220 protein-coding genes, 2 tRNA genes, 1 other RNA gene, 1 pseudogene and 1 riboswitch (2 of these 225 running past the window's edge) are annotated in these 224,057 nt (G+C 66.1%); of the genes and pseudogenes, 134 read left to right on the plus strand and 90 right to left on the minus strand.

Annotated elements, in window-relative coordinates:
• Window positions 1-466 carry the beginning of a glutamine-hydrolyzing carbamoyl-phosphate synthase small subunit gene (carA, locus tag GC146_RS03105; RefSeq protein ID WP_291834214.1) on the minus strand. Its footprint begins 695 nt before the window's first position, so the window shows 466 of its 1,161 coding nt (coding positions 1-466); the start codon lies at window positions 464-466; its stop codon lies beyond the left edge, outside the window.
• Window positions 467-674: 208 nt separating this feature from the next.
• Between carA and GC146_RS03110 the strand changes: the two genes are divergently transcribed.
• Window positions 675-1,133, plus strand: coding sequence for a GatB/YqeY domain-containing protein (locus GC146_RS03110; RefSeq protein ID WP_291834217.1), 459 nt, complete (start codon window positions 675-677; stop codon window positions 1,131-1,133).
• Between the two features lie 6 nt (window positions 1,134-1,139).
• Here the strand turns inward: GC146_RS03110 and GC146_RS03115 are convergent, their stop codons facing one another.
• Together GC146_RS03115 and ctaD are read right to left on the minus strand one after the other, a co-directional pair.
• Complete coding sequence (locus GC146_RS03115) at window positions 1,140-1,649, minus strand: DUF2244 domain-containing protein (RefSeq protein ID WP_291834220.1); 510 nt, start codon at window positions 1,647-1,649, stop codon at window positions 1,140-1,142.
• 90 nt (window positions 1,650-1,739) lie between these two features.
• Window positions 1,740-3,413, minus strand: coding sequence for a cytochrome c oxidase subunit I (gene ctaD, locus GC146_RS03120; protein WP_291834223.1), 1,674 nt, complete (start codon window positions 3,411-3,413; stop codon window positions 1,740-1,742).
• 185 nt (window positions 3,414-3,598) lie between these two features.
• Between ctaD and GC146_RS03125 the strand changes: the two genes are divergently transcribed.
• Window positions 3,599-3,985, plus strand: coding sequence for an MAPEG family protein (locus GC146_RS03125; protein ID WP_291834226.1), 387 nt, complete (start codon window positions 3,599-3,601; stop codon window positions 3,983-3,985).
• A 6-nt stretch (window positions 3,986-3,991) separates the two neighbouring features.
• Here GC146_RS03125 and lipB read toward each other — a convergent pair whose 3' ends face one another.
• The gene (lipB, locus tag GC146_RS03130) at window positions 3,992-4,651 is read right to left on the minus strand and encodes a lipoyl(octanoyl) transferase LipB (protein ID WP_291834227.1); all 660 of its coding nucleotides are present in this window, start codon (window positions 4,649-4,651) and stop codon (window positions 3,992-3,994) included.
• Window positions 4,652-4,759: 108 nt separating this feature from the next.
• Between lipB and GC146_RS03135 the strand changes: the two genes are divergently transcribed.
• Window positions 4,760-6,037: a peptidoglycan-binding domain-containing protein gene (locus tag GC146_RS03135; RefSeq protein ID WP_291834230.1), complete on the plus strand. Its 1,278-nt coding sequence runs from the start codon at window positions 4,760-4,762 to the stop codon at window positions 6,035-6,037.
• A 106-nt stretch (window positions 6,038-6,143) separates the two neighbouring features.
• A tRNA-Leu gene (locus tag GC146_RS03140) sits at window positions 6,144-6,230 on the plus strand.
• Window positions 6,231-6,282: 52 nt separating this feature from the next.
• Here the strand turns inward: GC146_RS03140 and GC146_RS03145 are convergent.
• The 7 genes from GC146_RS03145 to GC146_RS03175 all read right to left on the minus strand — a co-directional run bounded on the left by GC146_RS03145 (window position 6,283) and on the right by GC146_RS03175 (window position 12,846).
• Window positions 6,283-7,212 carry an AEC family transporter gene (locus tag GC146_RS03145; RefSeq protein ID WP_291834232.1) on the minus strand — a complete coding sequence of 310 codons (930 nt, stop codon included), beginning with the start codon at window positions 7,210-7,212 and terminating at the stop codon, window positions 6,283-6,285.
• A gap of 76 nt (window positions 7,213-7,288) precedes the next feature.
• Entirely contained in the window at window positions 7,289-8,086 is a 798-nt protein-coding gene (locus tag GC146_RS03150; protein ID WP_291834234.1) for an MBL fold metallo-hydrolase, read from the minus strand.
• A complete protein-coding gene (locus tag GC146_RS03155; RefSeq protein WP_291834236.1) occupies window positions 8,086-8,925 on the minus strand; it encodes a TatD family hydrolase in 840 nt (279 codons plus the stop codon). The genes GC146_RS03150 and GC146_RS03155 overlap by 1 nt, the downstream gene beginning before the upstream one ends.
• Window positions 8,926-8,936: 11 nt before the next feature.
• Window positions 8,937-10,061 carry a DNA polymerase III subunit delta' gene (locus tag GC146_RS03160; protein WP_291834239.1) on the minus strand — a complete coding sequence of 375 codons (1,125 nt, stop codon included), beginning with the start codon at window positions 10,059-10,061 and terminating at the stop codon, window positions 8,937-8,939.
• Window positions 10,052-10,669, minus strand: coding sequence for a dTMP kinase (gene tmk, locus GC146_RS03165; RefSeq protein ID WP_291834242.1), 618 nt, complete (start codon window positions 10,667-10,669; stop codon window positions 10,052-10,054). The genes GC146_RS03160 and tmk overlap by 10 nt, the downstream gene beginning before the upstream one ends.
• A 14-nt stretch (window positions 10,670-10,683) precedes the next feature.
• Complete coding sequence (locus GC146_RS03170; RefSeq protein WP_291834245.1) at window positions 10,684-11,865, minus strand: D-alanyl-D-alanine carboxypeptidase family protein; 1,182 nt, start codon at window positions 11,863-11,865, stop codon at window positions 10,684-10,686.
• Window positions 11,866-11,895: 30 nt separating this feature from the next.
• The gene (locus GC146_RS03175; protein ID WP_291834247.1) at window positions 11,896-12,846 is read right to left on the minus strand and encodes an SPOR domain-containing protein; all 951 of its coding nucleotides are present in this window, start codon (window positions 12,844-12,846) and stop codon (window positions 11,896-11,898) included.
• A gap of 304 nt (window positions 12,847-13,150) precedes the next feature.
• On the opposite strand from GC146_RS03175, the gene GC146_RS03180 reads away from it, so the two are divergent.
• Window positions 13,151-13,240 (plus strand) — tRNA-Ser (locus GC146_RS03180).
• 351 nt (window positions 13,241-13,591) lie between these two features.
• Here GC146_RS03180 and GC146_RS03185 read toward each other — a convergent pair.
• The gene (locus tag GC146_RS03185) at window positions 13,592-14,848 is read right to left on the minus strand and encodes an FAD-dependent oxidoreductase (RefSeq protein ID WP_291834250.1); all 1,257 of its coding nucleotides are present in this window, start codon (window positions 14,846-14,848) and stop codon (window positions 13,592-13,594) included.
• A gap of 235 nt (window positions 14,849-15,083) precedes the next feature.
• Between GC146_RS03185 and GC146_RS03190 the strand changes: the two genes are divergently transcribed.
• Together GC146_RS03190 and GC146_RS03195 are read left to right on the plus strand one after the other, a co-directional pair.
• A complete protein-coding gene (locus tag GC146_RS03190) occupies window positions 15,084-15,755 on the plus strand; it encodes a response regulator (RefSeq protein ID WP_291834253.1) in 672 nt (223 codons plus the stop codon).
• The gene (locus GC146_RS03195; RefSeq protein WP_291834255.1) at window positions 15,752-17,185 is read left to right on the plus strand and encodes a sensor histidine kinase; all 1,434 of its coding nucleotides are present in this window, start codon (window positions 15,752-15,754) and stop codon (window positions 17,183-17,185) included. Before GC146_RS03190 ends, GC146_RS03195 begins: the two co-directional genes overlap by 4 nt.
• Here the strand turns inward: GC146_RS03195 and GC146_RS03200 are convergent.
• The 11 genes from GC146_RS03200 to GC146_RS03250 form a co-directional block, all read right to left on the minus strand.
• Window positions 17,178-18,179 carry an ABC transporter substrate-binding protein gene (locus GC146_RS03200; RefSeq protein ID WP_291834257.1) on the minus strand — a complete coding sequence of 334 codons (1,002 nt, stop codon included), beginning with the start codon at window positions 18,177-18,179 and terminating at the stop codon, window positions 17,178-17,180. The genes GC146_RS03195 and GC146_RS03200 overlap by 8 nt on opposite strands.
• A 137-nt stretch (window positions 18,180-18,316) precedes the next feature.
• Complete coding sequence (locus GC146_RS03205) at window positions 18,317-19,366, minus strand: ABC transporter substrate-binding protein (RefSeq protein WP_291834258.1); 1,050 nt, start codon at window positions 19,364-19,366, stop codon at window positions 18,317-18,319.
• A 71-nt stretch (window positions 19,367-19,437) separates the two neighbouring features.
• Window positions 19,438-20,343: an ABC transporter permease gene (locus GC146_RS03210; protein ID WP_291834260.1), complete on the minus strand. Its 906-nt coding sequence runs from the start codon at window positions 20,341-20,343 to the stop codon at window positions 19,438-19,440.
• Window positions 20,340-21,182 (minus strand): ABC transporter ATP-binding protein, encoded by an 843-nt coding sequence (locus GC146_RS03215; RefSeq protein WP_291834262.1) that lies wholly within the window; start codon window positions 21,180-21,182, stop codon window positions 20,340-20,342. Before GC146_RS03215 ends, GC146_RS03210 begins: the two co-directional genes overlap by 4 nt.
• Window positions 21,183-21,641: 459 nt before the next feature.
• On the minus strand, window positions 21,642-23,321 hold the full coding sequence (locus GC146_RS03220) for a winged helix-turn-helix domain-containing protein (RefSeq protein WP_291834264.1): 1,680 nt from the start codon (window positions 23,319-23,321) through the stop codon (window positions 21,642-21,644).
• Between the two features lie 94 nt (window positions 23,322-23,415).
• Entirely contained in the window at window positions 23,416-24,135 is a 720-nt protein-coding gene (locus tag GC146_RS03225; protein ID WP_291834266.1) for an LrgB family protein, read from the minus strand.
• Window positions 24,132-24,572: a CidA/LrgA family protein gene (locus tag GC146_RS03230; RefSeq protein ID WP_291834269.1), complete on the minus strand. Its 441-nt coding sequence runs from the start codon at window positions 24,570-24,572 to the stop codon at window positions 24,132-24,134. Before GC146_RS03230 ends, GC146_RS03225 begins: the two co-directional genes overlap by 4 nt.
• A 237-nt stretch (window positions 24,573-24,809) precedes the next feature.
• The gene (locus GC146_RS03235) at window positions 24,810-25,505 is read right to left on the minus strand and encodes a cyclic nucleotide-binding domain-containing protein (protein WP_291834271.1); all 696 of its coding nucleotides are present in this window, start codon (window positions 25,503-25,505) and stop codon (window positions 24,810-24,812) included.
• 125 nt (window positions 25,506-25,630) lie between these two features.
• On the minus strand, window positions 25,631-27,853 hold the full coding sequence (locus tag GC146_RS03240) for a cyclic nucleotide-binding domain-containing protein (RefSeq protein WP_291834272.1): 2,223 nt from the start codon (window positions 27,851-27,853) through the stop codon (window positions 25,631-25,633).
• A complete protein-coding gene (locus GC146_RS03245) occupies window positions 27,843-28,454 on the minus strand; it encodes a cyclic nucleotide-binding domain-containing protein (protein WP_291834274.1) in 612 nt (203 codons plus the stop codon). The genes GC146_RS03240 and GC146_RS03245 overlap by 11 nt, the downstream gene beginning before the upstream one ends.
• Before the next feature lie 156 nt (window positions 28,455-28,610).
• On the minus strand, window positions 28,611-31,739 hold the full coding sequence (locus GC146_RS03250; RefSeq protein WP_291834276.1) for an adenylate/guanylate cyclase domain-containing protein: 3,129 nt from the start codon (window positions 31,737-31,739) through the stop codon (window positions 28,611-28,613).
• Between the two features lie 241 nt (window positions 31,740-31,980).
• Between GC146_RS03250 and GC146_RS03255 the strand changes: the two genes are divergently transcribed.
• The 7 genes from GC146_RS03255 to GC146_RS03285 all read left to right on the plus strand — a co-directional run bounded on the left by GC146_RS03255 (window position 31,981) and on the right by GC146_RS03285 (window position 42,598).
• Entirely contained in the window at window positions 31,981-33,420 is a 1,440-nt protein-coding gene (locus GC146_RS03255) for a metallophosphoesterase (RefSeq protein WP_291835725.1), read from the plus strand.
• Window positions 33,417-37,649, plus strand: a complete 4,233-nt coding sequence (locus GC146_RS03260; RefSeq protein WP_291834278.1) for a GMC oxidoreductase — start codon at window positions 33,417-33,419, stop codon at window positions 37,647-37,649. Before GC146_RS03255 ends, GC146_RS03260 begins: the two co-directional genes overlap by 4 nt.
• Window positions 37,650-37,855: 206 nt before the next feature.
• Window positions 37,856-38,359: an Lrp/AsnC family transcriptional regulator gene (locus GC146_RS03265; RefSeq protein ID WP_291834280.1), complete on the plus strand. Its 504-nt coding sequence runs from the start codon at window positions 37,856-37,858 to the stop codon at window positions 38,357-38,359.
• A 140-nt stretch (window positions 38,360-38,499) separates the two neighbouring features.
• A complete protein-coding gene (locus tag GC146_RS03270) occupies window positions 38,500-39,639 on the plus strand; it encodes a glycine cleavage T C-terminal barrel domain-containing protein (RefSeq protein ID WP_291834282.1) in 1,140 nt (379 codons plus the stop codon).
• A gap of 128 nt (window positions 39,640-39,767) precedes the next feature.
• On the plus strand, window positions 39,768-40,559 hold the full coding sequence (locus tag GC146_RS03275) for an enoyl-CoA hydratase (protein WP_291834284.1): 792 nt from the start codon (window positions 39,768-39,770) through the stop codon (window positions 40,557-40,559).
• A gap of 3 nt (window positions 40,560-40,562) precedes the next feature.
• Window positions 40,563-42,287 (plus strand): acyl-CoA synthetase, encoded by a 1,725-nt coding sequence (locus tag GC146_RS03280; protein WP_291834285.1) that lies wholly within the window; start codon window positions 40,563-40,565, stop codon window positions 42,285-42,287.
• A 116-nt stretch (window positions 42,288-42,403) separates the two neighbouring features.
• Window positions 42,404-42,598: a hypothetical protein gene (locus GC146_RS03285; RefSeq protein WP_291834287.1), complete on the plus strand. Its 195-nt coding sequence runs from the start codon at window positions 42,404-42,406 to the stop codon at window positions 42,596-42,598.
• A 73-nt stretch (window positions 42,599-42,671) separates the two neighbouring features.
• Here GC146_RS03285 and GC146_RS03290 read toward each other — a convergent pair whose 3' ends face one another.
• The 4 genes from GC146_RS03290 to GC146_RS03305 all read right to left on the minus strand — a co-directional run bounded on the left by GC146_RS03290 (window position 42,672) and on the right by GC146_RS03305 (window position 47,173).
• Window positions 42,672-44,003 (minus strand): amidase, encoded by a 1,332-nt coding sequence (locus tag GC146_RS03290; protein ID WP_291834289.1) that lies wholly within the window; start codon window positions 44,001-44,003, stop codon window positions 42,672-42,674.
• On the minus strand, window positions 44,000-45,349 hold the full coding sequence (locus GC146_RS03295) for a TRAP transporter large permease subunit (protein ID WP_291834291.1): 1,350 nt from the start codon (window positions 45,347-45,349) through the stop codon (window positions 44,000-44,002). The genes GC146_RS03290 and GC146_RS03295 overlap by 4 nt, the downstream gene beginning before the upstream one ends.
• Complete coding sequence (locus GC146_RS03300) at window positions 45,349-45,966, minus strand: TRAP transporter small permease subunit (protein WP_291834293.1); 618 nt, start codon at window positions 45,964-45,966, stop codon at window positions 45,349-45,351. Before GC146_RS03300 ends, GC146_RS03295 begins: the two co-directional genes overlap by 1 nt.
• A gap of 85 nt (window positions 45,967-46,051) precedes the next feature.
• Window positions 46,052-47,173 carry a TRAP transporter substrate-binding protein gene (locus tag GC146_RS03305; protein ID WP_291834294.1) on the minus strand — a complete coding sequence of 374 codons (1,122 nt, stop codon included), beginning with the start codon at window positions 47,171-47,173 and terminating at the stop codon, window positions 46,052-46,054.
• A gap of 621 nt (window positions 47,174-47,794) precedes the next feature.
• On the opposite strand from GC146_RS03305, the gene GC146_RS03310 reads away from it, so the two are divergent.
• The 6 genes from GC146_RS03310 to GC146_RS03335 all read left to right on the plus strand — a co-directional run bounded on the left by GC146_RS03310 (window position 47,795) and on the right by GC146_RS03335 (window position 54,458).
• Window positions 47,795-48,682, plus strand: a complete 888-nt coding sequence (locus GC146_RS03310) for an AraC family transcriptional regulator (RefSeq protein ID WP_291834295.1) — start codon at window positions 47,795-47,797, stop codon at window positions 48,680-48,682.
• Between the two features lie 243 nt (window positions 48,683-48,925).
• Window positions 48,926-49,978 carry a sugar ABC transporter substrate-binding protein gene (locus GC146_RS03315; protein WP_291834296.1) on the plus strand — a complete coding sequence of 351 codons (1,053 nt, stop codon included), beginning with the start codon at window positions 48,926-48,928 and terminating at the stop codon, window positions 49,976-49,978.
• Between the two features lie 75 nt (window positions 49,979-50,053).
• Window positions 50,054-50,860, plus strand: a complete 807-nt coding sequence (locus GC146_RS03320) for an ATP-binding cassette domain-containing protein (RefSeq protein WP_291834297.1) — start codon at window positions 50,054-50,056, stop codon at window positions 50,858-50,860.
• Window positions 50,861-50,864: 4 nt separating this feature from the next.
• Complete coding sequence (locus tag GC146_RS03325) at window positions 50,865-52,115, plus strand: sugar ABC transporter permease (RefSeq protein ID WP_291834299.1); 1,251 nt, start codon at window positions 50,865-50,867, stop codon at window positions 52,113-52,115.
• A 13-nt stretch (window positions 52,116-52,128) separates the two neighbouring features.
• Complete coding sequence (locus GC146_RS03330) at window positions 52,129-52,857, plus strand: SDR family oxidoreductase (RefSeq protein ID WP_291834301.1); 729 nt, start codon at window positions 52,129-52,131, stop codon at window positions 52,855-52,857.
• Entirely contained in the window at window positions 52,857-54,458 is a 1,602-nt protein-coding gene (locus GC146_RS03335; protein WP_291834304.1) for an FGGY-family carbohydrate kinase, read from the plus strand. The genes GC146_RS03330 and GC146_RS03335 overlap by 1 nt, the downstream gene beginning before the upstream one ends.
• Window positions 54,459-54,520: 62 nt before the next feature.
• Here the strand turns inward: GC146_RS03335 and GC146_RS03340 are convergent, their stop codons facing one another.
• Window positions 54,521-54,706: a hypothetical protein gene (locus tag GC146_RS03340; protein ID WP_291834307.1), complete on the minus strand. Its 186-nt coding sequence runs from the start codon at window positions 54,704-54,706 to the stop codon at window positions 54,521-54,523.
• 120 nt (window positions 54,707-54,826) lie between these two features.
• On the opposite strand from GC146_RS03340, the gene GC146_RS03345 reads away from it, so the two are divergent.
• Together GC146_RS03345 and GC146_RS03350 are read left to right on the plus strand one after the other, a co-directional pair.
• Complete coding sequence (locus GC146_RS03345) at window positions 54,827-55,693, plus strand: LysR family transcriptional regulator (protein WP_291834310.1); 867 nt, start codon at window positions 54,827-54,829, stop codon at window positions 55,691-55,693.
• Window positions 55,694-55,747: 54 nt separating this feature from the next.
• Entirely contained in the window at window positions 55,748-56,908 is a 1,161-nt protein-coding gene (locus GC146_RS03350; protein ID WP_291834313.1) for a permease, read from the plus strand.
• A 578-nt stretch (window positions 56,909-57,486) separates the two neighbouring features.
• Here GC146_RS03350 and GC146_RS03355 read toward each other — a convergent pair.
• On the minus strand, window positions 57,487-58,764 hold the full coding sequence (locus GC146_RS03355; RefSeq protein WP_291834315.1) for an MFS transporter: 1,278 nt from the start codon (window positions 58,762-58,764) through the stop codon (window positions 57,487-57,489).
• A gap of 198 nt (window positions 58,765-58,962) precedes the next feature.
• Here GC146_RS03355 and GC146_RS03360 point away from each other — a divergent pair, with 198 nt between their 5' ends.
• A complete protein-coding gene (locus GC146_RS03360; RefSeq protein WP_291834317.1) occupies window positions 58,963-59,517 on the plus strand; it encodes a helix-turn-helix domain-containing protein in 555 nt (184 codons plus the stop codon).
• A 6-nt stretch (window positions 59,518-59,523) separates the two neighbouring features.
• Here the strand turns inward: GC146_RS03360 and GC146_RS03365 are convergent, their stop codons facing one another.
• From GC146_RS03365 to GC146_RS03380, 4 genes are all read right to left on the minus strand, one after another.
• The gene (locus GC146_RS03365; RefSeq protein WP_291834320.1) at window positions 59,524-59,916 is read right to left on the minus strand and encodes a DUF3775 domain-containing protein; all 393 of its coding nucleotides are present in this window, start codon (window positions 59,914-59,916) and stop codon (window positions 59,524-59,526) included.
• Between the two features lie 105 nt (window positions 59,917-60,021).
• Window positions 60,022-60,453 carry a glyoxalase superfamily protein gene (locus tag GC146_RS03370; protein WP_291834323.1) on the minus strand — a complete coding sequence of 144 codons (432 nt, stop codon included), beginning with the start codon at window positions 60,451-60,453 and terminating at the stop codon, window positions 60,022-60,024.
• On the minus strand, window positions 60,450-61,820 hold the full coding sequence (locus tag GC146_RS03375) for an MATE family efflux transporter (protein ID WP_291834326.1): 1,371 nt from the start codon (window positions 61,818-61,820) through the stop codon (window positions 60,450-60,452). Before GC146_RS03375 ends, GC146_RS03370 begins: the two co-directional genes overlap by 4 nt.
• A gap of 205 nt (window positions 61,821-62,025) precedes the next feature.
• On the minus strand, window positions 62,026-64,452 hold the full coding sequence (locus GC146_RS03380) for an FAD-dependent oxidoreductase (protein ID WP_291834329.1): 2,427 nt from the start codon (window positions 64,450-64,452) through the stop codon (window positions 62,026-62,028).
• A gap of 244 nt (window positions 64,453-64,696) precedes the next feature.
• Here GC146_RS03380 and GC146_RS03385 point away from each other — a divergent pair, with 244 nt between their 5' ends.
• The 11 genes from GC146_RS03385 (at window position 64,697) to GC146_RS03435 (ending at window position 80,851) form a co-directional block, all read left to right on the plus strand.
• The gene (locus GC146_RS03385; RefSeq protein WP_291834332.1) at window positions 64,697-66,490 is read left to right on the plus strand and encodes an ABC transporter transmembrane domain-containing protein; all 1,794 of its coding nucleotides are present in this window, start codon (window positions 64,697-64,699) and stop codon (window positions 66,488-66,490) included.
• Between the two features lie 120 nt (window positions 66,491-66,610).
• Window positions 66,611-68,503, plus strand: coding sequence for an acyl-CoA synthetase (locus GC146_RS03390; protein WP_291834335.1), 1,893 nt, complete (start codon window positions 66,611-66,613; stop codon window positions 68,501-68,503).
• Window positions 68,491-69,561 carry a dipeptidase gene (locus GC146_RS03395; protein WP_291834338.1) on the plus strand — a complete coding sequence of 357 codons (1,071 nt, stop codon included), beginning with the start codon at window positions 68,491-68,493 and terminating at the stop codon, window positions 69,559-69,561. The genes GC146_RS03390 and GC146_RS03395 overlap by 13 nt, the downstream gene beginning before the upstream one ends.
• Window positions 69,562-69,644: 83 nt before the next feature.
• A riboswitch (glycine riboswitch) is annotated at window positions 69,645-69,730 on the plus strand.
• A 150-nt stretch (window positions 69,731-69,880) separates the two neighbouring features.
• Complete coding sequence (gene gcvT, locus GC146_RS03400) at window positions 69,881-71,017, plus strand: glycine cleavage system aminomethyltransferase GcvT (RefSeq protein ID WP_291834341.1); 1,137 nt, start codon at window positions 69,881-69,883, stop codon at window positions 71,015-71,017.
• Between the two features lie 18 nt (window positions 71,018-71,035).
• Window positions 71,036-71,395 (plus strand): glycine cleavage system protein GcvH, encoded by a 360-nt coding sequence (gene gcvH, locus GC146_RS03405; RefSeq protein ID WP_291835728.1) that lies wholly within the window; start codon window positions 71,036-71,038, stop codon window positions 71,393-71,395.
• 96 nt (window positions 71,396-71,491) lie between these two features.
• On the plus strand, window positions 71,492-74,341 hold the full coding sequence (gcvP, locus tag GC146_RS03410) for an aminomethyl-transferring glycine dehydrogenase (RefSeq protein WP_291834344.1): 2,850 nt from the start codon (window positions 71,492-71,494) through the stop codon (window positions 74,339-74,341).
• Window positions 74,342-74,365: 24 nt separating this feature from the next.
• A complete protein-coding gene (locus tag GC146_RS03415) occupies window positions 74,366-75,817 on the plus strand; it encodes an aldehyde dehydrogenase family protein (RefSeq protein WP_291834347.1) in 1,452 nt (483 codons plus the stop codon).
• A complete protein-coding gene (locus GC146_RS03420; protein ID WP_291834350.1) occupies window positions 75,814-76,794 on the plus strand; it encodes a membrane dipeptidase in 981 nt (326 codons plus the stop codon). Before GC146_RS03415 ends, GC146_RS03420 begins: the two co-directional genes overlap by 4 nt.
• A complete protein-coding gene (locus GC146_RS03425) occupies window positions 76,791-78,485 on the plus strand; it encodes a hypothetical protein (RefSeq protein ID WP_291834353.1) in 1,695 nt (564 codons plus the stop codon). Before GC146_RS03420 ends, GC146_RS03425 begins: the two co-directional genes overlap by 4 nt.
• Window positions 78,482-79,093 carry a DUF3726 domain-containing protein gene (locus tag GC146_RS03430; protein WP_291834356.1) on the plus strand — a complete coding sequence of 204 codons (612 nt, stop codon included), beginning with the start codon at window positions 78,482-78,484 and terminating at the stop codon, window positions 79,091-79,093. Before GC146_RS03425 ends, GC146_RS03430 begins: the two co-directional genes overlap by 4 nt.
• 222 nt (window positions 79,094-79,315) lie before the next feature.
• A complete protein-coding gene (locus GC146_RS03435) occupies window positions 79,316-80,851 on the plus strand; it encodes a DegQ family serine endoprotease (protein ID WP_291834359.1) in 1,536 nt (511 codons plus the stop codon).
• A 54-nt stretch (window positions 80,852-80,905) separates the two neighbouring features.
• Here the strand turns inward: GC146_RS03435 and GC146_RS03440 are convergent, their stop codons facing one another.
• Window positions 80,906-82,372, minus strand: a complete 1,467-nt coding sequence (locus tag GC146_RS03440) for a hypothetical protein (protein WP_291834363.1) — start codon at window positions 82,370-82,372, stop codon at window positions 80,906-80,908.
• A gap of 276 nt (window positions 82,373-82,648) precedes the next feature.
• Between GC146_RS03440 and GC146_RS03445 the strand changes: the two genes are divergently transcribed.
• The gene (locus tag GC146_RS03445; RefSeq protein ID WP_291834366.1) at window positions 82,649-82,933 is read left to right on the plus strand and encodes a hypothetical protein; all 285 of its coding nucleotides are present in this window, start codon (window positions 82,649-82,651) and stop codon (window positions 82,931-82,933) included.
• A gap of 41 nt (window positions 82,934-82,974) precedes the next feature.
• Here the strand turns inward: GC146_RS03445 and metG are convergent, their stop codons facing one another.
• Entirely contained in the window at window positions 82,975-84,732 is a 1,758-nt protein-coding gene (gene metG, locus GC146_RS03450; protein ID WP_291834369.1) for a methionine--tRNA ligase, read from the minus strand.
• Between the two features lie 142 nt (window positions 84,733-84,874).
• Here metG and GC146_RS03455 point away from each other — a divergent pair, with 142 nt between their 5' ends.
• From GC146_RS03455 to GC146_RS03470, 4 genes are all read left to right on the plus strand, one after another.
• A complete protein-coding gene (locus GC146_RS03455) occupies window positions 84,875-85,414 on the plus strand; it encodes an outer membrane beta-barrel protein (RefSeq protein ID WP_291834372.1) in 540 nt (179 codons plus the stop codon).
• 71 nt (window positions 85,415-85,485) lie between these two features.
• Entirely contained in the window at window positions 85,486-86,841 is a 1,356-nt protein-coding gene (locus GC146_RS03460) for a class I adenylate-forming enzyme family protein (protein ID WP_291834375.1), read from the plus strand.
• A gap of 98 nt (window positions 86,842-86,939) precedes the next feature.
• Window positions 86,940-87,491, plus strand: coding sequence for an outer membrane beta-barrel protein (locus tag GC146_RS03465; protein ID WP_291834377.1), 552 nt, complete (start codon window positions 86,940-86,942; stop codon window positions 87,489-87,491).
• 31 nt (window positions 87,492-87,522) lie between these two features.
• Window positions 87,523-88,911, plus strand: coding sequence for a class I adenylate-forming enzyme family protein (locus GC146_RS03470; protein WP_291834379.1), 1,389 nt, complete (start codon window positions 87,523-87,525; stop codon window positions 88,909-88,911).
• Here GC146_RS03470 and GC146_RS03475 read toward each other — a convergent pair.
• Window positions 88,908-90,143, minus strand: a complete 1,236-nt coding sequence (locus GC146_RS03475) for an MFS transporter (RefSeq protein WP_291834381.1) — start codon at window positions 90,141-90,143, stop codon at window positions 88,908-88,910. The two genes, GC146_RS03470 and GC146_RS03475, sit on opposite strands and share 4 nt — an antisense overlap.
• 107 nt (window positions 90,144-90,250) lie before the next feature.
• Between GC146_RS03475 and GC146_RS03480 the strand changes: the two genes are divergently transcribed.
• The 7 genes from GC146_RS03480 to GC146_RS03510 all read left to right on the plus strand — a co-directional run bounded on the left by GC146_RS03480 (window position 90,251) and on the right by GC146_RS03510 (window position 95,842).
• On the plus strand, window positions 90,251-91,294 hold the full coding sequence (locus GC146_RS03480; RefSeq protein WP_291834384.1) for an aldo/keto reductase: 1,044 nt from the start codon (window positions 90,251-90,253) through the stop codon (window positions 91,292-91,294).
• A gap of 217 nt (window positions 91,295-91,511) precedes the next feature.
• Window positions 91,512-92,426 carry a 3-keto-5-aminohexanoate cleavage protein gene (locus tag GC146_RS03485; protein WP_291834387.1) on the plus strand — a complete coding sequence of 305 codons (915 nt, stop codon included), beginning with the start codon at window positions 91,512-91,514 and terminating at the stop codon, window positions 92,424-92,426.
• The gene (locus tag GC146_RS03490) at window positions 92,423-92,950 is read left to right on the plus strand and encodes a lipocalin family protein (protein ID WP_291834389.1); all 528 of its coding nucleotides are present in this window, start codon (window positions 92,423-92,425) and stop codon (window positions 92,948-92,950) included. The genes GC146_RS03485 and GC146_RS03490 overlap by 4 nt, the downstream gene beginning before the upstream one ends.
• Entirely contained in the window at window positions 92,947-93,303 is a 357-nt protein-coding gene (locus tag GC146_RS03495) for a hypothetical protein (protein WP_291834392.1), read from the plus strand. Before GC146_RS03490 ends, GC146_RS03495 begins: the two co-directional genes overlap by 4 nt.
• Window positions 93,300-93,611, plus strand: a complete 312-nt coding sequence (locus tag GC146_RS03500) for a hypothetical protein (protein WP_291834395.1) — start codon at window positions 93,300-93,302, stop codon at window positions 93,609-93,611. The genes GC146_RS03495 and GC146_RS03500 overlap by 4 nt, the downstream gene beginning before the upstream one ends.
• A gap of 12 nt (window positions 93,612-93,623) precedes the next feature.
• On the plus strand, window positions 93,624-95,087 hold the full coding sequence (locus tag GC146_RS03505; protein WP_291834398.1) for a carnitine 3-dehydrogenase: 1,464 nt from the start codon (window positions 93,624-93,626) through the stop codon (window positions 95,085-95,087).
• Window positions 95,084-95,842 carry an SDR family oxidoreductase gene (locus GC146_RS03510; protein ID WP_291834401.1) on the plus strand — a complete coding sequence of 253 codons (759 nt, stop codon included), beginning with the start codon at window positions 95,084-95,086 and terminating at the stop codon, window positions 95,840-95,842. Before GC146_RS03505 ends, GC146_RS03510 begins: the two co-directional genes overlap by 4 nt.
• A 73-nt stretch (window positions 95,843-95,915) precedes the next feature.
• Here GC146_RS03510 and GC146_RS03515 read toward each other — a convergent pair whose 3' ends face one another.
• Window positions 95,916-96,776 (minus strand): helix-turn-helix transcriptional regulator, encoded by an 861-nt coding sequence (locus GC146_RS03515; protein ID WP_291834404.1) that lies wholly within the window; start codon window positions 96,774-96,776, stop codon window positions 95,916-95,918.
• Between the two features lie 124 nt (window positions 96,777-96,900).
• Between GC146_RS03515 and GC146_RS03520 the strand changes: the two genes are divergently transcribed.
• A complete protein-coding gene (locus tag GC146_RS03520) occupies window positions 96,901-97,797 on the plus strand; it encodes a fatty acid desaturase (RefSeq protein ID WP_291834406.1) in 897 nt (298 codons plus the stop codon).
• Here the strand turns inward: GC146_RS03520 and GC146_RS03525 are convergent.
• Complete coding sequence (locus GC146_RS03525) at window positions 97,794-98,489, minus strand: NUDIX hydrolase (RefSeq protein WP_291834409.1); 696 nt, start codon at window positions 98,487-98,489, stop codon at window positions 97,794-97,796. The genes GC146_RS03520 and GC146_RS03525 overlap by 4 nt on opposite strands.
• Window positions 98,490-98,501: 12 nt before the next feature.
• Window positions 98,502-98,903 (minus strand): DUF983 domain-containing protein, encoded by a 402-nt coding sequence (locus tag GC146_RS03530; RefSeq protein ID WP_291835731.1) that lies wholly within the window; start codon window positions 98,901-98,903, stop codon window positions 98,502-98,504.
• 231 nt (window positions 98,904-99,134) lie between these two features.
• Here GC146_RS03530 and GC146_RS03535 point away from each other — a divergent pair, with 231 nt between their 5' ends.
• From GC146_RS03535 to GC146_RS03550, 4 genes are all read left to right on the plus strand, one after another.
• Window positions 99,135-99,746: an EF-hand domain-containing protein gene (locus GC146_RS03535; RefSeq protein ID WP_291834411.1), complete on the plus strand. Its 612-nt coding sequence runs from the start codon at window positions 99,135-99,137 to the stop codon at window positions 99,744-99,746.
• A gap of 84 nt (window positions 99,747-99,830) precedes the next feature.
• On the plus strand, window positions 99,831-100,418 hold the full coding sequence (locus tag GC146_RS03540; protein WP_291834414.1) for an RNA polymerase sigma factor: 588 nt from the start codon (window positions 99,831-99,833) through the stop codon (window positions 100,416-100,418).
• Window positions 100,411-100,770, plus strand: a complete 360-nt coding sequence (locus tag GC146_RS03545) for a hypothetical protein (RefSeq protein ID WP_291834417.1) — start codon at window positions 100,411-100,413, stop codon at window positions 100,768-100,770. Before GC146_RS03540 ends, GC146_RS03545 begins: the two co-directional genes overlap by 8 nt.
• Window positions 100,771-100,773: 3 nt before the next feature.
• The gene (locus GC146_RS03550; RefSeq protein ID WP_291834419.1) at window positions 100,774-101,268 is read left to right on the plus strand and encodes a periplasmic heavy metal sensor; all 495 of its coding nucleotides are present in this window, start codon (window positions 100,774-100,776) and stop codon (window positions 101,266-101,268) included.
• Between the two features lie 2 nt (window positions 101,269-101,270).
• Here the strand turns inward: GC146_RS03550 and GC146_RS03555 are convergent, their stop codons facing one another.
• Complete coding sequence (locus GC146_RS03555; RefSeq protein WP_291834421.1) at window positions 101,271-102,659, minus strand: diguanylate cyclase; 1,389 nt, start codon at window positions 102,657-102,659, stop codon at window positions 101,271-101,273.
• Between the two features lie 83 nt (window positions 102,660-102,742).
• Here GC146_RS03555 and GC146_RS03560 point away from each other — a divergent pair, with 83 nt between their 5' ends.
• The 9 genes and pseudogenes from GC146_RS03560 to GC146_RS03600 all read left to right on the plus strand — a co-directional run bounded on the left by GC146_RS03560 (window position 102,743) and on the right by GC146_RS03600 (window position 110,125).
• Window positions 102,743-103,021, plus strand: a complete 279-nt coding sequence (locus tag GC146_RS03560) for a DUF3572 domain-containing protein (RefSeq protein WP_291834424.1) — start codon at window positions 102,743-102,745, stop codon at window positions 103,019-103,021.
• Between the two features lie 64 nt (window positions 103,022-103,085).
• On the plus strand, window positions 103,086-103,793 hold the full coding sequence (locus GC146_RS03565) for an HAD family hydrolase (protein WP_291835733.1): 708 nt from the start codon (window positions 103,086-103,088) through the stop codon (window positions 103,791-103,793).
• 77 nt (window positions 103,794-103,870) lie between these two features.
• On the plus strand, window positions 103,871-104,551 hold the full coding sequence (locus tag GC146_RS03570) for a DsbA family protein (protein ID WP_291834427.1): 681 nt from the start codon (window positions 103,871-103,873) through the stop codon (window positions 104,549-104,551).
• A gap of 108 nt (window positions 104,552-104,659) precedes the next feature.
• Window positions 104,660-106,228: a trimethylamine methyltransferase family protein gene (locus GC146_RS03575; RefSeq protein WP_291834430.1), complete on the plus strand. Its 1,569-nt coding sequence runs from the start codon at window positions 104,660-104,662 to the stop codon at window positions 106,226-106,228.
• Window positions 106,229-106,369: 141 nt separating this feature from the next.
• On the plus strand, window positions 106,370-106,966 hold the full coding sequence (locus GC146_RS03580; RefSeq protein ID WP_291834433.1) for a HupE/UreJ family protein: 597 nt from the start codon (window positions 106,370-106,372) through the stop codon (window positions 106,964-106,966).
• Window positions 106,967-107,017: 51 nt separating this feature from the next.
• Window positions 107,018-107,845 carry a polyphosphate kinase 2 gene (locus tag GC146_RS03585; protein WP_291834436.1) on the plus strand — a complete coding sequence of 276 codons (828 nt, stop codon included), beginning with the start codon at window positions 107,018-107,020 and terminating at the stop codon, window positions 107,843-107,845.
• 72 nt (window positions 107,846-107,917) lie between these two features.
• Window positions 107,918-108,955: pseudogene (locus tag GC146_RS03590) on the plus strand (LLM class flavin-dependent oxidoreductase).
• A gap of 62 nt (window positions 108,956-109,017) precedes the next feature.
• Entirely contained in the window at window positions 109,018-109,419 is a 402-nt protein-coding gene (locus GC146_RS03595) for an XRE family transcriptional regulator (RefSeq protein ID WP_291834438.1), read from the plus strand.
• Entirely contained in the window at window positions 109,406-110,125 is a 720-nt protein-coding gene (locus GC146_RS03600) for an RES family NAD+ phosphorylase (protein ID WP_291834441.1), read from the plus strand. Before GC146_RS03595 ends, GC146_RS03600 begins: the two co-directional genes overlap by 14 nt.
• Here the strand turns inward: GC146_RS03600 and GC146_RS03605 are convergent.
• The 3 genes from GC146_RS03605 to GC146_RS03615 all read right to left on the minus strand — a co-directional run bounded on the left by GC146_RS03605 (window position 110,122) and on the right by GC146_RS03615 (window position 112,957).
• The gene (locus GC146_RS03605) at window positions 110,122-110,514 is read right to left on the minus strand and encodes a carboxymuconolactone decarboxylase family protein (protein WP_291834444.1); all 393 of its coding nucleotides are present in this window, start codon (window positions 110,512-110,514) and stop codon (window positions 110,122-110,124) included. The two genes, GC146_RS03600 and GC146_RS03605, sit on opposite strands and share 4 nt — an antisense overlap.
• A 3-nt stretch (window positions 110,515-110,517) precedes the next feature.
• A complete protein-coding gene (locus tag GC146_RS03610; RefSeq protein WP_291834447.1) occupies window positions 110,518-111,969 on the minus strand; it encodes an aldehyde dehydrogenase family protein in 1,452 nt (483 codons plus the stop codon).
• Between the two features lie 91 nt (window positions 111,970-112,060).
• The gene (locus GC146_RS03615) at window positions 112,061-112,957 is read right to left on the minus strand and encodes a zinc ABC transporter substrate-binding protein (RefSeq protein ID WP_291834450.1); all 897 of its coding nucleotides are present in this window, start codon (window positions 112,955-112,957) and stop codon (window positions 112,061-112,063) included.
• A gap of 71 nt (window positions 112,958-113,028) precedes the next feature.
• Between GC146_RS03615 and GC146_RS03620 the strand changes: the two genes are divergently transcribed.
• The 4 genes from GC146_RS03620 to GC146_RS03635 all read left to right on the plus strand — a co-directional run bounded on the left by GC146_RS03620 (window position 113,029) and on the right by GC146_RS03635 (window position 115,626).
• Entirely contained in the window at window positions 113,029-113,514 is a 486-nt protein-coding gene (locus GC146_RS03620; RefSeq protein ID WP_291834453.1) for a Fur family transcriptional regulator, read from the plus strand.
• Window positions 113,511-114,257, plus strand: coding sequence for an ATP-binding cassette domain-containing protein (locus GC146_RS03625; protein ID WP_291834456.1), 747 nt, complete (start codon window positions 113,511-113,513; stop codon window positions 114,255-114,257). The genes GC146_RS03620 and GC146_RS03625 overlap by 4 nt, the downstream gene beginning before the upstream one ends.
• Complete coding sequence (locus GC146_RS03630) at window positions 114,257-115,054, plus strand: metal ABC transporter permease (protein ID WP_291834459.1); 798 nt, start codon at window positions 114,257-114,259, stop codon at window positions 115,052-115,054. Before GC146_RS03625 ends, GC146_RS03630 begins: the two co-directional genes overlap by 1 nt.
• Window positions 115,055-115,146: 92 nt before the next feature.
• Window positions 115,147-115,626, plus strand: a complete 480-nt coding sequence (locus tag GC146_RS03635) for a CAP domain-containing protein (RefSeq protein ID WP_291834461.1) — start codon at window positions 115,147-115,149, stop codon at window positions 115,624-115,626.
• A 6-nt stretch (window positions 115,627-115,632) separates the two neighbouring features.
• Here the strand turns inward: GC146_RS03635 and dtd are convergent, their stop codons facing one another.
• Both dtd and GC146_RS03645 read right to left on the minus strand, forming a co-directional pair.
• Window positions 115,633-116,070 carry a D-aminoacyl-tRNA deacylase gene (dtd, locus tag GC146_RS03640; protein ID WP_291834464.1) on the minus strand — a complete coding sequence of 146 codons (438 nt, stop codon included), beginning with the start codon at window positions 116,068-116,070 and terminating at the stop codon, window positions 115,633-115,635.
• Entirely contained in the window at window positions 116,067-116,981 is a 915-nt protein-coding gene (locus tag GC146_RS03645; protein WP_291834466.1) for a carbohydrate kinase, read from the minus strand. Before GC146_RS03645 ends, dtd begins: the two co-directional genes overlap by 4 nt.
• Window positions 116,982-117,125: 144 nt before the next feature.
• On the opposite strand from GC146_RS03645, the gene GC146_RS03650 reads away from it, so the two are divergent.
• Window positions 117,126-117,542: an Hsp20/alpha crystallin family protein gene (locus tag GC146_RS03650; RefSeq protein ID WP_291834469.1), complete on the plus strand. Its 417-nt coding sequence runs from the start codon at window positions 117,126-117,128 to the stop codon at window positions 117,540-117,542.
• Here the strand turns inward: GC146_RS03650 and GC146_RS03655 are convergent, their stop codons facing one another.
• Genes GC146_RS03655 through GC146_RS03670 form a run of 4 tightly spaced genes read right to left on the minus strand, consistent with a single transcriptional unit; the run spans window position 117,543 to window position 120,917 of the window.
• Complete coding sequence (locus GC146_RS03655) at window positions 117,543-118,700, minus strand: primosomal protein N' (replication factor Y) - superfamily II helicase (protein ID WP_291834472.1); 1,158 nt, start codon at window positions 118,698-118,700, stop codon at window positions 117,543-117,545. It lies immediately after the preceding gene.
• A gap of 4 nt (window positions 118,701-118,704) precedes the next feature.
• The gene (locus GC146_RS03660) at window positions 118,705-119,130 is read right to left on the minus strand and encodes a hypothetical protein (RefSeq protein WP_291834475.1); all 426 of its coding nucleotides are present in this window, start codon (window positions 119,128-119,130) and stop codon (window positions 118,705-118,707) included.
• Window positions 119,127-119,771, minus strand: a complete 645-nt coding sequence (locus tag GC146_RS03665; protein ID WP_291834477.1) for a glutathione S-transferase family protein — start codon at window positions 119,769-119,771, stop codon at window positions 119,127-119,129. The genes GC146_RS03660 and GC146_RS03665 overlap by 4 nt, the downstream gene beginning before the upstream one ends.
• A gap of 9 nt (window positions 119,772-119,780) precedes the next feature.
• Window positions 119,781-120,917, minus strand: coding sequence for an SPFH domain-containing protein (locus GC146_RS03670; protein WP_291834479.1), 1,137 nt, complete (start codon window positions 120,915-120,917; stop codon window positions 119,781-119,783).
• 201 nt (window positions 120,918-121,118) lie between these two features.
• On the opposite strand from GC146_RS03670, the gene GC146_RS03675 reads away from it, so the two are divergent.
• Window positions 121,119-121,739, plus strand: a complete 621-nt coding sequence (locus tag GC146_RS03675; protein ID WP_291834482.1) for an inositol oxygenase family protein — start codon at window positions 121,119-121,121, stop codon at window positions 121,737-121,739.
• A 17-nt stretch (window positions 121,740-121,756) separates the two neighbouring features.
• On the opposite strand, the gene GC146_RS03680 is transcribed toward GC146_RS03675, so the two are convergent.
• Genes GC146_RS03680 through GC146_RS03690 form a run of 3 tightly spaced genes read right to left on the minus strand, consistent with a single transcriptional unit; the run spans window position 121,757 to window position 124,835 of the window.
• Window positions 121,757-122,728, minus strand: coding sequence for a DUF2927 domain-containing protein (locus GC146_RS03680; RefSeq protein ID WP_291834484.1), 972 nt, complete (start codon window positions 122,726-122,728; stop codon window positions 121,757-121,759).
• Between the two features lie 13 nt (window positions 122,729-122,741).
• The gene (locus tag GC146_RS03685) at window positions 122,742-123,926 is read right to left on the minus strand and encodes a toxic anion resistance protein (protein WP_291834487.1); all 1,185 of its coding nucleotides are present in this window, start codon (window positions 123,924-123,926) and stop codon (window positions 122,742-122,744) included.
• 21 nt (window positions 123,927-123,947) lie between these two features.
• Entirely contained in the window at window positions 123,948-124,835 is an 888-nt protein-coding gene (locus GC146_RS03690; protein ID WP_291834490.1) for a 5-bromo-4-chloroindolyl phosphate hydrolysis family protein, read from the minus strand.
• Between the two features lie 336 nt (window positions 124,836-125,171).
• On the opposite strand from GC146_RS03690, the gene GC146_RS03695 reads away from it, so the two are divergent.
• A complete protein-coding gene (locus GC146_RS03695) occupies window positions 125,172-125,444 on the plus strand; it encodes a hypothetical protein (RefSeq protein WP_291834493.1) in 273 nt (90 codons plus the stop codon).
• 18 nt (window positions 125,445-125,462) lie between these two features.
• Here GC146_RS03695 and GC146_RS03700 read toward each other — a convergent pair whose 3' ends face one another.
• Window positions 125,463-125,672, minus strand: a complete 210-nt coding sequence (locus GC146_RS03700; RefSeq protein ID WP_291834496.1) for a hypothetical protein — start codon at window positions 125,670-125,672, stop codon at window positions 125,463-125,465.
• 100 nt (window positions 125,673-125,772) lie between these two features.
• A complete protein-coding gene (locus tag GC146_RS03705) occupies window positions 125,773-126,639 on the minus strand; it encodes a pseudouridine synthase (RefSeq protein WP_291834498.1) in 867 nt (288 codons plus the stop codon).
• 123 nt (window positions 126,640-126,762) lie between these two features.
• On the opposite strand from GC146_RS03705, the gene GC146_RS03710 reads away from it, so the two are divergent.
• Together GC146_RS03710 and GC146_RS03715 are read left to right on the plus strand one after the other, a co-directional pair.
• On the plus strand, window positions 126,763-127,212 hold the full coding sequence (locus GC146_RS03710) for a nucleoside deaminase (RefSeq protein ID WP_291834500.1): 450 nt from the start codon (window positions 126,763-126,765) through the stop codon (window positions 127,210-127,212).
• 66 nt (window positions 127,213-127,278) lie between these two features.
• Window positions 127,279-127,824 carry a hypothetical protein gene (locus GC146_RS03715; RefSeq protein WP_291834503.1) on the plus strand — a complete coding sequence of 182 codons (546 nt, stop codon included), beginning with the start codon at window positions 127,279-127,281 and terminating at the stop codon, window positions 127,822-127,824.
• A gap of 69 nt (window positions 127,825-127,893) precedes the next feature.
• Here GC146_RS03715 and GC146_RS03720 read toward each other — a convergent pair whose 3' ends face one another.
• Window positions 127,894-128,586, minus strand: coding sequence for a metal-dependent hydrolase (locus GC146_RS03720; RefSeq protein WP_291834506.1), 693 nt, complete (start codon window positions 128,584-128,586; stop codon window positions 127,894-127,896).
• Window positions 128,587-128,644: 58 nt separating this feature from the next.
• On the opposite strand from GC146_RS03720, the gene GC146_RS03725 reads away from it, so the two are divergent.
• The 9 genes from GC146_RS03725 to GC146_RS03765 all read left to right on the plus strand — a co-directional run bounded on the left by GC146_RS03725 (window position 128,645) and on the right by GC146_RS03765 (window position 134,608).
• Complete coding sequence (locus GC146_RS03725) at window positions 128,645-129,307, plus strand: ceramidase domain-containing protein (protein ID WP_291834508.1); 663 nt, start codon at window positions 128,645-128,647, stop codon at window positions 129,305-129,307.
• A 40-nt stretch (window positions 129,308-129,347) separates the two neighbouring features.
• Entirely contained in the window at window positions 129,348-129,635 is a 288-nt protein-coding gene (gatC, locus tag GC146_RS03730; protein WP_291834511.1) for an Asp-tRNA(Asn)/Glu-tRNA(Gln) amidotransferase subunit GatC, read from the plus strand.
• Window positions 129,632-131,116 (plus strand): Asp-tRNA(Asn)/Glu-tRNA(Gln) amidotransferase subunit GatA, encoded by a 1,485-nt coding sequence (gatA, locus tag GC146_RS03735; protein WP_291834514.1) that lies wholly within the window; start codon window positions 129,632-129,634, stop codon window positions 131,114-131,116. The genes gatC and gatA overlap by 4 nt, the downstream gene beginning before the upstream one ends.
• A gap of 37 nt (window positions 131,117-131,153) precedes the next feature.
• Complete coding sequence (locus tag GC146_RS03740; RefSeq protein ID WP_291834517.1) at window positions 131,154-131,897, plus strand: hypothetical protein; 744 nt, start codon at window positions 131,154-131,156, stop codon at window positions 131,895-131,897.
• Window positions 131,894-132,577, plus strand: a complete 684-nt coding sequence (locus tag GC146_RS03745; protein ID WP_291835735.1) for an N-acetylmuramoyl-L-alanine amidase — start codon at window positions 131,894-131,896, stop codon at window positions 132,575-132,577. Before GC146_RS03740 ends, GC146_RS03745 begins: the two co-directional genes overlap by 4 nt.
• Before the next feature lie 12 nt (window positions 132,578-132,589).
• Window positions 132,590-132,991, plus strand: an RNA gene (rnpB, locus tag GC146_RS03750) — RNase P RNA component class A.
• A 102-nt stretch (window positions 132,992-133,093) separates the two neighbouring features.
• Window positions 133,094-133,804: a tellurite resistance TerB family protein gene (locus GC146_RS03755; RefSeq protein WP_291834520.1), complete on the plus strand. Its 711-nt coding sequence runs from the start codon at window positions 133,094-133,096 to the stop codon at window positions 133,802-133,804.
• Window positions 133,805-133,905: 101 nt separating this feature from the next.
• Window positions 133,906-134,073, plus strand: a complete 168-nt coding sequence (gene rpmG / locus GC146_RS03760) for a 50S ribosomal protein L33 (protein WP_291834522.1) — start codon at window positions 133,906-133,908, stop codon at window positions 134,071-134,073.
• Window positions 134,074-134,137: 64 nt separating this feature from the next.
• Entirely contained in the window at window positions 134,138-134,608 is a 471-nt protein-coding gene (locus tag GC146_RS03765; protein WP_291834525.1) for a GNAT family N-acetyltransferase, read from the plus strand.
• A gap of 10 nt (window positions 134,609-134,618) precedes the next feature.
• Here the strand turns inward: GC146_RS03765 and GC146_RS03770 are convergent, their stop codons facing one another.
• From GC146_RS03770 to GC146_RS03780, 3 genes are all read right to left on the minus strand, one after another.
• Window positions 134,619-135,158 (minus strand): N-acetyltransferase, encoded by a 540-nt coding sequence (locus GC146_RS03770; RefSeq protein WP_291834527.1) that lies wholly within the window; start codon window positions 135,156-135,158, stop codon window positions 134,619-134,621.
• Between the two features lie 171 nt (window positions 135,159-135,329).
• The gene (locus tag GC146_RS03775) at window positions 135,330-136,106 is read right to left on the minus strand and encodes a Bax inhibitor-1/YccA family protein (protein ID WP_291834530.1); all 777 of its coding nucleotides are present in this window, start codon (window positions 136,104-136,106) and stop codon (window positions 135,330-135,332) included.
• 160 nt (window positions 136,107-136,266) lie between these two features.
• A complete protein-coding gene (locus tag GC146_RS03780) occupies window positions 136,267-136,482 on the minus strand; it encodes a DUF1127 domain-containing protein (RefSeq protein WP_291834532.1) in 216 nt (71 codons plus the stop codon).
• 116 nt (window positions 136,483-136,598) lie between these two features.
• On the opposite strand from GC146_RS03780, the gene GC146_RS03785 reads away from it, so the two are divergent.
• A complete protein-coding gene (locus tag GC146_RS03785; protein WP_291835739.1) occupies window positions 136,599-137,465 on the plus strand; it encodes a LysR family transcriptional regulator in 867 nt (288 codons plus the stop codon).
• Here GC146_RS03785 and GC146_RS03790 read toward each other — a convergent pair.
• Window positions 137,455-138,411 carry an NADPH:quinone oxidoreductase family protein gene (locus GC146_RS03790; RefSeq protein WP_291834535.1) on the minus strand — a complete coding sequence of 319 codons (957 nt, stop codon included), beginning with the start codon at window positions 138,409-138,411 and terminating at the stop codon, window positions 137,455-137,457. The two genes, GC146_RS03785 and GC146_RS03790, sit on opposite strands and share 11 nt — an antisense overlap.
• Window positions 138,412-138,650: 239 nt before the next feature.
• On the opposite strand from GC146_RS03790, the gene GC146_RS03795 reads away from it, so the two are divergent.
• The 4 genes from GC146_RS03795 to GC146_RS03810 all read left to right on the plus strand — a co-directional run bounded on the left by GC146_RS03795 (window position 138,651) and on the right by GC146_RS03810 (window position 141,900).
• Window positions 138,651-139,025: a helix-turn-helix transcriptional regulator gene (locus GC146_RS03795; RefSeq protein WP_291834538.1), complete on the plus strand. Its 375-nt coding sequence runs from the start codon at window positions 138,651-138,653 to the stop codon at window positions 139,023-139,025.
• A gap of 102 nt (window positions 139,026-139,127) precedes the next feature.
• Window positions 139,128-139,940 (plus strand): inositol monophosphatase family protein, encoded by an 813-nt coding sequence (locus GC146_RS03800; protein ID WP_291834540.1) that lies wholly within the window; start codon window positions 139,128-139,130, stop codon window positions 139,938-139,940.
• Window positions 139,941-140,073: 133 nt separating this feature from the next.
• Complete coding sequence (locus GC146_RS03805) at window positions 140,074-141,411, plus strand: 8-oxoguanine deaminase (RefSeq protein WP_291834543.1); 1,338 nt, start codon at window positions 140,074-140,076, stop codon at window positions 141,409-141,411.
• Between the two features lie 21 nt (window positions 141,412-141,432).
• Window positions 141,433-141,900, plus strand: coding sequence for a CAP domain-containing protein (locus tag GC146_RS03810; RefSeq protein WP_291834546.1), 468 nt, complete (start codon window positions 141,433-141,435; stop codon window positions 141,898-141,900).
• On the opposite strand, the gene guaD is transcribed toward GC146_RS03810, so the two are convergent.
• Complete coding sequence (gene guaD, locus GC146_RS03815; protein WP_291834548.1) at window positions 141,867-143,183, minus strand: guanine deaminase; 1,317 nt, start codon at window positions 143,181-143,183, stop codon at window positions 141,867-141,869. The genes GC146_RS03810 and guaD overlap by 34 nt on opposite strands.
• A gap of 151 nt (window positions 143,184-143,334) precedes the next feature.
• Between guaD and mgtE the strand changes: the two genes are divergently transcribed.
• Window positions 143,335-144,723, plus strand: a complete 1,389-nt coding sequence (mgtE, locus tag GC146_RS03820) for a magnesium transporter (protein WP_291834550.1) — start codon at window positions 143,335-143,337, stop codon at window positions 144,721-144,723.
• Window positions 144,720-145,286, plus strand: coding sequence for a 5-formyltetrahydrofolate cyclo-ligase (locus GC146_RS03825; protein WP_291834553.1), 567 nt, complete (start codon window positions 144,720-144,722; stop codon window positions 145,284-145,286). Before mgtE ends, GC146_RS03825 begins: the two co-directional genes overlap by 4 nt.
• 54 nt (window positions 145,287-145,340) lie before the next feature.
• On the opposite strand, the gene GC146_RS03830 is transcribed toward GC146_RS03825, so the two are convergent.
• Window positions 145,341-147,176, minus strand: a complete 1,836-nt coding sequence (locus GC146_RS03830; protein ID WP_291834556.1) for a heavy metal translocating P-type ATPase — start codon at window positions 147,174-147,176, stop codon at window positions 145,341-145,343.
• Between the two features lie 130 nt (window positions 147,177-147,306).
• On the opposite strand from GC146_RS03830, the gene GC146_RS03835 reads away from it, so the two are divergent.
• From GC146_RS03835 to GC146_RS03855, 5 genes are all read left to right on the plus strand, one after another.
• Entirely contained in the window at window positions 147,307-148,122 is an 816-nt protein-coding gene (locus GC146_RS03835) for a TIGR00282 family metallophosphoesterase (protein WP_291834559.1), read from the plus strand.
• Window positions 148,119-149,066: a DMT family transporter gene (locus tag GC146_RS03840; RefSeq protein ID WP_291834562.1), complete on the plus strand. Its 948-nt coding sequence runs from the start codon at window positions 148,119-148,121 to the stop codon at window positions 149,064-149,066. The genes GC146_RS03835 and GC146_RS03840 overlap by 4 nt, the downstream gene beginning before the upstream one ends.
• Window positions 149,063-150,001: a DMT family transporter gene (locus tag GC146_RS03845; RefSeq protein ID WP_291834564.1), complete on the plus strand. Its 939-nt coding sequence runs from the start codon at window positions 149,063-149,065 to the stop codon at window positions 149,999-150,001. The genes GC146_RS03840 and GC146_RS03845 overlap by 4 nt, the downstream gene beginning before the upstream one ends.
• Window positions 149,998-151,779 carry an SLC13 family permease gene (locus tag GC146_RS03850; RefSeq protein WP_291834567.1) on the plus strand — a complete coding sequence of 594 codons (1,782 nt, stop codon included), beginning with the start codon at window positions 149,998-150,000 and terminating at the stop codon, window positions 151,777-151,779. The genes GC146_RS03845 and GC146_RS03850 overlap by 4 nt, the downstream gene beginning before the upstream one ends.
• A gap of 74 nt (window positions 151,780-151,853) precedes the next feature.
• The gene (locus tag GC146_RS03855; protein ID WP_291834569.1) at window positions 151,854-152,603 is read left to right on the plus strand and encodes a YebC/PmpR family DNA-binding transcriptional regulator; all 750 of its coding nucleotides are present in this window, start codon (window positions 151,854-151,856) and stop codon (window positions 152,601-152,603) included.
• A gap of 6 nt (window positions 152,604-152,609) precedes the next feature.
• On the opposite strand, the gene GC146_RS03860 is transcribed toward GC146_RS03855, so the two are convergent.
• A complete protein-coding gene (locus GC146_RS03860) occupies window positions 152,610-153,323 on the minus strand; it encodes an NYN domain-containing protein (RefSeq protein WP_291834572.1) in 714 nt (237 codons plus the stop codon).
• A gap of 103 nt (window positions 153,324-153,426) precedes the next feature.
• Between GC146_RS03860 and GC146_RS03865 the strand changes: the two genes are divergently transcribed.
• Window positions 153,427-154,335 carry a DMT family transporter gene (locus GC146_RS03865; RefSeq protein WP_291834575.1) on the plus strand — a complete coding sequence of 303 codons (909 nt, stop codon included), beginning with the start codon at window positions 153,427-153,429 and terminating at the stop codon, window positions 154,333-154,335.
• Window positions 154,336-154,363: 28 nt separating this feature from the next.
• On the opposite strand, the gene choV is transcribed toward GC146_RS03865, so the two are convergent.
• From choV to GC146_RS03880, 3 genes are all read right to left on the minus strand, one after another.
• Window positions 154,364-155,380 (minus strand): choline ABC transporter ATP-binding protein, encoded by a 1,017-nt coding sequence (choV, locus tag GC146_RS03870; RefSeq protein ID WP_291834578.1) that lies wholly within the window; start codon window positions 155,378-155,380, stop codon window positions 154,364-154,366.
• Window positions 155,377-156,210, minus strand: a complete 834-nt coding sequence (gene choW / locus GC146_RS03875) for a choline ABC transporter permease subunit (protein ID WP_291835742.1) — start codon at window positions 156,208-156,210, stop codon at window positions 155,377-155,379. Before choW ends, choV begins: the two co-directional genes overlap by 4 nt.
• Window positions 156,211-156,286: 76 nt before the next feature.
• The gene (locus GC146_RS03880; protein ID WP_291834581.1) at window positions 156,287-157,213 is read right to left on the minus strand and encodes a choline ABC transporter substrate-binding protein; all 927 of its coding nucleotides are present in this window, start codon (window positions 157,211-157,213) and stop codon (window positions 156,287-156,289) included.
• A gap of 94 nt (window positions 157,214-157,307) precedes the next feature.
• On the opposite strand from GC146_RS03880, the gene betI reads away from it, so the two are divergent.
• The 6 genes from betI to GC146_RS03910 all read left to right on the plus strand — a co-directional run bounded on the left by betI (window position 157,308) and on the right by GC146_RS03910 (window position 163,607).
• Entirely contained in the window at window positions 157,308-157,895 is a 588-nt protein-coding gene (gene betI / locus GC146_RS03885; protein WP_291834583.1) for a transcriptional regulator BetI, read from the plus strand.
• On the plus strand, window positions 157,892-159,400 hold the full coding sequence (gene betC, locus GC146_RS03890) for a choline-sulfatase (RefSeq protein WP_291834586.1): 1,509 nt from the start codon (window positions 157,892-157,894) through the stop codon (window positions 159,398-159,400). Before betI ends, betC begins: the two co-directional genes overlap by 4 nt.
• 42 nt (window positions 159,401-159,442) lie before the next feature.
• The gene (gene betB / locus GC146_RS03895) at window positions 159,443-160,906 is read left to right on the plus strand and encodes a betaine-aldehyde dehydrogenase (protein WP_291834589.1); all 1,464 of its coding nucleotides are present in this window, start codon (window positions 159,443-159,445) and stop codon (window positions 160,904-160,906) included.
• Entirely contained in the window at window positions 160,906-162,564 is a 1,659-nt protein-coding gene (gene betA, locus GC146_RS03900) for a choline dehydrogenase (protein WP_291834591.1), read from the plus strand. The genes betB and betA overlap by 1 nt, the downstream gene beginning before the upstream one ends.
• Window positions 162,565-162,628: 64 nt before the next feature.
• Entirely contained in the window at window positions 162,629-163,285 is a 657-nt protein-coding gene (locus GC146_RS03905) for a thermonuclease family protein (RefSeq protein WP_291834594.1), read from the plus strand.
• Between the two features lie 79 nt (window positions 163,286-163,364).
• Window positions 163,365-163,607, plus strand: a complete 243-nt coding sequence (locus GC146_RS03910) for a YdcH family protein (protein ID WP_291834596.1) — start codon at window positions 163,365-163,367, stop codon at window positions 163,605-163,607.
• A 1-nt stretch (window position 163,608) separates the two neighbouring features.
• Here the strand turns inward: GC146_RS03910 and GC146_RS03915 are convergent, their stop codons facing one another.
• Window positions 163,609-165,006, minus strand: a complete 1,398-nt coding sequence (locus GC146_RS03915) for a helix-turn-helix transcriptional regulator (protein ID WP_291834601.1) — start codon at window positions 165,004-165,006, stop codon at window positions 163,609-163,611.
• A 161-nt stretch (window positions 165,007-165,167) separates the two neighbouring features.
• Here GC146_RS03915 and GC146_RS03920 point away from each other — a divergent pair, with 161 nt between their 5' ends.
• The 5 genes from GC146_RS03920 to GC146_RS03940 all read left to right on the plus strand — a co-directional run bounded on the left by GC146_RS03920 (window position 165,168) and on the right by GC146_RS03940 (window position 171,227).
• A complete protein-coding gene (locus GC146_RS03920) occupies window positions 165,168-166,700 on the plus strand; it encodes an acyl-CoA carboxylase subunit beta (RefSeq protein WP_291835745.1) in 1,533 nt (510 codons plus the stop codon).
• A gap of 22 nt (window positions 166,701-166,722) precedes the next feature.
• Complete coding sequence (locus tag GC146_RS03925; protein WP_291834602.1) at window positions 166,723-167,079, plus strand: hypothetical protein; 357 nt, start codon at window positions 166,723-166,725, stop codon at window positions 167,077-167,079.
• A 325-nt stretch (window positions 167,080-167,404) separates the two neighbouring features.
• The gene (locus tag GC146_RS03930) at window positions 167,405-167,608 is read left to right on the plus strand and encodes a hypothetical protein (RefSeq protein WP_291834605.1); all 204 of its coding nucleotides are present in this window, start codon (window positions 167,405-167,407) and stop codon (window positions 167,606-167,608) included.
• A gap of 84 nt (window positions 167,609-167,692) precedes the next feature.
• Window positions 167,693-169,690: an acetyl/propionyl/methylcrotonyl-CoA carboxylase subunit alpha gene (locus GC146_RS03935; RefSeq protein ID WP_291834608.1), complete on the plus strand. Its 1,998-nt coding sequence runs from the start codon at window positions 167,693-167,695 to the stop codon at window positions 169,688-169,690.
• A 46-nt stretch (window positions 169,691-169,736) separates the two neighbouring features.
• Window positions 169,737-171,227 (plus strand): hypothetical protein, encoded by a 1,491-nt coding sequence (locus GC146_RS03940; protein ID WP_291834611.1) that lies wholly within the window; start codon window positions 169,737-169,739, stop codon window positions 171,225-171,227.
• Between the two features lie 4 nt (window positions 171,228-171,231).
• On the opposite strand, the gene GC146_RS03945 is transcribed toward GC146_RS03940, so the two are convergent.
• Window positions 171,232-171,735, minus strand: coding sequence for a DUF4174 domain-containing protein (locus GC146_RS03945; protein ID WP_291834615.1), 504 nt, complete (start codon window positions 171,733-171,735; stop codon window positions 171,232-171,234).
• Window positions 171,736-171,825: 90 nt separating this feature from the next.
• Between GC146_RS03945 and scpA the strand changes: the two genes are divergently transcribed.
• The 4 genes from scpA to GC146_RS03965 are packed head-to-tail and all read left to right on the plus strand — an operon-like array spanning window position 171,826 to window position 175,518.
• Window positions 171,826-173,961 (plus strand): methylmalonyl-CoA mutase, encoded by a 2,136-nt coding sequence (gene scpA / locus GC146_RS03950; protein ID WP_291834618.1) that lies wholly within the window; start codon window positions 171,826-171,828, stop codon window positions 173,959-173,961.
• Window positions 173,958-174,311 (plus strand): VOC family protein, encoded by a 354-nt coding sequence (locus tag GC146_RS03955; protein ID WP_291834621.1) that lies wholly within the window; start codon window positions 173,958-173,960, stop codon window positions 174,309-174,311. Before scpA ends, GC146_RS03955 begins: the two co-directional genes overlap by 4 nt.
• The gene (locus tag GC146_RS03960; protein WP_291834623.1) at window positions 174,308-174,805 is read left to right on the plus strand and encodes an MAPEG family protein; all 498 of its coding nucleotides are present in this window, start codon (window positions 174,308-174,310) and stop codon (window positions 174,803-174,805) included. Before GC146_RS03955 ends, GC146_RS03960 begins: the two co-directional genes overlap by 4 nt.
• Window positions 174,806-174,819: 14 nt before the next feature.
• Window positions 174,820-175,518, plus strand: a complete 699-nt coding sequence (locus GC146_RS03965) for a dienelactone hydrolase family protein (protein WP_291834625.1) — start codon at window positions 174,820-174,822, stop codon at window positions 175,516-175,518.
• 6 nt (window positions 175,519-175,524) lie between these two features.
• Here GC146_RS03965 and nhaA read toward each other — a convergent pair whose 3' ends face one another.
• Window positions 175,525-176,739, minus strand: coding sequence for a Na+/H+ antiporter NhaA (gene nhaA / locus GC146_RS03970; RefSeq protein ID WP_291834628.1), 1,215 nt, complete (start codon window positions 176,737-176,739; stop codon window positions 175,525-175,527).
• Window positions 176,740-176,828: 89 nt separating this feature from the next.
• On the opposite strand from nhaA, the gene GC146_RS03975 reads away from it, so the two are divergent.
• The 5 genes from GC146_RS03975 to GC146_RS03995 are packed head-to-tail and all read left to right on the plus strand — an operon-like array spanning window position 176,829 to window position 180,090.
• On the plus strand, window positions 176,829-177,446 hold the full coding sequence (locus GC146_RS03975) for a VOC family protein (RefSeq protein WP_363241019.1): 618 nt from the start codon (window positions 176,829-176,831) through the stop codon (window positions 177,444-177,446).
• The gene (locus GC146_RS03980; RefSeq protein ID WP_291834631.1) at window positions 177,443-177,916 is read left to right on the plus strand and encodes a GNAT family N-acetyltransferase; all 474 of its coding nucleotides are present in this window, start codon (window positions 177,443-177,445) and stop codon (window positions 177,914-177,916) included. Before GC146_RS03975 ends, GC146_RS03980 begins: the two co-directional genes overlap by 4 nt.
• Window positions 177,917-177,948: 32 nt before the next feature.
• Window positions 177,949-178,632, plus strand: a complete 684-nt coding sequence (locus GC146_RS03985) for a molecular chaperone DjiA (RefSeq protein WP_291834634.1) — start codon at window positions 177,949-177,951, stop codon at window positions 178,630-178,632.
• Window positions 178,633-178,639: 7 nt separating this feature from the next.
• Window positions 178,640-179,665, plus strand: coding sequence for an endonuclease/exonuclease/phosphatase family protein (locus GC146_RS03990; RefSeq protein ID WP_291834637.1), 1,026 nt, complete (start codon window positions 178,640-178,642; stop codon window positions 179,663-179,665).
• A 41-nt stretch (window positions 179,666-179,706) separates the two neighbouring features.
• Entirely contained in the window at window positions 179,707-180,090 is a 384-nt protein-coding gene (locus GC146_RS03995) for a hypothetical protein (RefSeq protein ID WP_291834639.1), read from the plus strand.
• Window positions 180,091-180,103: 13 nt separating this feature from the next.
• On the opposite strand, the gene GC146_RS04000 is transcribed toward GC146_RS03995, so the two are convergent.
• From GC146_RS04000 to GC146_RS04015, 4 genes are all read right to left on the minus strand, one after another.
• Window positions 180,104-181,651: a Ppx/GppA family phosphatase gene (locus GC146_RS04000; protein ID WP_291834642.1), complete on the minus strand. Its 1,548-nt coding sequence runs from the start codon at window positions 181,649-181,651 to the stop codon at window positions 180,104-180,106.
• Window positions 181,652-181,726: 75 nt separating this feature from the next.
• Window positions 181,727-183,895 (minus strand): RNA degradosome polyphosphate kinase, encoded by a 2,169-nt coding sequence (locus tag GC146_RS04005; RefSeq protein ID WP_291834644.1) that lies wholly within the window; start codon window positions 183,893-183,895, stop codon window positions 181,727-181,729.
• Window positions 183,896-183,936: 41 nt separating this feature from the next.
• A complete protein-coding gene (locus GC146_RS04010) occupies window positions 183,937-184,611 on the minus strand; it encodes a DnaA/Hda family protein (protein ID WP_291834646.1) in 675 nt (224 codons plus the stop codon).
• Complete coding sequence (locus GC146_RS04015; RefSeq protein WP_291834648.1) at window positions 184,611-185,672, minus strand: AI-2E family transporter; 1,062 nt, start codon at window positions 185,670-185,672, stop codon at window positions 184,611-184,613. The genes GC146_RS04010 and GC146_RS04015 overlap by 1 nt, the downstream gene beginning before the upstream one ends.
• 141 nt (window positions 185,673-185,813) lie before the next feature.
• Here GC146_RS04015 and proS point away from each other — a divergent pair, with 141 nt between their 5' ends.
• From proS to GC146_RS04045, 6 genes are all read left to right on the plus strand, one after another.
• The gene (gene proS, locus GC146_RS04020) at window positions 185,814-187,154 is read left to right on the plus strand and encodes a proline--tRNA ligase (protein ID WP_291834650.1); all 1,341 of its coding nucleotides are present in this window, start codon (window positions 185,814-185,816) and stop codon (window positions 187,152-187,154) included.
• An 8-nt stretch (window positions 187,155-187,162) separates the two neighbouring features.
• Window positions 187,163-187,876, plus strand: a complete 714-nt coding sequence (locus GC146_RS04025) for a ThuA domain-containing protein (RefSeq protein ID WP_291834651.1) — start codon at window positions 187,163-187,165, stop codon at window positions 187,874-187,876.
• Window positions 187,877-187,951: 75 nt separating this feature from the next.
• Window positions 187,952-189,238, plus strand: a complete 1,287-nt coding sequence (locus tag GC146_RS04030; protein ID WP_291834654.1) for a lipoprotein-releasing ABC transporter permease subunit — start codon at window positions 187,952-187,954, stop codon at window positions 189,236-189,238.
• Window positions 189,231-189,908 (plus strand): ABC transporter ATP-binding protein, encoded by a 678-nt coding sequence (locus tag GC146_RS04035; protein WP_291834657.1) that lies wholly within the window; start codon window positions 189,231-189,233, stop codon window positions 189,906-189,908. Before GC146_RS04030 ends, GC146_RS04035 begins: the two co-directional genes overlap by 8 nt.
• Window positions 189,909-189,910: 2 nt before the next feature.
• Window positions 189,911-190,915 (plus strand): Ldh family oxidoreductase, encoded by a 1,005-nt coding sequence (locus GC146_RS04040; protein ID WP_291834660.1) that lies wholly within the window; start codon window positions 189,911-189,913, stop codon window positions 190,913-190,915.
• A 38-nt stretch (window positions 190,916-190,953) separates the two neighbouring features.
• Window positions 190,954-191,361, plus strand: coding sequence for a cytochrome c (locus GC146_RS04045; RefSeq protein WP_291834663.1), 408 nt, complete (start codon window positions 190,954-190,956; stop codon window positions 191,359-191,361).
• On the opposite strand, the gene GC146_RS04050 is transcribed toward GC146_RS04045, so the two are convergent.
• The 5 genes from GC146_RS04050 to GC146_RS04070 form a co-directional block, all read right to left on the minus strand.
• Window positions 191,358-191,522 carry a hypothetical protein gene (locus tag GC146_RS04050; RefSeq protein WP_291834665.1) on the minus strand — a complete coding sequence of 55 codons (165 nt, stop codon included), beginning with the start codon at window positions 191,520-191,522 and terminating at the stop codon, window positions 191,358-191,360. The genes GC146_RS04045 and GC146_RS04050 overlap by 4 nt on opposite strands.
• A 68-nt stretch (window positions 191,523-191,590) precedes the next feature.
• Complete coding sequence (locus GC146_RS04055; protein ID WP_291834667.1) at window positions 191,591-192,265, minus strand: hypothetical protein; 675 nt, start codon at window positions 192,263-192,265, stop codon at window positions 191,591-191,593.
• A 274-nt stretch (window positions 192,266-192,539) separates the two neighbouring features.
• Complete coding sequence (locus GC146_RS04060; protein WP_291834670.1) at window positions 192,540-193,022, minus strand: hypothetical protein; 483 nt, start codon at window positions 193,020-193,022, stop codon at window positions 192,540-192,542.
• A gap of 74 nt (window positions 193,023-193,096) precedes the next feature.
• Window positions 193,097-195,055, minus strand: coding sequence for a DNA topoisomerase IV subunit B (gene parE / locus GC146_RS04065; RefSeq protein WP_291834672.1), 1,959 nt, complete (start codon window positions 195,053-195,055; stop codon window positions 193,097-193,099).
• An 84-nt stretch (window positions 195,056-195,139) separates the two neighbouring features.
• Window positions 195,140-196,351 carry a hypothetical protein gene (locus GC146_RS04070; protein WP_291834674.1) on the minus strand — a complete coding sequence of 404 codons (1,212 nt, stop codon included), beginning with the start codon at window positions 196,349-196,351 and terminating at the stop codon, window positions 195,140-195,142.
• Window positions 196,352-196,425: 74 nt separating this feature from the next.
• On the opposite strand from GC146_RS04070, the gene GC146_RS04075 reads away from it, so the two are divergent.
• Window positions 196,426-197,376: a D-2-hydroxyacid dehydrogenase family protein gene (locus tag GC146_RS04075; RefSeq protein ID WP_291834677.1), complete on the plus strand. Its 951-nt coding sequence runs from the start codon at window positions 196,426-196,428 to the stop codon at window positions 197,374-197,376.
• Window positions 197,377-197,436: 60 nt separating this feature from the next.
• Here the strand turns inward: GC146_RS04075 and GC146_RS04080 are convergent, their stop codons facing one another.
• Window positions 197,437-198,072 (minus strand): glutathione S-transferase family protein, encoded by a 636-nt coding sequence (locus tag GC146_RS04080; RefSeq protein WP_291834680.1) that lies wholly within the window; start codon window positions 198,070-198,072, stop codon window positions 197,437-197,439.
• Between the two features lie 80 nt (window positions 198,073-198,152).
• Window positions 198,153-198,539, minus strand: a complete 387-nt coding sequence (locus GC146_RS04085) for a DUF1761 domain-containing protein (RefSeq protein ID WP_291834683.1) — start codon at window positions 198,537-198,539, stop codon at window positions 198,153-198,155.
• A 93-nt stretch (window positions 198,540-198,632) separates the two neighbouring features.
• Here GC146_RS04085 and GC146_RS04090 point away from each other — a divergent pair, with 93 nt between their 5' ends.
• Together GC146_RS04090 and GC146_RS04095 are read left to right on the plus strand one after the other, a co-directional pair.
• Window positions 198,633-199,520 carry an NAD(P)-dependent oxidoreductase gene (locus GC146_RS04090; RefSeq protein WP_291834686.1) on the plus strand — a complete coding sequence of 296 codons (888 nt, stop codon included), beginning with the start codon at window positions 198,633-198,635 and terminating at the stop codon, window positions 199,518-199,520.
• Window positions 199,517-200,476, plus strand: a complete 960-nt coding sequence (locus tag GC146_RS04095; RefSeq protein ID WP_291834688.1) for a 2-oxoglutarate and iron-dependent oxygenase domain-containing protein — start codon at window positions 199,517-199,519, stop codon at window positions 200,474-200,476. The genes GC146_RS04090 and GC146_RS04095 overlap by 4 nt, the downstream gene beginning before the upstream one ends.
• Before the next feature lie 31 nt (window positions 200,477-200,507).
• On the opposite strand, the gene GC146_RS04100 is transcribed toward GC146_RS04095, so the two are convergent.
• Entirely contained in the window at window positions 200,508-201,149 is a 642-nt protein-coding gene (locus tag GC146_RS04100) for a TIGR02453 family protein (protein WP_291834689.1), read from the minus strand.
• Window positions 201,150-201,243: 94 nt separating this feature from the next.
• Between GC146_RS04100 and GC146_RS04105 the strand changes: the two genes are divergently transcribed.
• The gene (locus GC146_RS04105) at window positions 201,244-202,602 is read left to right on the plus strand and encodes an MATE family efflux transporter (protein ID WP_291834692.1); all 1,359 of its coding nucleotides are present in this window, start codon (window positions 201,244-201,246) and stop codon (window positions 202,600-202,602) included.
• A gap of 6 nt (window positions 202,603-202,608) precedes the next feature.
• Here the strand turns inward: GC146_RS04105 and GC146_RS04110 are convergent, their stop codons facing one another.
• From GC146_RS04110 to GC146_RS04125, 4 genes are all read right to left on the minus strand, one after another.
• The gene (locus GC146_RS04110; protein ID WP_291834694.1) at window positions 202,609-203,028 is read right to left on the minus strand and encodes a hypothetical protein; all 420 of its coding nucleotides are present in this window, start codon (window positions 203,026-203,028) and stop codon (window positions 202,609-202,611) included.
• A 63-nt stretch (window positions 203,029-203,091) separates the two neighbouring features.
• Window positions 203,092-203,496, minus strand: a complete 405-nt coding sequence (locus tag GC146_RS04115; RefSeq protein WP_291834697.1) for a GFA family protein — start codon at window positions 203,494-203,496, stop codon at window positions 203,092-203,094.
• A 63-nt stretch (window positions 203,497-203,559) separates the two neighbouring features.
• Window positions 203,560-204,171: a hypothetical protein gene (locus tag GC146_RS04120; RefSeq protein WP_291834699.1), complete on the minus strand. Its 612-nt coding sequence runs from the start codon at window positions 204,169-204,171 to the stop codon at window positions 203,560-203,562.
• Window positions 204,172-204,197: 26 nt separating this feature from the next.
• Window positions 204,198-205,400 (minus strand): pyridoxal phosphate-dependent aminotransferase, encoded by a 1,203-nt coding sequence (locus GC146_RS04125; protein ID WP_291834701.1) that lies wholly within the window; start codon window positions 205,398-205,400, stop codon window positions 204,198-204,200.
• 95 nt (window positions 205,401-205,495) lie between these two features.
• Between GC146_RS04125 and GC146_RS04130 the strand changes: the two genes are divergently transcribed.
• The 3 genes from GC146_RS04130 (at window position 205,496) to GC146_RS04140 (ending at window position 206,781) form a co-directional block, all read left to right on the plus strand.
• Window positions 205,496-205,885: a helix-turn-helix domain-containing protein gene (locus GC146_RS04130; RefSeq protein ID WP_291834703.1), complete on the plus strand. Its 390-nt coding sequence runs from the start codon at window positions 205,496-205,498 to the stop codon at window positions 205,883-205,885.
• Window positions 205,882-206,154: a succinate dehydrogenase assembly factor 2 gene (locus GC146_RS04135; RefSeq protein WP_291834705.1), complete on the plus strand. Its 273-nt coding sequence runs from the start codon at window positions 205,882-205,884 to the stop codon at window positions 206,152-206,154. The genes GC146_RS04130 and GC146_RS04135 overlap by 4 nt, the downstream gene beginning before the upstream one ends.
• A 117-nt stretch (window positions 206,155-206,271) precedes the next feature.
• Complete coding sequence (locus GC146_RS04140) at window positions 206,272-206,781, plus strand: winged helix DNA-binding protein (protein ID WP_291834706.1); 510 nt, start codon at window positions 206,272-206,274, stop codon at window positions 206,779-206,781.
• 6 nt (window positions 206,782-206,787) lie between these two features.
• Here the strand turns inward: GC146_RS04140 and GC146_RS04145 are convergent, their stop codons facing one another.
• A complete protein-coding gene (locus GC146_RS04145) occupies window positions 206,788-207,489 on the minus strand; it encodes a DUF1194 domain-containing protein (protein ID WP_291834709.1) in 702 nt (233 codons plus the stop codon).
• A complete protein-coding gene (locus tag GC146_RS04150; RefSeq protein WP_291834711.1) occupies window positions 207,486-209,078 on the minus strand; it encodes an alpha-glucosidase in 1,593 nt (530 codons plus the stop codon). Before GC146_RS04150 ends, GC146_RS04145 begins: the two co-directional genes overlap by 4 nt.
• Window positions 209,079-209,195: 117 nt before the next feature.
• Here GC146_RS04150 and GC146_RS04155 point away from each other — a divergent pair, with 117 nt between their 5' ends.
• From GC146_RS04155 to GC146_RS04175, 5 genes are all read left to right on the plus strand, one after another.
• Window positions 209,196-210,230 carry a LacI family DNA-binding transcriptional regulator gene (locus GC146_RS04155; RefSeq protein WP_291834714.1) on the plus strand — a complete coding sequence of 345 codons (1,035 nt, stop codon included), beginning with the start codon at window positions 209,196-209,198 and terminating at the stop codon, window positions 210,228-210,230.
• Window positions 210,231-210,409: 179 nt separating this feature from the next.
• Window positions 210,410-211,699 carry an ABC transporter substrate-binding protein gene (locus GC146_RS04160; RefSeq protein ID WP_291834717.1) on the plus strand — a complete coding sequence of 430 codons (1,290 nt, stop codon included), beginning with the start codon at window positions 210,410-210,412 and terminating at the stop codon, window positions 211,697-211,699.
• A gap of 107 nt (window positions 211,700-211,806) precedes the next feature.
• Window positions 211,807-212,775 (plus strand): sugar ABC transporter permease, encoded by a 969-nt coding sequence (locus tag GC146_RS04165; RefSeq protein WP_291834720.1) that lies wholly within the window; start codon window positions 211,807-211,809, stop codon window positions 212,773-212,775.
• Entirely contained in the window at window positions 212,772-213,605 is an 834-nt protein-coding gene (locus GC146_RS04170; protein WP_291834722.1) for a carbohydrate ABC transporter permease, read from the plus strand. The genes GC146_RS04165 and GC146_RS04170 overlap by 4 nt, the downstream gene beginning before the upstream one ends.
• Before the next feature lie 4 nt (window positions 213,606-213,609).
• On the plus strand, window positions 213,610-214,617 hold the full coding sequence (locus tag GC146_RS04175; RefSeq protein WP_291834725.1) for an ABC transporter ATP-binding protein: 1,008 nt from the start codon (window positions 213,610-213,612) through the stop codon (window positions 214,615-214,617).
• A gap of 54 nt (window positions 214,618-214,671) precedes the next feature.
• On the opposite strand, the gene GC146_RS04180 is transcribed toward GC146_RS04175, so the two are convergent.
• From GC146_RS04180 to GC146_RS04190, 3 genes are all read right to left on the minus strand, one after another.
• Window positions 214,672-215,100, minus strand: a complete 429-nt coding sequence (locus tag GC146_RS04180; protein WP_291834727.1) for a VOC family protein — start codon at window positions 215,098-215,100, stop codon at window positions 214,672-214,674.
• Window positions 215,101-215,180: 80 nt separating this feature from the next.
• Window positions 215,181-216,551 carry a tetratricopeptide repeat protein gene (locus GC146_RS04185; RefSeq protein ID WP_291834729.1) on the minus strand — a complete coding sequence of 457 codons (1,371 nt, stop codon included), beginning with the start codon at window positions 216,549-216,551 and terminating at the stop codon, window positions 215,181-215,183.
• A gap of 13 nt (window positions 216,552-216,564) precedes the next feature.
• Entirely contained in the window at window positions 216,565-217,503 is a 939-nt protein-coding gene (locus GC146_RS04190) for a hypothetical protein (protein ID WP_291834732.1), read from the minus strand.
• Between the two features lie 209 nt (window positions 217,504-217,712).
• On the opposite strand from GC146_RS04190, the gene thyX reads away from it, so the two are divergent.
• The 5 genes from thyX (at window position 217,713) to glpK (ending at window position 223,241) form a co-directional block, all read left to right on the plus strand.
• Window positions 217,713-218,618 (plus strand): FAD-dependent thymidylate synthase, encoded by a 906-nt coding sequence (gene thyX, locus GC146_RS04195; protein WP_291834733.1) that lies wholly within the window; start codon window positions 217,713-217,715, stop codon window positions 218,616-218,618.
• Window positions 218,615-219,562: a hypothetical protein gene (locus GC146_RS04200; RefSeq protein ID WP_291834736.1), complete on the plus strand. Its 948-nt coding sequence runs from the start codon at window positions 218,615-218,617 to the stop codon at window positions 219,560-219,562. Before thyX ends, GC146_RS04200 begins: the two co-directional genes overlap by 4 nt.
• Before the next feature lie 233 nt (window positions 219,563-219,795).
• Window positions 219,796-220,122: an ArsC/Spx/MgsR family protein gene (locus tag GC146_RS04205; RefSeq protein ID WP_291834739.1), complete on the plus strand. Its 327-nt coding sequence runs from the start codon at window positions 219,796-219,798 to the stop codon at window positions 220,120-220,122.
• A gap of 72 nt (window positions 220,123-220,194) precedes the next feature.
• Window positions 220,195-221,766: a glycerol-3-phosphate dehydrogenase gene (gene glpD / locus GC146_RS04210; protein WP_291834742.1), complete on the plus strand. Its 1,572-nt coding sequence runs from the start codon at window positions 220,195-220,197 to the stop codon at window positions 221,764-221,766.
• Window positions 221,763-223,241 carry a glycerol kinase GlpK gene (gene glpK / locus GC146_RS04215; RefSeq protein ID WP_291834745.1) on the plus strand — a complete coding sequence of 493 codons (1,479 nt, stop codon included), beginning with the start codon at window positions 221,763-221,765 and terminating at the stop codon, window positions 223,239-223,241. The genes glpD and glpK overlap by 4 nt, the downstream gene beginning before the upstream one ends.
• A gap of 17 nt (window positions 223,242-223,258) precedes the next feature.
• Here the strand turns inward: glpK and GC146_RS04220 are convergent, their stop codons facing one another.
• On the minus strand, window positions 223,259-224,057 hold the 3' portion of the coding sequence (locus GC146_RS04220) for a transglutaminase family protein (RefSeq protein ID WP_291834747.1). 77 nt of this gene lie beyond the right edge of the window; 799 of the gene's 876 nt are visible here — the last part of the coding sequence; its start codon lies beyond the right edge, outside the window — the gene reads right to left on this strand; the stop codon is at window positions 223,259-223,261.

The following is a 224,057-nucleotide window of genomic DNA, read 5'->3' on the forward strand; positions in this document are numbered from 1 at the left end:
GCGCGGCGGCGACAAGGGCGGCGATGTCGAAATTGCCCTCGGGATCATGGGCAAGGGCCACGTGCGGCGCGCCTTGCTGACGAATGGCGCGGGTCAGGCGGCGGGTATCGATGCCGCCGATGCCGATGCGGCCCATCCGCGCCAACCACGTGGCAAGATCGTCTGTCGCGCGCCAGTTCGAGGGTTGGGTCGGGTCCCATTTCACCACCATGCCAGCCGCGACGGGTTCGGCGGTTTCGTCGTCTTCGGCGTTGGTGCCGGTATTGCCGACATGGGGAAAGGTGAACGTGACGACCTGACCGGCATAGGAGGGATCAGTCATGATCTCCTGATAGCCGGTCATCGCGGTGTTGAAGCACAACTCCGCCGTGGTCTGGCCGGTTGCGCCGAAGCCGTGCCCGAAGAACAACGTGCCATCGGCCAGCGCGAGGCAGGCAGTGGGTTTGTCCTGGCGGCGCTCTGTCATCACTTTGCTCCCCCGGCAGCTGGATCGTCCGCCTCCTACGGGCTGGCCCGGGCTGGGTCAAGGGCGGGCGATGGACTGAGGTGAGGGCTGGCGATGGTACGGGTGGCGGTCCCTCGCGCGGTTGGTCCGCATCAGGTTGTCAGTCCGCTCCGAGGGGCGTAAGGATGCGGCCTTGATCCGCCCTGCCTTGATGTGCCGAGGACCCCTGATGGACATGAGAACACGCCTGACCAATGCCCTCAAGGAGGCCATGCGCGCCAAGGAGGCGGAACGGCTTTCCACGCTGCGGCTGATCAATGCCGCCATCAAAGACCGCGAGATCGCCGCGCGCGGCGAGGGCGAGGACCCGGGCGTCAGCGATGACGAGGTGCTGGCGATCCTGTCGAAGATGGTCAAGCAGCGGCAGGAAAGCGCGCGCGCCTACGAAGAGGGCGGGCGGCTGGAACTGGCCGAAAAGGAACTGTCCGAAGTCAAGGTGATCGAAGAGTTTCTGCCGCGGCAGTTGACCGAGGCCGAGACCGAAGCCGCCATCGGCGCGGCCATTGCCGAAGTGGGGGCCGCCAGCATCCGCGACATGGGCCGCGTGATGGCGGCGCTGAAGGCGCGCCATGCCGGACAGATGGATTTCGGCAAGGTCGGCCCGGCGGTCAAGGCCCGGCTGGGCTGAGGCCGCTCAGTCGCGCTGCTCGCGCAGGGCTTTGAGCCGCGCGCGCACTTCCCCGATCAGTACGCGCCGTTCCTCTTCCGTCAGGAATGCGCCCAATTCGACCGTGCGGCCGGCACCCTGAAGTGTCAGGTAATCCTTGACCGGCCCGCCCTCGGGCAACAGGTCGGCGCGGACCCAGAAAGGGTTCGCCTCCCATTCCTGTTTCGGGCCGCGCGGGTTGTAACGGACAAGGTGCATCCGGTCGGGCCAGAACCGCAATTCTTCCAGGGTCGAGCCGTCGCGGTAGCTGCGTTGCAGCGCCCACCACAGCCCCGCGATTGTCGCGACGAGGAAGGGCAGCAACCCCCACAGCACCGGCGAGCCCAGCACCGCCATCAGCGGCAGGCCGATCACCGCCGCGCTTATGCCCACGAAGATGACAAAGCCCTTCTTGGGAAGCGAGCGGTAGGGCCAAAGATGCAGCTCGGCCAGCGGCGCGGCGGCATCGGCGACAGGGGTGATCCATTCGTAGGGCATTGGCGCGGGCGGCTGGGTCCGGTTGGGGGGCAAAGAAAAGGCCCCCGGATCTTGCGAGCCGGGGGCCTAGAAGGTCAGGTCAGGCCCGGCCTAGTGAGCGTGGGAATGGTCCCAGTCGCTCTGCTTGGCCAGCGTTTCGAACGTGTGTTCGGGTGGCGGGCAGGGCAGGGTCCATTCCAGCGTGTCGGCCCATTCGTTCCACGGATTGTTCACGGTGATCTTCTTTCCGTAGAACAGCGTGTAAAACAGCACCACGATGAAGAACAGGAACGAGGCGAAGCTGATGAAGGCGCCGATCGACGACAGGTGGTTCCAGTAGGCGAAAGCCTCCGGGTAATCGATGTAGCGCCGCGGCATGCCCTGACGACCAAGGAAGTGCTGCGGGAAGAACGTCAGGTTCGCACCGATGAACATGGCGAAGAAGTGGATCTTGCCCGCCCATTCCGGCATCATCTTGCCCGAGAACTTGGGCAGGTAGAAATAGATGCCGGCGAAGATGGCGAAGACCGCGCCAAGGCTCATCACGTAGTGGAAGTGCGCCACGACGTAGTAGGTGTCGTGATAGACCCGGTCCACGCCCGCCTGGCTGAGCACCACGCCGGTCACGCCGCCGACGGTGAAAAGGAACAGGAAGCCGAAGGCCCAGAGCATCGGTGTCTTGAACTCGACCGAGCCGCCCCACATCGTCGCGATCCACGAGAAGATCTTGATGCCGGTGGGCACCGCGATGACCATCGTGGCCAGCATGAAGTAGGACTGCTGGGTCAGCGACATGCCCACGGTGTACATGTGGTGCGCCCAGACGACGAAGCCCAGCACGCCGATGGCGACCATCGCGTAGACCATCGGCAGGTAGCCAAAGACCGGCTTCTTCGAGAAGGTCGAGACGACGTGGCTGATGATGCCGAAGCCGGGGATGATGATGATGTAGACCTCGGGGTGGCCGAAGAACCACAGGATGTGCTGGTAAAGGATCGGGTCACCGCCGCCTTCGGGTTGGAAGAAAGTGGTGCCGAAGTTGCGGTCGGTCAGCAGCATGGTGATGGCGCCCGCAAGCACCGGCAGCGCCAGCAGGATCAACCATGCGGTCACGAAGATCGACCACGAGAACAGCGGCACCTTGTGCAGGGTCATGCCCGGCGTGCGCATGTTGAGGAAGGTGGTGATCATGTTGATCGCGCCGAGGATCGACGAGATACCCGACAGGTGAACGGCGAAGATCGCGAGGTCCATGGCGTAGCCCGCGCTTTGCGTCGATAGCGGCGGGTAAAGAACCCAGCCAACGCCGGCGCCCAGCCCGCCCTCGCCACCCGGCGAGAACATCGAGGCGACACCCAGCGAGGTGCCCGCCACGAACAGCCAGTAGCTGAGGTTGTTCAGACGCGGGAAGGCCATGTCGGGCGCGCCGATCTGCAGCGGCATCAGGTAGTTGCCGAAGCCGCCGAACAGCGCGGGAATGACAACGAAGAACATCATAAGCACGCCGTGATACGTGATCAGCACGTTCCACAAGTGCCCGTCGGGGGTACAGGGCTGCGTGGCATCGGGGATCAGGCGCATCCCTTCGGCGCACATGAACTGGACGCCCGGATACATCAGCTCCATCCGCATGTAGACGGTGAAGGTGACCGAGATCAGACCGACGAAACCGGCGGTGAACAGGTACAGGACCCCGATGTCCTTGTGGTTGGTGGACATGAACCAGCGGGAAAAGAAACTCCGCTTGTGATCGTGATCATGGCCGTGAATGGCGGCGTCTGCCATGTGGCTCTCCCTCTTGGCTACTCGTTGGCCGCACGGATCTTGGTGACCGAGTCACATTGCGCCCGGCGGCTTTGGGTTGGTTCTAGTGGCTCACGCCCGGGGGAGCAATATTGGAAAGCCGTGATGGCTTGGGTTAAATTGGCGCAGGGCGCGCCGATGGGCAGTTGCCGGGAAAGGAGCCTTCAATGGGTTTGTCGATGACCGTGCTGGCGGTGCTGGCGCTCTATCTCTTGCAGCTTTTCCTTCAGGAAACCTCGCGATTCGGCTTCGACCTGGGCGGGATCGTCGGCAATCGCGACCGGCTGCCGCCCCTCTCCGTTTACGCTGGCCGTTTGGAACGCGCCAAGGACAACATGCGCGAGGCGCTGCCGCTGTTTCTGGGGTTGGCGATGCTCAGCCTTGTCCGTCCCGAGGTGCCGGAATTGGCTCGACAGGGAGCGTTGTTTTTTCTTGTCGCACGGGTGCTTTACGTGCCGGCCTATCTCAGCGGCGTGCCACTGCTGCGCTCTGTCCTCTGGCTTTCGGGGATCGCCGGTCTGCTGATGATGGGCTGGCCAATTCTGGCGGGTTAGGCGCGCCTAGCTGCCGCGCGGTGTCATTGCCGCGTCGAACGTGCGGCGCAGCGCCACGTCGAGATCGGTCATCGTCACCGGCAGGCCCAGATCGACAAGGCTGGTGACGCCATGTTCGCGGATACCGCAAGGCACGATGCCGGAGAAATGGCCAAGGTCGGGATCGACGTTGATCGACAAGCCGTGAAAGCTGACCCATTTGCGCAGGCGGATGCCGATCGCGGCAATCTTGTCCTCGCGCGGGCTGCCGTCGGGGCCGGGCGCCTTGTCGGGCCGTTCCACCCAGACGCCCACGCGGCCCTCGCGGATATGCCCGGTCACACCGAACGCGGCCAGCGTGGATATGATCCAGCCTTCGAGGTCCTGCACGAAGCGGCGCACGTCATGGCCGCGCGCGCCCACATCCAGCATGACGTAGACCACGCGCTGGCCGGGACCGTGATAGGTGTATTGCCCGCCGCGCTTGGTGTCGAAGACGGGAAAACGGCCGGGATCGGTCAGATCAGCGGGTTTGGCACTGGTCCCGGCGGTGTAAAGCGGCGGATGCTCGACCAGCCAGACGCATTCGTCCGCCTGCCCCGCGGCAATGGCCTGCGCGCGCGCTTCCATGAACGCCTCGGCCTCCCGGTAACCGGTCAGCCCCTCGCTGGTCTTCCATTCCACCACGGCCGCTCTCCCGCCCTGTCTTTTTCCGCCTTTTTCGACTCGGACGAAATTCAAACGGCGTGTTATCATCGGTCATATTGTTTGACCATTGTTGGGGGGATTTTGAGGATGTCGAGACGTTCCATCTTGGCTGCGGCCCTTGTTGCTGCCGTCATGTCCATGCCGGCTGAAAGGGTGATGGCCGACAGCAACGGGGTGCTGGGCGGACTGATCATCGGCGGCCTGATCGGGAGTGCGATTGCAAACAACAATCGGCGGACAGTGCGCGGCACAAGTTACAGTTCCGCCACGCTGAACGCCAACCGCGAGACACAGACGGCCCTGAATTATTTCGACTTTCCGGTGGGTTATGTCGACGGCGTGCTAGGCCGCAACTCGCGCACCGCGATCGCCAATTACCAGAGTTTCCTTGGCTACGAACCGACGGGCGAGCTGACCGAATACCAGCGCTCGATGCTGGTGGACGCGTATCACTGGGCCTCGGCTGGCGGGGTCGATCCGGCCGTGATGGCGCAGGGCCCGCGTGGTGTGCTGCAATATTACCGCGACGAGCGGACAGGCGCGCCCAAGGTCGTTCAAGAGGCGCCACTGCCCGACGCCGCGCCGGCCGCCGATGCCCGGCAGGCAGATGCCCGGCAGGCCGATGCCGCCCCGGCGCTGCCCAACTTCATGGGCGCGGCCAGCGCGCAGCCCTCGCTGGCGTCGAACTGCAACAAGGTCAGCCTGATCACGAACGCCAATGGCGGCTTTGCCACGGTTGCGACGATGACCGATGCCGATTTCACGCTGAACGAGCAGTTTTGCCTTGCCCGGACCTACGCGATTTCGCAGGGCGAGGATCTCGCCGCGGAGGTGCAGGGCTTCACGCCCGATCAGATCGCGACGCAATGCGCCAGTTTCGGCCCCGCGATGAAGGACGAGATCGCCGCATTGTCGCTGCAGCCGCGCGACGCGGTGCTGCAACAGGTCAGCGCCTTTGTGCTGAAGACCGGGATGGCCCCGGCACAGCTGTCGGCGACGGCGCGAATCTGTCTCTCGGTCGGCTACCGCACGGACGCGATGGATGTCGCGATCGGCTCGGCGCTGTTGCTGACGGCGCTGGGCGAAAAACCCTATGCCGAGCTTATCGGCCATCATTTGGCCGAAGGGTTTGGGACGGCACGGCGGCCTGACCTTGCGATGGCATGGTACCAAAGCGCCTTCGACGCGCTGGCTGCGGGTACCCCTGCCGTCTTTGCACCAACCCAGCCCGATCGCCTGCAATTGCTGCAAAAAGCAGCTTTCCAGGCCTCCGGCATGTCCTCGCCCCACGGCTCTGCCGACAATGTGGCGCCCAGCTCGGTGCCGGTCGCGCTGCCCTCGTTCGGGGTGACGACCGGGCAATAGACGGGCGTCGGCCCAGCGGTCATGTCGATTGCCGGGCCGGCTCGCGAAAAACCGCTTCACAACCTTCTTGGGAGCCGGTAAGAGACCGCCCACCAAGCCTTGGCGTGCGGTCGTGGCGGAATTGGTAGACGCGCAGCGTTGAGGTCGCTGTTCCTTAACCGGAGTGGAAGTTCGAGTCTTCTCGACCGCACCAACATCTCGCCCGAAGGCGGGAATATCTCTGAAAAAGCAGATACCTCGCCTGTTCAGGGCAGGATTGCGAGCCAGCCCCAGACCGACAGCACCGACAGCGCCGTGCCGATTAGCACGGCCGAGGCCGCGACGCGGCGCGCGCGGCCATACATGTTGGCGAACACATAGGCATTCACCCCCGGCGCCATCGACGACGTGATGATGGCCGAGCGAAACTCGGCCGTGCTCAGCCCCAAGGCGCTGCCCAGCATCCAGACCACCGCCGGGTGCAGCAGCAGCGAGCAGCCGGTGATGTAGAGAATCGTGCGCAAGTCGCCTTCGGGCCGGTAGCGGTAGAGGACGCCGCCAAGGCCGAAGAGCGCCGCGGGAAGTGCTGCGCGCGTCATCAGGTCTATCGCGTCCGCCAGCACGCCGGGGACGTGGTAGCCCGAGAGATTCACCGCGAAACCCAGCGCGATGCCGATCACCAGCGCGTTGCGGAACATCGCCCGCAACACCTTGGCCGGCAGCAGCGCCAGCGAGGCGCCGCGCGCACGCACGATCTCCATCGTGGTGATGCCGACCGCGTAGCAGAAGGGCGCGTGAAACGAGATGATCGCGTAATTGGCGGTGAGGGCGCCCGCGCCATAGGCCCGTTCGGTAATCGGCAGGCCGAGGAGCAGCGAGTTGGAGAAAAGCCCGACAAAGCCGATCGCCACCGCGTCTTCCCAGTCGCGCTTGAAGATCAGCCGCGCGCCCGCAAGCCCCGCGGCGAAACCCATCAACGCGCCCGCGTAGAAGCTGCCCAGAAGCGGCAGGTTGAAGCTTTGCCCCAGATCGAGGGTAGAAATCGCGCGGAACAGCAGGCAGGGCAGCGCGAAGCCCTGGGTGAACTTCATCAGCCCGTCGACGCCCGAATCGGAAAACAGGCCGCGCCAGACCGCGACATAGCCGAAGCACAGCACGATGAAGACCGGCAGGACGACGTCGAGCAGAACGCTCATGTCGCGGCGGCCGGGGCGGGGGGCCAGCCCCCCGCAGCCCCCCGGAGTATTTGCGGCCAGAAGAAGGGCAGGGCCGTCACAGCGGGAAGCTCAGCGTCATGCCGTCATGGGCGGGGGTGACGTTGGCGGGCGTCTCGGCCTCAAGCGTGTCGAAGTCGAGATCGACATGCAGGTCGGTCAGGACGGCGAGGCGCGGCCGGGCGCGAGCGATCCAGTCCAGCGTCTGGGCGAGGTGGGCATGGGTAGGGTGCGGTTTGCGCCGCAGCGCGTCGACGATCCAGCACTCCAGCCCGTGCAGGTGCGCCCAGGCCTCTTCGGGGATGTCGGAGACGTCGGGCATATAGGCGACATCGGCCACGCGCAGGCCTTGCGCGTCGATGTTGCCATGGGTGACGGCGAAAGGCGTGATGTCGATCGGGCCGCCGGCGCCGGTGATGCGGAACGGGCCCTCGATGGTGTTGAGGTCGAGGATCGGCGGGTAGCTGGACCCGCGCGGCTGCACGAAGGCGTAGCCGAAGCGGTTCAGCAGCGCCTCTGTCGTGGCGGGATCGGCCCAGACCTGAAGGCGTGCGCGCATGTTGAAGACGATCATGCGCAGGTCGTCGATGCCGTGGACATGATCGGCATGGGCGTGGGTGTAGACCACCGCGTCAAGCGCGCCCACGCCGGCGTCGAGCAGCTGCATGCGCAGGTCGGGCGAGGTATCGACGAGGACGCGGGTGGTGCCGCCGGCATCCTCGCGCGTCAGCAGGATCGAGCAGCGGCGGCGGCTGTTCTTGGGGTTGGCCGAGTCGCAATCGCCCCAGTCGCCGCCGATGCGCGGCACCCCGCCGGACGAGCCGCAGCCAAGGATGGTGACCGTGAGCGTCGCCATCAGGCAGCACCTTCGTTGCGCGCGGCGCGGGTAAAGAGCCTGTCGAAATTGGCCGATGTCAGCGCGGCGAAGGCGGCGTAGTCCATCCCCATCACCTCGGCGCCGACGCGGGCGGTCAGCGCGACGTGGGCGGGTTCGTTACGCTTGCCGCGATGGGGCGGCGGGGCGAGGTAGGGGCTGTCGGTCTCGACCAGCAGACGCTCGGGCGGGCAGGCGGCGAAGATCGCCCGCAGCTCGGCCGATTTGGGGAAGGTCGCGATGCCCGACATCGACAGGTAGAAGCCGAGATCGAGCGCGGCATGGGCCAGCGCCCGGGACGACGAAAAGCAATGCATGACGCAAGAATAGGCGCCGTTGCGGTATTCCTCGGCCAGGATGCGGGCCATGTCGTCGTCTGCGTCGCGGGCGTGGATGATCAGCGGCAGGCCGGTTTCGCGCGCCGCGGCGATGTGGATGCGCAGCGAGGTCTGCTGGATCGCGGCACTTTCGGCGGTGTAGTGATAATCGAGCCCGGTTTCGCCGATGCCCACGAATTTCGGATGGCGGGCCAGCGCGACGAGTTGGTCGACGGTGGCCAGCGGTTCTTCGGCCGCGCTCATCGGGTGCGTGCCTGCGGCGTAGAAGACGCCGTCGTAGCTTTCGGCGATGGCGCGGACCTGCGGTTCCTGCCGCAGGCGGGTGCAGATGGTGACCATGCGGGTGACGCCGGCCGCGCGGGCGCGGGCGATGACGGCGTCACGCTCGCCCTCGAAATCGGAAAAATCGAGGTGGCAATGGCTATCCACGACCTCGGGCAGGCCGGTCGGGTGCGGCTGTGTCTCGGGCTGCGGGGGAACCATGCGGGGTTGCCTCAGGCTGCGGCGACCGATTGCGCCGTCTCTTCGATCCTGAAGATCATATCGAGGATCAGCGCGGCAGGGTCAAGGTTGACCGCCCGTCCGCGTTCGGCCCGTGCCCCAAGGTCTTGCTGCGCGACGGCCCAGGCCCGTGCAGCGCCGGCATCTGGCGAGAGGCGGGCGAAAAGCGCGGCCTCGCCGTCAGCAGCCTCAAGGGCGGGGGGGCCAAGGACACCGGTCCGGGCGAGCCGGGCCAAGGCGAGATCCATCAGCGTGACGGCAAGCGCGAAGCGGCCATCGGTTCCGCGCCCGGCGCAGCTGTCGGCCAGCCGGATTGCCGCGGGCCGGTCAAGCCGGGGCAGGCCTGCCAGCAGTCCCACCAAATCGCGGTAGAGGGTCAGCCCATCGCCCTCGATCAGCCGGATCGCATCGCCGACCGAGCCGGCAGCCAGCGCACCCAGCGCATCGGCCTCGGCCGCAGTATGGCCGGCCTGTTCCAGTGCGGCGCGCAAGTCCGCCGGCGAGAGCGCGGCGCAGCGCAATTCGCGGCAGCGCGACCGGATGGTGGGCAAGAGGCCGGCCGGTCGGTGCGAAACCAGCAGCAACGTGGCCAGTGCCGGTGGCTCCTCAAGCTCCTTGAGCAGGGCGTTGGCGGCGGCGGGGCCCATCTCGTCGACGCTGTCGACGATCACCACGCGACGGCCACCATCGGCTGCGGACAGGTGGAAGAAGGATTTCAGCCCGCGCACACGCTCCACCGCGATGGTCTGGCTCAGCCGGTCGCCCTTTTCAGTCGGGCCGCGGCGCAGAACGTGCAGCCGGGGATGTGCCCCGGCGTGAACAAGCCGGGCATCGGTGTTGCCCTCGGGCAAGGCCAGCGTGTCAGGCGGCGGCGCGGCGAAAAGTCCGCCCGGTGCGGGCTGGGCCAGCAGGAAGGCGGCGAGTTTCCACGCCAGCGTCGCCTTGCCCACGCCGCGCGGCCCGGTCAGCAGCCAGGCCGAATGCAGCCGGTCTGCGCGAAAGGCATCAAGGAAATCCGCCTCGGCATGGGACTGGCCGAAGAGGCGTGCCGCCTCGCGCGGGTGCGGCGCGCCCTCGATGCGGTCGGGTTCGGGCAGGTCTTCGGGGGCTAGGGCCATGCGTGGACCCGCGCCAGCACATCGGCCGCGACCACCTCGGCCGGGCGGTTGCCGTCGATCACCTGACAGCGGGCCGGGGCACTGGCGGCAAGTGCCAGAAATCCCGCGCGCAGGCCATGCTGAAAATCGAGGCCGAATTCTTCGAACCGGTCCTCGCCCGAGCGGCGGGCAAGGCCGCGGGCCAGCGCGACCTCGGGGTCCATGTCGATGACAAAGGTCAGGTCCGGTTCACGCCCGATCATCAGCGCGTGCAGGCTGTCGACGGTGGCGCGCAGGTCGCCTCGCGTTGTGCCTTGGTAGATGCGTGTGGAATCGGCGAATCGATCGCAGATCACGGTTTGCCCGGCGGCCAGCGCGGGGCGGATCGTCTTTTCAAGGTGGTCGCGCCGGGCCGCGGTGAACAGCAGGATCTCTGTCTCGGCCGACCAGCGGCCGGGATCACCGGTCAGCAGCAGGGTGCGGATTTCCTCGGCGCCAGGGCTGCCGCCGGGTTCGCGCGTCAGCACAACGTCACGACCGGCGGCACGAAGGCTTTCGGCCAGCATCCTTGCCTGGGTCGACTTGCCCGACCCGTCGATGCCCTCGAATGTGATGAAGGGCGCGCTCACCTGCGGCGCGTCTGTCAGGAGGCGCCGGGGGCAGGCGCCGCCGGCTGTTGCGGGCGAACCCAGCGCAGCAGCACCTGCGCCGCCGTCTGCAGCCGCGAGACAAAACCGCCTGCCGCCACCGCCTCTGTCGCCACCAGCGGCACTTTCACGTCTTCCATCCCGTCGAAATGGAACACCATCTCGCCCAGTTTCTGGCCCGCCGCCACGGGGGCCTGGATTGGTGCGGAATAAACGATCTGCGCCTGCACCTGATTGGGAGCGGTGACCGGGACCAGCAATGACACGTCACTGCCCACGGTCATGCCGACACTGGGCGCGTCGCCTGCCCAGACAGGCGCGGTGGCAATGACCTGCCCTGACTTGGCGATCTTGCGCATCAGGAAACTGCGGAAGGCCCAGTTGATCACCCGTTCGCCTTCTGCCGCGCGGGCCTGCGCGGTGGGCAGGCCGTTGAGCACCGCCAGCACCCGGCGGCCGTCCTGCATCGCGGTGCCGACAAGGCCATAACCCGAAGCCTCGGTATGGCCGGTTTTCATCCCGTCGGCACCGGCGACACGGCCCAGCAGCGGATCGCGGTTTTCGACATTGGCGGGCGCACGGCCGTCATAGGCGAAGGTCTGTTGCGAGAAGTAGTGAAAATATTCGGGATAGGTCTTGATGATATGGACCGCCAGCGTGGCAAGGTCATGCATGCTCATCAACTGGCCCGGATCGGGCCAGCCCGAAGCATTGGCGAATTGCGAATGCGTCAGTCCCAGTTCCTTGGCACGCGCGTTCATCTGCCGGGCAAATTCGTCCTCCGAACCGGCCAGCCCTTCGGCTACGGTCACGCAGGCATCATTACCCGACAGCACGATGATACCTTGGATCAACTGCTCGACCGTGGGTCGGTCGGTTTCGTTGAGAAACATCGTCGAGCCGCCCATGTTCTTGGCCCGGGTCGACACCGCAAAGACTGAATCCAGCTTGACCCGGCCTTCCGACAGCGCCTTGAACAGCAATTCGATGGTCATCAGCTTCGACATCGAGGCGGGCGGCATCGGCATGTCGCCGTTCTTGTCCAAGAGCACGGTCCCGGTGTTCACATCGACGACGTAGGCCGCGGTTGCCGAGGTATCGAACCCGTCGGCCCGCGCGGCAAGCCCCGCGATGGCCAGCGCAACGGAAAGCAGGAGACGGATGATGGAACGGGTCATCGGCACGGGGGGCCTTTCTGTCGGGTCGGATCAGTTGGTGACGAAATAGGCGTCGGGAAAGCCCTGCGCCTTGACCTTGGCCAGCGCCGTCCGCCGTTCGGCCGGATCGGTCAGCGGGCCCACCACGACGCGCCAGAACTCCTTGCCCTGGCTTTCCTGGTGCAGCACCTGCGCGGTGACGCCTGCGGACTTCAGCCGGTCGACGGCGCGGGTGGCGTTGGCCTCGATGCTGAAGATGCCAAGCTGGATGAACGGTTTGGCCACGGCGGCGGTGGGCCGGGCTGCCGGGGCCCGCGGGGCCGGTGCTGCAGCCGGGGCCGCAGTTGCAGGGGCCGCTGCGGCGACACTGCCCGGTGCCATCACCGGGCCGGGCGAAGACGCCTCGGCCGCATCGATGGCCGCCGACGCTCCGGCCGTGACCGGATCGAGCGGTGTTGCAGAGATATCGGAGGGCTGGTCGAAATTGGTGGTGGCCGCCGGCGGTGCGGGCGGCGCGGTGGGTTCGCGCCGCAGGGCCGTAACATTCAGGGTCGCGGGCGCGCCGGCAAGCATTCCCAGCGCGTCGGCGGCATCGGACGAGACCTGCAACGCGGGGCCGGGATTGTTGCGCTCGCGCCGGAAAAGGGCGCCGATCACGAACTTGCCATTGGCCTGATTGCGGATGATCACCCGCTCGGGATCGGTGACATCAGGGTGCGCGACCCAGACCCCGCCCAGCGACGGCCGTCCGTCCCAGAGCCCCTCGCCGGTATATTGAAAGACATTGGGCGCCTCGACATCATGTTCGACCAGCTGGACAGATGCATTGTCTCCGCTGGCCTGCGCGCTGGCTGGCGCGTCGGCACCGCCGCTGCCGCCACCGCCAAGCCCCGGCATCGCGAAATGCCCGTTGGCATCGCAGCCCGCCAGCGCCAGCGCCGCCAAGGCGCCCGCCGCGAAGAGACCCGGCCGATCCATCCTGCGCAAAAGCCTGCTCGTCATGTCATTTCCCCGCCTGGCGCGGCCGGTTTTCCGGCGCGCGGACCGTTATCCGGTCATCGTTGCCTGCCCTGATCGGAGCCGCCGTCATGAACGTGACAGCCCCGACACCGCCTGCAAGATACCGACCCCGCCGCGGTTTTGAAAGCCCACGAGACCGGGCCGGACCCGATTTCCGCCCCACCGGTGCGCAAAGGGGCGGATTCTTGCGCGTGTCGAGGTGCGCGCACGCTCTGGACCGGACCGCGGGATTGTGCCACCACACCGCGGCATCCCGCCCCACCGACATGACGGAGCGGGACCAGATGGAAGCGTGGCCGAGTGGTTTAAGGCTCTGGTCTTGAAAACCAGCGTACGGGAAACCGTACCGTGGGTTCGAATCCCACCGCTTCCGCCACCACATATGGCATTGAATTTAAATGAAACTATGCCTCAAATACTGTGGTATGTTTTCCGCGGCTTGCGTTACCAGGCATCTCCTAGTGACTTGAAATCACGGGCTAAATTGGAGGGCCCGCGATCGGAATTCCCGAATTCCTAGTCGGGCGTTTTATTGTCGCATCCCTTGGGGGATCAAGATTGCACGGCATATGCGTGGCCGTGACCAGACTGCCGCACGATACCTCGGCCTGATGTAAAGTCATGAAAACCCAGTGTTTCTCATACGCTTCAGGGTCACCGTTTCTGACGCCGCTCGACCCCGGCGGGGTCAGCATCACGCCCAGTATGCCCCCTTGACGCCACCCGCCTATGACATCAGTTCGGCAACAGCCGCATCCGCAGAGGCCAGCGCACCCTCCATCCAGCCCACCCATTCCGGGGCGACGTCGCCACCGATCACCCGGATCGGCCCGAAGCTTGGTGCGAAGTCGGCCGCTGGGTCATGGCCGGCCCGGGCGGACATCCAGCTTGCGCCGAACCCCGGTTCGGCTCGCCAATCCTGCAGACCAAGGCGACGCGCCGGGTTGCCCGGAAAGGCTTTGGCGAGGAGCGTGGCCGGGTCGTGGCCCGCGATGTCGCGGGCAAGTGCATGGGCACACAGCAGCGTGGTTCCGTCTTGCACCCATGAATAGGCAAGCCGCAGGGGAGACCGCTTTGACAGATGCTCTGGCGGCGGGGGGCCGTCGATTTCGGCCCAGATCTTCACATCTTCCCCGGCATTGGCGCGGCCAGACGTGTCGGGCCCGACCGTTGTAATCGGCGGATCGAAGGCGATGTGATGAAGGGCCGCCACCGGCACGGCGAGCAGAATGTGCCGGGCCCGCCATGACCTCCCGGCGGCATGTGCCGTGGCCGTGCCGTCCGGTTCGACCACGATCCGTGCGACCCGGATCCCGGTTTCAAGCAGTCCAGTCGGCAAACTCTCGGCCAGGGCGCGGGCCAGCCCACCGCAGGTCCGGGCGAGCCGGGCCGACGGGGGCGCAAACGTGCCTTCGAGTCCGCCACCATGCAAGGCGATCTCGCCCCTCAGCATGGCGGCCGAAACCTCGCCCGGATCTGCGCCGGTCAGGGGATAGATCGCGACTTCGAGAAGGTCGCGCGCCACCTGGTCGGGAATCAGCCGTCGCAGGAGCGTGCCGATCGAGACATTTCGCTCATCCTCAGCCGGGGGTGTGTCGAACCAATGCTGAACCGCGCTCATTCCAGCCGAGAAATTCGGGTAGAGAGCCTGCAGATCTTTCAGGCGCGCAACCTCGCGCAGACCCGGTACGTCCCAGACGGTCGCTCCATCCTCTTCCTCCAGCTCGAAGTCGAATTCCCGTGCCAAGGCCATCATGCGCCGATGAAGTGTCGGGATCAGCCACTCGGCACCCCAGTCCACCTCGCGCTGCCCCGGCGCCAGCGCTGAAGAGCGCGTGCGACCCCCGGGAAAGTCGAGTGCCTCGAGCAGCTTGACAGACTGTCCGGCAGCGGCCAGCGACCGTGCCGCCGCGAGGCCGGCGAGCCCGGCGCCGACGATCGCCGTGTCATGACTGGTCCCCGAGCCCTGCCCGATCATCATCATTCTCCCTCCACCGAACTTGTCCAGGTGGCGCGGCGTTCTTGCACCGTTGTCTCAATCGCGCGGCCGATCAAACAATTCCTGCTGCCATCAAGCGTGTTTCGGGGACGTGCAGTTGCCGGAAAAGGGGCGAGGGGGCCGTCCGACCACCGACGAAGCCGCCCGGTTCAGCTGGCCGTGGCCTTCCGGCAGCGGTCAGCTTAGACTTCGGCGAGGAAATGTAACGGCGGCTGATCCTATGCGCCTGCTGATCGTCGAGGACAACGCGCAGTTGGCCGCCTGGCTGGCCCGCTTCCTGCGGCACGAGAATTACGTGGTCGATGTCATTGCCGATGGCGAGACGGTGGTCGACGGCGCCGACCTCGACGCCTTCGACCTGGCCATTGTCGACCTCGGGCTGCCCGGTATCGGCGGGCTTGAGGTGGTGCGCCACATCCGCGCCCGCCACAGCACCTTGCCCATCCTGATCCTGACGGCGGAAAACGGGCTGAAAAGCCGGGTCACCGGCCTAGATTCCGGCGCGGACGATTACATGACCAAACCCTTCGAGGTGGAAGAGCTGGAGGCCCGCATCCGCGCGCTGATCCGCCGCTCTGCCGCCAAGGTACAGTCGGAGATCCGGGCAGGACCGCTGGCGCTGGACCAGAAGAGCCGGATGTTCAGCATAGACGGCGCGGCGCTGGCGCTGTCGCCGCGCGAGCACGTCACGCTGGAGGCGTTGCTGCGGCGTGCAGGCGCCACGGTCAGCAAGGAGGTGCTGATCGAATGCAGCTACGGCTACGACGATTCCGTCAATCCCAGCGCGATCGAGGTCATCGTCCACCGGTTGCGGCGCAAGCTGGAACATAGCGGCGTGCAGGTCGTCACGCTGCGGGGGCTGGGCTACATGCTGCGGGTCGAGACGCCGTGACAGCGGCCGGGGCGCGCCAGACCGGGCGGTGGCGGCGCAGCCTGCGGCTGAACCTGCTCTTGTGGCTGATCGGCCCGGTCATCGCGACGCTGGCGATCAGCCTCGCGCTGTCCTACGCCACTGCGTTGCGGCAGACGACGCGGATCATGGATCACCAGTTGCTGGCCTCGGCGCGGATGATCGCCGAACAGGTCCGCTATCGCGACGGCGCGATACGGGTCGTAGTGCCCCCCGCCGCGCTGGAGCTTTTCGCCTCCGACAGCCATGACGAGGTTTCCTACGCCGTCATCGGCCCCTCGGGCGACCTCGTTGCCGGGTTCCCGGGCTTTGACACCATCCCCGGCCTGTCCGGTTCGCAGACAACCACGGTTTTCGCCGGACGTTTCCGCACCGAGGTGATCCGTGGCGCGCTGCTGTCGCAGCCGGTGGTCACGCCGGGCGGCACGATCAATGTCAGCGTGGTGGTGGGTGAGACGTTGCGGGCGCGCGACGCGCTGTTGCGGTCGCTGTGGCTCGAAGGGTTCTTGGAACAGGCCGCCCTTGTGATCGCTGCCGCGGTCTCGATCTGGATCGGTATCAGTTTCGAATTGCGGCCCATCATGCGGCTTCGGCAGGCCGTGCTTGGCCGGCCGGCCGGATCCTTCGCGCCGATCGACGCGGACGCGGTTCAGGTCGAGGTGCAGCCGCTGGTCGCGGCGCTGAACGACCACATGGCGCGGCTCGAGGCCGTGATGCGCCGCCAGCGCGGGTTTCTCGACATGGCCGCGCATCAGATCCGCACCGCGCTGACGGTGATGCGGACGCAGGCCGGGTTTGCCCGGCGCACCCGCGAGGTCCCCGACATGCGCGCCGCGCTGGCCGATCTCGATGACAGCCTGCGCGCGATGACGCGGATGGCCAACCAGTTGCTGACGCTGGGCGGGATCGAAAACGACCGCGCCCATCCGCTTCCCCAACCGGTGGACCTCGCAGGTCTGGTGCAGGACATCGCCGCACAGATCGCGCCCCGGGCCGTCGACGCGGGCATCGACCTCGCGGTCGAGGTGGTGGCGCCCTGCCGCGTGATGGCGTCCGACCTTCTGCTGCGCGAGGCGGTGACGAACCTCATCGACAACGCGCTGCAACATGCCGGGCGCGGCGCCGCAGTGACCGTAAGCGTCGCGCAGGCCGAGGGCATGGGCCGCTGCCGGGTCTGCGATACCGGGCCGGGGGTGAATGCCTCTGACCGCGAGGGGCTGTTTTCGAGGTTCCACAGGGGCGACAACGCACGCCCCGGCGGCAGCGGGCTGGGCCTCGCGATCACGTCGGAAATCGCCGCGATGTATGGCGGCCGGGCCTGGCTGCCCGATCCTGACGAGGGGCCGGACGGGGGGCCTGACGAGGGGCGCGGGTTCTGCGTGGCCTTCGACCTGCCCCTGGCCTCTAGTTGACCGGCACCGCGTCGACGAAGGCATTGGTGAAGGTGCGCGTAAGGTCAACGGCGCTGCCCGCCACCCCCGGCATCACCGCAGCCAGCACCCGTTGCACGTTGGCCGGGCCATCGGGCGGCATCCGCCCGTCGACGCTGAACATCGACTTTCCGCGCGCAAGGGCCGCCACGTACATCGCGCGATCCCCGGCGTAGAAGTCGTCGGGCACGAGGGTGGCGATCTGGTCGGCATCATGGCTGGCGATGTAGCGCAGGCCATGGACCAGCGCGTTGGCCAGCCGCTGCACCGTCTGCGGATGCGCGTCGATCCAGGCCGCATCCATGTAAAGGCAGGCGGCCGGGTAGGGGCCGCCCAACACCGCCCTTGTCGCGGCAAGGCTGCTGAGATCGACCAGGACCCGCGCATCGCCCGCCGCGATCAGCCGCGAGACCGTCGGTTCGGTCGTCATCGCCGCCTGTATGTGGTCCTGCCGCAGCGCCGCGATCAGCGTGTCGCCCGCGCCTACCGGCACCGGCGTGACATCGCTAAGCTTCAGCCCCGCCGTGATCAGGAGATACTTCGTCAGGAAATCGGTGGATGAGCCAAGGCCCGTCACGCCGAGGCGCATGCCTCGCAGGTCAGCGATGTCCTGCACCTCGGGGTGGCCGGTCGAGACCATTTCGACCTCGCCCGGCGCAAGCCCAAGCTGGACGACCGACCGGGTATATTTGCCAAGCGCCTGCAACTCGATGTTGTGGTCGTAAAAGCCGATCACGCCCTGAACGGCGCCGGCCAGCATTTCATCGGCCGCCTCGACACCGGCGGGCTCGGACTCGATGGTGACGTCAAGCCCCTCGTCGGAGAAATAGCCCAGCCGCTGGGTGACGATCAGCGGCAGGTAAATCTGCTTTTCCACCCCGCCCACCATCAGCGCCACCTGCTCGGCGCGGGCCGCGGCCGGGCCGATCGCCAGCCCGATCAGGAAGGCCGCCAAGGTTCGCCTGAAATCGTTCATGCGCAATACCCGCCTGTCATGACCTGTCGCGCCTGTCTTGCCGCTACTGAACCACGGCACGGCGCTCCGTGTCGACCCGGCTACGGCAAGAGCGGGGGACATGCCCCCGCTCCGCCTTTCGGCAAGGGTCCTTCGACCTAGTTTAGCCCTTCCAGCTTCAGCGCGGCCTGAACGTACTGGTCGGTGAAGGTCGCGGGCAGGTCGACGTTGCCGCTGATCTTGCCGGCGGCCTTCTCGATGTCGAGGACGGTCTGCGGTCCATTTTCGGGCATCATGCCGAGGCCATCAAGGTTGAACTGGCCCCAGTCCTGCTGCAGGGCGGCAATGTATTCGTCCTGCGAGCTGAGCTGGTTGGAGACGAAGTCCTTCGGCATCACGTTGGCCACATCGGCCGCGGTATGCGTCTTCATCCAGTTCAACGTGGCGACCAGCGCGTTCACGACGCCCTGGGTTTCCGTCGGGTGGGCATCCGCCCAGGCCCGGCTGACCAGCACGTTGGCGGCGGGGAAATCGCCGCCCAGCCATTTGGTGACGCCAGCGCCGGTCGAAAGATCGATGGCCGGGTAGCCCACGTCGAGTTTCTGGATCGCGTTGACAGTGGGCTGGCTGGTGATGCCGCAGACCGCCTTGCCGAATTTCAGCGCGGCGATCATCGTCTGGCCCGCACCGGCGGCGATCTTGGTGTAGTCGGTCGGCGCAAGGCCCGCCCGCGCCGAGACGTAGCTGACAAGGTCATCGGTGCCAGAGCCAAGATCGGTGACGCCTACCGCTTGGCCCTTCCAGTCGGCGGGCGAGGTGATGTTGGTGCCCTTGGCGCACATGATCCGTTCGCCCGGTGCGACCGACAGCTGGATGATGCCGATGATGTCCTTGCCCTTGGTCTGGAAGTCGATGGTGTGGACATACCATGCCCCCGCCATGTTCACCTGCCCCGAAACCACCGCGTCCTCGGCGCCGACGCCGCCGTTCTGTTCCGTCGAAAGCTCGACATGGACGCCGTATTTTTCATACATGCCAAGGCTTTGCGCCAGCTGGTAGGGCAGGTAGATCTGTTTGTCGATGCCGCCGACCATCAGCGTGACGGTAGGCATGTCGGCCGCCATGGCCGCGCCGGCCATGCCGATGCCGAGCGGCAGGACGATTGCCGCGGCCGCCATGCGCAGGGCCGAAAAGGTGGATCTTGTCATCGTGGTCTTCTCCTCCGTGGGTGGGTCCGGTGTCCGGATCCGGGTTGTGGGCTGAAACGGCCTCCTCGCCGCTAGAGCCCCTGAATGTTCTGGTCTGTGTTCGACGGCGGCTGCCAGGCGAGCAGACGACGCTCGACCATCGCCATCAGCGCCTCGGCGCTGAGGGCCAGCGCGCCGATCACCAGCATCGCGCCGAAGACGCCGTTGGCATCGAAGGTGTTCTGCGCGGTCGCGATCACGAGGCCGAGGCCGCGCTGTGAGCCAAGGAATTCGCCAACGATCGCGCCGATGATGGAAAAGCCCAGCGCGACATGCAGGCTGGCGATGATCCATGTCATCGCCGAGGGCACCACGACGTGGCGCACCACCTGCAACCGCGAGGCGCCCAGGATGCGGGCGTTCGACACCAAGTTGCGGTCCACGCTGCGCACGCCCTGAAAGGCGTTGAAGAACACGACGAAGAACACCAGCACCGCGGCCAGCACCACCTTGGACGGCAGGCCAAGCCCCAGCCACATCACGAAGATCGAACCCAGCACGATCCGCGGCAGGGCGTTTACGATCTTGATGTAGGGGCCGATGACCTCGGCAAGGTAGGGGATCTCGCCCAGCAGGACGCCCAGCACGATGCCGCTGCTGACCCCCACAAGGAAACCCAGCAGCGCCTCTTCCAGCGTGACCCAGATCTGCAGCCAGAACGACCCGTAGGCGGTGCCGTTCAGGCCCCAGTCCCACAGCCGGATCACGATCCCGACGGGCGAGCCGAAAAAGAACGGGTCGATGACACCGGTCATCGCGCCGATCTGCCAGCCGCCCAGAATGAAGGCGGCGATGCCGATCTGGCCCAGCAGCACAAGGCGCTTGTGCCGCAGGACCCGCGCATGCGCCTGCGCGGCAAGGGCCTGCTCGCTTGCCCCGGCGGGGGTTTGCGTCGGGGCCTCTCTTTGGGCCTGCGGTTGGGCGATCTCGGCGGTCATGCGGTGTTTCCTTGATTGCGGGTCGCGTCGGCGGCGCGCGCGTAGGCCTGTTCCACCTCCTCGCGCAGGGCGCCCCAGATCTGCTGGTAAAGTTCGAGGAACCGTTTCTCGAAACGGATGTCCTGCACGGCACCGCGCGGGCGCGGCAGGTCGATGTCGAAAACCGCCTTGACGGTGCCGGGCCCCGCGGTGATCACCACGACCTTGTCGGCAAGGCCGATCGCCTCTTCGAGGTCATGGGTCACGAACATCACCGAAGGTCGTTGGCGTTCCCACAGGTTCAGCAATTCGTTCGACATGATCGCGCGGGTCTGCACGTCGAGCGCCGAGAACGGCTCATCCATCAGCAGGATCGAGGGCGCGTTGATCAGCGCCGCGGCGAGGCTGACGCGCTTGCGCATCCCGCCCGACAACTGGTGGGGATAGTGGTTTTCGAACCCGGTCAACCCAACGGTCTGCAACCATTCCATCGCGCGGGCCCGCGATTCCGCATGGGGCATGCCGCGGAACATCGGGCCAAGCGCCACGTTGTCGATGACCGGCTTCCACGGCATCAGCGCATCGGCCTGAAAGACGAAACTCGCCCCCTTGGTGATCCCGTCCACCGGCTTGCCGGAGACGGTGACGGTGCCCGCGGTAGGCCGTTCCAGCCCGGCGGCGAGCGTCAGCGTGGTGGACTTGCCGCACCCGGTCGGGCCGACGATGGCGCAGAACTCGCCCGGCGCGACCGAAAGGTTGATGTCGCGGATCGCGGTCATCACTCCGCCGGTGGGGGTGACGAACCGCTTGGTCACGCCGACAAGATCGACCCCGCCGGGGGTGTCCGCGGCGGCGGTCATGCGCCGCACCGCAGGCAGTCGAAGGGGCAGGGCGCGGGACAAGGGCCCCGCGCCGGGATCGTATCGGCCATGATGTCAGTTCCTCCCAGAACACGCAGGCTCCGGGGGCAAGTGATGTCTTCGCCAGAGCCGTGACCGGACCCTAGACGATCAACCTTTCAACCAGCTTTCAGCCCGACGAGGCAGGCCACCAAGCCCATGCAAGGGCATCTTTCCGAAAAAAAAGAAGGTCTGTCCGCAAGTACTGGCCGGGGGGCCAGGAAGAGGTTGTCGCCGCGGACAGACCTTCGAAGGAACCATTCCGAGGAGGGAATGTCGGCGTTCCTTCGCCGCCTTGCCCGATCCGTGATCTTAATCGAGGCTCGGCGTAGCGTCACATTGGCTGCCGATTCTTGCCGAATTGTTTGCAGGTGCCAATCATCGCGCCGTGGTGTCGGACAAAGTGCCGGACCGCGGGCCTTACGGGCCCGGCAGGTAGCCCGCGAAAGCCTTGGTAATCTCGTCCGGAATGATCGTGTGGCCGAACCGCCCGGCAAAAAGCGACAGCGGCGACTGCAGGACATTGGCCCCATGGGCCCTGTCGCGGAACAGCCGGGCGCCGACATAATGCATATGGCGCAACATGCCGCGGGCGCGGCCACGCGACAGCATCATCGCGACCGCCCGTGCACGCAGCGAAGGCCGTTCGGGATTGGCCAGAAGCGGTTCAAGGAACATCCCCGTCGTCACCGAGCCGGCATAAACCGCCTTTTTCACCGTCTTGATCCGGTCGAAATCGGCCACGGCCTTAAGGACCTGCCCCTTGATGACAAGCGTGTAGAGGTGCGCCTTGGACCCCGGCGTGACCAAGTTGAGCGCCTGATCGAGGCAACGGATGGCCGCCTCGGTCTCGCCCGCGAAGCCCCGCATCTGGCCGACCAGCACCAGCGAATTGGTGGCCGAAACGCTGGCGCGATAGGCATCCTCGGTCAGCGCGTGGGCAAGGTCGAAATAGCCCCGGTCGACGAAATGCAGCAACTTGGCAGCGGTGATCGCATAGTCGGGTTGCGCCTGCACATGGGGCAGGGCCTCGAGGACGAGGCGTTCGATCTCGTCCTCGTCCTGCCGCGTGTCGACGTTGTCGCCCTGAAAGATCACGTGGCCGATCGAGACGTACTTGCTGTGAAGGTTGACCGCGGCCATCAGCTTTAGGACCGGGTCGTCAGGCGCGGCCTCGCGCAGGCTGCGCAGCCGCGCCTCGTTCTGCAGCCAGACCTTTTCGTAGCGGGTTTCGGCAAGGCTGATGATCTCGCGCAGGCGGCGGTCGCTGTCCTTGGTCGTGCCATCCGCCATCGACGACCCGCTGGCGGCCTCGAACATCGCCACCGGAAGGGGCACGGCGTTCTCGACCCGCGTCGCCATCCGGTGCCAGGCATTGTCGAGCAGCAGGCGGGCGACCTCCGCCGCGCTGTCTGCGGTCTGACCGCCCGGCCCCGGCGCATTCGGCAGCAGCAACCGGTGCAGCGCCAGAATGTGGTCGCTGCGGAAATCCCTTGCTGCGGCGATGCAGTTGATCCGGCCCTCTTCCTCGAAGAATGTCAGGTCGACCGACAGGCGCGGTGCCTCGCCCGCGAAGGCGGTGGGCGGCGGGATCTCGGGCAGCAGCACGACATTGCGTTCGGCCCCAAGGGCGGATTTCACCGCGGCGCAAAGGGCCGTCGCAAAATCCCTCGCATGGGGGCGCAGATCGCCCAGGTTTTCCAGCCCGCGCAGGGGGCCGACAACGACATGGGTCTCTGGATACTTTTCGCGGGCCGCAGGGGCGCGGTCGATCCAGACATATCCCTCGCCGTAGCGCGTCGCGATGAAGCGCGGGTCGCGCGCATCGTCGCCCAATTTGCGCCGGATACGGTTGATCAGAAAGTCGATGTTGCGGTCCCGCTTGTCCGATCCCGGTTCGCTGACGGCGTCGAGGATCTGGTCGCGGGTCAGCACACGGTCGGGGCGATTGACCATCAGCGCCAGCGCACGCGCCTCCGACCGGGTGAACTGAATCCGCTCCCCGTCCTCCCTTTCAAGGAAGGAGAAATCGGCCGAGAAACTCTGGCCGGTCAGTTTTTCGACGCTGCTAATCGTTGCCCCCGCGAGTGGATGGCCCACGGGGCGGCAACTTAAACCGAATTCTCGTCCAGTCCATAACCCTCTGGAACGGGCCGGCATTCGTCCTTTCGGGCGAAGGCCGTTGGTGCGCGCGTCAGGTCATCGCGAAGAAGGCGAGGCTCAGACCAGCCGTGGCGAAGGTGTTCAGGATCATGCCGATGCTCGCGAAAGACCCTGCCGCCTGCGAGATGGCGAAGGCGCGGGCGGTTCCCAGTCCGTTCGCCGCAAGGCCCAGCGCGAAGCCCACGGCCCGCTCGTCCGTGACGCCGCCGAGGCGCAGGATCCACGGGCCAAGGGCCGCACCGACGATCCCGGTCAGCACGACGATGGCCACTGTCAGCCCCACCGCCCCGCCCGCCGCAGTCACGTAACCAATCGCGGCGGCCGATGTCGTCGAGCGAAAGGCAAGCGTATCGGCAAGCGTCTGGGCCACCGCCGGGGAGGCGAGGCGTAGAGGCGGAAGCATGCCGCTAAGGATCGCCATCGAAGACCCGGTCAGCAGTGCCACCGTCAGCGGAAGGCGCGCCGCGCTGATTTTCGAGGTCTCCCGCCACAGTGGCACCACCAGCAGAATGAAAAGCGGCTCCATCGCCAGATGGATCGGCGCCGTGTCCCGGAAATAATGCGCGTAGGGCACGTGCAACGCCCAGAGCAGCGCCACGATGGTGAGGATCGAGAGCAGGATGGGCTGCAGGGCCGCGCAGCGCGGGGCCAACCGCTGCAACCGGCAGCCGGCCAAGTATATCAGGACCGTCAACGCGGGCCATGTCAGCGGATTCGCGTCAACGAGGTGCCCAAGCATGTCGGTGCTCATGCCTCTTGCCTCTCTCGCGCTGCGCACACCTCGTTGTCCGCGGCCAAGGGGCATCCGGCGGGTCTGCCGGCGCGGAGGGCGTCGGCCCTTGCCGCTGGCCGTCGCGGGCGGCGGGCCAGCAGGTGCTGGGCCAGCAGGCCTGTCAGCAGGATCGTCAGCAGGGTGCCGCCGATGACCGAGATCAGGATCGGCAGCCAGCTTTCCCGCAAGGTGCCGCCAAGGTCGATGACCCCCACGCCTGCCGGCACGAAGACAAGCGGCCAGAACCGGATGGTTGCGTCAAAAAGATCGGCCAGTTGTGGGTCCGGCCCGCCGCGCCAGCGAAACCGCAGGCCGAGCAGGAATATCGCCAGAAGCGCGCCCGGAAACGGCAGCCCAAGCCCCCCGGCCAGCGCGTCGCAGCCGACCGCCAGCGCGGCCAGCAGGGCCACCGCCATCAACACGGCCGGCCGCCCGGCCGGACCATGAGACCGCCGTCATGGCCGTGTCCGGCCGTTGGAGTGTTCATGTCAGTTCCAGCTTGCGCGTGTCATTGCCCGCCAAGCCTTGCCTACGATTGTTGTAGAAATGTTGGCTTGCCGACATGGTCCGTGCCAGCAGGCAGGATTTCACGCCGACGTGACCGTCAGGGGGCAGGGAAAGGCGGGATTGCAGGACGGCGCAACCGTTCCAGTTCAGCTGCCCGGCATCGCGGTGTCGTGCAGTTGCGCGTTGGCAGCGACCAGCTTGGTCCGGGTATCGCCCGCGACGGCATGTTCGATGGCATGGCGAAGCTCTGCGTCGCGCTGGCACAGCTTTTGCAGCGCTTCCGAGCGGATCATGAAATAGCGCGCAGGCGTCAGCAGGCCGATCGTGGCGGTCGCCTCGCCGCCGCTGAAACAGGTCATCTCGCCGATGAAATTTCCGGGCCCGCAAGCGCCTATGCGTCGGCCGCGCAGGCTGACATCGGCCTCTCCTTGGGCAAGGTAGATCAGCGCGCCTAGGCTTTGGCCCTCGGTTGCAAGGTCGGTGCCCGCCGCGGCCTCGAACCATCCGCCCGCGTCGAGAAACCTGCGCGCCGCGGGCCGGGCCATGCCGGGGAACTTCGACGCGATGAACGCCTGTTCTTCCGGCGTCAGGCGCGTGGTGCGTTCCAGGATGACCATGCGCAGGATGCCGGTCAGGCTGATGACGATCCACACCGTCTGGATGATCGCCGAGGACAGGTTGAACGCACCGACAAGCGAGACAAGAACCAGCGCGGCGGCCAGCAGGTTCGCTGTGGCGTAGGTAAACCCGTTGCCGCGCACGAGGCCGAACTGAAGCGCTGCATATGATCCGATGTAGAGAACAACGCCAAGCAACCCGGCGATATTCAACAGTGCCGGCATTTCACCGCCTTGGATCATGGTGTTCGCAATTCATGAAGAGGGCCCCCGGCGAAGCCTATCGCGAACCGGGCTTCAGGCACAATCAGCGATTGTGCCCGAGGGCAGGGGCCGGGCCGGAAATGCAGCTATCGCAGCGCCTGCGCCAGCGCGGTGGTCCGTTGCAGCCGTTCGGCCAGCAGCGTCAGAAGTGCCGCTTGCAGCGCCTGGCCCAGGTCGGGGGCGATGCGCATCAGCTGGTCCAGCGCGGGCCGGGTGATGACGACGACCTCGCCATCGGTGTCGGCGGTGATGGTGGCGGTGCGCAAACCGTTGGTCAGAAACCCGATCTCGCCGATGATCGTGCCCGGCAGGAAGCGCGCGACGCGGAACGACCGGCCGGATTCGGCGTTGGCATCGGCGGCGCGCGTGGCCGTCATCTGGCCCTCGGCAAGATAAAGCATCGACTCGGCCGGTTCGCCCTCGGTCAGCACGACGCTGCCGGCGGCGATCCTGCGCGTCGCGAAGACGGGGCCGCCGGGCAATTGCTGGGCCTGATCAAGGATCGTTGCAAAGGCCCCGGCGGCGTGATCGCCGGGGGATGCGTCGGCCAGCCGCTGCTCTTCCAGCCAGACCAACGCATCGTCGAGCGTGTCGAAGAGGCGTGCCGTTTCCAGCGCTGTGGCCCGGCGCAATTCGCGCGCGATGGCGGGCGAGAGATCGGTAAAGACAAGGTCCGCCCCGATCCGCCGCGCGGCGCGGGCGGCGCGCGCCAGCATCAGGGCGGTCGAGATGTCCATGCCGGTCACCCGCCTGAGGCACAGGACAATCCAGCGCGGCCGCGGATCGGCGGCGGCGATCTGCGCCGAGAGCCGCTCGGACAGGCGCTGGGTGGAGCCGAAGAACAGATAGCCCTGAAGCTCGAAGATCAGCGTCTCCGCGCCATGCGCGGCAAGCAACCGGCGCACCGCCGGGGGCCGTTCGGTGGACGAGGGCCGCTCGCGCCCCGTGAAGGCGCTGCGCAGGACATCGACGCGCGCATAGGCGATGACGAATTGCAGCATGGCCAGCACGAAGCCCACGCCGATGGCCGTCACGAAGCCGAAGGCCAGCGTGGCGGCAAGGATCAGCAGGATCGTGGCGCAATCGCGGGCGGGCCAGCGGCGCAGGCTTTGCCACAGCCAGCGATGCGCCATGCCCGCGCCGACATAGATCAGGATCAGGCCGAAGATGCCGCGGGGCAGCAGCGAGATCAGCCCGTTGCCCGCCAGCAGTACCAGCGCGACACTGCCCGCCGCGCCCAGCCCGGCAAGGCGCCCCGGACGCTCGACGATGCCGCCGACAAGGTGGGACAGGCTGGGCGAATGAAAGCCCGGCAAGCCGCCGACAAGGCCTGCCACGACATTGGCAAACCCGGCGCGGCGCAGCTCGCGGTCGAGGTTGATGCCCGCGGCCTGGTCGCTGCCCGCCTCCAGTCCCGCGATGTTCAGGATCGCGGCGAAAAGGACAAGCAGCGCGACGGTGGCGACAACTGGTGCTGCGCCAAGCAGCGCGTCGGCATCGACCAGTCCGGGCAACGTAGCCAGCCGCAGGGCGGCAGGAACCGCTGCGCCGGTCGGCCCACCGGACCCGGCCGGGGGGATGGCCTGCGCGTGACCGAGAGCCGCCAATCCGCCGTAAAGGGCCAGCGCGACCGGTAATGCCATGCGAAAACGGCGGCTTGCGCTAAACCATGCTGCAATGACGGCCAGAGCAAAGGGGCCTGACCAGCCGCGCACCGCGTCAAGCTTCAGCAGGTCGGACGGCGCGGCGCTTGCGCCCGCGGGGCCGGCGGCCAGCACGATCCCCTTGAGGATCAGCAGTGCCGCCGTGGCGGCCAGAAAGCCGCCCAGCACGGGGTGGGGAATGAAACGGGCGAGGTTGCCCAGCCGGCAGCCCCCGAAGGCCAGCAACAGCAGACCGGAGGACAGAGTCGAAACTACGACCAGGGCCAGCACGGTCGCAAACAGGGGGGCCGGTGCGGCCTCGGGCATTCGCGCCGCCAGCGCCTGCGCCCCCGCCGCCAGCGCCACGGCTGCCACGCTTTGGCTTTGCCACATCGCGCCGCCGTGCCGGGCAAAGACGGCCCCCAGCAGGGCGAAAGCCAGCGCGCCATAAAGGACAAGCCCGTTCGCCTCGCCCCGGAAGGGCGCGAGCGGCCCGGAAAAGATCAACGCCGAGAAGGACAGAGCCGACAGCGCCATCACGAGGCCCGCGATCAGGCCGGCGGACAGGGCGCGCGCCGCGGCCAGCGGCGCATGGCCTGCCGGGTCCGGCGCGGGCGCGGCACTGGCCCGTCCGACCGTGGGCTGGATGCCGCTTCTAGGGGCCACGCCCACCTGCCATCTGCTCGATGTTGTCGCCCATGCGATTGGCGATCAGCCGGGTCAGGTAATAGCCGAACGCAGAATCGCGGTGATAAAGTTCGATGATGCGGTCGCGGTCGATCACCAGCAACTCGCAGTCGTCCACACAGACCGCCGAGGTGGTCCGCAGCCCGTCATCGGCGAACATGCCGACCTCGCCGAAAAGGGCGCCCGCCTGCAACTCCTTGCCGATCTCGGTCAACAGGATCCGCCCCTTCGACAACAGGTACAGGTGTTCGGCGCGGTCGCCCTTGTGAAAGAGTTGCGTGCCCCCGGGAACGGCGCGCCGTGTCATGAAGGGCACCAGCACATCGACATCCGCGCGGCCCTCCGCGGCCCTGCGGATGCGGCGGAAGGTCTCGACATGCTGCCATGTCCTGAAAACGTTCAACGGCAGAAGCGTGGCATGAAGCACCAGGATCGGCACCAGCCCAGCGCCGGCGGCATAGACGATGAAGGCGACGTTCGAGAAGATGGCAACCATCCGCAGCGGAACGATCGTCTTCATCGAGAAGGTGATGAAAACCAGTGCCGAGGCGACGTAGCCAGCGATTTCAGACCAATGCATGATCATATTTCGTTTTGAAACCGCGGCATGAATGTCAGCGATACCCTACACGTCGATCACATATCTACAACAACTTGAACGCATTTGCCGGCCCCTTGGCGCAACTTCGAGGGTGGGCCGGGTGAACGGCGGGCTACGCCGCCCATGGCAGCGTCCTCAGCGCATGAAGCCTTGGGTCATCGCGGCGAAATGGGGAACCTCCTGCGCCTCGAACTGGCGCAGCGCCGAGGCGAAAAGGCTTTGCGCCTGCGGCCTGTCGCGGCGCGCGCGGGCGATCAGGCCCATGCCCATCTCGATCCGGGCCCGCTGGAAACCTTCGGGGATGATCAGCGTGTCGGTCAGGTGGCGATAGGTCTCTTCCGCGATGGTGCGTGCGCGCAGGCGCAGTTTCACCGCGGCGGGCATCTCCGCCAGCGCCATTTTCGGCGGATCGAACGGGCTGGGCAGAAGGCCCGCGATGGTCAGCATCAGTTCGGCCTTCTTGATGTAGAATTGCTGGTAAAGGCCGCGTTCGGCCCCGGCGCGCACCATCGTCTCGGTCCGCGCCAGCATGTCCAGCCCGGCGCGCACCTTGCCCCGCTTGAAATAGAGGGCAGAGGAATAGAAGGCGGCGATGACGGCCATTGTCATGTCGCCGCGCGCCCGCCGTTCGTCCGACAGCTGTTCGAGGCTGGCATTCTCGATCGTCTCGTCGCCGGTCATCAGGCGCGCGCCCAGCAGAAAGACTAGCGAGGTGGTGTAATCCATCGTGCCCGGCAGCGAATGTTTCATGCCCTCGGTCGCATGGACCATCGCGCCCTCGTGATCCTCGACCATCGCGCAGATCGAGGACTTGACCCAGCCGGCAAAGGCATGGGCGCGGCTGTCGTTATGGGTTTCGGCGTAGTGCTGCAACTCGGCCGCCATCGCGTTCGCGCCGTGCAGGTCGCCCTGCTGGCGGTAATAGGCGGCCATTTCGTAGATGCGCAGCTGGTCGAGGTGCGGATCCATGCCCGCTTCGACATAGGACCGGGTTTCCTTGAAAAGCCCAGCAACCTCGTCCAGCGTGCCGCCCAGCACGTCGTTGAGGATGTCCATCTTCACGATCTTGACGATTGCAAGGTTCCGGTCGTCGCCGGTTTCCCGTGCGATCTCGATCGCCTCGTCGATCATCTGCAGCGATTCGTTGTCGCGCGAGCACTGGTTGGCGGCCTTGGCGCGCAGGGTCAGGCAGATGATGAGGGGCGTGCGGCTGGCCATGGCCTTCAGCCGGGGCAGGTGCCGGTCCACCACGTCGGACAGTCTCGTCCAGTTGCCGACAACGTCCAGAACGCGGGCATAGGTGATCAGGAAATTAGCCAGTGTCGTGTCGTCGATGTCGGCCTCGGCCTGCTCCAGCAACTGGTCGATCCGTTCGAGATGGGCGATGCAGACATCCAGCGCGTAGACCTGCCAGGCCGCCTCGGCCCCCTTGACGTAGAAGGTCACCGCCTTGCCGCGCAGCCCTGCCCTGTCGTAGTGGCGGGCGATGTCGGCGGCCCGCTCTGTTCCGGCATCGGCCTCGACGTCAAGAAGGATCTCGGCCGCGCGCGCGTGCAGTCGGCGCGCCTCGCTATCGGGAACGCTGTCGATGATCGCTTCCTGGACCAGCACATGCGAAAAGCGCCAGTGCCGTGTGCCCGCGACAGGCTCGACCAGCCCATGCTGCGAGGCCAGTTCAAGAACCCGCGTCGCCTCGTCTGCATCGCTGACGATCAGGCGGATATAGCCGTCCTTGATCAGGCGCCCCACGAAGGCCGCCTGCTTGAGCGCCACCTTCTCCGCGTCGCCAAGCGCGTCGAAGCGGCTGAAGACAAGGTGCTGGATCGACCCGATGCGCAGGCCGGACGGCAGCGTCATCTCGCCGCCGCGCGCGGGGTCCGGCAGGACATGGCGCATCAGCTCCTCGGCGAAAAGCGGATTGCCCTCTGATTTCTCGAAGATCTGCCGCTTCAGCGCGTCGGGGGCCGCGACACCGGGAAAGGTCGAGGCGATGAGGGCGGCGATGTCGTCCTCGGTCAGCGGGGTCAGTTGCAGCAGCGTGCCCGGTCCGCCGGGGCTCGCGATGTCCACGGGCTCGCGGCTGGAGATCAGCAGGCGCGCGCCCGAGGCGGGATCCGCCATCACCTCTTGCAGCAGGTCGCGGCTGAGGCTGTCGAGCCAGTGCGCATCCTCGATGACCAGCCGCCGCGCGGGATCGGCGGCAAGGTTGCGCAACGCGTCGCGGATCTGGCGGCGGATGTCGATCGCGCTGGTCAGGTCGGGGGCGTCGTGATCGGGCGTGGCGCGCTGAAACCGCCCGATCAGGTCGACAAGCTGTTGGCTGGGCGTCTGGCCCGCGCCAAGCAGCCCCCCCAGCCAACCGGCGATCTGGGCGCTTTCCTGTGCACCGTCCAGCCGGGCGGCGTCGCGCAGCAGGGCGATCAGCGGCCGCAGCGACGATTGCACGTCTGATGGGCCGCAATAGGCGACGCTGACGCGCAGCCCCTGCGGCAAGCGGTCGAGCGTTTCCCGCACAAGGCGCGATTTCCCGATCCCCGGTGGGCCGATCACGGTCAGGACCGGCGCGTCGGCGGCAGGCGCCAGCAGCCATGCCTCGATCCGGTCGATCTGCTCGGCCCGCCCGACGCAGCCGCCCGAGCCGCGCGCGATCCGCGCATCAAGCGAACTGCGCTGGTCGTGCAGCGCGACGAGGCGATAGATTTCCTGCGCCTCGGCAATGCCCTTGAGGTCATGCGCGCCGACGCTCTCGACCTCGCCATAGCCTTCGATTTCTTGCTTCACCTGCGCCGAGCAATAGACCTCGCCCGGCGGGGCGAGCGACTGGATGCGCGAGGCGATGTTGACGGCGCTGCCCAGGGCATTCAGGCGGTTGCTGTCGCCCATGCTAAGTGCTGCGACCATCACCTCGCCGCTGGAAATGCCGACCCGCAGCCGCGGTGTCGCACCGTAGCGCGCCTCGAGGTCGGCTTGTTTCGCGGCAAGACCCGCCTGCAGCGCCAGTGCCGCCCGGCAGGCGTTGAGCGTGGCATTCTCGATAGCCACCGGCGCGCCGAAGATCGCGAAAACGCTGTCGCCGGCATATTCGACGTAATAGCCGCCGAAGGAATTGATCGTTTCGACGGCGTCGCGCATCAGGTCCTGCATCAGCAGAAACGTTGCTTCGGGACCCAGCCTTTCGGCCAATTCCGTCGATCCGACAAGATCGACCATCAGCGCCGCGACCCAGCGTTTTTCGCCCCGCAAATTCGTGTCGACATAGAGCATTGGCCGGGTCTCGACAGAAATGACTGCCCCGATGGATCTCGAGGTCAGACGCAATGCAACGACGGGCGAATATCCGCATCCGGGTGGTGCCAATGCAATTGTGAATGGCGCACGACCCGATGGCAGGGATTGCCTGGTTGATCGGTTGGTAACCCTAGGTTAGCTTTACCCTCAGTCAAGTCCTTGATCACCCTGCCATTCGGGAGAATGTCCAATCGCCTTCAAGGTCATTCTTTCGGACATCCATGCCGGCGCCCCGGAAAGCCTGTTGACGGTTCTCGAAGCGCAGACGTTCCGGGTCCTGCCACATATGGTCAGCGTGACGACGCAGGCATTTCGCGATGCATTGGCGGTTACGCTGTCCAGCCTGGACCTGCACGAGAAACCCGATCTGGTGCTACTTGGGGATATCCTTGACCTGTCATTTTCACCGCCGGACGAAAGCGCACGGATTCTGACCGCCTTTCTGCAGGAAATGCGAATCGGCAGCGCCTTCGGCAAGGTTGCCTATTTGCCGGGTAACCACGACCATGAAATGTGGACGGCCGACCGTTTTGGCGCCACGGCCAATCCGGGCCTGTCGCCCGGTGATCCGGCGTTCTGGGCCCATACCTCGCCCACCTTCGCGTCGCCCGGCGCGGTCGGGACGACGGGGATTCTCAACCGGATCCTGCGCGATGCCGGACATGCCGGAGAGGTCGCCACCTACTATCCCAACATGGGGGTGGCGCGGCCCGCAGCGCAGGCCGGGGACGTCCCGCGGGCGCTGGTGCTGCACCACGGCCACTTCATCGAAGGGGCCTACCGGCTGATGACGCGGATCCTGTCGATGATGACGGGCGAGCCGATGCCGGTGATGACGGCCGAGAACCTCGAGGCGGCCAATGGCAGCTGGATCGACTTCGCGTGGTCGACGCTGGGCGATGCCGGCGCGGTGGGGCAGGCGGCGTCGCTCGCCGAACGGCTGATGGTTACGGGCGGGGGCGCGCATGCGCTGCAACTGCACCTTGGCGCCGTGCTGCAGGCGCAGTTGCGGAAGCTGTTGCCGTTGCCGCATTCCAAGGGCATCGCGCGGGCACTGGGCTATGCCAGCGACGCGATGATCGATGCCTTCGTCGGCGCCTATTCGCAACTCGAACGCTACAGTTACGGCGACCACCTGACGCCATCCTCGCGCGCGGGGCTGGTCGATTACCTCGCGCAGGTCGTGGCCGGGCAGATGCGCGACGAGTTGAAGATGCAAGACCTGACGGCGCAGACCACCTTCGTCTTCGGCCATACGCACAAGCCCTTTGCCGACCGCGTTGTCGTGCCGGGCTTTGCGCGGCCGGTCTCGGTCTACAATACCGGCGGCTGGGTGGTGGACACCTCGCAGGTCGATACCGTGGAGGGTGCCGCGCTGGTCTTCGTGGACGACGACCTGAACACCGCCATGCTGCGGCTTTTCTCGGTCGGCGGCGGAGGCAGCTTGACGGAACCGGCGGTCGTCTCGGCCGACCCGACGCCCGATGCCACAAACCCGATGGTTCAGAAGCTGCAAAAGGCGGTCACGGCCAACGCGACCGCGTGGGAGCGGTTTCGCCGCAATGTCGAGACCGACATCCAGATCAAGCAGGACATGTACTTGTCCAACGCAGAGCGCGCCGAAAGCGCCTATGTCTCGCAGCGGAGGCTTTCGTGAGGTTCAGCATCACCCGGATTTCCACGAGCCTGCCCGCGATCCTCAAGGATCGGTCGTCGGGGCCGGATCTGGGCCAGGTCTTCGATGCGATCGTGGTGGGCTCGGGCTATGGCGGGGCGATTTCAGCGGCCAAGCTGGCGCTGGCCGGGCGCAAGGTGCTGCTGCTGGAGCGGGGCCGCGAGATCCTGCCCGGCGATTATCCCCGCACGCTGGCCGAGGCGCAGCAGGAAACCCAGATCACCACCGCGCAGGCGGGCCGGTTGACCCGCGTGAACGGCATGCTCGACCTGCGCATCAACAAGGACATGAGCGTTGTCGTCGGCTGCGGCCTTGGCGGCACCTCGCTGATCAACGCCAATGTCTCGATCAGCCCGGTCGAGGGCGTGTTCACCCAGACCGAAACCGGCCCGGACGGCAAGGAACGCCATCTGTGGCCCAAGGCGTTTCGCGTCGCCGCCGACGGCACGCCCATCGCCACGCCGCTGGCGGCCGAATATGCCGAGGCCATCGCGGGGCTGGGGGCGCAGCCATTGCCGGCCAGCAAGACCTTTCCCAAGATCGAGGCGCTGAAGAAGGCCGCCGACGAGCTTGGGTATCCGTTCGAGCGGCCGCCGATCAACGTGACTTTCGCTGACGGCAAGAACCATTTCGGCAACTTCCAGCCAGTCTGCACCGATTGCGGCGATTGCTGTTCGGGCTGCAATTACGGCGCGAAGAACACCACGCTGATGAATTACCTGCCCTTTGCCGCCGCGAACGGGGCCGAGATCGTGACCGAGGCCGAGGTGTTCACGGTGGCGCAGGAGGGCGGCCTCTGGGAGGTCCGCATCAACGCCTTCGGCCAGCCGGCCAAGGACGGGTTTGACGTGAAGGCGCAGCTTGTCGTGCTGGCGGCGGGCACGCTGGGATCGACCGAGATCCTCAAGCGGTCCGAGGCGGCGGGGCTGAAGCTGGCCTCGGGCGCGCTGGGCCTTGGGTTTTCCGGCAATGGCGACGTGCTGGGCTTCGGCTTTGACGCCAACCGCGAGACGGATGCCGCCAAGGCCCCCAGCCCGATCTACAGCATCGGCGCAGGTGTCAACGCGCCCGACCAGCCGCAATATGCGCCGGGGCCCTGCATCACCGGCGCCATCCGCATCGACATGGGGCCCGGCGACGCGGTGCGCGATGGCGTCCTGATCGAGGAGGGCGTCGCGCCCGGGCCATTGTCGCTGATCTATCCGGGCATCTTCTTCATCCAGGACGCGGTGAACAGCAACCTGATGCGCTTTCCCGACGCACAGCGCCGGATGGAGGACATTCAGAACCTCGGCAACGACCTGCTGGGGATGAAGGACCTCTCGGATCTCGCCTATACCGGCGCGGTCGCCAATACGCAGTCCTACCTGCTGATGTCGCATGACGATGCCGGGGGCAAACTGTGCTTCAACGCCCAGACCGACAGTATCTGGGTCGACTGGCCGGGCGTGGGCAGCCGGTTTCCGTTTCCGCGCGACAACGACATCCTGCGGCAGGCCAGCGATACGATCTGGGCCAACTACGTGGCCAACCCGCTGTGGGACGAGGCGTTCGGCTGGAAGGTCATCTCGACCCACCCGGTCGGCGGCTGCCGCATGGCCGACAGCGCCGAAGACGGTGTCGTCAACGCCGATTGCCACGTCTTCACCGGCACGGGCGACGAGGTTTATGACGGGCTGATGGTCTGCGACGGGGCGGTGATCCCCTCGGCGCTGGGGGTCAACCCGCTGCTGACGATCAGCGCGGTGACGATCCGGGCGATGGACAGGCTGATTGCCAAGCGCAACTGGCCGGTCACGTCCAGTCCCAAACCGGCCGCGTCGACCTCGCCGAAGGTAAATCTGACACCGCTTGAACCGGCCCCCTTCGCGGCGCTCGAGACGGCCCTGAATTACGCAGCAGAGCGGCTGGGGCAGGCGATTCTGGGCATAGCGCTGGGGCGGGGCGGAACGGTCAAGACCGAGCTCTTCGACGCGGCCCGGACCTTTGTCAAAGACCATGTTTCCGGCTGGCAGCAGCCGATCGCACTCGGCCTGATCAACAAAGCCGAGAAGGCGGCGGACATGAAAGACGATTTCCTGCCCGCTTTTGAAACCCTCAAAGGATACGTCACCAAGATTCAGGGCGTTCTGACCGGCGGGGGCGCGTCATCAAGCGATGATGTCGCCGCGGCCCTGCTGGGCGTGGTCGAGGAGATCGTGGGCGAACTGTCATCGGGCCTGTCGTTTTCCGAAACCATGTCAGGGGCGGTGGCGCAGCTTCCCCAAAGGCCGCACCCGGTCTCCGATCCTTACCGGATCGGCGCGGCGCAGGGCGCAGTCGAAGGGGCGACCATCGAGGCCCTTTTCGTCGTTTCGACACCGGATGTCGACGACATGATGAAGGATCCACGCCATCCTACCGCGTTGGGCGGATCGCTGGTGGTGGCCGGCACTCTGCCGGGGCTGCCGGCGGGCACCTACACCCTGTCTGATGGCACGTTCGAGCTGCTCAGGCAGGACGACACCGAGGTGGACCGCTGGCTGATGACCTATGCCGGTAAATTCCACGACGGCCTGACGTTTTCGGGCTACAAGGTGTTGCAGCGCCGACCGGGCAGCAACTGGTGGACCGACCTGACGACGCTGAACGTCGATATCTTCGATGCTTCGGGCAGCGCCGGGGTGCCGCTGGCCCGCGGGCAGCTGACACTGGGCGTGCAGGACTTCGTGCGGCAAAGCCAGACTATTCGCGCCGCGTTCAACGGCGCGCTTGGCGAGATGGGCATTTTCAACAAGGTGATCGAGGCCATCGAGGGGCATTCGCTGAAGACCCTCGTCAGGTCCTCCGACTTTCTCAACGGGCTGGCCCGCTTCGGGTTGAAGACCTATGGGACCGATGCGCAGGGCAACCTTCTGCCGCAGGCCAATGCCCTTGCCGCGCTTGCCGATATCGACGCGCCCATGCTGTTTGCCACGCTGATCTTCGAGGCCTATGGCGGGCTGCCGGCCTACCTCTACAACTATCCCGCCCGCAACGTGCCCGCTGGCGCGATGCCCCGTCCCGACGGCGGAACGCTGCCCGGCTTCCCGGAGATCAAGGCGCAGCCCCTGTCGGAAACCGTCGCGGGCGCGACGATGCAGCTAACCCGCTTTGAAGGGGGCAAGAAGGGGCCGGTGATCGTGGCCAACGGGCTGGGATTCCGCGGTCTGGGATTTGCCCTGATCAATCCCACCTCGAAGGCACCATCCTTCGTGCAAAGCCTGCTGAAGGAAGGTTACGACGTCTGGGTGTTCGACCATCGCGCCAGCCCGCAGAACGTGGGCACGAACGGCAAGGTCAACATCGACTACACCATCGACCAGATCGCCGAGGTGGACTGGGGCTGGGCCATCGATACGGTGCTGAAGGCGCGCCCCGACGTAAAGGACGTGCAGGTCATGGCCCATTGCCTGGGCGGGCTGACGGCGATGATGGCGGTCGCGGGCGGCCATGTGCGCGACATCCGGCAGATGATCGTCAGCCAGTTCAGCCTGCATCCCGTGACCAGCTGGTTCAACGAGCTGAAGGCCGATACCAACCTCGCCGCACTGATCCGAAGCGGGCTGGACATGACCGAGCGCGTCGCGATCGCGCAGCTGACGGGAAATCCCCTGCTGGGTGACCTGTTCGAGAAGCGCGAGATCTTCGATCTGTGCAGTGCCGTTCCGCCCGCGGGCAAACGGACGAAGGAGCAGGACCTGGCCCTGCTCATCGACACCCTTCTGTGGCGCGCGCCCTTCCCCGCGGGCGAGCCCTGCTACAGCCCGACCTGCCACCGGGTGTTCGGCGTGTTCGGCCAGGTCTACCTTCACGCCCAGCTTGACCAGTTCACGCACGAGGCGATCGGGGCGATGGCCGGACCGGTGGCGACCCGCCCGTTCCTGCAACTGGGCAAGATGATGCGCGCGGGCCTCGCGGTCGATGCGGGCGGGCGCAGCGCCACCTACATGGCGCATCCCGAGCGGTTCACGTTTCCGGTTCACCTGATCTCCGGTTCGCGCAATCAGCTTGTCACGCCGGACACCACGCTGCGCACCCAGCGCTGGCTGCAGAAAGGCACGCCCGCAAATGCGCACCTTTTCACCCGGCAGGTTTTCGACGGCTTCGGTCATCTCGACTGTTTCATCGGACGCGATGCGCCCGCCAAGGTCTTCGGCCCGCTGATCGACCGGCTGAACGCCTTCAACTGATCCGCTGCGCCGCCGGGGCACTGTCAGCGCAGATCTCTTCTCAACGTCGAGCACCGTCCTGCACGAGCGTGGCCGGCAAGTGCCGCTCCTGATGGAGGTCGGGTCGCAAAACGGGCTGAAAATCCGCAGCAATCGGCTAGAAATACTCTCTGTCCTGTGTGCCGTGCCCGCCTTGCGTCCGGGCGAGCAACGAAAGTGAAGACGAGTTGAAAAAGCTGGGTCTCGATGCAACGGACATCCGCATCCTGAGTGCCGTCCAAAGCCATGGGCAGTTGAGCAAGTCGCGATTGTCCGAGATCGTCAACATCTCGGCCACCCCGTGCTGGTCGCGACTGGACCGGCTGAAAGCGGCCGGCTACATCCGCGGTTATCACGCCGATGTCGCCCTTGAACGGGTCTGCGACCTGACACAGGTGATGGTCACAGTGTCGCTGACATATCACCGCAAGGCCGATTTCGACCGGTTCGAAAGCTGGGTCGCGCGGCACGACGAGATCACCGAGTGTGTCGCCACCGGCGGCGGCATGGACTACGTGATGAAAACCGTTTGCCCGACTTTGGCGGCCTTTCAGGTCCTCATGCAGGACATGCTGGATGCCGAGATCGGCGTCGACCGATACATGACCTACATCGCGACTCGGGTGGTCAAGGCAAGCCGGCCCAACATCGCGAAACTGGCCGGTTCGGTGTCGCGCGACCGAACGGTCTGACAACGGCCTCAACTTCAGCCCGAGCGGACCGCAGCAGGCCGGTTTTTTGGACCGCATCCCGCAGCCTTCACCGACTAGACAAGCGTCACATTCAACCCGCGTCCGTGGCGCAGGCCCGGCGACAGCAAAGGCGAAAAACGATGAACGCAGACGACTTCGGCTTTGGCACGCAGATCCGGAAATCGCCCTATTTCGACGCCACCGTGCGTTGGGGCGCCAAGGGATTTTCCGTTTACAATCATATGTATATCCCGCGTGATTTCGGCGATCCGGAGCAGAACTTCTGGAACCTCGTGAACGACGCGATCCTGTGTGACGTGGCCGTCGAGCGTCAGGTGGAAATCACCGGTCCCGATGCTGCGAAATTCGTCCAGATGCTGACGCCGCGCGACCTGTCGAAGATGGCGGTCGGCCAGTGCAAGTACGTGCTGATCACCAATGCCCAGGGCGGCATCCTGAACGACCCGATCCTGCTGCGGCTGGCCGAGAACCATTTTTGGATCTCGCTGGCCGACAGCGACATCCTGCTTTGGGCGCAGGGTGTGGCCGTGCATGCAGGCCTCGATGTGCAGATCGGCGAGCCGGACGTATCCCCGCTGCAGCTTCAGGGGCCGAAGTCCGGCCAGATCATGCAGGCCCTCTTCGGCGACGAGATCCTGAGCCTGAAATACTACTGGCTGCGCGAGCTGGAGCTTGACGGCATCCCGCTGATCGTATCGCGCACCGGCTGGTCAAGCGAGCTGGGCTACGAAATCTACCTGCGTGATGGTTCCAAGGGCGATGCCCTGTGGGAGCGGATCATGGCCGCGGGCATGGAATATGGGCTGAAGCCCGGGCACACCTCGTCGATCCGGCGGATCGAAGGCGGGATGCTGTCCTATCACGCCGATGCGGACATCCACACCAACCCCTACGAGCTTGGCCTCGACCGGTTGGTCAACCTCGATATCGAGGCCGAGTTCATCGGCAAGGCGGCGCTCAAGCGCATCCGCGACGAGGGCGTGACGCGGATGCAGGTTGGGCTGATCATCGATACCGACCCGCTCAAGGGACCGAACACGACGTTCTGGACGATCAACCGCGACGGCGCCGAGATTGGCAAGGTCACGTCTGCCGTCTACTCGCCCCGGCTTGAGCGGAACATCGCGCTGGCCATGGTCGCGGTCGAGCATGCCCAGATCGGCGCGCAGGTCGAGATTGTGCTGCCCTCGGGACCGACCACGGCGACGATCGTGGAACGTCCGTTCTTCGACCCGAGAAAGTCGCTGGCCGCGGCCTGATTTGGGAAGGCACCGGGTGCTGCGGGCACCCGGTTTCATTCAAGTGCTGCCACCGCCCTGACCGGGGCGGTGGCCGTGGGACATGCTGACCGAAAGCGTCCCGATCAACACATTCCGAAGGCCCCGACATGAGCATTCTGCTGCGCGACCTCGATGCCGACGGCATCCTCCGCCTGACCTTGAACGATCCGGGCCGGCGCAATGCGCTGTCCGAGGCAATGCTGACCGCGCTGGGCCAAGCCGTTGCCGCGGCCGGCTCCGATCCGCAGGTGCGCGTCATCGTGCTGGCCGCGAACGGCCCGGCCTTCTGTGCGGGACATGACCTCAAGGAGATGACGGCGGGCCGCGCCGGGGCGGATCGCGGGAGGGCCTATTTCACCAAGGTGATGACGCAATGTTCGGGCGTGATGCAGGGCATCGTTTCCTGCCCCAAGCCGGTTATCGCCGAGGTGACGGGCATTGCCACGGCGGCGGGATGCCAGCTGGTGGCCAGTTGCGACCTCGCATTTGCGGCCCAGACGGCGCAATTCAGCACCCCGGGCGTGAATATCGGGCTTTTCTGTTCGACGCCGATGGTCGCCTTGTCCCGCAATGTCGCGGCCAAGCACGCGATGGAAATGCTGCTGACGGGCGACATGACCCCCGCTGCACGCGCTGCCGAAATCGGCCTCGTCAACCGGTGCGTTGCGCCCGATGAGCTGCGCGCAGAAGTGATGGCCGTCGCGCGCAAGATCGCCTCGAAATCCTCGATGACACTGGCGACCGGCAAGCGCGCCTTTTACGAACAGCGGGATTTGCCGCTGGCCGAGGCTTATGCATACGCCTCGCGCGTGATGGTCGAGAACATGCTGGCGCATGATGCTGAAGAGGGCATCGGCGCCTTCATCGGCAAGCGCGCGCCGCAATGGCAGGATGCCTAACCCATGGCGAACCCCTTCAATACCGGTCTTGACCGTAACCCCGCGAACTACCAGCCGCTGACACCGCTGGGCTTTCTTGAACGTGCGGCGCTGGTCTTTCCCGACCATGTCGCGATCGTCCATGGTGCCATGCGGCGCACGTATGGCCAATTCTATGCGCGCGCGCGGCGATTGGGCTCGGCTCTGGCGCAGGCGGGTATCGGGCGGGGGCAGACGGTGTCGGTTCTGCTCGCCAACACGCCGGCGATGCTGGAATGCCATTACGGTGTGCCAATGTGCGGTGCCGTGCTGCACGCGATCAACACGCGGCTCGACGCGGCGATTATCGCCTTCCAGCTTGACCACGCCATGTCGCGGCTGGTCATCGTGGATGCCGAGTTCCTGCCGTTGTTGCAAGAGGCGCTGGCCCTGTGCAAGGCGCCGCCCGCCGTCATCGTCTACGACGACCCGGAGTTTGACGGTCCGCGCATCACGCATCAGGACGACGATTACGAGGCATTCCTTGCCACGGGCGATCCGGACTTTGCATGGCTGATGCCCGAGGATGAATGGGACGCCATCGCGATCAGCTATACCTCGGGCACCACAGGGGATCCCAAGGGCGTGGTGACCCATCACCGGGGTGCCTACCTGCTGGCGCAGGGAAATGCGCTGACGGCCTCGATGGCCAAACACGCGGTCTACCTGTGGACGCTGCCGATGTTCCACTGCAACGGCTGGTGCTTTCCATGGACGCTGTCGGCCATCGTGGGCACCCATGTCTGCCTGCGGCAGGTCCGGGCCGAGCCGATCTGGGCGGCGCTGGCCGACGAGGGTGTTACCCATCTTTGCGGTGCGCCGATCGTCATGTCGCTGATGATTTCTGTTCCCGACACGATCAAGCGGGCCCTGCCGCGCCCGGTGCAGTTCTTTACCGCCGCGGCGCCGCCACCTGAAAAGCTGTTGGCCGACATGAAGACGGCCGGCTTCGATGTGACCCACCTTTATGGCCTGACGGAAACCTATGGCCCGGCGGTGGTCAACGACTGGCATCCCGACTGGTCAGGTCTGCCACCCGCCGAACAGGCACGGCTGAAGGCGCGGCAGGGCGTGCGTTACCTGCCTCTGGAGGGGCTTGACGTGCTTGACCCCGAGACGATGCGGCCCGTGCCGCACGACGGCCAGACCATGGGCGAGGTTATGTTTCGCGGCAACGTCGTGATGAAGGGCTATTTCCGCAATCCCGCGGCCACGCAAGAGGCCTTCAAGGGAGGGTGGTTTCATTCCGGTGACCTCGGCGTGGTCCATCCTGACGGCTATATTCAGCTTAAGGACCGGTCGAAGGACGTCATTATCTCGGGTGGCGAAAACATCTCGTCCATCGAAGTCGAAGAAGTGCTTTACCGGCACGATGCAGTGGCCGTCGCGGCCGTGGTTGCCATGCCGCACGCCACCTGGGGCGAGACCCCCTGCGCCTTCGTCGAATTGGCCGACGGGCAGACCACCGACTCCGCTGCGCTGCGGGCGTGGTGCCGTGATCATCTTGCCCATTACAAGGTGCCCGGCGTTTTCGTATTTGGCCCGGTTCCGCGCACTTCCACCGGCAAAATCCAGAAATTTGCCCTGCGAGAGAAGGCGCGCGCGCTCGACGTCGAGCGGCATCAGCCTGTCGGGCGGACGGATCATGCGAAAATCGGGGCGAAAATCGGGACGGAAGGCGTGGTCGGCACGGTTGAACGGCCTATCTGACAAAGGCCGGCGCAGCAGGCGGCGACAGGCAATCGACCGCTTGCGCAATGCGCTGCAGCGTGGTGAACTAAGACAACGTCCGGCATCGCCGGTGCGGGCAACGGAGGGATGAGGAAATGCAACTTCTGGCCAATATCGTTGGGGCGGTCGGTGCCATCGTTTACGTCGGCTATTTCGCCCTGTCGGTCGGTGCGCCCTCGCTCAGCATCATCGTTGCTCTTTCGCTGGCGATGATGGTTTATTCGTTCTACGACGATATGCGCACGGCCGCGTCGCGCGCGGTCCGGCTGGCCGACGCCAAGAAGGACTGACACGCCGCGCAGGCGTGAAAAGGGCGGCCCGCTGGCCGCCCCCCATATACTGAAACTCGAAGCAGACGCGCCGTCAGGCGGCGGTTGCGATGCGGTTCCACAACCAGTTGGCCGTCCGCAGCAGCCGCGCATCGTCGCCCACTTTCCCGACAAGTTGCACACCCAACGGCAGGCCGTTCGGCCCGGTCATCAGCGGCAGCGACAGTGCGGGCGTTCCCAGAAGCGACCACGTGGTGCAGAAAACGGGGCTGCCCGTCGTCTCGATCCCCGGCGCCTCGCCGGGGGTGGCCGGGGTGAGGATCGCGTCGAACTCGTCAAAGATCGCGTCCAGCGCGCGCGTCAGCACCGGGATTCTGGCCAGCGCCCGGATATGGGCGGCCGCCGTAATCTCTGACCCGCTTTCAATCATCGCGCGCAGCCGCGGGCTCAGCTGGTCCTTGCCGCGCTCGTATTCCGGGGCAAGGCTGACGGCGAGTTCCGGATCCTGGATCAGGCGATGCAGCTCTACCGCCTCGGCAAAGACCTGCGGCAGCTCGACCGTTCCCACACTCTCGCCCAACTCATCGACAAGCTCGGCGAATGCCTCTTGCGTGCTGGCCCCGGCTTGCTCCCAAAGCGGGCTGCGCACGAAGGCCACCCGTGGTGGCAGCGGTGGCACGGATGTGGCTGTCGCCAGAAGATCGGAGCGGGCATGCAGGCGTTCGGCGGTTTCGCCGGGGTCGGCATCCATCAGGACCTCGGCGATCAGGGCCGCGTCGCGCACCGTGGGGGCAAAGACGCCGACCTGATCAAGGGTGCGCGAGACCGACAGCATCCCGCGTCGCGAGATCAGCCCGCGCGTTGGTTTGTAGCCGACCACACCGCAGAAGGCCGCCGGCCGGATCACCGATCCGTTGGTTTGCGAGCCGACGGCAAGCGGCACCATGCCGCTGGCCACCGCCGCGGCCGACCCGCTGGACGATCCGCCCGGCGTGCGCGACGGGTCGACGGGATGATGGGTCTTGCCGGGCTGAAAGGTGGCAAGTTCCGTCGTCACCGTCTTGCCCATGATGACAGCGCCCGCTTCGCGCAAGAGCCGCACCACGGTGCTGTCTTCCAGCGTCCGCCGCCCGGCATGGAGCGGCGTGCCATCCTCGGTCGGCATGTCGCGGGTGTCGAAGATATCCTTCACCCCGACCGGCACGCCATGTAGCGGCCCGATCGGTTGGCCCTGCGCGCGCAGCTTGTCCAGCTTGCCCGCCTGCCGAAGCGCATGATCTGGGTCGATAAAGGCCCATGCCTCTATGCCCGGGTCCACTTCGGCAATCCGCTTGAGGTGGGCCTCCGTCACATCCGTGGCGGTGATCCGGCCGTCACGCAGGGCTTTCTGCGTGGCGGCCAGTGTCGTCATCTCTGTCTCGGTCATCTGGCGTAGAGCGTGTTCGGCAGCCACAAGACGATCTCTGGGTATATGTAGATCAGTGCCATGGTGATGAAGACCATGAAGACGAAGGGCAGCGAACCGGCGAAGATGTCCGACAGCTTGACCTCCGGTGGCGAGACACCCTTGAGGTAGTAGGCCGCCATGGCCATTGGTGGCGTGTTGAACGAGGTCTGGATGTTCAACGCGACGAGGATGCCGAAGACGATCGGGTCAACCCCGAAGAACTTCAGCAGCGGCAGGAAGATGGGCACGAAGATGATAATGATCTCGGTCCATTCCAACGGCCAGCCCAGCAGGAAGATGATGGACTGGGTCAGGATCAGGAACCCGACCCGGTTCATGTGCAGGCCCTTGATCAGCTCTTCGACCAGCCCTTGGCCGCCCAGATAGGCAAAGACCGACGCGAAGGTCCACGAGCCCACGAAGAGGAACGTCACCATCGCCGAGGTGCGCGCGGTCAGATAGACCGCCTCTTTCAGCCGGGTGAAATCCAGTTCGCGATAGGCGGCGGCCAAGAGCAGGCTGCCGAATGCGCCAACGGCGGCGGCCTCCGTCGGGGTGGCAAAGCCAAAGAGGATCGCGCCCAGCACCGACAGGATCAGCAGCGCCAGCGGGAAGAACGAGGTCAGCAGGGCAAGGAAGATGCTGAAGTAGGATTGCGTCACCTCGCTGGCCGGCATCTTGGGCGCAAGCTTGGGGTTGATGATCGCGCGGCCCACCACGTAGATCACGTAAAGTCCTGCCAGCAGAAAGCCGGGAAGAAAGGCGCCTGCATAAAGCTTGACCACGGATTCCCCTGCCGTGGCGGCGTAAAGGATCAGCAGGATCGACGGCGGGATCATGATACCAAGGCACCCGCCAGCGCAGACCACGCCGGCCGCCAGCTTGGTGTCGTAACCCGCCTTCAGCATTGCCGGGAAGGCCAGCAGGCCCATCAGCGTCACCACCGCGCCCACGATGCCCGTGGCCGTCGCGAAAAGTGCACAGGTCACCAGCGTCGCCACGGCAAGCGAACCGGGCACGCGCCGCGCCGCGATCTGGATCGAGTAGAACAGCCGATCAAGGATGTTGGCTCGCTCCACCACGTATCCCATGAACAGGAATAGCGGCACCGCCGTCAGCGTGTCGTTACTGAGAATGCTGAACGTGTTCTGCACCAACAGGTCGAACACGCGGTTGTTCAACAAGTGGCTGAACTGGTCCGGGGTGGCATAGGCAAAATAGCCAAAGCCCACTGCCATGCCCATCAGCGTGAACACCACCGGGAAACCCAGCAGCACCACGAAAATGAACAGGACGATCATCAGAAGGCCGAGTTCGCCGCCCATTACGCTTTCTCCCCGGCATGGCCCTTGGCCATTTCAATTTCATCGTGGGTGGCCATGAATTCTCGCTCGTGAAGGATGGCGGTTTCCATTTCCTCGACATCCTGTGCGCGCTGTGGCCAGCCGCCCGTGCGCAGGCAGTAGATGCAGCGCATCACCTCGGCCGCGCCCTGCAGCAGCAACAGCGCCCCCGCGACGGGGATCAGCGTTTTCAACGGAAAGATCGGGATATCGACCGGGCTGTAGATGCTGACCTCGTGGTAGCGCCACGATTTGGCCGCATAGCTCCATCCGGCGAAGGTCAGGGCGGAGACGCCCGGAAAGAAGAACAGGACATAAAGCGTCAGGTCGATCGTCGCCTGCTTCCGCTCTGACAGAAGCCGGTAGATGATGTCGCCGCGCACATGCGCGTTGCGCGAAAGCGTGTAAGCGCCCGCCATGATGAACGACGCCCCGTACATGTTGTACGACAGGTCGTAGTTCCAGTCCGTGGGGTTGTTCATCACGTAGCGGACGAAAACCTCATAGCAGGTCCCCAGCGTCAGGATCAGGATATACCACCCGAAGGCCTTGCCGATCGCCGTGCTGAACTGGTCGATCGTTCGTATCGCAGAAAGCATGGTCGCGCCTCACACTTCTTTATTGTCGCCACGAACAGGACGGCGCGAACGCCGTCCTGCCCCTGTCGCTGTCGCGGCAGATGCCTCAGAGTTCGAGCGGTTGCTCGTCCCCGAAATAGTGGGTGTAGGCCAATGCAAAATCGTTGTTCATCATGATGTTGCAGTAGGCCCGGTTCTTGGCGAACTCACGCTGGCTGTCGATGACCTTCTGGAAGAAGGCATCCTGGCCGTATTGCGCGGCAACCTTGTCCCACGCGTCCAGCTGTGCCGAAAGCACCGATTGCGGGGTCCGCTTGACGGTGACACCGGCCTCCTTGATCTGCTGGAGGTAGTCGGCATAGCTCGAATAGGCGAGCTGCAGGTTGGTCGAGTTGGCAGCCTGCACCGAGTGGTTGATGATCGCCTGCTGTTCCTGGGCGAGCCCGTTCCAGCGGTCTTTGTTGATCTCGAATTCAAGGCATTCGTTGGCCTGGTGATACGAGCTCAGCATGTAGTACTTGGCCACATCGGGCGCGCCGAAGCGGAAGTCCGAGGTCGGGTTGGAGTACTCGAAGGCGTCGATGACGTGCTTTTCCATCGCCGGCACGATCTCGCCGCCGGGCAGCTGGGTCACCTTGCAGCCAAGTTCCTGCATCACGTTGGCGGCAAGGCCCACGGTGCGGTACTTGAGGTTCTGCATGTCGTCGATCGAGGTGATCTCCTTGTTGAACCAGCCCAGCGGCTGGGGCGACTGCGGCATGTGGAACCAGCCGACGATGTTCAGCCCGAGGATGTCCTGGGTCAGTTCCTTGTAAAGGTCCTTGCCGGGTCCGTAGAACCAGGCCAGCACGCCATGGGTATCCCAGCCGAAGCAGGGCCCGGTGCCGAACAGCGACGCGGCACGGTTCTTGCCGTACCAGTAGGCGGGCACGAGGTGGCCGGCATCGAGCACGCCGTTGGACACCGCGTCCTGCACTTCGTTGGTCTTCACCACCGCGCCGACGGTCAGGTAATCGATCTTCAGGCGGCTGCCGCCCAGATCGTTGATCGTGTCGACAAGCTGCATCGCGTAATCGTTGAAGATGTCGCCCGGGGCCCACGACCCCTGCATCTTGAGCGTCGCCGTTTCGGCGCGCGACACTTCCGGCATGGCGAGCGTCGCCGCGCCGGCGACAGCCGCACCGCCGATAAACCTGCGCCGCGAGACTCTCTGATTCTTGTCCGTCATCTTATCCTCCCTTTCAGAATTGGGTCCCAGCACCCTCGACACTGGTACCGCACACATTGGCCCCAGACGGCTGCCTCCCCGACAGGGCGCCCCGGACCTCAGCTGGCGTATCGAAAACGGTGATCGCGCCATCCAATGCGCCGGTTTCACGACACATCAACTCCGCATGATAGGTGACCGGGGCCGTTAGTCCAGACACTTTGGTAAGAAAAGTTGACCTCCTTGGGCCCTTACGCAACTTTTCGCGCCGCCGGTCTTGTGACGTCCTGCCCCGGCAAACATCAATTGCGCGCCCCGTCAGCTATCTGCCCGGCATCATTTCCTGATCTCGAATGGGACGATCCCGCATTGCGCCACCCCTGCGCCCAAGCAGCAGCTGGCCATCTTCATATCGCTTGCGGCTGATGTCGCGCGCACGGCACCTCACGCGGAATCGGCAAATCGTGACCCAAAATGACCGATTCAGGTCAAGAAAGTATCAGTGCCATGCCGGAACCGTAGTAGCGGGGCCCGGAATCGGGGCGTAACCTCATTCTAAAGGGTGCCCTGAGAGGCACCGCCCTCGGGGAGGAGGGAGGCCGCAAGCGGGGCGATCCGCGCAGCCGGAAGGGAGGATGTGCCATGTTGAAACCTGACCTGGAAGTCGTCCAGATCGGCCGCAGCGAATCGTTCAAGGCGTGGGAACACGGCTATCCGTTCCACACCGTGCGCTGGCACTTTCACCCCGAATACGAGATTCACCACGTCGTCGAGACCTCGGGGCGCTACTTCGTGGGCGACTTCATCGGCAGCTTCGAGCCGGGCAACCTTGTGCTGACCGGCCCCAACCTGCCGCATAACTGGGTCAGTGACGTGCCCGATGATGCGCAGATCCCCCTGCGCAACCGGGTGTTGCAATTCACCGAAGAGTTCGTCGCCAAGGCCACAGCACTTTTCCCCGAGATGGCACCCTGTGCGCGCATCATGGAGGCCAGCCGCCGCGGCGTGCTGTTCACGCCCAAAACGGCGGCCGAGGTCGGCCCGCTGCTGGCCGAACTGATCCCGGCGCGGGGCGTGCGCCGGCTGGAGCTGTTTCTGGCCATCATCGACAGGCTGTGCAGCGCCGAGGGCGCGCGGCCGCTCTCCAGCGCCGATTACCTGCCCGACCCGTCGGGATTCATGTCCGAGGGGATCAACGCCGCGCTGGCCTTCATCAACGCCAACCTGACCGAACCCTTCGGCGAGGCAGACCTGGCCGCCATCGCCGGGCTGAGCCCCAGCGCCTTCTCGCGCAGCTTTCGGCGCCATACCGGCATGGCGCTGGTCAAGTATGTCAACCGCCTGCGTATCAACCTCGCCTGCCAGCTTCTGATGGGCGACGAGGCGCGCTCGATCACCGACATCTGCTTTTCGTCGGGCTTCAACAACATCTCGAATTTCAACCGCCAGTTCCTTGCCCAGAAGGGCATGACCCCGTCCGAGTTCCGCCGTCTGCTGATCGGCAACATCTCGGCGCTGGCGGCGCAATGAGACTGCCTATGCGGAAGGAAATGAACATGACAAAGCCGAACCGCGACTGACTGGGCCGGCGGGCCAGCCCCCGCCCGTCCCCCCCAATTTCGACCCAGCGCAAGGCCCCTTGCGGCCGGCCCGGCGACAGCCCTGTCGCCGCACGCCCCCGCTTTGCCCCGCGCCGGTAAACGGCCCTGCACGCGGTGACCCGCGCGTGCACCGGTCTGCATTCAGACGGAGGTCACACGTGGAGGAAAACCGATGACATTTTCGACCCTGAGAACCACCAGCGCGCTTGCGCTTGCGGCCAGCCTGCTGGGCGGCGCGGCCTTTGCCCAGACTTCGGGCACCGTGGCCTTCCTGATGCCTGACCAGGCCTCGACCCGCTACGAACAGCACGACTTTCCGGGCTTCAAGGCCGCGATGGACAAGCTTTGCGCCGATTGCACGGTGATCTACCAGAACGCCAATGCCGACGTGGCGCTGCAACAGCAGCAGTTCAACTCGGTCATCGCGCAGGGCGCCAAGGTGATCGTGCTTGACCCGGTCGATTCCGCCGCCGCCGCGGGGCTGGTGCAGATCGCCCATTCGCAGGGCGTCAAGGTCGTGGCCTATGACCGCCCGATCCCCGACACCCCGGCCGATTTCTACGTCTCCTTCGACAACGAGGGGATTGGCCACGCCATCGCTGCCTCGCTGGTCGATCTGCTGAAGGCCAACGGCGTTCCGGCGGGTTCAGGCGTGCTGGAAATCAACGGCTCGCCCACCGATGCCGCGGCGGGGCTGATCCGCGACGGTGTTCACTCTGCCTTGGCAGATTCCGGCTACAAGACACTGGCCGAGTTCGACACGCCCGACTGGGCGCCGCCCAAGGCGCAGGAATGGGCCGCGGGCCAGATCACCCGCTTCGGCGACCAGATCAAGGGCGTGGTGGCCGCAAATGACGGCACCGGCGGCGGTGCGATTGCCGCCTTCAAGGCCGCCGGCGTCAACCCGGTTCCGCCGGTCACCGGCAACGACGCGACCATCGCGGCGCTGCAGCTGATCATCGCGGGCGACCAGTACAACACCATCTCGAAACCCTCCGAGATCGTGGCCGCGGCCGCCGCGCAAGTGGCGATGGACCTGATGAACGGCAAGACGCCCGAAGCGACGACGACGCTTTACAACACGCCGTCGCAACTGTTCGTGCCGGCGGTCGTGACGCGCAAGAACATCAAGGCCGAGATCTTCGACAAGGGCATCCAGACGCCCGACCAGGTCTGCACCGGCGAATATGCGGCCGGCTGCAAGGAACTGGGCATCACCAACTGAGGCCAAGGGGCTGCGCCGCGTATCGTCGCGGCGCAGCCTGACACCGGACGCACTGACGCGGGGGAGAGGACCACCATGACGACGCAGGCAACGACCCATGCCGGGCAGAAGGGCGAACTTCTTCTGCGGCTGAAGGGCATTTCCAAGCAGTTCGGGGCGGTCACCGCGCTTTCGGACATCGAACTCGACATTCACGCGGGCGAGGTGGTGGCGCTGGTCGGCGACAACGGCGCGGGCAAGTCGACGCTGGTCAAGGTGCTGGCGGGCGTGCACCAGCCCAGCTCGGGCACCATCGAATATCGCGGGCGGGCGGTCAGCCTGTCCAGCCCGGCGGCCGCCCTTGAACTGGGCATCGCGACCGTGTTTCAGGACCTCGCGCTGTGCGAGAACCTTGACGTGGTGGCCAACCTTTTTCTGGGTCACGAGATCAATCCCTGGCGGCTGGACGAAGTGCAGATGGAGGTCCGCGCCTGGACCCTGCTGCAGGAACTGGCCGCGCGCATCCCGTCGGTGCGCGAACCCATCGCCTCGCTGTCGGGCGGGCAGCGCCAGACAGTCGCCATCGCGCGCTCGCTGCTGCTAGATCCCAGTATCATCATGCTGGACGAACCCACCGCCGCGCTGGGCGTGGCGCAGACGGCCGAGGTGCTCAACCTCATCGAACGGGTGCGCGACCGGGGCCACGGGGTGATCCTGATCTCGCACAACATGGAGGACGTGCGCGCGGTGGCCGACCGCATCGTCGTGCTGCGTCTGGGCCGCAACAACGGCACCTTCACCGCCGAGACCAGCCAGCAGGACCTTGTCGCCGCGATCACCGGCGCCAACGAGAATGCTGTTTCGCGCCGTGCCGCGCGCCACCAAGAGTTGACGGAGGAGTGAGCCGATGAGCCAGAACCAGATTTCCGCCGCCGCCAAACTCGATCAGGCTGACAGCCGCGTGCGACATGACGAAGGCATTGCCGGCGCCATTCGCGCCTTCTGGGACAGGGTGCGCTCGGGTGACCTTGGCATGCTGCCGGTCCTTGTCGGGCTGGTCCTAATCTCGGTCGTGTTCACCCTGCTAAACCCGGTCTTTCTTGCCCCCAACAACCTCGTCAACCTCATCTTCGATGCCGCCGCGATCGGCCTGATCTCGCTGGGCGTGGTCTGCGTGCTGCTTCTGGGAGAGATCGACCTGTCCATCGGCTCGATGAGCGGGCTGGCCTCGGCGCTGATCGGGGTCCTGTGGGTCAACAGTGGCCTGCCGGTGGCGGTCGCGGTCTTGGCGGCGCTGGCTTCCGGCGCGGTCGTGGGGCTGATCTACGGCGTGCTGCGCAACCGTTTCGAAATGCCGAGTTTCGTCGCCACCCTCTCGGGCCTGCTGGCACTGCTGGGCCTGCAGCTTTACCTGCTCGGCGCGACCGGGTCGATCAACCTGCCCTATGCCTCGCCGCTGGTCCGCTTCGGGCAGATCCTGATCATGCCGGCGTGGCTCTCTTACCTGTTGGCGTTGCTCCCCGGGTTAAGCGTGGTGTTGACAGGCATGGGCACGATGCGCCGTCGCCGCGCGGCGAACCTGTCCAGCGCGGGCCTCAGCGTGGTGCTGGCTAGGGCAATCATCCTGACCGTCGCGCTGGTCTTCTGCGTCTATTACCTCAGCCTCGGGCGCGGTGTGCCATGGATGTTTGGCGTTTTCGTGCTGTTCGTGCTGGGGCTCGACTATGCCCTGCGCCGCACACAATGGGGCCGGTCGATGTTCGCGGTGGGCGGCAATGCCGAGGCCGCGCGGCGGTCAGGCATCAACGTACAGCGCATTCGCCTGTCGGCCTTCGTGCTGTGTTCCAGTTTCGCCGCGCTGGGCGGCGTGTTCTCGGCCGCGCGGCTGGCCTCGGCCAGCCAGCAGGCCGGCACCGGCGACGTGAACCTCAACGCCATCGCCGCGGCGGTGATCGGTGGAACCTCGCTTTTCGGCGGGCGCGGCTCGGCCTGGTCGGCGCTTCTGGGGGTGATCGTCATCCAGGCGATCTCGAACGGGCTGACGCTGCTGAACCTCAGCTCGTCCCTGCGCTACATGATCACCGGCGGCGTGCTGGCCATCGCGGTCATCGTCGACTCGCTCGCGCGGCGCTCGCGTGCCAGCCACGGCCGGGCCTGAAAGGAGAAGGACAATGACGTTGCAACTGCAAGGCAAGGTCGCGGCGGTCACCGGCGCGGCCTCGGGGATCGGCCTCGAATGCGCCCGCGCGATGCTGAAGGCGGGGGCGAAGGTGGTGCTGGTCGACCGCGCCGGGGAGAGGCTACGCGCGCTTTGCACCGATCTTGGGCCCGCTGCCTTTCCGCTGGTCGTCGACCTGATGGACCCGGCCAGCGTCGATGGCATGGCCGACCGGATCGTCGCGCTGGCCGGCGGGCTCGACATCTTCCACGCCAATGCCGGGGCCTATGTCGGCGGCGACGTGGTGACGGGCGATCCCGATGCATGGGACCGGGTGCTGAACCTCAACATCAACGCCGCCTTCCGGTCGGTCCGGGCGGTGCTGCCGCACATGGTGGCGCAGAAATCGGGCGACATCATCTTCACCAGTTCCATCGCCGGGATCGTGCCCGTGGTGTGGGAGCCGATCTACACCGCCTCGAAATTCGCGGTGCAGGCTTTCGTGCATACCGTGCGCCGGCAGGTGGCGCCGCATGGCATCCGGGTGGGGGCAGTGGCGCCGGGGCCGGTGGTGACGGCGCTGCTTGATGACTGGCCCAAGGCCAAGATGGACGAGGCGCTGGCCAATGGCAGCCTGATGCAGCCCGTCGAGGTGGCCGAGGCGGTGATGTTCATGCTGACCCGCCCACGCGGCGTGACGATCCGCGACCTTGTCATCCTGCCGGCCAGCGTGGACCTGTGATGGCGCGCGACTGCTATATCGGCGTCGACGTGGGCACCGGCAGCGCGCGCGCCGGGGTCTTCGACCGCGCGGGGCGGATGCTGGCTTCGGCCCGGCGCGACATCACCCTTTTCCGCGCCGCAGGGTCCGTTGTCGAGCAATCCAGTGCCGAGATCTGGGCCGCGGTTTGCGATTGCGTGCGCCGCGCCGTGGCTGCGGCAGCCGTCGCGCCCGCGCGCATCGGCGGCATCGGCTTCGACGCGACATGTTCGCTGGTGGTGCTGGGGCAGGGCGGCGCGCCCTTGCCGGTCGGGCCGTCCGGGGACCCGGCGCGCGACATCATCGTCTGGATGGATCACCGCGCCACCTACCAGGCGCGCCGGATCAACGCGACCGGCCATGACGTGCTGCGCTATGTTGGCGGCGTGATCTCGCCCGAGATGGAAACGCCGAAACTGCTGTGGCTGAAGGAAAACCGCCGCGCCACCTTCGACGCCGCATGGCAGTTCTTCGATCTGACAGATTTCCTGACATGGAAGGCCAGCGGCAGCCTTGCCCGGTCGATCTGCACGGTGACGTGCAAGTGGACCTACCTCGCGCATGAGGGGCGCTGGGACGCGGGGTATTTCCGCGCCGCGGGGCTGGAAGAGTTTGCGGATGAGGGCTTTGCTCGCATCGGGACCGACGTGGTGGCGCCCGGCACCGCGCTGGGCCAGGGCCTGACCGAACAGGCCGCCATCGCGATGGGCCTGCCGGTGGGCACGCCCGTCGCGGCCGGGCTGATCGACGCCCATGCGGGCGGGATCGGCACGGTCGGGGCCACTGGTAGCGATCCGACGGCGAACATGGCCTATGTCTTTGGCACCTCCTCCTGCACCATGACCACGACGCGCGATCCGGTCTTTGTGCCGGGCGTCTGGGGACCCTATTTCTCGGCCATGGTGCCGGGGTTCTGGCTGAACGAGGGTGGCCAGTCGGCCGCGGGCGCAGCGATTGACCAGTTGCTGGCGCTGCATCCTTTCGCCGCCGAGGCGCGCGGCCTTGCCGCCGATGCCGGCCAGCCGCTGCCGGTCTGGCTGGCCGGGCAGGCCGGCGATCCGTCGCAGGCGGTGCGGCTGGCGGCTGGGCTGCACGTGGTGCCCGAGTTTCTGGGCAACCGCGCCCCCTTTGCCGATCCGGACGCGCGGGCGGTCATCGCCGGGCTGGGGATGGAGAACGATCTGACCAGCCTTGTCGCGCTTTACGTGGCGGGGCTTTGCGGCATCGGTTACGGCCTGCGCCAGATCATCGCCGCGCAGGCCGATGCGGGCGCGCCGATCGAACGGATCATGATCAGCGGCGGCGCAGGGGCGTCGGACTTGGTGCGGCAACTGCTGGCCGACGCCACGGGGACCGAGGTTGTCGCTGCCCGCGCGACCGAGCCCGTCTTGCTGGGGGCCGCGATACTGGGTGCGGTGGCGGGCGGCGGCTTTGCCGATATCGTCACCGCGATGGCGGCGATGTCTGCGCCCGACCGCAGCTTTGCCCCCGCCACGGGCGAGGAGGCCACCCAGCACGCGCGCCGCTTCGACGCCTTCACGCGCTTGCAGGCGCTGGCACGCGACTTGCGAGGGTCGGAGTAAGGGCTGCAACACGCCTTGTGCAGCCCCTTGCCGCCCGCAGGTCCATCCGGGCAAAGGGACGCTTAGAACCGGTCTGGAAAGCATAACATCACCTGCTGGATGTCGAGGTCGCTGGAAAATGCCTCGGCGTTGCGGGTCAGCATGTCGTGGACGAAATCGCGGCGCGAGCGGGTGCCGTCGACGGGCGAGAGGTGCGCCGTGTGATGGCGCGTGCGGCCACGGAAACGAAAGAAGATCGGGAACGGCATCGGCGGTCTCCTGCATGGGTCAATGACCGGACGTTAGAGCGGCCTGGCGGGGGGCTGGTATCCGGCACAACGTTGTGTTGTTCTACGAAAATGAAGAGCCGATTTCGCAATTGGTCAGATGTGCGCATCTTCCTCGCGGTGATCCGCGCAGGCTCCACCCTTGGCGCTTCGCGGCGGCTGGGGATTGCCCAGCCCACCGTCGCCCGCCGGATCGAGGCGCTTGAACACGAGATGGGACTTGTTCTTTTTGACCGCGACAACAGGGGGTTCCGCCCCACTGCCGCCGCACAGGCCCTGCTGCCGCTGGCGCAATCGATGGAGGCTGCTGCACTGGCACTGGAAGAGCGCGCGCAGGATTTGCAGCGCCCCCGTCCGATCCGCATCACCGCGTTTTCGCCCAACTTCTCGGCCCGTGTCAGCGACATCTTCACGGCTTTCTCGGAACGCCACCCGGATGTGGCTTTTGCCTTTCTGCCGGGGGGCGAGATCCTCGACCTCGCGAAAGGCGAGGCCGATATCGCCCTGCGCGTCACCCGGACGCAGCCCGACCCTGACCTGATCTGTCGCAAGATCAGTACCGCGCATTTCACTCTTTTTGGTGCACCCGCCTATGCCCGCGCGCATGGCCTGCCGACCTCGCCCGAAGAGATGGGGGAACATGTCCTTGTCGATTACGTGCCGCATGGTGGCCAATCGTTCCATCACGACTGGCTGGCGCGGCACGTCCCCCCCGATCGGATCGTTGCCATCTACGGCGAGTTTGGCCTACTCGAGGCCGCGATCCGGGCGGGCCGGGGTCTTGGCGTGATCAACCTGCGCCTTGCCGAGGCGGACGAAGCTTCTGGGCGGCTGATCCGCTGTTTTCCGCCGCCCGAGGCATTGTCCGCCGACCACCTGATGCTGGTCGCGCCCGAGGCCTACCGCCGTCCCGACGTGCGGGCCTTCACCCGCTTCTTCGCGCCCCGCTACGCCGCGATCTTTCGTTAGCGGCGCGCAAGGGCGGCCGCCGGCCACCAGCGCAAGCGACCGAAAGGACAGACAATGGAAAATACTTCACGCGCCGTCCTTGGCGCCCTTCACCTTGTCGCGGCAATGGGCTGGCAGGTGCTCTGGGGCCTGATCCTCGGTTTTGCCGTTTCGGCCATCGTCGACGCGGTGGTTTCGAAGGCAGAGCTGCAAAAGCTGATCCCCGACGCCTCGGCCCGGTCGGTTACGCGGGCGACATTGCTGGGTGCTGCCTCGTCATCGTGTTCCTATGCGGCAGTTGCGATTGCGCGGTCGCTCTTTCGCAAGGGCGGCGATTTCACCGCAGCGATCGCGTTCCAGTTCGCCTCGACCAATCTGGTGATCGAGCTGGGGCTGTTGCTGGTCGTGCTGATGGGCTGGCGTTTCGGGCTGGCCGAGTTCGTGGGTGGGCCGATCATGATCGCGCTGCTTGTCGTAGGCTTTCGCGCGTTTCTGCGCCCCGGCATGGTCGAGGCCGCCCGGCGACAGGCCGACCGCGGCCTGCAGGGCCGGATGGAGGGCCATGCCGATATGGCCCAGATGGACAAGTCCGGCGATTGGCGCTCGCGGCTTGCCTCGCCCAAGGGCTGGGACGCGATCAGCCATTACTTCGTGATGAACTGGTCGATGCTTTGGCGTGACATCGCGGCGGGCCTGGTGATTTCCGGCGCTTTGGGTGCGTTGGTACCCGACGAATTCTGGCACGCGGCTTTTCTGGTCAACGACCCGACGCTGGGCCGCCTCTGGGGGCCCTTGATCGGCCCGCTGATCGCGGTGGCGTCATTCACCTGCTCGATCGGTAACGTGCCGCTGGCCGCAGTGCTGTGGAATGGCGGGATCAGTTTCGGCGGGGTTGTGGCGTTCCTGTTCGGCGACCTGATCATTCTGCCGATCCTGAACATCTACCGCCGCTATTACGGGATGAAGATGGCGATCTTCCTTGGGGCCATGTTCTATGCCGCGATGGTCCTTGCCGCGCTGGCGGTCGATCTGGTCTTTGGCGGGCTGGGCCTGATCCCCGAGATGCGCCACGTCAACGTGGGCGAGGCGGCGTTTTCACTGAATTATACGACGGTGCTGAACGTCGTCGCGCTGGTCTTCGCGGGCTGGCTTTACCTGCGCTACCGGCGGAGCGGCGGGCCGCGGATGATGCGTGCGATGAAGAGAAATGGGCAGGGGCATCAGGACCAAGCATAGGCCATTTGCCCCCGTGGCGCAGGTGCCGGGGGCCAGATGCGTGCCGACGATCACGCCATGCATCAGTCGTCCCGGCTGCAGGGGCTGGCGGAGTGAAAAGCGACAATAGGCGGATCGTGCGGAACGGAGCGGAGCTGCAGATCATCTGGATCGCAAAAGGATGAGGCTGCCGCGCCCGCTATCGGCCCCACCCAGAGCCAGCCAAAGGCATGGTGCGGAACCATGACCTCGGGCGCCTTGGTAGGGGCCAAGGCCGATGTTCCGGTCGCGACGTGGACCAGCACCGGCGGGCCTGCCTGCAGGAGCCGGGCGAGTGGCATGGAATATTGCCTTTGCTCAACGCCAGATGCCCAGCGCGCCACGGGCAGCGGCTTCGGTGGCGGCACTGGTCGCGCGATAGCGGGTCCGGCAGGCCGATATCGGCGCGCAGGTGATCGGTCAGGTCGCTGGCGGCGGGGCTGCACGCAGGGTGGCGCGGGCCGAACACGACGATCACGCGGATCATCGGCAGCCAGTTGCGGCGGGGGCGGAGTGTTATCGAAGATGTCATGGCAGTCGGGCCTTTTCTTGAAACGGGTCTATTGGGCGGCGAGGGTGGGCGCGGCCAGCGCGCGGCAAATCGGGGCAAGGCAGGGATGCAGCATCGTCCAGGCGGCGAGGGCCGCCACGGCCAGCCCGGACCCGCCCAGCAGCGCGGTCAGGCTTTGCGCCGCCACCGCGCCCGAGACCGCCTGCGAAATCGGCACGAGCCCGATATTGGCCAGCATCAGCATGCTCATGACCCGACCCAGCATCCGGCGCGGCGTGTGGCCCTGCAGCCAGGTGTAAAGCAGGATCGCGAGATAGCCGTTGCCAAGGCCCACCGCCGCCAGCATCGCGGCGTCGCTGGCGATGCTGCGTGAAACGGCCAGCGCAGGCAGCACCGCCGCAAAGCCGAAAAGCAGCGCGATCAGGATCGCCCGCACGGCGCCTGCCCGTGGGCGGGGCAGCACACCGGCGGCGGCCAGGCCCACCAGATTGCCAAGCGAGAAGGCCGACATCAGCAGGCCGAACGCCGTGGCGCCTTGCGGCAGGCGGCCCGCCGCGATCAGAGGGATGCCAACCAGAAGCGGCCCGACCAACAGAAAGTTCACCGCGGCAAGCAGCAGGAACATCATCCGCATCGGGCCGTCGTGCCAGACATGGGCCAGCGCGTCGCGGATCTCGGCCAGAAGGCCGTCGTCGCCTTGAGCGGGCGCCGGGGCCGCGCCGCCCCGGATGAATAGCAGGCAAAGCCCGGACGCCGCGAAACTTGCCGCATCCAGCGCGTAGGCCCAGCCGGTGCCGTCTGCGCCGGCCGCCGCGCCACCCACCAGCAAGCCCGCCAGCGAGGGGCCGACGAAGGCCGCGACCTCGGTCAGGGCCATCTGCACGCCATTGCCGGCGCCCAGTGCCGTTTCGGGCACCAGAAGCGGCAGGATCGCCGTTTCGGCCGGCACCGCAAAGCCCGCAACAGTGCCAAAGGCAAGGCTGAAGCCAAGGATCAGCGGGATGCCGGCCTGTCCGCCCAGCACCGCCGCCGCCATCAGCCCGACCAGCGCAAAGCGCAATGCGTCGGCCAGATACATCATCCGCCGCGGCGAGATGCGATCGGTCACCGCCCCGCCCAGCAGCATGACGCCGGCGCGCGGCAATCCCTCAAGCGCAAGGACCAGCCCAAGAAGCATCGGGTCATGACTGACCTGCAGCACCAGCCATGGTGTCGCGATGAGGGCAAACTGGTCGCCGAGGCGCGACAAGATGCTGGCGGTCAACAGCAGGCGGAAATCACGGTTCCGCGCAAGCTGGCGCAACGGGGTCTTGGCAGGGGTCGTCATGGCTTTCTCCTTCGGTCGAACGGCTGGCCCCGAGTCGTCGGGACGCGGCCTGATTAAGGATGCAAAGAAATCTATGCAAGTATTTATTTGCATAAAAATGTTTGCAACCGCCGCGTGCCTTGATAGAACCAAGGCATGGACAACGAGGGATCAGTCAGAACGAAAGGAAACCGGCGCGATTCCGGGGCACTGAAGGCCTTGGCGCACCCTGATCGGCTGCGCATGCTGGGCATCCTGCGGTTCGATGGTCCCGATACAGCCTCGGGGCTGGCCAAGCGGATGGGGCTGACCTCGGGTGCCACGTCCTATCATCTGCGCCACCTCGCCCGGCACGGCTATATCGACGAGGCGCAGGAGCTTGGCATAGGGCGCGAGAAGTTCTGGCGCGCGTGCGCACAGGCCGGCGGCGACGATCCGGCCCAGATGGACGAAGGGCGCGCGATGGCCGAACTGGAGATGGCGCGCGCGCTGATCGGCCAGCACACCGGCTACATGCAGCAGGCGCTGGCCCAGTTTCCCGGCCTGTCGCCGGACTGGCGCGCGGCCTCGAATGCCAGCGACTACATTCTCAGCATGACCGCGCCAGAGGCCCGCGCGCTCAAGGACAAGCTGACGGCGCTGTTATGGGAAGAGGTACGCAAAAACGCTCCCGCCGACACGAAAGCGCGGGCGGGAACGCGTCAGTTCATGGTGATGCTGCATGCCTTCCCGTTTCCCGGCGCGGCCGAGACCGGGCCGGAGGAAGAAGACTGACCTGCTCTAGTCCAGCCCGTATTCTGTCATCCGGTCCAGCCCTTCGGTCAGGAACTCGCCCACTTCGGGTTGGCCCAGCAGGTAGCGACTGACCGGCCCGTCATGGCGTTCGCGTGCTAGCAGCATCGTTTCGTCCCATTCCTCGGGTTCGGCATCGCCGCGTCCGATCCAGAACAGCGCGACCAGCGCGTCCTTCTGTTCGTCGTTCATGCTTTCGATTTCCTGCGTAATCTCGTCACGACTCAGATCGCCGGGCGATTCCTGCAACTCTGCGGAAACCTCGTCATCGCTGGCATTGCCGCCCGGATCGGAGATGTCGGTGTCTTCGCGGGCCATCACGGCGTCCAGCCGCAATACCAGCTCCTCGATCTCGGAAGTGTCAAAGGGGAGGGCGACCATCGGATTCTCCTGTCTTTTCATGATTGCCAGACTAACGTCGGCGATGGCGAGTGCACTCGGGCTTGTCGGACGGCTCGCCCGGTCGGCTGGAACCTGCCGGGATGGTCAGATCTCGATCTCCAGCTGCGGGCGGCCGTCCGACGTCCGCTCGCGCGAGGCGCCATAAGGGCCAACGGTGCCCGTCACCCGCTTGCGGAAGTTCGAAAAGCTGTCGAACGTCACCACGTCCACCGCCTCGTCAAGGTCCAGCTCCAGCCGGAACCAGCCGGGCCGCACCATTTCGACCGCGCGGACCGTCGCCGCAAAGGGCTGCGACAGATAGTGCCCCTGCACGCGCCCGCCCGGCGTGAACCCCTCGGGCGGCCGGTTGCCGATGGCCGCATGCAGCGAGTTCCAGTCGCGGTAGCCCAGCTGGTGGGCCACCAGCTCCAGCGCCTGCGCATGGCTGATCGTGGTGCCGTTCGCGGCCAGCCCTTCGCGCAGGCGCACGGCCTGTGCCTTGGCCCCGGCGATGGTGGGAAGATCGTTGGCAGTCATCGGGCAAGCCCCTCCACGGGCATGTTGAAGAGTGTTCCGCGCCGATGGGCGCGCACAAGGACAAGGATGGCGACCACGGCCAGCAGTGCCTCGGCCAGCGGCGGCGTCCACCAGACCGCGCCGGGCCCAAAGGCCAGCGGCAGCGCGAGGCTGAGTGGCAGGGCGAAAAGATAGGGCTTGGTCAGGCCCATCAGGGCTGCGCGTGGGGCGTCGCCGACGGCCTGGAAATGGCCCGCCAGCATCAAATGCGGCCCCGACAGCAGGTAGAGCGTGACCATCACCGGCATGATCGCGGCAACCTCCGCCACCACCGCGGGGTCGGTGACAAATATTGCACCGATGCGCGCGGCCTGCGTCATCGCCAGCCCCTCGACCGTGGCGCAGAAGGCCAGGGCCAGGATCAGCGCCAAGCCAAGGCTGGCCCCCGCGCGGGCCTTTTGCCCTGCGCCATGGGCATGGCCGGTGATCGTCTGCATCGCTTGGCTCAGCCCCAGCAGCGGCAGGATGGCAAAGGTCATCACGCGGGTGACGATGCCATAGGCCGTGACCGTGGTGGCGTAATGCGGCGCATGGGCCAGTTGCAAAGCGGCAAGGATTGCCGAGGCGCCAAGCGCCATGCCGATGAAGCTTAGCCCCTGCGGCGCGCCCAGTGCCAGCATTGCCCGCCACTGGCCGGTGCCCGCACCGCGCAGGCCGGGGCGCAGCACCGCGTAGCCGCGGGCGCGAAAGATCAGCACCAGCGCCAGCGCCAGCGCCTGTGCTGCCGCCGTGCCCCAGGCCGCGCCCGCCACGCCCAGCCCGGCCACGGCGATCAGCAGGTAGTCGAAACCGATATTGGCCAGCGTCACCAGCAGGCCCGCGAGGGCCATGAAGCCCACCCGCCCCTCGCTGCGCAGCGCGTCCGATTGCACGGCCAACAGCACAAAGAGCGGCGAGAAGACGACGGTCAGGCCAAGATATGTCGCGGCCAGCGGCGCCAGCGCCGGGTTGGCGCCCGCCGCCAGCGCGATCAGCGGGCGTCCGGCGGCAAGGTAGGCCATTCCCAGCACTGCGGCGGCGGCCAGCGCCAGCACCTGCGCGCCGGCGAATGTGGCCTGGGCTGCGTCATGATTGCCGGCGCCCAGTTGGCGCGCCAGAAGGCTGGCCATGCCGCTGGCCACGATCGTCGCCGTGGCTACGACCAGCATGTAAAGCGGAAAGGCCAGCGTTACCGCGGCCAGCGCCGACGGCCCGGCATAGCGGCCCAGGAACAGGGCATCGGCCACGCTGAGCATGCCGTTGACGGCCATCAGCAGGATGATCGGCAACGCCGTGCGCGCAAATAGCGCGGGCAGGGGGCGGTTCAGGTAAGGATTATCGGCGGACATGATACGGGCACTCCTCGCGGTCGGGTCTCGCAAGGTGGATGGGTTCCGCATTGCCACCCGCGCGAGACGCGCAGAGGGGTCCGTCATCAAAGCATCGTCACAGAACTTCACCATGACCCTTGGCGGGTCCGCGGAAGGCAGGCGTCTGCGGCCGACTGCCCCCTACGCCGCCCGTCGCCCGCCTGTCAAGCCGCTTTGTGCCGATTCAGCCCCGCATCCGCGCGCCCGTGGCGTCGTAAAGCGGCGCGCCGGTCACCTCGGCCGGGCGCATCTGTCCGCCGATCTCGACCAGCAGCCGGGCGCCCGGCGCGGCCCTGTCGGGCGTGACATAGCCCATCGCGACCGAGCGGCCGACATGGTGCGCATAGCCGCCCGAGGTGACATGGCCCACGCAGGTCTCGCCCTGCAGGATCGCCTCGTCGCCCACCACGTCGAGGTCGGTCTCGACGATCATGGTGACCAGCTTCAGCGCCGCGCCCGCCTCGCGTTCGGCCAGCGCGTCCTTCTTGCCGATGAAGTCCTTGGTCCAGTCGATGAAGGCATCCAGTCCGCTCATCGCGGCGGTATAGTCGGGGCGGTATTCCAGCCCCCAGACGCCCCAGCCCTTTTCCAGCCGCAGGCTCATCAGCGCGCGCGCGCCATAAGCGCGCAGGCCGAGATCGGCGCCGGCCGCCTCCAGACCTTCCCACAGGCGCAAAAGGTAAGGCGGTTCGCAATAGATCTCGAAGCCCAGCTCGCCCGAAAAGCTGATCCTGAGCAGCATCACCGGCACGTCGCAGACGACCGTTTGGCGCAGGTCGCGAAAGCGCAGCGCGCCCACGTCCTCGCGCGTCACCCGTGCCAGCAGGTCGCGCGCCCGCGGCCCCGAGATGGCGACGCCCTGCCAGCGGTCCGAGACATTGGCATAGCGCACGCCGTCCGGCGGCAGGTTCTCTTCGAACCAGCGGCGATGCATTTCCTGTGCCGTGCCCGAACCCAGCAGCACGAAACGGTCTTCGGCCAGGCAGCTGACGGTCAGGTCGCCCGCCAGCTTGCCCCTGGGCGACAGCATCGGCGACAGCGCCACGCGCCCCGGCGCGGGGATCCGGCCCGCCAGCATCCGGTCGAGGAAGGCGCGCGCGCCGGGGCCTTCGACGCTGTGCTTGCCGAAATTGGCGATCTCGATCATGCCCACCGCGCCGCGCACGGCGGCCACCTCGCGCGCGACGTAGCCGTGGCTGCGGTTGCGGGCGAATGTCGGCTCTTCATGCGCGTCGGCGGGGCCGTCGGCGAACCACAGCGCGTTTTCCAGCCCGAAGGAAACGCCCATCACCGCGCCCTTGGCGACCAGCCGGTCGTAAAGCGCGGTCGTCTTCTGGCGGCGGCCCTTGGGCAGCGTTTCGTTGGGGAAGGTCATGACGAAACGGCGTTCGTAATTCTCGGCCGACTTGACGGTGCCCCAGTCGGGCGTGGCGAAATCGCCGAAGCGGGCGATGTCCATCGCGCGCACGTCGATCTCGGGTTCGCCCTCGATCATCCATTCGGCCAGGCTCTTGCCCACGCCGCCGCCCTGGCAGAAGCCCGCCATCACGCCGACCGCGGCCCAGTAGTTGCGCAGGCCCGGCACCGGCCCGATCATCGGGTTGCCGTCGGGGCCGAAGGTGAAGGGGCCGTTGACCACCGTCTTGATCCCCGCCTGACTCAGCGTCGGGATCCGCTCGAAGGCCAGTTCCAGCCGGTCTGCCACGCGGTCGAGGTCGGGCGGCAGCAGTTCGTGGCCGAAATCCATCGGCGTGCCGCCGACCTTCCACGGCGTCGATTTGGGCTCGTAGGTGCCCAGCAGCATGCCGTTGCGTTCCTGCCGGAAGTAGATGTTGGCCTCGTAGTCGATGCCGGCGGGCAGGCGCTGGCCGTCCTTCATCCGCTCGACGATCGCGGGAATGTCCTCGGTGATCAGGTAATGATGCTCCATCGGCTGCACCGGCAGGCCAAGGCCCGCCATCCGCCCCGCCTCGCGCGCCCAGAGGCCGGCAGCATTCACCACGTGCTCGGCCCGGATGGTGCCCGCGGGCGTCACCACGTCCCAGTCGCCCTGCGTGGTCTTCCGCGTCTCGATCACCGGGGTATGGGTGAAATACTGTGCCCCATGCACCCGCGCGGCCTTGGCATAGGCATAACAGACGCCCGACGGGTCCACGTCGCCATCCAGCGGATCCCAGAGCGCGGCGATGTAATGGCTGGGGTCGATCAGCGGGTGGCGGCGGGCCACCTCGTCAAGGCTGATGAACTCCTGATCCAGCCCCATATAGCGCGCCTTGGAGCGTTCGCGTTTGAGGTAGTCGTGCCAGACCTCGGTCGAGGCGAGGTAGAAGCCGCCGGTATTGTGCATCCCCACCGAATGGCCCGATGTCGCCTCGATCTCCTTGTAAAGGTTGATAGTATAGCCCTGCAGGCGGCTGATGTTGGGGTCCGAGCTGATCGTGTGGATCTGCCCCGCCGCGTGCCAGCTTGACCCGCTGGTCAACTCGTCGCGCTCCAAGAGCACCACGTCCTTCCAGCCGAACTTGGCAAGGTGAAATAGGATCGAACAGCCCACCACGCCACCGCCGATGATGACGACGCGGGCATGGGCGGGAAGGGTGGTCTGCGACATGGGACACCTCTGCAGGCTGGCGGGCCGGGACGCGGCCGGGTGGGGCGGTTTCGTGGCAAGGGCCCGGTGGACCCTGCCCGCTGGCGGGGCAATACCCCATCGACCATGCATCACGAATGCGGCTCACGCCAAGCCCCGGTGCGGGATCGCTGGCGGACATCCTCACGGGTCTGGGACAACCGGTCGCTTGCCCTCGGCGCAGGTGCGGCCTAAGACGACCGGGAGTTGCAGAGGACCAGACCACATGGCCGAGGCGAACCAACCCTCCCCCGAAGACCGCCCGAAATCCCGCCGCGTCGGCGCACTGATGCAGTTGTGGCCCTTCATGGCGCCCTACAAGCCGATGCTGATCGCGGCCACGCTGGCCCTTGTTTTGACCGCCAGCGTGACGCTTGTTTTGCCATTGGCGGTGCGTCGCGTCGTCGACACGTTCGAGGCGCAAAGCGCGGTGCTGCTGGACCAGTATTTCGGCGCGGCGCTGTTTCTGGCGCTGCTGCTCGCCGTGGGCTCGGCGCTGCGCTACTACCTCGTCACCCGGCTGGGCGAGCGGGTGGTGGCCGATATCCGCAAGGCTACCTTCGAGAAGATGATCGGGATGAGTCCCGCCTTCTTTGAACGCATTATGACGGGCGAGGTGCTTAGCCGCATTACCACCGACACCACGCTGATCCTGTCGGTCATCGGCTCGTCGGTTTCGGTGGCGCTGCGCACCTTGCTGACGCTCTTCGGCGGGCTTGTTCTGATGTTCATCACCTCGGCCAAGCTGGCGGGGCTGGTGCTGCTGCTGGTCCCCGTGGTGATCGTGCCCATCGTCGTGATGGGCCGCCGCCTGCGGCGCCTGAGCCGCGATAACCAGGACTGGATCGCGCAATCCTCGGGCAATGCCTCGGAATCGCTCTTGTCGGTGCAGACCGTGCAGGCCTTTACCCACGAGGCCCTGAGCCGCGTGCGCTTTGACAAGATGACCGAGTCGAGCTTTGCCTCCGCCAAGGCGCGCATCGGCACCCGCTCGATCATGACGGCGATCGTGATGTTCCTTGTCTTCGCGGGCGTGCTGGGCGTGCTCTGGATCGGCGCGCAGGACGTGCGCGCCGGCAACATGAGCGCGGGCGAGCTCGTGCAGTTCGTGATCTACTCGGTCCTTGTCGCCGGCGGTGTCGGTGCGCTGACCGAAATCTGGGGCGAGCTGCAGCGCGCTGCCGGCGCGACCGAGCGTCTGGTCGAACTGCTGCATGCCGAAGACGATGTGGCCGATCCGGCCAGCCCGGTTGCGGCCCCTGCCAGCCGGCGGGGCGAGATCATCTTCGACGACGTGGTATTCCACTATCCCGCGCGCCCCCATGTCGCAGCACTCAACGGTGTCAGCCTTGACGTGCGGCCGGGCGAGACGGTGGCGCTGGTCGGCCCTTCCGGCGCTGGCAAATCGACCATCATCCAGTTGCTTCTGCGCTTTTACGATCCCCGCTCTGGCGCGATCCGCCTTGATGGCGTGGACTTGCGCGCGATGGCGCGGGCGGATTTCCGTCGTCATATCGCCCTTGTCCCGCAGGACCCGGTGATCTGCGCCGACACCGCGCGCGAGAATATCCGGTTTGGCCGTCCCGGCGCCACCGATGCCGAGGTCGAGGCCGCGGCCAAGGCCGCTGCCGCGCATGATTTCCTCGTGGCGCTGCCAGATGGTTATGACAGTTTCGTGGGCGAACGCGGCGTGATGCTGTCGGGCGGCCAGAAACAGCGGATCGCCATTGCCCGCGCGATTCTGCGCGACGCGCCGGTGCTGCTACTCGACGAAGCGACCAGCGCGCTGGACGCGGAAAGCGAACGCGCCGTGCAGCAGGCGGTCGACAAGCTGGCCGAGGGGCGCACCACCCTGATCGTCGCGCACCGTCTTGCCACGGTGAAAAAGGCCGACCGCATCATCGTGCTGCAGGACGGCCAGATCGTGGCGCAGGGCACACACGAGCAACTGGTCGCGGAGGGTGGCCTTTACGCCCGGCTTGCCCGGCTGCAATTCACCGAAGGCCTCGCTGCGGAGTAGCAAACGCGCGGCCACAACGGCGGTTTCGCAGCGTCAGACTTGCGGCGCAGGGGCTTTGTCATCATCTTCCATCAGACGCCGAACCCGCGGAGGAAACGGGAGGCGCAGGGAGGGTAGAGTATGAGTTACGCCGGGATCGCCGACCGCGACGCGATCGAGAACCAGATGCCGTGGTCTGAACGACCGCTGCCAGCCACCACTTACGGCCTGCTGTCAAAGACGGCCTCGAAATATGGTGGCCACAACGCCGTAAGTTTCCAGCTTCTGTCCGATCCCGCCTCGAAGAAGGAAACTCTGCGCTGGCTGCAACTGCAGGAAATGACGGCGCAGACGGCGAACCTGCTGCGCAGCCTTGGTGTGGGTGAAACCGACGTGGTTGCCTGTGTTCTGCCCAACTGCACGGAAACCATCCTGACCTACCTCGGTGGGCAAGTCGCCGGCATCGTCAACCCGATCAACCCGCTGCTCGACGCCGAACAGATCGCCGGCATCCTGCGCGAGACGGGGGCCAAGGTGCTGGTCACGCTCAAGGCGTTCCCCAAGACCGACGTGGCGCAGAAGGCCGCGCGCGCGGTGGAACTTGCGCCCAACGTCACCCACGTGCTGGAGGTGGATCTGGTGCGCTACCTCACCGGCCTCAAGCGGGTGATCGTGCCGCTGATCCGGCCCAAGAACCCCGTCGCCCACAGGGCAAAGGTGCTGGATTTCAACGCCGAGATCGCGCGCCAGCCGAAAAAGCTCGCCTTCGCCGATTCGACCGCCGACCGGGTGGCGGCCTATTTCCATACCGGCGGCACCACCGGCCTGCCGAAGGTGGCGCAGCACCGCTATTCGGGGATCATCTACAACGCCTGGCTGGGTGACGAGCTTCTCTTCACCGAGAAGGACGTGATGATGTGCCCGCTGCCGATGTTCCACGTCTTTGCCGCCATCGTGGTGATGGGCGCCTCGCTGGCCTCGGGCGCGCATGTCGTCTTTCCCACGCCGCAGGGCTACCGGGGCGAGGGGGTGTTCGACAATTTCTGGAAGCTGATCGAACGCTACAAGGCCACCTTCCTCATCACCGTGCCCACCGCGATGGCCGCGCTGATGCAGCGCAAGGTCAATGCCGACATCAGCACGCTGCAAATGGCCTTTTCCGGCTCGGCCCCCTTGCCGGTGGAGCTTTACAAGCGGTTCGAGGCCGCGGCGGGCGTGACCATCTGCGAAGGCTACGGCCTGACCGAGGCGACCTGCCTCGTCTCAATCAACCCGCCCGACGGGGTCAAGAAGATCGGCTCGATCGGCATTCCCTTCCCCTATACCCAGGTCAAGATCATGAACGTGACGACCGGGCAGGAATGCCCGACCGACACCGTGGGCGAGATCTGCATTTCCAACCCCGGCATCTATCAGGGCCGCACCTATACCGACGCCGACAAGAACCGCAGCCTGTTCTACCCCGGCCCCGAGGGTGACCAGCAGTTCCTGCGCACCGGCGACCTGGGCCGGATCGACGAGGACGGCTATGTCTGGATCACCGGCCGAGCGAAGGACCTGATCATTCGCGGCGGCCACAACATCGACCCCGCCGAGATCGAGGAGGCGCTGGCCGGCCATCCCGCCATCGCCTTCGCCGGCGCCATCGGCCAGCCCGATGCCTATGCCGGCGAGGTGCCCTGCGCCTATGTCGAGTTGATCGACGGGGCCGAGGTCAGCGATGCCGAACTGATGGCCTTTGCCAAGGATCACATCGCCGAACGCGCGGCCCATCCCAAGCACCTTGAGATCCTGCCGGAACTGCCCAAGACGGCCGTCGGCAAGATCTTCAAGCCCGACCTGCGCAAGCGCGCGATCACCCGCATCTACAACCAGGCGCTGGAAGGCGCGGGCCTGCCCGCGCAGGTGGTCGAGGTCGTGGAGGACAAGAAACGCGGACTGGTCGCGCATCTGGCCAAGACCGGCGAAGTTGGCGATGACGCGGTCGCGCAGGTGCTGGGCGTATTCACGCAAGGCTGGGAGTGGCGGCCGTGATCCCTGTCTTCGACGGCCATAACGATTTCCTGCTGCGGCTGTTCCTCAACGCGGGCGACCGCGCCGCGATCTGGGATGGCAGCCGCGGCGGCGGCCACCTCGACCTGCCGCGGATGAAGACGGGCGGGTTCGCGGGCGGCTTCTTCGCCATCTTCCTGCCGCCCGCCGCCGAGACCGGCAATGCCGCCGATTTCGACCGCATGATGGCCAATCCGCCCTATGACCTGCCGCTGCCCCCGGCGCTGGACCTTGCCGCCGCGCAGCCGATGGCGCTGGCAATGGCGGGCCACCTGATGTGGATGGAGCGCGCCAGCGGCGGCGCGTTCCGCGTCTGCCGCAGCGCGGCCGAGGTGCAGGCGGCCATGGCCGAGGGCGTGATCGCCGGCATCATGCACATGGAAGGGGCCGAGGCGATCGGGACCGATCTCGATGCGCTGCACGTCTGGCACGCGGCGGGCCTGCGCTCGATTGGCCCGGTCTGGAGCCGACCCACCGCCTTCGGCCACGGCGTGCCGTTCCGCTACCCCTCCAGCCCCGATACCGGGCCGGGCCTGACCGAGGCGGGCAAAGCGCTGGTGCGCGAATGCGATGCGCTGGGCATCATGATCGACCTGTCGCACCTTAACGAGAAGGGGTTCGACGATGTCGCGCGGATCAGCGGCAAGCCGCTGGTCGCGACCCATTCCAACGCCCATGCCGTCACGCCCTCGGCCCGCAACCTGACCGACCGGCAGCTGGACGCGATCCGCGACAGTGGCGGCATGGTGGGGCTGAACTTCGCCGCCGCCTTCCTGCGGCCCGATGGCCGGCGCGACCCCGATGTCGGCTGGGATCCGGTCCTGCGCCATCTCGACCACCTCGTCGCGCGGCTGGGCGAGGATCATGTCGGCCTCGGATCGGACTTCGACGGGGCAGTGGTGCCCGCGCCCATCGGCGATGTCACCGGCCTTCCCGCGCTGCTTGGCGCGATGCGGGCGCATGGCTACGACGAGGCGCTGATCGCAAAGATCGCGCACCGAAACTGGCTGGCCCTGCTGGGGCGCAGCTGGGGCGCATAGGCCGCCCGGCCGTGCCCTGATGGGCGGGGTGCGCGGCCATGAAGATTGCGCTTGCCGCCGCACCGGCGCTTGCCCTACCAAGAGCGGGCACGGCGGGAGAACTGGTCATCCAGTGCCGAAGGAGCAACCGCCCCGGTAATCTCTCAGGCGCAAGGACCGCCGTGTCGACAGGAACTCTGGAGAGTGGCGTGCGCGCCCGCCGAAGGGATAACGATCTCAGGCTCCCGGACCGGCCGGGAACGGACAGAGGGGGCATCGTGACGCGGGCGCGGCCCGCAGCGATGCCGGTTGCGCCATGCATCCCGGCGGGGAGATTGGGATGACGGACGACGACCTGCTTCAAACGCCGCTGAATGCGCTGCACGCCGAACTGGGCGCGCGCATGGTGCCTTTCGCGGGCTACGCGATGCCGGTGCAATACCCGATGGGCGTGTTGCAGGAACACCTGTGGACGCGGGCCAAGGCGGGGCTGTTCGACGTCTCGCACATGGGCCAGGTGCTGCTGCGCCCCCGCTCGGGCGATGTCGCCGATGCCGCGCGCGCGCTCGAGGCGCTGGTGCCAGTGGACCTGATGTCGCTTGCGCCGGGGCGGCAACGCTATGCGCTGTTCACCAACGCGGCGGGCGGGATCGAAGACGACCTGATGGTCGTCAACCGCGGGGATGACCTGTTCGTGGTGGTCAACGCCGCCTGCAAGGCCGCCGACATCGCCCACATGCAACAACACCTGTCAGAGGCGTGCGACGTGGTCGCGCTGCCCGAACGGGCGCTGCTGGCGCTGCAAGGCCCCGCGGCCGAGGCGGTGCTGGAGGCGCTGGTGCCGGGCGTGGCGGGGATGCGGTTCATGGACGTGGGCGTGTTCGAGGGCAGCCACGGCGCGCTGTGGATCTCGCGCTCGGGCTATACCGGCGAGGATGGGTTCGAGATCTCGGCCCTGGCCGCGCAGGCCGAGGCCCTGGCCCGGGCGCTGCTGGCGCATCCCGATGTCGCCCCGATCGGCCTTGGCGCGCGCGACAGCCTGCGGCTGGAGGCGGGGCTGTGCCTTTACGGCGCCGATCTCGATGCCACGACCTCGCCGGTTGAGGCGTCGCTGACCTGGGCCCTGCAGAAGGCCCGCCGCCCCGGCGGCGCCCGCGCGGGCGGCTATCCGGGCGCCGACAGGATCGGGCGGGAACTGGCCGAGGGGCCGGCGCGGCTGCGCGTGGGCCTTCTGCCCGAGGGCCGCGCGCCGATGCGGGCGGGCACCGCGCTTTTCGCGGTCGAGGCCGGGGGCAGCGCCATTGGCCATGTCACCTCCGGCGGCTTTGGCCCCTCTCTCAACCGGCCTGTCGCGATGGGCTATGTCGCCGCGGACGACGCCGCGCCAGGCACTCCACTCTGGGGCGAGGTGCGGGGCAAGCGCCTGCCCGTGGCCGTCGTGCCGATGCCGTTTCAACCCACCACCTACAAACGCTGATCCACCGGAGGCAACATGCTGAAATTCACCGAGGAACATGAATGGCTGCGGGTCGAGGGCGACACCGTCGTCGTCGGCATCACCGAACATGCCGCGACGCAACTGGGCGACATCGTCTTCGTCGATCTGCCCGAGGAAGGCACGGAGGTGACCAAGGACGACGAGGTCGTCACGATCGAAAGCGTCAAGGCCGCCTCGGACATTCTGGCGCCGATGGATGGCACCATCGTCGAGGTCAACGACGTGCTGGCCGACAATCCCGCCCTCGTCAACGAGGACCCGCTGGGTGACGGCTGGTTCTTCAAGATGGAGATCGAGGACAAGGCGGCGCTGGACGAGTTGATGGATGAGGAAGCCTACCTGAAATACATCGGCTGAGGGCGGTCGCCCTCGGGCGGGCCCGAGGGCGATGCCTCCGGCGGGAGTATTTCGGGCAAGATGAAAGGGCCCGACCGGCCCGCAAGGAGAGGCGCGATGCCGTTCACACCGACCGAATACCTGCCCTATGATTTCGCCAATCGCCGCCATATCGGCCCTTCGCCTGCCGAGATGGCCGAGATGCTGAAGGTCATCGGCGCCGAGAGCCTTGATGCGCTGATCGACGCCACGGTGCCCGAAAGCATCCGCCAAGCCGACCCGCTGGATTTCGGCAAGCCGAAATCCGAGGGCGAACTGCTGAACCTGATGGAGCGGGTGGCGGGCCGCAACAAGGTGCTGACCAGCCTGATCGGGCAGGGGTTCTACGGCACCGTCACCCCGCCCGCGATCCAGCGCAACATCCTCGAAAACCCGGCCTGGTACACCGCCTACACGCCCTACCAGCCCGAGATCAGCCAGGGCCGGCTGGAGGCGCTGCTGAACTACCAGACGATGATCTGTGACCTGACCGGGCTGGAGATTGCCAATGCCAGCCTGCTCGACGAGGCGACGGCCTGCGCCGAGGCGATGACGATGGCCGAGCGGGTGGCCAAATCGAAGGCGTGCGCCTTCTTCGTCGATCATCACTGCCACCCGCAGAACATCGCCGTGATGCAGACCCGCGCCGCACCGCTGGGGATCGAGGTGATCGTCGGCGACCCGGCCGAGATGGAGCCGGAGAAGGTCTTCGGCGCGATCTTCCAGTACCCGGGCACCTACGGCCATCTGCACGACTTCACCGCGCCGATCGCCGCGCTGCATGCGGCCGGCGCCATCGCGGTGATGGCGGCCGATCCGCTGGCGCTGACGCTGCTGAAGGAACCGGGCGCGATGGGCGCCGACATCGCCGTTGGTTCGACCCAGCGGTTCGGCGTGCCGCTGGGCTATGGCGGGCCGCATGCCGCCTATTTCGCCTGCAAGGACGCCTATAAGCGCGCGATGCCGGGCCGCATCGTGGGCGTCAGCATCGACAGTCACGGGCATCAGGCCTTCCGGCTGTCGCTTCAGACGCGCGAACAGCATATCCGGCGCGAGAAGGCCACGTCGAACGTCTGCACCGCGCAGGCGCTGCTGGCGGTGATGGCCTCGATGTATGCCGTGTTCCACGGGCCTGTCGGCCTGAAGGCCATTGCCCAGCGCATCCACCGCAAGACGGTACGGTTGGCCCGCGGGCTGGAGGCGGCGGGGTTCACCGTGGAACCGGACGCCTTCTTCGACACGATCACCGTCGATGTCGGCCCCCTGCAGGGCGCGGTGATGCAACTGGCCGTCGAAAACGGCATCAACCTGCGCAAGGTGGGCAGCACAAGGGTGGGCATCAGCCTGGACGAGCGGACGCGCCGTTCGACCATCGAGGCGGTCTGGCGCGCCTTCGGCATCGACCGCAAGGACGACGACCTGACCCATCGCTACCGCATCCCCGAGGCGCTGAACCGCGAGAGCGATTACCTGACCCACCCGATCTTCCACATGAACCGGGCCGAGACCGAGATGATGCGCTACATGCGCCGCCTGTCGGACCGCGACTTGGCGCTGGACCGCGCGATGATCCCGCTGGGCTCCTGCACGATGAAGCTGAACGCGGCGGCCGAGATGATGCCGCTGACATGGCCCGCCTTCTCGATGATCCATCCCTTCGTGCCTCTGGATCAGGCGGGGGGCTATCAGGACATGATCGCGGACCTGTCGGCAAAGCTCTGCACGATCACCGGCTATGACGCCATCTCGATGCAGCCCAACTCGGGTGCGCAGGGCGAATATGCGGGCCTGCTGACCATCATGGCCTGGCACAAGTCGCGCGGCGACACGCAGCGCCGGGTCTGCCTGATCCCGGTCTCGGCCCACGGCACCAACCCCGCCAGCGCGCAGATGGCAGGGATGGACGTCGTGGTGGTGGGGCTGGCCGATGACGGCGACATCGACCTGGCCGAGTTTCGCGCCAAGGCCGCCGCCGCGGGCGACAGGCTGGCCGCCTGCATGATCACTTATCCCAGCACGCATGGTGTCTTCGAGGAAACGGTGCGCGAGGTCTGCGCGATCACGCATGAATTTGGCGGGCAGGTCTATATCGACGGGGCCAACATGAACGCCATGGTCGGCCTGTCGAAACCGGCCGAGATCGGCGGCGATGTGAGCCACCTCAACCTGCACAAGACCTTCGCCATTCCGCATGGCGGCGGCGGCCCCGGCATGGGGCCGATCGGGGTGAAGGCGCACCTAGTGCCGCACCTGCCGGGCCACCCCGAAACCGGCGGCGCCGAGGGGCCGGTTTCCGCGGCACCCTGGGGCTCGGCCTCGATCCTGCTGATCTCTTGGGCCTATATCCAGATGATGGGCGGGGCCGGGCTGACGCAGGCCACCAAGGTGGCGATCCTGAACGCCAATTACATCGCGCGGCGGCTGGAGGGCGCGTTCGACGTGCTGTTCAAGGGGCGCACGGGGCATGTGGCGCATGAATGCATCCTTGATACCCGCCCCTTTGCCGAAACTGCGGGCGTCACCGTGGACGACATCGCCAAGCGCCTGATCGACAACGGCTTTCACGCGCCGACGATGAGCTGGCCGGTGGCCGGCACGCTGATGGTTGAGCCCACAGAATCCGAGACAAAGGCCGAGCTGGACCGGTTCTGCGACGCGATGCTCGATATCCGGCGCGAGATCGGGCGGGTGGAAGCGGGCGACTGGCCGCGCGACAACAACCCGCTGAAGAACGCGCCGCATACGGTCGAGGATCTGGTCAGCGACTGGGACCGTCCCTACAGCCGCGAAGAGGCGTGCTTTCCCAAGGGGTCTTTCCGGGTGGACAAGTACTGGGCGCCGGTCAACCGGGTGGACAATGTCTATGGTGACCGTCACCTTGTCTGCATCTGCCCGCCGCTGGAAAGCTATGCGGAGGCAGCCGAATAACGACGAGCCGGACCGGAGGACATGATGACCAGGCACGAGCGCAACTATATCGCCGGGGACTGGCTGGACGGGGACGAGCCCATCGCCAACATCAACCCTTCCGACACGTCCGACATCATCGGCCATTATGCACAGGCGACGTCGGCGCAACTGGATGATGCGCTGGAGGCAGCGCGGCAGGCCCAGAAGGCATGGGCGGCCACCGGGCTGGAGCGGCGGCAATCGGTGCTGATGGCCATTGGCAACGAGCTGATGGAACGGGCGGCCGAACTGGGCGAGCTACTGAGCCGCGAAGAGGGCAAACCGTTGGTCGAGGGCAAGGGCGAGGTCTTCCGCGCCGGCCAGTTCTTTACCTACTACGCCGCCGAGGTGCTACGGCAGTTGGGCGAGAACGCCGATTCGGTCCGCGCCGGTGTTGAAGTGGATGTCCGACGCGAGCCGGTGGGCGTGGTGGCCATCATCAGCCCGTGGAACTTCCCCACCGCCACGGCCAGCTGGAAGATCGCCCCGGCGCTGGCCTTCGGCAATGCTGTGCTGTGGAAACCGGCGAACCTGACGCCGGCCAGCGCCGTTGCGCTGACCGAGATCATCAGCCGGCAGGACATTCCCAAGGGCCTTTTCAACCTTGTCATGGGGACCGGTCACGCGGTGGGCCAGCGCCTTGTCGAAAGCCGCGCCATCAATGCGATCAGCTTCACCGGTTCGGTTCCAGTGGGTCGCGGCATCGCTGCTGCCGCCGCGCCGAACTTTACCAAGGTGCAGCTTGAGATGGGGTCGAAGAACGCGATGGTCGTGATGGATGACGCCGATCTTGACCTGGCCGTTGCGCATTCGCTGAACGGGGCCTTCGGGGGCACGGGGCAGAAATGCACCGCCTCGTCGCGACTGGTGGTGCATGAAAAGGTGCATGACGCCTTCGTCGAGCGGCTGGTGGCCAGCGCGCGCGACCTGCGGGTGGGCCACGCCCTGCACGAATCGACGCAGATCGGCCCGGTCGCCAGCGCGGGCCAGTTGGCCGAGAACCTCGACTGGGTGGAAAAGGGCCGGGCCGAGGGCGCGGAACTGGCCTGCGGTGGCGAAAGGCTCAACCGCGATACCGAAGGCTATTACATGGCGCCGGGCGTTTTCGTGAACACCACCAACGCGATGCAGATCAACCGTGAGGAAATGTTCGCGCCGCTGGCCGCCGTCATCAAGGTGGGAAGCTATGGCGAGGCGCTTTCGGTGGTCAACGACACGCGCTTTGGCCTGACTTCGGGCATCATGACGCGCAGCCTCGCCCGCGCGTCGCATTTCCGCCGCAACGCCGCCACCGGCTGCGTCATGGTTAACCTGCCGACAGCCGGCACCGATTACCACGTTCCCTTCGGCGGGCGCGGCGAAAGTTCTTATGGCCCGCGCGAACAGGGGCGCTGGGCGGTCGATTTCTATACCACGGTCAAGACGACCTATTCTTTCGCAGGCAGCCCGGAATGAACTTTCGCATCGACAACCTGCAATACGCCAACTGGTCGGAGAAGATCTTCCGCCAGATGCGGGCAGGGGGCCTCGATGCCGTTCATGTCACCATCGCCTACCACGAAACCTTCCGCGAGACGGTGCTGCAACTGGAGGCGTGGAACCGCTGGTTCGAACGTTTCCCCGACCTGATCTTTCAGGGCTTCACCGCCGCTGACGTGGCCCATGCCAAGGACACCGGGCGCACGGCCATCTTCATGGGATTTCAGAACCCAAGCCCGATCGAGGACGATATCGGGCTTGTCGAGGTCTGGCACCGGTTAGGCGTGCGCTTCATGCAACTGACCTACAACAACCAGTCGCTGCTGGCGACGGGCTGTTACGAAGATCACGACACTGGCCTCACGCGGATGGGCAAACAGGTGGTGGCAGAGATGAACCGTGTCGGCATGGTCATCGACATGAGCCATTCCGCCGAACGTTCCACGCTGGAGGCGATCGAGCATTCGAGCCGGCCGATCGCCATTACCCATGCCAATCCGCATGTCTGGGCGCCCGCCCTGCGCAACAAGTCCGATACGGTGATCCGCGCGCTTGGCAAAAGCGGCGGGATGCTGGGCTTCTCGCTTTACCCCCATCACCTGAAGGGCAAATCTGCCTGCACCTTGCAGGATTTCTGCGAGATGGTCGCGCGCACCGCCGAGATGATGGGGCCCGAGCATGTTGGCATCGGCTCGGACCTTTGCCAGGATCAGCCTGACAGCGTGGTCGAATGGATGCGCACCGGCCGCTGGACCAAGCAGGTGGATTATGGCGAGGGGTCTGCCGCAGCGCCCGGTTTTCCGCCGATGCCCAGCTGGTTCCGCGACAACCGTGATTTTCCCAATCTTGAAAAAGGGTTGCGCGCGACGGGGCTGAACCCCAAGGAAATCGCCGGCATCATGGGCAACAACTGGGCGCGTTTCTACGAGGTCAGTTTCGGAGGCCAGGCATGACCGATCCCGCAGCGCAGACTGCACCTGACATTGTCCCGCGTCCACCCGCACAGGTGATGCGGCTGGCCCGGCTGGGCGCGTTCCACCAGCATCGCCTGTCCTTCCTGCGCATCCTGCTGCGCCGCGCCAAGGCCGAAAGCTGGCGCTATGATCGCCGGGTGTTCGACGTCGATGCGCGCGGCGTGGGCCACGCGGTGCTGAGCATGCACACGCCCAAACATGTCTATAGCCTTGTCGCCTTTGCCCATGATCTGCCGCCTGAGATGCGCTCGGACCGGGTGATCGCGACCGCATGGGACGCCACCTTCGCCTTGTTCGACGGCCTCCCGACCGAGGCTGAAATTGCCGACCTGCGCGCCAACATCCCGCTGCAGGAAGCCGGGCGCGTCGGGCCCAAGGTGCTGTCGGTCAGTCGCGCCAACCGTTCCGTGCGGCTTTGGGATTACGTGGTGGGGTGCCTTGCCGCCGGACATCAGCCCGACGCTGAGCGGATCGAGGAGGTGGGCTACCTGATGCGCACCACGGCCGTTTATGGCTCGGGCAAGCTGGGTGCCGCGGACCGCGAGGCGACTGCCGACCGCCCCGAGTTTCAGCCGCCTTTCCAGATCGAGATGCTGGCGGTCTGGCTGATCCGCACCTTCGTGATGGACCTTGTCGAACATATGGCGCGGGCGACATCGCCGCAGGCCGTCCCGCTTGATCCCGCGTTGCGCCGCCGCTTCGGCATCGGCAATTCCACCGGCCTTGGCATGGCGCCCTACCTCATCAATCACCCTGTCCTGCTCAACAACTGGATCGGTGTGCGCGAAGAGGCGCTGGCCCGCGTCCGCCGGGTGCAAACCGCCACGCCCGAGGCCGCGGCGACCTTCCGCAGCCTTGTCGCCCGAGCCCGGCTGAATGTCGATCTCTGGCGGTCCGCGCATCCGCTGCAACTGGAGAAACTGGCCGAACTGCGCGCCGATCTCGACCGGCTGCTTGCCCATCTCGACACCGCCGACCTCGTTCATGACGATCCGTGGGACCGCCTCTGGCGGTGGGCCGAAGAGGCGCTGGGGCTGGAGGGGCAAGAGGCCGTGGTCTCGCTCCTGCTCGAACCTTATGGCGATCTGGTCGACGGGATGGATTGCTGCATGGCCGCTGACGAGGCCGCGGCCTTTCGCATCGACGCCACGATGAGCGTTGGCCGCCTCGCCGCGATCCTGCGCGATACCTACGGCTGGGCCCTTGCGATCGACTGGGACGCACCACCGGCGCAGGCCCGTGCCTGGTACACCTCGGCCGAAAAGCTGGAACCGCGGCTGGGGGAACGCTGGGCCGAACCTGTCGGCGACTACGAACAGCCGCTTTCGCCCGGGCGCGACGCCGCGCGGCTGGCCGCGACGCTTGCCGACTGGTCGGAGGCCGCGAAGGTGGCCGAGGTGCTGCTGCGTCATCCCGAACACCGCCACATCATCCGCCGTGCGCAGATCGCCGCGCGCCACCCCTATGCCGAGATCCGCGACAACACGATCGGCGCCGAGGTGCTGCCGATCGACCTGCTCCGCGCGAAACTGGCCTTCTTCGGCGCGCAGCATTTCGATCCGCGCTCGGACCGTTGGGTGCGTATCAGCCTCTATCCCGGCGCGCCTTTCCCCGACGAACTGGCCAGCGCCGATCCCGACGACTGGACCTACCCGACGCTACCGGCATGAGCTGGTCGCTCAACGAGGTAGAGGCGCTGGCGCGCAAGGCAGCGCGCGGTGCGGGCCTTAGCTGGGGGCTGGCCGAAGAGGCCGGGCGGGCGACACGTTGGCTCATCGCTCATGGCCTGCCGGGCGCCGAGGTCCTTTCGGCCGCGCTGACCCGCCTCGACGGCCTGCCGCACGACGCGGTGGCCCCACTGGATGGCTGGCAGGCGCGCGACGTGCTTTGCCCGATCACGACAGGTGCCGCACTGGCAGACCTTGGCGCGGCCGGAGGGGGCGATTTGCGGTTGGGCCCCGTCGCGGGGCCCCTGCTGCTGCTGCCGTTCATTGCGCCCCATGTCGTGACGCTGTCGTGGGATGGCGTGCGGCTGGGCATGCGCGATGAGGCGGTGATCCTTGGCGGTGCCCCCGATGGCGTGCGCGCGGCGATCGCCCAAAGCGTTCGGATCGAGACCGGACCGGCCGAAGGTCGTGCGCTGCCATTGCAAGACCGCGCAGAACTGGATGCCGAGACGGTCAGCCGTCTCGATGCCTTCGCGCAGCGCACCTATGCTCCCGCGACCGAGGCAAGCCGCATTGCCGGGGCCGGCGCGGGACTGGCCGATAACGACTAGGCCAGCACGCGCCGCGCGGCTCTTTTCACGGCGGCCCGCACGGCGACGCACATTGGCGTGACAAGCGTTACACCCCCCCTCACCTCGGCGATGTCCTGCCCATATCAAGAGGCAACGGCGCCCCGGTCCCAAGGCGAGACAGGATCGGCGCGCGCCGGCCGAGGTTGCGCGTGCACCGCGCGTCCTCATTCCAAGGGAACCCGTCTCGCTGGACAAAACGACATGACACCCACATCTCCACTTCGCCGCGCACGGTCGCTTCTCATGGCCAGTGCGGCCGCGCTGGCCATTGGCTCTGTCGCGGTGCCCTTTCCCTCGGCCCTGCAGGCCCAGACGGCCAATGCGCCTGCCAGCCTCGTGACCCCCGACGGGTCATTTGCCGAGATCGTCAAACTGGCCAAACCCGCCGTGGTCACGGTGACCACCCAACTGACCGCGCAGCCCGCCTTCAGCGCGCCCGCGCCCGGAATGCCGGGGCAGGGGCCGCAAGGACAGGGCCAGATCCCCTTTGACCAGTTCTTCCAGCATTTCTTTGGGCCGGGCGGACCGGGCCAGATGGCACCGGGCCCCCAGCGCGGCCAACCTGACGCGGCACTTGGCTCGGGCTTCATCATCCGGGCTGACGGCTACATCGTCACCAACAACCACGTCATCGACCATGCATCCAAGATTACCGTCACGCTTGACGATGGCACGGATTATCCGGCCAAACTGGTCGGCACCGATCCCAAGACCGACATCGCGGTCCTGAAGATCGACGCCACTGGCCTTCCCACCGTGCAGTGGGGCGACAGCAACGCGATCGAGGTCGGCGACCAGGTCGTGGCCATCGGTAACCCGTTCGGCATTGGCACGACGGTGACACGCGGCATCGTCTCTGCTCGTGGTCGCGACCTGCACAATGGCCCCTATGACGACTTTCTGCAGGTCGACGCCGCGATCAACCACGGCAACTCTGGCGGGCCGCTGATCAACGTGGCGGGCCAGGTGGTGGGGATCGACAGCGCGATCTACTCACCCAATGACGGCAGTGTCGGCGTGGGCTTTGCCATTCCCTCGGATCAGGCCCGGGCCATCGTCACGGGGCTGATCGACAAGGGCAAGATCGACCGCGGCTATCTTGGCGTGCAGATCCAGAACGTGACGTCTGACATTGCCAATGCGCTCAGCCTGCCGGATTCGCACGGTGCGCTGGTGGCGCAGGTCAACCCCGACACACCGGCCGCCAAAGCCGGGCTGGAGGCGGGTGACGTCGTGATCAGCCTCAATGGCGTCAAGATCACCGACAGCCGTGACCTGTCGCGCAGCGTTGCGGCCATCCCGCCGGGCCAATCCTCGACCTTCGGGATCTGGCGCAACGGGGCTGAAAAGGACATCACGGTCACGCTTGCCTCGCTGCCCGCGACCCCGGCAGCACCCGACCTCAACTCCCAGCAGCCCGATACCAACGGGACTGCGGTGCCAAGCCTCGGGCTCAACCTTACGCAGTTGACGCCGGATATTCGCCAGCAGCTGGGCCTGCCAGATACCGAAACCGGACTGGTCATCATGGGCATCGACAGCAACTCGCCGCTGACCGATGTCGGGCTGAAGCCGGGCGATGTGATCGTATCGGTCAACACCCACCCGGTGATGACGCTGGACGCGCTCGACAAGGAGCTCAAGACGGCCGCCGACGACGGCAAGCACTCGGTGCTGCTGATGATCGACCGTCAGGGCAAGCAGATGTTCGTGGGCGTGCCGGTCGGCAAGGTCTGACCCTCGGCCACGACGAAAGGATCAGGGGCCGTCCGCAGGGGCGGCCCCTTTTCTTTATTCCCCGAACGACAGCGGCGCCGCGCCTGTCAGCAGGTCCAGCGTGGTGCGCGCCACGGCATCTGCATTGGCCTCGACATCGTAGCCGTCGACCATGTTGAAATAGACCTCTTCGATGATGCCTTCATGCGCGCGGGCCATCAGTGCACCCGCGGCCTGCTCCAGCGCGGCATGGTCGATCTCCATCGCCGCGATCGCCTCGAAATCGAGGCCCGGCGCGTAGCGCACCACGCCCGGCAGCGACCCGTACCACGCCTGCCCGAACACCATCGCCGGCCGGCCCTTGCGAATGGCCTCCCATCCGGCGGTGCCGGTGACGGTCGCGGTAAAGCGCGCGTTCGCGGCCAGTGCGGCGGTATTGGCGTAAGAGGGCATGAACTGCACCGCCGGGATCCGGGCCAGCCGGTGAAAGAACATCGGCCCGCGCGCATAGGCGCCCTGGCGGGGGTTTTCCTTGACATAGATCTTCCAGCCTTCGGGCAGGTCGCGCGCCAGGGCCTCGATCATCAGCGCCTGGTCACGGTAGATGCCGCCCAGCGATGACGTGGACATCTCGGGCTGGTTGTGGAGCGGCACGTAGACAAAAGGCAAGGACAGGTCAATTTCCGTGCCCTCGAACTCGGCCAGGTGTTCGAAATAGGCAAGTTCGTTGACGTGGAAGAATTGCGCGAAGGGGTCGCGCCAGTCCGGGAAACTGCGGTAGATCGCGTTCATTCGCCGCACCGTGCGGGCGATGAAGGCCGGGTTCAGCAGCTTGGCGGGATCCTTGCGCGCCATGTACTGCACCAGCTGGCCCACGCCGCGAGCGGTCAGCTTTCCGGGCTTTCCGGGCTTCTGCCAGCTGTCCTTCATGTAGAAAAGGTCGGGCGCCGAACCCTTCTCGATCGGATAGGGCGGCGCGTCGCTGCCGGACAGGTCGAAATGCCCGTAATCCTCGATCCGGCTCATCGAGAAATAGCGGTTGGGAAAGATCGTCTGGCACAGCACGATGGTGCGGATGCCCAGCGATTGCGCGACCTGGTACATCACCATGTCATAGGTCAGGTGCGGGACGTTGTAGAACAGGACGTGTGTCACGCCCTCGTCCAGCATCCGCTGCGCGAAGGCATCCGAGAGGATGTGGAAATAATCGAGGTAATCCTGCAGGTTCTGGATGTTGTGCGACCGGTAGCGATAGGCCGGGGCCGAGCGGTGCATCTGGTCCACCGCGGTTTCCAGCGAGGCGGCGAATTGCGGCGAGGCGATCAGCGCCATGTTCGCCCCGGTCTGGTGCTGGCCCTCCATGAAGGCCCCGCGCCGGCCGCGGCGCACCTCCATCCGGCTGAGCGAGGGCGCGTGCCAGTCTGCATCACGATCGCCCATGTGAATCGCCAGCTCGACCTTGCCCTCCGACAGCGCCAGCATCCGCTCCATGAAGCGTTTGCGGTGCGTGCCACGGGCATCGCAAAGCAGGCGGATCGTCATTCTTTGGCACCCTCAGACAGGACCGCCCGGCCTTAGCACCGCGCCCCGTCAAACTCAATGCAGCGGGGTTTGTGGGCCATGCCCGGCCCGACCGCGGGCGGTCCGGCATCGCGGACTGCCCAAGGCGACTGGCCGCGCATCCCAAACGTGATCGTCGCGCCGCAGTTCTGTGATGTATGTCAATACATTGTAACGCTGCGGAAAGGCCTGTGTTCAGTGCGGGGTCCATCTGGATGGCATGGCAATGATGCCAGATCGCTTCGAAAGGACACCCTCATGAAAATCTCCGCCTTGCCCGCCATCGCCGGGCTTGCCCTTGTCGCCTCTCTCGGGGCGCAAAGTGCTTCGGCTTATGTCAACACCACGAAGACGGCGCCTTATGCCAACCTGCGTACCAGCGTTCAGTCGGACTTTGCCGCGCTGGGCATCAAGGCCAACGCGGCGTCGCTGAGCTATGACAAGCTGACGCGAATCGAACAAGTGCTGAAAAGCCAAGCCAGCACGCATATGAAGGCTGCCGGCGTGATGCATATCATCAAGAGCGAAACCAGCTTTGAATAGGCCGCGACCGAACAGGGGGTCGGCCGCGCGCCGGCCCCCGCTCAGGCGCGAATGCCGGCAAACCGCGTCTGCCAGTCGGCGCGCTCTTCGTCGGTGATCTTGCGGAACGTCACCTCGGGCACGTTGAAGGCATGGCCGGGGGGCAGGGCCTGCAGCGCCCCGGCCACGTCGTCGGGCCAGGACCAGTCGTCGGTCTGCATCGCCGCCATCAGTCCCGCGCTGGCATCGGGGATGAAGGCCGCCGACAGCACCGCGTAAAACCGGATCAGGTTCAGCCCCAGCCGCACCTGCATCGCGGCGACCGCCGGGTCGGTCTTGAACGTGGTCCAGGGTGCAGCCGATTGCAGGTATTCGTTGCCCGCCACCCAGATCGCGCGCAATTCTGCCGCGGCCTTGCGCACCTCGATGGCGTCCATCTGCGCCTGATAGGCCGCGACGCGGGCCGTCAGGTCGGCGATCAGTGCCTGTTCTTGGTCTCCATATGCGCCGCCCTCGGGCACGACCTCGCCGAACTTCGACCGGCAGAACTTGGTGATGCGGCTGACGAAGTTACCCAGCACATCGGCCAGGTCCTTGTTCACCGAGGCCTGGAAGTTCTCCCAGGTGAACTCGGCATCCGAGGTTTCGGGCGCGTGGCTCAGCAGCCACCAGCGCCAGTAGTCGGACGGCAGGATCGCCAGCGCCTGGTCCATGAACACGCCGCGCCCGCGCGAGGTGGAGAACTGGCCGCCGTCATAATTGAGGTAATTGAAGGACTTGATGTAATCGACCAGCTTCCACGGCTCGCCCGAGCCGAGGATCGTGGCGGGAAAGCTCAGCGTGTGGAAGGGCACGTTGTCCTTGCCCATGAACTGGGTGTAGCGCACGTCGTCTGCACCCTTGTCGGTGCGCCACCAGCGTTCCCAGTCGGTCCCCTTGCCCGCGTCGACCCATTCCTGCGCGCAGGCGATGTATTCGATCGGCGCGTCGAACCAGACGTAGAAAACCTTGCCCTCCATCCCCGGCCAGTCGGCGTCGCCATCCTTGACAGGAATGCCCCAGTCGAGGTCGCGGGTGATGCCACGGTCCTGCAGCCCCTCGCCATCCCTCAGCCATTTCAAGGCGATGGAAGTCGTCAGGATGGGCCACGTAGTCCTTATCATTTCGACGCCGTTCCGTATTTCACCGGTCGGCTCAGTCTTAGAGAGAATCCACTGCTCTAACTGCCCGCGCATCGCGGACTGGCGCAGGTAAAGGTGCTTGGTCTCGCGCAGTTCCAGCTCGGTCGAGCCGGAGATGACCGAACGCGGGTTGATCAGGTCGGTCGGGTCCAGCTGCTTGGTGCAGTTGTCGCACTGGTCGCCGCGCGCACTTTCAAAGCCGCAATTGGGGCAGGTGCCCTCGATGTAGCGGTCGGGCAGGAAGCGGCCATCGGCCACCGAATACATCTGGTGCTCGGTCACCTCGCGGATCAGGCCGGCCTCTTTCAGCCGGTGAGCGAAATGCTGCGTCAGGCGGTGGTTCTGCGGGCTGGAGGAGCGGCCGAAATGGTCGAACGACAGCGCGAAGCCGCGCGCGATGCCGGCCTGCACGTCATGCATCTCGGCGCAATATTCGGCCACGGGCTTGCCCGCCTTGGCCGCCGCCAGTTCGGCGGGCGTGCCATGTTCGTCGGTGGCGCAAAGGAACAAAACTTCGTGACTGCGCGCGCGCAGGTAGCGGGCGTAAAGGTCGGCCGGCAACTGGCTGCCCACCAGGTTGCCGAGGTGCTTGATCCCGTTGATATAGGGAATTGCCGAAGTAATCAGGTGTCGCGCCATCGCCGCCATCCGCCGTAAAACCCCGGCGCAATTAGCCCATAAGATGGGCAGGTGCCAGCCTTTGCGTGCCCCCTTGCCGTGATCGAAGGTTTCGCCACCCTCTCGGATCGGGTAAAACAGAGAAAAATGAAGGAGGAACGGCATGAAACCTTCGGTTGCCCTTGGCCTGACGGCGTCGGCCCTTGCGATCGGCGCGGCGATGCCGGCCGCAGCGCAGCAGTTCTACGTCGGCGGCGGGCTTGACTACGGCCAGACCTCGCTGTCCTCGCCCTTGCCGGATGACGGCCACCTCTCCACCGGGTCGGTGCTAGCCGGCGTTACGGTGCCGATGGGGCAGCAGTTCTACCTCGGCGCGGAACTCGATACTTCGCTGGGTGCGAATTACAGCACGGACTACGGCGACACCGTCGACAACATCACCCGCCTGCGCGCCGTCGCGGGCTACCGGTTCCCGACCTATTCGGTCTTTGCGACGCTGGGTGCGGTGCAGGTCAAGGGTGCGCTTTTCGACGGCGACAACGGCACCAGCAAAGGCACCACCTTCAGCCTTGGCGCCGATGTGCCGGTGACCGGCAATCTCGACCTGCGCTTCGAGGTGATCCGCGACCAGGTGGATCTCTTCAACGTCGGATACCGCTGGGACAACACCTCGGCTCGCGTGGCAGCCGTCTACCGTTTCTAGGCCCGACACTGGCCGTGTTCTCCACCGGCCTGATGGATGCGCTTGCGCGAAACGGCACAGCGCCCGCGCTGATGACCCGCGATGGTCAGATCCTGAGCCACGCACGACTGCGCCGCAACATCGCGATCCTTGCTCAGCGGCTGACCAATGCCGGCCTCGCGCCGGGGCAAACTTTCATCGTTCTGGACGAGAACCGTGACCTGCAGATCATGGCCCGGTTCGCCGCCCTTCTTGTCGGCGCCGAAGTGGTGATGTCGCCGGGGCCGAAGGGGTTTCTGGGGACCGGGACCCAGATCGACCGGGCGCTTGTTCCTCCGGGCCGCGCGCATGGTCCCGGAACACCCATCGCCTTCGATCCGGCATGGTTCGCCGATGACGCGCCGGTTCCAGACACGGCGTGGCGCGGCGGCGGCGGGATGCATTTCTCCTCCTCCGGTTCGACAGGCGAACAAAAGTTCATGCGGCTCTCTGATGAGGGCATGGCGCACTGGATGGGCCTGATTGAGGGCCATATCGGGCCGGATCGCGGCCCGCGTCTACTGACCTTGCCTGCCTTTTCCGCATTCGGGCTGTTTCAGTTGACCAAGGCCCTGATGGCGGGTCAAAGCGTGATGGGCACCATGGACGGGGTGGCGGAAACACTGGCGCAATCACACCGCCTTGGCGTGCGCGAAATGGTGCTGACGCCGCCGATCCTTGCCGACGTTCTGGCGGCAATTGCCGATGGAAGCCCGGCGCCCGACATCGTGCGGATCGTCTTCGGCGGAGCCATCGCCGATCCGGGTCTGTTGCGCCGGGCAAGAGAGGTCTTTCCCGCGGCCGAGTTGGTCGTGGTCTTCGGGGCCACGGAGATTGGCCTTGTCGCCTGTGGCCGCTGGCCGGACGAAGGCGCGCCGATGGGCTGGGGCGGCTGGCTGCTGCCGGGGATCGAGGCGCGGTTGGCCGATGCGGGCACTTTCGCCGATTATCCGGCCGAGGCGGGCAGGCTGGGCTTTCGCGTTCCGCCCGTCGCGCGGGCGCTGGGCTATCTTGGCCGCGGGCCGGCCTTCGACCCCGATGGCTGGTTCGACACCGGCGACATTGCCACGATCGCCCCCGACGGCGCGCTGGTGATCCTCGGGCGCGAGGATTTCCTGATCAACCTCGGCGGCGTAAAGACCACGCCCGAGGCGATCGAGGCGCTGTGCCTTGGCCAGCCGGGCGTGGCGCAGGTTGCGGCTACTCGCGTTCCCGGAAAGGCGCATGACCGGTTGGGCCTGATGGTGGCGCCGGGGCGGGGCTTTGACGCGAGCAGGTTGCGCGCCGCCGTCGCCGCGCGGCTGGATATTGCCCTGACCATCGAGGTGCGCGAGGTGGAGGCCCTGCCGCGCCTGCCCTCCGGCAAGATCGACCGCGCCGCCGTCGCCCGCGCCTTCGCCCACGTCTAGCGGCGGGTCGTGCATTCGTGCCGATGCGGGGCTTGTTTGTTCTTTCGCTGCGGCCGCAACTGGACTATTCTTGGTCGCGTCAAGTCTGGAGAATGCGCATGAAACCGTCCGTCCTGCTCGGCCTCACGGCCTCGACCCTTGCGATGGGCGCGGCACTGCCGGCCACCGCGCAACAGTTCTACGTCGGCGGCGGTTTCGACTACGGCAGCACGACCCTGACCGACGATATCGCAAACACCTACGATAGTCACCTCGGGGCACCCACGCTTCTCGCCGGTGTCATGATGCCGGTGTCGCCGCAATTCTATCTCGGGGCCGAGATCGACACCTCGCTAGGGGCTAACCTCGACTCCTCGTCCTTCTCCGGCGGCTCGGTCGACAACGTCAGCCGCCTGCGCGCCATCGCGGGCTACCAGTTGCCGAACTTCTCGGTTTTCGCCAGCCTGGGCGCGGTTCAGTACAACGGCGCGCTCGACAGCGGCGCGACGGGGACCAGCAACGGCACCACCTACGGCCTTGGTGCCCAGGTGCCGGTGACCAGCAACATGGACGTGCGCTTTGAGGTGATCCACGATCAGGTGAACACCTTCGACTACGGCTACAAGTGGGACAACACCGCGTTGCGCGCCGCCGCCGTGTTCCGGTTCTGACCTGACTAATCGTCTTTTCTCGATTGACCTGATGCAGGCGCTGGCTCGTCATGCCAACGCGCCCGCCCTGTTGACGCGCGACGGCCAGACCGTCAGTCATTCCCGCCTGCGCCGCAATATCGGCATTCTGGCCCAACGGATGGCCGCGGTGGGCCTAGCCCCCGGCGACAGGATGATCGCACAGGTCGATAACCGGGATTTGCAGATCATGGCACGATTTGCGGCCCTTCTGCTGGGCGCCGAGGTGGTGATGGCGCCCGACGCAAGCGGATTTCTCGCGTCTGGAGGGACGGTTGACTGGTCGCTGGTGTTTCCCGGTCAGTCGCCGGGGCCGGGCCGGCCCATCACCTTTTCGCCGAACTGGTTTGCCGACGATGCACCGGCCCCGCCCGAGGATTGGCCCGGCGGCGGGGGCATGATCTTTGGCTCCTCAGGCTCGACGGGCCTGCAGAAGTTCATGCTCGCCTCCGATAGCGTGCTTGCCAGTTGGCAACGGCGCGCGCGGACCGCGATTGGGCCCGATTTCGGCAACCGGCTGCTCGGCATTCCGGCGTTCAGCGTCTTCGGTCTGATCTACTTGTCCAAGGCTCTGATCGAGGGGCATGCCGCGATGGGCACGATGGGCGACACCGTGGCGACGATGGTCGCTGCGCGCAATTTCGACGTGCGTGAACTTGTCGGCACGCCGCTGATCCTGAACGACGTGACCGAAGCGGCAGAGGCGGGCCACCCGATGCCCGCCTTCGCCCGCTTCCTGTTCGGCGGCGCCATCGCGGATAACCAGACGCTGGCCCGCACCGCAGCGGCCTTCGCGGGTGCGCATCTCGATGTCGTGGTCGGGTCAAGTGAATACAGCATCTCGACGCTCGGCCGCGTGCAGGAGCGGGCGATTCCGCTGGGCTGGGTCGGCTGGCCGGTCCCGGACACCGAGCTGCGGCTGGACTCGGCGGGTGCCTATACTGGCTATCCGGCGGCGGCGGGGCGGCTGTCAATCCGGGTGCCGGAAGACTCGCGTGTCACCGGCTACCTCAACGGCGCGCCCGCCTTCGATCCCGAGGGCTGGTTCGACACTGGCGACATCGCCACGATCGCCTCCGATGGTTCGTTGGTGATCCACGGGCGCGAGGATTTCCTGATCAACCTCGGCGGCATCAAGACCACGCCGGAATCGATCGAGGCGCTTTGCCTCGCTCATCCCGGCGTCGCGCAGGTTGCCGCCACGCGCATTCCGGGGCAGGCGCATGACCGGCTGGGCCTGCTGGTGGCCGTCGGGCCGGGGTTCGATGCGGACCGCCTGCGCGCCGCCCTGGCCGCCCGCCTGGACCTTGCACTGGCCATCGAGGTCCGCGAGGTGGAGGCCCTGCCGCGCCTGCCCACCGGCAAGATCGACCGTGCTGCCGTGGCCCGCCTCTTCGCCTAGCTGTCGCCCGCCGCGCCGCGCCCGCGCCGCAGCAGCCGCCCGACGATGAAACTGGTGCGCGGGACATAGACATAGCCCATCCGCTCGGCCGGGCTGGGCCGTGCCCGCATCCGCGCAAAGCCGAAGATCACAAGGCCCAGATGCGCCGCCGCCAGCACCACGAAAAGCGCCGGCGGCCCGAAATGCTGGATCAGCACCGAGGTGCCCCAAGGTGCGGCGATGGCCCCCAGGGCGTAAAAGAACATCAGCGCCGCGGACAGTTCCACCCGCGCGTCATCCTCGGCAAAGTCATGCGCGTGGGCTGCCGAGATCGAGTAGATCGGGTAGGTCGACAGCCCCACCAGCCCCGCCGCGACAAGGATCGCCAGCGGGCCCATCTGCGCCGCGCCGATGGTGGCCAGCGACGTGCCGATCGAGGCCACCGACAGCCCGATCAGCACCCAGCGCCGGTCAAACTTGTCGGCCAGCCAGCCCACCGGGTATTGCGCCAGCCCGCCGCCCGCCACGTAGATGGCAAGGAACGTGCCGATCTGGTCGGGCCGCAGCCCCACGGCCTGTCCGTAGATTGGCCCCACCATGCGGAAACTGGCCGACGAGAGCCCGGCCACCATCACGCCCAAGGTGGCCAGCGGCGAGATCCGCCAGCTCAGCGCCGGGCGCAGGCGCGGGGCCAGTGCGGTGGCAGGCTGCTCGGCCCGGCTGATCGCCAGCGGCAGCAGCGAGGCGCAGCAGACGATCGTCAGCAGGTTGTAGGCGATATAGGTGGGCACGCTCGCCAGCGTGCCGATCATGAACTGCGCCCCCAACGAGGCGACAATGTCGACCACGCGGTAGCTGCCCATCGCGCGGCCCCGCGTCTGGTTGGTGACCTTGGCTTGCAGCCATGCCTCGATCACCGTGTAGCAGCCCGCCACGCACAGGCCCGAGGCCAGCCGAAAGAGCGCCCACCATGCCGGGTTCGTCACCAGCACATGAGCCGCCAACCCGATGGCGCCCAGCGCGGTGAAGGCGGCATAGGTGCGCGCGTGGCCCACGCTGCCCATCAGCCGCGGCGCCCACCAGCAGCCGATGAAGAAGCCCAGGAAATGGGCCGAGCCCAGCACCCCCACCTGCGCCGTGCCAAAGCCCGCCGCCAGCCCCGTAAGCGCGTCCAGCGGGCCGACCCCGCCCGAGGACAGCTGCAACAGCATCACCGAGGCGAAGAGCGAGGCAAAGGACAACATCAGGCGCATGGTGCGGCCACTCTGGGCCGGGGGACAGCCGGGCGCAATCGGCTTTGCACGCTTGTCATCGCCGCCGGTCACGCTAGGACAGGCACGACAATTTGAAAGGACCCCTCATGCGCAACGTTTCCCTGGGCCGCTCCGGCATCGACGTGACCGAATGGTGCCTCGGCACCATGACTTTCGGCAATCAGACGCCCCAGGACGATGCCCATGCCCAGATCGACCGCGCGCTGGATGCCGGCATCACCTTCATCGACACGGCCGAGATGTACCCGGTCAACCCGGTCAGCCGCGAAACCGCCGGCCGCTCCGAGACGATCCTTGGCAACTGGTTCGTCAAGACCGGCCGGCGAAACGAGGTGGTGCTGGCCACCAAGGTTTCGGGGCCCAATGGCGGCTTCATCCGTGATGGCAAGGGGTTCGACAGCACTGTCATTCCGCAGGCGATCGACGCCTCGCTCAAGCGGCTCAAGACCGACGTGATCGACCTTTATCAGCTGCACTGGCCGGTGCGCGGCTCCTACATGTTCCGCCAGAACTGGAGCTTCGATCCCTCGGGGCAGGACCGCGCGACGACGCTGGCGCACATGGATGACGTGCTGGGCGCGATGGGCCGGCTGGTGGAGGCGGGCAAGATCCGCGCCTTTGGCCTCTCGAACGAAAGCACCTGGGGCACGACCCGCTGGATCGACCGGGCCGAGGCGGCAGGCCTGCCGCGCGTGGCCTCGGTGCAAAACGAATATTCGCTGCTCTGCCGCCTTTACGATACCGACATGGCCGAGATGGCGGTGAACGAGGACGTGACGCTGATGTCCTTCTCGCCGCTTGCCGCGGGCCTGCTGACGGGCAAATACCAGAACGGCGCGGTGCCCGCGGGCAGCCGCATGGCGCTGAACGGCGATCTGGGCGGCCGCAAGAGCCCGCGCGTCTTTGCCGCCGTGCAGGCCTATCTCGACCTCGCGCGCGAAGCCGGGCTCGATCCGGTGCACATGGCGATGGCCTGGCAGCGGACGCGCCCCTTCACGGTCTCGGCGATCTTCGGCGCAACCACGGTCGATCAGCTCGACCGTATCCTTGCGGGCCGCGACGTGGTGCTGTCCGACGACCTCGTCAAGGCGATCGACACGGTCCACCGCACCCACCCGATGCCCTACTGACCGGCTTCTTCTGGCCGGAAATACTCTCGGGGGGTGAAGGCGACGCAGGCGCCGAGGGGGGCAGACAGCCCCCCTTTTCTCGCCGTGTCGCGGGGCGCGACACGGCGATGCCTCCGGCGGGAGTATTTCCGGCAAGATGAAGCGCAGAGCGAGCGCCTCTCTTGCGCCTCGCCCGGAAATCGGGAACGCTCGCGCCGAGGCAAGGGAGGGTTGCACGATGCCGTTGGCCATGAACCGGGAGGTTTTCATCACCTGTGCCGTGACCGGCTCGGGTGCCACGCAGGACCGCAGCCCGCATGTGCCGCGCAGCCCTGCGCAAATCGCCGAAAGCGCGCTGGAGGCGGCACGGGCAGGGGCAGCCATCGTGCATTGCCATGTGCGCGACCCCGAGACGGGCAAGCCTTCGCGCGATCCTGCGCTTTACCGCGAGGTGACCGAGCGCATTCGCGAATCGGAAACCGACGTGGTGCTGAACCTCACCGCCGGGATGGGCGGCGACATCGTGTTCGGTCCCACCGAACGTCCGCTGCCCCCCGTCGCGGGCACCGACATCGCAGGTGCGGCCGAACGGGTGCGCCACATCGCCGAATGCCTGCCCGAGATCTGCACGCTCGACTGCGGCACCATGAACTTCGCCGAGGCCGATTACGTCATGACCAACACGCCCGGCATGTTGCGGGCGATGGGCGCGATGATGACCGAACTGGGCGTCAAGCCCGAGATCGAGGCGTTCGACACCGGCCACCTGTGGTTTGCCAAGGAACTGGTGAAGGAAGGCGTGCTGAAGGGCCCGGCGCTTGTGCAGCTGTGCATGGGCGTGCCCTGGGGCGCGCCTGATGACCTCAATACCTTCATGGCGATGGTCAACAACGTGCCGCCGGACTGGACGTTCTCGGCCTTCGCGCTGGGGCGCAACCAGATGGCTTATGCCGCCGCCGCCGTGCTGGCGGGCGGCAATGTGCGCGTCGGGCTGGAAGACAATCTCTGGCTAGGCAAGGGTCAGCTTGCCACCAATGCGCAACTGGTCGAACGCGCGGTGGGCATCGTCGAGGGGATGGGCGCGCGCCTGCTCGGCCCTGCCGAGGTGCGCGACAGGCTGGGGCTGACCAAGCGCGCCCCGAAAGCGGCGTGAGCCCGCGCGCGCTTCTTTTCGCACTGCCGCTGGTGCTGGCGGGCTGCGCCATCGTTGCGCCGTCATATCGCGACGCCAGCGTGCCGATCGCCTCGCGCGCGGTCTTCGATCCGTCGCGCTACCTTGGCCTCTGGCACGAGGTGGCCCGCTACCCGGTTGTCTTTGAAAATGGCTGCACCGACGTCACCGCTGAATACACCCAGCGCGACGATGGGCTGATTGGTGTGCACAACATCTGCCGCAAGGCCGACGGCACCACGCGCGATATCACCGGCACCGCCGAAGTGGCAGGGCCGGGGCGTCTGAAGGTACGCTTTCCCTCCGTGCCCTTCGTCGCCGCCGATTACTGGGTGCTCTGGGTGGCCGAGGATTACGGCACGGCCGTGGTCGGCGCGCCCAATGGCCGCTCCGGCTGGATCCTGAACCGCACGCCCACAATTACGCCCGACAGGCTGGCCGCGGCGCGCGAGGTGCTTGATTTCAACGGTTACGACCTGAGCAAGCTGGAGGTACTGAGCCCATGACCCTGCGCACAGCGCTTGCCTGCGCCCTGATCGCCCTGCCCGGGGCGCTGGCGGCCGAAACCTACCCTTGGGAAGGCGCCTGGGTGGTCGAACCGGCCGAATGTGACGGCGACCGCACTGTCTATACGCCCGAGGAATTCGTCACTGCGATGCACAGCTGCAACGTCACCGCCATCACCGCCTTGCCGGGCCTGTCGGCTTGGCGTCTGGATATCCAATGTGGCGAAGGGACGCCGGTCTTTGACGCCAGTCGAATCCTGATGCTGACCGACCGGGCCGGGCCGATGTGGGAATGGTATGGCCCCGGAAAGGGCGCGCCGCTGCAGGTGCAGCGCTGCGCGGACTACTCATGAGGGGCGCGGCGGCCCTGCTGGCGCTGGCCGCGTTGCTGGCGGGGTGCGACAGTGTGCCGGGGGCCGGCGTGGACGGGCAGGGCGGGCTGATCCCGGTTGCGGCTGGCACGCCTCGGGCGGAACGGCTGGTCCTGCATGGCGGACACATCACGTTCGATCAATGCGTGGCGCAGGGCGGCCTGATCATTCAGGACAAGGGCAACCCGATGATGGCCTGTGACCCGACGGTCGACCGTGCACCGCCCCCTGTTGACGAATTCAACCATCCCAGCGTCGAGCCGGGCAAGGTCACGACACAAGCAGGCTAGGAGCGACGGAAAATGACTGGAACGGCGGCGATCATCGGGGGCGGCGTCATCGGCGGCGGTTGGGCGGCGCGGTTTCTGCTGATGGGTTGGGACGTGCGCGTCTTCGATCCCGATCCCGAAGCAGAACGCAAGATCGGCGAGGTGCTGGACAATGCGCGCCGCGCGCTGCCGGGCCTGTCGGATGTTGCGCTGCCCGCGGAAGGGACGCTCAGTTATCACACCACGATGTCCGATGCGGTTGCCGGTGCCGACTGGATTCAGGAAAGCGTGCCGGAACGGCTGCCGCTCAAGCACAAGGTATTCCAGACGCTGCAGGAGCATTGTCGCCCGGAGGCGATCATCGGCTCGTCCACATCGGGGTTCAAACCGTCGGAGTTGCAGAACTGTGCGACCCGGCCCGGCCAGATCGTGGTGACGCACCCGTTCAACCCGGTCTACCTTTTGCCGCTGATCGAACTGGTGCCGAGCGAAGCAAACCCGCCCGACATGGTCGCCCGCGCCGCCGAGATCCTGACCTCGATCGGCTGCTTCCCCCTGCATGTCCGCAAGGAGATCGACGCCCATATCGCCGACCGCTTTCTCGAGGCCGTCTGGCGCGAGGCGCTGTGGCTGATCCGCGACGGCATTGCCACGACCGAAGAGATCGACAACGCAATCCGCTATGGCTTTGGCTTGCGCTGGGCGCAGATGGGCCTGTTCGAGACCTACCGCATCGCCGGGGGCGAGGCCGGGATGCGCCATTTCATCGAACAGTTCGGGCCGTGCCTTTCGTGGCCATGGACCAAGCTGATGGATGTGCCCGAGCTGACCGAAGATCTGATCGATACCATCGCCGTTCAGTCGGACGCTCAATCGGGTGCCCATCCCATCCGTGCGCTTGAACGCATCCGCGACGACAACCTTGTTACCATCCTGCGCGGCCTGAAGGCGCGGGACTGGGGCGCGGGGCGGCTTCTAAACGCGCAAGATCGGCGGATCGATAGCTTACCCGCCAGCCTTGACGACGTGGCCGACCTTTCGGCGCCGGTTCTGACGGTGCTGCGGGCCGTGCCGCTCGACTGGACCGACTATAACGGCCACATGAACGAGGCACGCTACCTTCAGGTTTTCGGCGATGCGACGGACAAGTTCATGGCGCTGGTGGGATGCGACATGGCCTATATCGCCACCGGCGGCAGCTACTTCACCGCCGAGACGCATATCCGCCACTTGTCCGAATGCCGGGCGGGCGCGCGGGTGCGTGTGGAAACCCAATGCCTGCTTGGAGCCGGCAAGAAGATGCACCTCTTTCACCGCATGTTCGAGGGCGAGACGCTGCTGGCCACGGGCGAACACATGCTGATCCATGTCAGCCTTGCCACCCGCAAGGCGGCAGAGCCTGACGCGCGGGTCGCCGAGCCGTTGGGCCGGATCGCCGCCGCCCATGCTGGGCTGCCGCGTCCCGAAGGCGCGGGCGCTGCTGTCGGCGTCCGATGAGCAGGGTCCTGATCACCGCGGGCGGCTCTGGCATCGGCCGCGCGATGGCCACGGCCTTTGCCGCCGCGGGTCATGATGTCTGGGTGACCGATGTCGACGCCGACTCGCTTGATGCGCTGCCTGCGGCCTGGCGGGCCGAGCTTGTCGATGTCTCCGACGAGGCCGCGATGGCGGCGCTTTTCGAACGGATTGTCGCTGAATGGGGCGGGCTGGACGTGGTCTGCGCCAATGCCGGCATCGCCGGGCCCACCGCCAAGGTCGAGGATGTGGCCTGGGACGACTGGCGCGCCTGCCTTGACGTGACGCTGGGCGGCGCCTTCCTGACGGCGAAATACGCGGCGCCGCTGATGAAGGCGCAGCGCGCCGGGTCGATCGTGCTGACCTCGTCCACCGCGGGCATCTACGGCTATCCCAACCGCGCGCCCTATGCCGCCGCAAAGTGGGGCGTGATCGGCCTGATGAAGACGCTGGCGATGGAGCTTGGCCCCTTCGGCATCCGCGCCAACGCGATCTGCCCCGGTGCGGTGGAGGGCCCACGGATGGAGCGCGTGCTGGAACGCGAGGCGGCGATCAAGGGCATGACCCGCGACGATGTCTATCGCGGCTATGCCTCGGGCACGGCACTGGGCGCTTTCGTCACGGCCGAGGACGTGGCTGCAATGGCGCTTTACCTTGGATCAGGCGGGGCGCGGATGGTGTCGGGGCAGGTGATTTCGGTCGACGGATTCACGATCAATCCTGATCCGCAGGTCTAGCACTCACGCGCGCGTATGAAATAGATGATACAAATCAATGTATTGGCCGGCGTCCCCATGGGGACAGCCGGTTTCAGCCGATCTTCGCTCGCCACTCCATCAAGTGCGCTGGCAGGTCGCGGGCAGTGACGCTTGCCTCGCGCACCAGCGTATCGAAGTGGCGGGTCATCGCCTGCACCCGTTCGGTGTCGCGGAAAACAAGGTAGTTGCGGCCTAGGTAAATCGCCGCCAGCAGCGGTCCGAACACCGTGACCGGCGCCGAATAGAGCCGCCGCGCGTCAAACAGCACCACCCGCAAAGACGGGTAAAGCTGGTCCTGCAGCCGCGCCATATGTTCGATCTGTTCGACCCGGATCGCCGCAGGCAGCCCGGCGTAATATCCGGTGCCGGAGGCGAAACTGGCGATCTCGTGCAGCGGGATCGCGATTTCGTAGTCCGACCGCGCGCCGCGCATCCATGCCAGCCTGTCCTCGCTGGCGTTGATCGCCTGCTCTGTCGTCCGGCCCAGCGACGGCTCGTATTCCCACATCAGCATCGCATGAGTCTTCAGCATGTCCGGCAGGCCCGAGGGCACGTACCGGATCTTGTAGCCCGCCGCCTCCTGGTGCCAGGCAAAGATATGTTCATCGACCAGCGCACGGGGCGCTTCGGTCATCATCATTGCCGCGGCGACCAGATCGGCCGCCCGCTCGGGCCGGGCCGACAGCCCCAGCAACCAGTCCGCCGAAACCCCCAGAGCCGCAGCGCATTCGCCGATCAGCTGCGCATTCGGCAACCGCTTGCCCTCGGGCAACAGCAGTTGCGACACCGTCGAACGATCCGCTCCAATCGCCCGCGCCAGCCCCGCCTGGCTTAACCCGGCTTCGCGCAGCGCCTGGCCCAGCCTCTCGCGGAACAGGGTGGCGCGGTCGCGCTTGTCGATTTTTGGCGGCATTGTAGTGTTTTCTCACCAATGATGGGTTTTCGTTGCGAAGATACGAGGTCATCAGCCGCTCTGGCAAGTGCTAGGCTGCCGCAGAAGCGGTGCGGGGACGGCACGGCTCTTCTTGAGGCAGGGAATGCAGAAACGGCGAACCGCCACGGTGGAATGGCGGACATTGGGTGCGATTACAGGGTGTTACGCCCTTTGGGCGCTGGGGGTTTTCGTCCTCCCGCCCGTTTCATTGCCACTCGCCGTCATTGTCACGGCACTTGCCGCGGCCTTTCATTCCTCGTTGACGCACGAAGTGATCCACGGCCACCCCTTCCGTTCGGCCCGACTGAACGCGGCGTTGGTTGCGCCGCCGCTCGTGCTGGCCGTGCCTTTCCTGCGTTTTCGCGATACCCATCTGGCGCACCACAACGACGCCCGCCTGACCGACCCCTATGACGACCCTGAAAGCAATTACATGGACGGCGGCGACTGGGAGGCACGGCCGGGCTGGTACCAGGGCCTGCGGCGGATCAACAACACGCTGGCGGGGCGGCTACTTATCGGTCCCGCGCTGGGTCAGGTGATGTGGATGGCGGCCGATCTGCGCGCGATCCGTGCAGGCGACGGCGCGGTTCTGCGTGGATGGCTCTGGCATCTACCCGGACTGGCACTAGTTCTGGCCGTTGTGGCGGTTTCGCCGATGCCACTATGGGCCTACCTGCCGGCCGCCTATGCAGCGCTGTCGTTGTTGAAGATCCGGACCTTCCTTGAACATCGGGCGCATGAGCGCGCGCCGGGCCGGACCGTGGTGATCGAGGATCGGGGGCCGCTGGCGCTGTTGTTTCTCAACAACAACCTGCATCTGGTGCACCACATGCATCCGCGCGCGCCGTGGTATGCGCTGCCGGGCCTCTACCGCGCCAATCCCGATCGCTACCTTGGCCGGAATGAAGGCTATCGCTATACCAGCTACGGCGAAGTCTTTCGCCGCTATTTCTGGCGCGCCAAGGACCCCGTGCCGCACCCTATCTGGCGGCGCTAGGGCAGGGATCGGTCAAGCGGGCTTTGGCCACCGAGCCGCGTGACAAGGTGGCGTTCGTCGTCGTTGCGGAAGAACGGCACCAAGGCGGGTGGGGCGGTATCGGTCACGCGCGCGGCGATCTCGGCTAGCACCACCTCGGTGATGAATGGCAGATCGAAGGCGCGCGCCTTGTCGAGTGGCACCCATTGCAGATGCGCCAGTTCGTCTTCGGCGCGCCCGAAATCATCCGGGTCGGTGGACAGGGCGGCCGCATCCAGCAGGAAAAATCGCGCGTCAAACCGGCGCGGCCGGCCCGGAGGCGTGACCGCGCGAAAGACGAATTGCAACTTGTCTCCGGCGGGGCGGTGGCCGGTGGCGGCATAGCCACGCCAACCTTGCGGTGGGTCGGGCCACGACGCGCGCGCGCCGGCAACTTGCCCGGTTTCTTCCCAAAGCTCGCGAATGGCGGCGGCCGCAAGCGTTTCGGGGGTCAGTGCGCTGTGTTCGGCCAGCCTTTCGGCGCAAGTCGCGGGCAGCGCGGAGGCAAGCGCAATTGCCGCGTCGCCGGGATCGACAGCGCCGCCCGGAAACACGAATTTCGACGGAAGAAAGGCGGCGCCGGCGCCGCGCTGGCCCATCAGGACCGCAGGCCGGGTTGCCCGGTCACGCAGGACAATGATGGTGGCCGCGTCGCGGATGGCGGTCTTGTCCATGCCGCCCCCGGCCTAGTCCTGACCGCCGAAGCCGTGCATCCGCTTGGCCCACTGGATGGCCACGACCATGCCCTTCAGCCGCGGCAGCAGGAACAGCGACAAGGCCACGCAGCCCACGGTAAAGCCGCCTGCAAGCACCAGCGGCGCGGGCCGCCAGACCTCGAACACGATCAGAATCAGCGGCGCCATGATGTGACCCACCAACAGGATCGTCAGGTAGGCCGGACCGTCATCGGCGCGGTGATGGCTCAGAGTCTCGCCGCAGGCCGGGCAGTGGTCGGCGACATGGAGGTAGCCGTCGAACATCCGGCCCTTGCCGCAGGACGGGCAGCGCAAGGCCAAGCCGCGCCAGACGGCGTCGCGCGTTGGCCGCTCTTCCTCATCAAGGTCACGGGCGAGGGCGGGGTCCATCATGTCGGTCTGGGTCATCGGTAACACTCCTTCGTCATCCTGACAGATGCGCCTTTCGAGGTGCAATTGAAAGGGGGGTGCGGCGCTTGGGCGCCAGTGTTGCGGACCTGTCAGGTTCTGCGCACCAAAAAAGTTTCGCGCCCTGCGACGGAAGTGGTGCGGGGCTGCGTGTCAGGAGCACCAAGGCGGCAGAAAGGCCCGCCCGGACGAGAAACCTGAGGAAGGACCAAGACCATGAAGAAAACGATCCTGATCGCGGCGATGACCGCCGGACTGGTGGCTGGCGCCGCGACCGCGCAACAGGGGCCCGGTGGCCCCGGCGGCCCCGGTGGCCGCGGTGGCCCGGAGATGATGGGCCCGCCCAGCTTCTCGGTGCTCGACACCAATGGCGACGGCGCGCTTAGCCTCGACGAGATGAAGGCCGCGCCGGAGGCGATGTTCAAGGCCGCCGATACGAACGGCGATGGCACCCTCTCGGCCGACGAATTGACCAAGCAGATCATGACGCAGATGCAGGCGCGGATCGAGGCGCGCGTGGCCGACATGATCAAGCGGCTCGACACCAACGGTGACGGACAGCTGAGCGCCGACGAGATGCAGGCGCCGCGGCAGGACCCCGCCACGCGGATGTTCGACCGGATGGATACCAACCATGACGGCACCGTCAGTCAGGCCGAATACGACGCATTTACAGCGTTGATGCAGGAGATGCGTGGCGACCATATGGGCCGCGGCATGGGCCAAGGTCATGAACGTGGCGGCCGGATGGGCGGCGGCTGGTTCGGCAACGGCGGCGGCTGGGGCGGCGGCAACGGCGGCGGCTGGATGGGCGGCAACGGCAACTGAGGCCGGCATTGGGGCCCGGGCTGAAACTGGCCCGGGCCCTCCGCCGATTGCCGGGACGAAGATATGTGGCTACCACGCTGATCCATGAGTTTTGCGACCGCACAAGACCCGCCGGCGCCGGACGAAGCGCTTCTGATCGCCTATGCCAATGGCGATGCCGGCGCTGCGGCGCTGCTGGCCCAAAGGCTGGCGCCGCGCGTTTTGGGACAGGCGGCGCGAATGCTGGGCGACCGGGCCGAAGCCGAGGATGTGACCCAGGAGGCGCTGATGCGTCTGTGGAAGATCGCCCCGGACTGGCGGCAAGGCGAGGGGCAGGTCAGCACATGGCTTTACCGCGTCACGGCCAATCTCTGCACCGACAGGTTGCGGCGGCGGCGGCGCCACGTCGCGCTCGACACGGTGGAGGAGCCGCAGGACGCCAGCCCGCCGGTTGCAGCCCGGATGCTGGACAGGGCGCGGGCTGGCGCACTGCAAGAGGCACTGGCCAGCCTGCCCGAGCGGCAGGCGCAGGCGGTGGCGCTGCGGCACCTCGAGGGGCTGGCCAACCCCGAGATCGCCGCCATCATGGACATCAGCGTCGAGGCGGTCGAAAGTTTGACCGCGCGGGGCAAGCGGGCGCTGGCAGAGGCGCTGGCGGGACGGAAGGCGGAACTGGGGTATCACGATGACTGAGCGGGACATTGAGGACGATTTCCTAGACGACATCTTTGCGGCCGCGCGCCGAACCGAAGCGCAGCCCTCGGCCGCCCTGATGGGCCGGATCATTGCCGATGCTGCAACGGTCAGCGCCGCGCGGGCGGTCCCTGCGGCGCGGGTCGCGCCACCGCGCGGCCTCTGGGCCCTTCTGGCGGCGGTGATTGGCGGCTGGCCCACGCTGGGCGGGCTGGTCGCGGCGACCATGGCGGGATTCTGGATTGGGTTTGCGCCGCCGGCCAGCCTGTCGGGGCTGACGGCCTCGGTGATGGGCGAGACGGTGTCGGTTTCGGTGCTGGCCGCGGACGATGCCTTGGGAAGCGGGGGATAAACGATGGCGGAATCGACGCAAGCCGCGCCGGTGCGGCGCTGGGTGCAGATCGTGCTTGTGGTGTCACTGGCCCTGAACCTGCTGGTCGCCGGCGCGATCGGAGGGCGGCTTTTGGCCGGGCGGGGCCCGGGGCCATTTGGCGGTTTCGACCTGACACTGGGGCCGTTGTCGCAGGCGCTGGACCGGGCCGACCGTGACGCGATCCGGGCCAGCCTGCGTCAACGCCCCGAATTGCGCCCGCTGATGCGCAGCGAGCGGCAGGCTGCGATCCAGTCGCTGATTGACGCATTGCGGGCCGATCCTTTCGATCCCGGCGCCGTCTCGGCCCTCTTTGCAGCCCAGCGTGACCGCGCCACCGCGGCAATGCAGGCCGGGCAAGAGGCGCTGCTGGCGCGCATCACGGCGATGAGCCCGACCGCGCGCGTCGCCTTTGCCGCGCGCCTGCAAGAGCAGATGCGCCACGGTCCGCAAGGCCCCGAAGGCCCGCCACCGGGCTGACCTCAGGCGGCGCTCAGGCTCATCGTCACCATGTTGCGCCCGGCGGCCTTGGCGTCGTAAAGGGCGCGGTCTGCGCGGGCAATCAGACCCTCGATATCTTCGGTGATCGGATGGTCATTGCCCTCCATCGCGACACCGATGGACAGGGTCACCTCCACCGGCGGCTGGCCCTGAAGGGTGGCGAATGGCTGCCCTTCGATGGTGATACGCAGGCGTTCGGCCGCGGCGCGGGCCTGCTCGACACTCGTATTCGGCATGGCGACAAGAAATTCTTCACCGCCGATGCGCGCCACAAGGTCGACCGCGCGCAACGCGTCACGCAGACGCCGTGCCACGCCCACCAGAACCGCATCCCCGATGGCATGGCCCCAAGTATCGTTGATCGCCTTGAAGTGGTCGATGTCGAGGACCATCAGCGCGATGCCGCGTCCTTCGGCGCGGGCCCGGTCGGCAAGGCTGGCAAGGTGCGGGATCGCGTAACGGCGGTTGTAAAGGCCGGTCAGCGGGTCGGTCACCGCCGCGCGCAGTCCAGACTGGACCGAGGCGCGCAATTGGTCCGCCCGCGCCTTGCGCCGCAAGAGCGAACTGATGCGCAGCGCAATCTCATCCATTTCGGTCCCGTCGGTCGCAACGTCGTTCACCCCCAGATCCAACGCCATCGCGGCAAGTTCAGGGGCGTCGCGCGGGCAGATCACCAATTGCGCGGCGTGGCGCGTGTCCGAGCGGCTGCGCAGGTCGGCGACAAGTCGAAACGTGGCCGCAGCCCCCGTGCCGGATCGGGCGAGGATGATGAAGACATCGGGAGCTTCGGACATCGCGCGGGGGGCCAGCGCCCGGTCGGGCGCAAGGCCGATAACCTGTTGCCCCAGCGCCTCGGCCACGCGGCGGGCCATGTCGTGGCGTTGCGTAACCTCCTCGGCGACCAGCACAACGCGGCCGGGTCGGGCAAAATCGCCCGGCGGTTCCGCCAGGCCAAGGACGCGCGCCGTTTCGCCACGCAGGCGAAACTCGGCATCGGTATTGCGCGCGCGCAGCAGGCTTCGGATGCGCGCCAGCATCAGGGCATCGTCGACCGGGCGAACCATCACGTCGTCCGCGCCGGCCCGCAAGGCTGCCACGCCCAGCCCCTCGGCCCCGTCATCGGCAAGGCAGATCACGGCGGTGCCGGTTGTGGCCGGGTCTTTGCGCAGGGCCCGGCAGAACGCCAGCACCCCTTCCGGCCCGTCGGCCAGCGACAGCACGACAAGGTCGGGACGGTCGTTGGCAAGATGGCCCAGAGCCTCGTCACGGGTGGCGCAAGCGGTCACGGCGTATTTCGCCGCCAGCAGCTTTACCTTCAACACGATGCGGTTGGTGACCACGCTATCGACAATCAGCAGCCTGCCCGACATAACTTGAGTCCTCGCGCTGGGTGTGGCGCGAGAGTGCGATCGAAATGGTTAAGAAACGGTTTCCGGCGCTGCAAGGATGATGAATGACACATGACCAAGCCGAGATGGTCGCGATTCAGGCGCTAGGCTGGCTGGCCGGCGATGACACGCTTTTCCCGGACTTTCTCGGGACCACCGGTGCCGATGCCGCCGATCTGCGCAGTCGCGCCGCCGACCCGGCCTTTCTGGCCGAGGTACTGGCTTTTGTCACCGCCGATGATGCACGGATCATCGCCTTTTGCGATTCGACGGGGCTGGGCTACGACTTGCCACTTCGGGCGCGTTACGCCTTGCCCGGACAGGCCGAGGTCAGCTGGACCTGAGCCTTGACTCGCGTCTGCGGGAAGGGCCTTGGTGACCGCGCGTATGCGGCTGAAAGGGCGGGCGATGGCGGTGAATGTGCGGGGTGTCGTCTTTGACAAGGACGGCACGCTTTTCGATTTCAACGCAACATGGGGCGCCTGGGCGCGCGGGGTGATTGCCGACGAGGCGCAGGGCGATGCCGAGCTCGCCGCGCGGCTGGCCGGGGTGCTGGGCTATGACACTGCCGCGGGCGCGTTTCGACCCGGCTCGATCGTCATCGCCGAGACGACGGCCCATGTCGCGCAGGCCATCCTGCCGCTTCTGCCCGGCGCGGATCAGGCCGGGCTGCTTGACCGGCTCAACCGCATGTCCTCGAACGTGCCGCAGGTCGAGGCGGTGCCGCTTGCCCCTTTCATGGCCGGGCTGCGGGCGGGCGGGCTGGCGCTGGGCCTTGTCACGAACGATGCCGAGATGCCGGCGCGCGCCCACCTGGCCCGCGCGCAGGTCGATACGCTGTTCGATTTCGTTGCGGGCTACGACAGCGGCCATGGGGCCAAGCCCGCGCCGGGCCCGCTGTTGGCCTTCTGTGCGGCCACCGGCCTGCCGCCTGCCGCCTGCGTCATGGTGGGCGACAGCACGCATGACTTGCACGCGGGCAGGGCCGCGGGCATGCGCACCGTGGGGGTGCTGACTGGCCCCGCCACGCGTGAGGTGCTGGAGCCGGTGGCCGATGCCGTGCTGCCCTCGATCGCCGGACTGCCGGCCCTGCTCGCGGCATGGAAGGCGGACTGAAGCGCCGGTTCCGGGCGGGCTTGCGCCTGCCCGCGGCAGGCCTAGGATCGCAACGCTCAAGCTAGGAAAGGTTTCCCATGTCGCGTCCGGTGGTTCAGCATTTCTCGGATGTTCTTTGCGTCTGGGCCTATGTCGCCCATGTCCGCACCGAGGAGTTGGCGAAGAAATTCGAGGACCGTGTCGCGGTGGACCTGCATTTCGTCCCGGTCTTTCCCGACGTGCATGGCAAGATCGCGAAATCCTGGGCCGGTCGCGGCGGGTTCGAAGGCTATGCCGACCATGTCGCGCAGGTGGCGGGCCAGTTCGACCATGTCACACTGCACCCCGATGCGTGGCGGGTGACCCGGCCCGCCAGTTCCGGCGCGGCGCACCTCTTTCTGCGGGCCGTGGCGCTGGCCGCCGATGACGCGGGTGCGCCCCTGCGCGACAGCGCGCTTTACCGCGCCGGCTGGGCGCTGCGGCTGGCCTTCTTCGCCGAGGCGCGCGACATCTCGCTCTGGGCCGAACAGGCGGCGGTGACCGAAGCGTTGGGCCTGCCCCGCGCGCCGATCGAGGCGGCACTGCGCGACGGCCGGGCCATGGCGGCGCTTGAGGCCGATACGCGGCTGGCCGCCGAGCATGCGATTACCGGCAGTCCCACGATCCGGATGAACGCGGGGCGGCAGATCCTTTACGGCAATGTCGGCTTCCGGTTGATCGAGGCCAATCTGACCGAGCTGTTGCGCGCCCCCAACCGCGACGACGCAAGCTGGTGCTAGGCGCGCGCGGTCACGCTTGACCCAAAACCGACGCCAGACGTCGCAGACTGGGCCGCGCTTGGGCCGGGGCTGCGCCAGACTCGGGGGTGCAAGCCAAGGAGGCACCCGATGACCGCCACCGACATTACCGTTCCGCACAAGCGCCGCAGCGGCGGACGCGCCGCCAACACCGCGCGGCGCGGCAAGGACCTGTTTCAGCAGATGCCATGGCGGCTGCCGGTCAACACCGACCGCCCGACCGAACCGCTGGGCCCCGAGGGCGTGCAGGCGATCCATGACGGCGCGATGCGGATCCTTGAAGAGATTGGCATCGAGTTCCTGAACGAAGAGGCGCTGGACCTGTTCCGTCAGGCCGGCTGCAAGGTCGATGGCACCAACGTGAAGATGGGCCGCGACTGGGTGATGGAGATGGTGCGCAAGGCGCCTGCCCATTTCACCATCACGCCGCGCAATCCCGACCGCGAACTGGTGATAGGCAAGAACCACATCCTGTTCGGCAACGTCTCGTCCCCGCCCAACTACTTCGATCTTGAACTGGGCAGGAAGGTTTCCGGCACGCGTGAGCAATGCGCGAACCTGCTGAAGCTGACCCAGTATTTCAACTGCATCCACTTCGCCGGAGGCTACCCGGTAGAGCCGGTGGACATTCATCCTTCGGTTCGCCACCTCGACGTGGTTTTCGACAAGATGGTGCTGACCGACAAGGTCGCGCATGCCTACAGCCTCGGCAAGGAGCGGGTCGAGGACGTGATGGAGATGGTGCGCATCGCGGGTGGGCTGACCGAGGAGGAGTTCCAGGCCAAGCCGCACATGTATACCAACATCAACTCCACCTCGCCGCTCAAGCATGACATCCCGATGATTGACGGCTGCCTGCGCTGCGTGCGCCGGGGGCAGGCGGTGATCGTCACGCCCTTCACGCTGGCGGGGGCGATGGCGCCGGTCACGATGGCGGGCGCCGTCACGTTGTCGATCGCCGAGGCGCTGAGCGCGATCGCGCTGTTCCAATTCGTTCGCCCGGGTTGCCCTTGCGTGATCGGCACCTTCACCTCGAACGTCGACATGAAATCGGGCGCGCCCGCCTTCGGCACGCCCGAATACATGCGCGCCACCCAGATGACCGGTCAGATGGCCCGCTTCTACGGCCTGCCGATGCGCGCCAGCGGCGTCTGCGCCGCCAACGTGCCCGACGGACAGGCGATGTGGGAAACCTCCAACAGCCTGTGGTCGGCGGTACAGTCGGGCACCAACATCGTCTACCACGCGGCCGGGTGGCTGGAGGGCGGGCTGATTGCCTGCCCGGAAAAGTTCATCATGGATTGCGAGATCCTGCAGATGATCGAACGCTACCTCGAGCCCGAGATCGTCGGCACCGGCCCTGACGAGATTGCCATCGATGCGATCCGCGAGGTCGGACCGACCGGCCATTTCTTCGGCATCCAGCACACGCAGGACCGCTACCAGCAGGCCTTCTACCAACCCTTCATCAGCGACTGGCGCAACTTCGAGGCTTGGGAGATTGCCGGTGCGGTCTGGACGCCGGAACGCGCGCACCGCATGTTCAAGGACATCATCGGGCAATTCGAACCACCGCCGATGGATGTCGCGATCCGCGAAGAGCTTGAAGCCTTCGTCGCCCGCCGCAAGGAAGAGGGCGGCGCGCCGACCGATTTCTAGGCGCTCGGCCCCCTCGGGGCAGAAAGGTGAGACGGGCGGGCGACGAATCCACGCCTTTCCCCCTGTGGCGCTTGCGATGATGCAGGCCGGAGCCTAGCATTTCCTTATCACTTTCCTGACCCAAACCCGGAGGAACCGTCGATGAAATTCAAGCCCCTTTCCTTGCTGGCCACGGTGGCGCTGCTGCTGCCGACCATCGCCTCGGCCCATCCCGGCCATGGCCCCGCCGTAGGCCTTGTGGCGGGCTTTTCCCATCCTATGACGGGCCTCGATCACATTCTGACCATGGTGCTGGTCGGCGTCTTTGCCGCGCAGCTGAGCGGCCGGGCCCTGTGGCTGGTGCCGGCGGCCTTTGTCGCGATGATGGGCGTGGGTGGTGCGCTGGGCATGTACGGCGTGGGCCTGCCCTTCGTCGAAACCGGCATTGCCGTGTCGGTCATCGTGATGGGCGCGGTCGTGGCGCTGGGCCTGCGGGCGCCGGTCGCCGTGGCGATGGCGCTGGTCGGTGTCTTTGCCGTCTTCCACGGGCATGCCCATGGGGCCGAGATGCCTGCGAATACGGGCGGTCTTGATTTCGCGCTGGGCTTCATGGTGGCCACGGCCACGCTGCATGCCATCGGCATCGCGCTGACGGTCGCGGTGTTGCGGCTGGCCTCGGCCCGCAGCCTGCCGGTCCTGCGCACCGCCGGTGGCCTTGCTGCCGTGGCGGGCCTTGGCCTGCTGACCGGCACGATCTGATCGGACAGTGCCGGGCGGGCAGGGTCCCGCCCGGTGCCGCAGGAGGGCCCGTTGGCCAAGACCTCGCAGCTGCGCCTCGACACGCTCGACCTCTCGCCGCGGCTTGAGGCCGCGGTGTATGAAACACGGCTGGCAGAGCTGCAGCTGGAGTTGCGCAAGATCCAGCAGGCCTACCTTCTGGGCGGCCATAACGGCGTGGTGGTCTTCGAGGGCTGGGATGCGGCCGGAAAGGGCGGCACGATCCGGCTGATGGCGGGTGCGCTGGACCCCCGCAGTTTCAAGGTCTGGCCCATTGCCGCGCCGCGCAACTACTACCTGCAACGCCATTTCCTGTTGCGTTTCATGGAGCGGCTGCCGCCCAACGGCGCGATCTCCGTCTTTGACCGGTCATGGTATGGCCGGGTCCTGGTCGAACGGGTCGAGGGGTTAACGCCCAAGGCACGCTGGAAGGCCGCCTATCGCGAGATCAATGATTTCGAGCGGATGCTGGTCGATGACGGCGTGCGCATTGCCAAGCTGTTCTTCCATATCTCGCCCGAGGTGCAGCTGGCCCGTTTCGAGAACCGCCTGCGCGATCCGCTGAAGCGCTGGAAACTCAGCTACGAGGATTTTCGCAACCGGGGCCGCTGGGGCGACTACGTCACCGCGATTGACGCCATGCTCGACAAGACCTCGACCAAGGTCGCGCCGTGGCAACTGATCCCGGCCAATGACAAGAAATTCGCCCGCATCGCCGCGCTGGAACATATCGTGGCCCGGCTGGGCGCGGGCGTGTCGCTGGACCCGCCACCGATGGACGAGACGGTGATCGGGGCCGCGATGGATCACCTTGAGATTGAGCCTGACCTTGTGCGCAGTCTGCGTGGCCGCACCGAGTGACCGCTTCCGGCGCAGGTTACCGGCCTGCCACCGTTTTGGTATCGTGCGGTGATGCAAAGACAGGAGCGGCAGATGGTGGAACTGGGCCTTGATACATTCGGCGACGTGACGGAGGGGCCCGACGGGCTGAAACTTCCGCATGACCAAGTGCTGCGCAACGTGCTGGACGAGGCGGTTCTGGCCGATGCGGTCGGCGTCGATTTCATCGGGCTGGGCGAGCATCACCGCGACGATTTCGCCATTTCCGCGCCCGAGATCGTGCTGGCCGCCATCGCCGCGCGCACCTCGCGTATCCGCCTCGGCACCGCCGTCACGGTGCTGTCGACAGACGACCCGGTGCGCCTTTTCTAGCGGTTTTCCACGCTGGATGCGCTTTCGAACGGCCGGGCCGAAGTTATTCTGGGCCGCGGGTCGTTCACCGAAAGTTATGGCCTCTTCGGCTATGATCTGTCGGATTACGAAGAGCTGTTCGAGGAAAAGCTGGACCTTTTCGCGCATCTTCTGCGCGAAATCCCGGTCAGCTGGGCGGGCCGCACGCGCCCGCCGCTGGACGGGGTCACGCTGTACCCGCCGCTGTCGGGGCGGGGACTGACCGCGTGGATCGGCGTCGGCGGCAGCCCGGAATCGGTGGTGCGGGCGGTGCGCTACGACATGCCGATGATGCTGGCCATCATCGGTGGCAGCCCGTCGCGGTTCCGTCCCTTCGTCGATCTCTATCAGCGCGCCTATGACCAGATCGGCCGCCCGGCCCGGCCGCTGGGCGTGCATTCCCCCGGCCATGTCGCCCCGACCGATGCCGAGGCGATGGAAGAGGCCGAGAAAGGCCATACCGCGCTGCGCAACCGCATTGGCGCCGAACGCGGCTGGCCCCCCGCGCAACCGGGCGATTTCGCCCGCGAGGTCAGCCACGGCGCGATGTTCGTCGGCGCGCCTGAAACCGTCGCGCGAAAGATCGCCGCGACCATTCGCACGCTGGGGCTGAAGCGGTTCGACATGAAATACAGCCAAGGCACGATGCCGCACGAGGCGATGATGCGCTCGATCGAGCTTTACGGCACCAAGGTCATCCCGATGGTGCGCGACATCCTGGCGACCGACAAGGCCGCCTGACGCGCCGGCGTTGATTTCCGCTGAAAGCATATCTATGTTGCTTTCAGCAGAAAGGATTCCAGATGCCCAGTGCCGCGTCATTTGCCAACGAATCGGCCGCGCCTGTCGCCGATGTCAGCCATGATCCGGGCCGGGTCGTTGCCAAGGCGGTGGTCCGGGCCGCGGGCGAACTGGGGCTGTCGCAACAGGAGCTGGCCAAGATCATCGGCGTCAGTGCCGCAACGGCAAGCCGCATGAAGGATGGCCAGTACGCCCTGACGGGCAAGCCGCTGGAACTGGCGACCTGCCTGATCCGCGTGTTCCGCTCGCTCGATTCGATGACCGGCGGCGAGAAGGCGGTGATGATGGCGTGGATGCACAACGCCAATACCGATCTTGGCGGCGTTCCGGCCGGCCTTGTCGCCACGGTGCCCGGCCTGATTGGCGTGATGAACTATCTCGATGCCGTCCGTGCGCCTGTCTGAGGGCGATTTCGCCCCCTACCAAGGCGGGGTCTGGCGGGTGATCGAGGGGCAGTTCCGGTCGGCCACCATGCGCATCGTCGATACCGATGCCGAACAGGCCGTGCTGGAACAGGTTCTGGAGGCCTCCAAGCCGCCCGTGCCGGAGGAATGCCGGCACCTCGATTACCAGTTCTGGTTGCCCTTTCGCTATGGCTGTTACCCGCGGGCGTCGCGGTTTCGCCGGGCCGGTCCCACGCCCGGCGTCTGGTACGGGGCCGAGGCGCCGCTGACCGCGATCTGCGAGACCATCTGGGGTAAGCTGGCGTTCTTCGCGGCCTCGCCCGGCACGGCGTTGCCACGGCGGCCGATCGAGCACACCGCCGTGCGCGCCCGGATTAAAACGCCCTTCGCGCTTGACCTTACGGCGGGGCACATGCGCGACCGGGGCAACTGGACCGACCCGGATGACTATACCGATTGCCTTGCGCTGGCCGATGACGCGCGCGCCATCGGCGGCGAGGCCATCCGCTATGCCTCGGTCCGCGCGGCCGAGCCGGGGATCAACGTCGCCGTGTTGCGATGCGCGGCCTTTGCCCAGCCGCGGCCCGTGGCGCGGCAGACATGGCATATCCTGCTGCGTCAGGGCCTTGTGCGCGCGCATTGCGAAACCACGCGCAGCAGCCACATGTTCGTGCCGGGGCCCTCGGGGCTACTGCCCGCCGCCTAAAGCATCCCCGCCTCACCCAGCACCTTGCGGGCCGAGCGGAAGCATTCCAGCGCCATCGGCACGCCGCAATAGATGCCGACGACGTGGATGATCGCGCGGATCTCTTCCTTGGTCACGCCGTTGGTGATGGCGCCCTTGCAGTGCAGTTCCCATTCATGCATCCGGCCAAGGGCCGCCAGCATGGTCAGGTTCATCATGCTGCGCGTCCTGGGCGGAATCGCATCATCGCCCCAGCCGAAGCCCCAGCACCAGGCCGTCATCGCCTCCATCCACGGGCGGTTGAAATCGTCGGCGGCCTCCATGCTGGCGGCGACGTAATCTGCGCCCAGCGTGGCCTTGCGCTGTTCCATGCCCTTCAGGAACAGGTCTTCGTCGAAGGTGTCGGTCATGTCCTACCTCAGTTTGATCGCGGTGTTGCGGGTCTGGACATAGTTCCAGAGCGCCTCGCGTCCCTTCTCGCGGCCATAGCCGGATTTTCCGATCCCGCCAAAGGGTGTTTCGACCCCGCCCGCGAACCATTCGTTGACGAAGACCTGCCCGGCGCGCATCGCCCGCGTGGCCCGCATCGCGCGGTCCAGATCACGGGTAAAGACGCCGCCGACAAGGCCGTAGTCGGTGCCGTTGGCAATGGCGATCGCCTCGTCCTCGGTCCGGAAGGGGATGACCGACAGGACCGGGCCGAACACCTCTTGCTGGGCGATCTCCATGTCGGGGGTGACGCCGGTCAGCACGGTGGGCTCCATGAAGGCGCCGGGCAGGTTCAGCGCATGGCCCCCGGTGGCAAGTTTCGCACCTGCCGCCACCGCGCGGGCCACCATGCCCGCCGCACGGTCGCGCTGGGCTTGGCTGACCATTGCGCCCATGTTGGGGCCCGATTCCCGCCGCTCGATCCCCGGACCCACGCTGAGCGCACGGGCAATGGCGGTGGCCCGCTCAACCACCTCGTCATGGCGCGATTCATGCACCACGATCCGGCTCATCGCCGAGCAGACCTGGCCCGCGTTGAAGAAGATGCCCCAGCGGATGTCGGTCTCGAAGGCGTCGAGGTCGGCATCGTCATGCACGATCGCGGCCGATTTGCCGCCCAGTTCCAGCACGCAGGGCACCACGTTCTGTGCCGCCGCCGTGGCAATCGCGATGCCGGTCGCCACCGAGCCGGTGAAGACGATCTGGTTGACCTTGGGGTGCCCGGCCAATGCCGCGCCCGCCACCGGGCCAAGCCCACAGAGCAGGTTGACCGCGCCGGGCGGAAACCCGGCTGCCTGCGCCGCATGGGCGATCATGGTGATCGCCACCGGCGTCAGTTCGGGCGACTTGATGACCACTGTGTTGCCCGTGGCCAGCGCCGCCGCGACCGACCGTGCGGCCATCTCCACCGGGTAGTTCCACGGGATGATGTGGGCGGTGACGCCATAGGGCTCGCACGTCGTGTAGTCGATATAGCCGTCGCCCAGCGGGATTGAGCGGCCTTCGACCGTTTCGGCTTGGTTGCCGTAATATTCAAAATAGCGCGCCGCGCCGTCGATCTCGATCTCGGCCTCCCACAGCGGCTTGCCCTGTTCGCGGGTCAGGACCGGGGCCCAGGTGTTGCGGTGGGCGGCAATCCAGGCGCCCACCGCGCGCACCATGCGGCCCCGTTCGACCGGGCGCAGCGCGGCCAGCGCGCGGCTGGCATGAACGCGCGCGGCGGCCTCTACGGCGCGGTCGACATCGGCGGCATCGGCCAGCGCCACGCGGGTGAGGTGGGCACCGCTGCCGGGGTCGGTCACGTCAATGTGCCCGGCCCCGCCGGGCACCCATGCCCCGTCGATGTAGTTGCGATACGCCGCGTCGATCCCGGTCATGGTGCCTCCTGTCCTTGCCCGGGAAGGGTGGCCTGCCGGGCATGCCATGCGCATCGCGGCACGCGACCCGTGGCGGTCCGCGACCGACCTGTCAGGACAGGCACTGCGCGAGCGCGTCGGCGATTGAGCGGATCAGCGCAGGGTAGAACCCCGCGCCGCGCGGGATGCTGGCGCCCATCGGATCGACGCTGGCCGTTTTCGCGGTGGTGCCTTGCCGCAGCACGTCCGCCCAGCCGGTCGAGGTTTCGGGGTCGGTCAGGACGCAGGCGATGCCGCCCGCGGCGACCCGTGCCTGCAGTTCGGCAATGCGGGAGGGGCCGGGTGCCACCGCATCGGACAGGGTGACGGCCCCGGCGGCGGGCCGGGCGAATCGCTGTTCGAAGTAGTGGTAGCCGTCATGCGGGACGAGGTAGGGCTTGTCCGGCACCCCGGCCAGTTGCGCGCTGACCTCCTGTACCAGCGCCTGCATCTCGGCGGCGCCGGCCTTCGCATTCGCGGCATAGGTGGCTGCGTTGGCGGGGTCGGCGGCCGAGAGGGCCGCGGCAATGGTCTGCATCCATTCGGCAGCGACCACGGGGTCAAGCCACGCGTGGGGATCGGTTTCACCGGGGTGATCTTCGGGGTCGCCGTCGAAAAGGGCGGCATCCCCGCGCAGCACCAGTTTGTCCCAACCGGAACTGTCGAGCAGCGCCATCCGGGTGGCGTTCGGCGCCAGTGTCGCCAGCGGGTCGGCCAGCCACGGCTCCAGCCCCGGACCCATCCAGATCACCAGCCCGGCATCGGCCAGCCGTCCCGCATCCGACGGGCGCAGCGCGTAGTCATGCGGCGAGGCGCCGGGCGGCAGCAACACGTCCGCGCTGCCCAAGCCCGCCATCACCCGGTCTACGAGAGACTGGATGGGGGCGATATCGGTCATCACCTTGGGCACTTCGGCGCGGGCGGCGGTCATGGACAGCGAAAGAAGTGCTGCGGCAAGGAAGCGAATCATCGGGTGGCCTCTTGAGGGTCGGGATCGGCGGGGCTATAGTAGATATGTTATAACATAACAAGTGGCCAATCATGACCCTCGATCCTTTAGGATTTGCCCGGCACGACCATGCCCTATGCGTCCAGACCGCGCTTGACGCCGCCGAAGAGCGCTGCGCCGCGCGCGGAGTGCAGTTCACGCCGGTGCGCCGCCGCACGCTGGAAATCCTGCTGGAGGCACATGCCGCGATGGGGGCCTATGACGTGCTGGCCCGGCTTGACCGCGACGGGTATGGCGACAAGCCACCCGTGGCCTACCGCGCGCTGGGGTTCCTTGTCGATCAGGGCCTGGCCCACCGGATCGAGCGGTTGAACGCCTTTGTGGCCTGCGCCCATCCCGGTGCCGCGCATCACCCCGCCTTCCTGATCTGTCGTGCCTGCGGCCTTGTGGCCGAGGCCGAGGGCGCGCCGGGGGCGGGCCTGCGCGCCAGCGCCGCGCAGACCGGGTTCCGCATCGAACAGGCGATGATCGAGGTCGAGGGGCTGTGCCCGGCCTGCCAGGACGGAGCGTCGGCATGAGCTTGCTTTCCGCGACAGGCATCGCCGCCGCGCATGACGGGCAGGTGGTGCTGCACGATGTCAGTCTTGCGCTGGAGCCGGGCGAGATCGTGACCATCGTCGGCCCCAACGGGTCGGGCAAGTCGACGCTGCTGCGCGTGCTGATCAGCGCGCTGAAGCCGTTGCGCGGCAAGGTCACCCGCGCGCCGGGCCTGCGCATCGGCTACGTGCCACAGCGCCTGCATATCGACCCGACGTTGCCGATCACGGTGCGCCGCTTTCTCAACCTGCCACATGGCGTGGCCGATCCGGATGCGACCACGGCCCTGGAACATGCCGGGGTGCCGGGCGTGGCGGGCCAGCAGATGGCCTCGCTGTCGGGCGGGCAATTCCAGCGGGTGCTGCTGGCGCGCGCCATCCTCGGCCGGCCGCAGGTCCTGATGCTCGACGAGGCGACGCAGGGGCTGGACCAGCCGGGTTCGGCCGCGTTCTACCGCCAGATCGAGGCGGTCCGCGCCGAACTGGGCTGCGCCGTGCTGATGGTCAGCCACGAATTACACGTGGTGATGAGCGCGTCCGACCGGGTGATCTGCCTCAACGGCCATATCTGCTGCGAGGGCACGCCCGAGGTGGTCAGCGCCGCGCCCGCCTATCGCGAGCTTTTCGGCACCGGGACGGGCGGCGCGCTGGCGCTTTACCGCCACACGCATGACCACGACCACGATCACGACCATCCCCACCCCGAGATCGAGGCGGCCGAATGATGCTGGACGATTTTCTGGTGCGCGCCGCGTTGGCGGGGCTCGGCACGGCGCTGGCCGCGGGGCTGCTGGGCTGTTTCGTGGTCTGGCGGCGGATGGCCTATTTCGGCGATGCCACGGCGCATGCCGCCATTCTTGGCGTGGCGCTCAGCCTTGCGTTTCATCTGTCGGTGCTGACGGGTGTGGCGGCGGTGGCATTGGTGATGGCACTGATCATTTTTGCGCTCAGCGAACGCGGCCATGGCATGGATACGGTTCTGGGCGTTTTGGCGCATGGGGGTCTGGCGGCCGGCCTTGTCGCCGTGGCGCTGATCCCCGGCGCGCGCATCAACCTTGATGCCTATCTCTTTGGTGACGTGCTGACGGTGACACGGTTGGACCTTGCGGTGATCTGGGGCGGTGCGCTTCTGGTTGCCGTTGTCCTCTGGTCGCGCTGGTCAGCGATGCTGACAGCCACGCTCAGCCCCGATCTGGCCTATGCGGCGGGTATTGATCCCCGGCGCGAGCAACTGGTGCTGACGCTGATGTTGGCCGCGGTGGTGGCCGTGGCGCTGAAGGTGGTGGGTGCCTTGTTGATTACGGCGTTGCTGATCATCCCGGCGGCGGCGGCGCGCAACTTTGCCCGCACGCCCGAAAGGATGGCGGCGCTGGCAAGCGCATTGGGTGCGCTGGCAGCACTGGGTGGGCTGCGCTTGGCGATGTGGTTCGACACGCCCGTGGGGCCAACGGTGGTCTGCGTGGCGGCCGGCCTTTTCGCCTTGGGCACGCTGGCCGGGCAGGTGCGGACAATGCGCGGCTGATTGCCACCGCGCTGCCCTTTTCCGGCCACGTCCCGGCCGGTTTCGGCCCGGATGCTTCTGTCCTGATCCACGAATCCCGCGAGGTCGAGACGATGAAGATTGCCGCCAAGCTTTGTGCCGCCACTTGCCTGCTGTTCGCTGCCGCCACCGCCGCCGAGGCGGGGGGGTGTTCCGTTCCCGGCAATGCGCAGGCAATGGCCAGCCAGATTGCTGCCGGGCTTAACGCTCAGCGGGCCGCGAACGGGCTGCCCGCGCTGCGCTACAACCCCACGCTGAGCCAAGCCGCGATGGCCCATGCCTGCGACATGACCGAACATGATTTCTTCAGCCATCGGGGCTCGGACGGCAGTACGGCGGGTGCGCGGATGCGCCGTGTCGGATACCGGTTCTGCACGGCCGCCGAGAATATCGCCTGGGGCTATCCGCATCCGGACCAGATCATCTCGGGCTGGATGGCGTCGCCCGGCCACCGCCACAACATGCTGCTACAAGGTGTGACGGATTTCGGCATTGCCATCGCGCAAAGCCCCAAGGGACCATACTGGGTGCTCGACATCGCCTCGCATTGCTGAGGCGGCTCAGACCTCGAGCCAGATGGTAACCGGGCCGTCATTGACGAGGCTGACCGCCATGTCAGCGCCGAACCGGCCCGACTGCACGGGGATGCCAAGCGCCGCCATCTCGGCCTTGAACGCCTGGTAAAGCCGCTCGCCCTCCGCGGGCGGGGCGGCCTGCGAGAAACCGGGCCTGTTGCCGCGGCTGGTATCGGCGGCCAGCGTGAACTGGCTGACCACCAGCGCCGCGCCGCCCACATCCGCCAGGCTGCGGTTTATCTTGCCCGCCTCGTCCTTGAAGATGCGCAGCTTGGCGATTTTCGCGGCCAGTTGCGCCGGCTTGTCATCGGTATCGCCCGCCATCGCGCAGACAAGGATCATCAGGCCGGGCCCGATCTCGCCCACCACCTCGCCCTCGATGCGGACTGCGGCCGCGGTGACGCGCTGGACCAGTGCCCTCACAACTCGTGCGCCCAAGGCGGATTGGCACCGGGGCGGCTGACGGTGACGGCGGCGGCCCGTGCACCAAGATCAAGTGCGGCCCGGATCGTGCCCTCTTCCAGTGATGCGAGTGCCGTCTTGCTTAAGCAGCCTGCGCTGTTGAGCGCGGCCAGCACGCCTGCGTTGAACGTGTCGCCCGCGCCCACGGTATCGGCCACGACGACCTTTCGCGACGGCACGAAGATTGCGTGATCGCGACTGAATCCGGTTGCGCCCTTCGCTCCTTCGGTGATGCAGACCAGCTTTGGCCCGCGGGCAAGGATCCTGCCGGAAAGCTCGGCGATGTCGCCCGCGCCCATCAGCCAGTGCAGATCCTCATCCGACAGCTTCACGATGTCCGAGAGTGCCAGCATCCGGTCGATCCGCGCGCGGTAGGCGGCTGCATCCTTGATGAAGCCGGGGCGGATGTTGGGGTCAATCATGATGGCGCGATGCGGTGCTTCGCGGGCCATCAGGGCCTCGTAGGTGCTGCCGCAAGGTTCGGCCATCAGGCTGATGCCACCGAAAAACATAGCTTTGGCCGACACGACCGGCAGGTCTGCGGTGCGCAGCATCCGGCCGGCACTGTTCTCGTCGTAGAAGGCATAGGTCGCCTGCCCGTGGACCAACTTGACGAAGGCGACGGTACAGGGCCGGTCGGATATCGCGCAGGGGCTGGCATCGACGCGGCTTTCTTCAAGGCTATCGCGCAGAATGTCGCCAAGAAAATCCGACGACAGGCCCGAGAAGAAGGCCGAGGGCGCGCCCAGCCGTCCCAGCGCAATGGCGGTATTGAAGACAGCCCCGCCGGGGTAGGGGGCAAAGGCACCTTCGCCGCCTTGGCTCTTGCGCGGCAGCATGTCGATCAGGGCTTCGCCACAGGACAGGATCATCGTGCACTTCCTATTTTCGTTGGCGCGAACATGACGGCGCGGGGGGCGTGGCGCAAGCCGATTTGACGCGCATCAAGGCGCGTCGTGCCCCCGCATGGCAGGGTTCCGCGGTCGGCACGTTGCCGATGTTGAGGAGGATGTATCATGGTTGAGAAAACGCAAAATCAGGCCGGTTGGCCGGCCCTGTTCGACCCGTTTCGCACCTTCGGCGGGCGTCTGGCCGATTGGCTGAACCCCGCCTCGGACGCCAAGTCTGACGAGAAGGGCTATACCATCACGCTGGAACTGCCCGGCGTCGCCGAGGACGAGGTGGAGCTGACCATCGACGACGGTGCGGTGACTGTCAGCGGCGAAAAGCAGACGACGCGCGAGGACAAGGGCGAGACGTGGTATTTCAGCGAGCGGCAATATGGCAGCTTCAGCCGCACCTTCCGGCTGCCCACCGATGCCGACCCCGACAGCGCGCGGGCCGAATTGAAGGATGGCGTGCTGACGGTCACCGTTGCGCGCAAGGCGCCCGCGGCCAGCACCGCGCGCAAGGTCAAGGTCGCCAAGGGCTGATCAGAACCCCTGCTGTCCTTGCGTGACGGCGGCGACATAGCCGATCCCGGCGGCAAGGATCAGGCCCACGATGACCGCGAAGGCGATCTTCCAGGCCGAGTAGGGCCGTTCGCCCTGCACCTTGCCCGTCACGCCGTTGACGACGAAACGATAGGTCTGGCCGCGATACTTGTACGCGGCCAGCCAGACCGGCAGCAGGATATGCTTGAAAGTGATGTCGCTGATCTGGGTCTGTACGCTGTCGATGCGCTGGTGATCGCCGCCGATGTCGAAGCGAATGTCGCGCAGGATCATCGCGTCCATGATGCTGCGCGCCTCTTTGAAACCGTCCTCAAGCTCTACCTGGTAGCCCTCGGCGCGGAATCCGGCGAGGTATTCGGGCTTGTAGGGTTTCAGCCCGGAAAGGTCCCACGGCGCCAGCCCGTCGGTATAGCGTTTAGGCAGCGATTTCGACGCCAGCACCAGCACGTCGTCGAAGAATCGCGCGACGCGGCCCGCCGCCGGGCGCCAGCGGGTATGGCGCACCTGCCGGGTTTCCATCTTGCCGTTCACCATTACGGTTTCGGTGGTGTAATAGTCGTCGCCGCGCTGGCCGGTATAGGCTGTCTTCGTATCGGCATCATAGGTCCAGTAGGGCACGTAGATGCCCGACATCGCCCGGCCCTTGCGGGCATATTCCTGTAATCCGTTGGGCGCGAACCACAGCCGGCCCAGCCACGTCGTCATTGCCCCGCGCGCGCCCTTTTCGTCCAGCACGAAGGGCAGCAGCCCGCGCGGCTTGATGTGGCGGTGGGTGCCAGTTCCGGTGACGATGGGTGTGTCGCAGAACGGGCAGGAGGTGGCCTGCACATCGCCGTCCAGCTCTGTCACCGCGCCGCAATTGGGGCAAGTGACGGCGCGCGTCTCTTCCATTTCGGCGCCGGGAAGCTGATTGGCGATGGCGGACTTGTAATCCAGTTCCTTGATCGCGGGGCCGGACCATGCTCCTGCCTCCATCGCTTCGGTCGCGCCGCAATGATCGCAGATCATCCGGTTCTGGCCGGGATCAAAACGCATGTCGGCGCCGCATTGCGGGCAGGGGAAATGGCGCTCGCTCTCGGTGGCACCAGAGGCCGATGGCGGGCGGGGCGGGCGCGGAACGGTGGGTATCGAGGTCATGGTCCTAAAGATGCTTGTGCAGGATTCGCGGCGCCATCATCTTCAGCGCCCCGTCGTAGAGCGTGGTATGCCGCCAGAGGTGAAAGATGCCGTGCAGCATGCCGGCCGCCAACAGGACAAGCAACGAGGTCCAGGCCCAGTCGCGCGGGGCGAGCCCCAGCAGCGCAACAAGGTTCAGCCCCGCGGCAACGGCAAGTGCGGCATACATGCCCCGGTGCATCCACGGATAGGCCGCACGGGCCAGTCCCGTCAGCTTCGGCCCCGGCCGGCCCAAGAGCCCGCCAAAGACTGCCATACCGACCCAGAGCGCACCCGCCGCAGTAAAGATCCAGCGCAGGGCGGGCGCACTGGTGCCGCCCTTTATCATCATCAGGATCAGAAAGACGCTGCCCCAGTGCAGCCAGATCGTCAGGGTCCGCCGCATTCTCATGCCAAGATCCTTGGCAGAGCAGGGGCGTCCAGACCGACGAAAGGATCGCGCCACGCGGACAGCGCATCCAGCCCCGAATACCACCGCAGGACTTCGGGGTAGTCAGCCAAGGGCAAGCCCGCCACATCGTTGAATGGCAGGAAGGTGGCCATCCGGAAATCGGCGTAGCTGGGCGCATCACCGCAGAGCCAGTCGCGGTCAGACAGCGCCGCGTTCAACAAGCTGGCAGAATCGTTGAACAGATCGAGCCCCTCCGCCACCTTGGCCGGGTCGACCGGGCCGAGGCCGTAGCGCTGCTTGGTGCCCCTTTCGAAGTGGACCATGTCACAGGCCTGCACGAAGTTTCCCTTTCCCCAGCTCAGCCAGCGGATCATGTCCGGCGCGGCCTTTCCCGTCCGCCAGAAATCGCTGCCTGTCATCAGCGACAGGCGGCAGGCGATCGCGTCGGCCTCCCACAGCCCGGCGCCGTCCTCTTCGAGGATCGGGATCCGCAAGCCGGGGTTCAGCGGACGAAAGCGGTTGGCCTGTCCGGGGGCGAAGGGGGCGGCATGGGCGAAGTCGACCGGCGCATCCAGATACCGCGCCACCGCCACCGCAAGGCGCGGGTTCGGGTTGCGGCTGAAATGCAGCACAGGTCGCATCGCCCGTCATCAGCTTGCCGGTGGCGGCGGGGGCGGCATCACGGTGAAAAGCTGTGCCAGCTCGGGAATGTCCTCGGCCGTTTTCCAGCCGTCCTGCCCGGCGGTCCAGACGAGGCTTTCACGCGTCACCTCGCCCCGGCCCACCATCTGGCCCATCGTCGCGCGCGAAAACGGCCCTGATGTCTGACCGTTCTTGGCGATGTGCCAGACTTTCTCGACCGGCGGCGGCGGGGGAGGCGGCACGGCAGCGGCGGCAGGCGCGGCAGGTTGCGGCGCAGCGCCCCAGGGGCCCGGCTGACGCGCCATCTGGCCTGCCATCGCCATGCCCATGCCCATGCCAAGGCCTGCCCCCATGCCGCCACCCCCGTTGGGGTTGGACGCCGCTGCGGTCATCGCCTCGGCCGCGGAATACTGGGTGAACTTGCCCAGATCGCCCGCGATGCCCATCGAGGTGCGCTTGTCCAGCGCCGCCTCGACGGCTTCAGGCAGGCTGATGTTTTCGATGTAAAGCTCGGGCAGGGTGATGCCGTAGGCCGCGATGGTGGGGGCGATTGCCGTCGCCACCAGCTTGCCCAGGTCGGCCGTGTTGGCGGCCATGTCGAGCACGGGAATGCCGGAGCTGGCCACTGCCTTGGAAAACTCCTGCACGATGATGTTGCGGATCTGAAAGCTGATCTCGTCCATCGTGAATTCGCCGTCTGTGCCGACGATCTCTTTCATGAATACCGCAGGGTCGGTCACCTTGACCGTGTAAGTGCCGAAGGCCCGGATTCGGGTCGGCCCAAATTCGGGGTCGCGCAGCATGATCGGGTTCTTGGTGCCCCATTTCAGGTCGGAGAACCGCGTAGTGTTGACGAAGTAGACCTCGGACTTGAAGGGCGATTTGAAGCCGTGGTCCCAGTGCTGCAGATCCGTCAGGATCGGCATGTTGTTGGTTTCGAGCATGTAGAGACCGGGGGTAAAGACATCGGCCAGTTGCCCTTCGTGGACAAAGACGGCGGACTGTCCCTCTCTCACTGTCAGCTTGGCACCGTACTTGATCTCGTGGCCCTCGCGCTCGAACCGCCAGACCATGGTGTCATGGGTGTCGTCGGTCCATGCGATGACGTCGATGAACTGGCCGGAGAGAAAGTCGAGAATACCCATGGGTCAGGCTCCTGTTGCGAAGATACGCGGGTTATGGTCGGCCGGGGGCAGGGCGGAGGCTAGCACCCCGGCTTGGCGGGTTTCAAGCGGCGCGGGGTGCGGGCGCGGCGCGTGTCGGAATCGGGCGGGCGTTGTCGCGCGTGCGGCTATGCGCCGCCTTCTGGATGCGGCAGATTTGGCGACGGATACGGGAGGGCACAGATGGACAAGGTCAGTTTCACCCAGATGAAGGACGGGACGCGCGAGGAATACGAATTCCTGACCGCGCAAGAGATCGCCCACACCCGCCATACCGCGCAGCGGTTGATGACGGCGTTGGTGGATCTGGACCAGAGCTTGTCGGGATACCAGATCACCCGGCTGGGCCATTCTTTGCAATCGGCCACGCGGGCGTGGCGCGACGGGGCCGATACCGACTGGGTTGTCAGTGCCCTGCTGCACGACATCGGCGACATCTACGCCCCCTACAATCACGATGAATACGCCGCGACCATCCTGCGCCCCTTCGTGCGCGAGCAGTGCGCATGGTGCGTGCAGACCCATGGCGATTTCCAGATGCTTTATTACGGCCACCACCTGCCCGGGTTTGACCAGAACAAGCGCGAACGGCATCGCGGCCACGTCTATTTCGACGATTGCGCGCAATTCTGCGAGCGCTGGGACCAGGCGAGCTTTGATCCCGCCTATGACACGCTGCAGCTCGATTTCTTTGCGCCGATGGTCGAGGAGGTGTTTGCGCGCAAACCCTACGACCCCGCTGTGCTTCGCCCAGGCGCGCGTGAACCGCTGACCGATCCGACCCGCGCCGCCGCAAGGGCCTGAGGGGCGGCCCCGCTCCCTCATACGCCTTGACCTTGCGTCGCCATCAACTCGTGGGCGATCACCCGCGCAATGGGGGCGGCCTCGGCAGCGGTCATGCCGGTCTTCAGGCGCGGGTCGTAAAGCATCCGCAGCATCAGGGCGTCCTGTTTGGTCAAGAGCGCGAATTCCTGGTCGTCATTGAAGATCGATGGCCGCGCCTCGGGGCTGTCATTGGCCAGCCCCATGCCCTGTGCCAGTTCCTCTTGAATGCAGGCGATGCGCATTGCGTCGGGATGTTCGGCCCGGATTACCGCGATGGCATCGGCATAGCTGTAGGAATCGCCCCGCGCAAAGGCGATGACGACACAGAACTGATCACGCGGCAACGTCACAAGGGTTTGAACAGACCCTTCATCGATCCCCGGAAGCAGGCTTCGAAAGAGCGGCGCGCCGGCCTGCCGTTCATCCTCGTTGAGAAACAGCACGAAATAATTGGGCGCGGTATCGGTACGGGTGATGGGCACCCCGGTGAGGCGCGACAGCTTGGCGGCATAGGCCGCCACACTGGCCCGGTCGCGGCTGCGCTGGTCCTCGGGAACCGAGGCGCCGAAGATCGTCGACATCCGGATCGGTCGATCCCAGCGGCGCAGGCGGGTTTCGGTGGCGCGCGGATGGTTCAGATCGCCCTCGCCCGAATATTCATTGAAAAGCGCGATGCGGATGAAGTTGCGCGTCAGATCGGTGTCGGTGAAGGGCGCATCTGGCCCGCCACCATCGCCGCGCAGCAGGCCCTGCTGGATCAGGTCTTTCTGCACACGCGCATAATAGCGCGCCAAGGCCTGGCTTTCGGCCGAAGGGGCGGGCGTGGCAGGGGCCGCGCTGACCGGGCGTTCGGCCGGAGGGGCCGAGGTGACGGGCGGGCCGGAGACGGGCAGCGGCATCGCACAGGCGGAAAGCCCGCCTGCCGCGATGATCAACCGCAGGGCCGTGGCCCAGTTTCCCCGGCCCATCGTCGTGGTTGCCTCAGGCCTGACCCTGGTCGGGCGCGGCGGCGTCGGGGGTGTGGGCCTTGGCCGCGGCCAGCGTGTCCTTCAGGTCGGCCTCCATCTTTTGCAGATCCTGTTCGGCTGCGGCGCGTTTGCGCTTGCCCTCGTCGGCAATCTGCAGGCTTTCGTTGATGGTGGCGATCAGGTCGGCGTTCGCCTTTTTCACCGCCTCGATGTCGAACACGCCGCGCTCCATCTCGGTGCGCACCACCTTGTTGGCCTCGCGCAGGTTCTTGGCATTGGCGGTCAGCAGATCGTTGGTCAGGTCATTGGCCGCACGCACCGATTGCGCCGCCTCGGACGAGCGTTGGATCGTCACCGCCTGCGCCAGCTGCGTCTCCCAAAGCGGCACGGTGTTGACGAGGGTCGAGTTGATCTTGGTCACAAGGCTCTTGTCGTTTTCCTGCACCAGCCGGATCGAGGGCAGCGACTGCATTGTCACCTGCCGCGTCAGTTTCAGGTCGTAGACCCGGCGTTCCAGATCGTCGCGCGCGGCGCGCAGGTCGCGCAGTTCCTGCGCCTTCATCACGCCCGCATCCTCGGCCGCGGCGGCGACTTCGGCCTCCTTTGCGGGGATCGTCGTGCCGTCGAGTTCCTTCAGCTTGGCCTCGCCGGCGGCGATGTAAAGCGCCAGCTCGTCATAGAATTTCAGCGTCCGGTCGTAGAGGATGTCGAGCGACTCGATGTCCTTCATCAGGACATGCTCGTGGCGCAGCAGGTCGTCGGTGATCTTGTCGATCTGTCCCTGCACCTCTTCGAAACGGGCCACGAATTTGGCCATCGGCGCGGCCCGGCCCATCAGCTTTTCCCACCACGATTGCTTGCGCCGCACGTCCAGCTCGCTGACCGAGAAGCCGCGGATCGTGGTCACGATGTCGCGCAGGCTGTCGCCCGCCGGGCCCACGTCCTTGTTGCGCACGCCTTCCAGCATGGACTGGCTGATTTCCTGCAGACCCGCTTGCGCGCCCGACCCGAAGTTGACGATCGAATTGGTGTCGGTCATGTCGATTTCGGCCATCCGCTTGGCAATTGCGTCCGAGGTGGGCGCATCTGCGGATTCGAGTGGCACGATATCGGCGGCGGGTTCCGGCAGGATCGCCTTGGTCACTTTCTCGACCTGCGCAAGCGCGGCGGTCGCCTGATCGCGGACTGTATCGGACATGTTGGTTCCCTCGTTTTTGGCTTATGAGTTGGTGGTGTCCGGTTTGATGCCCTCGCGGCTCAACCGGTCCCGCAATACCTTGATTTCGATATCCATATCGGTGCGCCCGCCCTCCTGCAGATGCGCCGTCATCGTGGTGAAATTGGTTTCCAGATCGCCCAGAAGCGCCTCGTAATCGGTGCGGGCGTCGGCGTCATGGCTACGGCCATAGACCTCGGCGAACTTGGTCGAGGCATCGCGCGCACCCATCAGATAGACCGTCAGGTACTTGCGCGCCCCGGTCAGGTCTCCGGGGTCTTCCTGCACGGTGCGGATCATCCTGCGCGCGGTCGCCTGAAACGCCGCCACGCGGGCTGACAGGGCGCGGTCCTTCAACTGGTCGATCTGCCCGGCCATCGCCGACAGATAGGCCTCGGCCTCGTCCACGACACGGGCAACGCGATCCTGCTGAAAGGTGTCGATGCCTTCGATACGCTTGTCGGCCAACGGGTCGATCCCGAACGCCGCGACGTGCAGGGCCGCCGCCGCGACGCCGTAAATCACCGCGCCCACCATGCCCGCCGTGCCGGTCCATGCCGCCACACCAATGCCGATGCCGGTCAGCCCTGCGGCCAGCATCTTGCGCGGCAGCGCGGGGCGGCGCGCCACCTTGCGTGCGTCATAGGCGGCCTCGGCCCGCAGCCCCTCGCGCAAGAGCCATGCGCCCAGCGCCAGCATTGCCGCGCCGATCAGGGACAGGCCCAGCACCACCGGCCCATCGCGCAGCGCCGAAAAGGCCAGCACGACGGGCGGCAGAAACATCAGGTTCGCCTTGGCGCCCACCGGGTCGACCATGCGCCCGTCGGCAGGGTCGGGCGTATGGCCGGCAGGGGCACCGGGGCTGTATTTGCCGCCAAAACGTTCGGCCATCATCTGCCTCCGGGGGTGTGCCTTGCAATCTGACCTCTTGGCGCGCAACCGCAGAGGCCTTCGAGAATCTGTCCGTGGTCCTAAAGCTCATGCCTTGTGATCCATCGAGAAAGTAGTGGATGGACCCCTTCGCCGCTAGGGGGAAGTTTTCCGTCGATGGCCCGGATCGGCCCCATCGTGACCAAACGAAACCGGCCCAAGTCGTGTTCCTGAGGATGGTCCGGCCGGGCCGGGATTAGACAGAATTGGCCATTTTTGATAAGATCCGGAGTCGTTTCCATTGCAGGAGACCACCTACCAGACAACCAAGAACCTGATGAAAAAGGGGGATAGGAAATGTCGATTTCACGGATTTGTTTTGCCGTGGGGGCGTTCATGCTTGTCGCTGTTCAGGCGCAGGCTGGCTGCCTCAGCATTGTTCAGAACGGAATTTATTCGGCCTGGCAAAACAACTGCAACCGGCAAGTTTATGTCACTTGGGACGACCAAGGGTATTGCGACTGGGATTGCGGTGAATGGCTTGGCCCATATGACACCGTCTCGGCCGGTATCGAAGGCAGAGTCAATTGGTGCGAATACTACGACGGCGCTTCGGGCGGTCCTTGCTGAGGCAAGTGCGGTAAGCCTTCAGGCGGCTCCCAAAAGGCCGCTGGTCACGCCCAGCATCAGCACCAGAAGCAGGATGTAGGCGACAAGGCGAATCCCCTCGGGCATTTCGGCAACCTTTCGTGTTCCGTCCGAAACCAGCGCCCCGGCCGTTCGCATCGCCTGCATCACCGCGTTCAACGCAACGGCGATCGCCGCAAGAAGCAGGAAGAACAGGATGAGGCGTGCCATCAGGGGCCTCCCGGAAACGCGTCATGGCGCCCGTATCAAGACGCCGGAATGACGCCGCGTCGGGGCCGCAGGGGAAAGATGCCCACGCAGGGGCCCGGCATCAAGGGCCCTTGCGACCGGAGGGTGCCTTGCGTGGCGGTTTCGCACCGTGCGGCGGCGTCTTTTCGGGCGCCGCCAAGGGCTTGCGCCGACGCTGCGGTTTCGGCCGGGCTGTTGCGCCCTCGGGGGCAACGCCCAGCTGGTCGCGCAGCACGCGCTGCTTGATCTCCTCGACGGCACCTTCGGCGAGGTTTCCCAGTTGAAACGGCCCGTAAGAGACGCGGATCAGCCGGTTGACCGTGACACCGATCGCCTCCATCGCGCGGCGGATCTCGCGGTTCTTGCCTTCCCGCAGGCCCACGGTCAGCCAGGCATTGGCGCCTTGCTGGCGGTCGAAGGTCACCGTCATCGGCTGATAGCGCACGCCCTCCACCTCGATGCCTGCGCGCAACCGTTCAAGGCTCGCTTCCGAGGCCGTGCCGTTGATGCGCACCCGGTAGCGGCGTAGCCAGCCCGTCGATGGCAGTTCCAGCCGCCGCTTGAGCGCGCCGTCATTGGTCAGCAGCAGCAGCCCCTCGGAATTGAGGTCCAACCGGCCGACAGACATCACCCGCGGCATCTCGGGCGGCAGCGCACCAAAGACGGTGGGGCGGTCCTTTTCGTCCTTCGCGGTCGTCACCAGCCCCGCGGGCTTGTGATAAAGCCAGAGCCGCGGCGGATCGGGCTCGCCCACCGGCTTGCCGTCGACCAGCACCCGGTCGCCCGGCCCGATGTTGAGCGCGGGGCTGTCGATCACCTTGCCGTTCACCTTGACGCGGCCCTCTGCGATCATCCGCTCGGCCTCGCGGCGCGAGGCGATGCCGGCGCGCGACAGCACCTTGGCGATGCGGTCGCCCTCCGGCGACGGGGGTGGCGGGGTCTTTTCCATCCCCCTCCCTTGCCCTGCTTCGCGCCGCCGCGCAACGGCCCCGCTTCATCTTGCCCCAAATACTCGCCCGCCGTAGGCGTCCGGCGGCTTGCGCCGGGAACCGGGCCGGGCATGATGGGCGTCATGACGTTCCGCAGTTTCATGGATATCGCGCTGGCCGAGGCGCGCGACGCGGCGCTTCGCGGCGAGGTGCCGGTGGGTGCGGTGGTGGTAGGCCCCGACGGCACGGTTGTGGCGCGCGCGGGCAACCGCACCCGCGAGACGGCCGATCCCTCCGCCCATGCCGAGATGCTGGCCCTGCGCGCAGCCTGCGCCGCGACGGGCGACGAACGGTTGCCGGGCCACGACCTCTACGTCACGCTGGAACCCTGCCCGATGTGCGCGGCGGCCATCGGTTTCGCCCGCATCGCGCGGCTTTACTACGGCGCGCCCGATCCCAAGTCGGGCGGCGTGGCGCAGGGGCCGCGGATCTTTTCCCATCCGCAATGCCATCACGCCCCGGAGGTCTATGACGGTTTTGCCGCCGAGGAGAGCGCGGCGCTGCTTAAGGCGTTCTTTGCCGAGCGGCGGTGAGACCGCGCCTTGCCGGACGGCCCGCGAGGGTTAGCTTTTTCGCGAAGCCGACCGAGAGGGCCCCCGATGCGCCGCACCACCATTCTTGCCCTTGCCCTCTGTCTTGCCCCGCCCGCCCTCCATGCAGGCGATGCGGCTGCGCCCGACCCGCGCGTCGCCTCGCTGATGGCGGGGCTCGTGATGAGCGAGCGCGAGGGCTGGATGCTGGATTACCTCTTCGCCCACCAGAAGCCCGAGATCGCCGCGGCCCTGGCGCGGCTGAGCGGCTATGACACCGAGACGTTCCGCGCCACCGCGCGGCAGGGCTATGCCCAGCGCGCCGAAACCCTGGGCGTGGTCGATGCCCGCGCCTTTCCCGACAAGGCGCTGCGCGGCGAGGCCGGCGGCTGGCGCTGGGCGATGGTGCCGGTGCTGACCACCTACGAATACGTGGGCACCGGGAAACGCTTCACCATCTGCGCGAACTGGCTGGCCTATGGCGACGGGACGCGCTGGTATCTCGAACAGTTGTCGGATTTTGCCACCCGCGATGCCCTGCGCAAGGGGGTTCCGGCGCTTGCCGATGCGCCGCTGGGCACCCGGCCCGCCTGCGGTGATGCGCTGATTGGGTAAGGGCGGGGGGCTGTCTGCCCCCCGCACCCCCCGAGAGTATTTCCGGCCAGAAGAAGGGCCGGTGGCGGTTCAGATGGTCACGCTGTCCATCGGGTTGAGGTCATGCACGTCGACGCCGGGCAGTCCGGCCTTCAGCGCGTCGGCATTCTGCGCCAGCAGCGGGAAAGTCTTGTAATGGCATGGAATGACCGTCTTGAAGTTGAAGTAGCGCTTGGCGGCATAGGCGGCGCGTTCCATGTCCATGGTGAAGTGGCCGCCCGCGGCGAGGATGCCGATGTCGGGTTTGTGGTAATCGCCCATCCAGTCCATGTCGGCCATGATGTCGGTGTCGCCCGAAAGGTAGATCGTGTGGCCCTCGCCCGCGATCATGTAGCCGCCCTCGGCGCCTGCATAGACCGGGCCGTTCTCGCCTTCGAGCGAGGAGGAATGGACCGCGTTGACCAGCGTCGCCTTGACGCCGCCGAGGCTGACCGTGCCGCCCTTGTTCATGCCGATGACGTTGGTGCCATGGGCCTTGGCGAACCATGTCATCAGGTCGTAGATGCCCACCACCGGCACGCTCAGCTCGGCGGCCAGCGCAGGCACTTCGGAGGCATGGTCGCCATGGCCATGGGTCAGCAGGATGGCGGTGGCGCCGGCAATCGCCTCGGCCTTGCGTTCGGCGGGAAAGACGGGATTGCCGTCAAGCCAGGGGTCGATCAGCAGCTCCTGGTCGGCGATCTCGATACGAAAGCTTGCGTGTCCGAGCCACGTGATTTTCATGGGTCTGCTCCTTTGGTTGGGATGGCGGAAGAGTAGGGCGAGGGTCGGGCAGCGCAAGATGGACTGGACGCAAAAGATCGACGGCTATTGCGAGCGGACCGGCCCCGCCTTCTGGGCCGAGCCGGTCAACGCGCTGACGAACCTCGCCTTTCTGGTGGTCGCGGTGCTGATGTGGCGGCTGGCGGGGCGCGATGCGACGGGCCGGGCACTGTCGGCGGTTCTCTTCGCGATCGGGCTGGGCTCGTTCCTCTTTCACACCGAGGCGACGGCCTGGGCCTCGCTCGCCGACACGATCCCGATCGCGGTTTTCATCCTGTTCTACCTTTTTGCCGTGAACCGCGACGTGCTGGGGCTGCGCCCCGGATGGTCCGCGTTGGCGACGGCGGGGTTCTTTCCCTACGCGGCGCTTGTCGTGGCGGTGTTGGCACGGGTGCCGTTCCTGCGCATCTCGGCGGCCTACTGGACGGTGCCGCTGCTGCTGGTGATCTACACGGTGGCGCTCCGGCGGCGTTGGCCGGTGCTGGCGCGGGGTTTTCTGGTGGGGGCGGGGCTGTTGTCGGCCTCGCTGGTGGCGCGTTCGCTCGACATGGTCCTGTGCCCGGTCTGGCCGCTGGGCACGCATTTCCTGTGGCACCTGCTGAACGCAGTGATGCTGGGCTGGATGATTGCCGTTCTGCTGGATCATCGCGCCACGCATCCGCTTGCGACTGGCGGGGGGTGAAGGTAAAGCCGGGGCCGACCCTTTGACGAAAGGCGGACCCATGTCGATCGACGAAAGCACCGCGCGCCGGGTGGCCAAGCTGGCGCGGATCAAGGTGGAAGAGGCGCAGTTGCCTGCGCTGGCGCAGGAATTCAGCGCGATCCTCGGCTTCATCGAGCAGCTGAACGAGGTCGATGTCGAGGGCGTGGAGCCGATGACCTCGGTCACGCCGATGCGGCTGAAGCGGCGCGATGACGTGGTGACCGATGGCAACCAGCAGGCCGCCGTACTGGCCAATGCGCCCGATGCCCGCGAGGGGTTCTTTGCCGTGCCGAAGGTGGTGGAATGAGCGAGCTGACGAAACTGACGATCGCCGCCGCGCGCGACGGGCTGCGCAAGGGCGAGTTGAGCGCGGTCGAACTGACCGAAGCCTGCCTGTCGCAGATCGAGGCCGCCGATGCGTTGAACGCCTTCGTGCACAAGACGCCCGAGATCGCGCTGGAACAGGCGCGCGCCGCCGACGCGCGGCGCAGGGCCGAGGCCCCCGCGCTCAACGGAATTCCGCTGGGGATCAAGGACCTGTTCTGCACCAAGGGCGTGCCGAGCCAGGCTGCCAGCCGCATCCTCGAAGGGTTCCGCCCGGAATACGAATCGACCGTCACTAGCCAGCTTTTCGACGCGGGCGCGGTGATGCTGGGCAAGCTGAACATGGACGAGTTCGCGATGGGTTCGTCCAACGAAACCTCGTGCTACGGCAATGCGGTCAATCCGTGGCGGCGCGGCAATGACGCCACCGCGCTGACGCCGGGCGGCTCGTCGGGCGGGTCTGCCGCGGCCGTGGCGGCGGACCTGTGCCTCGGCGCGACGGGCACCGATACCGGCGGGTCGATCCGGCAACCGGCGGCCTTTACCGGGATCGTGGGCATCAAGCCGACCTATGGCCGCGTCAGTCGCTGGGGCATTGTCGCCTTCGCCTCGTCGCTGGACCAGGCAGGCCCGATGACCAAGGACGTGCGCGACGCGGCGATCCTGCTGGGCGCGATGGCGGGGCATGACCCCAAGGATTCGACCAGCGCAGACATTCCTGTTCCTGATTTCGAGGCGGCGCTGAGTGGCGACATTCGCGGCAAGGTCATCGGGATTCCGAAGGAATACCGGATGGAGGGGATGCCCGCGGAAATCGAGAAGTTGTGGTCCGAGGGGGCCGCGATGCTGCGCGACGCGGGCGCCGAGGTGCGCGACATCACCCTGCCGCACACCAAATACGCGTTGCCCGCCTATTACGTCATCGCGCCGGCCGAGGCGTCGTCGAACCTTGCCCGCTATGACGGGGTGCGCTTTGGCCACCGGGCCAAGCTCGCGCAGGGCGACGGCATCACCGAGATGTATGAAAAGACCCGCGCCGAGGGCTTTGGCCACGAGGTGCAGCGCCGCGTGATGGTGGGCACCTACGTATTGTCGGCGGGGTTCTATGACGCCTATTACAACCGCGCGCGGAAGGTGCGCACGCTGATCAAACGCGATTTCGAGCAGGTCTTCGACGCCGGCATCGACGCGATCCTGACCCCTGCCACGCCTTCGGCGGCCTTCGGGCTGGGCGAAATGGCCAGCGCGGATCCTATCCAGATGTACCTTAACGACGTGTTCACGGTGACGGTAAACCTCGCCGGGTTGCCGGGCATTTCGGTGCCAGCCGGGGTCGATGGCAAGGGGCTGCCGCTGGGTCTGCAACTGATCGGGCGGCCTTGGGCCGAGGGCGATCTGCTGAACACCGCCTATGCGCTGGAACGGGCGGCAGGTTTTGTGGCCAAACCGGCGCGGTGGTGGTAGAAATACCATCCAAACGGGCAAGAAGGCAGGAACAGCCGTGAAACAGGTTCTGATGATCGGCGCCGCGGCGCTGGGCCTTGCAGCATGTGCGCCGCAAGTTCCCGACAGCGGAGCCGGATTCCGCGAATATGGTCAGTTTCAGCCAGCACCGCCGGCCCCAGTTTCGTCGGCCCCTGCGGCGGCGACGGGCGCACCGCTTGCAGCACCCATGAGCGCGGCAGCCACCACGCCGCCTGCACCGCAGGGCGGCATGCAGCCCGCCATCCCCTCGTCCGATCTGGCCGCGGCCGGCATCGGCGCGGCCAGTCCCGCCGCCGATCCCGCGACCGGGCGCACGGCGGGGGTCGATGCCACGCCGGGCAATGCCGCGCCGCCGCTGATGAACAACCCGGGCCTGTCTGACGAACAAAGCTTTCAGGCCGTCGCCTCGCGCGAGACGATCCAGTCCGACGCGGAGCGCCGTGCGGCGCAGGCCGCCGCCTACCAGGTGGTGCAGCCCGGCGCGGTGCCCGACCGGCCGCAGGATGCCGGGCCCAACATCGTGGCCTACGCCCTGGGAGCTCCCAACGTGAAGGGGCAGGCGTGGTATAGCCGTTTCATCTTCGCCTCGAAGGCGCGCGAGGCGCGCAACTGCGCGAAATACGTCTCCGACGATGCGGCGCAGCGGGCCTTCCTCTCGCGTGGCGGCCCCGATCGCGACCCGATGGGGCTTGATCCTGATGGCGACGGGTTTGCCTGCAATTGGGATCCAGCGCCGTTCAAGCAGGCGGCGGGGAACTGACGGCCGCGCCGCTTTCCCCCAATTACGGACCGCGCCGAAACGGGGCGCGGCCTGACCTCGTGGTCCTTCACTACACGGCGATGACAAGTTGCGCGGCCGCGCGCGACACGCTCTGCAACCCGGCGACCGAAGTCTCGGCCCATTACCTGCTTTCAGAGGCGGGCGAGGTGCTGGCGCTGGTGCCTGAGGAGATGCGCGCATGGCATGCCGGTGCGGGCCGCTGGGGTGCGGTCACAGATGTCAACTCCCGCTCGATCGGGATCGAGCTGGCCAATCCGGGCAACGTGCCCTTTGCCGCACCGCTGATGGACGCGCTGGAGACGGTGCTTGCCGGCGTGATGGCCCGCTGGGACGTGCCGCCGGAACGGGTGATCGCGCATTCCGACTGTGCGCCTGCCCGCAAGATCGACCCCGGCCCGCGCTTCGACTGGGCGCGGCTGGCGCGGCAGGGGTTGGCGGTGATCAGCCGCGCCGCCCCCGTGCCGCCCGACCCCGCCCGCTTTGCCGCCGCGCTGACGGCAATCGGCTATGACTCCGACGTGGCCCCCGAAACGCGCCTTGCCGCGTTCCGTCTGCGCCACAATCCCGGCGCCACCGGGCCGCTGGACGCCACCGACATGGGCCGCGCGCTGGATCTTGCCGCGCGCTTTCCCGTTGACCGGGGCAGGGCGGGGGCGTAACGCCATCTCCGCGCGGATGGCTGGATGATCGCGGGCCGGGAAACCGGTTCGAGGAAAGTCCGGACTCCATGAAGGCAAGGGTGCCGGGTAACGCCCGGCTGGGGTAACCCAAGGGAAAGCGCCACAGAGAACAGACCGCCCCGGCCTGCCGGGGTAAGGGTGAAACGGTGGGGCAAGAGCCCACCGCGGACGTGGCAACACGGACGGCACGGCAAGCCCCACCCGGAGCAATGCCAAATAGGGGCCTCGGGCCGGTGTGATCCTCGCAAGAGGATATCCCGGCAGGGACGCCTGACCCGAGAGGCCCGGGTTGGCAGCTTGAGGCGCGGCGGCAACGTCTGCGTCCAGAGGAATGGTCATCCAACGGGGGGCAACCCCCGGGGACAGAATCCGGCTTACAGGCCATCCGCGCATTTTCGCCCTGTCCTGCAAACGGGTGAGTTTTTTGCTGCCCCTCGGGCGCTGGCGGCGTTAGGCTCGGGCCATCCGTTCACCTGAGCCGGAAGGAATAGCGCAATGAGTTTCATGAAACTGGTGGCCACCATGGCGGTGGGTTTTGCCGCGGCCAAGGGGCTTGATGCCTTCAACAAGGGCGGCGGAATGGCCGGGATGCAGGACCGGCTGAAGAATGCCGGTCAGCCGGGTGGTATGGCCGATCAGCTTGGCCAGATGGCCGAAAAGATGGGCATCCCCGGCGGTGCCGCGACGATGCGAAACCTTGCCCAGCAAATGGGCCAGACAGGGGCCGGTGCAGCAGCGGCCGGGCAAGCTGGTCTTGGCAACCTGATGGGCGCGGTCGCGGGACTGGCCGGTGGGGCCACGCAGGCGATGACCGGCATGGCAGGCGCGCTGCCCGGTACCGGCCCGGCGCTGGCGGCGGGCGAGGACACGGCGCGCCTGATGCTGCGTGCGATGATCATGGCCGCCAAGGCCGACGGCACCATCGATGGCGACGAACGCGCGCGGATCATGGCCTATGCAGGCGATGCGACACCCGAGGAGCGGGCGTTCATCGAGGCGCAGATGGATGCCCCGATCGATGTTACGGCGCTGGCCGCCGACACGGCCGAGACGATGAAAGGGCAGGTCTATGCTGCCGCTGTGATGGCCATCAAGGTCGACAACCCCGCCGAATCCGACTTTCTGGCGGCGCTGGCCGAGGCGCTGGGCCTTGCGCCGGCAACCCGTGACAGCGTGCATTCCGCAATGGGCGGAGCTGGAGCCTGATTGCATCGGGAAACCTGCTTGACTCGCGGCATCCGGCCTGTAAAAGCCGGGTCTCATGATTTCGCGGGCGCCTTGGGCGGTCCGCTGCAAGGAGACCAGACATGGCGAAACCGACGACGATCAAGATCCGTCTGAACTCGACCGCAGGGACCGGGCATTTCTACGTGACCAAGAAGAACGCCCGCACCATGACCGAGAAGATGGCGATCCGTAAATACGACCCGGTTGTGCGCAAGCACGTTGAATACAAGGAAGGCAAGATCAAGTGATCATGCCCGCCGGGTTGACTGGAACAGGGCCGCGCCTCGGGCGCGGCCTTTTTCTTTGGTGGTCATGCTGATCCGTGTTGCCACACCTGAGGACCTTGGGCGGATCGACGCGCTTCTGTCCGCCAGCTATCCCCGCCTGCTGCGCCCTGACTATCCGCCTTCGGTGCTGGTGATGGCTTTGCCGCTGATCAGCCGCGCCAATCCGGCGTTGGTATCCAGCGGCACCTATTACGTGGCCGAGGAGGCGGGGGCGATCCTTGGTGCCGGCGGATGGACACCACGGCGCGGGGGGCAGGCCGAGGTGCGCCATCTTGTCACCGACTGGCGCCATCAACGCCAAGGGCTTGGCCGGGCGATCTTGTCCCACGCGCTGGAGGCCGCACGCGATGTGGGCATGACCACCGCACACGCCGCCGCAACCCGCACCGCCGTGCCCTTTTACGCCGCGATGGGATTCACCCGGCTGGCCGATATCGTCGTGCCGCTGGCCCCCGGCATTGGGTTTCCGGCGGTTTCGATGCGCCGCGCGCTATAGGCGTCCGGTTTCACCAAATATCGGGCTTGTTCAGTGCGGGAACGCCGCGTGAGGGCCCGTTCAGGGCGGGCATGGGCGCATCGGTCAGGCTTTGTCCGATCCACCCGTGCGGCATGCCAAGCGGCATGGGCGCGCGGGCCTGTTCTTCGGTGATCGGCCGGAAACCGACCTTCCGGTAATAGTTGGGATCGCCATAGGTGAGGGCGACCTCGACACCTTCGGCCCGCAGCGCATCGAGGGCATGGGTCAGCAGGGCCTGTCCGACGCCCTGGCGCTGAAATGGCGTTGCCACTGCCATCGGCGACAGCAGGAAGACGACACGGGTGTCCTGCGGGTACACAAGGCGGCTGAAGATCGCCGCGGCGATGACAGCGCCCTCATCCTCGGCGCAAAAGACGCGGATGTCGTCATGAGGCGTATCGGCCAGCAGATCGCGCGCCAATGTGCCGACCAGTTGGCCCTCCGCCTCGCCGTCAGAGGCGGTGAAGGTTGCCGTGACCAGATCGACGATCGCCTGTTCGCGCGCGGCGTGGCCTGTGGTGATTTTCATGGGTATCCCCGATTTTCGAATTGGCACAGGGCGCTTGCTGCGGGTTTTGCAGCGGCCCCGCTTTGGAAGGGCCCGCGGTGCCGGGTGGATTGGCGGCATCGGGCTGGCAGCCGCCAAAACGCAAAAGGGCCGGTGTTTCCACCGGCCCCTGTCTTTTCGTCTGTCCTTGCCTCAGCGGCGATCGCCGAAGAGTTGCAGCAGGAACATGAACATGTTGATGAAGTCGAGATAGAGGCTAAGCGCCCCCATGATCGCCGACTTGCCCAACCATTCCTGGTTCCCGGCCTGCACCTGCTGAAGGTAGATCGTCTTGATCTTCTGCGTGTCGTAGGCGGTCAGGCCCGCGAAGAGCAGCACGCCGATCACCGAAATCGCGAACATCACCGCAGACGATTGCAGGAAGATGTTGACGATCGAGGCCACGATCAGGCCGATCACGCCCATGATCAGGAAGGTGCCCATGGCGCTGAGATCACGCTTGGTCGTGTAGCCGTACAGCGACAGGCCCGCGAACATGACCGCCGTGATCAGGAACACCTGCACGATCGAAAAGCTGGTGTAGATCAGGAAGATCGAGCTCAGCGAGGCACCCATCGCCAGCGCGAAGGCGTAGAAATACAGCTGCGCCGCGGCGGCCGACATGCGGTTGATTACCGCGCCGAAGGCAAAGACCATGCCAAGCGGAAGCAGCATCACCAGCCATTTCAGCGGCGACGTGTAAAGCGCCACGCCGAACCCGGTCAGGTATTCGCCGGGCGCAACCTGCGCCACGGCCCCCGTCGGATCGCTTGTCACAGCAAGACCGGCGATTGCCCAGGCCGCCAGCGCGGTAATGACCATGCCCACGGACATGGTGCCGTAGACTTTGTTCATGTGGGCGCGCAGCCCTTCGTCGATCTGGGCCGTGCGGATCCCGCCCGCCGTTCGGATCGTTTGGTACTCAGCCATCGAGACCTCCAATGTTAACCCTTGGACCCCGCGCCTGCGCGCGAAGAACCTTGTGGAGGATATTGGCAGGTTGCCGCGGCAATTCAAGAACCCCGCGTCAGAGGGGCGTTGAAATCCGATCAAATCTGTCGGATTATCGACTGCCAATCTGCCGTCGCGCTTAGCGCAGCCAATGGGCCGGAACGTCCCAGACCGGGCGTGCAGCTTCGGCTGCGGCCTGACGCGGGCTGAGCCCGATATCGTTCAGACGGGCGTCATCCAGTTCGCGCAGGGCGCGGCGTTGGCGGGCGACAGCCGGCATGGCCGTCAGCCAACCTAACAGGGCAAGGCCGGGACGGGCGGCGGGGAACATTGCGATCTGATCGAACGTGCGCATGGCATCATTCCTTTCTTGATGAATTGGCGCTGAAGTATCAGGATGGGTGATATATAGCAGTGTCGCTTGCATAACTGAAATGAATGTTTTTCAGTCAAACCATCGTGGATCGTGATATGAACCGGAACCTCGACCTCACCGCCCTGCGCTCATTCGTCGCGGTCGCCGACACCGGTGGGGTGACCCGAGCCGCGGCACTGATGCATCTGACACAATCGGCCGTCTCGATGCAGATCAAACGGCTGGAAGAAATGCTTGGGCTGACCTTGCTGGAGCGCGCCGCGCGATCGGTGCGGCTGACGCAAGCGGGCGAGCAATTGCTGGGCCATGCCCGCCGCCTGTTGGCCGCCAATGACGAGATCTTCAGCCGGCTCACTGCACAGGAGTTCGAGGGCGAGGTTCGTCTTGGCGTGCCGACCGATGTGGTTCACCCGGTGATCCCCAAGGTGCTGCGGCAGCTGGCCATCGACTATCCGCGCGTGCGGGTGCAACTGGTGTCGTCCTTCACCCATCCGCTGAAGGCGCAGTTCGCGCGGGGCGAGCTGGATGCCACGTTAACCACCGAAGATGACGTGGACGAGGGTGGCGAGACATTGACGACGATCCCGCTGATCTGGGTTGGTGCGCAGGGCGGGCAGGCCTGGAAGCAGCGCCCGCTAAGGCTGGCCTACGAAGATTTCTGCATTTTCCGGCAGGGCGTGCAGCGTCGCCTCGATGCGGCCGGAATCCCGTGGGAAATGGCGGTGCAGACCAATTCCAGCCGCACCGTCGAGGCCACGGTCAGCGCCGATCTGGCAGTGCACACGATGCTGGAGGGCACCGAGCCGCGCCAGTTCGAGCGGATCGCGCATGGCGGTGCTCTGCCAGAGTTGCGGCAGGTCGCCGTCAACCTTTATGTCCACGATCGCGGCGACGGGCCAGTGGTGCACGACATGGCCCAGATGATCCGCGAAGGGTATCGTGAACTGAGCCTCAGGGGGTGACGACGACCTTTCCGGTGGCCTTGCGACTGCGCATCAGGTCCATCGCCTCGCCCGCGCGGACCAGCGGCAGGACATGGCTGACATGCGGGCGAAGCTTGCCCGCGCGATACCACTCGATCAACTGGTCGAGGCTTTGGCTTAACGCTTGCGGCGCGAACTTGAGGTAGCCACCCCAATAGAATCCCATCACAGTGATGTTCTTGACCAGAAGGATATTGGCGGGGACGGGCGGCACCTCGCCGCTGGCAAAGCCGATGACCAGCACTCTCGCCTCGCGGTTGCAGGCGCCAAGTGCGGCAGTGAAGGCCGCCCCACCCACCGGATCATAAACCACATCGGCGCCGCCCAGCGCGCGAACTTCGGCCTTCAGGTCGGTGCTCGCGTCGATCAGGTGATCGGCCCCGGCTTTTTCCGCGACGGCCAGTTTGTCGGCGCCACGTGCCACCGCGATCACGCGCGCACCCAGCCGTTTGCCCACTTCGACGGCCGTCAGGCCCACGCCACCTGCCGCGCCCAACACCAGCAATGTCTCGCCCGGTTGCAGCCGCGCGCGGCGCGTCAGCGCAAGATGGGAGGTGCCATAGGCGACCTGAAACCCGGCCGCGACCGTGTCTGGCATTTCGCGCGGCACCGGACGGCACAGGGCGGCGGGAAAGAGGCCGTGTTCGGCCATGCCGCCACTGCCGCCAAAGACCGCAACACGAGTGCCCAGTGCCGGACCGGTCACGCCGGGCCCATGCGCGGTGACGGTGCCGCAGACCTCCATCCCCAATGTGAAAGGGGGCGGCGGGGTTTCCTGATAGCGGCCCTCGGCCATCAGCAGATCGGCAAAGTTCAATCCGCACGCGCCGATTCGAAGCCGCACCTCTCCGGGGCCGGGTTCGGGCACCGTCACCTCGGCCAATTCCGGCGGACGATCGAATCCGGTCACGCGGAAGGCTTGCATGAGCTCCCCTTTCTTCCATCTTTTGAGCGGTCTTACCGACTCTAGGCCATGTTTTGCCCATGTGCACATCCTAAAGAACCTGCCGATCGGCCAACTTCGGCCGGAACCGACCTGTCCAAAAAGTCAGGTAGCTTTTTGCAACCGACGCGTGTCTTGTTCGGTAGCCTTCGCGCTTGGGTTCCGTGCGCGAAGGGAGGGCGACCGGCCCAAGCGGTCAGGGTGAGATAAGGAAGAATGACATGAAACATCCCGTTGACGTGCATGTGGGAAAAAGAATTCGCCACAGGCGCTGGATGAACGGTACCACGCAGCAGCAACTCGCCGAGCGTGTTGGGATCAAGTTCCAGCAGATCCAGAAATACGAGACGGGCATGAACCGCGTCAGCGCCTCTCGGTTGTGGGACATCGCGCGCGTGCTGGGCGTGGATATCGCTTTCTTCTTCGAAGGGATGGAAACGCGTCTGCCGACCGATCAGGTCGACAACGGCGATATGCCCGGTGACATCCTGTCGGACAAGGAAGCGCTGGAATTGCTGCGTTCCTACTATGCCATTCCCGAGCCGCAGCGCCGGCGTCTGTTCGACCTTGCCCGCGTGTTGAGCGAAGCGGCCTGACCGCGGCGCGTCCGGCCGGGCTTGACCGGGCTGCGGCCGACAGGGTAGCCGCGCGGTGAAGGGGGCGCCTTTGCGCCCCCCACCGACCGGACCCGACCTGAAATGACCCGATCCATGCCCGATGCCGCGACCTCTGCCGCGCTGATTGCCGTCGCCGACAGGCTGGCCGATGCCGCCCGCCCGGTGACCTTGCAACATTTTCGGCGGCCGGCGCTGCCCGTGGATGACAAGGGCGCTGCGGGCCGGTTCGACCCGGTGACCGAGGCCGACCGCGGCGCCGAGCGCGCGATGCGCGCAGTGCTGGCCGAGGCGCGCCCCGACGATGCGATTCTGGGAGAAGAATATGGCGCCAAGGACGGCACGACCGGGCTGACCTGGGTTCTGGACCCCGTCGATGGCACCCGGGCCTTTGTTTGCGGCGCGCCGACATGGGGTGTGCTGATAGCCGTCTCCGACGCGCAGGGCCCCCTCTTCGGCATCATCGACCAGCCCCATGTGGGCGAACGCTTTCGCGGCGGGCTGGGTCTGGCCGAGGTGGCCGGTCCGCATGGCACGATGCCGCTGCGCACCCGTCCGGCACGGCCGCTGTCGCAGGCCATCGTGCTGACAACCTTCCCCGAAGTGGGCAGCGCGGCCGAGGGCGCGGCCTTTCACGCCGTCGCCCGCCGCGCGCAACTGACGCGCTACGGTCTTGATTGCACGGGCTACGCGCTGCTGGCGGCAGGGCAGGTGGACCTTGTCATCGAGGCCGGGCTGCACCCCTATGACGTGCATGCGCCGATCGCGGTGATCGAGGCGGCGGGCGGCATCGTTACCGACTGGCAGGGCGCGCCCGCGCATGCCGGTGGTCGGGTGCTGGCGGCGGCCAATCCAGCGATTCATGCCGAGGCGCTAGCGATCCTGTCGGCATTCTGATCGCGTCTTGCCAGCGCACCGCGCGCATGGCTAACTTCTGATGCGCGCCCGAGTCCTTGACTTCCCCTTCTGTCGGCCGCGTGGCGTCCCGCCGGCCACCGAAGGGGAGACAGAGGGCCCGAGGGGACAAACCATGCCTGACATCCTGATTTCCAATGCCGACACCATCGTCACGATGGACGACGCCCGGCGCGAACTGCACGGCGCCGACATCCTGATCCGGGGCGGTGCGATTGCCGCCATCGGCCATGATCTGCCTGCGCCGGGCGCGCGGGTGGTGAATGCGGCGGGCTGTGTTGTCACGCCCGGCCTCGTGAACACGCATCACCATCTTTACCAGACGCTGACCCGCGCGGTGCCGGGCGGGCAGGATGCGCTGCTGTTCGGCTGGCTCAAGACGCTGTATCCGATCTGGGCGCGCTTCACGCCCGAGCACATGTTCGTCTCGGCGCAGGTTGGCCTGGCCGAACTGGCGCTGTCGGGCTGCACGCTGACCTCGGACCATCTTTACCTTTTCCCCAACGGCGCGCGGCTGGACGATACCATCGCCGCAGCGCGTGACGTTGGCCTGCGCTTTCACCCGACCCGCGGCGCGATGAGCATCGGCGAAAGCGCGGGTGGCCTGCCCCCCGACAGTCTGGTCGAGGACGAGGCAGCGATCCTTGACGACTGCATCCGCGTCGTCGATGCCTTCCACGACCCGTCCGAGGGCGCGATGGTGCGGGTGGGCCTTGCGCCCTGTTCGCCCTTCTCGGTCAGCCGCGATTTGATGCGCGACGCCGCCCTTCTGGCCCGCGACAAGGGCGTGATGCTGCACACGCACCTGGCCGAGAATGACGAGGATATCGCCTATTCGCTGGCGCAGTTCGGCTGCCGCCCCGGCCAATATGCCGAGGATCTGGGCTGGACCGGCCCCGATGTCTGGCATGCGCATTGCGTGAAGCTCGATGGTTCGGAGATCGATCTTTTCGCGCGAACCCATACGGGCGTGGCGCATTGCCCCTGTTCGAACTGCCGGCTGGGCTCGGGCATTGCGCCGGTGAGGGCGATGCGCGACGCGGGCGTGAAAGTGGGGCTGGGCGTCGACGGCTCGGCCAGCAACGACGCGGGGAACCTCGTGGCCGAGGCGCGCATGGCGATGCTGTTGCAGCGCGTGACGGGCGGGGCCGACAGGATGAGCGCGCGCGAGGCGCTGGAGATCGCCACGCGCGGCGGGGCCGACGTGCTGGGCCGGCCCGATTGCGGGCGGCTGGCCTCGGGCAAGCGGGCGGATATCGCGATCTGGGATGTCTCGGGCATCGACAGCGCCGGCAGCTGGGACCCGGCCGCGCTGCTGCTGGCCGGCCCGACGCGCGTGCGCGACCTCTTTGTCGAGGGACGGCAGGTGGTGGAAAATGGCCACGTCACAACCTTCGACCTTGCAGCTGCGGTTGACAGGCAAAACCGCCTCGCCCGAGAGTTGGCCGACTGATCCCTGACCATTGGAGGCCCGATGCGCCCGCTTCTTGCAGCCTTGATACTCTTGCCGCTTGGCGCCTGCGTGGTGATCCCCATTGGCCCGCCAGCCGATACCGGCGATCCGGCGCCGGTGGGCACGGTCGACGGTCTGGGCCAGCTGCTTAATGGCGAGCGGACGGCGCAGGGCCTGTCCGCCGTTGCGCCCGACAGCCGTCTTGCCGCCGCAGCGCAGGCCCATGCAGAGGATATGCAGGCGAGACGCTATTTTTCGCATGATACGCCCTCCGGCCAGACCGCGGGACAGCGCATCGCCGCGGCGGGCTATTCCGCCTGCCTTTCGGCCGAAAACATCGCCTTCGGCGGGTCCACGGACACGCAGGTGATGACCAGCTGGATGGAATCGCCCGGCCACCGCGCCAACATTCTGCTGCCGGGCGTCACCGCCTATGGCGTGGGCCATGCGGGCAGCTATTGGGTGCTGGACCTCGCCAAACCCTGCTGAGCAGGTTTTCCGTTCACCCAGACTGCACGCACGGCGCGGTCGTCGCCCATCATGATGGTGGGGAAAAGCGCGTCCCAGATGCTGTCGGCGCGCGCCGCGCGCTGGGCGATGGCGGTGGTGGAGGCAAGATCGAGGACCACGAGGTCGGCCTCGGCACCGGGGCCGAGATGGCCGATCTGGCCCGAGAGGTGCAGCGCGCGGGCCGAGCCTTCGGTGGCCAGCCACATCAGCTGCGCGGGATGCACCGCGTGCCCGCGCAACTGGGCAATCTCGTAGGCCGCGGCCATCGTTCGCAGCATCGAGAAGGACGACCCGCCCCCGGTATCGGTGGCCAGCCCCACCCGCAGCCTGGCACCTGCCAGCCCCATCAGGTCGAACAGCCCCGAGCCGATGAACGTGTTCGATGTCGGGCAATGCACGACGCTGGCATCGACCTCGGCCAGCCGCGCGCGTTCGCGCTCGGTCAGGTGGATGGCATGGCCGTAAAGGCCGCGCGGGCCCAGCAGGCCGAAACGTTCGTAGGTGTCGAGGTAATCGCGCGCCTCGGGGAACAGTTCGTGCACCCAGGCGATCTCGGGGTGCTGCTCGCTCAGATGCGTCTGCATCAGACAATCGGGATGCGCGGCCCAGAGCGCACCCAGCGCCTCCAGCTGCTCGGGCGTGGACGTGGGTGAAAAGCGCGGCGTGATCGCGTAAAGCGCGCGGCCCTGCCCGTGCCATTTCGCCAGCAGGGCCGCACTGTCGTCATGGGCGCCTTGGGCGGTGTCACGCAGGTTTTCGGGCGCGTTGCGGTCCATGCAGGTCTTGCCCGCGATCACCCGCATGTCGCGCGTCGCGGCCGCTTCGAAGAAGGCGTCGACGCTGCCCGGATGGATCGTGCAGAAGCTGGTCAACGTCGTGGTGCCATGCGCCAGGGCCAGGTCGAGGGTGGTTTCCGCCACTTTCCTTGCATGGGCCGGATCGCCAAAGCGCGCCTCTTCGGGAAAGGTGTAGGTGTTCAGCCAGTCGATCAGCTGCTTGCCCCAGCTGGCGATGATGCCGGTCTGGGGATAGTGCATATGCGCGTCGATGAACCCCGCGCAGATCAGGGCCTGCCCGTAATCGGTGACCGGCACGGTCGGATGCGCGGCGCGCAGCGCCTCGGCCCCGCCCACGGCGGCAATGCGCCCGTCCTGCACCAGAACGGCACCATGGCTGTCGTGGCGGGTCACCGCGGACCAGTCGGTCGCGAAGGGGTCGCCGTCAAAGGCAAGGGTCTGCCCGAGAAGAAGATGCGTGCTCATGCGCCAAGCCTAGCAGCGGGGCGGGCCCGGGTTAACAGGGCAAAGCGTGAAGCAGTTTCAGGAATGTCGGGCGGATCGACGCTGTCGGCGTTCGGCAGTTGTGGCCCAGATCGCTTGCTTTATGGTGTCGGTCTGTCAGGGGACCGGCCGGATGATCGAAGAACTTGAAAAGCCCGAGGTCGAGGAAGACGAGGACGAAGCCTTCGGCGTGACCGAACGGCTGATCGCGGAAGTGCGCGAGGCCGTCGAGGCGGGCGACAAGGCCCGTATCGACGCCGCGCTGGACCCGTTGCACCCGGCCGACATCGCCCACCTGATCGAGCTGATCGACCCGCGGGAGCGTCGCGCGCTGCTGGTGGTCTGGAAAGGCGGGATGGATGGCGACATCCTGTCCGAGCTTGACGAGGGCCTGCGCGAGGAAATTATCGAGAGGCTCGCCCCGGCCGAACTGGCCGAGGTCGTGCGTGACCTTGAGTCCGATGACGTTGTGGACCTTGTCGAATATCTCGACGAGGAACAGCAGGGTGCGGTCCTCAAGGCGCTGGATGCCCCCGAGCGGGTCGCCGTCGAAAAGGCGCTGGCCTACCCCGAGGAATCGGCGGGCCGGCACATGCAGGTCGAGATCGTGCGCGCGCCCGAGCATTGGACCGTGGGTGAGGCGATCGATTACTTGCGGTCTGACGTGGAACTGCCCGACCAGTTCTACCACGTCATGCTTGTTGATCCGCGGGCCAAGGCCGCCGGCTATGTCACGCTGGGGCGCATCCTGTCGGCCCGCCGCAATGTGCGGTTGCGCGACCTTGTCGAGGACAGTTTCCGCACGTTTCACGTCGATCAGCCCGCCGCCGACGTGGCGCAGGCGATCAACCACTATCACATGATCACGGCACCGGTGGTCGATGACGACGACAGGCTGGTCGGTGTCATCACCATCGACGACGCCATGACTCTTCTGGACGAGGAGCACGAAGAGGACATCCTGCGCCTTGCCGGTGTTGGCGAGGGCAGCATCTCGGACAACTGGTTCGAGACGACGCGGCAGCGGTTCCCGTGGCTCTTCGTGAACCTGCTGACAGCGATCCTCGCCTCGGTCGTGATCTCGTTCTTTGAAGGCACCATCGCGAAAATGGTGGCGCTGGCGGTGCTGATGCCCATCGTCGCCTCGCAGGGGGGCAACGCGGCCACGCAGGGCCTTGCCGTGGCGGTGCGGGCGCTGGCCACCAAGAGCCTGACGCAATCGAACGTCTGGCGGGTGATCCGGCGCGAGATCCTGCAGGGTCTGGCCAATGGCGCGGTCTTTGCCCTGATCATCGGCGGCATCAGTTGGCTGTGGTTCGGCGGGCCGCTGATCGGCGTGGTGATCGGGCTGGCGATGATCATCAACCTTTTCGCCGCCGCGCTGGCGGGGCTGCTGATCCCGTTCGGGCTGGAGAAGATGGGGTTTGACCCGGCGCTGGCCTCGGGTGCCTTCGTGACGACGGTGACCGACGTGGTGGGCTTCTTCTCTTTCCTCTGGCTGGCGGGGGTGATCCTGCTGTGAACGATCTGGCCACGATCAAGGCCGCTGCCCGCGCCGCGGCCTTTGCCCGGCGCAAGGCGGCCTTTGCCGCGGCAGGCGGACGACCGGCGACCGGGCCGCTGGCGGCGGTGCTGTCCGGGCACAGGGGCCGGCCGCTGGCCGGTTACATGGCGATGCGCACCGAGATCGACCCCGGCCCCGCGATGGCCGAGGCCGCGGGCCACGGTGCCGTCTGCGTGCCGGTCATCATGGGCAAGGACCAGCCGCTGCAATTCCGGGAATGGACCCCTGCGGCGCGGATGATCGACGGGCCGTTCGGCGCGAAGGTGCCTGAAACCGGCGGCTGGGTGGTCCCGGAGGTGCTGATCGTGCCGCTGGTGGCCTTCGACCGGCGCGGCGGTCGGCTGGGCTATGGCGGCGGTTTCTACGACCGGACGCTGGAAGGGTTGCGCGCGGCCGGCCCGGTGCTGGCCATCGGCTTTGCCTGGGCCGCGCAGGAGGACGAGGCGCTGCCGCTGGAACCTGTGGACCAGCCGCTCGACCTGATCGTGACCGAGGCGGGCGTGATCACGCCGGGGCGCTGAACGGTAGCGGGGCAGGGGGCGCTGCCCCGGAGTATTTCTGGCAAGATGAAGGGGTCAGCTGCCCTCGGGCTTGATGCGCAAGGCGCGCAGCGCGTTGAGCACGACCGCCACGTCGATGAGTTCCTGCAGCACGGCCCCCTCGACCGGGGTGATCAGGCCGAAGGCGGCGGCGACCATCCCGGCGATCGACAGGCCGATGCCCGCCGCCACGCTTTGCAGCGCGATGGCGCGGCTGCCGCGCGCGATCACGATGCCGGGCAGCAGCCGGTCCAGCCGGTCGACCAGCAGCACCACGTCGGCGGCCTCGGCGCTGGCGGCAGCACCCCTTGCGCCCATCGCCACGCCGATATCGGCCGCCGCCAGCGCCGGGGCGTCGTTGATGCCGTCGCCCACCATCATCGTCGGGGCCTCCATCCGCTCGGCCAGGACCAGCATGACCTTCTGGTCCGGCGTCAACTCGGCGCGCAGCGCGTCGAGGCCGAGGTGACCCGCGATGTTCTCGGCCACCGCGGCGCGGTCGCCGGTGGCCAGCACAATGCGGGTCAGTCCGAGTGCGCGCAGGCCCGACAGGAAACCCGCCATCCCCTCGCGCAGCGGATCGGCCATGGTGATGCGTCCGGCGAGGCGCCCATCGACGCCGACCGAGACCACGACCGAGCCTGCGCGATGGATCGCCCCGTCCTCGGGGTGATCGGCGACACGGGCGCGCACGAACCCGGCGCCACCCACCAGCACCTCGCGGCCGCCGACGCGGCCGGCGACGCCCTCGCCCGCCGTTTCGGAGACCGCTTCGGGCGTGGCCAGCATGATGCCATCGGCACGGGCGGCGGCCACGATCGCCTGGGCGATGGGATGCTTGCTCGACTGGTCGAGCGAGGCGGCAAGGCGCAGCACTTCGCCGGCGTCGATCTCGCCCACCGCCTCGATCCCGGTGATGCGGGGCCGGCCATCGGTCAGGGTGCCGGTCTTGTCGAGGATCAGGGTGCGGATGCCCGCCAGCCGTTCCAGCATGTCGGCGCCCTTGATCAGCACGCCGAAGCGCGCGGCCCGGCTGAGACCGGCGACAAGCGCGACCGGCACGGCGAGGATCAGCGGACAGGGGGTGGCCACGACAAGAACGGCGACCGCACGGATCGGATCGCCCGATCCCAGCCATGCCGCGCCCGCCAGTGCCAGCGTGACGGCAAGAAAGACCAGCGCGTAGCGATCGGCAATCCGGCTCATCGGCGCCTTGGACCGTTGCGCCTGTTCGACCAGCCGGATGATGCCGGCAAAGGTGCTTTCGGCGGCCGGGCGCGTCGCTACCAGATCGAACGCGTCGCCGGCGTTGAGCGCGCCGCTCATCACCGCGGCGCCCTGTTCCATCGAGACGGGCATCGATTCGCCCGTCAGCGCCGAGAGATCGAGCAGCGCGCGGGGGCTGGCCACGGTGCCGTCGGCGGGGGCGACCTCGCCCTGCCGGATCAGAAGGCGGTCGCCCGGCGCAATGGCATCGAGCGCGACCTCTGCCAACCCGCCGTTCTCGTGCCGCATGGCGCTACGCGGAACGCGGGTCAGCAGCGCCTGCATCTCGTGCCGGGCCCGGTATTCGGCAAACATCTCGAGGAAGGTGCCCCCGGTATACATCAGCGCCACCACGGCGGCGGCCAGCGTTTCGCCGAAGGCCAGCGCGGCGGTCATCGAAAGGGCCGCCACGATGTCGAGCCCGACATCACCCCGGCGCAGGCCTTGGATGATTTCCCATGCCAGCCCCGCGATCACGGGCAGGGTGCCGGCGGCCCAGAGCAGGCTGGCCAGATCCGGCCGGCCCACGAGCGCCGCGGCCCCGCCCGAGGCGAGGCCCGCGACGGAAAGGGCGAGCAGGGTCGTCTCGACAGGCGGCAGGCGCATGATGGCGGCTTTCGGGATTGCTGCGACGACCGGCAGATTGCGGCGCGCGGGTCACGTCCGCCTTGACGTGCGTCAAGCCAGCGCATGGCGATGCTTGCTAAGGCCCCCGCCCGCCCCTAACAGGGAGGGCATGAAAATCCTGTTTCTTGGCGATGTGATGGGCCGTTCGGGCCGCGCCGCGATCACGGCAGAGTTGCCGCGCCTGCGGGCCGACTGGCGGCTGGATTTCGTCGTGGTCAACGGCGAGAACGCGACCAGCGGCGTGGGCCTGTCGCCCGATCATGCCCGCGCGATTCTGGCCGCGGGGGCGGACGCAATCACGCTGGGCGATCATGCCTTCGACCAGAAGGAGATGCTGCAGTTCATCGAGACCGAGCCGCGCATCATCCGTCCGCTGAACTATTCCAAGGCTGCGCCCGGGCGCGGTGCGCGCGTCTTCGAGGCGCCGGGCGGGCGCAAGGTGCTGGTGGCCCAGGCGCTGGGGCAGGTCTTCATGAAGCGGCCCTTCGACGATCCGTTCTCGGCGCTGGACGCGGTGCTGCGGCAATACCCGATGGGCGGGATGGTGCAGGCAAGCCTGATCGACATCCACTGCGAAGCGACGTCTGAAAAGATGGCGACGGGCCATTTCTGCGACGGGCGCGCCAGCATCGTGGTGGGCACCCATACCCATGTGCCCACCGCCGACGCGATGATCCTGCCGGGCGGCACCGCCTATCTCAGCGATGCGGGCATGTGCGGCGACTACAATTCGGTCATAGGGATGGACAAGGTGGAACCCCTGCGCCGTTTCATCACCGGCATGCCCAAGGGCCGGTTTGAACCCGCCGCCGGCCCCGCCACGTTGAGCGGGCTATATGTCGAGACCGACGACCGCAGCGGCAAGGCGACGAAGGTCGAGATGGTGCGGCAGGGCGGGCGGCTGGCGCAGGCGGAGCCGGGATGATCCGGGCCAGCCGGCCGGCGGCCGGGCCGGTGCTGGCGCTGTTGGGGATCGGCTGCGCCTGGGGCATGAACTTTCCTCTGAGCAAAATCGCCGTGACGGGCGGCTTTCGCAGTTTCGGGATCGTGGTGCTGAACGCGGCGATCGGCCTTGTGGTCATGGCGGCGCTTCTGCTCTGGCGGCGCAAGGGCCTGCCACTGACCCGGCCGGCGCTGATCCGTTACGTTTTTGTGGGCGTGCTGGGCACCGTCCTGCCCAATGCCGCCAATTATACCGCGGCCCAGCACTTGCCCGCGGGGATCATCGCACTGTGCATGTCGCTATTGCCGATGGTGGCCCTGCCGATGGCGCTGGCCGTGGGGGTGGACCGGGTCACGCCGATGCGAGTTTTCGGGCTCCTTTTGGGCCTGACCGGCGCGATGTTGATCGCGCTGCCCGAGGCCAGCCTGCCGGATCGCGGCAGCGTCATCTTCCTGCCCTTCGTGGTGCTGGCGCTGAGCTGCTACGCCTCCGAGGGCGTGGGCCTGGGCCGGTTGGGGCGGGCAGGACTTGATCCGTTGCAACTTCTGTGCGGTGCGACGGTGGTGGCCTTCGTGTTGGCACTGCCGCTGGCGCTGGCAACAGGGACGCTGGCGCCGCCGCATTGGCCTGTGGACCGGGCCGACATGGCCATCGTCTTCGCCGCGCTGAGCAATGTCGCGGCCTATCTTGGCTATGTCTGGCTGATCGGGCGGGGCGGTTCGGTCTTTGCCGCGCAGGTCTCTTACGTGGTGACGGGCGCCGGCATGGTCTGGTCGATGGCGCTGCTGTCGGAGGCCTACGCGCCGTGGATCTGGGCGGCGCTGGTGCTGGTGCTGGCCGGAGTGTTTCTGGTGCAGCCGCGCGCGGCCCCCGCACCCGCCCCGGTGGTGTCGCGGCCCCCTACGCCGGACGGACGGCTACCATGAGAGGCGCATTTTCCGCCCGCGCGGGGCTTAGCGCGGTACTGCTCTTCTGCGGGGTCAGCTGGGGGCTGACGGTGCCGCTTGGCAAGGTGGCGACGGGCACCGGCTGGGCTCCGCTGACGCTGGTCTTCTGGGAACTGGCGATTTCGAGCGTGGTGCTGGGCCTGATCGTGCTGGTGCGGCGCGACCGGCCACTCCTGACGCGCGATGCGCTGATCTTTTATGTCGTCGTGGCGTTTCTTGGCACGTTGATCCCCAGTTTCACCTTCTACACCTCCGTGCGCCACCTGCCTTCGGGCATCGTGGCAATTCTGATTTCGACCGTGCCAATGGTCAGTTTCCCTCTGGCAATGGCGCTGGGCACCGATCAGGTCGCGCCGCGCCGCCTGATGGGGTTGGGGCTGGGGCTGGCCGGTGTCGTGCTGATCGCCGCACCGGGCGTCAGCTTGCCGGACCCGGCAATGCTCGTCTTCTTGCCGGTGGCGCTGATCGGGCCGCTCTCCTACGCGCTTGAGGGTAATTTCGTGGCCTTTCGCGGCACCGGGCAGGCACCGGTTGCCGCGATGTTCGGCGTTTCGGTCATGGGCACACTGCTATGCCTGCCGGCCATTCTGGCCACGGGGCAGTGGGCGGTGCCGGTGATGCCTCCCGGGCGGCCCGAGGCGGCGCTGATCGCGGGCGCAGTCATTCACGGCGTAGTCTATTCGGTCTATATCTGGCTGGTCGGGCGGGCCGGGCCGATCTTTGCCGGGCTGATCGCCTACCTTGTCACCGGCTTCGGGGTGGTCTGGTCGATGCTGCTTCTGGGCGAACATTATTCGTGGGCGGTCTGGCTGGCGCTGGCGCTGATGCTGTCGGGGATAGCGCTGGTCCAGCCCCGCAAACGCGAAGAGGCTCCGGCCGACGCGGCACTGCCAATCGGCAAGGGGCCGGCATGATTGCCGCGCTGGGCGTATCACCGACACTGCAGGCGCTGATTGCGCTGGGCATCCTGCTGGGCATGCTGGCGATGTTCATCCGCGAGACCTACCCGACCGAGGTGGTGGCGATGGGCGGGGCCGCGTTGATGCTGCTGATCGGCCTTCTGCCCTATGACGCGGCGGTCGCCACGCTGTCGAACGCGGCACCCTGGACGATCGCCGCGATGTTCGTGGTGATGGGGGCACTGGTACGCACCGGCGCACTGAACGAGGTCAGTACGCTGGCCGAACGCTACGCTCGCAGCCACCCGCGGCTGGCGGTGGGGGGCGCGCTGGTTTTCGTGCTGGCGGCCTCGGCCTTTGTCAACAACACGCCGGTGGTGGTGGTGATGTTGCCGGTCTTCGTGCAGATGGCCCGCACGTTGAGTACTTCGGCTTCCAAGCTGCTGATTCCGCTCAGCTATGGCAGCATCGCGGGCGGCACGCTGACGCTGATCGGCACGTCGACGAACCTTGTCGTCGACGGGGTGGCGCGCGCGCAGGGGCTGGCACCGTTCTCGATCTTCGAGATCACGCCGTTGGGGGCAATCATCGCGGCGTGGGTGCTGCTTTACCTCTACCTCTTCGGGCGCCGCCTGCTGCCCGACCGCGATAGCATGGCGACGCTGCTTTCGGATCGCTCGAAAATGCGCTTCTTCACCGAGGCGGTAATCCCGCCCGACAGCAACCTGATCGGGCGCGAGGTGACGGGGGTGCAACTCTTCAAGCGCGACGGTGTGCGGCTGATCGACGTGATCCGCGGCGACGAGTCGCTCAGGCGCAACCTTGATGGCGTGATGCTGCAAGTGGGCGACAGGGTGGTCCTGCGCACCGCGATGACCGAATTGCTTTCCCTGCAACGCAACAAGAGCCTGCGCCGGGTCGATCAGGTTTCGGCGGTGGAGACATCGACCGTCGAGGTGCTGATCACGCCGGAATGCAAGATGGTGGGCCGCCGGCTGGGCGATTTGCGGCTGCGGCGGCGCTACGGCGTCTACGTGCTGGCCGTGCACCGGCGCGACAAGAATATCGGCCGCCAGTTTGACGAGATGATCGTGCGGGTGGGCGATACCCTGCTGCTGGAGGGCGCGCCGGGCGACATCCAGCGGCTGGCCGAGGACCAGAACCTAGGCGACGTCTCCAAACCTTCGGCGCGGGCCTATCGCCGCAGCCATGCCTGGATTGCCATCGCCGCGATGCTGGGCATCGTCGCGCTCTCGGCCCTCAACATCGCGCCGATCCTGCTGCTGGCCGTGCTGGCGATGGTGCTGGTGCTGGTCACCCGCTGCATCGACGCTGACGAGGCGTTCTCGTTCATTGATGGCCGTCTGCTCGCGCTGATCTTTGCGATGCTGGCGGTGGGTGCGGCGCTTGAGAGTTCGGGCGCGGTGGCGTTGGTGGCCAATGGCGCCGCCCCACTGTTGGAAGGCCTTCCGCCGCAGGTGGTGATCTTCGTTGTCTATGTCCTGTCGATGGTGCTGACCGAGCTTGTCTCGAACAATGCGGTGGCCGTGGTGATGACACCCATTGCCATCGGTCTTGCCCATGCGCTTGGCGTCGATCCGCGCCCGCTGGTCGTGGCGGTGATGATGGCGGCCTCGGCCAGCTTCTCCACCCCCATCGGGTATCAGACCAATACGCTGGTCTATGGGCCGGGTGGATACCGCTTCACCGATTTCCTGCGTATTGGCGTGCCTCTCAACCTGTCGCTGTCGGTCATCTGCGCGCTGGTCATCCCGCTGATCTGGCCGTTATAGGCTGGGGTTGCGGGGCGCGGGGCGGCTGGCATATAGAGGCCCGCAAACCGACAACAGACGACAAGAGGTCCAGCATGGCAGGCCATTCCAAATGGGCCAACATCCAGCATCGCAAGGGGCGGCAGGATAAACTGCGCTCCAGCATGTTCTCGAAGCTTTCCAAGGAAATCACCGTGGCTGCCAAGATGGGCATGCCCGACCCGGACATGAACCCGCGCCTGCGTCTGGCCGTCAAGGCCGCCAAGGCGCAGTCGATGCCCAAGGACGTGATCGACCGTGCGATCAAGAAAAGCCAGATGGGCGATGCCGAAAGCTATGACGAGATCCGCTATGAGGGCTATGGGCCGGGCGGTGTGGCGGTGATCGTCGAGGCGATGACCGACAACCGCAACCGCACTGCGTCGAACGTGCGGTCGACCTTCTCCAAGAACGGCGGCAACCTCGGCGAAACCGGTTCGGTCGGCTTCATGTTCGAGCGCAAGGGCGAGATCAGGTACCCCGCCAGTGCGGGCGATGCCGACACGGTGATGATGGCCGCGATCGAGGCCGGTGCCGAAGACGTGGAAAGCGACGACGAGGGACACTGGATCACCTGCGCCGATACCGATCTCAACGATGTCGCGACCGCATTGGAGGCCGCGCTGGGCGAATCGGAAACGACCAAGCTGGTCTGGAAACCCACCACCACGACCGAGCTGGACCTTGAAGGCGTCCAGAAGCTGATGAAGCTGGTCGAGACGCTGGAAGACGACGACGACGTGCAAAGCGTGACGACCAACTTCGAGGCCTCCGACGAGGTGATGGCCGCATATCAGGAAAGCTGAGATCGCTTAGAGGCCGCCAAAGCCCTCCGGGCGGAAGCGGACCAAGGCATTCGGTCCGCGCGGATCGAGGTCGTAGAGCGTCGGGCGATTGGCGAGGTAGGTGCGCCAGTTCCGCTCGGGCATGGTGCTGATGCGGGTGCCATGGTCGTGGTGCATCTTCTGTCCCAGAAGGGCAACGGGCATGCCGCGTCCCTTCGTGCTATGATCTGCGATCACCCCCCTGATACGCCGGTCGAGGTCTGACACGGGATTTGGCGCGGTGGCTGGAACGGTCGCGCTGGGCGGCGCCGCTTCTGCTTGGAGGACCGTGAAGCCGCTGCAGGCCAGCCGGAAGGCTTCTGGCGCCTTGGCTTCTCCCAGCCCCAGAACTGACAGCCCACGCTCTCGCAGGCGCTGGGCGATATGGGTGAAGTCGCGGTCGGCGCTGGCCAGAACGAAGCTGCCGATGTCTTGCGTCAGCGCCAGTTCCATCGCGTCGATGCATAGCAGGATATCGGCTGCGTTCTTGCCGTGGCCGGCGTGAATCGCGCGCAGACGCGGCTGGGTCAGCCAGTCCGAGGGGCGGTTCGCCGCAAGGTAGACGCGCGCGATGTCGACCCGGCCGTGGCGCTCGGCCTCGGCCATGATCTGTGCGCCGTACCTCGGGGCGACGTTGTCGCCGTCGACCAGAACCGCGACGCGTTGCGCCGACCTCTGGGCTAAATCCCTGACCTGTATCATGCGGCACAGGCTGCCAGCCAAATCAGGCGGGATTTTGGCCTTGCAGAGCCATTCCCGGTTGCGGCCACTTGCCTGTCCCGCCGGGCTCTGTCACGTCGTAGACATGACTGCATCGCCCGCCTCCGCCGCGCGTCCTGTCACCGGCATCCTGTTGATGGTCCTGACGGGGCTGCTTTTCGTCGGCGTCACGGCCGGGGTCAAGCATGTGGGGCAGTCGGTGCCGGCGGCCGAGGCGGCGTTCCTGCGCTATGCCCTTGGCCTCGTCTTCCTGATCCCGATGATCCCGCCGATCCTGCGCGCGCACCTCACGCGACAGCAGGTTCAGGTCTTTGCCTTGCGGGGCGCGGCGCATACCATCGCGGTGATCTTCTGGTTCTTCGCGATGGCGCGCATTTCCATCGCCGAGGTGACCGCGCTGAATTACCTCAACCCGGTCTATGTCACGCTGGGTGCCGCGCTGTTTCTGGGAGAAAAGCTGCCACCGCGAAGGCTGGCGGCCGTCATCATGGCGCTGATCGGTGCGCTGGTCATTCTGCGGCCGGGGCTGCGCACGCTGGGGCCGGGGCATTTCGCCATGCTGGTGACGGCGGCGCTTTTCGCGGTCAGCTACCTGCTCGCCAAGCGGCTGACGGCGACGGCCTCGCCCTTGGTCGTGGTCGGCATGCTGTCCTTGACCGTGACGATCGGGCTGGCGCCCTTCGCAGCCGCGGTCTGGATCACGCCGACATGGGACCAGCTGGGCTGGCTGTTCGTGGTCGCAACCTTTGCCACGGCGGGGCACTACACCATGACACTGGCATTCGCGGCGGCCCCACTGACGGTGACACAGCCCGTGGTGTTCCTTCAACTTGTCTGGGCGGTCACGCTGGGTGCCACGGTCTTTGGCGAGCCGGTTGATGCCTTCGTCGTGCTGGGCGGGTTGATCATCGTCGCATCGGTCAGCTTTATCACATGGCGAGAGGCGGTGGCGCGGCGACAGATTACACCAGTGGCGCCCGCCACCAAGGTGTGACGGCGGGCGTCCGTCCCACAAGTCGAGTCTAGTTCTGCCCTGCGGCGATACGGGCGAGGATGGAATCGGCGGTCACGCTGCCCAGTCGCCGGCCGGCCTCGCGTACGCTGAGGCTGCGCACCTGCTGAAGTCGTGCAATCAGATCGCGGACCGGCGTTTCTGCATCAACATCCGGCCCGTCGCCCACGCCTGCGCGCATCACGTCACGCGCAGTCAAGACGCCCAGCGGATTCATGTGGGCCACGAAATCGGCCACGTAGTCATTGGCAGGATCGGTGAAGATGTCGCGCGGGGTGCCGCATTGCACGATCCGGCCGCCCTCCATGATGGCGATGCGGTTGCCCAGCTTGAACGCTTCGTCAAGGTCGTGGCTGACGAAGACGATGGTGCGCTTCAGCTTCTGTTGCAGGTCCAGCAGCTCGTCCTGCAGGCGGTTGCGGATCAGAGGGTCCAGCGCCGAAAAGGGCTCGTCCATCAACAGGATCGGCGCCTCGGTGGCAAAGGCGCGGGCGAGGCCCACGCGCTGCTGCATGCCCCCCGAAAGCTCGCCCACCCTGCGGTCTGCCCAATCCGACAGGCCTACCAGCGCCAGCTGTGCCTCGATCCGCGTGCGACGTTCGGCACGCGAGATGCCACCCAGTTCAAGCCCGAGGCCCACATTGTCGCGCACAGTGCGCCAAGGCAGCAGGCCGAATTGTTGAAAGACCATCGCCACGGCATTCAGCCGAATGCGGCGCAGCACCTCTGGCGGAGCATGCGTGACATCGGTCATGTCCTTGCCGCCATGCACCCGCACCGCGCCCCGCACGACCGGATTGAGCCCGTTGACCGCACGGAGCAGCGTCGATTTGCCAGAGCCTGACAGCCCCATAAGCACCAGGATTTCGCCCTCGGCCACCGTCAGACTGCAATTGTGCACGCCCAGAACCTGCCCTGTGTCGCGCTGGATCTCGGCGCGGCTCTGGCCCGCATCCATCAGTGGCAGGGCTCGGCCAGGCTGGTCGCCGAAAACGATGCTGACATTGTCGAAGATGACGGCGGTCATTTGCGTGTCACCCGCAGCATCCGGTCAAGCACGATGGCCACGACGACGATGACGAAGCCCGACTCGAAGCCAAGCTTGGTGTTGACCGAGCCAAGAGCGCGCACCACCGGCACCCCCAGACCGTCCGCGCCGACATAGGCCGCGATCACCACCATCGAGAGCGACAGCATGATCGTCTGGTTCAGGCCCGTCATGATCTGGGGAAAGGCGTAAGGCAGTTCCACCTTCCATAGCCGCTGGCGGTTGGTCGCGCCAAATGCGGTGGCCGCCTCGCGCAGCGCCAGCGGTGTCGATGCAATGCCCAATTGGGTCAGCCGAATGGGTGCAGGAAGCACGAAAATAACGGTGGCGATCAGGCCCGGCACCATGCCAAGGCCGAAAAAGATGATCGCCGGGATCAGGTAGACGAAGGTTGGCAGCGTCTGCATCAGGTCGAGCACGGGGCTGACCCATTGGTAAAGCCGCGGTCGGTGGGCAAGGAAGATGCCCACAGGCACGCCCAGCCCCATGCAGATGATGCAGGCCGACAGCACCAGCGTCAGGCTTTCGGTCGTTGCCTTCCAATAGCCTTGGTTGAGGATGAACAGAAAGCCCAGAAAGACCAGCAGGCACGTTGTCCACTTGCGTTGCAAAGCCCATGTCAGCGCCACGAAGGCCGCGACGATGACCAGTGGCGGCGGGGTTTGCAGCAGCCATTCGATGGCGCTGATCATCGCGTCCATGCCGGAGGACAACCCGTCGAAGAACCACGCCATGTGCCCTTCGAGCCAGTTGAACGCCTGCTCCGAGACGACGCCTACGGGGATCTTCGCTTCGGTCAGCCAGTTCAGCATCGGCGGGCCTTTCGGGACGGGGCAGGCGGGCGGCCCCGGCAGGGCCGCCCGGATGATGCATGATCAGGTCAGATCAAAGACCAAGCGAGGCCTTGACCGCGGCCATCGCGTCGCCGCCGTCCTTGGTCGTCACGCCGTCCAGCCACGGCCCGATCGTGTCGGGATGCGCCTTGAGCCAATCGGTGGCGGCAACCGCCGGGTCCTTGCCGTCGTCAAGGATCGCGCCCATGATCTCGTTCTCCATCGGCAGCGAGAAGACGAGGTTTTCCAGCAGTTTGCCGACGTTCGGGCATTCCGTGACATAACCCGCGCGGGTGTTGGTATAGACCGTCGCACCGCCGAAATTGGGCCCGAAGATGTCGTCTCCGCCGGTCAGATAGGTCATATCAAAGCGCGCGTTCATCGGGTGCGGTTCCCAGCCGAGGAACACGATGGGCTGGTTCTTGGCATCAAGCCGGGCGACCTGCGCCAGCATCCCCTGTTCCGAGCTTTCGACCAGCTGCATGTCCTTCATGCCGTCGGTGTTATTCTTGATCATGTCGAGGATCAGGCGGTTGCCGTCATTGCCGGGCTCGATCCCGTAGATCTTGCCATCCAGTGCGTCGGCATGGGTGGCAATGTCGGAGAAGTCCTTGATCCCGGCGGCGACGCCCGCGGCGTTGGTGGCCAGCGTGTATTTCGCGCCTTCAAGGTTGGCACGTACGGTGTCCACCGTCTTGGCCTCGCGGTAGGGCGCGATGTTGCTTTCCATCGTCGGCATCCAGTTGCCGAGGAACACGTCAACGTCGCCCGAGGCGAGCGAGGTATAGGTCACCGGCACCGACAGAATCTTGGTTTCGGTGTCATAGCCGAGCGCCTGCAAAACCACGCTGGTGGCGGCGGTGGTGGCGGTGATGTCGGTCCAGCCGACGTCCGAGAAGGTTACCTTGTCACAACCGGCGGCGTTCGCCCCGGTCGCGGCGACAAGCGCAAGGACTGAAAGAGTGGTGGTCAGTTTCATGTGGCGTCTCCCTGCCGTTCGTGGCGGCGTTTATTGATTGATGAGTCAATAAAAACCACCTAAGAGTTTTTAGCAATCAGTTTTCGGGGACATCATGCCCAAGCTCGGGATGGAGCCTATACGCCGTGCGGCGCTTGTCAAAGCGACGATCGACGAGATCGGCGCGGTGGGCAATCTCGACGTGACGGTGGCGCGCATCGCCAAGCGCGCGGGGATGTCTTCGGCGCTGGCGCATCACTATTTCGGCGGCAAGGAACAGATATTTCTCGCCGCGATGCGCCATACGCTGACGCTTTACGGGGCCGAGGTGCGCGGCGCGCTCAGCATGGCGCAGGGGCCGCGCGCGCGGGTCGAGGCGGTGATCCGCGCCGGGTTCACCCGCGCCAACTTCCGGCGCGAAGTGGTAGCGGCATGGCTGAATTTCTACGTGTTGGCCCAGACCCTGCCCGAAGCGCAGCGCCTGCTGACCGTTTATCAGGGGCGTCTGCAATCGAACCTGACCCATGATCTGCGCAAGCTGGTCGGATCCCGCGCGCCCGATGTTGCCTTCCGCCTGGCCGGGTTGATCGACGGTCTTTACCTGCGCCAGGCGCTGGGCACCGTGCTGCCCCGGAACGAGGCGGTGGCCGATCAGGTTATCGCGCTTCTGGACCTCGAGATTACGAAAGGCCCCGCGACGTGACAGCCCCAAACTTTCTTGTCATCATGGTTGATCAGCTGAACGGCACGCTGTTTCCGGACGGTCCGGTCGCGTGGCTTCATGCGCCCAATCTGCGTGCTCTGGCGGCCCGGTCGGCCCGCTTTGCCACGACCTATACCGCCTCGCCGCTTTGCGCCCCTGCGCGCGCCTCGTTCATGGCGGGGCAGTTGCCCAGCCGCACGGGCGTCTATGACAACGCGGCCGAGTTCGCCTCGTCGATCCCGACTTTCGCGCACCATTTGCGCCGTGCGGGTTATCGCACCTGCCTGTCAGGCAAGATGCATTTCGTCGGCCCCGACCAGTTGCACGGGTTTGAAGAGCGGCTGACCACGGACATCTACCCGGCCGATTTCGGCTGGACGCCGGACTATCGCAAGCCCGGCGAGCGGATCGACTGGTGGTATCACAACCTCGGCTCGGTCACCGGGGCGGGCGTGGCCGAGATCACTAACCAGATGGAATATGACGACGAGGTCGCGCACAACGCGATGGCGCGGCTTTACGACCTGTCGCGCGGGCAGGATGCGCGGCCGTGGTGCCTGACAGTCAGCTTCACCCATCCGCATGACCCCTATGTCGCGCGAAAGCAGTTCTGGGATCTTTACGAAGACTGCGAACATCTGGAACCCGAAGTCGGATCAATTGACTATTCCGAACAAGATCCGCATTCAAAGCGGCTTCTGGATGCCTGCGACTATCGGAAATTCAACATTACACCAGAAAACGTCCGCCGCAGCCGTCGCGCCTATTTCGCCAATATCTCGTACCTTGATGACAAGATCGGACAGATCCTGAAGGTGCTGAACGATACAAGGCAGGAGGCGACGATCCTCTTCGTGTCCGATCACGGCGACATGCTGGGCGCGCGGGGGCTGTGGTTCAAGATGTCCTTCTTCGACGGTTCGGCGCGCGTGCCGCTGATGATCGCCTCGCCCGATCTGCCGGCCGGCCGGATCGACATGCCGGTCTCGACCCTCGATGTTTGCCCGACGCTGTGCGACCTCGCCGGCGTCAGCATGGATGCGGTGATGCCTTGGACCGACGGCCAATCGCTTGTGCCGCTGGCCTGCGGTACAGGCGACAGGGACACCGTGCCGATGGAATACGCCGCCGAAGGCAGCGAGGCGCCGCTGGTCGCCCTGCGCGACGGGCGTTGGAAATACGTGGCTTGCACGCTCGACCCCGAACAGCTGTTTGACATGGAAGCCGACCCGCACGAGCTGCACAACCTCGCTGCTGATCCGGCACATGCCGAAACGCTGGCCCGTCTGCGCAAGATGGCCGAGACGCGCTGGAGCCTGCCCGCCTTCGACGCCGACGTGCGCGAAAGCCAGGCGCGCCGCTGGGTCGTCTACGAGGCGTTGCGCAACGGCGCCTATTTCCCGTGGGATTTCCAGCCGCTGCAAAAAGCGTCGGAACGCTACATGCGCAACCACATGGACCTTAACGTTCTTGAGGAAAATCAACGTTTTCCCCGAGGCGAATAACCGCTTCATCTTGCTCCAAATACTCCCCCGCCGGAGGCGCTCATGCCCTATCCCACACAACCCACCGCCAGTCATTTCATCGACGGCGCCTATGTCGAGGACGCCGGGGGCGAGGTGATCGAGGTCGTCTATCCTGCGACCGGCGCAGTCATCGCGCGGCTGCATTCCGCGACCCCGGCGATCATCGACCGGGCGCTGGATGCGGCCGCCCGCGCACAAGCCGAATGGGCGACCTGGACCGGCACCCAGCGTGGGCGTGTCCTCCGACGCGCCGCCGACATCATGCGCGCCCGCAACCGCGATCTGTCGGTTCTCGAAACCTACGACACCGGCAAACCACTGTCCGAAACGCTGGTGGCTGATGCCACCTCGGCCGCCGATGCGCTGGAATATTTCGGCGGCCTCGCCGGCAGCCTGACGGGCGAGCATATTCCGCTGGGCGGCGGCGATTTCGTCTATACCCGGCGCGAGCCCTTGGGCGTCTGCGTGGGCATCGGCGCGTGGAACTACCCCACCCAGATCGCCGCGTGGAAGGGCGCCCCGGCGCTCGCCTGCGGCAATGCGATGGTCTTCAAACCCTCTGAAATGACGCCGCTTTGCGCGCTGAAGGTGGCCGAGATCCTGCACGAGGCCGGCGCGCCGGCGGGGCTTTACAACGTGGTGCAGGGGATGGGCGCGGTGGGTGCGGCGCTGGTGACGGACCCGCGCGTGGCCAAGGTGTCGCTGACCGGGTCGGTGCCGACGGGGCGCAAGGTCTATGCCGCCGCCGCTGCCGAGATGAAGCATGTCACGATGGAACTGGGCGGCAAGTCGCCGCTGGTGATCTTCGCCGATGCCGATCTCGACAGCGCCGTCTCGGGCGCGATCCTCGCCAATTTCTATTCCACCGGGCAGGTCTGTTCGAACGGCACGCGCGTCTTCGTTGAACGCTCCATCCGCCCGGCCTTTGTCGCCCGGATGATCGAGCGGCTGAACGCCGGCGTAGTGATGGGCGATCCGCTGGACGAGGCCACCAATTTCGGCCCGATGGCCAATGCCAAGCAACTCGCCATCGTCGAGGGCTACATCGCCAAGGGGCAGGCCGAGGGGGCAACGCTGGCCCATGGCGGCAAGCGGGTGGGCAACGAGGGCTACTACATCGAGCCCACGATCTTTACCGACGTGACCGACGACATGACGATTGCGCGGGAAGAAATCTTCGGCCCCGTCCTGTCGGTGCTGGATTTCGACACCGAGGAGGAGGCGCTGGCCCGTGCCAACGCGACGGAGTTCGGCCTGGCCGCGGGGGTGTTCACGCAGGACCTCACCCGCGCGCACCGGATGGTCGCGGGGTTCCAGGCCGGCACCTGCTACATCAACACCTTCAACCTTGCTCCGGTCGAGGCGCCGTTTGGCGGCGTCAAGATGTCGGGCGTGGGGCGCGAGAACTCCAAGGAAGCGATCAACCATTATTCCGAGGTGAAATCGGTCTATGTGGCGATGAACCCTTGCGAGGCGCCATTCTGATGCAGGCCGATTACGTCATCGTGGGGGCTGGCAGCGCGGGCTGTGCAATCGCCTACCGGCTGGCCGAGGCCGGGCGGCAGGTGCTGGTCATCGAACATGGCGGTTCGGATGCCGGGCCGTTCATCCAGATGCCCGCGGCGCTGAGCTATCCGATGAACATGCGCCGCTACGACTGGGGCTTTCAGACCGAGCCCGAGCCCTACCTGGGCGGCCGCGTCATGGCGACGCCGCGGGGCAAGGTGATTGGCGGATCCTCCTCGATCAATGGCATGATCTATGTCCGCGGCCACGCCCGCGATTATGACACCTGGGCCGAGATGGGGGCCGATGGCTGGGCCTATGCCGACGTGCTGCCCTACTTCAAGCGGATGGAGCACTGGCACGACGGCGGCCATGGCGGCGACCCGGAGTGGCGCGGCACGGATGGCCCGCTGCACATTACGCGCGGCAAGCGCACCAACCCGCTGACCCGCGCCTTTGTCGAGGCCGGGCGGCAGGCGGGCTACCCTGTGACGGACGACTATAACGGCCGCCAGCAGGAGGGGTTCGGCCCCTTCGACGCCACCATCTGGCGCGGGCGGCGATGGTCGGCGGCCAATGCCTACCTCAGGCCAGCGCTGAAACGGCCCAACGCGCAGCTTTTGCGCGCCTACGTGCGCCGTGTGATCATCGAGGACGGGCGCGCCACCGGGGTCGAGGTGGAGCGTGGCGGCAAGATCGAGGTGATTGGCGCGAATGCCGAGGTGATCCTCGCTGCCTCGTCGATCAACTCGCCGAAACTGTTGATGCTTTCGGGCATCGGCCCCGCCGCGCATCTGGCCGAACATGGTATTCCGGTGGTGGCCGACCGGCCCGGCGTGGGGCAGAACCTGCAGGACCATCTGGAGATGTATATCCAGATGAAGGCGACCAAGCCGGTCAGCCTTTTCACCTATTGGAACCTCTGGGGCAAGGCGCTGATCGGGGCGCAGTGGCTGTTCACCGGCACCGGCCTGGGCGCCTCGAACCAGTTCGAGAGCGCGGCCTTCATTCGCTCTGCCGCGGGTGTGGAATACCCTGATATTCAATACCATTTCCTGCCCATCGCGGTGCGATACGATGGCAAGGTGGCCGCGGGCGGGCATGGGTTTCAGGCCCATACCGGCCCGATGCGCTCGCCCTCGCGCGGGCATGTCACGCTGCGCTCGGCCGATCCGGCCGATCCGCCGAAGATCCTGTTCAACTACATGAGCACCGAGAAGGACTGGCACGATTTCCGCACTGCGATCCGCCTGACGCGCGAGATCTTCGCGCAGGAGGCCTTCGCCCCCTATCGCGGCGAAGAGATCCAGCCGGGACCGCAGGCGCAAAGCGATGCCGACCTTGACGCGACGATCCGCGAACATGCGGAAAGCGCCTATCATCCCTGCGGCACCTGCAAGTTGGGCCGCGCCGATGATCCGATGGCGGTGGTCGATGCGCAGACACGGGTGATCGGGGTGGACCGGCTGCGCGTCGCCGACAGTTCGATCTTTCCGCTGATCACCAACGGCAACCTCAACGCGCCGTCGATCATGGTGGGCGAGAAGGCGGCAGACCACATCCTTGGCCGCCAACCCCTGCCGCCCGCCAATGACGAGCCGTGGATCAACCCCAACTGGCGGGTCTCGCAGCGTTAACGAAGATTAACGAAATCCCCGGTGCCGCCTTGAAAGGGCCATTTCTTAACACTTTGTTAAGAAAATGTTCCGCCTCTGTTCGATCCTGCTGCTTTGCCTTTGCACGGCCCAGCCGCTGCGGGCCGAGATCGTGGGCGCGCTGCGGGTCATCGACGGCGATACCTTCGACGTCGCTGGCACGCGCATCCGCCTTGTCGGCGTCGACGCGCCAGAGGCCCACCAGAACTGCACTACGACGACGGGGGCCAGCTTTGCCTGCGGAGCATGGGTCAGCCGGACGGTGCGGGCCTCGTGGCAGGGCCAGCGCGCCAGTTGCGCGCCGCAAGGAACCGACCGGTATGGCCGGACGCTGGCCACTTGCCAGGTGGCGGGAGAAGACCTTGGCGCGGTGCTGGTGCGGCGCGGGCTGGCCTTTGCCTATCGCGCCTATTCGACGGCCTATGTCGGCGAGGAGTTGGCCGCGCGCCGTGCCGGAACCGGAATCTGGGCCTACCGCGTCGAATCCCCGGCGGCATGGCGGGCCGCCGAACGGCAGGTTGCCGCGCCGTCCCCGGGCACTTGTGCGATCAAGGGCAACATCTCGTCGCGCGGGCGGCTTTACCACCTGCCGGGCAGCCGGGGCTATTCGGTCACCCGCATAGATACCTCGCGCGGAGAACGGTGGTTCTGCACCGAGGCCGAGGCGCGCGCCGCCGGCTGGCGCCCGGCCCGCGCGCCCTGAGGTTGATACGGATCAAGGTGACGGCCCGCGCGCCCGTGCAGTCTGGCAGGGACACGAAACAAGCAAGGAGCCGTCTGGCATGTCGCAACACACCCCCCACGAACTGGCCGAAGAATTTCCCGATCATGTTGAGAAGTTGCAGGCGATGAAGGCCGCAAGCCCGCAATTCGCGGCGCTGATGGACAAGTATCACGAGGTGAACCGGATGATTCACCGTGCCGAAACCGATCTGGAACCCACCGACGACGCCCACATGGAGGACCTGCGCAAAGAGCGGTTGCGGCTGAAGGATGCGGTGGCCGCCGGGCTGCGCACGGGCTGAGCTATTCCACTTCGTAGGGCAGGATACCGCGTTGGTCCGCGTCGATCCGCAGGCGGCCGTCAAGCGGCGGCACCGACCGCTGGTGGCAGGCCTTGCGTTCGCAGATGCGACAGGAAATGCCAATCGGTTCAAAGGCATCTGTCGCATCAAGGTCCATGTGGTCGGCATAGACAAGGGCGCGGGCGTGACGCAGCTCGCAGCCCAGTCCGATGGCATATCGCCGGGTCGGCGCGTTGAACGCGCCGCCCGGTTTCGACACGTCCCGCGCAAGGCAGAAATAGCGCACACCGTCGGGCGTTTCGGCCAGTTGCCGCAGCCAGCGGCCCGGCGTCTCGAAAGCCTGGTGCACGTTCCAAAGCGGGCAGGCCCCGCCGTAGCGCGCGAATTGCAGCGGCGTGGCCGAATGGCGCTTGGTGATCGTGCCGGCCGGATCGACCCGCACGAAAAAGAACGGAATGCCCTTGGACCCCGGCCTCTGCAGGGTGGACAGCCGGTGCGCCACCTGTTCCAGCGAGGCACCAAACCGTGCGGCAAGACGTTCAAGATCGTGGCGCGAGTCTTCGGCGGCCGCCAGAAATGCGGCATACGGCATCAGTGCCGCCCCGGCAAAGTAATTGGCCAGACCGATCCGCGCGATGTCGCGCGCGGCCGGGGTGTGGAACCGCCCCAGATCCAGCGTTGCCTCCAATAGCGGGCGATGCGCCACCAACGCCAGTTGCAGCAGCAGATTAAAGGCGCGGGTGGGGGCCGCGGCGCGCGCAGCCAGCGTCAAGGTCTTTGTTGCTGCATCGTAGCTGCGCAGCGGCCCGGCCTCGGCCCAAACGAGTGTGACGCCCGCCTCTCGCAATGCCGCGACTGCAGCCGCGTCGATGGGCGTGGCCCCGGCACGGGTCGCGAAACGCTCCGCCGCGCGGTCGATCGGATCAAGGTAGTTATCGCAATAGTGAAAGAAGTCGCGCACTTCTTCCCAGGGGGAGGGGTCCAGCCGCGGGTCTTCTCGCCCAAGTGCGGCGTCCAGCGATGCAAGGCGTTCATGCGTTTGACGGTAGGCGGTGTGCAGGTCAAGGAAGGCCCGCGCGAGCAAGGGCGCGTTTGCCGCTGCAAGTCGCAAATCTGCAAGTGCTGGTGTTGGGCCGGGGAACACCGGATCGGCCAGCGCCTCGCGCATGTCGCCGACAAGGCGCGCCTCGTCACCCGATTGCAGTTCGGTCACGTCAAAGCCGAATTCGCGCGCGAGCGAGAGCACGACCGTGGTCGAAACCGGCCGGTTATTGTTTTCCATCTGGTTGAGATAGGGCAGGCTGACGCCCAGCTTTTCGGCGTAGGCGCGCTGGGTCAGGCCCAACCGCCCGCGCAATTCACGCAGTTTCACCCCGGCATAAAGCTTTGGCACGGCCATCGGCCACCTCCCCGCGTCGCGAACACCGCAACATCCTGCCACAGGACTGAAGTTTGCAAAATGACTGATTTGAAAAATGATGATTTTGCAAATTTGCCCAATAGCCCTTCTGCCACCCGCGCGCAGCGCCTATGCTGGCCAAAATCAGGGAGGCGCGCGAGATGAAGGACATCCTCGGGGAACTGGAGGCCCGCCGCGACGCGGCGCGCGCGGGTGGGGGACAGCGACGCATCGAGGCGCAGCACGCCAAGGGCAAGCTGACCGCGCGCGAAAGGCTGGAGCTGTTGCTTGACGAGGGCAGTTTCGAGGAATTCGACATGTTCGTCGCCCATCGCTGCACCGATTTCGGGATGCAGCAGGACCGGCCGGCCGGCGATGGCGTGGTCACCGGCTGGGGCACGGTGAATGGCCGCATGGTCTATGTGTTCAGTCAGGATTTCACCGTTTTCGGCGGGTCGCTGTCCGAGACGCACGCGCAGAAGATCTGCAAGATCATGGACCTCGCGGTGCAGAACGGCGCACCTGTGATCGGCATCAACGATTCGGGCGGCGCCCGCATTCAAGAGGGTGTGGCGTCGTTGGCCGGCTATGCCGAGGTATTCCAGCGCAACATCATGGCAAGCGGGGTCGTGCCGCAGATCAGCCTGATCATGGGCCCTTGTGCGGGCGGCGCCGTCTATTCGCCCGCGATGACGGACTTCATCTTCATGGTGAAGGATACCAGCTACATGTTCGTGACCGGCCCCGACGTGGTGAAGACTGTCACCAACGAGGTGGTGACCGCCGAAGAACTGGGTGGTGCCAGCACCCATACCCGCAAATCCAGCGTCGCCGACGGCGCCTTCGACAACGATGTCGAGGCGTTGGCAGAGGCACGGCGCCTGATCGACCTGTTGCCGCTGAATAACCGTGACAAGGCACCGGTGCGGCCCTTCTTTGATGACGTGGCGCGCGAGGAGCCCAGCCTCGACACCTTGATCCCCGACAATGCGCATACGCCCTACGACATGAAGGAACTGATCCTGAAACTCGCCGACGAGGGCGATTTCTTCGAGATTCAGGCTGATTTCGCGCGCAATATCGTCACCGGCTTCATCCGGCTGGAGGGCTCGACAGTGGGCGTGGTGGCGAACCAGCCGATGGTGCTGGCGGGGTGCCTCGATATCGACAGCAGCCGCAAGGCCGCGCGGTTCGTGCGGTTCTGTGACGCTTTCGAGATTCCAATCCTGACACTGGTGGACGTGCCGGGCTTCCTGCCGGGGACCAGCCAGGAATACGGCGGGGTCATCAAGCACGGCGCGAAACTGCTCTTCGCCTATGGCGAGGCGACGGTGCCCAAGGTGACCGTCATCACCCGCAAGGCCTATGGCGGGGCCTATGACGTGATGTCGTCCAAGCACCTGCGCGGCGATTTCAACTATGCTTGGCCCACCGCCGAGATCGCGGTGATGGGCGCAAAGGGCGCGACCGAGATCCTTTATCGCAGCGAGTTGGGTGACCCCCAGAAGATCGCCGCGCGCACCGGCGACTACGAGGCGCGATTTGCCAATCCTTTTGTCGCGGCCGAGCGCGGGTTCATCGACGAGGTGATCACCCCGCGCAGCACCCGGCGGCGGATCTGTCGGGCCTTTGCCTCGCTGCGGACGAAAAAGCAGGCGAACCCGTGGAAGAAGCACAACAATATCCCGCTGTGACGGGCAAAGAGGCAGGCTATAGATGCTGAAACATCGTGGTTTTCCCGGCCGCCTGCCGGGCACCGATTTTCAATTCACGATTCGCAGGGCCGCCAAGGAGGGCGCGACCAAGCTGATCGCGCGCGAACGCTATGCCGATCGCCGCGCGGTGGACCGGGCCGCAGACGCGGCTTTTCTGGCGGCACTTTGGGATCATTTCGGGGAAGAACCCTTTGAACGGGGAAACCTTGATGCTGGCCGGCTGAGCTGGCTTTTCGGGCGCGAGGTCGTTGCGGCCGAAGATCCCTTCGACCCGACTGATTACGAGGCACTCCTGCGGATCGATCTCGCCCGGGCACGCGCGACGTTCCCCGAGGTTTTCGCCGGAGACAGGGCATGATCGGCGAGAAGCTGCCGGCACCATGCGCCATCCGGCATGTTCCTGCCGTCCGGGTGCGGCCCGCCGGCGCGATGCTGGCGCGATATGTGCCGGCATGGCAGGCTGGAGGTGCAGGGGGCTGCGTCCCCGCGCGGCACCCTGTGGAACGACTTAAATGTTATCCCTTCCCCTGCCGGTCCGGTGCGTCCCTCACTGGACCGGCATCTTTTGCCAGAACCGTGCCGGCGATCCGCCGAAATCCCGCCCGGGCCATCTTTGCGGTTGTAAACTTTTGCGAATGCCCTGAATCTGCAGTTACCGGTAATTTTGCAAAGGGCAGTTCGATATGGCAAAACACGCATGGATTCTCGCGGCCGTCGCCGTTCTCGGTCTTTCGGGATGTCTGGAAAATGACATGCAGCGCGGGCTTGTCGGCGCCGCGGGCGGGGCTGTTGCGGCCAATGCCGTGGGCGTCAACCCGGTCACGGGCGCAGTCGTCGGCGGCGCGATCGGCGCGACCTGCGATCAATATTCCAGCGTCTGCCGCTGACAAAACACGCATAACGACACGACATGACCGCCGCCGGGGCCAAACCGCCCCGGCGGCGGCTTTGCATTTGAAGGACGCCTGCTGATGTTCGACAAGATCCTGATCGCCAACCGCGGCGAGATTGCCTGCCGTGTCATCAAGACTGCGCGCAAGATGGGCATCGCGACCGTCGCCATCTATTCGGATGCCGACCGCAATGCACTGCACGTGCAGATGGCGGACGAGGCGGTGCATATCGGCCCGTCGCCGGCCGCGCAGTCCTACATCGTGATCGACAAGGTGATGGACGCGATCGCCAAGACCGGCGCGCAGGCGGTCCATCCCGGCTATGGCTTCCTGTCGGAAAACCCACGCTTTGCCGCCGCACTGGAAAAGGCGGGCGTCGCCTTCATCGGCCCGCCGGTCGGCGCGATCGAGGCGATGGGCGACAAGATCACCTCGAAAAAGCTCGCCGCCGAGGCGGGGGTTTCTACCGTGCCCGGCTACATGGGCCTGATCGCCGATGCCGAGGAGGCGGTCACGATTTCCCGCCAGATCGGCTACCCGGTAATGATCAAGGCCAGCGCCGGGGGCGGCGGCAAGGGCATGCGCATCGCGTGGTCAGACGACGAAGCGCGCGAGGGGTTCCAAAGCTCCAAGAACGAGGCCGCGGCGAGTTTCGGCGACGACCGCATCTTCATCGAGAAGTTCGTGACGCAGCCCCGCCATATCGAGATCCAGGTGCTGGCCGATGCGCATGGCAATGCCGTCTACTTGCACGAGCGGGAATGTTCGATCCAGCGGCGCAACCAGAAGGTCATCGAAGAGGCGCCGTCGCCCTTCCTCGACGCCGCCACCCGCAAGGCGATGGGCGAGCAGGCTGTCGCGCTGGCCCGCGCGGTGGGCTATACCAGCGCCGGTACGGTCGAATTCATCGTTGATGGCGGCCGCAACTTCTACTTCCTGGAAATGAACACGCGATTGCAGGTGGAACACCCGGTGACCGAGCTGATCACCGGGATCGACCTTGTCGAACAGATGATCCGCGTCGCGGCAGGCGAGAAGCTGCCCTTCAAACAGGCGGATCTGAAGATCAATGGCTGGGCGATGGAAAGCCGGCTTTACGCTGAAGATCCCTATCGCGGCTTCCTGCCCTCCATCGGACGGCTCAGCCGCTATCGTCCACCGGCCGAAGAGGCAACGCCGACCCGCGCCGTGCGCAACGACACCGGCGTCACCGAGGGCGGTGAGATCAGCATGTATTACGACCCGATGATCGCCAAGCTTTGCACTTGGGCGCCCGACCGGGCCCGGGCGATCGAAGAGATGCGGCTGGCGCTTGATGCGTTCGAGGTGGAAGGGATCGGGCATAACCTGCCGTTCCTTGCCACCGTGATGGATCACCCGAAATTCGTCGCGGGCGAGATGACGACCGCCTTCATCAACGAAGAATTTCCCGACGGCTTTGACGGCGCTGTGCTGCCGGAGGCCGCGCTGGAGCGGATCGCGGCAGCCGCTGCCGCGATGAACCGGGTATCGGAAATTCGCCTCGCGCGGATCTCGGGGCGGATGGACAACCACGAACGCCATGTTGGTGAGGATTGGGTGGTGACGCTTCAGGGCAAGGCATTTCCTGTCCGGATCGGTGCCGACAAGGCGGGCGCGGACGTGCATATCGGCGGCCGCGTGCTGCGTGTGACCAGCGACTGGGTGCCGGGCCAGCCGCTGGCGCGCCTGACGGTGGGCGGCGCGCCGCTGGTGCTGAAGGTCGGCAAGGTGCCCTCGGGCTTTCGCGTGCGTTATCGCGGCGCGGACCTGAAGGTGCATGTGCGCACGCCCCGCGCCGCCGAACTGGCCGCGCTGATGCCGGAAAAGCTACCGCCGGACACGTCGAAATTCCTGCTTTGCCCAATGCCGGGGCTGCTTGTGAAGCTCAACGTCGTGGCGGGCGACGAGGTGCAGGAGGGGCAGGCCCTCTGTACCGTCGAGGCGATGAAGATGGAGAACATCCTGCGCGCCGAGCGCAAGGGCGTCGTCAAGGCGGTGAAGGCCGCGCCGGGCGACAGCCTGGCTGTCGACCAGGTGATCGTGGAGTTCGATTGATCAGATGGCGGCGACGAAAACGCCAACTGATCTGCCTCGCCTGGCCATGCTTTCGGCGCTCGGCTGGCTTGCCCTGCTGATCTGTCTGACGCTGTGGAAATTGGGCGGGTCGTTCGAGTATCCGCTTGACGACGTGTATATCCATCTGGCGATGGCCGACAGCTTGCTGCGCGGGGAATACGGGATCAATCCCGGTGAAAACGCCTCGGCCGCGTCGTCTTTCCTTTATCCGTTTCTGCTGGCGCCCTTTGCCGTCGCACCGGTCGAACGTTTCGCGCCGCTGGCACTGAATGCCGCGGGCCTGGCTTGGGCCTGCTGGCTTTGGGGCCGGCTGGTGCAGCGGGCAGGGCTTGCACGTCCGGCGGCGCTACTGTTGGCCGTCGCTGGCCCTGTGCTGCTGAACATGCCGGGTGTCGCCTTCCTCGGGATGGAACACAGCCTGCACGTCGCGGCGACGCTGGCCGTTCTGGAAGGGCTTTGGGTCAGTCTTGAAACCGGACGGGCGAACGCGCTGCTGTGGGTTGGCGTCGTGATGGGGCCGGCGCTGCGGATTGAGGGCCTCGCTGTCTCGGGTGCGGCCTGCCTTGCGCTTGCGCTGGCAAGGCAGTGGCGTTTGGCAATGGCACTGGGCGTGGCCGCGTTTGTGCCCGTCGTGGCTTTCGTGGGTTTGCTGCGCGCAGAGGGGCTGTCTTGGTTGCCGGGATCGGTGACGGTCAAAATGGAAGAGATGGACGGGACCGGCGGGGTGGGGCACCTTGCCTTCAACTTGGCCCATCTCAGCGGACCACCGCTGCTTGGACTGGCCATCGTTTTGCTGATCGGTGCGTTGCTGGGCAAGCAAGTGCTGGACGACAGGGCCCGGCTGGTCGCTGTGGTCTGTGCGCTGGTAGGTCTTGCGCACCTTCTGGTCGGGCGCGTTGGCTGGGCCTTTCGCTATGAAAACTACGTTCTGGTGTTGATGGCCGCGGCCGCGCTGCCGCTGATTGCCGGCTTTGGCCGCAACCTTGTGACGGCGGTCGCACTTTCCGTGTTGCTGCTGGCTTGGCCGGCCTGGATTTACCGGGGCAACCTGTGGCGCTATGGCCCCGACAGCGCGCTGGCGCTGCATTTGCAACAAGGCCAGATGGCACGCTTTGCCCAAGCGTTCTGGCGCGCGCCCGTCGCCGTCAACGACATCGGCCGCGTGGCCTGGCGCAATCCCGATTATGTGCTGGATCTTTGGGGTCTCGCGTCGCCGCAGGCTTACGCGCTGCGGTTGGCATCGCGCGGCGAGGTCGGCTGGGCCGACGGCCTGTTGCAGGCCCATAACGTCGAACTTGCCATGGTTTATCCCAGCCTGCTGGGACAGGCCGCGGGTGCCGGCTGGGTGCCGCTGGGCGACCTCGTTCTGGATGTGCCGAAGGGCTACCTTGGGTATGACCGGGTGCGGTTCTTTGCCAACGGGTCAGGGGCCGCGGCGCGAGCGCGCGATGCATTGGCCGCCTTCCTGCCCGGTCTGCCGCACGGCGCCAGTTTCCTGCCGGCGGGCGCAAAGTGAGCGTTCAGTCCGATACCCCCGGCACCAACGTGCCCGCCGCGCGACGCTCGCGCACTTCTTGTTCGCGGGTCGGCGACTTGTCGATCCAGCGGGTAAGTTCGCGAATGTCCCAAGGGGCGGGCTTGCGCAGCACGACCCGACCGTCCTTGTCGATCAGTGCCAACATGAAGCCGTGCGGATGCAGCTTGGCCCGCGCCGGGCTGGGATGGGCCGGGTCGGTATCGGTGATCACGATCACGTCGCGCTCGGCCAATTCGCGCAGGCCGGCGCGCAGGAATTCGAACTGCCGCTGGTATTGCGGGTCGGCCGGGCTGTCGGCAAAAAGCAGCACTGGACGTGCCACCCAGACGAAGGTGGCAAGGTCGATGCCTGCGGCATCGAACATCTGTTCGCGGTCCGCCTGCCATGCGGACAGCGCGTCCACCGGCGTCGGGCCAGTCTGGGCTGATGTCAGACTGGCCATCGCGGCCAAGGCCGCTGCCAGCACAAGGCGCGCGATGTTCTTCATGTCTTGCGATATAAGTAGCAGGGCGACGAATTCTAAGGCTTTGAAAAGAGACGGGGCCAAGTTTTTCATCCCCGCCGGAAGGAGTGTCCGATGACCGCCAAGGACGATTGGTCCCACATTGCTGCAAAAGAGCTGAAAGGGCGGGACCCGGAAAGCCTGACATGGCAGACGCTGGAAGGCATTCCGGTTCGTCCGCTGTACACCGGCGATGATCTGGCCGGATTGACTCATCTGGGGTCTATTCCCGGCGCGGCCCCTTATACCCGCGGCGTCAAGGCCACGATGTATGCCGGTCGGCCCTGGACCATCCGGCAATACGCGGGCTTTTCCACCGCCGAGGACAGCAACGCTTTCTACCGGCAGGCGCTGGCGGCGGGGCAGCAGGGGGTGTCGGTCGCCTTCGACCTGGCCACCCATCGCGGTTATGACAGCGACCACCCCCGGGTAGAGGGCGACGTGGGCAAGGCGGGCGTGGCCATCGACAGCGTCGAGGACATGAAGATCCTGTTCGACGGTATCCCGCTCGACAAGGTGTCGGTCTCGATGACGATGAACGGCGCGGTCATTCCAGTACTGGCAAGTTTCATCGTGGCGGGCGAGGAGCAGGGCGTGCCCCGCGCGGCGCTCTCGGGGACCATCCAGAATGACATTCTCAAGGAGTTCATGGTGCGGAACACCTACGTCTATCCGCCCGAGCCCAGCATGAGGATCGTCGCCGACATCATTGAATACACGTCGAAAGAGATGCCGAAGTTCAACTCGATCAGCATCTCGGGCTACCACATGCAGGAGGCCGGCGCGAACCTCGTGCAAGAGCTGGCCTTCACGCTGGCGGACGGGCGCGAATACGTGCGCACCGCGATTGCGCGCGGCATGAACGTGGATGATTTCGCCGGGCGCCTGTCGTTCTTCTTCGCCATCGGCATGAATTTCTTCATGGAGGCGGCCAAGCTGCGCGCGGCCCGGCTGCTGTGGCACCGCATCATGGCCGAGTTCAACCCGCAGAAGCCGCAATCGAGCATGCTGCGCACCCATTGCCAGACTTCGGGCGTGTCCCTGCAGGAGCAGGACCCCTACAACAATATCGTGCGCACCGCCTTCGAGGCGATGAGCGCGGTTCTGGGCGGCACGCAAAGCCTGCACACCAACAGCTTTGACGAGGCGATGGCGCTGCCGTCGGCCTTCTCCAGCCGGATCGCCCGCAATACCCAGCTGATATTGCAGGAGGAAACCGGCATCACCCATGTCGTGGACCCGCTGGCCGGCAGCTACTACGTCGAAAGCCTGACGGCGGAACTGGCCGAGAAGGCTTGGGCGCTGATCGAAGAGGTAGAGGGCCTTGGCGGCATGACCAAGGCCGTCGCCAGCGGCATGCCCAAGCTGCGCATCGAGGAATCGGCGGCGCGGCGGCAGGCGATGATCGACCGCGGCGAGGAGGTCGTGGTCGGCGTCAACAAGTATCGGCTGGAAAAGGAAGACACGGTCGACATCCTCGACATCGACAACGCCAAGGTGCGCGCAGGCCAGATCGCGCGGTTGCAGGCGATCCGTGGCAGCCGTGACGTGGCCGCCTGTGAGGCGGCGCTGGCCGAGCTCACCCGCCGCGCGCAGGAGGGGGGCAACCTGCTGGATGCCGCGATCGAGGCGGCGCGTGCGCGGGCAACCGTGGGCGAGATCAGCGCCGCGATGGAACAGGTCTTTGGCCGTCACCGCGCCGAGGTGCGCACGCTGGCGGGCGTCTACGGCGCGGCCTACGAGGGCGATGCCGGCTTTGCCGAGATCCAGCGCGATGTCGAAGCCTTTGCCGAGGCCGAGGGCCGCCGCCCGCGGATGCTTGTCGTCAAGATGGGGCAGGACGGGCATGACCGCGGCGCCAAGGTCATCGCCACGGCCTTTGCCGATATCGGTTTCGACGTCGATGTCGGTCCGCTGTTCCAGACCCCGGAAGAGGCCGCGCAGGACGCCATCGACAATGATGTCCACATCGTGGGCATTTCCAGCCAAGCTGCGGGCCACAAGACGCTGGCGCCGAAACTGGTGGCCGCGCTCAAGGCGGCCGGCGCCGAGGATATCGTGGTGATCTGCGGCGGGGTGATCCCGCAGCAGGACTACAAGTTCCTGCAGGATGCGGGCGTGAAGGCCATCTTCGGCCCCGGCACGAACATTCCCGCCGCCGCGCGCGACATCCTGCGGCTGGTCCGCGAGGCGCGGGGGGCCACGGCATGAGCGGACCCGCGGCACAGTTCGGCGGCCTCTTTTTCCGCGCGAAGGACCCTGACGCGCTTGTGGCATGGTATGCAGAGCATCTTGGTGTGCCATCCTTCGGTCCGTGGCCGCAAGAGGCCGGCATCGCAACCTTCGCACCGTTTCGGGCCGATGACGATTACTGGCCGGCCGACCGGTCCTTCATGCTCAACCTGCGCGTGGTCGACCTGGATGCGCTGATCTCGCGGCTATGCGCATCCGGCATCGCTGTTGAAACGCGCGATGAGTGGGATAGCGGCGATTACGGCCGTTTCGCCCGTGTTACCGATCCAGAGGGCAACCCTGTTGAACTCTGGCAGCCGCCGACATGAGGCGGCGCGGGTTGATCGGGCTGGGCATGGCCGCCGGGGTGCTTTGGGGCCTCGGGCTGGTCTGGGTCGGCGTCAGCTACGTTCCGATCCCCATTTTCCTGCTTGCGCCGACGCTCGCCTTTTCCTTTCTTGGCCCCGGCATCGTCCTGACGCTGATGATCGGCCGTCTCGCGGCGCGGCGCTTTTTCGATGACGCGGCGATTGATGGCGCGCCGTTCGAGCCCGGCAGCAGTGGCGAGATTGACCAGAGGGTGCTGCAGAACACGCTGGAACAACTGGCGCTGGCGCTCGCGCTCTGGCCGCCAACGGCCTATCTGATGCTGGGCTCCGGCCCGGGGGTAGTATCCTGCCTTGGCATCGGATTCGTGATTGCCCGGGTCGCCTTCTGGGCTGGCTATCATCGCTGGCCGCCCTTGCGCGCCTTCGGCTTTGCCGCCACCTTCTACCCGACGATCATCGCATTGGTCTGGGCGTTGGTGATCCGCCTGACCTGAGCCCGGGGGTGACAATGTCTGAAACGACCATCTCGACGCCACATCGTCGGCTCGCGGCCCATGTCGCCCGGCCAAGTGGCGACGGGCCATGGCCCGGTGTCGTGGTGCTGCATGACATCTTCGGAATATCGCAGGTCGCCCGGGATCATGCCGCATGGCTTGCCTCCGAAGGGTTCATGGCCGTGGTCCCCGATCTTTTTACCGGCGGCGGGCGTATCCGCTGCATCCGCGCGATCTTCCGCGATGTGGCGGCCCGCTCTGGCCCGTCCTTCGACGAGGTGAACGCGGTTCGCGACTGGCTGCGCGACCAAGACGGGTGCAATGGCAAGATCGGTGTGATCGGCTTTTGCATGGGCGGCGGTTTTGCCCTGACACTGGCGGGGGACGAGGGCTTTGACGCGGCCGCCGTCAACTATGGTCAGGTGCCCGCCGATATCGAGGCGGTACTGGCCGGGGCCTGCCCCATCGTCGGCAGCTTCGGTGCAAGGGACTCTTCTCTCAAGGGGGCCGCCGCGAGGCTGGAAAAGGCCGCCACTGCGGTCGGCCTTGCCCATGACATCAAGGAATACCCGCGGGCCGGTCACTCTTTCATGGACCCACACCAGATGCTGCTGCCCCGCCTGCTCAAGGTGCTCATCGGTGGCTACGAGGCGGGCGCGGCGGCGGACGCCAAGGCCCGCATCATCGCCTTCTTCCGCGCCCACCTCGCCTGAGCAGGGTCAGGCGGCAGCAGCGGGAGCGGGCGCCGGATCGGGGGCAGTCTTGGCGTCTTGGGTGGCGCGTGGAGCGATCATCAGCACGACGAAGCCCAACAGCGCCGAAATGATCGAGCCGCCCAGCACGCCCAGTCGCACCGCATTCATCAACACCGGGTCAGAAAAGCTGAGCCCGCCGATGAAGAGCGACATGGTGAAGCCGATACCGGCAAGACAGGCGATGCCGTAGATATGCAGCCACGTCGCCTCATGCGGCAGCCGTGCCCAACCCGCCCTGATCAGCAGCCATGCGATGCCGAACACACCGATCTGTTTGCCAAGGATCAGGCCCAGTCCGATGCCTAGCGGCAACGGTTGAAAGAGGTCCGCCACCGACATTCCTGCCAGCAGCACGCCCGCATTGGCAAAGGCGAAGATCGGCAGGATCAAGAAGTTGACATAAGGTGTCAGCGCATTTTCCAGCGCGTGCAGCGGCGACTTGCCCCAGCGGTCGACCAGCGGGATGCAGAAGGCGGTGATCACGCCGGCAAGCGTTGCGTGAACGCCTGATTTCAGCACCAGAACCCACATCACCACGCCCAGCAGCAGGGCAGGCGCCACCCGGTGAGCACCGAGGAAGTTGAGCACAAGAAGGCCGGCCAAAGGCAACAGGGCAAGCAGCAGATACTCGACATGCAGATCCGCGGTGTAGAAAATCGCGATGATCAGGATCGCGCCAAGATCATCAAGGATCGCCAATGTCAGCAGGAACACCTTGAGCGAGACCGGCGCGCGGCGACCCACCAGCGCCAGCACGCCCAACGCGAAGGCAATGTCGGTCGCCGCCGGAATGGCCCAACCGCTCATCGTGGCGGCATTGCCCCAGTTCAGTGCCGTATAGACAATGGCCGGCACCACCATGCCGCCAACCGCAGCAAGGCCCGGCAGCACCACGTCGCGCGGGTTCTTCAGCTTGCCCTCACGCATCTCCCGCTTCAGTTCCAGCCCGATCAGGAAGAAGAAGACCGCCATCAGACCGTCGTTGATCCACAGGAACATCGGCTTTTGCAGCCCGGTGCCGTTGATCGAGATCTCCAGCACCGCGTTCAGCGCCGTCTCGTAGGCATCGCTTAGCGACGAGTTTGCCACCACCAGCGCCGCGACTGCCGCCACCATCAGAAGGATGCCGCCGAAGGCCTCGTGGCGGATCAGGCGGAGGAAGGGGTTGGACGACTGCATGCGAAATCCTGACTGTTTGGCTTATGATTGATCACAACCTAGTGAAAATGACGCTTGCATCAAGATGGGCGGCGCGCTTTCTGGGCACCATGATGCTCGCATTCGATCACATCGTCATTGGCTGCACCGATCTTGCCCACGGCACAGCATGGGCCGAGGCGGCGTTGGGCGTGGCCTTCCAGCCCGGCGGCCAACATGCACGGTTCGGCACGCATAACACGCTGCTGGGCCTTAAGGATGGCCTTTACCTTGAGGTGATCGCGGTTGACCCGGCCGCGCCGCCGGGCCCGCGCTGGTTTGGGCTGGCCGATTTCGAGGGCGCGCCGCGATTGATCAACTGGGTCTGCCGCGCGCCCGATCTGGATGCAGCGCTGGCGGTGTTGCCGGGGGCCTGCGGCCCTGCCGTGCCGATGGAGCGGGGCGACCTGCGCTGGTCCATCGCGGTACCCGAAGACGGCGGCCTGCCATGGGACGGCGCGCTGCCCACGCCGATATCGTGGGCGCCGGGCATCCGCCATCCGGCTGCGCGATTGGCCCCTTCGGGTGTGCGCCTGACAGGATGGGAGGTGCATCATCCGCAGGCGGCAGCCGCCGAAGCGGCGCTGGCGGGCCTTCTGGACGATTCGCGCGTTCGCTTCGTCACCTCGCCCGTGCCGGGCTATCGGGCGAGGTTCGACACGCCATCCGGACCGCGGGTGCTGTCGTGATCCGCCCGGCCACCAGTGCCGATGCGGATGCGATCGCCGCGATCTGGAATCATTACATTCGCACCACGACCGTCACCTTTCTGCCAGACGAGAAAACCCAAGCCGAGGTTGCCGCGCTGATTGCAGGGCCCGATCCGGTTCTCGTGGCCGAGGTCGCGGGCCGCGTGAGCGGCTTTGCACGGTATTTCCCGTTTCGCGCAGGTCGCGGCTATGTTCACACGGTCGAACATACCGTGCTGCTGGCGCCCGGGGCGGAAGGGGCCGGGCAGGGGCGCGCGCTGATGACGTCGCTGGTCGATCACGCCCGCGCCCATGCCAAGCACAGCATCTGGGCCGGCGTCAGTGCCGAGAACGAGGCGGGCGTCGCCTTTCACGGGCGGTTGGGTTTTGTCACCGTGGCGCGCCTGCCCGAGGTTGGCTTCAAGTTCGGTCGCTGGATCGATCTTGTGCTGATGCAGAAAATGCTCTGACAAGGCCGCTGCAGCGCGTTAAGGTTGTGCCCATGTCAATATGGTCCCGAATTGCCGACGCCATTGCCTCGCTCGCCAAGGGCGAGGGCCTGACGGCGATGTTTGACCGCCTTCGCACGCCGCCGGAGCGGTCGGTGGCGTTCGCCATCGCGGTGATCGGGCTGGGCGCCAAGATGGCCAAGGCTGATGGCCACGTCACCCGAAACGAGGTGGCCGCCTTTCGTGAGGTCTTTCACATTGCCCCCAAGGACGAGGGGAACGCGGCCAAGGTGTTCAATCTTGCGCGCACCGACGTTGCCGGGTTCGAGGATTATGCGCGTCGCGTCAGGGCGATGTTTTCGGATGATGACGGCCCTCTTTGCGACCTGATGGAGGGGCTGTTTCACATCGCGCTGGCCGATGGTGAATATCACCCTGCCGAGGATGCCTACCTGCGCAAGGTGGCCGAGATCTTCGGTTTTGACGAGCGGCGCTTTCGCTCCATCCGCGCGCAATTCGTGCCCGAGGCCGAGCGTGACCCCTACGACGTGCTGGGTGTGTCCCCCGATGCGCCGCTGGACGAGGTGCGCGCGGCCTGGCACGCCATCGTGCGCGAAACTCATCCCGACCGGATGATCGCGCGCGGTGTGCCCGAAGAGGCGCTGCGCCTTGCGGAAAAGCGGCTGATGTCGGTCAACCGTGCCTGGGAAGAAATCAGCGAAGCCCGCGCGGCCTGATGCCGCCATGCGGATCGTCACCTACAACGTCGAATGGTTCAATTCTCTTTTCGACGATGCGGGGCGTTTGATCGACGACCATACGTTTTCGGGGCGGCAGGACGTGCGCCGCGATACGCAGATCGCGGGCCTTGGCGTGGTTTTTCAGGCGCTGGATGCCGATGCCGTCATGGTGATCGAGGCTCCTGACGAGAACCGCCGCCGCCACACAGTGCCCGCGCTTGAAGGGTTTGCCGCCCGTTTCGGTCTGCGCGCGCGCGAGGCGCTGATCGGCTTTCCCAATGCCACCCAGCAGGAGATTGCGCTTCTCTACGATCCTGACGCGTTGAGTGCCCGGCACGATCCCCAAGGCGATCCCACGGGCAAGAAGGGTACGGCCGATGCACCGCGCTTTGATGGCGTGTTCCGGCTTGACCTTGATGTCGATGGCACGCCCGATCTCGTGCGCTGGTCCAAGCCGCCGCTGGAAGTTGCCCTGACCACGCGGAAGGGCAGGGTGCTGCGGCTGATCGGGGTACACGCCAAATCCAAGGCGCCCCGTGGCGGTGGCAACGCCGAGGAAGAGATGCGCGATGCCATCGACAACCGGCGCAAGCAGCTGGCCCAATGCATCTGGTTGCGCCTGCGAATCGACCAGCACCTCGCAGCTGGCGAGGACCTGATCGTTCTGGGCGATCTTAACGACGGCCCGGGGCTGGATGCCTACGAAAAGCTGTTCGGGCGATCCGGGTTAGAGGTGCTTCTGGGCGAGGATGGCGGCCCGCGACTTTATGATCCGCATGCGCGGCTGCTGATGGGCGGCAAGACCGCGGCCCAGCCCGCCTCGGCGCGCTTTCGCATTCCGCCTGACGGGCATTTCCTGCAAGCCATGCTGGATTACATCCTCGTCAGTCCGAGCCTTGCCGCGCTGAAACCGGTCTGGCGCATCTGGCACCCCTTTGACGACGCCGCCTGTTATGCCGACGCGCGGCTGCGCAACGGGCTGCTGGCCGCGTCCGACCATTTTCCGGTCAGCCTCGACATCGACATTTGAGCGCGCTTGGGGAATCGGCCCGGCGCGGTTATGATGAACGTATGGTGAAGTTGCGCCCGGTTCTTGTTGCCCTGTTTCTTGCCACCCCGCTGGCCGCCCAAGAGGCGCCGCCCGCCGCTGGCCCCGATGATGGCATGTCCTTGATGGACCGTGGCGCGCAGTTGTTCATGCGCGGTCTGATGCAACAGATGGCCCCTGCCGTTGAGGATCTGCGCGGTCTGGCCGAAAAGGCGGGACCGGCGATGAAGGATTTCGTCGCCACGATGGGGCCTGCGATGCTGGACCTGTTGGCGCGGGTCGACGACCTGCGCAATTACCAGCCGCCTGAATTCCTGCCCAACGGCGATATCATCATCCGGCGCAAACCGGACGCGCCTCCCTTCACGCCGCCGCCGCCCGGGCCACCGCCGCAGGTGGATCTCTAGCCCTTCGACAACGTCAGTCGCCGATGCGGACGGATGTCGTGGCCCCCAGTGCCGCGCCCAATGCGCCTAGCCTTGCCTCGGCCACCTCGCCGAAAAGCGGGCGCGCATGTTCGCTCAGCCGCAAGGTCAGCGTTTTCTTGTTGGGGTGCCATTCCAGTTGGCCGGGCTGTTCGTCTGCGTTCAGCCACAACATCGCGCCCAGCCGCATCGCCTTGCCCAGAACCTCGGCCTGCACCTGCTCGGCTGTTGGCAGCAATTTGAAAAGCGGCTCGAAACGCGAGCCTTCGCGGCGGTTGGAATAGCGGTGCAGCAGCGCAAGCCCGAGGAAGACCCGTTCCTGATGCTTCAGCCCGCCAAGGTTGGCCCGCGTCGCGTTGTCGAAGGCGACCTCGTCACGGTAGTCGGGATGCGCGCGCCAGCTGACATCGTGGAGCAGGCAGGCCGCGCGAATGATCCGCGATTTCTGCCAGTCCGCGCGCGGGAAAAGCGGCCGGACAAAATCGTGCAGGATGCGGCCGAAGCCGGGCAGGCGGGCATCCTTGGCCTCGGCAAAGGCGCAGGCCTCGACCAGTGGATCACGCTCGCGCAGTTCGCGCGGCATCTGCTCGTAAAGCATCCCCTCGCGGATGCCGTAGGACGACACGGCGATGTCCTTGGGCCGGAACACCCTTACCAGTTCGCGCAGGACCTGCACCGCCAACGGCACCAGCGACATCCGGTCGCTGGAGATGCTGCACCGCGCGCGCAGAGCGTCGAGGTCCTGTTCCGCGATGTACTCGGCCGTTGCCGAGACCTGACGCACGGTCATCCGGTATTCGTGCAGCACGGTCAGCGGGTAGCCGCGACGTTCCATGTCGATGCGCGCGATCGCCCGCCACGAGCCGCCGACGAGGAACAGGCGCATGGCCGTCTCGCCGGACATCGCGTCGTGCAACTTCGCGATCTCGGCCTTGATGTAGGATTTCAGGGCCTTCTTGCCGCCCTTGACCTCGCGCAGCTTGAACGGCCCCAGAGGCGAGGTCATGCGGTTGCCCACCCGGCCCTCGGCAAGGTCGGCCAGTTCCATGGACGAGCCGCCGATGTCGCAGACAAGGCCGTAGCTGCCGGGCCAGCCCAGCAGCACGCCTTGCGCCGACAGCCGCGCCTCTTCCCGTCCGTCGATCACCCACAGGCGCACGCCCGTTTCGGCCAGCACCTCACGGCGAAACTCTTCGCCATCGGCGGCCTCGCGAACGGCGGCGGTGGCCACGGCCGTCAGTGGCGGAATGCCCATGCCCTGCGCCAATGCCGCGAAACGGCGGATCGCCGACATTGCGCGCCGCCGGCCTTCGGGGTTCAGGCGTCCGGTCTGGCTGAGGCCCGCCCCAAGCCCGCACATGATTTTTTCGTTGTAGAAATAGGCCGGGCTGCGTGCTGCGCCGTCGAAAACGACAAGGCGCACCGAGTTTGAGCCGACGTCGACCACGCCCACGCGCGAAAGCGCTCGGGCCTTGGGGTCATTGAACAGGGGCCTGCCGAACGGCTCCCACTCGGCACCGTCGTTGTCTGCAGGTCCGTCCATCGCCCCATCCCCTTGCGGCCCGACCATGCGGTCAGCCCGCTGCACTGTCAATCATACGATCGGCGGTAGAGGGTATCAGTCGTCTGTATGGGTCAGTTGCGGCACGTCGGCCGCGCCGGCCGAACCCCGCCCCGAAAGTGACGGGTTTTCCATGAAGAAGCGGTGGCAGTTGAAGGCGAACTCGCCCTCGGCCCAAGTCGCCCGGGTGAAGCTGCCATCGCCTGACATGACCCATGTCTGCGCCACGTCGGCCATGTTGGCGGCCATGATCTGGCTGACGATCTGCGCCTTGACGGTCGCGTTGGTGATCTCGACCAAGGACTCCACCCGCCGCAGCAGGTTGCGCCCCATCCAGTCTGCCGAGGAGATGAAAACCCGTGCCTTCTTGGAAGGCAGCGCAGCGCCATTGCCGAAACACACGATCCGGCTGTGTTCGAGGAAACGCCCGACGATCGACTTGACGCGGATATTCTCTGAAAGGCCCTTCACGCCCGGCCGCAGCCCGCAGATGCCGCGCACGACAAGGCTGATCTTCACGCCGGCCTGGCTGGCGGCATAAAGCGCGTCGATCACGTCCTCTTCGATGAGCGAGTTCATCTTGGCCCAGATCGCGCCGGGTTTGCCCGCGCGGGCGTTGTCGGCCTCGGCCCCGATCAGCTCCAGCAGTCGCGATTTCAGCGAAATCGGCGATATGGCGAGGTTTTCCAGCTCTTCCGGCTGGGCATAGCCGGAGAGGTAGTTGAACACCTTGGTCGCGTCGCGCCCCAGCCGGGCGTCGCAGGTGAACAGGCTGAGGTCGGTGTAGATGCGCGCGGTGATCGGGTGGTAGTTGCCGGTGCCGAAATGCGAATAGGTGACCAGCGCCTCACCCTCGCGCCGCACCACGGTGCTGATCTTGGCGTGGGTCTTGTAGTTGAGAAAGCCGTAGACGACATGCGCGCCCGACCGCTCCAGCCGGCGCGACTGGCGGATGTTGGCGGCCTCGTCGAACCGCGCTTTCAACTCCACCAGCGCCGTGACCGACTTGCCATTCTCGGCCGCCTCGCACAGCGCGTCCACGATGGGCGAGTTGCGCGAGGTCCGGTAAAGCGTCTGCTTTATCGCCACCACGTCGGGGTCCTGTGCGGCCTGACTGAGGAAACGGACGACCATGTCGAACGTCTCGTAGGGGTGGTGCAGCAGCATGTCCTTTTGCCGGATCGCGGCGAACATGTTGCCGTCATGGTCCTGCACCCGTTCCGGCACGCGCGGGCTGTAGGGCGGCCAGAGCAGGTCGGGCCGGCTGTCGAGCACCAGTTCCGACAGGTTGCCGATGCCAATCAGCCCCTCGACCTCGACGACCTCCTCGTCGGTCAGGTGAAGTTCCTGCATGATCATCGACTTGAGGGCCTTCGGCGCGCCTGCCGAGAGTTTCATCCGCACGACTTCGCCCCGGCGGCGGCGTTTGAGCGCGGTCTCGAATTCGCGCACCAGATCCTCGGCCTCGTCCTCGACCTCGATATCGCTGTCCCGCAGCACCCGGAAAGCACAGTGGCCCTTCATCCGGTAGCCGGGGAAAAGCCGGTCGAGGTGCAACAAAAGCAATTCTTCCAGCGGCAGAAACCGCAGGCCCTCGCCGCCGGGGACCTTCACGAAACGCGAGATCTGGTGCGGCACAGGCAAGAGCGCGCGCAAGCCGCGCTTGTCACTTCGCCGCTCCAGTTCGAGCGCCAGCGCGAAACCTTCGTTGGGGATGAACGGGAAGGGGTGCGCGGGGTCTACCGCCAGCGGCGACAGCACCGGAAAGACGTGATTGAGAAAGAAGTCGCCCAGATGCGCGCAATCAGCCTCGTCCAGCGCGTCACGGGTCAGGATGCTGATCCCGGCCGCGTCCATCTCGGCCTTGAGCCCGGAAAAGACCGATTGCTGCCGATCCATCAGCTTGCGCGCGTCGGTGTCGATCAGCACCAGTTGCTGCGCCGGCGTCAGTCCGTCGACCGAGGGTGTGACGTTGTTGGCATGAGCCAGCTCGCGCAGGCCGGCGGCGCGCACGGTGTAGAACTCGTCAAGGTTTGTGGCCGAGATCGACAGGAAGCGCAGGCGTTCCAGCAAGGGCACGCGGCGGTTCTCGGCCTCTTCCAGCACGCGCCAGTTGAAGCCCAGCCAGCTGAGCTCGCGGTTGTAGAACCGTGCGGGACCGGTCAGATCGGCGTCGATGGTCATCGGCGCGGGGAAAGGGGCGGCAAGAAAATCGGCAATGTTCATGAAGTCTTGTCGCCCGGCCAATGTCACAGGATGATGACTGACTATCGCGCGGCGGTCCCGTCATTGTCCAGCAGCTCTCGGGCGAGCCTTTCGTTGATCTCCCGCCCCTGAGCCAGCCCCGCCTGATCAAGCCGCGCAACGATATCGGCCGCGGCCGCGAAGGACCGTTCGATCCGGCGGGTAAGAAAGCCGACCAGCGCCGGTGGCGCGGCTAGTTGCCGGTCGCGCAGGTGCTTTATGATGACCGCCGCCAGCAGCGCATCGTCAGGGTCGGCGATGGCGACGGTGGTGATTGCCTGCACCCGGCTGGCAAGGTCGGGCAGGGTGATGGGCCAGCGGGCGGGCGGGCTTGCCGCGGTCAAGAGGAGGTGCGCGTTCGCATTCGCAAGGTGATTGTGCAGGTGAAAGAGCGCCTCTGCGCCTTCGGGACCGAGCCTGTCGACGTCCTCGATCACCACGTCGCCGGGTGGCGGTGGGGCCAGCCCTTTGCCCAGCCGCGTCGCCTGCATCAGCGTGGCGCCGGTTGCCTGCTGGAACACGCGTGCAAGGTGGGTCTTGCCGCTGCCCGCGGGCCCGGTCAGCACCAGCCGCCGCTGCGGCCAGAGCGCCGGATCGCTGACCAGCGCATAGGCCTGCGCGTTCGATAGGCTGACAAAGAAATCTTCGGCCCCAAGCGATACCTGCGGCGGCCAGTCGAATACCAGTTGCCGCGGCATCAGGGCTGGTCCTCCAGCCCCCGGTAAAGCCGGCCTTCCTTGTAATGGCCCAACGCGAACCGCGCGATCACCCCAAGCATCGCGGAAAAGGGCACCGCCACAAGCAGGCCCACGAAGCCAAAGAGCGCGCCAAAAACGGACAACGCGAAGATCAGCCAGACCGGGTGCAGGCCGACTGACTTGCCCACCAGCCGTGGCGTGACGATGTTGCCTTCCATGAACTGGCCAAAGGCAAAGATGCCCACCACGACAGCAATCATCGTGTTGTTGCCCCAGAACTGGAACACCGCCAACCCGATGGCCAGCGTTCCCCCCACCAGAGCGCCCACGTAGGGAATGAAGGTAATCAGCCCGGCGACCGAGCCGATGACGAGGCCGAAATTCAGGCCCGCCACCATCAGCGACACCGCGTAGTAGGTGCCCATCACAAGACATACGGTGCCTTGGCCGCGGATGAAGGATGACAGGGTCCGGTCAATCTCGGCCGCCAACTGGCGGATCATCGGGGCATGATCGCGCGGCAGCAGATCGTCCACTTCCGCAACCATTCTGTCCCAGTCGAGCAGCAGGTAGAAGGCCACGACCGGCACAACGACCAGCAGAACGGCGATGTTGATGATGCTGAGAGCCGAGGACAGCAGCCCGTTAAAGAGGTCACCGCCTTTGGACTGGATCGCCTGACCGATGGCGATCAGTTGCTGGCGCACCGGATTGCCCTCGACCATGACCTGCGGAAACTTTTCTGTCAGCCAGGCCTGCAACTGACCGAAGAGGGTTGGCGCCATGTCGATCAGCCCGGTCGTCTGCCGGATCAACGTCGGGATCACCAGCAGGATGATCAGCACGAAGACCAGCAGCGCCACGGCGGTGATCACCACCACCGACATCACCCGGCTCAGCCCCAGCCGCTCCAGCCGGTCGGCGATGGGATCAAGGACATAAGCGATGGCACCGGCCAGCACGAAAGGCAGGATGACGTTGCCGAGTTTCCACAGCACGACCATCACCACCGCCGCGGCGATGGCCCAATAGGTGGCTTGCTGGCGGACGGGCAGGGCCATGCGCACTCCGGGGAACCTTACGCGACACTATGTCGGCTGTCCGGGCGGGCAGATCAAGCCCAAAGGCCCCATCGCCGCTTGCCTGCCCCGTCGGGCGCAATTACACCCTCGCGGGACAACGCCATCCCGAAGGACCGCCCGATGCGCCTGAGCCGTTACTTTCTGCCCGTCCTGAAAGAGAACCCCGCCGAGGCGCAGATCGTCTCGCACCGCTACATGCTGCGCGCCGGCATGATCAAGCAGGCCAGCGCCGGCATCTATTCTTGGCTGCCGATGGGCTACAAGGTGCTGCGCCGGATCGAGCAGATCGTGCACGAGGAGCAGGCGCGCGCCGGCCACCTTGCCCTGCTGATGCCGACGATCCAGTCGGCCGACCTGTGGCGCGAAAGCGGCCGCTATGATGCCTATGGCGAGGAAATGCTGCGGATCAAGGACCGGGGCGGGCGCGACATGCTGTTCTCGCCCACAGCCGAGGAACTGATCACCGACATCTTCCGCGCCCATGTCGGCAGCTACAAGGACCTGCCGCTGACGCTCTACCAGATCCAGTGGAAGTTTCGCGACGAAACCCGCCCCCGCTTCGGCGTGATGCGCGGGCGCGAATTCCTAATGAAGGATGGCTACAACTTCGACGTGGACAAGGACGCGGCACTGCACGCCTACAACCGCCACATGGTCAGCTACCTGCGCACCTACGAACGCATGGGCCTGACGGCCATTCCGATGCGCGCCGACAGCGGCCCGATCGGCGGCGACGACACGCATGAATTCCTCGTGCTGGCCTCCACGGGCGAGTCGGAGGTGTTCTACGACGAGGCGGTCACGCAGCTGAAACTGGGCCATCGCGACATCGACTATACAGACCGCGCGCAGGTGGCCGCCGTCTGCAAGGAATTCACCACGCTTTACGCCCGCACCGACGAGACGCACGACCCCGCCATCTACGAGCGCGACGTGCCGGCCGAGCGGCGCAAGGTGGGCCGGGGCATTGAGGTGGGGCAGATATTCTACTTCGGCACCAAGTATTCCGAGCCGATGGGCGCGACCGTCCAGACTGCCAGCGGCGAGAAGGTGCCGGTCCACATGGGCAGCCACGGCATTGGCGTCAGCCGCCTGCTGGGCGCGATCATCGAGGCCAGCCACGACGACAAGGGCATCATCTGGCCCGAGGGCGTGACGCCCTTCCATTGCGGCATCGTCAACCTCAAGCAGGGCGATGCCGAGGCGGACGCGGCCTGCGAGGCGATCTATGCCGCGCTGACGGCGCTGGGCCTCGACCCGCTTTACGACGACCGCGACGCGCGCGCGGGCGAGAAATTTGCCACGATGGACCTGATTGGCCTGCCCTGGCGCATCACCGTGGGGCCGAGGGGCCTCAAGAACGGCGTGGTCGAACTGACCAGCCGCCGCACCGGCGAAAGCGAGGAGTTGCCGCCCGAACAGGCGGTTGCCCGCATCGCAGAGATCTACAAGGGCATTTGAGGCGCGACATGGCCAAGGCACTGATCACATGGGGCGGCTGGGACGGGCATGAGCCCGACAAGGTGGCCGCAATCTTTCGCGCGATGCTAGAAGGGGCGGGCATGACGGTGACCGTCACCGACAGCCTTGCGCCCTTTGACGATGCCGAGGGCCTGCGCGGCTATGACCTGATCGTCCCCGTCTGGACGATGAGCACGATCACCCGCCAGCAGGCGATCAACGTCTCCGAGGCGGTGGCGCGTGGCACGGGGCTTGCCGGCTGTCACGGCGGCATGTGCGATGCCTTTCGCGACCAGGTGTTGTGGCAGTTCATAACCGGGGCCAACTGGGTAGCGCATCCGGGGGGTGACGGGGTGCGCTATACCGTGCAGATCACCGACACCGCGCATGAGCTTGTCGCCGGCATCAACGATTTCACTGTCGAGACCGAGCAGTATTACCTGCATGTCGACCCGGCCAACCACGTTCTGGCGACCACGCAGTTCCCGACTGTGGCATGGTATCACAGCCCCAACGGGCCGGTGGACATGCCGGTGGCATGGACGCGGGCCTGGGGCGAGGGGCGTGTTTACTACAATGCGCTTGGCCACAAGGCGAACGTGATTGCCGATGGCCCCGCGCACGAGATGCTGCGGCGTGGCCTGCTCTGGGCTGCTGCGGGCAAGGCGCTGGCCGATCCCGCGCGGGCCGAGGCGCTGGTCAGCCCCGGCAACCACTTCTGAGCCTGCGCAAGCCCGTGACTTGACGCCGGGGGTCCGCGCCCCCAAGGTCCGCCCGACCGCAGACCAGAGGGACAGATGGCCCGTCGTACCGCCCCGTTTTCCCGTTTCGAATGGATGATCGCCTGGCGCTACATCCGCGCTCGCAGGGCCGAGGGCGGGGTCAGCGTGATGACATGGATCAGCCTTGTCGGCGTGACGCTGGCGGTCTTTGCGCTGATCGCGACGCTGGCCGTCCGCTCGGGCTTTCGGGCGGAGTTCGTCGACACGATCCTTGGCGCCAATGCCCATGTCACGGTCTATTCCATCGGTCAGGTGGGCAAGGATGGCAGGGTGGACCGGACCATTTCCGACTATGCCGCGATGGCACACCGCATTGCCAAGGTGCCCGGGGTGACCCATGCGGCGGCCCTTGTGCGCGGTCAGGTCATGGCAAACTTTCAGAATTACAACACCGGGGTCGAGGTTTACGGCATCGAAAAGGCCGATCTCTTGACGATTCCGCGCATCGCCCATCCGGAGAGCCATCAGGGCAGTCTGGATGCCTTCGGTCCCGGAATCGCCATCGGGTCGGGCGTGGCTCAGCAACTGGGCGTGGGTGTTGGCGACAGGATCAGGCTGATCTCGCCCAACGGGGTGAAGACGGCGCTGGGCACCAGCCCGCGCGTCAGTGCCTACACGGTCGCCTATGTCTTTACCGCTGGCCGCTATGATATCGACCGCACCCGCATCTACATGCCGCTTGACCTTGCGCAGGCCTTTTTCAACCGCGAGGGGCGCGCCGACGAGATCGAGGTGATGGTTGCCAACCCCGACAATGTCGATGCATTGGTGCAGCCAATCCTTACCACGGCGGGGCCGCAAACCACGGCCTGGACGTGGCGCGACAGTGCCGGCGCGTTTCTGCGCGCGCTGACGGTCGAGGACAACGTGATGTTCGTGATCCTGTCGGTTCTGGTGCTGATCGCCTCGATGAACATCATCTCGGGGCTGGTGATGCTGGTGAAGAACAAGGGCCGCGACATCGGCATCCTGCGCACGATGGGGCTGAGCGAAGGCTCGATCCTGCGAATCTTCTTCATCTGCGGGGCGGGGATCGGCACCGCTGGCACCGTGATGGGCGTGATCCTTGGCTGTCTTTTCGCCATCTGGATCGACCCGATCTTCAGCCTTGTGAACTACGTCTCGGGCGGCGGGGTCTGGGATCCGTCGATCCGCGGCATCTATCACCTGCCAGCCAAGCTGGAACTGCGCGACGTACTGTCGGCGGTTGTCCTGTCACTGTCGCTGAGCTGGGTCGTCACTCTTTTCCCGGCGCGCCGCGCGGCGCGCATGAACCCGGTCGAGGCGCTGCGCTATGAGTGACGAAGTGCTGCGCCTGAGCGGGCTGACCAAGACCTACAACGCCGGAAAACCGAACGAGGTGAAGGTATTGCAGGGTGCCGAGTTGACCGTGCACGCGGGCGAGGTGGTGGCGCTGGTGGCGCCGTCGGGCGCGGGCAAGTCCACGCTTCTGCACATCGCGGGGCTGCTGGATACGCCCGACACGGGCGAGGTGCAGATTAACGGGGCCGACATGACCCACGCCTCTGATCGTCGCCGCACGGCCACGCGGCGGGCCGAGGTGGGCTTCATCTACCAGTTCCATCACCTGCTGCCCGAGTTCAGCGCGCTGGAAAACATCGTCGTGCCGCAACTGGCCGAGGGGCATTCCTTTGCCACCGCGGCCGCCCGTGCGCGAAAATTGCTGGATCAGGTTGGTGTGGCAGAGCGGGCCGATCATCGTCCGGCCGCCCTGTCGGGCGGCGAGCAGCAGCGGGTCGCCTTCTGCCGGGCGCTGGCCAACGCGCCGCGGTTGCTTCTGGCCGATGAGCCGACCGGCAACCTTGACCCGGCCACGTCTGAACGTGTCTTCTCGGCCTTGATGGAGCTTGTGCGTGGCACCGGGCTGGCTGCGGTGATCGCCACCCACAACCTCGAGCTGGCCGGACGGATGGACCGGGTCGTGCGGCTTGACCATGGAAAGGTGGTGTGACCATGCGCGTCCCTGTCAGCGAGATTGCAGCGACCACCGAAAAGGCGCTGCTGGCTCACGGTGCGGCCCCGTTCGCGGCGGCCGAGGTGGCCCGCGCCGTCGCCCGGGCCGAGGCATTGGGAAATGTCATCTGCGGCCTTTACTACGTTGAAAGCTACTGCTTGCAGTTGCGCTCGGGCCGGGTGGACGGACAGGCCGACCCGCATGTCAGTCAGCCGCGCCCCGGCACGGTGACGGCCGATGCACGCCTTGGCTTTGCGCAGCCCGCATTTGCCCGCGCGCTGCCCACGGCGGTGGCGGCGGCGCGCGGCAACGGGGTGGCGACGCTGGCGGTCGCGCATGCACATACCTGCACCTCGCTGGGCTACTTCACCGAACAGATCGCGGCGGCGGGGCTGATCGGCATCGGGTTTACCAATGCCTCGCCCGTTGTCGCCCCGCCGGGCGGTGCCGCGCCGGTGATCGGGACCAATCCCATCGCCATGACCGTGCCGGGCGAGGATGGCCCGCGGATGCATTTCGATTTCTCGACCTCGGCCGTGGCGCTGGGCAAGATCACAATGGCCAAGGCCGCGGGCGAGAAAATTCCGCTGGGCTGGGCGGTGGATGCGCAGGGCAACCCCACGACCGACCCGGCCGAGGCGCTGAAAGGTGGGCTGGTCAGCGCGGGCGGCTACAAGGGCTGGGGGTTCGGCCTGATGGCCGAGGTGATGGCAGCCTGCCTGACGGGCTCGGTCAACTCGCTGGACGTGAAGGGGCTGAAACTGCCCGACGGGCCACCGCATGACCTTGGCCAGTTCTACATCCTGATCGACCCCGGCGCGCATTCCGATGCCTTCGCCGCCCGCTTTGCCCGGCTGGCCGAGGCTGTGGCGGCGCAGGAAGGCGCGCGCATTCCCGGCGCGGCGCGGCAGGCGATGACCGAGGTCGAGGTGCCCGACGCGCTCTGGGCGCTGGTCAGCGGACTGGCTGACGCAGATCAAGGCGGCCTCGCACCCCGGGCCTGATCCTGTTAACGTCGCGAAAAACGGCGAGGGAGCAGGCGATGCGGGTTTTCGGAATGGTGGCGGTGCTGGCGCTGGCGGGCTGCGTGCCGCAACAGGGGCAGGACAGCGTGGCGTCGGGGCGCGCGATGTTCATGGAAAACTGCGCGGCCTGCCACGGCGACGACGCCAAGGGCGATGGGCCGCTGGCGGCAAGCCTGGCCAAGGCGCCGGCCAATCTGACAACGCTGGCCGCCCGCCACGGCGGCACCTTCCCGCGCGATTACGTGATGTCGACGATCGACGGCTACCGGCGCGGACAGCATTTCAGCGCCGCGATGCCGCAGTTTGGCGAGGGCGACCTCGGCCCGATCGTGATGGTCGGCAATGCCAACGGGACCACCACGCCGACGCCGGCCAAGCTGCTGGCGCTGGCCGATTACTTGCAGTCGATCCAGCAGAAACCCTAGGCCAGCATGCCAATCGTCAGCAGCACGTAGGCCGCAAGTGCGACCCAGATCGCGTGGGCGTTGTTGCCGGGTAGCTTGACGCCAAGCGCCGACAGCAGCGCCAGCGCGGCCAGAACCAGCGAAATCAGGAAGATAACTTGCGAGGGGGCGTGCAGGTTCATGGTGCGTCCTTTATGACCGATCGGCGACCATGGCATGCCGGCGCATGCCGTCAAAGCGAATTCGCGGTTTAGTCGCAGATCCCGGCGATCTGTACGCCGCGCCACGGCAACAGCGCCTCTTGCGCCAGTGGCCGGCTGAGCGGGGGGAGGCCGAAAACCTTGGCCAGCATGTCGTGCAGGCGCTTGGTGCGGGCGGCCTCGGGGGCCAGCGTGCGGCAGCAGACATATTCCTCCATGATCGCGCCCTGCTGTTCGTAGCCGAGCGAGAGGAAATCGGCGTGCGTGTTGGGGTCGAACAGGTAGGGGTCCTGCGACTGGACATGCTCCATCGCGGCCTTGAGGGGGAAATAATGCGTCTCGTCGCGGTGCTGCCACTGCCAGACATGGACCATTTCATGTGCGATCAGCATCGCGTCGGGCAGGTCGATGCGGCGCGGCCAGTCGGCGAGGAAATCGTCGCGGTAAAGCTGGGGATGGACATAGACGGTCTGGAAGATCGTCATCGCCGCGGTGCCGGTCTGGACGGTGGGGCCGGCGGGTGGCGGGTAAATGCGCTGCTGGCAGGTGACGCGCGGCGGGGCGGCGATGGTGATGGGCGGGCCGCTGGCAAGACCGTCGGAGATGCGGACATGGGCGGGGTTCAGCTGGCCGCCCTGCAGGTCCTCGATGAAGGCCAGCTCATGCGGGGTCAGCGGCCGCCCGCAGGCGGCAAGAAGAAGACAAGCAAGAAGGGCGCGACGCATGGGGCCAGCCTAGCGTGGTTTGCGGCCCGGGGAAGCGGGATTTTGCGGGGTTTGGGCGGGTGTCCCGGGGGGGACGGGACACAAGGGACTGATTTCGTTGGGGGAAAGTGTTAACGGCTCACGGGGACGTGTGAATTGGGGTGCCGCCGTTGCCGAAGAGATGCCCGATGCGAAAGCATCGGGCACGCGCCCGACCCTCCCCCCCGGGGAGGGCGCGTTCCGCACCCACCCCGAGGGTCGGGCGCGGTACATTAGGATTCAGTGTGAAGTACAATCACGAGGATTTGGACTCTGTAAGCATGTCTCGAATGGAAATGGCTTCTCTCAATAGCGTATCAATTTCTTCGATCGCATTCTTTGCTGCCCGCTCAGTTATTGATGAGTCAATCTGAAACCACTGTCTTTCTTTGCCCTTTCCTCGTGGAAAAAAGTGCGCAACATGTATATTCTCATTACTATTTTCGACGAAGAACGCTCCATGAGCGACGAGGTTCCTGTTCTCAAGCCCTTGCTCTATCTTTTCCGCCAACATTGAAATCCTCAAAGAAATGTTGGGTGGGCAATCCTTAGCCGCGTCCTTCAATTCTGCAATTAACTTTGGTGTAGTCTTCTTGATTTCGAGGTGTTTCCTAAGTGCAACGCCATCGTGTTCGTCAACATTACGCGCTTGCATCAATATTTGCCAAACTGCCAGCTCTAAATGGGCTGCCGTCTGAACATAAATCCCGATGCGAACCAGTAATTGCGCCGGAAGCATCTTCTCTACTAGAGTATATTGCAATTATGCCTCAAGATGCCGAAACAAAGAAGGTGGCAATCCACTGACTGACATCAAACATCCAGCTCCTCAACAAACCTCGCATTCTCCTGGATGTACTGGAACCGCAATTCCGGCTTTTTCCCCATCAGCCGCTCCACAAGGTCGCCGGTTTCGCCGGGTTCGTCCTCGTCGATACTGACCTTGATCAGCTTGCGGGTGTCGGGGTTCATCGTGGTGTCCTTCAGGTCCTTGGCGTCCATCTCGCCCAGACCCTTGAAGCGTTGCACGTCGATCTTGCCCTTGCCGCCCAGCCCCTTTTCCAGCCAAAGCGCCTTTTCCGCGTCATCGGCGACGTAAAGGCGTTTCGCCCCCTGCGTCAGCCGGTAAAGCGGCGGGCAGGCAAGGTAGAGGTGCCCGTGATCGATCATCGGGCGCATTTGGGTGAAGAAGAACGTCATCAGCAGCGAGGCGATATGCGCGCCGTCGACATCGGCATCGGTCATGATGATGATCTTGTCATAGCGCAGGTCGTCGATGTTGAATTTCGTGCCCAGCCCGACGCCCAGCGCCTGCGTCAGGTCGGCAATTTCCTGATTGGTGCCGATCTTGCCGCTGGCCGCGCCCAGCACGTTCAGGATCTTGCCCCTGAGCGGCAACAGCGCCTGCGTGCGCCGGTCGCGCGCCATCTTGGCGCTGCCGCCCGCGCTGTCGCCCTCGACGATGAACAGTTCCGTCCCCTCGCGCGCGGTGGCCGAACAATCCACCAGCTTGCCCGGCAGGCGCAGCCGCTTGGTGGCGGTCTTGCGCGCGGTTTCTTTCTCCTGCTTGCGGCGCAGGCGTTCCTCGGCCCTGAGCACGAGGAAATCGAGGATGGCGCCGGCCGATTTCGGGTCGGCCGCCAGCCAGTTGTCGAAATGGTCACGCACGGAAAGGTCCACCAGACGCTGGGCGTCGGCGGTGGCCAGCCGGTCCTTTGTCTGGCCGACAAACTCGGGGTCGCGGATAAAGCAGGAGACCAGCGCGCAACCGCCGGTGATCAGATCCTCGCGGGTGATGTCGGCAGCCTTGCGGTTTTTCGTCAGTTCGCCATAGGCGCGGATGCCCTTGAGGATGGCGTTCCAGAACCCGATCTCGTGCGTGCCGCCCTCGGGCGTGGGCACGGTGTTGCAGTAGGACTGGATGAAGCCGTCGCGCGACGGCGTCCAGTTGATGGCCCATTCCACCTTGCCCGGCACGCCGAACTTTTCCGTGAAGGGAACGGTGCCGGCAAAGGGCCGCTCGGCATAGGTGGTTGTCTTGTCAAGCTGTTCGCCAAGGTAATCGGCCAGCCCGCCGGGGAAATGGAACACCGCCTCGCGCGGGGTTTCGCCATCGTCGATGGCGGTTTTCCAGCGAATCTCGACGCCGGAAAAAAGGTAAGCCTTGGAGCGGACCAGTTTCATGATCCGCGCCGGTTTGAACCGGTGATGGCCAAAGATCTCGGCATCGGGGTGGAAGGTGGTGGAGGTGCCGCGGCGGTTGGGCGCGGGGCCGATCCGTGTCAGCGGACCCTGCGGGATGCCGCGCGAAAACTCTTGTGCCACCAGTTCGCGGTTGCGCGCCACCTCGACCCGCATGTGATCTGATAGCGCGTTGACGACCGAGGCCCCCACGCCATGCAGGCCGCCCGAGGTCTGGTAGGATTTGTCCGAGAATTTGCCACCCGCGTGCAGGGTGCACAGGATCACCTCCAGCGCGGATTTGCCGGGGAATTTCGGGTGCGGATCGTAAGGCATGCCGCGGCCGTTGTCGCGGATGGTGATCGAATAATCCTCGTGCAGTTCCACCTCGATGCGGGTGGCGTGGCCCGCCACCGCCTCGTCCATCGAGTTGTCGAGGACTTCGGCCACGAGATGATGCAGCGCACGCTCATCCGTGCCGCCGATATACATGCCGGGGCGCTTGCGGACAGGCTCCAGCCCTTCGAGAACCTCGATGGAGGAGGCGTTGTAGTCTGACGTGTCGGCGCCGGAAAGAAGATCGTCTGCCATGGTCTGCTCTTGTTCTTGGGCAATGGACCATAGTGTGGCTGATCCGGCGCTCGGGCACAATCTGTTGGTTGCGCCTGGTGCGGGTCAGAAGCTGACGACGCCGGCATTGTAGGTTTCGACATTCACCTTTGTCGGTTTTCCGTCCATCGCCTCGACCTCCAGATGCGCGGGCGGGTGGCCAAGGTCGCTGGCCATCTGCGCCGCCGCCGAATTGCCGCCGCCCGGCAGAATCGACAGCCGCACGCCACCGCCGAAATTGTCTGCGCTGAAGCCGCCGGAGGGCGAGTAATGCCCGTCGGCGCGTAGGTAGGCGGCCAGTGGCCCTTCGCTGACGCCGCCCTCGACGCGCACGTCGACATTGCCCTGCCCGTCGACCAGCAGATGCAGGCTGAAGCCCGGCACCGCCACCGAGAAGCCGGCGTTCAGGCCGGGAATGAGGATACCGAATTCCGGCAGGTCCTCCTTGCAGTCGTAAGATGTGGCGTAGGGTTTGCCTTCCTGACAGGCCATCTGGGCCGACGAGCCCTCGATTTCGCAACTGACGGACTGGATGCCGCCGATGATGGATTTGGGGCAGATCTCCTGGCAATGGAAATCGACGTTGCATTGCCGTGCGGCGGCCGCGGTGTAGGGGGCCGTGACATCGGGCAGTTGCGCCAGCGCCAGCCGCAGCGGCATGCCTGACGGATCGATTTGCTGGGCCATGGCCAGCGCGCGGCCGGCGTCATCGGCCCTGCCTGCCGCGTCGTAGCTGCGGGCGAGGTTGGTCCAGTAAAGGGCGATGTCGGGGGCGGCGGCGGTCGCGGCCTCGCCCGCGGCGACGGCCACGTCACTGTCGCCCATATCGCGCGCTACGTTGCCCAGCGTGTTCTGGAAGGCCGCGTTGCCGGGGTTGAGCGCCACGGCGGCCTCCGCTGCCGCGCGGGCTGCTGCGAGCCAGTCGTCCGGTGCCTTGGCCGGGTCGTCGGCCCACGTCTCGGCCAGAAGGGCCGCGAAATTGTTGAGCGAAACAGGGTCGGTCGGGTCGGCCACGGCCTGATCCCCGAAGAACCACGCGGCGTGGCCGAAGTGGCGGCGGGCATAGAGCATCTGACCCAGCGTGTCGCCGTTGACGCCGGCAGGCAGGTTGCCGCGCAGGCCCGCGAGCGCCGCAGCTTCGCCCGCGGGAAAACCCGCGGCAAGCCCGTCCATCGCGCCGGTGATCTGCCCGGGCAGATCCTGCGCGGCGGCAAGGCCCGGAAGGGTGAGAAGAATGCAGAAAATCGTGGCCTTGCGACCCATCAAATGCGGTGTCATCGCGCACCTCCCTTGTTTTGAAATGCCCAATTCTACCATGATCGGGGGGATTTCAGAAACGCGGGGGAAAGCCTTTGAAAATCGCGGTATTGGACGACTATGCCGGGGCGGCGCTGCGGTTGGCCGACTGGGGCGGGCTGGACGTGACGGTGTTTGCCGACACGCAAGCGGGGCCTGCGCTGGCGGCTCGGCTGCAACCCTATGACGTGGTCTGCCTGATGCGCGAGCGCACCGCCTTTGGTGCCGAGGTGATCGGCGCCTTGCCGCGGTTGAAGCTGATCGTGACGACGGGGCCGAGAAATGCCGCCATCGACATGGCCGCGGCGCAAGCGCGGGGCATCACCGTCTGCGGCACCGAAAGCCGCAAGACCACGACAAGCGAACTGGCGCTGCTGATGATTTTGGCGCTGAACCGGCGGCTGTTGCCCGAGGTGGCGACGCTGCGCGCGGGCGGCTGGCAGGCGGGGCTGGGGCGCGACCTGGCCGGGCTGACGCTGGGCCTGATCGGGCTGGGCAATATCGGCGCGCAGATGGCCGCGCTGGGCCGCGCGCTGGGGATGGAGGTTTGTGCGTGGAGCCAGAACCTGACGGCGGCGCGTTGCGCGGAACTGGGCGTCAGCCAGTGCGAAAGCTTGCCGGCCCTGATGGCGGCCTCGGACGTGTCGAGCGTGCATCTTGTCCTGTCGGAGCGCACGCGCGGGCTGGTGGGGGCTGAGGCCTTTGCCGCCGCGCGGCCAGGTCATGTCTTCGTCAACACCTCGCGCGGGCCGATCGTGCAGACCGGCGCGCTGCTGGACTGGCTGGCGGGGGACGGGGCGGCGATGGCGGGGCTCGATGTCTTCGACGCCGAACCCCTTCCGCAAGACGACCCGCTGCGCGCGGCTGCGGCGGAACTTGACGGGCGGCTGTTGCTGACGCCGCACCTTGGCTACACGACCGAGGCGACGTTCCGCCTCTTTTACACCCAGACGGTCGAGGCGGTGCGGGCCTGGGCCGCGGGCGCGCCGGTGCGGGTGATCGGGTAGCGGATTAAAAAGGCGGCGGCCTCCCCGTGGGGCGGCCGCCGCCCTTAACTTCCGAAGGTGTCAGGCCGGTTCGGCTTCGCGCTTGGCCCACATCGCCTTGAAGGCCGGGCGGGACTGGCAGGCGGCCAGCCATGCGGTGACGGCGGGAAACTCTTCGAACATCCCCGGAAGGGCCTGGGCGTAGCGCAGGCATTCGGCCAGCCCGAGATCGGCGATAGTAAAGCGCCCGCCGACAAGGTGGGATTGCGTGGCAAGATGCGTCTCGATCGCCCGGAGCGGACGGTGCAGCCTCGCCGCGTGATCCTCGACTTCGGGCGCGCCCTTGGGCGCCTGCATGATCGCCAGCGCGTGCGGTTCGACCGCGGTCATCGCGTAAATCGCCCATTGCATCATCTGCGCCTCTTCGGCCAGATCGCGCGGAGCCAGCGGGCCGCCCGCCTTCTTGGCGAGGTAGAAGTTGATCGCGAGCGATTCCGAGATCACCAGATCGCCATCCTTCAGCACCGGCACCGCACCGGCGGGCGAGATGGCAAGGAAGGCGGGCGAGCGGGTGTTCATCGGTGCATCGGCTGCCAGCGGATCGGCAAGGCGATAGGCCTGGATCACCGGGACATGATCGAGCGTCAGGCCAAGTTCTTCGGCCAGCCAGACGTTGCGGGTCGCGCGGCTGCGATAGACGCCGTAAAGGGTGGGCATGGGGGCACTCCGTTGTTGCGCGGCGAGCCTAGCGCGCGCCCCGCGCGGGCGGAAGGGCCGCCCGGCACCTAGACCCGCACCTAGAGCAGCGCCTGCACCACCAGCATGACGACCAGCGAGGCCAGCCAATAGCCCGCATCGACGTTGCGGGCGTAAAGCGATTTCTGGCTGAACGTCGCGCCCGACCATGCCAGCGCGGCAAAGGCCAGCGTCGCCAGCACCCCCAGCGCCAGCAGGTTCTGTGCCCGGCAGATGGCCAGTACCCAGCTCATCAACAGCAGGCCAAGCGCCTGCGCGCCCATCGCGTCCAGCGGCATCTGGCTGGCCGCGCCCAGCTGAACATGGCTGCCTTCGGCCCATTTCCGCCCGAAGGTTGCCGGCAGATAGACGACCCAGCCCAGAAGAAAAGACGCGACCGCGCCGACGATCACGCCGAGCCAGCCGACATTCGTGAAAAGTGCGCCCATGATGTTCCCTCCACCCATTGGCCCACGCATCCTAGCATGTCCCGCGCCGGGCGGATAAACATCCTGCGACACGACCAGAACAGGAGGCAGACCATGCGCATCATCTTCACAGGCGGCAGCGGCAAGGCGGGGCGGCACGCGGTGCCCTACCTGATCGAGCAGGGCCATCAGGTGACCAACCTCGATCTCGTGCCGCTCAACTATCCCGGCGTGCGCAACCTGCGTTGCGACCTGACTGATGCGGGGCAGGTGTTCAACGCCTTCTCGGCCTATGCAGGCTTCGACGAGCTGGAGCCGGGGACGGGCGTGCCGAAATATGACGCCATCGTGCATTTCGCGGCGATCCCCTGCATCCTGATCCGCCCGGATAACGAGACCTACATGATCAATGTGGCCAGCACCTACAACGTGCTCGATGCAGCGGTGAAGCTGGGCATCCGCAAGGTGATCTTCGCCTCGTCCGAGACGACCTATGGTATCTGTTTCTGGGACGGCGAGAAGAAGCCGCAATACGTGCCCATCGACGAAGAGCACCCGACGCTGCCGCAGGACAGCTACGCGATGTCCAAGGTGGTGAACGAGGCGACGGCGCGGAGTTTCCAGGCGCGCTCGGGCTTCGACATCTACGGGCTGCGGATCAACAACGTGATCGAGCCGCATGAATACGCCCAGAACTTCCCCGCCTACATGGAAAATCCCGCGCTGCGGCGGCGCAACATCTTCGCCTATATCGATGCGCGCGACCTTGGCCACATGGTGGATTGCTGTCTGAAGACCGACGGGCTGGGCTACGAGGTGTTCAACGTCTCCAACGACGACATGTCGGTGAGCCTGACCAGCGACGAGGTGATCGCGCAGTTCTACGAGGGCGTCGAGGTGAAGCGGAAGATGGGCCGGCACGAGACCTTTTATGCCAACGACAAGGCCAAGAAACTGGTGGGTTTCCAGCCCAAGCACAGCTGGCGTGACGTGCTGAAATGAGCCTCGCCACGGTCGATCTGGCGGGGTTCGAGGCGGCGACGGGCGCGGCGCGGGCCGCGCGCGCCGCCGAGATCGACCGCATCTGCCGCGAGACGGGGTTTCTTGTCCTGACCGGCCACGGCGTGCCGCAGGCAGTGATCGACAATGTCTGGCAGGCGGCAAAGACGTTTTTCGCCGAACCACACCTGGCCAAGGCGCGGGTCGCTGCGCCTTATGCCGGCTATCCCTATGGCTGGCTCGGCCCCGATTCCGAGGCGCTTGCGCGGTCCAAGGGCGAGGTGACGCCGCCCGACCTGAAGGAAAGCTTCAACGGTGGGCCGCTGGACGTGCCGGAGGGGATGACAGACGCGGATGCGCTGGCCTTCTGCTACCAGCCGACGCTGTGGCCAGACCTGCCGGGGTTCCGCCCGGCATGGGAGGCCTATTACCGGGCGATGGAAGGGCTCGCCGCGCGGGTGATGCGCGCCTTCGCCGCCGCGCTGGGCCTGCCGGAGGACCATTTCGAGCAGTTTATCGCCGCGCCGGTCTCGGCGCTGCGGGCACTGCATTACCCCGCGACATCGGGCGCGCCGCAGGCGGGCCAGCAGCGGGCCGGGGCACATACCGACTATGGTTCGCTGACCATCCTGCTGCCGCAGCCGGGCAGCCGTGGGTTGGAGATCTGGACGCAAGGCGCTTGGGTGGAAGTGTCGGCGCCCGCGGGGGCCTTCGTGATCAACATCGGCGACCTGATGGCGCGCTGGACTGCCGACCGCTGGGTCAGCACGCTGCACCGCGTTGCGGCGCGGCCCGGCCAGCCGGCGCGGCAAAGCCTTGCTTTTTTCCATCAGCCCGACTGGGAGGCAGAGATCGTGCCGCTGGATGGCTCGGACGCCTATCCGCCGGTCCTGTCGGGCCCTTATCTGATGGAGAAGTTCCGCGCGGCAGCGGCAGGTGCCTCCGGCGGAGGTATTTGAGCCAAGATGAAGCCGAAAGGCGACGGCTGGATCAGACGAGGCTGAGCAGAAACTCCATCACCGGCATCGCGTCGGCATAGGCCGCCATCAGCCGGTCGGGCAGCGGCCCCAGCCTATCGAGCGGGCGGGTCGCGACGAGGCCTTTCATGCGCAGCAGCCGTTCCATCGGGTGATCGGCCGTGTAGGGCGGCGGCACGCGCTTGAGCACCGGCTCCCACAGGCGAAAGCCCTGCACCTCGGCCGCCGCGATGATCCCGCCGACGCGCGCGGCGTCCAGATCGACCAGTTTGCGCCAATCGTCGAGAACGGACTTTTCGAACTCCATGATGCCGATGCCGACAAAGACCTCGGAAATGTCGATGCCGAAGAAAAAGGCCGGGTCCTGCCGCCCTTCGGCGGCGACGGTCCACATCATGTGCAGGTGGGTGTTATAGGGGCGTTTGTCCTTGGAGAAACGCACGTCGCGATGCGGGCGGAAGAGCTTGGGCCGGATCGCCTCGCCCGTGAGCGAGGCAAGCTGTGGAGCGATTTCATCGAGAAGGGCGCCGGCTGCAGGCTTGATCTGGTCGTCGTAAGTGGCGCGGTTTTCCTGCCACCAGTCACGGGTATTGTGGGCCTGTAGCGCGGCATAGAAGGGTTGGGCGGTGGTAATCAGCGGGTCGTTCTCTGGCATGGCTCTCTCCGGTCGTCGGGCGCAGGGTAAGGCACGGGGACAGAGTGTCCAGTCCCGGCTGGACGGGGCCGCATCAAGGCCCTAGAGCGGGATCATGCAACAGCCTGACACGTCATATCGCGCCCATGCGCGCGCCGTCCTTGCGCTGGGCCTGCCGCTGGTGGGGTCGAACCTTGCGCAGGTGGCACTGAACGTGACCGATGCCGTGCTGCTGGGCTGGTACAGCGTGACGGCACTGGCCGGGGTGACGCTGGCCACTTCGTTCTATTTCATCATCTTCATCATCGGGGCCGGTTGTGCCTGGGCGGTGATGCCGCTGGTCGCCGCTGCGGCCGAGGCGGGCGACGAGGTGCAGGCGCGCCGCGTCACCCGGATGGGGTTCTGGCTGGTCAGCGCCTTTGGTGCGCTGGCTGTCCTGCCGCTGTGGCATTCCGGTGCGATCATGCTGGCCATCGGGCAAAAGCCAGAGGTGGCGCAGGCCGCGCAGGATTTCCTGCGCATCGCCTCTTTCGCGATGCTGCCGGCGCTGCTGGTGACGGTGCTGCGGTCGTTCCTGTCGGCGTTGCAGCGCACCAGCGTGCTGTTGTGGGCGACGGTGGGTGCGGCGTTCTGCAATGCGGGGCTGGGCTGGGTGCTGATCTTCGGCCGCTTCGGCTTGCCGGCGTTGGGCATCAAGGGTGCTGCGATTGCGACCGTCACGATCCAGGTGCTGGTTCTGGTGGTGCTGGCCGTCTACACGGCGCGCGCGCTGCCGCAATACCGGCTGTTCCAGCGCCTCTGGCGGCCCGATTTCGGGGCGATGTGGGCGGTGGCGCGGATGGGCGGGCCGATCGGGCTGACCTCGCTGGCCGAGGGCGGCCTTTTCAACGCCAGCGCGGTGATGATGGGCTGGGTCGGAGAAGTACCGCTGGCCGCGCATGGCATCGCGATCCAGCTCGCCAGCCTGACCTTCATGTTCCACCTTGGCATGAGCCAGGCCGCGACGGTGCGCGCGGGCCGCGCGCTGGGCCGGCGCGACGAGGCGGGGCTGCGCCGGGGCGGACAGGTGGCCACGGTGATTTCGCTGTGCTTCGCGCTGCTGACGATGGCGGTCTTCCTGGCCATTCCGCAGGTGCTGGTGACGCTTTTCGTCGACAGCCACGAACCCGCCCGCGACGCGCTGATCAGCGCGGGCGTTACGCTGGTGGCGGTGGCGGGCCTCTTTCAGGTCGTCGATGCGGCGCAGGTGATGACGCTGGGCCTCTTGCGCGGGGTGCAGGATACTTCGGCACCGCTGGGGCTGGCGGTGATCAGCTATTGGCTGGTGGGCGTGCCGGTCAGCTACGTGCTGGGCTTTCACGCGGGCCTTGGCGGCGTGGGTATCTGGCTGGGCCTTGTGACCGGGCTGACGGTGGCCTCGGCCCTGCTGATGCGGCGATTCTGGCGGCGGTCGGTTCGGATCGGGATTGTCTGAGCGGCGCTATTCCGCCGCGTCGTCGGCTGCATCCTCGATCTGCTGGGCCTTGCGCCGGACCAGCGCGGTGCGCAGATCGTGCATCGCCAGCAGCAACGCATCGGTCACCGCGTCGAGGTCTGTGGTACTGGCCTCGGATTGAACCCAGCCAGTCGTGAGATTGAGGTAGTCAACTGCGCGATGGATGTCGTCGATGGTGCGCGCGGCCAGCTGAGCCTTGCGGGCCGCCATCCACTCGGCAATGGCGGCCTGATCCTCGGGCGAAAGGGTGCGGTTGCCCTGCGGCTTGACCATTCCATTGCGGATGTTGACCGTCGCGATCTGGTCCATCTCGATCCGGCGCTGGCGGTTCTGGGTATCGACCCGGAACACGGCGGCGCCGTTCTCTTTCACCCGGAAGTAGTAGTCGGGAAGCTCGTCGCCCATCTCAGCCTCGGCCAGTTCTGATCCAGCCTAGCAAGGCCGGCCAGTCAGGGCCACTCCTGCTGTTCAGCCCCATGTGTCGTGTTGCGGCAAATCGTCGGTAATGGTGAACCACGGCGCCTTCGAGCGGACAAAAATATGCGCGGCGGGCCGGATCGTGGGTGCATCCGCCAGCGTGCCCATCGCGACGTGGACCCAGCCGCCCTCACGCACCACCGACCACAGCAGCGATCCGCAGGTGGCGCAATGCATGTCGCAGGCATCGGGGCTGTTACCGTAGGGCCGAAAGGCCGCATCGGCGGTCGGCGTCAGCTGCGCGCGCGGGATGCCCGCGACGGGCTTGAACGCCGATCCGGTCGCGCGCTGGCAATCGGCGCAATGGCAGTTGAAGGCATAAGTGAAGGCATCATCCACGCTGTAGGTCGCGGCGCCGCACAGGCACCGGCGTGACAGGCGTCGAGTTTCGCTCATCAGGTCAACCTTTCGCAAGAGCGCCGGGCGGGCGTGCCAGCCCGCGCAAGCCGTTGCACTTTCCTAGCAGCCCTTCAAGCTGCTCATCATCGGCCCGATCGCATTTTCGATCCAGCGTTCGCTGCTGGCATAGGTCAGTTCGGCCGTGATCGTCGTATCATCTTGCAGACAGTTCAAAGCGCGCTCCGTCCGCCGATAGAAGACGTCTCCGTCGGCGGTATAGCCCGAGTAGGCGAACCAGCTGTCGGTGACCTTCTGATAGGTTATCTCGCCGCCCTCGCGTTTGATGAAGTCCGCGGCATCGCGATAAACCTGCTGCCAGTCGTCCTGCCAGAACAGGCTTGCGTAGGTCACCAGTTTGATCTTTCCCTGCTCTGCCTCGAATTGCGCGCCGTCGGTGGCCGTATCGGAAAACGCGGCGTGCCAGTCGATCTGCCGCGCCGTGTCGTCCTTTGCCGGCACCTCTGATGGAAGGGTGATCTGAAAGCCGAAACGGGCATTGTGATAGACCAACTGGTCTGCGGCTGCGGGCACAGCGGCCAAGCCAGCCGATGCGAGGAGGGCCCCGAAGATTGTCTTCGTCAGTGTCGGCATTTGTTCCCTTCCCGCGCTCAACTTATCGGGAACGTTAGCCAAATTTTCCTGGCAGGGCAACGACACCACCCGGCCCGACACCACGCCGCGACCGAGGCTCTTGGCTGTTACCGCAACCCCGCGCAGAAGGTCTGGATGCGACTGCAGGCTTCGGTCAGGGCCGCGTCCGAAGTGGCGTAGCTGACGCGGAAGTTGGGCGAAAGGCCGAAGGCCGCGCCGAAGACGACGGCAACGCCGGTCTCTTCCAGCAGGGCCGTGGCGAAAGCCGCGTCATCGGTGATTTTCGCACCGCCCGCGCTGGTCTTGCCAATGCAACCCGAGATGTCGGGGTAGACGTAGAACGCGCCTTCGGGCACCGGGCAGGTGATGCCCTGCGCTGCGTTCAGCATCCCCACCACGAGGTCGCGGCGGCGCTGGAACACGGCCTTGTTCGCGGCGATGAAATCCTGCGGGCCGTTCAGCGCCTCGACGGCGGCGGCCTGGCTGATCGAACAGGGGTTCGAGGTGGATTGCGATTGGATCTTGGCCATCGCCTTGATCAACGGGACCGGCCCGGCAGCGTAGCCGATCCGCCAGCCCGTCATCGCGTAGGCCTTCGACACGCCGTTGACCGTCAGCGTGCGGTCGTAAAGGGCGGGTTCGACCTGCGCCGGCGTGCAGAACACGAAGTCGTCGAAGACAAGGTGTTCATACATGTCGTCGGTCATCACCCAGACATGCGGGTGACGCAGCAGCACGTCGGTCAGCGCCTTCAGTTCGGTCCGGCTGTAACCCGCGCCGGTGGGGTTGGAGGGCGAATTGAAGAGGAACCACTTTGTCCGGGGCGTGATCGCGGCCTCAAGCTGTTCAGGCGTGATCTTGAAGGCGGTCTCAAGCCCCGCGGTCACGATCACCGGCGTGCCGCCGGCCAGCAGCACCATATCGGGGTAGCTGACCCAGTAGGGGGCGGGGATGATCACCTCGTCGCCCGGGTTCAACGTGGCCATTAGCGCGTTGTAAAGCACCTGCTTGCCGCCGGTGCCGACGCTGACCTGTGCGGGCGTGTAGCTCAGCCCGTTCTCGCGCGCGAACTTGGCGCAGATCGCGGCCTTCAGCGCGGGCGTGCCGTCGACGGCGGTGTATTTCGTCTGGCCGCTCTCGATGGCGCGGATCGCGGCCGCCTTGATGTTGGCGGGTGTGTCAAAGTCGGGTTCGCCGGCGCCAAGGCCGATGATGTCGCGCCCCTCGGCCTTCAGTTCGGCCGCGCGGGTTGTGACGGCGATGGTGGCCGACGGTTTGACGCGGTCGAGTGTCGCGGACAGAAAGGTCATCAGGCGCCCCCGGTGGCAAATGCTGGCTCAGCGTGTCATAGGGGTGCCGCGACACCCGATCAAGCGACAAGCAAGCGACAAGGAGGAGGCGTCGGATGACTGATAGCGACTGGTACGACGAAGACACCGCCACATTCGGAGACCGGCTGGCCGGTGCACGCGAGGCCGCGGGGCTGAGCCAGCACGATCTGGCCGTAAGGCTAGGCGTGAACACCAAGACCCTGCAGGCTTGGGAAGACGACCGCAAGGAGCCGCGCGCGAACCGTCTGCAGATGCTGGCCGGGATGCTTGATGTGTCGTTGGGCTGGTTGCTGACCGGGCGCGGCGAGGGGATCGAGGCGCCGCCTGTCGCGGGCGACATGCCGGCCAATGTTTCAGAGATTCTTGTCGAGATGCGCGGGCTGCGCACTCAGATCGGCCAGGCCGGCGAGCGGCTGGCGCAGCTGGAAAAGAAGCTGCGCATGGCGCTGAAGGATTTCGCATGAACGAGCCGCGCGAGACCCGGCTGAAAAGGCTGCGGATGCGCGCGATGCGGCGCGGCATCAAGGAGATGGACCTGATCCTGCCGGCCTTTACCGCTACCGATCTGGATGATCTGGATGCCGCGGAGCTGGACCTGTTCGAGGCATTGCTGGCGGAGAATGACCACGATCTTTACCAATGGGTCAGCGGGGCGGGCGTTGCACCGCCCGAATATGCCGGGCTGATCGGGCGGATCGCCGCACGTGCAACCGGCGTCGTGCGACCCGTCTAAAATACCGGAATTATTTGATCTTTTTTGGGCGTGATTTTCGCGCGAGATTTAACCTCTTGTTCGATAATTTCGCCCAACCCTGTCGGCAAACCTGCGCCAGCCGGAGACCGACAGACCATGAGCATTCACACAGACCTGCGCCTTAAGGCGCCCGCCATGCGCACCGGCGGCTTCATGGACAGCTACCTTGATTCGCTGCAACTGGTGGAACGGCTGCATCGTTTGCTGTTGGACGTCATCAAGGACGAGTTCGAGAGGGTCGGCCTGATCGAGATCAACCCCGTGCAGGCGCTTTTGCTGTTCAACGTGGCCGATAACGAGGTGACGGCGGGCGAGCTGAAATCCCGCGGCTATTATCAGGGCTCGAACGTCAGCTACAACCTCAAGAAACTGGTGGATCTGGACTACATGCACCATCAGCGCTGCGAGATTGACCGCCGGTCGGTACGGGTGCGGCTGACCGAGAAGGGGCGGCGGGTGCGCGAGATCGTGGCAAAGCTGTTCGCCGGCCATGCCGAGGGGCTGCAGCGGCAGGGCGTGATCGATTTCGCGGGGATCGAGGAGATCACGACGGCGCTGAGGCGCGTCGAACGTTATTGGTCCGACCAGATCCGCTACATCTACTAGGATGCGCTAGGGCAGGCCGCCGACGACGATGGCCGCCATCTCGCGCAGCAGTTTGCGCGTCATCGCGTCTTCGAATGCGACATAGCCCAGCGCGGTTTCGACGAAGGCATCGGGGCCGCGCAGGACGTTGACCCGGTAATAGGAGGACAGCTCCTTGATATCCATCTGCCGCGTGTCGCCGATGGCCTGGTGATCGGCGCCGACGACAAGGCCATTGATGGTTATGCCGGGCGGGGCGGGGATGCTGGCCGGAGCGGGGCCAAGGTTTGACCGCCCGTCGCCCGAGATGTCGAGCGTGCGGCGCCAGCAGTCCGACTGCCCGGCCAGCAGCGACAGGCCCGTCTGCATCGCGGCGCCCAGGGCCGTGCCCTCGCTGTCGGGCTGGCGCGCGTACGCCCGCAGGGTGTCGGCCACGCCTTCAAGCGCCGTGGCGCTGTCGATCGGCGTCCAGTCAAGGACAAGGTGCTGGTCGGACGGGCCGCTCCAGCTATAGACGGCGACCCGCACCGGGGCGGCGCCGCCGCCCAGCAGCAAGGCACGCACCTTCGGCGAGGTCAGCGCGGCGGCCAGCCCGTCAAGCTGCAGGCGATATTCTGACGCATCCACCGATCCCGACACGTCCAGCCCCATCGCCAGTGCCTGTCGGCATCCCGCGGCGTGGGCGGGCCCGGCCAACGCCAGAGCGAGAAGGGCCGCCGCAAGTCTCATGCCGGGGCCGCAATCAAATAGCCGCTCGGACCAAGGGCGAGCGTCTGGCCCGCCACCTCCGCCGCTTGCCGCGCCAGCACCCGGCCAAGCCCGGCAAGTGTCACCTGCTGCGGATCGGGCGAAAGGTTGAAGACGCAAAGCGTGCCCGCCCCGCGCCGAAAGGCCAGAACCGGCTCTGGCACCTCGAGGAACGTCGTCGCGCCAAGGCGCAGGTCGGCGCTGTCGCGGCGCAGGGCCAGCAGCGCGCGATAGGTGGCCAGCACGCTGTCGGGGCTGGTCTGCAGATCGGCCGCGTGGGCCAATTGCGCGGGCTTGACCGGCAGCCACGGCCGCCCGGTGGTGAAGCCACCCTGCGACGCGGCATGGTCCCAGACCATCGGCGTGCGGCAGCCGTCGCGCCCGAAATCCTCGGGCCAGAAGGCGATGCCCTGCGGATCGACCAATTCGTCGCGGTCGAGCCGCGCCTGCACCTGTCCCAGTTCTTCGCCCTGGTAAAGGCAGAGCGACCCCTGCAGCGACACCAGCAGCGCCGCGCAAAGCCGCGCGAGGCTGTCGCTGTCGGCACCAAGGGCGACCCAGCGGGTGACGTGGCGGTGCACGTCATGGTTGGAAAAGGCCCAGCAGGGCCAGCCCTGCGGCGCACCGGCAAAGAACCCCTCGATGCAGGCACGGACATGGGCGGGGCTGAGCCTGTCACCCAGCATCTCGAACGCATAGGCCATGTGCAAGCGCCCGCCCGAGGTGTAGCTGCCCATCAGCGCGATCGCCTCGTGCATCTCGCCCACTTCACCCACCAGCGTGCGGTCGTCGTATTCATCCATCAGCGCGCGGATGCGCTGCAGGAAGGCGAGGTTCTCGGGCCGGCTTTTCTGGTAAAGGGAATACTGCATGTCGAAGGGGCGTAGGTCGGGCCAGGGGGCGGTGCCGGGCCCGGTGTCGCGTGGCGGGTTGTCGCGCAACTGCCTGTCGTGAAAATAAAAATTCACCGTGTCGAGGCGAAAGCCATCCACGCCGCGATCCAGCCAGAAACGCAGCACATCCAGCACCGCCTCCTGCACGGCGGGGTTGTGGAAGTTGAGGTCGGGCTGCGCGGACAGGAAATTGTGCAGGTAGTATTGGCGCCGATGCGCGTCCCAGGTCCAGGCCGGGCCACCGAACAGCGACTGCCAGTTGTTGGGCGGCGTGCCGTCGGGTCGCGGATCGGCCCAGACGTACCAATCGGCGCGCGGGTTATCCCGGCTAGCGCGGCTTTCGACGAACCACGGGTGTTGATCGGAGGAGTGGTTGATGACCTGGTCGATGATCACCTTCAGGCCCAGCGCATGGGCGCGTGCGATCAGGCGGTCGAAATCGTCCAGCGTGCCAAAGACCGGGTCGATGTCGCGGTAATCGGCCACGTCATAGCCCATGTCGGCCATCGGCGAGGTAAAGACCGGACTCAGCCAGATCGCATCGACGCCCAGCGCGGCGACATAGTCGAGCCGTGACGTCAGGCCCGCAAGGTCACCGACGCCATCGCCGTCGCTGTCCTGGAACGAGCGGGGATAGACCTGGTAGATGACAGCGCCACGCCACCAATCGGGGTTCATCGCCGGCCTCCGGAAGGAAAAATGCCAGAAGATGCTTGCCCGAAACGTTTCGGATTGGCAAGCTGCCGTGAAATCGTCCGCGATCAGAGATTGGCGGTCGGTGCCGGGAGGGGCACGATGACGACGCTGAAGGATCTGAGCCAGCAACTTGGCCTGTCGGTCACGCAAGTCAGCCGCGCGCTCAACGGCCATGCCGACGTCAGCGAATCCACCCGCGAGCGGGTCAAGGCGCTGGCCGCCGAGTTGCATTATCAGCCCAATGTCAGCGCGCGCCGGCTGGTTTCCGGCAAATCTGGCATTGTCGGGCTGGTTCTGCCCCATTTGCCGCTGCCGCCCGAGGATGGCCAGTTCATCCGAATCGTCGGTGGCCTGTCGGCGCATTTCTCGCGCCTGAGGATGCAGTTCGTGCTGCACATCGCCGAGGAGAGCGAAGATATCCTCGATGTCTATCGCCGGCTGATCCAGTCCGGCGCCATTGACGGCTTCGTCATCATCGAGCCGCAGGTGAACGATCCGCGCGTGGCCTTCCTGCGCGACCGCGACGTGCCTTTCGTGCTGCATGGCCGGGACTGCGCGACCCCCGACTATCCTTTCTTCGACATCGACAACCATGCAGTGGCCCGCACGCTGACCCGGGTGCTGACGCGGGCCGGCCATCGGCGCATCGCCTTCATAAACGGGTTGGACGGGCGGGCCTACGTGGCCGCGCGCGAGGCGGGTTTTCGCGCCGCCGCGGCGGCCGAGGGACTGCAGAGCGATGCGTTGATGCACTTCACGGGGGAGATGGTGGAATCGCACGGCCTCTTGGCCACGGTCGAGGCCTTTCGCGATTCTGCCTGTGCGCCGACGGCGCTCATCGCGGGTAATACGCGGATTGCAAAAGGAATTTTTCTGGCATTGGCGGCGCTTGGGCTGAGAGTGCCGCAAGATGTTTCGTTGGTGGCGCATGACGACATCCTGCACGATGCGCTTAGCCATGTCTTCGATCCGCCACTGACAGTCACGCAATCGGCACTTGATCTGAGCTGGGAGCCATTGGCGCATTGCCTTGCCGGGGCCGTCGAAGGGCGATCGCTGTCGTCGTTGCAGCGGATCGGCGCCTGTCGGTTGATCCAGCGCGCCTCGGTCGCGCCGCCCCCCGAAGCCGCCTGATAAACCCGGCCTGAAGACTGAATCACGAATTCCTGAAAACTGCTGATTGACGGATGGCAAATTCTGCCGCTAGCCTCCGAAACGTTTCGGGCGTCAGGGTTCTGTCCCGCTGGCGATTCGATTCAGGGCGATGCAGGCAGAAGACCTGCCTGCCGCCTGGCCAAATGGGAGGAAGATCAATGGAAATGAAATTCGCGCGGCGCTTCATGCGCACCGCTGCGGTGGCCGTGCTTGCCAGCACGGCATTCGGGGCGACCGTCCGCGCCGAGACGATCACGGTGGTGTCGGGTGCCGTCGGCAACGCCGTCGAGAACTTCAAGGCTTACGTCAAGCCGTGGGAAGAGAAGACCGGCAACACCGTCACGCTGGTGCCGATGCCCGCCTCCACAACTGACCAGTTCGGTCAGTACCGCCTGTGGCTCGCCGCCGGCAACTCGGACATCGATATCTACCAGACCGACGTGATCTGGGCGCCGCAGCTGGCCAACCACTTTGTTGACCTGACGGAAGCTGCCAAGGACCTGATTCCGCAGGAGTTCCCCTCGATCGTGCAGTCGCAGACCGTGGGTGGCAAGCTGGTTGCACTGCCGCTCTTTACCGATGCGCCGGCGCTCTACTACCGCAAGGACCTGCTGGAGAAATACAACGTCGCCGTGCCCAAGACCTGGACGGAACTGGCCGCCGCGGCCAAGACCATTCAGGACGGCGAGCGCGCCGCCGGCAACGCCGATTTCTGGGGGTTCGTCTGGCAGGGTAACGCCTATGAAGGCCTGACCTGCGACGCGCTGGAATGGGTCAAGTCCTACGGCGGCGGCCAGATCGTCGAACCCGATGGCACGATCTCGATCAACAACCCCAAGGCCGTGGCCGCGCTTGAAGAGGCCAAGTCTTGGGTGGGCACGATCTCTCCGCCGGGCGTTCTGGCCTATCAGGAGGAAGAGGCCCGTGGCGTCTGGCAGGCGGGCAATGCGGCTTTCATGCGCAACTGGCCCTATGCCTACACGCTGGGCAACGGTGCCGATTCGGCGATCGCTGGCAAGTTTGACGTGACGACCCTGCCGATCGGCGCCGAAGGCGACAGCTCGGCCGCGACGCTGGGCGGCTGGAACCTTGCCGTGTCGAAATACTCCAAGCATCAGGACGCGGCGATCAGCCTTGCCCTGTGGCTGGCCGGCCCGGAAGTTCAGAAGATGCGCGCGCTGAACGAATCCAACCTGCCCACGCTGAAGGCGCTTTACGACGATCCCGATATCGCCGCGAAACAGCCGATCATCCCGCAGTGGAAGAACGTCTTCCTGAACGCGGTGCCGCGTCCGTCGGCCCCGACGCTGAGCCACTATAACGAGGTTTCGGCGAAGTTCTGGTCGGCGGTGCATGACACGCTGTCGGGCAATGGCAGCGCGGCCGACAATCTGGCCAACCTCGAGGCTGACCTGATGGACATCAAGGGTGACAACAACTGGCAATGAGCCGGTGGTCGCCTGTTAGATGAGCATCCAAGAATGGGCGGCGGTGCCTCCGCCGCCCATTTTGTCAATCGAGGGGCCGTAACGTGCCCCCTCCCGGGGAGGGATCCATGACAACGACAAGCCTGGAACATGGCAAGGACAGGGGGGCCAGCCTGCAGCAGCAGCGCGCGCGTGCGGCCTTCTGGTTCCTTGCGCCGATGCTGGTCGCGCTGTTCTGCGTGGCGGCATGGCCCTTGTTGCGTACCATCTATTTCTCGTTCACCAACACCTCGCTCGACAATCTTTATGGCGGGCATCTGATCGGGTTCGGCAACTACTTGCGCTGGCGGACGATGCCGTCGGGGGCGGTGCGCTATTATGGTACGCTGGTCGATCCTGACTGGTGGAACGCGGTCTGGAACACGGTGCGTTTCGCCATCGTCTCGGTCTCGTTCGAGACCGTGCTGGGCATGATCGTGGCGCTGGTGCTGAACGCCGAGTTCAAGGGCCGCGGCCTGGTGCGTGCGGCGATCCTGATCCCATGGGCAATCCCCACGATCGTTTCGGCCAAGATGTGGGCGTGGATGCTGAACGACCAGTACGGCATCATCAACGATCTCGCCGTCAAGCTGCACCTGCTTGATCACAAGCTGGCATGGACCGCCTCGACCGATACCGCGATGATCGCGGTGCTGATCGTGGACATCTGGAAGACCACGCCGTTCATGGCGCTTTTGTGCCTTGCCGGCCTGCAGATGATCCCGCGGGATATTTATGAGGCCACCAAGATTGACGGGATCAACCCGATCCGGGTTTTCTTCAAGGTCACGCTGCCGCTGGTGCGCCCGGCGCTGATGGTTGCCGTCATCTTCCGCATGCTCGATGCGCTGCGGATCTTCGATCTTGTCTACGTGCTGACGCCCAACTCGTCGGCGACAAAGACAATGTCGGTGATCAGCCGCGAGAACATGTTCGATTTCGCCCACTTCGCCTACGGCGCTGCGCAGTCGACGCTGCTCTTCACGATGCTCGCGATCTTCGTGCTGCTCTTCGTGTGGATCGGCAAGGTGGACCTGACCGGGGAGACCAACCGATGACCGCTCAAGCCCTGATCGGAAAGATCCTGTTCTACATTCTGGTTTTCATCATCGTCGTGGTGTCGGTATTCCCGTTCTACTACGCGATCGTCACCAGTTTCGCCTCGGGCTCGCAGTTGTTCCAGATCAACTATTGGCCGCCGAGCCTTGATCTGACGAACTATAACACGGTGCTGTTCGCTCGGAACTTCCCGCGCTCGGTGCTCAACTCGCTTTTCATCGCGACGACGACGGTGGTCTTCGCGCTGTTTCTCGCCGTTACGGCCTCTTACGCGCTGGCGCGGGTGCGGTTCCGGGGGCGGGGGCTGCTGCTGGTCACTATCCTTGCGGTGTCGATGTTCCCGCAGATCGCGGTGCTGGCCGGTCTTTACGAGCTGGTCCGGTTCCTTGGCCTCTACAACACGCCATGGGCGATGATCCTGAGCTACACCATCTTCACCCTGCCATTCACGGTATGGGTGCTGACAACCTTCATGCGCGACCTGCCGATCGAGATCGAGGAGGCCGCGATCGTGGACGGGGCGACGCCTTGGGTCATCATCACGCAGGTCTTCCTGCCGCTGCTGTGGCCGGCGCTGGTCACAACCGGCCTTTTGGCCTTCATCGGTGCGTGGAACGAGTTTCTCTTCGCGCTGACCTTCACCATCCAGGAGACCCAGCGCACGGTGCCCGTCGCCATCGCGCTGTTGTCGGGGGCCTCGGTGCAGGAGATTCCGTGGGGTCCGATCATGGCGGCCTCGGTCGTGGTGACCGTGCCGCTCGTCGTTCTCGTTCTCATATTCCAACGAAAGATCGTCGCGGGCCTGACCGCTGGCGGTGTGAAGGGCTGATCACATGGCAAATATCGTTCTGAAAAACGTCAAGAAGTCCTATGGCGCCGTCGATGTCATCAAGGGCATCGACCTTGAGATCAAGTCGGGGGAGTTCATGGTTTTCGTCGGGCCGTCTGGCTGCGGCAAGTCCACGCTTCTGCGACTGATCTCGGGGCTAGAGCAGATCACCGCGGGCGATCTGGTGTTCGACGGCGAGAGGGTGAACAACGTCATCCCCTCCAAGCGCGGCATCGCCATGGTGTTCCAGTCCTATGCGCTTTACCCGCACATGAAAGTCTACGACAACATGGCCTTCGGCATGAAGCTGGCCAAATCCTCGAAAGAGGAGATGGACGCGCGGGTGCGCAAGGCGGCCGAGATGCTGCAGATCAGCCACCTGCTGGACCGGCTGCCCAAGCAGTTGTCGGGCGGGCAGCGCCAGCGCGTCGCGATCGGCCGGGCCATCGTGCGCGATCCGCGCGTGTTTCTCTTTGACGAGCCGCTGTCCAACCTCGACGCGGCGCTGCGGGTGGCGACGCGGCTGGAGATCGCCAAGCTGCACCACGACATGGAAGACGTGACGATGATCTACGTCACCCATGACCAGGTCGAGGCGATGACGCTGGCCGACCGCATCTGCGTGCTGCGCGATGGCAAGGTCGAGCAGGTAGGCACCCCGTCAGAGCTTTACGACCATCCCAACTCGGTCTTCGTGGCGGGCTTCATCGGCTCGCCCAAGATGAACTTCCTGACCGGTGAATTTGCCAAGGCGCAGAACTGCGCCACGCTGGGCGTCCGGTCAGAGCATCTGCAGATCGTGCCGGACGGGCAGGGGATGTGGAACGGCAAGGTGGTCCATGCCGAGGACCTCGGCTCGGACCATTTCCTTTTCGTCGACGTGGGCTCGGACGAGCCGCTGATCGTGCGGCTGGCGGGCAAGCTGGACACCAAGCTCGGTGCGCGCGTCGGCGTGCAGCCGCTGGAGGGGCAGATGCACCGCTTTGGCCCCGACGACCGGCCGCTGGCCTGAGACCGGGCCGCAGACAAGAGGGGCGGCGCCTGACCCGGCGCCGCCCCTTTTTCTTTACCAGTGGCCAGTATTTTCCATGCTGGCCCAAGGCTCCGCGGATTTCAGGCTTTCGCCCTTCTGCAACAGCTCGATCGAGATGTTGTCGGGCGAGCGGACGAAGGCCATGTGCCCGTCGCGCGGCGGGCGGTTGATGGTCACGCCATTGTCCATCAGGTGCTGGCAAGTCGCGTAGATGTCGTCGACCTCGTAGGCGAGGTGCCCGAAATGGCGGCTGTCCGAGGGCAGCCCCTCGTCCCCGTCCCAGTTGTAGGTCAGTTCGATCGGCGCGGCCTCGTCACCGGGCGCGGCCATGAAGATCAGCGAGAAACGGCCTTTCTCGCTGTCGTGGCGCCGAAGTTCGCGCAGACCGAGAAGCTCATAGAAGGCCATGGATTTTTCCAGATCCTTCACGCGCACCATGGTGTGCAGGTATTTCAGTGGCATCGGGCATCTCCTGTCGTTGTTGTCTGGCGCGCAACCTAGCAGGATGCGCCGCAGAGGCCAGATGCCGTCAAAAGATGCTGCTAGAATACAGAGCGCAGGCCGATGCGGATCTCGGTCGTCTCGCTGTCATAAAGATCGACAGTCGAGGCGGTGCTGCGCAGTTGCAGGCCCAACGTGGGCGCGAACCCGTAATAGTCGTGGTTCTGGAACGTCAGGTCGACGCCCGCGGCCACCGTGCGGTCGTGGCGCAGGCCGAAGAGCGGCAGCGCCTTGCGGTAATCGTTGGCCTGATAAGACAGTGACAGGTCAATCCGGGGCCGCGCGGGTGTTGCTGCAAGGCTGTAGCCCGCACCGAGGGCCCAGGCCGCCTGATCGACCAGTTCCGAGGCAGAGACGGTATTGGAGGCAGAGACCGACACGGACAGGTTTTGCCCGGCCGTGGGCGACCATGACCAGTTGCCGAAGATCGAACTGACGGTCGAGGAGCGGGCGGCATAGTCCTGCCGGTCCCGCCGTTCGAGGCTGGCGCCGTAACCAAGCATGCTGCCTGCCCCAGCGGCCTGCTGGCGCGAGACCGTGACACCTGCGAACTGGCTAAGCGGCGAGCCGCCGTAGAAATTCGCGCCCAACCGGAACGACAGGCCGGTCACCGATTGCGCGTCGCCCGCACGGAACTGCGTGTCATGCGACAGCTCGACTTCCTGAAAGGCGAAATCCCTGCCGGTCACGCCGGGGGCGATGAGGCGGGCATCCTGAGACAAGCTGTAGCTGAGCGACTGCACGGAAAGACCGAGGCGGGACCCGTGGCTGGCGCTGCCCGGCAGACGGTAGCCGAGCCGCGCCGAGAGCGCGTATTCAAGGCCCGAAAGTGCCAGTGCCGGGCCACTGATCTCGCCCCCGGCGACGCGGGCGGATTTCGCCCCGTTGTTGATGTTGGACGAGGGCGTGATGGCGGCGGTGACCTCGGTCGTCAGCGGGTTCATCTGGCGGACCAGCCGGAAATCAGCGATGGCGCGGCTTTTCATTTCGGGCGTTGGGGCGGCCTGTGCGGCGCGACGCAGCCAGAACTGCGCCCTTCCGTAGGCGCCATCGCTGGACAGCACCTGCGCCGTCACGGTGGCCGAGGCAAAGCGTTCGGCATCAGAGCCCGCCAATGCCCATGCCTTGGCCGCGGCCTGCCGGGCGGCGTCAGGATGCTGCAGGGCGCGTTCGGCCTGCGCGAGCGCCAGCCATGCGGCCTGATCGTTCGGGTCGGCGGTGATCAGGGACCGGGCAAGCGTGGCCGCCTCGTCGAGGCGGCCGAGCGTGATGAGTTCAAAGGCAATAGCGCGGGCGCGCGCGGCGTCGGCCGGAGGCGGGGCGGAGGCGGCGGCGGGCTCATCGGCCCAAGCCGCGCCTGCCAGGCAGAGGGCCGTGACGACGGCCCCGAATATCAGCGGCGCCCGCGCCATCGCGTATGCCCCGTCAGGGCTGCTGCGTGGCGATGAACGCACCGACCTCACGGCCTTTCACGGCGTGGACCGCGTCATAGGTGGAGTCTGCGGTGGGCGTGGCCCCTTCAACGACAAGGAAACCCACGATTTCCTGACCGTTCGGACCGGTGAAGCTGCCTTCCCAACTGCCGCTTTGCGCGGCTGTCGTGTCAAGGTTGTAGGTCGTGGCGGTTGCATCCCCCGTCCTGTTCGTCGTCGTGTCGATCGTCGTTTCGTTAAGAACGATCGGAGACAGGTTGCCCAGAAGCGTGCCGTTTTCGTCGTAGATGTGCCGTCCGGTCACGTTGCCCTTGATCGATCCGCCAGTGTCGATGTCTTGAAGGTCCACGTTGATGGTGGCCAGACCGTCGGTCGCGTAAACACCGTTGCTGGCGCCGGTCGTATCCTGCCTGTTCACCACGACACCGGCATAGGCCCCCTTGTACTGGTAGGCCGCGGTGCGACTTGCCGGCAGGCTGGAAGATGTCCGGCCGGCATAGGCCCCGCCGTAGCCGTAGCCGAAATAGGCACTGGTGCCGACTGCGCCGACCAACGAATTGGTGCCGTTCGGGCTGCGATAGATCACGGCCAGATATTGGTCCTCGGCCGCATTCGGGCTGTTGGCAAAGATCTGTGCGCCGTTGGGCAGGATCGCGGATTCCTGATAGGCGCCGCCCTGGCTGCTGACGCCGTCAAAGGGCAGGTTGTTGATGACCAGCGTGTTGGTGTTGGAATTGTAGGTAAACTGGTTGGCCATCAGGAATCGTCCGGTATCCCAGAGATACCGCTTGTTGGGATCGGCCAGGTTCGGATCAACCAGACTGACGGTTCCGTCGGTCGTTGTGGTGGTCGTTGTGCTGGTGTCGGTGGCCGCGGTGCCACAGCCAGCCACGAGAAAAACGGCGGCAAATGCCGCGAAGATTGGTTTCATGGGCCTGCTCACTGCCGATTATCTTGCTTTTGCAAGAGGGTGGACGAGCCGGCCTTGCAAGTCAACGAATTGCCGCACCACGCGCTGACCTTGATGCAGAAATATCGCGCCCCGGTTGCGGGGTCTGACTGCATATGGTTTCTCGACCGGCACCGCCACATAGATGTAGGATCGGCCCTGTCGCGGACTTGCCAGAAGGAATCGCCCCCATGCCCATTACACCGGACCAGCAGGCCGAAATCGCCGCCGCCCGCGCCACGCCCCGCCCGACGCTGCGCGCGGTCAGCGAGGGGATGGAGGCGCGGCTTTACACCGCGCACCCGGTGCTGGACCACGGCTTTGTCCGGGTGATCGACTACATGGGCGACGATGCCGCGATCTGTCAGGCGGCGCGGGTCAGCTACGGGCGCGGCACCAAGAGCGTGCAGAACGACGAGGGGCTGATCCGCTACCTGATGCGGCACTGGCACTCGACCCCCTTCGAGATGTGCGAGGTCAAGCTGCACATCAAGCTGCCGGTCTTCGTCGCACGCCAGTGGATCCGCCACCGCACCGCCAACGTCAACGAATACTCGGCCCGCTACTCGATATTGGACCGCGAGTTCTACATTCCCGCGCCCGAACAACTGGCCGCGCAATCGGTCGTCAACAATCAGGGCCGGGGCGAGGCGCTGGAGGCCGAAGAGGCCGCGCGCGTGCTGGACTGGCTGAAGGGCGACGCCGCGCGGGCCTATGACCATTACGAGGCGATGATCAGCCAGGAGGGCCAGCAGGGGCTGGCGCGCGAACTGGCGCGCATGAACCTGCCCGCGAACATTTACACGCAATGGTACTGGAAGGTGGACCTGCACAACCTGTTTCATTTCCTGCGCCTGCGCGCCGACGCCCACGCGCAATACGAAATCCGCGTCTATGCCGAGGAGATCTGCAAGATCGTGGCCGACTGGGTGCCAGCGGCCTACGCGGCCTTCGAGGATTACAGGATGGGCGGGGTGACGCTCTCGGCCAAGGCGGTGGACTGCGTGCGGCGGATGCTGAAAGGCGAGGTCGTGACGCAGGAAACCAGCGGCATGAGCAAGGGCGAATGGCGGGAGTTCGAGGGGTTTTTGGGGTGAGTGAGCGTCCGCCGCTCGACCTGCTGGCGCTTAATTTGGAAGGACGGCCAGTCGGCTTTGCGAAGTTCCGCGAGGGATATTTGGACTGGCTGCAGCCCACGCTATATCAGAAGGTATATTCCGGCTTTTTTATTGATCCAGACTCCGTGATCTCCGAGACCGATATTAATCGGGCATGGAGTGACTACATATCCACTTCTATGCCCAAAAATAGTCAAATTATGAGCTTTCGCCAAGTTGAGGTTCCGCTCGGGCACTATTTACCTAGGATTGCAAGGGTCGGCATTTCTCACCCTAATGATATAACTAGTGTAATAAAGAAGACCGCAGCCGATATGGAGGCTGAAGCCATTTACTGTGGAAGATTAAGAATTGCGATAGAGAGATTTCAAGAGATCGCCGAAACCGTTCATCTTTCGGAAGATCAAATGTTGGTTTTTGGAGATCAAATTCGTAATCTCTTGATCTTGGCGGCAACGGAGGTCGAGAGTCAGTTCAAGTCGGTTCTCAAGGTAAATGGGATTGCTCCGAAGAATGCTGGAACCAAAGATTACATCGTTCTGAATGGTGTGATGAGGTTGAGCGAGTATAAAGTTAGGCTGGTCGCCTATCCATGGATACAGCCATTCAGCCCGTTTCTTGGTTGGGTGGCATCGGAGCCGACAAAGTCCTTAAGCTGGTACCATGCCTACAACGAGACGAAACATGATAGCCTATCAAGTTTCAGGGTCGCAAACCTCAAGGAGGCGATTTCTGCTATCATCGCGCAGTATATTTTGTGTGTAGCCCAATTTGGGGCTCCACAAATTCAACAACGCTATGATATTTTTCGATCCACTTTCGATATTGTCCAGTATCCAAAGTGGGATGTTTCGGAGATATATGCTTATCAGCGGAGAGAGGAATGGCAGCCGATTGAGCTTACTCGATTGGCTAGAAAATAGTTGCCGTCAATAGTCTCTTGTTGAAGGGAAATCAGAAAAGCTACGTGGCGCCAAAGCCATGTACGCGCTCTGGGCTTCGCCCGTTCCTCGCGGAAAACCGTCCACCGGACGGTATTCCGGTCGCCCGTCACCCCTCCCCGAGGCTCGGGCGCGTGGACCTTGGGACAGGCGTTGCCGCTTGGATCGCCTGATGCGGTTGGGTATAGCGGCCCCACCCAACCCCGGACCTCGCCATGACCCTCTACGGCCTGCCCACCTGTTCGCTCTGCGCCGCGGCGCTCAAGGCTTTCGCGGCGGCGGACATCGCCGTCACCTTCCGCGACATCCGCGCCGACCCGCTGACGGCCGAGGAGTGGGCGCCGCTGATCCATGAATTCGGCTCGACCCTGATCGACCGGAAATCGCCCGCCTATCGCAGCCTCTCGGCCTTTCTGCGGGAATCGGACACCGATGCGCAGTTGCTGGCCAACCCGGTGCTGATGGCCCGCCCGGTCATCACCGACGGCACAAGGTTCACCCTTGGCTGGGACGCGCCGCAGCAGGCCGCCTGGGGCCTTTGACCCACCCCCTTCCTTGCGCCCCGCGCCGGATTCCGCGATACAACCTTCGCCAGACCATCGCCCGAGGATGTCATGTCGGAAACATCGGAAACCTATGATCTTTTCGTGATCGGCGGCGGCATCAACGGCTGCGGCATCGCGCGCGATGCAGCGGGGCGGGGGATGTCGGTGGCCCTCGCCGAGATGAACGACCTTGCCTCGGCCACCTCCTCGGCCTCGACCAAGCTCTTTCACGGCGGCTTGCGCTATCTGGAATATTTCGAGTTCCGGCTGGTCCGCGAGGCGCTGATCGAGCGCGAGGTGCTGTTGCGCGCCATGCCGCATATCAGCTGGCCGATGCGCTTTGTCCTGCCCTACCACCGCGACATGCGGTTCGAGGGGACCACACCCACCTCGCGCCTGCTGGGCCTTGTCATGCCTTGGATGAAGGGCCGCCGCCCGGCCTGGCTGATCCGGCTGGGGCTGTTCATGTACGACAACCTTGGCGGTCGCAAGATCTTGCCGGGCACCACCACGGTGGACCTGACGACCGACAAGACCGGCGCGCCGCTGAACCCCAAGTTCCGCAAGGCCTATGAATACTCCGACTGCTGGATCGAGGATTCGCGGCTGGTGGCGCTGAACGCCCGCGACGCGGCCGAGCGCGGGGCCACGGTGATGACCCGCACCCGCGTCACTGCCGCCCGCGCCGTGGACGGCCAGTGGGAGGTGACGGTGGATGACGGCACCGGCCCCCGCGTGATCCGCGCGCGGATGCTGGTCAATGCGGGCGGGCCCTGGGTGGGCAAGCTGATTGCCGGGACGCTGGGCCTCAACATCAGCGACGGCGTGCGGCTGGTGCGCGGCAGCCACATCGTGACGCGCCGCCTTTACGACCATGACAAGTGCTATTTCTTCCAGGGTACCGACGGGCGGATCATCTTCGCCATTCCCTACGAGACCGATTTTACCCTGATCGGCACCACCGATGCCGAACAGGACGACCCCGACACGCGCCCTGTCTGCACCGAGGCCGAGCAGGAGTACCTCTGCGCCTTCGCCTCGCAGTATTTCAAGACGCCGGTGACGCGCGACCAGATCGTCTGGACCTATTCCGGCGTGCGTCCGCTACATGACGACGGCGCGAAATCGGCCACGGCGGCCACGCGCGATTACACGCTGAAAGTGGACCGTTCGACCGGGGCGCCGGTGCTGAACGTCTTCGGCGGCAAGATCACCACCTACCGGCGGCTGGCCGAACACGCACTGGAAAAGATCGTGACGGTGCTGGGCGTGGCCAAGGGCCCGTGGACCGCCGGCGTGCCCCTTCCGGGCGGCGATTTCGAGGTGACGGGTGTTGATGCGCTGGTCGAACAGATGCGCCGGACCCATCCCTTCCTCACCCCCTTCTGGGCGCGGCGGCTGGTGCGCGCCTATGGCACCGAGGCGCCGCAGGTGCTGGGCGATGCCAAGACGGCCGAGGATCTTGGCCCCGATTTCGGCGCGACGCTGACGGGGCGTGAGGTGCGCTGGCTGATGACGCACGAATTCGCCCGGCGCGCCGAGGATGTCGTCTGGCGCCGCAACAAGCTGGGCCTGCGGATGAGCGCCGAACAGATCGCCGCGCTGGATGCGTGGATGCAGGCCGAGGGAGCAACGCCATGACCCATATCCTTGCCATCGACCAGGGCACGACCTCGACCCGGGCGATCGTCTTTGACGGGACGATGCGGATCGTCGCCACCGCGCAGCAGGAATTCGCCCAGCATTTCCCCGACAGCGGCTGGGTGGAGCATGACCCGGCCGACCTCTGGGCGACCACCGTGCAGACCTGCCGCGATGCCCTTGCGCAGGCCGGGGCAACACCCGCCGCCATCGGCATCACCAACCAGCGCGAGACGGTCGTCGTCTGGGACGTGGCCACGGGGGCGCCCATTCACAACGCCATCGTCTGGCAGGATCGCCGCACCGCCGAGACCTGCCGCGCCCTGCGCGAGGCCGGGCATGAGCCGATGATCACCGCGCGCACCGGCCTGCTGGCCGATCCCTATTTCTCGGGCACCAAGCTGAAATGGCTGCTCGACCACGTCCCAGGCGCGCGCGAGAAGGCACGGGCGGGCGGGCTGAAGTTCGGCACGGTCGACACCTACCTGATCTGGAAGCTGACCGGCGGCAAGGTGCACGCGACCGACGCCACAAATGCCGCGCGCACGCTGCTTTACGACATCCACAAGGGGCGGTGGAGCCGGACGATCTGCGACCTTTTCGATATTCCGCTGGCGATGTTGCCAGAGGTGCGCGACTGCGACGCCGATTTCGGCCAGACCACGCCCGACCTGTTCGGCACCGCCATCCCGATCCGCGGTGTCGCGGGCGACCAGCAGGCCGCCACCGTCGGGCAGGCGTGCTTTGAACCCGGCATGATGAAATCGACCTACGGCACGGGCTGTTTCGCGCTGCTCAACACCGGGACGACGGCGGTGACCAGCCAGAACCGCTTGCTGACGACCATCGCCTACCAGTTCGGCGGCCAGCCCACCTATGCGCTGGAAGGGTCCATCTTCGTTGCGGGCGCGGTGGTGCAATGGCTGCGTGACGGGCTGAAGATCATCCGCGACGCGGCCGAGACGCAAAGTTTGGCCGAGGCAGCCGATCCGCATCAGGACGTGGTGCTGGTGCCCGCCTTCGTGGGCCTTGGCGCGCCCTACTGGAACGCCGAATGCCGCGGCGCGGCCTATGGTCTGACGCGGGCCACTGGGCCGGCGGAACTGGCCCGCGCGGCACTGGAAAGCGTGGGTTTCCAGACCCGCGACCTGCTGGAGGCGATGCGCGCCGACTGGCAGGCCGAGGGCGCGGCCCCCACGCTGCGCGTTGATGGCGGCATGACGGCCAGCGACTGGACGATGCAGTTCCTGGCCGACATCAGCGGTGCGCCGGTGGACCGGCCGCAAGTGCGCGAAACGACAGCGCTGGGGGCCGCGTGGCTGGCAGGCCAAGCGGTGGGCGTTTATCCCGACCGCGCCGGGTTCGCCAAGGGCTGGGCGTTGGAGCGGACCTTCTCGCCGCAGATGGAGCCCGCGCTGCGCGAGGCGCGCTATGCGCGTTGGAAATCGGCTGTGGCGGCGACGCTTTCGGTCTGATCAGCCGACCGGCTGGATCAGTCAACTGGCACCATGTCGACCGCGTGCGAGCCGATCTGCCGACCGGTGACGCGCAGCACCCCCTTGATCGGCGCCACGTCGCCGTAATCGCGCCCGACGGCCACCTCGACATGGTCGGTCGCGGGCACCAGCGCGTTGGTCGGGTCGTAGTCGATCCAGCCACCTTCTTTGCCCGTCCAGGCCCGCACCCATGCATGCATCGCATCGGCACCTTCGAGGCGTGGCCGGCCCGGCGGCGGCAAGGTGCGCAGAAAGCCCGAAACATAGGCTGCCGGCACGCCAAGGCTGCGCAGGCAGGCGATCATGATGTGGCTGAAATCCTGACAGACGCCCTGCCGCTCTGCGAAAGCGTCTGCGGCCGGCGTGCCGACATCCGTCGCCTCGGCGGAGAATGTCATGTCGCGGTGCAGCGCCTCGCCCACCGCGGTCACGACGTCGGCCGCGGTCATGTCGGGCGTAGTCACCTCGCGCGCATAGGTGGCCATGGCGGCATCGACCATCGCGCGGGGCGAGGGGGCCGTGAAATGCACCGGCGATTGCGGGCCAAGGCTGTCAACGTCGGCGATCTCGGCCGCCAGCCGCGCCAGCGGGGTGGCGGGCCCGGGGGGCGCGGGCGCCTGACGGTCGACCCGGGCATGCAGTTGCAGTGCCACGCCGTCATGCGCGCCGCGAAAGCCGAAATCGGTGGTGGCATTGCCGAAGAAATCTGTCCGGTCGGTGCGTCCGTCGGGATGCGGTTCAATCTCGACATGGCCGGCGATCAGCCGTTGCAGTCCGGGCCGCGCAACCGGCATC

Origin of the sequence: Limimaricola sp. (genome assembly GCF_016125575.1) — a bacterium.
Taxonomy (GTDB): domain Bacteria; phylum Pseudomonadota; class Alphaproteobacteria; order Rhodobacterales; family Rhodobacteraceae; genus WGLM01.

Coding starts and splice junctions, on each gene's coding strand:
- GC146_RS03905 (WP_291834594.1), top strand. CDS start 162,629: ATGTTCCGCCTCTGTTCGATCCTGCTGCTTTGCCTTTGCACGGCCCAG.
- GC146_RS03575 (WP_291834430.1), top strand. CDS start 104,660: ATGACCGCCACCGACATTACCGTTCCGCACAAGCGCCGCAGCGGCGGA.
- GC146_RS03190 (WP_291834253.1), top strand. CDS start 15,084: ATGCGCCTGCTGATCGTCGAGGACAACGCGCAGTTGGCCGCCTGGCTG.
- GC146_RS03855 (WP_291834569.1), top strand. CDS start 151,854: ATGGCAGGCCATTCCAAATGGGCCAACATCCAGCATCGCAAGGGGCGG.
- GC146_RS03865 (WP_291834575.1), top strand. CDS start 153,427: ATGACTGCATCGCCCGCCTCCGCCGCGCGTCCTGTCACCGGCATCCTG.
- GC146_RS03520 (WP_291834406.1), top strand. CDS start 96,901: ATGCAGAAACGGCGAACCGCCACGGTGGAATGGCGGACATTGGGTGCG.
- GC146_RS03315 (WP_291834296.1), top strand. CDS start 48,926: ATGACATTTTCGACCCTGAGAACCACCAGCGCGCTTGCGCTTGCGGCC.
- GC146_RS04190 (WP_291834732.1), bottom strand. CDS start 217,503: ATGAAACCAATCTTCGCGGCATTTGCCGCCGTTTTTCTCGTGGCTGGC.
- GC146_RS03200 (WP_291834257.1), bottom strand. CDS start 18,179: ATGAACGATTTCAGGCGAACCTTGGCGGCCTTCCTGATCGGGCTGGCG.
- GC146_RS03790 (WP_291834535.1), bottom strand. CDS start 138,411: ATGCAAGCCTTCCGCGTGACCGGATTCGATCGTCCGCCGGAATTGGCC.
- GC146_RS03625 (WP_291834456.1), top strand. CDS start 113,511: ATGAGCTTGCTTTCCGCGACAGGCATCGCCGCCGCGCATGACGGGCAG.
- GC146_RS03475 (WP_291834381.1), bottom strand. CDS start 90,143: ATGCGCCTGATGTTGTCCTTTGCCTCGCTCTTCGCCTCGGTGATGCTG.
- GC146_RS03645 (WP_291834466.1), bottom strand. CDS start 116,981: ATGATCCTGTCCTGTGGCGAAGCCCTGATCGACATGCTGCCGCGCAAG.
- GC146_RS03370 (WP_291834323.1), bottom strand. CDS start 60,453: ATGACTGCCAACGATCTTCCCACCATCGCCGGGGCCAAGGCACAGGCC.
- GC146_RS03560 (WP_291834424.1), top strand. CDS start 102,743: ATGACACATGACCAAGCCGAGATGGTCGCGATTCAGGCGCTAGGCTGG.
- GC146_RS03605 (WP_291834444.1), bottom strand. CDS start 110,514: ATGACCGACACCTTCGACGAAGACCTGTTCCTGAAGGGCATGGAACAG.
- GC146_RS03540 (WP_291834414.1), top strand. CDS start 99,831: ATGAGTTTTGCGACCGCACAAGACCCGCCGGCGCCGGACGAAGCGCTT.
- GC146_RS04105 (WP_291834692.1), top strand. CDS start 201,244: ATGCAACAGCCTGACACGTCATATCGCGCCCATGCGCGCGCCGTCCTT.
- GC146_RS04090 (WP_291834686.1), top strand. CDS start 198,633: ATGCGCATCATCTTCACAGGCGGCAGCGGCAAGGCGGGGCGGCACGCG.
- GC146_RS03805 (WP_291834543.1), top strand. CDS start 140,074: ATGCCTGACATCCTGATTTCCAATGCCGACACCATCGTCACGATGGAC.
- rpmG (WP_291834522.1), top strand. CDS start 133,906: ATGGCGAAACCGACGACGATCAAGATCCGTCTGAACTCGACCGCAGGG.
- GC146_RS03330 (WP_291834301.1), top strand. CDS start 52,129: ATGACGTTGCAACTGCAAGGCAAGGTCGCGGCGGTCACCGGCGCGGCC.
- gatA (WP_291834514.1), top strand. CDS start 129,632: ATGAGCGAGCTGACGAAACTGACGATCGCCGCCGCGCGCGACGGGCTG.
- GC146_RS03325 (WP_291834299.1), top strand. CDS start 50,865: ATGAGCCAGAACCAGATTTCCGCCGCCGCCAAACTCGATCAGGCTGAC.
- proS (WP_291834650.1), top strand. CDS start 185,814: ATGCGCCTGAGCCGTTACTTTCTGCCCGTCCTGAAAGAGAACCCCGCC.
- GC146_RS03125 (WP_291834226.1), top strand. CDS start 3,599: ATGGGTTTGTCGATGACCGTGCTGGCGGTGCTGGCGCTCTATCTCTTG.
- GC146_RS03720 (WP_291834506.1), bottom strand. CDS start 128,586: ATGAAAATCACGTGGCTCGGACACGCAAGCTTTCGTATCGAGATCGCC.
- GC146_RS03480 (WP_291834384.1), top strand. CDS start 90,251: ATGCGCAACGTTTCCCTGGGCCGCTCCGGCATCGACGTGACCGAATGG.
- GC146_RS04110 (WP_291834694.1), bottom strand. CDS start 203,028: ATGGGCGACGAGCTTCCCGACTACTACTTCCGGGTGAAAGAGAACGGC.
- GC146_RS03175 (WP_291834247.1), bottom strand. CDS start 12,846: ATGACGAGCAGGCTTTTGCGCAGGATGGATCGGCCGGGTCTCTTCGCG.
- GC146_RS03620 (WP_291834453.1), top strand. CDS start 113,029: ATGACCCTCGATCCTTTAGGATTTGCCCGGCACGACCATGCCCTATGC.
- GC146_RS03320 (WP_291834297.1), top strand. CDS start 50,054: ATGACGACGCAGGCAACGACCCATGCCGGGCAGAAGGGCGAACTTCTT.
- GC146_RS03660 (WP_291834475.1), bottom strand. CDS start 119,130: ATGAGAATGCGGCGGACCCTGACGATCTGGCTGCACTGGGGCAGCGTC.
- glpD (WP_291834742.1), top strand. CDS start 220,195: ATGTCGGAAACATCGGAAACCTATGATCTTTTCGTGATCGGCGGCGGC.
- GC146_RS03340 (WP_291834307.1), bottom strand. CDS start 54,706: ATGCCGTTCCCGATCTTCTTTCGTTTCCGTGGCCGCACGCGCCATCAC.
- GC146_RS03460 (WP_291834375.1), top strand. CDS start 85,486: ATGACCCGCGATGGTCAGATCCTGAGCCACGCACGACTGCGCCGCAAC.
- GC146_RS03445 (WP_291834366.1), top strand. CDS start 82,649: ATGAAAATCTCCGCCTTGCCCGCCATCGCCGGGCTTGCCCTTGTCGCC.
- GC146_RS03510 (WP_291834401.1), top strand. CDS start 95,084: ATGAGCAGGGTCCTGATCACCGCGGGCGGCTCTGGCATCGGCCGCGCG.
- GC146_RS03785 (WP_291835739.1), top strand. CDS start 136,599: ATGAACCGGAACCTCGACCTCACCGCCCTGCGCTCATTCGTCGCGGTC.
- GC146_RS03505 (WP_291834398.1), top strand. CDS start 93,624: ATGACTGGAACGGCGGCGATCATCGGGGGCGGCGTCATCGGCGGCGGT.
- GC146_RS03350 (WP_291834313.1), top strand. CDS start 55,748: ATGGAAAATACTTCACGCGCCGTCCTTGGCGCCCTTCACCTTGTCGCG.
- GC146_RS03115 (WP_291834220.1), bottom strand. CDS start 1,649: ATGCCCTACGAATGGATCACCCCTGTCGCCGATGCCGCCGCGCCGCTG.
- mgtE (WP_291834550.1), top strand. CDS start 143,335: ATGATCGAAGAACTTGAAAAGCCCGAGGTCGAGGAAGACGAGGACGAA.
- GC146_RS03930 (WP_291834605.1), top strand. CDS start 167,405: ATGGCAAAACACGCATGGATTCTCGCGGCCGTCGCCGTTCTCGGTCTT.
- GC146_RS03150 (WP_291834234.1), bottom strand. CDS start 8,086: ATGGCGACGCTCACGGTCACCATCCTTGGCTGCGGCTCGTCCGGCGGG.
- GC146_RS03610 (WP_291834447.1), bottom strand. CDS start 111,969: ATGACCGGGATCGACGCGGCGTATCGCAACTACATCGACGGGGCATGG.
- GC146_RS03845 (WP_291834564.1), top strand. CDS start 149,063: ATGAGAGGCGCATTTTCCGCCCGCGCGGGGCTTAGCGCGGTACTGCTC.
- GC146_RS04035 (WP_291834657.1), top strand. CDS start 189,231: ATGAGTGACGAAGTGCTGCGCCTGAGCGGGCTGACCAAGACCTACAAC.
- GC146_RS03925 (WP_291834602.1), top strand. CDS start 166,723: ATGCTGAAACATCGTGGTTTTCCCGGCCGCCTGCCGGGCACCGATTTT.
- GC146_RS03800 (WP_291834540.1), top strand. CDS start 139,128: ATGACCCGATCCATGCCCGATGCCGCGACCTCTGCCGCGCTGATTGCC.
- betB (WP_291834589.1), top strand. CDS start 159,443: ATGCCCTATCCCACACAACCCACCGCCAGTCATTTCATCGACGGCGCC.
- glpK (WP_291834745.1), top strand. CDS start 221,763: ATGACCCATATCCTTGCCATCGACCAGGGCACGACCTCGACCCGGGCG.
- GC146_RS03630 (WP_291834459.1), top strand. CDS start 114,257: ATGCTGGACGATTTTCTGGTGCGCGCCGCGTTGGCGGGGCTCGGCACG.
- GC146_RS04175 (WP_291834725.1), top strand. CDS start 213,610: ATGGCAAATATCGTTCTGAAAAACGTCAAGAAGTCCTATGGCGCCGTC.
- GC146_RS03850 (WP_291834567.1), top strand. CDS start 149,998: ATGATTGCCGCGCTGGGCGTATCACCGACACTGCAGGCGCTGATTGCG.
- betA (WP_291834591.1), top strand. CDS start 160,906: ATGCAGGCCGATTACGTCATCGTGGGGGCTGGCAGCGCGGGCTGTGCA.
- GC146_RS03810 (WP_291834546.1), top strand. CDS start 141,433: ATGCGCCCGCTTCTTGCAGCCTTGATACTCTTGCCGCTTGGCGCCTGC.
- GC146_RS03440 (WP_291834363.1), bottom strand. CDS start 82,372: ATGACGATCCGCCTGCTTTGCGATGCCCGTGGCACGCACCGCAAACGC.
- GC146_RS03425 (WP_291834353.1), top strand. CDS start 76,791: ATGACCGATCCCGCAGCGCAGACTGCACCTGACATTGTCCCGCGTCCA.
- GC146_RS04050 (WP_291834665.1), bottom strand. CDS start 191,522: ATGAACCTGCACGCCCCCTCGCAAGTTATCTTCCTGATTTCGCTGGTT.
- GC146_RS04205 (WP_291834739.1), top strand. CDS start 219,796: ATGACCCTCTACGGCCTGCCCACCTGTTCGCTCTGCGCCGCGGCGCTC.
- GC146_RS03355 (WP_291834315.1), bottom strand. CDS start 58,764: ATGACGACCCCTGCCAAGACCCCGTTGCGCCAGCTTGCGCGGAACCGT.
- GC146_RS03615 (WP_291834450.1), bottom strand. CDS start 112,957: ATGATTCGCTTCCTTGCCGCAGCACTTCTTTCGCTGTCCATGACCGCC.
- GC146_RS04085 (WP_291834683.1), bottom strand. CDS start 198,539: ATGGGCGCACTTTTCACGAATGTCGGCTGGCTCGGCGTGATCGTCGGC.
- GC146_RS03725 (WP_291834508.1), top strand. CDS start 128,645: ATGGACTGGACGCAAAAGATCGACGGCTATTGCGAGCGGACCGGCCCC.
- GC146_RS04140 (WP_291834706.1), top strand. CDS start 206,272: ATGAGCATTCACACAGACCTGCGCCTTAAGGCGCCCGCCATGCGCACC.
- GC146_RS03840 (WP_291834562.1), top strand. CDS start 148,119: ATGATCCGGGCCAGCCGGCCGGCGGCCGGGCCGGTGCTGGCGCTGTTG.
- GC146_RS03535 (WP_291834411.1), top strand. CDS start 99,135: ATGAAGAAAACGATCCTGATCGCGGCGATGACCGCCGGACTGGTGGCT.
- GC146_RS03670 (WP_291834479.1), bottom strand. CDS start 120,917: ATGGGTATTCTCGACTTTCTCTCCGGCCAGTTCATCGACGTCATCGCA.
- GC146_RS03430 (WP_291834356.1), top strand. CDS start 78,482: ATGAGCTGGTCGCTCAACGAGGTAGAGGCGCTGGCGCGCAAGGCAGCG.
- GC146_RS03580 (WP_291834433.1), top strand. CDS start 106,370: ATGAAATTCAAGCCCCTTTCCTTGCTGGCCACGGTGGCGCTGCTGCTG.
- GC146_RS03290 (WP_291834289.1), bottom strand. CDS start 44,003: ATGACCGAGACAGAGATGACGACACTGGCCGCCACGCAGAAAGCCCTG.
- GC146_RS03470 (WP_291834379.1), top strand. CDS start 87,523: ATGCAGGCGCTGGCTCGTCATGCCAACGCGCCCGCCCTGTTGACGCGC.
- GC146_RS04000 (WP_291834642.1), bottom strand. CDS start 181,651: ATGGACGGACCTGCAGACAACGACGGTGCCGAGTGGGAGCCGTTCGGC.
- GC146_RS03155 (WP_291834236.1), bottom strand. CDS start 8,925: ATGGTTCCCCCGCAGCCCGAGACACAGCCGCACCCGACCGGCCTGCCC.
- GC146_RS04030 (WP_291834654.1), top strand. CDS start 187,952: ATGGCCCGTCGTACCGCCCCGTTTTCCCGTTTCGAATGGATGATCGCC.
- GC146_RS03830 (WP_291834556.1), bottom strand. CDS start 147,176: ATGCGCCTGCCGCCTGTCGAGACGACCCTGCTCGCCCTTTCCGTCGCG.
- GC146_RS04130 (WP_291834703.1), top strand. CDS start 205,496: ATGACTGATAGCGACTGGTACGACGAAGACACCGCCACATTCGGAGAC.
- choV (WP_291834578.1), bottom strand. CDS start 155,380: ATGACCGCCGTCATCTTCGACAATGTCAGCATCGTTTTCGGCGACCAG.
- GC146_RS03960 (WP_291834623.1), top strand. CDS start 174,308: ATGAGGCGGCGCGGGTTGATCGGGCTGGGCATGGCCGCCGGGGTGCTT.
- GC146_RS03530 (WP_291835731.1), bottom strand. CDS start 98,903: ATGATGGACCCCGCCCTCGCCCGTGACCTTGATGAGGAAGAGCGGCCA.
- GC146_RS03300 (WP_291834293.1), bottom strand. CDS start 45,966: ATGCTTTCTGCGATACGAACGATCGACCAGTTCAGCACGGCGATCGGC.
- GC146_RS04010 (WP_291834646.1), bottom strand. CDS start 184,611: ATGCCGCGGCAACTGGTATTCGACTGGCCGCCGCAGGTATCGCTTGGG.
- GC146_RS03555 (WP_291834421.1), bottom strand. CDS start 102,659: ATGTCGGGCAGGCTGCTGATTGTCGATAGCGTGGTCACCAACCGCATC.
- GC146_RS03365 (WP_291834320.1), bottom strand. CDS start 59,916: ATGGTCGCCCTCCCCTTTGACACTTCCGAGATCGAGGAGCTGGTATTG.
- GC146_RS03385 (WP_291834332.1), top strand. CDS start 64,697: ATGGCCGAGGCGAACCAACCCTCCCCCGAAGACCGCCCGAAATCCCGC.
- GC146_RS03595 (WP_291834438.1), top strand. CDS start 109,018: ATGCCCAGTGCCGCGTCATTTGCCAACGAATCGGCCGCGCCTGTCGCC.
- GC146_RS04025 (WP_291834651.1), top strand. CDS start 187,163: ATGGCCAAGGCACTGATCACATGGGGCGGCTGGGACGGGCATGAGCCC.
- GC146_RS04080 (WP_291834680.1), bottom strand. CDS start 198,072: ATGCCCACCCTTTACGGCGTCTATCGCAGCCGCGCGACCCGCAACGTC.
- GC146_RS03500 (WP_291834395.1), top strand. CDS start 93,300: ATGAGGGGCGCGGCGGCCCTGCTGGCGCTGGCCGCGTTGCTGGCGGGG.
- scpA (WP_291834618.1), top strand. CDS start 171,826: ATGACCGCCAAGGACGATTGGTCCCACATTGCTGCAAAAGAGCTGAAA.
- GC146_RS04150 (WP_291834711.1), bottom strand. CDS start 209,078: ATGAACCCCGATTGGTGGCGTGGCGCTGTCATCTACCAGGTCTATCCC.
- GC146_RS03945 (WP_291834615.1), bottom strand. CDS start 171,735: ATGAAGAACATCGCGCGCCTTGTGCTGGCAGCGGCCTTGGCCGCGATG.
- GC146_RS04055 (WP_291834667.1), bottom strand. CDS start 192,265: ATGCGTCGCGCCCTTCTTGCTTGTCTTCTTCTTGCCGCCTGCGGGCGG.
- GC146_RS03955 (WP_291834621.1), top strand. CDS start 173,958: ATGAGCGGACCCGCGGCACAGTTCGGCGGCCTCTTTTTCCGCGCGAAG.
- GC146_RS03665 (WP_291834477.1), bottom strand. CDS start 119,771: ATGCGACCTGTGCTGCATTTCAGCCGCAACCCGAACCCGCGCCTTGCG.
- GC146_RS03880 (WP_291834581.1), bottom strand. CDS start 157,213: ATGAAACTGACCACCACTCTTTCAGTCCTTGCGCTTGTCGCCGCGACC.
- GC146_RS03675 (WP_291834482.1), top strand. CDS start 121,119: ATGGACAAGGTCAGTTTCACCCAGATGAAGGACGGGACGCGCGAGGAA.
- GC146_RS03550 (WP_291834419.1), top strand. CDS start 100,774: ATGGCGGAATCGACGCAAGCCGCGCCGGTGCGGCGCTGGGTGCAGATC.
- GC146_RS04115 (WP_291834697.1), bottom strand. CDS start 203,496: ATGAGCGAAACTCGACGCCTGTCACGCCGGTGCCTGTGCGGCGCCGCG.
- GC146_RS03985 (WP_291834634.1), top strand. CDS start 177,949: ATGTCAATATGGTCCCGAATTGCCGACGCCATTGCCTCGCTCGCCAAG.
- GC146_RS03990 (WP_291834637.1), top strand. CDS start 178,640: ATGCGGATCGTCACCTACAACGTCGAATGGTTCAATTCTCTTTTCGAC.
- GC146_RS04170 (WP_291834722.1), top strand. CDS start 212,772: ATGACCGCTCAAGCCCTGATCGGAAAGATCCTGTTCTACATTCTGGTT.
- GC146_RS03380 (WP_291834329.1), bottom strand. CDS start 64,452: ATGTCGCAGACCACCCTTCCCGCCCATGCCCGCGTCGTCATCATCGGC.
- GC146_RS04060 (WP_291834670.1), bottom strand. CDS start 193,022: ATGCTTCCGGCGCAATTACTGGTTCGCATCGGGATTTATGTTCAGACG.
- GC146_RS03565 (WP_291835733.1), top strand. CDS start 103,086: ATGGCGGTGAATGTGCGGGGTGTCGTCTTTGACAAGGACGGCACGCTT.
- GC146_RS04070 (WP_291834674.1), bottom strand. CDS start 196,351: ATGACACCGCATTTGATGGGTCGCAAGGCCACGATTTTCTGCATTCTT.
- GC146_RS03515 (WP_291834404.1), bottom strand. CDS start 96,776: ATGCCGCCAAAAATCGACAAGCGCGACCGCGCCACCCTGTTCCGCGAG.
- guaD (WP_291834548.1), bottom strand. CDS start 143,183: ATGAGCACGCATCTTCTTCTCGGGCAGACCCTTGCCTTTGACGGCGAC.
- GC146_RS03145 (WP_291834232.1), bottom strand. CDS start 7,212: ATGAGCGTTCTGCTCGACGTCGTCCTGCCGGTCTTCATCGTGCTGTGC.
- GC146_RS03415 (WP_291834347.1), top strand. CDS start 74,366: ATGACCAGGCACGAGCGCAACTATATCGCCGGGGACTGGCTGGACGGG.
- GC146_RS04015 (WP_291834648.1), bottom strand. CDS start 185,672: ATGGCCCTGCCCGTCCGCCAGCAAGCCACCTATTGGGCCATCGCCGCG.
- GC146_RS03230 (WP_291834269.1), bottom strand. CDS start 24,572: ATGGCGGTGGCCCTGCTGGCCGCGCTGGCGGTCGGCTGCGACGCGCTG.
- metG (WP_291834369.1), bottom strand. CDS start 84,732: ATGGCGCGACACCTGATTACTTCGGCAATTCCCTATATCAACGGGATC.
- GC146_RS03685 (WP_291834487.1), bottom strand. CDS start 123,926: ATGTCCGATACAGTCCGCGATCAGGCGACCGCCGCGCTTGCGCAGGTC.
- GC146_RS03770 (WP_291834527.1), bottom strand. CDS start 135,158: ATGAAAATCACCACAGGCCACGCCGCGCGCGAACAGGCGATCGTCGAT.
- gcvT (WP_291834341.1), top strand. CDS start 69,881: ATGACGGACGACGACCTGCTTCAAACGCCGCTGAATGCGCTGCACGCC.
- thyX (WP_291834733.1), top strand. CDS start 217,713: ATGCCCATTACACCGGACCAGCAGGCCGAAATCGCCGCCGCCCGCGCC.
- GC146_RS03940 (WP_291834611.1), top strand. CDS start 169,737: ATGCTTTCGGCGCTCGGCTGGCTTGCCCTGCTGATCTGTCTGACGCTG.
- GC146_RS03225 (WP_291834266.1), bottom strand. CDS start 24,135: ATGAGCACCGACATGCTTGGGCACCTCGTTGACGCGAATCCGCTGACA.
- GC146_RS03715 (WP_291834503.1), top strand. CDS start 127,279: ATGCGCCGCACCACCATTCTTGCCCTTGCCCTCTGTCTTGCCCCGCCC.
- GC146_RS03245 (WP_291834274.1), bottom strand. CDS start 28,454: ATGCATTGGTCTGAAATCGCTGGCTACGTCGCCTCGGCACTGGTTTTC.
- GC146_RS03965 (WP_291834625.1), top strand. CDS start 174,820: ATGTCTGAAACGACCATCTCGACGCCACATCGTCGGCTCGCGGCCCAT.
- GC146_RS03995 (WP_291834639.1), top strand. CDS start 179,707: ATGGTGAAGTTGCGCCCGGTTCTTGTTGCCCTGTTTCTTGCCACCCCG.
- GC146_RS03710 (WP_291834500.1), top strand. CDS start 126,763: ATGACGTTCCGCAGTTTCATGGATATCGCGCTGGCCGAGGCGCGCGAC.
- GC146_RS03690 (WP_291834490.1), bottom strand. CDS start 124,835: ATGGCCGAACGTTTTGGCGGCAAATACAGCCCCGGTGCCCCTGCCGGC.
- GC146_RS03375 (WP_291834326.1), bottom strand. CDS start 61,820: ATGTCCGCCGATAATCCTTACCTGAACCGCCCCCTGCCCGCGCTATTT.
- GC146_RS03975 (WP_363241019.1), top strand. CDS start 176,829: ATGATGCTCGCATTCGATCACATCGTCATTGGCTGCACCGATCTTGCC.
- GC146_RS04160 (WP_291834717.1), top strand. CDS start 210,410: ATGGAAATGAAATTCGCGCGGCGCTTCATGCGCACCGCTGCGGTGGCC.
- GC146_RS04185 (WP_291834729.1), bottom strand. CDS start 216,551: ATGGCGCGGGCGCCGCTGATATTCGGGGCCGTCGTCACGGCCCTCTGC.
- GC146_RS03210 (WP_291834260.1), bottom strand. CDS start 20,343: ATGACCGCCGAGATCGCCCAACCGCAGGCCCAAAGAGAGGCCCCGACG.
- GC146_RS03935 (WP_291834608.1), top strand. CDS start 167,693: ATGTTCGACAAGATCCTGATCGCCAACCGCGGCGAGATTGCCTGCCGT.
- GC146_RS03765 (WP_291834525.1), top strand. CDS start 134,138: ATGCTGATCCGTGTTGCCACACCTGAGGACCTTGGGCGGATCGACGCG.
- GC146_RS03780 (WP_291834532.1), bottom strand. CDS start 136,482: ATGCGCACGTTCGATCAGATCGCAATGTTCCCCGCCGCCCGTCCCGGC.
- GC146_RS04180 (WP_291834727.1), bottom strand. CDS start 215,100: ATGCCACTGAAATACCTGCACACCATGGTGCGCGTGAAGGATCTGGAA.
- GC146_RS03910 (WP_291834596.1), top strand. CDS start 163,365: ATGTCGCAACACACCCCCCACGAACTGGCCGAAGAATTTCCCGATCAT.
- betI (WP_291834583.1), top strand. CDS start 157,308: ATGCCCAAGCTCGGGATGGAGCCTATACGCCGTGCGGCGCTTGTCAAA.
- GC146_RS03295 (WP_291834291.1), bottom strand. CDS start 45,349: ATGGGCGGCGAACTCGGCCTTCTGATGATCGTCCTGTTCATTTTCGTG.
- GC146_RS03570 (WP_291834427.1), top strand. CDS start 103,871: ATGTCGCGTCCGGTGGTTCAGCATTTCTCGGATGTTCTTTGCGTCTGG.
- gatC (WP_291834511.1), top strand. CDS start 129,348: ATGTCGATCGACGAAAGCACCGCGCGCCGGGTGGCCAAGCTGGCGCGG.
- nhaA (WP_291834628.1), bottom strand. CDS start 176,739: ATGCAGTCGTCCAACCCCTTCCTCCGCCTGATCCGCCACGAGGCCTTC.
- GC146_RS03275 (WP_291834284.1), top strand. CDS start 39,768: ATGAGCATTCTGCTGCGCGACCTCGATGCCGACGGCATCCTCCGCCTG.
- GC146_RS03635 (WP_291834461.1), top strand. CDS start 115,147: ATGAAGATTGCCGCCAAGCTTTGTGCCGCCACTTGCCTGCTGTTCGCT.
- GC146_RS04045 (WP_291834663.1), top strand. CDS start 190,954: ATGCGGGTTTTCGGAATGGTGGCGGTGCTGGCGCTGGCGGGCTGCGTG.
- GC146_RS04040 (WP_291834660.1), top strand. CDS start 189,911: ATGCGCGTCCCTGTCAGCGAGATTGCAGCGACCACCGAAAAGGCGCTG.
- GC146_RS04125 (WP_291834701.1), bottom strand. CDS start 205,400: ATGACCTTTCTGTCCGCGACACTCGACCGCGTCAAACCGTCGGCCACC.
- GC146_RS03835 (WP_291834559.1), top strand. CDS start 147,307: ATGAAAATCCTGTTTCTTGGCGATGTGATGGGCCGTTCGGGCCGCGCC.
- ctaD (WP_291834223.1), bottom strand. CDS start 3,413: ATGGCAGACGCCGCCATTCACGGCCATGATCACGATCACAAGCGGAGT.
- GC146_RS03280 (WP_291834285.1), top strand. CDS start 40,563: ATGGCGAACCCCTTCAATACCGGTCTTGACCGTAACCCCGCGAACTAC.
- GC146_RS04165 (WP_291834720.1), top strand. CDS start 211,807: ATGACAACGACAAGCCTGGAACATGGCAAGGACAGGGGGGCCAGCCTG.
- GC146_RS03420 (WP_291834350.1), top strand. CDS start 75,814: ATGAACTTTCGCATCGACAACCTGCAATACGCCAACTGGTCGGAGAAG.
- GC146_RS03390 (WP_291834335.1), top strand. CDS start 66,611: ATGAGTTACGCCGGGATCGCCGACCGCGACGCGATCGAGAACCAGATG.
- GC146_RS03185 (WP_291834250.1), bottom strand. CDS start 14,848: ATGATGATGATCGGGCAGGGCTCGGGGACCAGTCATGACACGGCGATC.
- GC146_RS04135 (WP_291834705.1), top strand. CDS start 205,882: ATGAACGAGCCGCGCGAGACCCGGCTGAAAAGGCTGCGGATGCGCGCG.
- GC146_RS03270 (WP_291834282.1), top strand. CDS start 38,500: ATGAACGCAGACGACTTCGGCTTTGGCACGCAGATCCGGAAATCGCCC.
- GC146_RS03435 (WP_291834359.1), top strand. CDS start 79,316: ATGACACCCACATCTCCACTTCGCCGCGCACGGTCGCTTCTCATGGCC.
- GC146_RS03170 (WP_291834245.1), bottom strand. CDS start 11,865: ATGACCCGTTCCATCATCCGTCTCCTGCTTTCCGTTGCGCTGGCCATC.
- GC146_RS03650 (WP_291834469.1), top strand. CDS start 117,126: ATGGTTGAGAAAACGCAAAATCAGGCCGGTTGGCCGGCCCTGTTCGAC.
- GC146_RS03680 (WP_291834484.1), bottom strand. CDS start 122,728: ATGGGCCGGGGAAACTGGGCCACGGCCCTGCGGTTGATCATCGCGGCA.
- GC146_RS03695 (WP_291834493.1), top strand. CDS start 125,172: ATGTCGATTTCACGGATTTGTTTTGCCGTGGGGGCGTTCATGCTTGTC.
- GC146_RS03860 (WP_291834572.1), bottom strand. CDS start 153,323: ATGATACAGGTCAGGGATTTAGCCCAGAGGTCGGCGCAACGCGTCGCG.
- GC146_RS04100 (WP_291834689.1), bottom strand. CDS start 201,149: ATGCCAGAGAACGACCCGCTGATTACCACCGCCCAACCCTTCTATGCC.
- GC146_RS03700 (WP_291834496.1), bottom strand. CDS start 125,672: ATGGCACGCCTCATCCTGTTCTTCCTGCTTCTTGCGGCGATCGCCGTT.
- GC146_RS03485 (WP_291834387.1), top strand. CDS start 91,512: ATGCCGTTGGCCATGAACCGGGAGGTTTTCATCACCTGTGCCGTGACC.
- GC146_RS03755 (WP_291834520.1), top strand. CDS start 133,094: ATGAGTTTCATGAAACTGGTGGCCACCATGGCGGTGGGTTTTGCCGCG.
- GC146_RS03545 (WP_291834417.1), top strand. CDS start 100,411: ATGACTGAGCGGGACATTGAGGACGATTTCCTAGACGACATCTTTGCG.
- GC146_RS03215 (WP_291834262.1), bottom strand. CDS start 21,182: ATGACCGCCGCCGCGGACACCCCCGGCGGGGTCGATCTTGTCGGCGTG.
- GC146_RS03795 (WP_291834538.1), top strand. CDS start 138,651: ATGAAACATCCCGTTGACGTGCATGTGGGAAAAAGAATTCGCCACAGG.
- GC146_RS03250 (WP_291834276.1), bottom strand. CDS start 31,739: ATGCTCTATGTCGACACGAATTTGCGGGGCGAAAAACGCTGGGTCGCG.
- GC146_RS03235 (WP_291834271.1), bottom strand. CDS start 25,505: ATGCCGGCACTGTTGAATATCGCCGGGTTGCTTGGCGTTGTTCTCTAC.
- GC146_RS03110 (WP_291834217.1), top strand. CDS start 675: ATGGACATGAGAACACGCCTGACCAATGCCCTCAAGGAGGCCATGCGC.
- GC146_RS03455 (WP_291834372.1), top strand. CDS start 84,875: ATGAAACCTTCGGTTGCCCTTGGCCTGACGGCGTCGGCCCTTGCGATC.
- GC146_RS03775 (WP_291834530.1), bottom strand. CDS start 136,106: ATGGCTGAGTACCAAACGATCCGAACGGCGGGCGGGATCCGCACGGCC.
- GC146_RS04005 (WP_291834644.1), bottom strand. CDS start 183,895: ATGAACATTGCCGATTTTCTTGCCGCCCCTTTCCCCGCGCCGATGACC.
- GC146_RS04095 (WP_291834688.1), top strand. CDS start 199,517: ATGAGCCTCGCCACGGTCGATCTGGCGGGGTTCGAGGCGGCGACGGGC.
- GC146_RS03465 (WP_291834377.1), top strand. CDS start 86,940: ATGAAACCGTCCGTCCTGCTCGGCCTCACGGCCTCGACCCTTGCGATG.
- GC146_RS03285 (WP_291834287.1), top strand. CDS start 42,404: ATGCAACTTCTGGCCAATATCGTTGGGGCGGTCGGTGCCATCGTTTAC.
- GC146_RS03495 (WP_291834392.1), top strand. CDS start 92,947: ATGACCCTGCGCACAGCGCTTGCCTGCGCCCTGATCGCCCTGCCCGGG.
- GC146_RS04145 (WP_291834709.1), bottom strand. CDS start 207,489: ATGAGACTTGCGGCGGCCCTTCTCGCTCTGGCGTTGGCCGGGCCCGCC.
- GC146_RS03655 (WP_291834472.1), bottom strand. CDS start 118,700: ATGACCTCGATACCCACCGTTCCGCGCCCGCCCCGCCCGCCATCGGCC.
- GC146_RS03305 (WP_291834294.1), bottom strand. CDS start 47,173: ATGACGGACAAGAATCAGAGAGTCTCGCGGCGCAGGTTTATCGGCGGT.
- GC146_RS03160 (WP_291834239.1), bottom strand. CDS start 10,061: ATGGCCCTAGCCCCCGAAGACCTGCCCGAACCCGACCGCATCGAGGGC.
- GC146_RS03335 (WP_291834304.1), top strand. CDS start 52,857: ATGGCGCGCGACTGCTATATCGGCGTCGACGTGGGCACCGGCAGCGCG.
- GC146_RS03525 (WP_291834409.1), bottom strand. CDS start 98,489: ATGGACAAGACCGCCATCCGCGACGCGGCCACCATCATTGTCCTGCGT.
- GC146_RS03915 (WP_291834601.1), bottom strand. CDS start 165,006: ATGGCCGTGCCAAAGCTTTATGCCGGGGTGAAACTGCGTGAATTGCGC.
- GC146_RS03205 (WP_291834258.1), bottom strand. CDS start 19,366: ATGACAAGATCCACCTTTTCGGCCCTGCGCATGGCGGCCGCGGCAATC.
- GC146_RS03705 (WP_291834498.1), bottom strand. CDS start 126,639: ATGGAAAAGACCCCGCCACCCCCGTCGCCGGAGGGCGACCGCATCGCC.
- GC146_RS03920 (WP_291835745.1), top strand. CDS start 165,168: ATGAAGGACATCCTCGGGGAACTGGAGGCCCGCCGCGACGCGGCGCGC.
- GC146_RS03135 (WP_291834230.1), top strand. CDS start 4,760: ATGTCGAGACGTTCCATCTTGGCTGCGGCCCTTGTTGCTGCCGTCATG.
- GC146_RS04155 (WP_291834714.1), top strand. CDS start 209,196: ATGACGACGCTGAAGGATCTGAGCCAGCAACTTGGCCTGTCGGTCACG.
- parE (WP_291834672.1), bottom strand. CDS start 195,055: ATGGCAGACGATCTTCTTTCCGGCGCCGACACGTCAGACTACAACGCC.
- gcvP (WP_291834344.1), top strand. CDS start 71,492: ATGCCGTTCACACCGACCGAATACCTGCCCTATGATTTCGCCAATCGC.
- GC146_RS03310 (WP_291834295.1), top strand. CDS start 47,795: ATGTTGAAACCTGACCTGGAAGTCGTCCAGATCGGCCGCAGCGAATCG.